Source organism: Marinobacterium sp. xm-d-530 (genome assembly GCF_013283365.1).
Classification (GTDB): Bacteria; Pseudomonadota; Gammaproteobacteria; order Pseudomonadales; family Balneatricaceae; genus Marinobacterium_E.
This window is the reverse complement of the sequence record NZ_WBYM01000001.1, coordinates 226527-454708: the sequence shown is the minus strand read 5'-3', so window position 1 is coordinate 454708 and position 228182 is coordinate 226527. Positions and strand designations below refer to the sequence as shown.

Annotated in this window: 237 protein-coding genes, 2 tRNA genes and 1 pseudogene (2 of these 240 cut by a window edge); 172 read left to right on the top strand and 68 right to left on the bottom strand. The window is 47.9% G+C overall.

Going from position 1 to position 228182, the window contains the following annotated elements; genetic code table 11:
• Together XMD530_RS02400 and XMD530_RS02395 are read right to left on the bottom strand one after the other, a co-directional pair.
• Window positions 1–635, bottom strand: partial view of a proline/glycine betaine ABC transporter permease gene (locus tag XMD530_RS02400; protein ID WP_173482989.1) — the 5' portion only. The gene continues 262 nt to the left of window position 1, outside the view; 635 of the gene's 897 nt are visible here — the first part of the coding sequence; its start codon is at window positions 633–635; its stop codon lies off the left edge, out of view.
• Window positions 636–712: 77 nt separating this feature from the next.
• On the bottom strand, window positions 713–1708 hold the full coding sequence (locus XMD530_RS02395; RefSeq protein ID WP_173482988.1) for an ABC transporter substrate-binding protein: 996 nt from the start codon (window positions 1706–1708) through the stop codon (window positions 713–715).
• A 203-nt stretch (window positions 1709–1911) separates the two neighbouring features.
• Between XMD530_RS02395 and XMD530_RS02390 the strand changes: the two genes are divergently transcribed.
• A complete protein-coding gene (locus XMD530_RS02390; RefSeq protein ID WP_173480206.1) occupies window positions 1912–2394 on the top strand; it encodes a MarR family winged helix-turn-helix transcriptional regulator in 483 nt (160 codons plus the stop codon).
• On the opposite strand, the gene XMD530_RS02385 is transcribed toward XMD530_RS02390, so the two are convergent.
• Together XMD530_RS02385 and XMD530_RS02380 are read right to left on the bottom strand one after the other, a co-directional pair.
• Window positions 2388–2705, bottom strand: coding sequence for a helix-turn-helix domain-containing protein (locus XMD530_RS02385; protein WP_173480207.1), 318 nt, complete (start codon window positions 2703–2705; stop codon window positions 2388–2390). The two genes, XMD530_RS02390 and XMD530_RS02385, sit on opposite strands and share 7 nt — an antisense overlap.
• Window positions 2705–3286: an NUDIX hydrolase gene (locus XMD530_RS02380; protein ID WP_173498465.1), complete on the bottom strand. Its 582-nt coding sequence runs from the start codon at window positions 3284–3286 to the stop codon at window positions 2705–2707. The genes XMD530_RS02385 and XMD530_RS02380 overlap by 1 nt, the downstream gene beginning before the upstream one ends.
• 53 nt (window positions 3287–3339) lie before the next feature.
• Here XMD530_RS02380 and XMD530_RS02375 point away from each other — a divergent pair, with 53 nt between their 5' ends.
• Both XMD530_RS02375 and XMD530_RS02370 read left to right on the top strand, forming a co-directional pair.
• Complete coding sequence (locus tag XMD530_RS02375) at window positions 3340–3936, top strand: CoA pyrophosphatase (protein ID WP_173498466.1); 597 nt, start codon at window positions 3340–3342, stop codon at window positions 3934–3936.
• Window positions 3936–4154 carry a DUF1289 domain-containing protein gene (locus XMD530_RS02370; RefSeq protein ID WP_173480210.1) on the top strand — a complete coding sequence of 73 codons (219 nt, stop codon included), beginning with the start codon at window positions 3936–3938 and terminating at the stop codon, window positions 4152–4154. The genes XMD530_RS02375 and XMD530_RS02370 overlap by 1 nt, the downstream gene beginning before the upstream one ends.
• Here the strand turns inward: XMD530_RS02370 and XMD530_RS02365 are convergent.
• Both XMD530_RS02365 and XMD530_RS02360 read right to left on the bottom strand, forming a co-directional pair.
• Window positions 4102–5379 carry an HlyC/CorC family transporter gene (locus XMD530_RS02365; RefSeq protein WP_173498467.1) on the bottom strand — a complete coding sequence of 426 codons (1278 nt, stop codon included), beginning with the start codon at window positions 5377–5379 and terminating at the stop codon, window positions 4102–4104. The genes XMD530_RS02370 and XMD530_RS02365 overlap by 53 nt on opposite strands.
• A 65-nt stretch (window positions 5380–5444) precedes the next feature.
• Window positions 5445–6239, bottom strand: a complete 795-nt coding sequence (locus tag XMD530_RS02360) for an inner membrane protein YpjD (RefSeq protein WP_173506668.1) — start codon at window positions 6237–6239, stop codon at window positions 5445–5447.
• 161 nt (window positions 6240–6400) lie between these two features.
• Between XMD530_RS02360 and ffh the strand changes: the two genes are divergently transcribed.
• The 22 genes from ffh (at window position 6401) to XMD530_RS02250 (ending at window position 28739) form a co-directional block, all read left to right on the top strand.
• Window positions 6401–7783, top strand: a complete 1383-nt coding sequence (gene ffh, locus XMD530_RS02355; RefSeq protein WP_173482986.1) for a signal recognition particle protein — start codon at window positions 6401–6403, stop codon at window positions 7781–7783.
• Between the two features lie 168 nt (window positions 7784–7951).
• On the top strand, window positions 7952–8200 hold the full coding sequence (gene rpsP, locus XMD530_RS02350) for a 30S ribosomal protein S16 (protein ID WP_173480214.1): 249 nt from the start codon (window positions 7952–7954) through the stop codon (window positions 8198–8200).
• Between the two features lie 20 nt (window positions 8201–8220).
• On the top strand, window positions 8221–8754 hold the full coding sequence (rimM, locus tag XMD530_RS02345) for a ribosome maturation factor RimM (protein ID WP_173480215.1): 534 nt from the start codon (window positions 8221–8223) through the stop codon (window positions 8752–8754).
• 3 nt (window positions 8755–8757) lie between these two features.
• Complete coding sequence (trmD, locus tag XMD530_RS02340) at window positions 8758–9498, top strand: tRNA (guanosine(37)-N1)-methyltransferase TrmD (protein ID WP_173480216.1); 741 nt, start codon at window positions 8758–8760, stop codon at window positions 9496–9498.
• A gap of 28 nt (window positions 9499–9526) precedes the next feature.
• Window positions 9527–9883, top strand: coding sequence for a 50S ribosomal protein L19 (gene rplS / locus XMD530_RS02335; RefSeq protein WP_173480217.1), 357 nt, complete (start codon window positions 9527–9529; stop codon window positions 9881–9883).
• Between the two features lie 126 nt (window positions 9884–10009).
• Window positions 10010–11344: a hypothetical protein gene (locus XMD530_RS02330; RefSeq protein ID WP_173506667.1), complete on the top strand. Its 1335-nt coding sequence runs from the start codon at window positions 10010–10012 to the stop codon at window positions 11342–11344.
• On the top strand, window positions 11344–12270 hold the full coding sequence (gene xerD / locus XMD530_RS02325) for a site-specific tyrosine recombinase XerD (protein ID WP_371731422.1): 927 nt from the start codon (window positions 11344–11346) through the stop codon (window positions 12268–12270). The genes XMD530_RS02330 and xerD overlap by 1 nt, the downstream gene beginning before the upstream one ends.
• A gap of 35 nt (window positions 12271–12305) precedes the next feature.
• A complete protein-coding gene (locus XMD530_RS02320; protein WP_173506666.1) occupies window positions 12306–13022 on the top strand; it encodes a DsbC family protein in 717 nt (238 codons plus the stop codon).
• Between the two features lie 239 nt (window positions 13023–13261).
• Entirely contained in the window at window positions 13262–14563 is a 1302-nt protein-coding gene (locus XMD530_RS02315; RefSeq protein WP_173480220.1) for a homoserine dehydrogenase, read from the top strand.
• A gap of 12 nt (window positions 14564–14575) precedes the next feature.
• Window positions 14576–15970, top strand: a complete 1395-nt coding sequence (thrC, locus tag XMD530_RS02310; RefSeq protein ID WP_173480221.1) for a threonine synthase — start codon at window positions 14576–14578, stop codon at window positions 15968–15970.
• A 35-nt stretch (window positions 15971–16005) separates the two neighbouring features.
• A complete protein-coding gene (locus XMD530_RS02305) occupies window positions 16006–16803 on the top strand; it encodes a YdcF family protein (RefSeq protein WP_173498469.1) in 798 nt (265 codons plus the stop codon).
• Window positions 16800–18530: a single-stranded-DNA-specific exonuclease RecJ gene (gene recJ / locus XMD530_RS02300; protein WP_371731421.1), complete on the top strand. Its 1731-nt coding sequence runs from the start codon at window positions 16800–16802 to the stop codon at window positions 18528–18530. Before XMD530_RS02305 ends, recJ begins: the two co-directional genes overlap by 4 nt.
• Window positions 18531–18551: 21 nt before the next feature.
• On the top strand, window positions 18552–18734 hold the full coding sequence (locus XMD530_RS02295; protein ID WP_173480223.1) for a hypothetical protein: 183 nt from the start codon (window positions 18552–18554) through the stop codon (window positions 18732–18734).
• Window positions 18722–19609, top strand: a complete 888-nt coding sequence (nfo, locus tag XMD530_RS02290; protein ID WP_371731420.1) for a deoxyribonuclease IV — start codon at window positions 18722–18724, stop codon at window positions 19607–19609. Before XMD530_RS02295 ends, nfo begins: the two co-directional genes overlap by 13 nt.
• Complete coding sequence (locus tag XMD530_RS02285; RefSeq protein ID WP_173489035.1) at window positions 19606–20241, top strand: NUDIX domain-containing protein; 636 nt, start codon at window positions 19606–19608, stop codon at window positions 20239–20241. The genes nfo and XMD530_RS02285 overlap by 4 nt, the downstream gene beginning before the upstream one ends.
• On the top strand, window positions 20234–20686 hold the full coding sequence (locus XMD530_RS02280) for a DUF1249 domain-containing protein (RefSeq protein WP_173480225.1): 453 nt from the start codon (window positions 20234–20236) through the stop codon (window positions 20684–20686). Before XMD530_RS02285 ends, XMD530_RS02280 begins: the two co-directional genes overlap by 8 nt.
• Entirely contained in the window at window positions 20686–21273 is a 588-nt protein-coding gene (locus XMD530_RS02275; RefSeq protein WP_173489037.1) for a YqiA/YcfP family alpha/beta fold hydrolase, read from the top strand. The genes XMD530_RS02280 and XMD530_RS02275 overlap by 1 nt, the downstream gene beginning before the upstream one ends.
• Before the next feature lie 12 nt (window positions 21274–21285).
• Window positions 21286–23178, top strand: coding sequence for a DNA topoisomerase IV subunit B (parE, locus tag XMD530_RS02270; RefSeq protein WP_173489038.1), 1893 nt, complete (start codon window positions 21286–21288; stop codon window positions 23176–23178).
• Between the two features lie 206 nt (window positions 23179–23384).
• Window positions 23385–24524: a glutamine-hydrolyzing carbamoyl-phosphate synthase small subunit gene (gene carA, locus XMD530_RS02265; RefSeq protein WP_173480228.1), complete on the top strand. Its 1140-nt coding sequence runs from the start codon at window positions 23385–23387 to the stop codon at window positions 24522–24524.
• A gap of 46 nt (window positions 24525–24570) precedes the next feature.
• Window positions 24571–27792 carry a carbamoyl-phosphate synthase large subunit gene (carB, locus tag XMD530_RS02260; protein ID WP_173480229.1) on the top strand — a complete coding sequence of 1074 codons (3222 nt, stop codon included), beginning with the start codon at window positions 24571–24573 and terminating at the stop codon, window positions 27790–27792.
• Window positions 27789–28271 carry a transcription elongation factor GreA gene (greA, locus tag XMD530_RS02255; protein ID WP_173480230.1) on the top strand — a complete coding sequence of 161 codons (483 nt, stop codon included), beginning with the start codon at window positions 27789–27791 and terminating at the stop codon, window positions 28269–28271. Before carB ends, greA begins: the two co-directional genes overlap by 4 nt.
• 51 nt (window positions 28272–28322) lie before the next feature.
• On the top strand, window positions 28323–28739 hold the full coding sequence (locus tag XMD530_RS02250) for an acyl-CoA thioesterase (RefSeq protein WP_173483789.1): 417 nt from the start codon (window positions 28323–28325) through the stop codon (window positions 28737–28739).
• A 262-nt stretch (window positions 28740–29001) separates the two neighbouring features.
• On the opposite strand, the gene XMD530_RS02245 is transcribed toward XMD530_RS02250, so the two are convergent.
• The 4 genes from XMD530_RS02245 to yhbY all read right to left on the bottom strand — a co-directional run bounded on the left by XMD530_RS02245 (window position 29002) and on the right by yhbY (window position 32430).
• Window positions 29002–30315: a TRAP transporter large permease gene (locus XMD530_RS02245; protein ID WP_173482976.1), complete on the bottom strand. Its 1314-nt coding sequence runs from the start codon at window positions 30313–30315 to the stop codon at window positions 29002–29004.
• Window positions 30312–30824 carry a TRAP transporter small permease gene (locus tag XMD530_RS02240; RefSeq protein ID WP_173482975.1) on the bottom strand — a complete coding sequence of 171 codons (513 nt, stop codon included), beginning with the start codon at window positions 30822–30824 and terminating at the stop codon, window positions 30312–30314. Before XMD530_RS02240 ends, XMD530_RS02245 begins: the two co-directional genes overlap by 4 nt.
• Window positions 30825–30839: 15 nt before the next feature.
• Window positions 30840–31883: a TRAP transporter substrate-binding protein gene (locus XMD530_RS02235; protein WP_217364141.1), complete on the bottom strand. Its 1044-nt coding sequence runs from the start codon at window positions 31881–31883 to the stop codon at window positions 30840–30842.
• Window positions 31884–32127: 244 nt separating this feature from the next.
• A complete protein-coding gene (yhbY, locus tag XMD530_RS02230; RefSeq protein ID WP_173480234.1) occupies window positions 32128–32430 on the bottom strand; it encodes a ribosome assembly RNA-binding protein YhbY in 303 nt (100 codons plus the stop codon).
• Between the two features lie 98 nt (window positions 32431–32528).
• Between yhbY and rlmE the strand changes: the two genes are divergently transcribed.
• The 14 genes from rlmE to pnp all read left to right on the top strand — a co-directional run bounded on the left by rlmE (window position 32529) and on the right by pnp (window position 46885).
• A complete protein-coding gene (gene rlmE / locus XMD530_RS02225) occupies window positions 32529–33152 on the top strand; it encodes a 23S rRNA (uridine(2552)-2'-O)-methyltransferase RlmE (protein WP_173506665.1) in 624 nt (207 codons plus the stop codon).
• Between the two features lie 52 nt (window positions 33153–33204).
• A complete protein-coding gene (gene ftsH, locus XMD530_RS02220; RefSeq protein ID WP_173489040.1) occupies window positions 33205–35202 on the top strand; it encodes an ATP-dependent zinc metalloprotease FtsH in 1998 nt (665 codons plus the stop codon).
• Between the two features lie 57 nt (window positions 35203–35259).
• Window positions 35260–36129, top strand: coding sequence for a dihydropteroate synthase (gene folP / locus XMD530_RS02215; protein WP_173480237.1), 870 nt, complete (start codon window positions 35260–35262; stop codon window positions 36127–36129).
• Window position 36130: 1 nt separating this feature from the next.
• Window positions 36131–37480 (top strand): phosphoglucosamine mutase, encoded by a 1350-nt coding sequence (gene glmM, locus XMD530_RS02210; RefSeq protein WP_173506664.1) that lies wholly within the window; start codon window positions 36131–36133, stop codon window positions 37478–37480.
• A 77-nt stretch (window positions 37481–37557) separates the two neighbouring features.
• Window positions 37558–37920: a preprotein translocase subunit SecG gene (secG, locus tag XMD530_RS02205; RefSeq protein ID WP_173506663.1), complete on the top strand. Its 363-nt coding sequence runs from the start codon at window positions 37558–37560 to the stop codon at window positions 37918–37920.
• A gap of 7 nt (window positions 37921–37927) precedes the next feature.
• Window positions 37928–38012, top strand: a tRNA-Leu gene (locus tag XMD530_RS02200).
• A 45-nt stretch (window positions 38013–38057) separates the two neighbouring features.
• Window positions 38058–38134: transfer RNA gene (locus XMD530_RS02195), tRNA-Met, on the top strand.
• A gap of 235 nt (window positions 38135–38369) precedes the next feature.
• Window positions 38370–38825 (top strand): ribosome maturation factor RimP, encoded by a 456-nt coding sequence (rimP, locus tag XMD530_RS02190; protein WP_173480240.1) that lies wholly within the window; start codon window positions 38370–38372, stop codon window positions 38823–38825.
• Window positions 38826–38857: 32 nt separating this feature from the next.
• Window positions 38858–40351 (top strand): transcription termination factor NusA, encoded by a 1494-nt coding sequence (gene nusA, locus XMD530_RS02185; RefSeq protein ID WP_173480241.1) that lies wholly within the window; start codon window positions 38858–38860, stop codon window positions 40349–40351.
• Between the two features lie 28 nt (window positions 40352–40379).
• On the top strand, window positions 40380–42887 hold the full coding sequence (gene infB / locus XMD530_RS02180; protein ID WP_173483790.1) for a translation initiation factor IF-2: 2508 nt from the start codon (window positions 40380–40382) through the stop codon (window positions 42885–42887).
• Between the two features lie 8 nt (window positions 42888–42895).
• Window positions 42896–43276, top strand: coding sequence for a 30S ribosome-binding factor RbfA (gene rbfA, locus XMD530_RS02175; RefSeq protein WP_173480243.1), 381 nt, complete (start codon window positions 42896–42898; stop codon window positions 43274–43276).
• Between the two features lies 1 nt (window position 43277).
• Window positions 43278–44222 (top strand): tRNA pseudouridine(55) synthase TruB, encoded by a 945-nt coding sequence (gene truB / locus XMD530_RS02170; RefSeq protein ID WP_173506662.1) that lies wholly within the window; start codon window positions 43278–43280, stop codon window positions 44220–44222.
• Between the two features lie 102 nt (window positions 44223–44324).
• Window positions 44325–44594, top strand: coding sequence for a 30S ribosomal protein S15 (rpsO, locus tag XMD530_RS02165; RefSeq protein WP_173480245.1), 270 nt, complete (start codon window positions 44325–44327; stop codon window positions 44592–44594).
• A gap of 179 nt (window positions 44595–44773) precedes the next feature.
• Window positions 44774–46885, top strand: coding sequence for a polyribonucleotide nucleotidyltransferase (gene pnp / locus XMD530_RS02160; RefSeq protein WP_173482972.1), 2112 nt, complete (start codon window positions 44774–44776; stop codon window positions 46883–46885).
• Between the two features lie 362 nt (window positions 46886–47247).
• Here pnp and XMD530_RS02155 read toward each other — a convergent pair whose 3' ends face one another.
• Genes XMD530_RS02155 through rsuA form a run of 3 tightly spaced genes read right to left on the bottom strand, consistent with a single transcriptional unit; the run spans window position 47248 to window position 49663 of the window.
• Window positions 47248–47931 (bottom strand): YciC family protein, encoded by a 684-nt coding sequence (locus XMD530_RS02155; RefSeq protein WP_173480247.1) that lies wholly within the window; start codon window positions 47929–47931, stop codon window positions 47248–47250.
• Window positions 47932–47937: 6 nt separating this feature from the next.
• Window positions 47938–48972, bottom strand: coding sequence for a methyltransferase (locus tag XMD530_RS02150; protein ID WP_173506661.1), 1035 nt, complete (start codon window positions 48970–48972; stop codon window positions 47938–47940).
• Window positions 48965–49663 (bottom strand): 16S rRNA pseudouridine(516) synthase RsuA, encoded by a 699-nt coding sequence (gene rsuA / locus XMD530_RS02145; RefSeq protein ID WP_173480249.1) that lies wholly within the window; start codon window positions 49661–49663, stop codon window positions 48965–48967. Before rsuA ends, XMD530_RS02150 begins: the two co-directional genes overlap by 8 nt.
• A gap of 122 nt (window positions 49664–49785) precedes the next feature.
• On the opposite strand from rsuA, the gene XMD530_RS02140 reads away from it, so the two are divergent.
• Entirely contained in the window at window positions 49786–50619 is an 834-nt protein-coding gene (locus XMD530_RS02140) for a 6-carboxytetrahydropterin synthase (RefSeq protein ID WP_173506660.1), read from the top strand.
• Here XMD530_RS02140 and panC read toward each other — a convergent pair.
• The 6 genes from panC to dksA all read right to left on the bottom strand — a co-directional run bounded on the left by panC (window position 50616) and on the right by dksA (window position 55952).
• Window positions 50616–51464, bottom strand: a complete 849-nt coding sequence (gene panC, locus XMD530_RS02135; protein WP_173482968.1) for a pantoate--beta-alanine ligase — start codon at window positions 51462–51464, stop codon at window positions 50616–50618. The two genes, XMD530_RS02140 and panC, sit on opposite strands and share 4 nt — an antisense overlap.
• Before the next feature lie 3 nt (window positions 51465–51467).
• Window positions 51468–52262: a 3-methyl-2-oxobutanoate hydroxymethyltransferase gene (gene panB, locus XMD530_RS02130; RefSeq protein ID WP_173482967.1), complete on the bottom strand. Its 795-nt coding sequence runs from the start codon at window positions 52260–52262 to the stop codon at window positions 51468–51470.
• Between the two features lie 35 nt (window positions 52263–52297).
• Window positions 52298–52780, bottom strand: coding sequence for a 2-amino-4-hydroxy-6-hydroxymethyldihydropteridine diphosphokinase (gene folK / locus XMD530_RS02125; protein ID WP_173482966.1), 483 nt, complete (start codon window positions 52778–52780; stop codon window positions 52298–52300).
• 1 nt (window position 52781) lies between these two features.
• On the bottom strand, window positions 52782–54215 hold the full coding sequence (pcnB, locus tag XMD530_RS02120) for a polynucleotide adenylyltransferase PcnB (protein WP_173482965.1): 1434 nt from the start codon (window positions 54213–54215) through the stop codon (window positions 52782–52784).
• A 386-nt stretch (window positions 54216–54601) separates the two neighbouring features.
• The gene (gene gluQRS / locus XMD530_RS02115) at window positions 54602–55471 is read right to left on the bottom strand and encodes a tRNA glutamyl-Q(34) synthetase GluQRS (RefSeq protein ID WP_173480255.1); all 870 of its coding nucleotides are present in this window, start codon (window positions 55469–55471) and stop codon (window positions 54602–54604) included.
• A 49-nt stretch (window positions 55472–55520) separates the two neighbouring features.
• Entirely contained in the window at window positions 55521–55952 is a 432-nt protein-coding gene (gene dksA, locus XMD530_RS02110) for an RNA polymerase-binding protein DksA (RefSeq protein WP_173480256.1), read from the bottom strand.
• Window positions 55953–56123: 171 nt separating this feature from the next.
• On the opposite strand from dksA, the gene XMD530_RS02105 reads away from it, so the two are divergent.
• Complete coding sequence (locus XMD530_RS02105) at window positions 56124–57296, top strand: aminotransferase class I/II-fold pyridoxal phosphate-dependent enzyme (RefSeq protein ID WP_173480257.1); 1173 nt, start codon at window positions 56124–56126, stop codon at window positions 57294–57296.
• Here XMD530_RS02105 and XMD530_RS02100 read toward each other — a convergent pair.
• A complete protein-coding gene (locus XMD530_RS02100) occupies window positions 57293–57607 on the bottom strand; it encodes a Rieske 2Fe-2S domain-containing protein (protein WP_173480258.1) in 315 nt (104 codons plus the stop codon). The genes XMD530_RS02105 and XMD530_RS02100 overlap by 4 nt on opposite strands.
• Window positions 57608–57659: 52 nt before the next feature.
• Between XMD530_RS02100 and XMD530_RS02095 the strand changes: the two genes are divergently transcribed.
• Complete coding sequence (locus tag XMD530_RS02095; RefSeq protein ID WP_173480259.1) at window positions 57660–58286, top strand: hypothetical protein; 627 nt, start codon at window positions 57660–57662, stop codon at window positions 58284–58286.
• Here the strand turns inward: XMD530_RS02095 and XMD530_RS02090 are convergent.
• Window positions 58250–59794, bottom strand: a complete 1545-nt coding sequence (locus tag XMD530_RS02090; protein ID WP_173506659.1) for a bifunctional aminoglycoside phosphotransferase/ATP-binding protein — start codon at window positions 59792–59794, stop codon at window positions 58250–58252. The genes XMD530_RS02095 and XMD530_RS02090 overlap by 37 nt on opposite strands.
• 80 nt (window positions 59795–59874) lie before the next feature.
• On the opposite strand from XMD530_RS02090, the gene mrcB reads away from it, so the two are divergent.
• Both mrcB and XMD530_RS02080 read left to right on the top strand, forming a co-directional pair.
• Window positions 59875–62211 carry a penicillin-binding protein 1B gene (mrcB, locus tag XMD530_RS02085; RefSeq protein WP_173506658.1) on the top strand — a complete coding sequence of 779 codons (2337 nt, stop codon included), beginning with the start codon at window positions 59875–59877 and terminating at the stop codon, window positions 62209–62211.
• Between the two features lie 62 nt (window positions 62212–62273).
• Window positions 62274–62861 (top strand): type IV pilus biogenesis/stability protein PilW, encoded by a 588-nt coding sequence (locus XMD530_RS02080; protein ID WP_173483797.1) that lies wholly within the window; start codon window positions 62274–62276, stop codon window positions 62859–62861.
• Window positions 62862–62903: 42 nt separating this feature from the next.
• Here the strand turns inward: XMD530_RS02080 and XMD530_RS02075 are convergent, their stop codons facing one another.
• From XMD530_RS02075 to XMD530_RS02050, 6 genes are all read right to left on the bottom strand, one after another.
• Entirely contained in the window at window positions 62904–63218 is a 315-nt protein-coding gene (locus XMD530_RS02075) for a type II toxin-antitoxin system RelE/ParE family toxin (RefSeq protein WP_173483798.1), read from the bottom strand.
• Window positions 63206–63463 carry a type II toxin-antitoxin system Phd/YefM family antitoxin gene (locus XMD530_RS02070; protein WP_173506657.1) on the bottom strand — a complete coding sequence of 86 codons (258 nt, stop codon included), beginning with the start codon at window positions 63461–63463 and terminating at the stop codon, window positions 63206–63208. The genes XMD530_RS02075 and XMD530_RS02070 overlap by 13 nt, the downstream gene beginning before the upstream one ends.
• 117 nt (window positions 63464–63580) lie before the next feature.
• Window positions 63581–67327: a calcium-binding protein gene (locus XMD530_RS02065; RefSeq protein WP_173506656.1), complete on the bottom strand. Its 3747-nt coding sequence runs from the start codon at window positions 67325–67327 to the stop codon at window positions 63581–63583.
• A 283-nt stretch (window positions 67328–67610) separates the two neighbouring features.
• On the bottom strand, window positions 67611–67859 hold the full coding sequence (locus XMD530_RS02060; protein WP_173483800.1) for a hypothetical protein: 249 nt from the start codon (window positions 67857–67859) through the stop codon (window positions 67611–67613).
• Complete coding sequence (locus XMD530_RS02055; protein WP_173498478.1) at window positions 67860–69167, bottom strand: HlyD family type I secretion periplasmic adaptor subunit; 1308 nt, start codon at window positions 69165–69167, stop codon at window positions 67860–67862. It abuts the gene before it with no gap.
• Window positions 69164–71317 (bottom strand): type I secretion system permease/ATPase, encoded by a 2154-nt coding sequence (locus XMD530_RS02050; RefSeq protein WP_371731655.1) that lies wholly within the window; start codon window positions 71315–71317, stop codon window positions 69164–69166. The genes XMD530_RS02055 and XMD530_RS02050 overlap by 4 nt, the downstream gene beginning before the upstream one ends.
• A gap of 1080 nt (window positions 71318–72397) precedes the next feature.
• Here XMD530_RS02050 and rfaH point away from each other — a divergent pair.
• From rfaH to XMD530_RS02035, 3 genes are all read left to right on the top strand, one after another.
• Window positions 72398–72877 (top strand): transcription/translation regulatory transformer protein RfaH, encoded by a 480-nt coding sequence (gene rfaH / locus XMD530_RS02045; protein ID WP_173506655.1) that lies wholly within the window; start codon window positions 72398–72400, stop codon window positions 72875–72877.
• Window positions 72878–73026: 149 nt separating this feature from the next.
• Window positions 73027–73299, top strand: a complete 273-nt coding sequence (locus tag XMD530_RS02040; protein WP_173480269.1) for a DUF1778 domain-containing protein — start codon at window positions 73027–73029, stop codon at window positions 73297–73299.
• Complete coding sequence (locus tag XMD530_RS02035) at window positions 73289–73780, top strand: GNAT family N-acetyltransferase (RefSeq protein ID WP_173480270.1); 492 nt, start codon at window positions 73289–73291, stop codon at window positions 73778–73780. Before XMD530_RS02040 ends, XMD530_RS02035 begins: the two co-directional genes overlap by 11 nt.
• On the opposite strand, the gene XMD530_RS02030 is transcribed toward XMD530_RS02035, so the two are convergent.
• The gene (locus XMD530_RS02030; protein ID WP_173480271.1) at window positions 73777–74727 is read right to left on the bottom strand and encodes a tyrosine-type recombinase/integrase; all 951 of its coding nucleotides are present in this window, start codon (window positions 74725–74727) and stop codon (window positions 73777–73779) included. The two genes, XMD530_RS02035 and XMD530_RS02030, sit on opposite strands and share 4 nt — an antisense overlap.
• A gap of 142 nt (window positions 74728–74869) precedes the next feature.
• Here XMD530_RS02030 and XMD530_RS02025 point away from each other — a divergent pair, with 142 nt between their 5' ends.
• From XMD530_RS02025 to XMD530_RS01870, 32 genes are all read left to right on the top strand, one after another.
• The gene (locus XMD530_RS02025; protein WP_173480272.1) at window positions 74870–75298 is read left to right on the top strand and encodes a helix-turn-helix domain-containing protein; all 429 of its coding nucleotides are present in this window, start codon (window positions 74870–74872) and stop codon (window positions 75296–75298) included.
• The gene (locus XMD530_RS02020) at window positions 75295–76026 is read left to right on the top strand and encodes a nucleotidyl transferase AbiEii/AbiGii toxin family protein (RefSeq protein ID WP_173480273.1); all 732 of its coding nucleotides are present in this window, start codon (window positions 75295–75297) and stop codon (window positions 76024–76026) included. Before XMD530_RS02025 ends, XMD530_RS02020 begins: the two co-directional genes overlap by 4 nt.
• Window positions 76027–76198: 172 nt before the next feature.
• Window positions 76199–76531, top strand: coding sequence for a MarR family EPS-associated transcriptional regulator (locus XMD530_RS02015; RefSeq protein WP_173495002.1), 333 nt, complete (start codon window positions 76199–76201; stop codon window positions 76529–76531).
• A 145-nt stretch (window positions 76532–76676) separates the two neighbouring features.
• Window positions 76677–76943 (top strand): type II toxin-antitoxin system Phd/YefM family antitoxin, encoded by a 267-nt coding sequence (locus tag XMD530_RS02010; RefSeq protein WP_173506654.1) that lies wholly within the window; start codon window positions 76677–76679, stop codon window positions 76941–76943.
• Window positions 76940–77257, top strand: a complete 318-nt coding sequence (locus XMD530_RS02005) for a type II toxin-antitoxin system RelE/ParE family toxin (protein WP_173480276.1) — start codon at window positions 76940–76942, stop codon at window positions 77255–77257. Before XMD530_RS02010 ends, XMD530_RS02005 begins: the two co-directional genes overlap by 4 nt.
• A 164-nt stretch (window positions 77258–77421) precedes the next feature.
• Entirely contained in the window at window positions 77422–78696 is a 1275-nt protein-coding gene (gene tviB, locus XMD530_RS02000; RefSeq protein ID WP_217364140.1) for a Vi polysaccharide biosynthesis UDP-N-acetylglucosamine C-6 dehydrogenase TviB, read from the top strand.
• 9 nt (window positions 78697–78705) lie between these two features.
• Entirely contained in the window at window positions 78706–79656 is a 951-nt protein-coding gene (locus XMD530_RS01995) for a Gfo/Idh/MocA family protein (protein ID WP_173506653.1), read from the top strand.
• Window positions 79653–80231, top strand: coding sequence for an acyltransferase (locus XMD530_RS01990; RefSeq protein ID WP_173506652.1), 579 nt, complete (start codon window positions 79653–79655; stop codon window positions 80229–80231). The genes XMD530_RS01995 and XMD530_RS01990 overlap by 4 nt, the downstream gene beginning before the upstream one ends.
• Complete coding sequence (locus XMD530_RS01985) at window positions 80232–81326, top strand: DegT/DnrJ/EryC1/StrS aminotransferase family protein (protein ID WP_173506651.1); 1095 nt, start codon at window positions 80232–80234, stop codon at window positions 81324–81326.
• Window positions 81327–82418, top strand: coding sequence for an NAD(P)/FAD-dependent oxidoreductase (locus XMD530_RS01980; protein WP_173506650.1), 1092 nt, complete (start codon window positions 81327–81329; stop codon window positions 82416–82418).
• A gap of 21 nt (window positions 82419–82439) precedes the next feature.
• Window positions 82440–83549, top strand: coding sequence for a non-hydrolyzing UDP-N-acetylglucosamine 2-epimerase (gene wecB / locus XMD530_RS01975; protein WP_173506649.1), 1110 nt, complete (start codon window positions 82440–82442; stop codon window positions 83547–83549).
• 7 nt (window positions 83550–83556) lie between these two features.
• Window positions 83557–84498, top strand: coding sequence for an NAD-dependent epimerase/dehydratase family protein (locus tag XMD530_RS01970; protein ID WP_173506648.1), 942 nt, complete (start codon window positions 83557–83559; stop codon window positions 84496–84498).
• Window positions 84499–84507: 9 nt separating this feature from the next.
• Window positions 84508–85437, top strand: coding sequence for an NAD-dependent epimerase/dehydratase family protein (locus XMD530_RS01965; RefSeq protein WP_173506647.1), 930 nt, complete (start codon window positions 84508–84510; stop codon window positions 85435–85437).
• A 40-nt stretch (window positions 85438–85477) separates the two neighbouring features.
• Window positions 85478–86527: an NAD-dependent epimerase/dehydratase family protein gene (locus XMD530_RS01960; protein ID WP_173506646.1), complete on the top strand. Its 1050-nt coding sequence runs from the start codon at window positions 85478–85480 to the stop codon at window positions 86525–86527.
• 29 nt (window positions 86528–86556) lie between these two features.
• Window positions 86557–87522, top strand: a complete 966-nt coding sequence (locus XMD530_RS01955; protein ID WP_173506645.1) for an SDR family NAD(P)-dependent oxidoreductase — start codon at window positions 86557–86559, stop codon at window positions 87520–87522.
• 2 nt (window positions 87523–87524) lie between these two features.
• Entirely contained in the window at window positions 87525–88703 is a 1179-nt protein-coding gene (locus XMD530_RS01950; protein ID WP_173506644.1) for a DegT/DnrJ/EryC1/StrS aminotransferase family protein, read from the top strand.
• Entirely contained in the window at window positions 88703–90580 is a 1878-nt protein-coding gene (asnB, locus tag XMD530_RS01945; protein WP_173506643.1) for an asparagine synthase (glutamine-hydrolyzing), read from the top strand. The genes XMD530_RS01950 and asnB (XMD530_RS01945) overlap by 1 nt, the downstream gene beginning before the upstream one ends.
• On the top strand, window positions 90571–91476 hold the full coding sequence (locus XMD530_RS01940) for a methionyl-tRNA formyltransferase (protein ID WP_173506642.1): 906 nt from the start codon (window positions 90571–90573) through the stop codon (window positions 91474–91476). The genes asnB (XMD530_RS01945) and XMD530_RS01940 overlap by 10 nt, the downstream gene beginning before the upstream one ends.
• 970 nt (window positions 91477–92446) lie before the next feature.
• Window positions 92447–92899, top strand: a complete 453-nt coding sequence (locus tag XMD530_RS01935; protein WP_173506641.1) for a hypothetical protein — start codon at window positions 92447–92449, stop codon at window positions 92897–92899.
• A 411-nt stretch (window positions 92900–93310) separates the two neighbouring features.
• A complete protein-coding gene (locus tag XMD530_RS01930) occupies window positions 93311–93583 on the top strand; it encodes a hypothetical protein (protein ID WP_173506640.1) in 273 nt (90 codons plus the stop codon).
• Between the two features lie 71 nt (window positions 93584–93654).
• A complete protein-coding gene (locus XMD530_RS01925; RefSeq protein ID WP_173506639.1) occupies window positions 93655–94323 on the top strand; it encodes a formyltransferase family protein in 669 nt (222 codons plus the stop codon).
• Complete coding sequence (locus XMD530_RS01920) at window positions 94316–95020, top strand: WbqC family protein (RefSeq protein ID WP_173506638.1); 705 nt, start codon at window positions 94316–94318, stop codon at window positions 95018–95020. The genes XMD530_RS01925 and XMD530_RS01920 overlap by 8 nt, the downstream gene beginning before the upstream one ends.
• Window positions 95020–96468 (top strand): oligosaccharide flippase family protein, encoded by a 1449-nt coding sequence (locus tag XMD530_RS11485; protein WP_173506637.1) that lies wholly within the window; start codon window positions 95020–95022, stop codon window positions 96466–96468. The genes XMD530_RS01920 and XMD530_RS11485 overlap by 1 nt, the downstream gene beginning before the upstream one ends.
• Window positions 96440–97621, top strand: a complete 1182-nt coding sequence (locus XMD530_RS01910) for a glycosyltransferase (protein ID WP_173506636.1) — start codon at window positions 96440–96442, stop codon at window positions 97619–97621. Before XMD530_RS11485 ends, XMD530_RS01910 begins: the two co-directional genes overlap by 29 nt.
• A 5-nt stretch (window positions 97622–97626) precedes the next feature.
• Window positions 97627–99540 carry an asparagine synthase (glutamine-hydrolyzing) gene (asnB, locus tag XMD530_RS01905; RefSeq protein WP_173506635.1) on the top strand — a complete coding sequence of 638 codons (1914 nt, stop codon included), beginning with the start codon at window positions 97627–97629 and terminating at the stop codon, window positions 99538–99540.
• Window positions 99541–99654: 114 nt separating this feature from the next.
• Window positions 99655–100842 (top strand): hypothetical protein, encoded by a 1188-nt coding sequence (locus tag XMD530_RS01900; RefSeq protein WP_173506634.1) that lies wholly within the window; start codon window positions 99655–99657, stop codon window positions 100840–100842.
• 25 nt (window positions 100843–100867) lie between these two features.
• Entirely contained in the window at window positions 100868–102001 is a 1134-nt protein-coding gene (locus XMD530_RS01895; protein WP_173506633.1) for a glycosyltransferase, read from the top strand.
• Window positions 102002–102003: 2 nt separating this feature from the next.
• The gene (locus XMD530_RS01890) at window positions 102004–103833 is read left to right on the top strand and encodes a glucosamine 6-phosphate synthetase (protein WP_173506632.1); all 1830 of its coding nucleotides are present in this window, start codon (window positions 102004–102006) and stop codon (window positions 103831–103833) included.
• A gap of 124 nt (window positions 103834–103957) precedes the next feature.
• Window positions 103958–105046, top strand: a complete 1089-nt coding sequence (locus XMD530_RS01885) for a hypothetical protein (RefSeq protein ID WP_173506631.1) — start codon at window positions 103958–103960, stop codon at window positions 105044–105046.
• On the top strand, window positions 105039–106166 hold the full coding sequence (locus tag XMD530_RS01880; protein WP_173506630.1) for a glycosyltransferase family 4 protein: 1128 nt from the start codon (window positions 105039–105041) through the stop codon (window positions 106164–106166). The genes XMD530_RS01885 and XMD530_RS01880 overlap by 8 nt, the downstream gene beginning before the upstream one ends.
• Window positions 106163–108682 carry a glycosyltransferase family 4 protein gene (locus tag XMD530_RS01875; RefSeq protein ID WP_173506629.1) on the top strand — a complete coding sequence of 840 codons (2520 nt, stop codon included), beginning with the start codon at window positions 106163–106165 and terminating at the stop codon, window positions 108680–108682. Before XMD530_RS01880 ends, XMD530_RS01875 begins: the two co-directional genes overlap by 4 nt.
• Window positions 108675–109268 carry a sugar transferase gene (locus XMD530_RS01870; RefSeq protein ID WP_173506628.1) on the top strand — a complete coding sequence of 198 codons (594 nt, stop codon included), beginning with the start codon at window positions 108675–108677 and terminating at the stop codon, window positions 109266–109268. Before XMD530_RS01875 ends, XMD530_RS01870 begins: the two co-directional genes overlap by 8 nt.
• Before the next feature lie 79 nt (window positions 109269–109347).
• On the opposite strand, the gene XMD530_RS01865 is transcribed toward XMD530_RS01870, so the two are convergent.
• Entirely contained in the window at window positions 109348–116370 is a 7023-nt protein-coding gene (locus XMD530_RS01865) for a calcium-binding protein (RefSeq protein WP_173506627.1), read from the bottom strand.
• Between the two features lie 180 nt (window positions 116371–116550).
• Here XMD530_RS01865 and XMD530_RS01860 point away from each other — a divergent pair, with 180 nt between their 5' ends.
• The 15 genes from XMD530_RS01860 (at window position 116551) to XMD530_RS01785 (ending at window position 129271) form a co-directional block, all read left to right on the top strand.
• Window positions 116551–117501, top strand: coding sequence for a hypothetical protein (locus XMD530_RS01860; protein ID WP_173506626.1), 951 nt, complete (start codon window positions 116551–116553; stop codon window positions 117499–117501).
• 52 nt (window positions 117502–117553) lie between these two features.
• A complete protein-coding gene (locus XMD530_RS01855; protein WP_173506625.1) occupies window positions 117554–118723 on the top strand; it encodes a TolC family protein in 1170 nt (389 codons plus the stop codon).
• Window positions 118723–120414, top strand: coding sequence for a peptidase domain-containing ABC transporter (locus XMD530_RS01850; protein ID WP_173506624.1), 1692 nt, complete (start codon window positions 118723–118725; stop codon window positions 120412–120414). The genes XMD530_RS01855 and XMD530_RS01850 overlap by 1 nt, the downstream gene beginning before the upstream one ends.
• Window positions 120389–121636, top strand: coding sequence for an HlyD family efflux transporter periplasmic adaptor subunit (locus XMD530_RS01845; protein ID WP_173506623.1), 1248 nt, complete (start codon window positions 120389–120391; stop codon window positions 121634–121636). The genes XMD530_RS01850 and XMD530_RS01845 overlap by 26 nt, the downstream gene beginning before the upstream one ends.
• A gap of 11 nt (window positions 121637–121647) precedes the next feature.
• A complete protein-coding gene (locus tag XMD530_RS01840; protein ID WP_173506622.1) occupies window positions 121648–121836 on the top strand; it encodes a hypothetical protein in 189 nt (62 codons plus the stop codon).
• A 66-nt stretch (window positions 121837–121902) separates the two neighbouring features.
• Complete coding sequence (locus XMD530_RS01835) at window positions 121903–122523, top strand: acetyltransferase (protein ID WP_173506621.1); 621 nt, start codon at window positions 121903–121905, stop codon at window positions 122521–122523.
• Window positions 122524–122557: 34 nt separating this feature from the next.
• Window positions 122558–123766, top strand: a complete 1209-nt coding sequence (locus XMD530_RS01830) for a DegT/DnrJ/EryC1/StrS aminotransferase family protein (RefSeq protein WP_173506620.1) — start codon at window positions 122558–122560, stop codon at window positions 123764–123766.
• A 133-nt stretch (window positions 123767–123899) separates the two neighbouring features.
• Window positions 123900–125864: a nucleoside-diphosphate sugar epimerase/dehydratase gene (locus XMD530_RS01825; protein WP_217364139.1), complete on the top strand. Its 1965-nt coding sequence runs from the start codon at window positions 123900–123902 to the stop codon at window positions 125862–125864.
• A gap of 65 nt (window positions 125865–125929) precedes the next feature.
• Entirely contained in the window at window positions 125930–126166 is a 237-nt protein-coding gene (locus tag XMD530_RS01820; RefSeq protein WP_173506619.1) for a Wzz/FepE/Etk N-terminal domain-containing protein, read from the top strand.
• Window positions 126133–126291, top strand: coding sequence for a DUF2442 domain-containing protein (locus XMD530_RS11480; RefSeq protein WP_173506722.1), 159 nt, complete (start codon window positions 126133–126135; stop codon window positions 126289–126291). The genes XMD530_RS01820 and XMD530_RS11480 overlap by 34 nt, the downstream gene beginning before the upstream one ends.
• Window positions 126292–126437: 146 nt before the next feature.
• Window positions 126438–127718 carry an O-antigen ligase gene (locus tag XMD530_RS01810; RefSeq protein WP_173506618.1) on the top strand — a complete coding sequence of 427 codons (1281 nt, stop codon included), beginning with the start codon at window positions 126438–126440 and terminating at the stop codon, window positions 127716–127718.
• A 173-nt stretch (window positions 127719–127891) separates the two neighbouring features.
• The gene (locus tag XMD530_RS01805; protein WP_173498274.1) at window positions 127892–128137 is read left to right on the top strand and encodes a type II toxin-antitoxin system CcdA family antitoxin; all 246 of its coding nucleotides are present in this window, start codon (window positions 127892–127894) and stop codon (window positions 128135–128137) included.
• Window positions 128137–128433, top strand: coding sequence for a CcdB family protein (locus XMD530_RS01800; protein WP_173506617.1), 297 nt, complete (start codon window positions 128137–128139; stop codon window positions 128431–128433). Before XMD530_RS01805 ends, XMD530_RS01800 begins: the two co-directional genes overlap by 1 nt.
• A 327-nt stretch (window positions 128434–128760) precedes the next feature.
• Entirely contained in the window at window positions 128761–129015 is a 255-nt protein-coding gene (locus XMD530_RS01790; RefSeq protein ID WP_173498272.1) for a type II toxin-antitoxin system Phd/YefM family antitoxin, read from the top strand.
• A complete protein-coding gene (locus tag XMD530_RS01785; RefSeq protein ID WP_173505748.1) occupies window positions 129008–129271 on the top strand; it encodes a Txe/YoeB family addiction module toxin in 264 nt (87 codons plus the stop codon). The genes XMD530_RS01790 and XMD530_RS01785 overlap by 8 nt, the downstream gene beginning before the upstream one ends.
• Before the next feature lie 269 nt (window positions 129272–129540).
• On the opposite strand, the gene XMD530_RS01780 is transcribed toward XMD530_RS01785, so the two are convergent.
• Together XMD530_RS01780 and XMD530_RS01775 are read right to left on the bottom strand one after the other, a co-directional pair.
• On the bottom strand, window positions 129541–129867 hold the full coding sequence (locus XMD530_RS01780; RefSeq protein WP_173498270.1) for a type II toxin-antitoxin system PemK/MazF family toxin: 327 nt from the start codon (window positions 129865–129867) through the stop codon (window positions 129541–129543).
• Window positions 129867–130121: an AbrB/MazE/SpoVT family DNA-binding domain-containing protein gene (locus XMD530_RS01775; RefSeq protein ID WP_173498269.1), complete on the bottom strand. Its 255-nt coding sequence runs from the start codon at window positions 130119–130121 to the stop codon at window positions 129867–129869. Before XMD530_RS01775 ends, XMD530_RS01780 begins: the two co-directional genes overlap by 1 nt.
• A 211-nt stretch (window positions 130122–130332) precedes the next feature.
• Here XMD530_RS01775 and XMD530_RS01770 point away from each other — a divergent pair, with 211 nt between their 5' ends.
• Together XMD530_RS01770 and XMD530_RS01765 are read left to right on the top strand one after the other, a co-directional pair.
• A complete protein-coding gene (locus XMD530_RS01770) occupies window positions 130333–130590 on the top strand; it encodes an AbrB/MazE/SpoVT family DNA-binding domain-containing protein (RefSeq protein ID WP_173506616.1) in 258 nt (85 codons plus the stop codon).
• Complete coding sequence (locus tag XMD530_RS01765; protein ID WP_173506615.1) at window positions 130590–130955, top strand: type II toxin-antitoxin system PemK/MazF family toxin; 366 nt, start codon at window positions 130590–130592, stop codon at window positions 130953–130955. Before XMD530_RS01770 ends, XMD530_RS01765 begins: the two co-directional genes overlap by 1 nt.
• Before the next feature lie 64 nt (window positions 130956–131019).
• Here XMD530_RS01765 and XMD530_RS01760 read toward each other — a convergent pair whose 3' ends face one another.
• Window positions 131020–131559: a cytochrome b gene (locus tag XMD530_RS01760; RefSeq protein WP_173494775.1), complete on the bottom strand. Its 540-nt coding sequence runs from the start codon at window positions 131557–131559 to the stop codon at window positions 131020–131022.
• Between the two features lie 137 nt (window positions 131560–131696).
• On the opposite strand from XMD530_RS01760, the gene moaA reads away from it, so the two are divergent.
• The 3 genes from moaA to glp all read left to right on the top strand — a co-directional run bounded on the left by moaA (window position 131697) and on the right by glp (window position 134526).
• Window positions 131697–132698: a GTP 3',8-cyclase MoaA gene (gene moaA, locus XMD530_RS01755; RefSeq protein ID WP_173506614.1), complete on the top strand. Its 1002-nt coding sequence runs from the start codon at window positions 131697–131699 to the stop codon at window positions 132696–132698.
• A 77-nt stretch (window positions 132699–132775) separates the two neighbouring features.
• Entirely contained in the window at window positions 132776–133321 is a 546-nt protein-coding gene (gene moaB, locus XMD530_RS01750; protein WP_173506613.1) for a molybdenum cofactor biosynthesis protein B, read from the top strand.
• A complete protein-coding gene (glp, locus tag XMD530_RS01745) occupies window positions 133321–134526 on the top strand; it encodes a gephyrin-like molybdotransferase Glp (protein ID WP_173506612.1) in 1206 nt (401 codons plus the stop codon). Before moaB ends, glp begins: the two co-directional genes overlap by 1 nt.
• A gap of 70 nt (window positions 134527–134596) precedes the next feature.
• Here glp and XMD530_RS01740 read toward each other — a convergent pair whose 3' ends face one another.
• The 3 genes from XMD530_RS01740 to fusA all read right to left on the bottom strand — a co-directional run bounded on the left by XMD530_RS01740 (window position 134597) and on the right by fusA (window position 137396).
• Window positions 134597–134860 carry a type II toxin-antitoxin system RelE/ParE family toxin gene (locus XMD530_RS01740; protein WP_173480303.1) on the bottom strand — a complete coding sequence of 88 codons (264 nt, stop codon included), beginning with the start codon at window positions 134858–134860 and terminating at the stop codon, window positions 134597–134599.
• Window positions 134857–135117, bottom strand: coding sequence for a type II toxin-antitoxin system Phd/YefM family antitoxin (locus tag XMD530_RS01735; RefSeq protein WP_173480304.1), 261 nt, complete (start codon window positions 135115–135117; stop codon window positions 134857–134859). The genes XMD530_RS01740 and XMD530_RS01735 overlap by 4 nt, the downstream gene beginning before the upstream one ends.
• Before the next feature lie 194 nt (window positions 135118–135311).
• Window positions 135312–137396 carry an elongation factor G gene (fusA, locus tag XMD530_RS01730; RefSeq protein WP_173480305.1) on the bottom strand — a complete coding sequence of 695 codons (2085 nt, stop codon included), beginning with the start codon at window positions 137394–137396 and terminating at the stop codon, window positions 135312–135314.
• A gap of 294 nt (window positions 137397–137690) precedes the next feature.
• Between fusA and tuf the strand changes: the two genes are divergently transcribed.
• The 29 genes from tuf (at window position 137691) to rplQ (ending at window position 153044) form a co-directional block, all read left to right on the top strand.
• Window positions 137691–138914 carry an elongation factor Tu gene (tuf, locus tag XMD530_RS01725; protein ID WP_173506611.1) on the top strand — a complete coding sequence of 408 codons (1224 nt, stop codon included), beginning with the start codon at window positions 137691–137693 and terminating at the stop codon, window positions 138912–138914.
• A 359-nt stretch (window positions 138915–139273) separates the two neighbouring features.
• Window positions 139274–139585 (top strand): 30S ribosomal protein S10, encoded by a 312-nt coding sequence (gene rpsJ / locus XMD530_RS01720; RefSeq protein ID WP_173480307.1) that lies wholly within the window; start codon window positions 139274–139276, stop codon window positions 139583–139585.
• 116 nt (window positions 139586–139701) lie between these two features.
• Entirely contained in the window at window positions 139702–140340 is a 639-nt protein-coding gene (gene rplC, locus XMD530_RS01715; RefSeq protein ID WP_173480308.1) for a 50S ribosomal protein L3, read from the top strand.
• A gap of 11 nt (window positions 140341–140351) precedes the next feature.
• On the top strand, window positions 140352–140957 hold the full coding sequence (gene rplD, locus XMD530_RS01710) for a 50S ribosomal protein L4 (RefSeq protein WP_173480309.1): 606 nt from the start codon (window positions 140352–140354) through the stop codon (window positions 140955–140957).
• Window positions 140954–141253 (top strand): 50S ribosomal protein L23, encoded by a 300-nt coding sequence (gene rplW / locus XMD530_RS01705; RefSeq protein WP_173480310.1) that lies wholly within the window; start codon window positions 140954–140956, stop codon window positions 141251–141253. Before rplD ends, rplW begins: the two co-directional genes overlap by 4 nt.
• A gap of 14 nt (window positions 141254–141267) precedes the next feature.
• Window positions 141268–142095: a 50S ribosomal protein L2 gene (gene rplB, locus XMD530_RS01700; RefSeq protein ID WP_173480311.1), complete on the top strand. Its 828-nt coding sequence runs from the start codon at window positions 141268–141270 to the stop codon at window positions 142093–142095.
• A gap of 12 nt (window positions 142096–142107) precedes the next feature.
• Complete coding sequence (rpsS, locus tag XMD530_RS01695) at window positions 142108–142383, top strand: 30S ribosomal protein S19 (RefSeq protein WP_173480312.1); 276 nt, start codon at window positions 142108–142110, stop codon at window positions 142381–142383.
• Between the two features lie 12 nt (window positions 142384–142395).
• Entirely contained in the window at window positions 142396–142725 is a 330-nt protein-coding gene (rplV, locus tag XMD530_RS01690; RefSeq protein WP_173480313.1) for a 50S ribosomal protein L22, read from the top strand.
• Window positions 142726–142750: 25 nt separating this feature from the next.
• Complete coding sequence (gene rpsC / locus XMD530_RS01685) at window positions 142751–143431, top strand: 30S ribosomal protein S3 (RefSeq protein WP_173480314.1); 681 nt, start codon at window positions 142751–142753, stop codon at window positions 143429–143431.
• Window positions 143432–143442: 11 nt separating this feature from the next.
• Window positions 143443–143856, top strand: a complete 414-nt coding sequence (gene rplP, locus XMD530_RS01680; protein ID WP_173480315.1) for a 50S ribosomal protein L16 — start codon at window positions 143443–143445, stop codon at window positions 143854–143856.
• Complete coding sequence (rpmC, locus tag XMD530_RS01675; protein ID WP_173480316.1) at window positions 143856–144047, top strand: 50S ribosomal protein L29; 192 nt, start codon at window positions 143856–143858, stop codon at window positions 144045–144047. Before rplP ends, rpmC begins: the two co-directional genes overlap by 1 nt.
• On the top strand, window positions 144048–144311 hold the full coding sequence (gene rpsQ / locus XMD530_RS01670) for a 30S ribosomal protein S17 (RefSeq protein WP_173480317.1): 264 nt from the start codon (window positions 144048–144050) through the stop codon (window positions 144309–144311).
• Window positions 144312–144395: 84 nt separating this feature from the next.
• Window positions 144396–144764: a 50S ribosomal protein L14 gene (gene rplN / locus XMD530_RS01665; protein ID WP_173480318.1), complete on the top strand. Its 369-nt coding sequence runs from the start codon at window positions 144396–144398 to the stop codon at window positions 144762–144764.
• A 100-nt stretch (window positions 144765–144864) separates the two neighbouring features.
• Complete coding sequence (gene rplX / locus XMD530_RS01660) at window positions 144865–145179, top strand: 50S ribosomal protein L24 (RefSeq protein WP_173480319.1); 315 nt, start codon at window positions 144865–144867, stop codon at window positions 145177–145179.
• 14 nt (window positions 145180–145193) lie between these two features.
• Complete coding sequence (rplE, locus tag XMD530_RS01655; RefSeq protein WP_173488491.1) at window positions 145194–145733, top strand: 50S ribosomal protein L5; 540 nt, start codon at window positions 145194–145196, stop codon at window positions 145731–145733.
• Window positions 145734–145747: 14 nt separating this feature from the next.
• Window positions 145748–146053: a 30S ribosomal protein S14 gene (rpsN, locus tag XMD530_RS01650; RefSeq protein WP_173480321.1), complete on the top strand. Its 306-nt coding sequence runs from the start codon at window positions 145748–145750 to the stop codon at window positions 146051–146053.
• 94 nt (window positions 146054–146147) lie between these two features.
• Entirely contained in the window at window positions 146148–146540 is a 393-nt protein-coding gene (rpsH, locus tag XMD530_RS01645) for a 30S ribosomal protein S8 (protein ID WP_173480322.1), read from the top strand.
• A gap of 11 nt (window positions 146541–146551) precedes the next feature.
• On the top strand, window positions 146552–147085 hold the full coding sequence (rplF, locus tag XMD530_RS01640; protein WP_173480323.1) for a 50S ribosomal protein L6: 534 nt from the start codon (window positions 146552–146554) through the stop codon (window positions 147083–147085).
• 9 nt (window positions 147086–147094) lie between these two features.
• The gene (gene rplR, locus XMD530_RS01635; protein ID WP_173480324.1) at window positions 147095–147445 is read left to right on the top strand and encodes a 50S ribosomal protein L18; all 351 of its coding nucleotides are present in this window, start codon (window positions 147095–147097) and stop codon (window positions 147443–147445) included.
• A gap of 11 nt (window positions 147446–147456) precedes the next feature.
• On the top strand, window positions 147457–147960 hold the full coding sequence (rpsE, locus tag XMD530_RS01630) for a 30S ribosomal protein S5 (RefSeq protein WP_173480325.1): 504 nt from the start codon (window positions 147457–147459) through the stop codon (window positions 147958–147960).
• Between the two features lie 3 nt (window positions 147961–147963).
• Window positions 147964–148143, top strand: coding sequence for a 50S ribosomal protein L30 (rpmD, locus tag XMD530_RS01625; RefSeq protein WP_173480326.1), 180 nt, complete (start codon window positions 147964–147966; stop codon window positions 148141–148143).
• Window positions 148144–148159: 16 nt separating this feature from the next.
• Window positions 148160–148594, top strand: a complete 435-nt coding sequence (gene rplO / locus XMD530_RS01620) for a 50S ribosomal protein L15 (protein ID WP_173480327.1) — start codon at window positions 148160–148162, stop codon at window positions 148592–148594.
• On the top strand, window positions 148594–149919 hold the full coding sequence (secY, locus tag XMD530_RS01615; protein WP_173480328.1) for a preprotein translocase subunit SecY: 1326 nt from the start codon (window positions 148594–148596) through the stop codon (window positions 149917–149919). The genes rplO and secY overlap by 1 nt, the downstream gene beginning before the upstream one ends.
• Window positions 149920–149935: 16 nt before the next feature.
• Window positions 149936–150052, top strand: a complete 117-nt coding sequence (rpmJ, locus tag XMD530_RS01610) for a 50S ribosomal protein L36 (protein ID WP_007021200.1) — start codon at window positions 149936–149938, stop codon at window positions 150050–150052.
• A gap of 144 nt (window positions 150053–150196) precedes the next feature.
• Window positions 150197–150553 (top strand): 30S ribosomal protein S13, encoded by a 357-nt coding sequence (gene rpsM / locus XMD530_RS01605; protein WP_173480329.1) that lies wholly within the window; start codon window positions 150197–150199, stop codon window positions 150551–150553.
• Window positions 150554–150572: 19 nt separating this feature from the next.
• On the top strand, window positions 150573–150962 hold the full coding sequence (gene rpsK, locus XMD530_RS01600) for a 30S ribosomal protein S11 (protein ID WP_173480330.1): 390 nt from the start codon (window positions 150573–150575) through the stop codon (window positions 150960–150962).
• A 20-nt stretch (window positions 150963–150982) separates the two neighbouring features.
• Complete coding sequence (rpsD, locus tag XMD530_RS01595; protein WP_173480331.1) at window positions 150983–151603, top strand: 30S ribosomal protein S4; 621 nt, start codon at window positions 150983–150985, stop codon at window positions 151601–151603.
• Between the two features lie 22 nt (window positions 151604–151625).
• Window positions 151626–152630: a DNA-directed RNA polymerase subunit alpha gene (gene rpoA, locus XMD530_RS01590; protein ID WP_173480332.1), complete on the top strand. Its 1005-nt coding sequence runs from the start codon at window positions 151626–151628 to the stop codon at window positions 152628–152630.
• Window positions 152631–152663: 33 nt separating this feature from the next.
• Entirely contained in the window at window positions 152664–153044 is a 381-nt protein-coding gene (gene rplQ / locus XMD530_RS01585) for a 50S ribosomal protein L17 (protein WP_173480333.1), read from the top strand.
• Here the strand turns inward: rplQ and XMD530_RS01580 are convergent.
• From XMD530_RS01580 to paaG, 15 genes are all read right to left on the bottom strand, one after another.
• Entirely contained in the window at window positions 153041–153436 is a 396-nt protein-coding gene (locus XMD530_RS01580) for an iron-containing alcohol dehydrogenase (protein ID WP_254446165.1), read from the bottom strand. The genes rplQ and XMD530_RS01580 overlap by 4 nt on opposite strands.
• A complete protein-coding gene (locus XMD530_RS11315; protein ID WP_371731680.1) occupies window positions 153387–153614 on the bottom strand; it encodes an iron-containing alcohol dehydrogenase in 228 nt (75 codons plus the stop codon). Before XMD530_RS11315 ends, XMD530_RS01580 begins: the two co-directional genes overlap by 50 nt.
• Window positions 153615–153671: 57 nt before the next feature.
• A complete protein-coding gene (locus XMD530_RS01575; RefSeq protein ID WP_173480334.1) occupies window positions 153672–154679 on the bottom strand; it encodes a TRAP transporter substrate-binding protein in 1008 nt (335 codons plus the stop codon).
• A gap of 94 nt (window positions 154680–154773) precedes the next feature.
• Window positions 154774–156102: a TRAP transporter large permease gene (locus XMD530_RS01570; RefSeq protein ID WP_173480335.1), complete on the bottom strand. Its 1329-nt coding sequence runs from the start codon at window positions 156100–156102 to the stop codon at window positions 154774–154776.
• Window positions 156103–156114: 12 nt separating this feature from the next.
• Window positions 156115–156645, bottom strand: coding sequence for a TRAP transporter small permease (locus XMD530_RS01565; RefSeq protein WP_173480336.1), 531 nt, complete (start codon window positions 156643–156645; stop codon window positions 156115–156117).
• Window positions 156642–157100: a DUF3237 domain-containing protein gene (locus XMD530_RS01560; protein WP_173482914.1), complete on the bottom strand. Its 459-nt coding sequence runs from the start codon at window positions 157098–157100 to the stop codon at window positions 156642–156644. The genes XMD530_RS01565 and XMD530_RS01560 overlap by 4 nt, the downstream gene beginning before the upstream one ends.
• A gap of 118 nt (window positions 157101–157218) precedes the next feature.
• The gene (gene paaZ, locus XMD530_RS01555) at window positions 157219–159276 is read right to left on the bottom strand and encodes a phenylacetic acid degradation bifunctional protein PaaZ (protein ID WP_173483840.1); all 2058 of its coding nucleotides are present in this window, start codon (window positions 159274–159276) and stop codon (window positions 157219–157221) included.
• A gap of 28 nt (window positions 159277–159304) precedes the next feature.
• Complete coding sequence (paaE, locus tag XMD530_RS01550; protein ID WP_173506610.1) at window positions 159305–160381, bottom strand: 1,2-phenylacetyl-CoA epoxidase subunit PaaE; 1077 nt, start codon at window positions 160379–160381, stop codon at window positions 159305–159307.
• 14 nt (window positions 160382–160395) lie between these two features.
• Complete coding sequence (gene paaD / locus XMD530_RS01545) at window positions 160396–160914, bottom strand: 1,2-phenylacetyl-CoA epoxidase subunit PaaD (RefSeq protein WP_173483842.1); 519 nt, start codon at window positions 160912–160914, stop codon at window positions 160396–160398.
• Window positions 160901–161662, bottom strand: a complete 762-nt coding sequence (paaC, locus tag XMD530_RS01540) for a 1,2-phenylacetyl-CoA epoxidase subunit PaaC (RefSeq protein WP_173483843.1) — start codon at window positions 161660–161662, stop codon at window positions 160901–160903. Before paaC ends, paaD begins: the two co-directional genes overlap by 14 nt.
• An 8-nt stretch (window positions 161663–161670) precedes the next feature.
• On the bottom strand, window positions 161671–161952 hold the full coding sequence (gene paaB / locus XMD530_RS01535; RefSeq protein ID WP_173480342.1) for a 1,2-phenylacetyl-CoA epoxidase subunit PaaB: 282 nt from the start codon (window positions 161950–161952) through the stop codon (window positions 161671–161673).
• Between the two features lie 14 nt (window positions 161953–161966).
• Complete coding sequence (paaA, locus tag XMD530_RS01530) at window positions 161967–162956, bottom strand: 1,2-phenylacetyl-CoA epoxidase subunit PaaA (protein WP_173480343.1); 990 nt, start codon at window positions 162954–162956, stop codon at window positions 161967–161969.
• Window positions 162957–163076: 120 nt separating this feature from the next.
• Window positions 163077–164384: a phenylacetate--CoA ligase PaaK gene (paaK, locus tag XMD530_RS01525; RefSeq protein WP_217363864.1), complete on the bottom strand. Its 1308-nt coding sequence runs from the start codon at window positions 164382–164384 to the stop codon at window positions 163077–163079.
• A gap of 27 nt (window positions 164385–164411) precedes the next feature.
• Window positions 164412–164867, bottom strand: a complete 456-nt coding sequence (gene paaI, locus XMD530_RS01520) for a hydroxyphenylacetyl-CoA thioesterase PaaI (protein ID WP_371731653.1) — start codon at window positions 164865–164867, stop codon at window positions 164412–164414.
• Window positions 164868–164869: 2 nt separating this feature from the next.
• On the bottom strand, window positions 164870–165661 hold the full coding sequence (paaG, locus tag XMD530_RS01515) for a 2-(1,2-epoxy-1,2-dihydrophenyl)acetyl-CoA isomerase PaaG (protein WP_173480346.1): 792 nt from the start codon (window positions 165659–165661) through the stop codon (window positions 164870–164872).
• A gap of 158 nt (window positions 165662–165819) precedes the next feature.
• Between paaG and paaX the strand changes: the two genes are divergently transcribed.
• Window positions 165820–166743 carry a phenylacetic acid degradation operon negative regulatory protein PaaX gene (gene paaX, locus XMD530_RS01510; protein WP_173480347.1) on the top strand — a complete coding sequence of 308 codons (924 nt, stop codon included), beginning with the start codon at window positions 165820–165822 and terminating at the stop codon, window positions 166741–166743.
• 26 nt (window positions 166744–166769) lie between these two features.
• Here paaX and XMD530_RS01505 read toward each other — a convergent pair whose 3' ends face one another.
• Both XMD530_RS01505 and XMD530_RS01500 read right to left on the bottom strand, forming a co-directional pair.
• Window positions 166770–166967: a hypothetical protein gene (locus tag XMD530_RS01505; RefSeq protein WP_173480348.1), complete on the bottom strand. Its 198-nt coding sequence runs from the start codon at window positions 166965–166967 to the stop codon at window positions 166770–166772.
• A 39-nt stretch (window positions 166968–167006) separates the two neighbouring features.
• The gene (locus XMD530_RS01500; RefSeq protein ID WP_173506502.1) at window positions 167007–167276 is read right to left on the bottom strand and encodes a hypothetical protein; all 270 of its coding nucleotides are present in this window, start codon (window positions 167274–167276) and stop codon (window positions 167007–167009) included.
• Between the two features lie 167 nt (window positions 167277–167443).
• On the opposite strand from XMD530_RS01500, the gene XMD530_RS01490 reads away from it, so the two are divergent.
• On the top strand, window positions 167444–167722 hold the full coding sequence (locus XMD530_RS01490) for a LuxR C-terminal-related transcriptional regulator (RefSeq protein WP_173480020.1): 279 nt from the start codon (window positions 167444–167446) through the stop codon (window positions 167720–167722).
• Between the two features lie 122 nt (window positions 167723–167844).
• Here the strand turns inward: XMD530_RS01490 and XMD530_RS01485 are convergent, their stop codons facing one another.
• A complete protein-coding gene (locus XMD530_RS01485) occupies window positions 167845–168447 on the bottom strand; it encodes a transferase hexapeptide repeat family protein (RefSeq protein WP_173480350.1) in 603 nt (200 codons plus the stop codon).
• Between the two features lie 82 nt (window positions 168448–168529).
• Here XMD530_RS01485 and XMD530_RS01480 point away from each other — a divergent pair, with 82 nt between their 5' ends.
• The 8 genes from XMD530_RS01480 (at window position 168530) to XMD530_RS01445 (ending at window position 175803) form a co-directional block, all read left to right on the top strand.
• The gene (locus XMD530_RS01480) at window positions 168530–169330 is read left to right on the top strand and encodes an enoyl-CoA hydratase-related protein (protein WP_173480351.1); all 801 of its coding nucleotides are present in this window, start codon (window positions 168530–168532) and stop codon (window positions 169328–169330) included.
• A gap of 398 nt (window positions 169331–169728) precedes the next feature.
• Window positions 169729–170133, top strand: coding sequence for an alpha/beta fold hydrolase (locus XMD530_RS01475; RefSeq protein ID WP_173480352.1), 405 nt, complete (start codon window positions 169729–169731; stop codon window positions 170131–170133).
• Window positions 170134–170154: 21 nt separating this feature from the next.
• A complete protein-coding gene (locus XMD530_RS01470; RefSeq protein ID WP_173480353.1) occupies window positions 170155–171696 on the top strand; it encodes a 3,4-dehydroadipyl-CoA semialdehyde dehydrogenase in 1542 nt (513 codons plus the stop codon).
• Window positions 171696–172478, top strand: a complete 783-nt coding sequence (locus XMD530_RS01465; protein ID WP_173506609.1) for an enoyl-CoA hydratase-related protein — start codon at window positions 171696–171698, stop codon at window positions 172476–172478. Before XMD530_RS01470 ends, XMD530_RS01465 begins: the two co-directional genes overlap by 1 nt.
• A gap of 4 nt (window positions 172479–172482) precedes the next feature.
• Window positions 172483–174033 carry a 3-hydroxyacyl-CoA dehydrogenase gene (locus tag XMD530_RS01460; protein WP_173480355.1) on the top strand — a complete coding sequence of 517 codons (1551 nt, stop codon included), beginning with the start codon at window positions 172483–172485 and terminating at the stop codon, window positions 174031–174033.
• A 14-nt stretch (window positions 174034–174047) separates the two neighbouring features.
• Window positions 174048–175250, top strand: a complete 1203-nt coding sequence (gene pcaF, locus XMD530_RS01455) for a 3-oxoadipyl-CoA thiolase (RefSeq protein WP_173480356.1) — start codon at window positions 174048–174050, stop codon at window positions 175248–175250.
• Window positions 175251–175365: 115 nt separating this feature from the next.
• Window positions 175366–175620, top strand: a complete 255-nt coding sequence (locus tag XMD530_RS01450; RefSeq protein WP_173480357.1) for a hypothetical protein — start codon at window positions 175366–175368, stop codon at window positions 175618–175620.
• Window positions 175621–175803 carry a hypothetical protein gene (locus XMD530_RS01445; RefSeq protein ID WP_173488503.1) on the top strand — a complete coding sequence of 61 codons (183 nt, stop codon included), beginning with the start codon at window positions 175621–175623 and terminating at the stop codon, window positions 175801–175803.
• Window positions 175804–175942: 139 nt separating this feature from the next.
• On the opposite strand, the pseudogene XMD530_RS11310 reads toward XMD530_RS01445, so the two are convergent.
• The 3 genes and pseudogenes from XMD530_RS11310 to fabA form a co-directional block, all read right to left on the bottom strand.
• Window positions 175943–176233 (bottom strand): annotated as a pseudogene (locus tag XMD530_RS11310) (helix-turn-helix domain-containing protein); the annotation flags it as partial.
• 105 nt (window positions 176234–176338) lie between these two features.
• Window positions 176339–177559 carry a beta-ketoacyl-ACP synthase I gene (fabB, locus tag XMD530_RS01435; RefSeq protein ID WP_173488504.1) on the bottom strand — a complete coding sequence of 407 codons (1221 nt, stop codon included), beginning with the start codon at window positions 177557–177559 and terminating at the stop codon, window positions 176339–176341.
• Between the two features lie 41 nt (window positions 177560–177600).
• Window positions 177601–178116 carry a 3-hydroxyacyl-[acyl-carrier-protein] dehydratase FabA gene (gene fabA, locus XMD530_RS01430; protein WP_173480360.1) on the bottom strand — a complete coding sequence of 172 codons (516 nt, stop codon included), beginning with the start codon at window positions 178114–178116 and terminating at the stop codon, window positions 177601–177603.
• A 121-nt stretch (window positions 178117–178237) separates the two neighbouring features.
• On the opposite strand from fabA, the gene tmpT reads away from it, so the two are divergent.
• A complete protein-coding gene (tmpT, locus tag XMD530_RS01425) occupies window positions 178238–178870 on the top strand; it encodes a thiopurine S-methyltransferase (RefSeq protein WP_173480361.1) in 633 nt (210 codons plus the stop codon).
• A gap of 119 nt (window positions 178871–178989) precedes the next feature.
• Here tmpT and ispB read toward each other — a convergent pair whose 3' ends face one another.
• Window positions 178990–179958, bottom strand: coding sequence for an octaprenyl diphosphate synthase (gene ispB / locus XMD530_RS01420; protein WP_173480362.1), 969 nt, complete (start codon window positions 179956–179958; stop codon window positions 178990–178992).
• A gap of 254 nt (window positions 179959–180212) precedes the next feature.
• Between ispB and rplU the strand changes: the two genes are divergently transcribed.
• From rplU to proB, 4 genes are all read left to right on the top strand, one after another.
• On the top strand, window positions 180213–180524 hold the full coding sequence (gene rplU, locus XMD530_RS01415) for a 50S ribosomal protein L21 (RefSeq protein WP_173480363.1): 312 nt from the start codon (window positions 180213–180215) through the stop codon (window positions 180522–180524).
• 24 nt (window positions 180525–180548) lie between these two features.
• Window positions 180549–180806: a 50S ribosomal protein L27 gene (rpmA, locus tag XMD530_RS01410; RefSeq protein ID WP_173482883.1), complete on the top strand. Its 258-nt coding sequence runs from the start codon at window positions 180549–180551 to the stop codon at window positions 180804–180806.
• A gap of 227 nt (window positions 180807–181033) precedes the next feature.
• The gene (gene cgtA, locus XMD530_RS01405) at window positions 181034–182233 is read left to right on the top strand and encodes an Obg family GTPase CgtA (RefSeq protein ID WP_173480365.1); all 1200 of its coding nucleotides are present in this window, start codon (window positions 181034–181036) and stop codon (window positions 182231–182233) included.
• 1 nt (window position 182234) lies between these two features.
• On the top strand, window positions 182235–183359 hold the full coding sequence (gene proB / locus XMD530_RS01400; protein ID WP_173506608.1) for a glutamate 5-kinase: 1125 nt from the start codon (window positions 182235–182237) through the stop codon (window positions 183357–183359).
• A 242-nt stretch (window positions 183360–183601) separates the two neighbouring features.
• Here proB and rpsT read toward each other — a convergent pair whose 3' ends face one another.
• Window positions 183602–183868, bottom strand: a complete 267-nt coding sequence (gene rpsT / locus XMD530_RS01395) for a 30S ribosomal protein S20 (protein ID WP_173480367.1) — start codon at window positions 183866–183868, stop codon at window positions 183602–183604.
• Between the two features lie 243 nt (window positions 183869–184111).
• On the opposite strand from rpsT, the gene murJ reads away from it, so the two are divergent.
• The 12 genes from murJ to XMD530_RS01335 all read left to right on the top strand — a co-directional run bounded on the left by murJ (window position 184112) and on the right by XMD530_RS01335 (window position 197335).
• Window positions 184112–185605 carry a murein biosynthesis integral membrane protein MurJ gene (murJ, locus tag XMD530_RS01390; RefSeq protein WP_217364150.1) on the top strand — a complete coding sequence of 498 codons (1494 nt, stop codon included), beginning with the start codon at window positions 184112–184114 and terminating at the stop codon, window positions 185603–185605.
• 101 nt (window positions 185606–185706) lie between these two features.
• Window positions 185707–186639 (top strand): bifunctional riboflavin kinase/FAD synthetase, encoded by a 933-nt coding sequence (gene ribF / locus XMD530_RS01385; RefSeq protein WP_173483849.1) that lies wholly within the window; start codon window positions 185707–185709, stop codon window positions 186637–186639.
• Window positions 186640–186654: 15 nt separating this feature from the next.
• Complete coding sequence (gene ileS / locus XMD530_RS01380) at window positions 186655–189465, top strand: isoleucine--tRNA ligase (protein WP_173506607.1); 2811 nt, start codon at window positions 186655–186657, stop codon at window positions 189463–189465.
• Window positions 189443–189943 (top strand): signal peptidase II, encoded by a 501-nt coding sequence (gene lspA, locus XMD530_RS01375; protein ID WP_371731652.1) that lies wholly within the window; start codon window positions 189443–189445, stop codon window positions 189941–189943. Before ileS ends, lspA begins: the two co-directional genes overlap by 23 nt.
• Window positions 189944–190372, top strand: a complete 429-nt coding sequence (locus XMD530_RS01370; RefSeq protein ID WP_173506605.1) for a peptidylprolyl isomerase — start codon at window positions 189944–189946, stop codon at window positions 190370–190372.
• A gap of 76 nt (window positions 190373–190448) precedes the next feature.
• Window positions 190449–190850 carry a type IV pilin protein gene (locus XMD530_RS01365; protein ID WP_173506604.1) on the top strand — a complete coding sequence of 134 codons (402 nt, stop codon included), beginning with the start codon at window positions 190449–190451 and terminating at the stop codon, window positions 190848–190850.
• Window positions 190850–191305, top strand: coding sequence for a Tfp pilus assembly protein FimT/FimU (locus XMD530_RS11470; protein ID WP_305847196.1), 456 nt, complete (start codon window positions 190850–190852; stop codon window positions 191303–191305). Before XMD530_RS01365 ends, XMD530_RS11470 begins: the two co-directional genes overlap by 1 nt.
• A complete protein-coding gene (locus XMD530_RS01355; RefSeq protein WP_173506603.1) occupies window positions 191306–191902 on the top strand; it encodes a prepilin-type N-terminal cleavage/methylation domain-containing protein in 597 nt (198 codons plus the stop codon).
• Between the two features lie 2 nt (window positions 191903–191904).
• Window positions 191905–192960 carry a hypothetical protein gene (locus XMD530_RS01350; protein ID WP_173506602.1) on the top strand — a complete coding sequence of 352 codons (1056 nt, stop codon included), beginning with the start codon at window positions 191905–191907 and terminating at the stop codon, window positions 192958–192960.
• Window positions 192960–194933, top strand: coding sequence for a prepilin-type N-terminal cleavage/methylation domain-containing protein (locus XMD530_RS01345; protein ID WP_173506601.1), 1974 nt, complete (start codon window positions 192960–192962; stop codon window positions 194931–194933). The genes XMD530_RS01350 and XMD530_RS01345 overlap by 1 nt, the downstream gene beginning before the upstream one ends.
• A 27-nt stretch (window positions 194934–194960) precedes the next feature.
• On the top strand, window positions 194961–195443 hold the full coding sequence (locus XMD530_RS01340; RefSeq protein WP_217364148.1) for a prepilin-type N-terminal cleavage/methylation domain-containing protein: 483 nt from the start codon (window positions 194961–194963) through the stop codon (window positions 195441–195443).
• Window positions 195444–195706: 263 nt separating this feature from the next.
• Window positions 195707–197335, top strand: a complete 1629-nt coding sequence (locus XMD530_RS01335) for an NAD+ synthase (RefSeq protein WP_173480377.1) — start codon at window positions 195707–195709, stop codon at window positions 197333–197335.
• A 135-nt stretch (window positions 197336–197470) separates the two neighbouring features.
• On the opposite strand, the gene XMD530_RS01330 is transcribed toward XMD530_RS01335, so the two are convergent.
• On the bottom strand, window positions 197471–201391 hold the full coding sequence (locus tag XMD530_RS01330) for a NahK/ErcS family hybrid sensor histidine kinase/response regulator (RefSeq protein WP_173506600.1): 3921 nt from the start codon (window positions 201389–201391) through the stop codon (window positions 197471–197473).
• Window positions 201392–201669: 278 nt separating this feature from the next.
• On the opposite strand from XMD530_RS01330, the gene XMD530_RS01325 reads away from it, so the two are divergent.
• The 16 genes from XMD530_RS01325 (at window position 201670) to XMD530_RS01250 (ending at window position 217714) form a co-directional block, all read left to right on the top strand.
• Window positions 201670–201924, top strand: coding sequence for a DUF4212 domain-containing protein (locus tag XMD530_RS01325; protein ID WP_173482871.1), 255 nt, complete (start codon window positions 201670–201672; stop codon window positions 201922–201924).
• 10 nt (window positions 201925–201934) lie between these two features.
• Entirely contained in the window at window positions 201935–203650 is a 1716-nt protein-coding gene (locus XMD530_RS01320; RefSeq protein WP_173482870.1) for a sodium:solute symporter family protein, read from the top strand.
• Between the two features lie 310 nt (window positions 203651–203960).
• Window positions 203961–205721: a DUF294 nucleotidyltransferase-like domain-containing protein gene (locus XMD530_RS01315; RefSeq protein WP_254446164.1), complete on the top strand. Its 1761-nt coding sequence runs from the start codon at window positions 203961–203963 to the stop codon at window positions 205719–205721.
• 40 nt (window positions 205722–205761) lie between these two features.
• Window positions 205762–206382, top strand: a complete 621-nt coding sequence (locus tag XMD530_RS01310; protein WP_173480382.1) for a 3'-5' exonuclease — start codon at window positions 205762–205764, stop codon at window positions 206380–206382.
• Window positions 206383–206461: 79 nt separating this feature from the next.
• Window positions 206462–207112 carry a cytochrome c biogenesis heme-transporting ATPase CcmA gene (ccmA, locus tag XMD530_RS01305; protein ID WP_173506599.1) on the top strand — a complete coding sequence of 217 codons (651 nt, stop codon included), beginning with the start codon at window positions 206462–206464 and terminating at the stop codon, window positions 207110–207112.
• Complete coding sequence (gene ccmB, locus XMD530_RS01300) at window positions 207112–207792, top strand: heme exporter protein CcmB (protein ID WP_173505729.1); 681 nt, start codon at window positions 207112–207114, stop codon at window positions 207790–207792. Before ccmA ends, ccmB begins: the two co-directional genes overlap by 1 nt.
• 5 nt (window positions 207793–207797) lie before the next feature.
• Entirely contained in the window at window positions 207798–208547 is a 750-nt protein-coding gene (gene ccmC / locus XMD530_RS01295; RefSeq protein ID WP_173480385.1) for a heme ABC transporter permease CcmC, read from the top strand.
• A gap of 55 nt (window positions 208548–208602) precedes the next feature.
• Entirely contained in the window at window positions 208603–208782 is a 180-nt protein-coding gene (ccmD, locus tag XMD530_RS01290; protein WP_173480386.1) for a heme exporter protein CcmD, read from the top strand.
• A complete protein-coding gene (ccmE, locus tag XMD530_RS01285) occupies window positions 208779–209240 on the top strand; it encodes a cytochrome c maturation protein CcmE (protein WP_173480387.1) in 462 nt (153 codons plus the stop codon). Before ccmD ends, ccmE begins: the two co-directional genes overlap by 4 nt.
• Window positions 209237–211198, top strand: a complete 1962-nt coding sequence (locus tag XMD530_RS01280; RefSeq protein WP_173483861.1) for a heme lyase CcmF/NrfE family subunit — start codon at window positions 209237–209239, stop codon at window positions 211196–211198. Before ccmE ends, XMD530_RS01280 begins: the two co-directional genes overlap by 4 nt.
• Window positions 211199–211207: 9 nt before the next feature.
• Entirely contained in the window at window positions 211208–211741 is a 534-nt protein-coding gene (locus tag XMD530_RS01275) for a DsbE family thiol:disulfide interchange protein (RefSeq protein WP_173480389.1), read from the top strand.
• On the top strand, window positions 211738–212199 hold the full coding sequence (locus tag XMD530_RS01270) for a cytochrome c-type biogenesis protein (protein WP_173480390.1): 462 nt from the start codon (window positions 211738–211740) through the stop codon (window positions 212197–212199). Before XMD530_RS01275 ends, XMD530_RS01270 begins: the two co-directional genes overlap by 4 nt.
• Complete coding sequence (gene ccmI / locus XMD530_RS01265) at window positions 212199–213446, top strand: c-type cytochrome biogenesis protein CcmI (protein ID WP_173482865.1); 1248 nt, start codon at window positions 212199–212201, stop codon at window positions 213444–213446. The genes XMD530_RS01270 and ccmI overlap by 1 nt, the downstream gene beginning before the upstream one ends.
• Window positions 213447–213492: 46 nt before the next feature.
• On the top strand, window positions 213493–215124 hold the full coding sequence (zipA, locus tag XMD530_RS01260; RefSeq protein WP_173506598.1) for a cell division protein ZipA: 1632 nt from the start codon (window positions 213493–213495) through the stop codon (window positions 215122–215124).
• An 11-nt stretch (window positions 215125–215135) separates the two neighbouring features.
• Window positions 215136–217463, top strand: coding sequence for an NAD-dependent DNA ligase LigA (gene ligA, locus XMD530_RS01255; protein ID WP_173480393.1), 2328 nt, complete (start codon window positions 215136–215138; stop codon window positions 217461–217463).
• Complete coding sequence (locus XMD530_RS01250; protein WP_371731417.1) at window positions 217463–217714, top strand: YheU family protein; 252 nt, start codon at window positions 217463–217465, stop codon at window positions 217712–217714. The genes ligA and XMD530_RS01250 overlap by 1 nt, the downstream gene beginning before the upstream one ends.
• 45 nt (window positions 217715–217759) lie before the next feature.
• On the opposite strand, the gene mnmC is transcribed toward XMD530_RS01250, so the two are convergent.
• From mnmC to galU, 4 genes are read right to left on the bottom strand one after another with little or no spacing between them, the layout of a single operon-like run.
• Window positions 217760–219727 carry a bifunctional tRNA (5-methylaminomethyl-2-thiouridine)(34)-methyltransferase MnmD/FAD-dependent 5-carboxymethylaminomethyl-2-thiouridine(34) oxidoreductase MnmC gene (mnmC, locus tag XMD530_RS01245; protein ID WP_173505725.1) on the bottom strand — a complete coding sequence of 656 codons (1968 nt, stop codon included), beginning with the start codon at window positions 219725–219727 and terminating at the stop codon, window positions 217760–217762.
• Between the two features lie 15 nt (window positions 219728–219742).
• Window positions 219743–221008, bottom strand: a complete 1266-nt coding sequence (locus XMD530_RS01240; RefSeq protein WP_173505724.1) for a UDP-glucose/GDP-mannose dehydrogenase family protein — start codon at window positions 221006–221008, stop codon at window positions 219743–219745.
• Window positions 221005–222624 (bottom strand): glucose-6-phosphate isomerase, encoded by a 1620-nt coding sequence (gene pgi, locus XMD530_RS01235; protein WP_173506597.1) that lies wholly within the window; start codon window positions 222622–222624, stop codon window positions 221005–221007. The genes XMD530_RS01240 and pgi overlap by 4 nt, the downstream gene beginning before the upstream one ends.
• A 9-nt stretch (window positions 222625–222633) precedes the next feature.
• Entirely contained in the window at window positions 222634–223512 is an 879-nt protein-coding gene (gene galU / locus XMD530_RS01230) for a UTP--glucose-1-phosphate uridylyltransferase GalU (RefSeq protein WP_173506596.1), read from the bottom strand.
• A 130-nt stretch (window positions 223513–223642) separates the two neighbouring features.
• Between galU and XMD530_RS01225 the strand changes: the two genes are divergently transcribed.
• Complete coding sequence (locus XMD530_RS01225; protein WP_173506595.1) at window positions 223643–225421, top strand: O-antigen ligase; 1779 nt, start codon at window positions 223643–223645, stop codon at window positions 225419–225421.
• On the opposite strand, the gene XMD530_RS01220 is transcribed toward XMD530_RS01225, so the two are convergent.
• The 5 genes in view from XMD530_RS01220 to XMD530_RS01200 are tightly spaced (at most 19 nt apart) and all read right to left on the bottom strand, a layout consistent with a single transcriptional unit that may run on beyond the window.
• Window positions 225406–225777 (bottom strand): Na+/H+ antiporter subunit G, encoded by a 372-nt coding sequence (locus XMD530_RS01220; RefSeq protein ID WP_173480399.1) that lies wholly within the window; start codon window positions 225775–225777, stop codon window positions 225406–225408. The two genes, XMD530_RS01225 and XMD530_RS01220, sit on opposite strands and share 16 nt — an antisense overlap.
• A gap of 19 nt (window positions 225778–225796) precedes the next feature.
• Complete coding sequence (locus tag XMD530_RS01215; protein ID WP_173480400.1) at window positions 225797–226066, bottom strand: K+/H+ antiporter subunit F; 270 nt, start codon at window positions 226064–226066, stop codon at window positions 225797–225799.
• Window positions 226060–226557, bottom strand: coding sequence for a Na+/H+ antiporter subunit E (locus XMD530_RS01210; protein WP_173482858.1), 498 nt, complete (start codon window positions 226555–226557; stop codon window positions 226060–226062). The genes XMD530_RS01215 and XMD530_RS01210 overlap by 7 nt, the downstream gene beginning before the upstream one ends.
• Window positions 226554–228065: a monovalent cation/H+ antiporter subunit D gene (locus tag XMD530_RS01205; RefSeq protein WP_173506594.1), complete on the bottom strand. Its 1512-nt coding sequence runs from the start codon at window positions 228063–228065 to the stop codon at window positions 226554–226556. Before XMD530_RS01205 ends, XMD530_RS01210 begins: the two co-directional genes overlap by 4 nt.
• Window positions 228062–228182, bottom strand: partial view of a Na+/H+ antiporter subunit C gene (locus tag XMD530_RS01200; RefSeq protein WP_173482856.1) — the end only. The gene runs 224 nt beyond the window's last position; only the last 121 of its 345 coding nucleotides appear in the window; its start codon lies beyond the right edge, outside the window; its stop codon occupies window positions 228062–228064. The genes XMD530_RS01205 and XMD530_RS01200 overlap by 4 nt, the downstream gene beginning before the upstream one ends.

Sequence of the window (228182 nt, the reverse complement as noted above, 5' to 3'; positions counted from 1 at the left end):
CCTAAAAGACGCTGACGTGGGTTAGCACCATAGGCCGTCGCTGCTTCAAGTACCTCTTTATCAACCAGGCGAATACCCAAATTGGTTAAGCGAATTACAGGCGGGATAGCATAGATCACTACCGCGATCACGCCAGGGATACGGCCAATACCCAGAAGCATAACGACCGGGATCAGGTAGACGAAGGCTGGCATGGTCTGCATGATATCGAGCATCGGAGTGACAGTGGATTGCACGCGGTTAGATCGCGCCATGGCAATGCCGATTGGGATACCCAATACAATAGAGATCAGTGTGCAGACGGTGATGATACTCATGGTCCGCATGGTGTCGTCCCACATGCCAAAGTAGCCAACCACAACCAGGGATACAGCAACGCCGATCGTCAGTTTAGCTGAGCGACTTGCAGCATAGGCAAGACCAGCAATGACACCCAGAACCAACCACCAAGGGCTGTTGAGTAGGAGTTTTTCAAACCAGATTAAGAAGGTAAGAAGCGGATCAAAAAATGCTTCGATAGAGTCGCCATATTCACGTGAAAAGTCACGATATGCACCGTCCATCGTTTTGCGAAGCTGCAGTAGTGAGCTTCGGTCCATCTCAGGAATATCCGTTAACCAGGATTTCTCTGCCATAGATACCTCTTGTTATTACACAGAAACGCCTCGCTTTTATTCAAAGCGAGGCGTGAGTATAACGCAGTTGTTAAGGATTAAAGAGCGCCTTCAACCTTAGCCGCTTGATCAGCTGTTAGCCACGTTTTCCAAATGTCTGCGTGCTCGGTTAGGAAGTACTCAGCTGCGTACTCACCATCTGCTTGGTTCTCATCCATCCACGCTAGAAGGCTGTTAAGCTGTGGGTTTGTGAAAGAACGGTTAGCTAGGTACTCAGCTGCTGCTGGAGCGCGATTAGAGAACTCAGCAGTTGTGTATGTGTAGACAGGTGATTCAGGGTACATAGACGGTTTTGGATCCTGACAGTCTGCTTTGTAGATACAGTCGATGAAATGCTGCTCATCAACACCTGAACCGAAGTCCACTTTAACCATCTCGTACTTACCAAGAATCGCTGTTGGTGCCCAGTAGTAACCGAACCAACCTTGGCCGCGCTCGTATGCACGTGCAATCGAACCGTCTAGGCCTGCTGCAGAACCTGGATCAACCAGTTCAAAGTTAGCATCGGCTAGGTTAAGTGCTTTGTGAAGGTTGCCTGCAGTGATCTGACAGCCCCAACCAGAAGGACAGCCTACGAAACCTGCTTTTGAATCATCTTCTGGGTGTGGGAACAGTGCTGCGTTTGCTTTGATACCCTCGATTGTTGCAAGGCTTGGATCCTTCTCAACCATGTATTTAGGTACCCAGAAGCCCTCTTCACCGCCATCGCTGAAGACTTTGCCAGCAACCGATAGTTTGCCTTCTGCTACCGCTTTCTCTAGACCCTCTTTGAAAGAGTTAGTCCAAAGCTCAGGTGCGATGTCTGGCTGCTGTTTCTCAATCATTGACGTTGAAGTCGGAACGGTGTCGCCAGGAACAACTTCAGCGTTACAGCCAAATGCGTGCTCTAGGATGAAGCGGTCAACGTTGGCGATAAATGTTGCTGATGCCCAGTTCATGTCGGCAATCTGAACGTCACCACAAGACGCGTGTGAACCTGCAAATGCAGTTGAGCTAGCGGCTAGCAGTGATGCAGCAAGAATCTGTTTTTTCATGTGTCTGTTCCCATTCGTTTTCAGTTTCTTATTAGGTTATTAACCTGTCGTGATGAACATCCTAACAGGTCTAATTATTAGAGTTCAAATAATTATAGTTGTAATTATTTAAATAGTGATTGATGATGAAAAGGGGATGGGCTATAAATGCGCCCGCTCAGCAGGTTGTTAATCGTGCTACTTATCTCAATGACAGGCTTTACATGACAGACATTCAGCAATCACAAGATGTACTCATTGCTCTGCGTAAGATTATTCGTGCGACGGATATTCAATCAAAGCGTATTGCGAAGAGCTGTGGCCTCACCATTCCGCAGGTAATGGTGTTGCGTGCAATTGGGGATCTGGGTGATGTGACTGTTAAGACGCTGTCGGAAAGCGTTTCACTGAGTCAGGCGACGGTAACGACTATTTTAAACCGCTTAGAGCAGCGCGGTTTAGCGGTGCGTGTTCGTTCAGTGACCGATAAGCGTAAAGTAAATGCGCGTCTGACCGAAGAGGGTGCTTCTACCCTTGGTTCCGTTCCACCACTTCTGCATGAGCGTTTTGAAGAGCGCTTTTCTAAGTTATCTGAAGCGAAGCGATTCCAGGTCGTTAATACCCTGCAGGATCTTGCTCAGATGATGGATGCTGAGGCGATCGACGCTTCGCCGCTTCTCGATTTGGCGGCGACGGCGAATCAGTAGTCGAGCTGAAGCTTTATCTCTAAGGATTCCGCGATTGATTCAATATTCTGGTTAACCCAGTCTGGATCAATACAGCCCCACTGATCAATGCGGTAGACGCCCTGGTTATTCAAAGCCCCTTCAGTTTGTTGAAATGAACACTCGATCGACAGATCATCCAGATCTTTAATGGCATCCTGCAGTGTCCGTCTTGGCATGCCCGTGAGTTTCTGTAGGTGGGTGAGGTTGCCTGGGTGCTGATCAATACACCAAGCGATCAGCAGTTTGCGTTGGAAGGCTTTGGCCGCTTTGCTCTCTTTTAACACTGGCATTAAATGTGAATCTCATGTTGGGTGGTCGATGCATTGTTCTGCTCGTTGTGGCGATCGATACTGATTCTGTGGAAGTTAAACGGCCCGCCGGAGTTTCTCTCTTTAAAGAACAGACGAAGTGCGTTGCTGACCGTTGGGAAGGCGATCTCATCCCAGGGGATCTCATCTTCGCTAAACAGTGCGACCTCATTGGATTCTGACGTCGTTGAAAAGCTTGGGGTGCGCATCTTGGCTAGGAAGAATAGCTGCAGCTGATTCACATGCACAATGGAGGTATGAGTGTAGAGCGAGATAATATCGACTTCCGCTTCAGCCTCCTCCCAAGTCTCACGCATGGCACCCTGTTCAGTCGTCTCACCATTCTCCATAAAGCCTGCCGGTAGGGTCCAATAGTTTTTGCGTGGTTCGATGTTGCGACGACACATCAACACTTTGTCTTCCCAGATGGGTAGGCAGCCGGCGATGATTCTGGGGTTGGAGTAGAAGATCGTCTCGCAGTTGGGGCAGACGTGTCTGGGAAGGTGGTCACCCTCTGGAATGGTCCATTCAACTGGTGTGGCACACTCGCTGCAGAACTTCATCGAATCTCCTATCTTTTGCGTAGCTTTCTTCTATTCGGTGTATGATTAAACTAATGATTTCGAAAATAGAGCAAACCCTGACTCACTACAAGCCTTGGCAGCTATCTGACCACTATTCGTCTGATCAGCAGGCGGGTGTGATGATGCTAATCACCGATCTAGCGGTACCAGAGGTGATACTGACCTTGCGGCACAGCAGGCTGTCGAGTCATGCTGGTGAGGTGGCTTTTCCAGGCGGTCGCAGAGATCCTGAGGATCAGGATATTCTTGCTACGGCTTTGCGTGAGACCCATGAAGAGCTGGGTATTGAACCCTCACAGGTTAGGCCCTTGGGCGCTTTAAGTGATGTGCTCTCTAAGCATCGCCTCAAAGTGGTTCCCTGGGTCGGTGTTGTGCCGCATACGGTGGTCGAGCAACCTAATCCCGATGAGATCGAAGCCGTTTTTCGAGTACCGTTGAGCTTCTTTATGGAGCCGGGCCGCGCGCGATTTGATCAGTTCATGGATCTATCCGGTAGGACTCGATATGCACCAGCATGGGATTATCAAGGCTATGAGATCTGGGGGCTAACCGCCTGGGTCATTGCCGAGCTATTAAACAGTGCCTTTGATGCACAGATTCAAACCAGACCGAGGCCAGAGCGAACTTAATGGATTCAGAAAAACCGATTCCCAATCCTTGCATGGGCGTGTGCGCTCTCGATGAGGACGATCTCTGTATTGCCTGTCGTCGTTCAGGTCTAGAGATCGCCTATTGGAGTACTTACTCCAACGAGAAGAAGCGTGAAGTCTGGGCGTTGATTCGAGAGCGGGAGGCTACTCCTCCGCGTCACTCTCGATCTCGAGACGCTGGACACGAACCGTCTTAATCAGGTTGTCACTGATTTGTAGCGTCTCTAAACGGTACTCATTCAGTTCGATACAGACGTTAGCATCGGGAATAGATTCAAGCTGTTCTGTGATTAGACCGTTTAGCGTTTTTGGTCCTTCGGTCGATAGCTCCCAATTCAGTGCTTTATTGATCTCACGAATATAAGCCGAGCCATCGATAAAGTAGCTGCCATCTTCCTGTTGGTGGATGTCTTCATGGATATCGGATTGATCGTTAGAGAGTTCGCCGACGATCTCTTCTAAGATATCTTCCAGGGTGACAATGCCTTGTACATCACCGTACTCATCAACGACGACGCCGATGCGGCGGCTCTCTTTCTGAAAGTTAAGGAGCTGTGTCTGCAGCGGTGTGCTCTCTGGAATAAAGTAGGCCTCATGAACCACCGCCATAATGGCCGGTTTGGTGACCTTGCCCTGTTGAATCAACTGGGCCAGATTGCGCATGTGCAGTACGCCGACGATCTGGTTGATGTCGCCACGGTAGACCGGAAGGCGGGTATGTTTGGTCTTAGAGAGCTGCTCAAGAATCTGGTCCATCTCATGGTCCAGATCGATGCCCTCTACCTCGTTGCGTGGAATGATGATGTCATTAACGGTCACTTCACCAAGCTCTAGAACTCCCAAAAGCATCGATTGATTCGATTGAGGGATCAGAGCGCCTGACTCGTTCACGATGGTGCGTAACTCTTCGGTGCTGAGGTTATGGGCATCTTCCCCGGTCGTCTTGATACCGAGTAGGCGGAAAATCCCATTGGTAATGAGGTTGACGGCAAACACTAAGGGGTAAAACACTTTAAGTAGCAGTACTAAAACATAGGAGGCCGGAAAAGCCACCTTCTCTGGATACATGGCTGCCAGTGTCTTAGGCGTCACTTCCGCAAAAATCAGCACGACCAGCGTCAAGGCACCGGTCGCAATGGCGATACCTGCATCGCCCCAAATTCGAACAGCAATGACGGTCGCGATGGCTGATGCGAGAATGTTGACGAAGTTATTGCCTATCAAAATCAGGCCGATCAGACGATCTGGGCGATCTAGTAGTTTGGCGGCTTTGCGTGCACCTAGGTGGTTATTCTTCGCTAAATGCTTCAAACGGTAGCGATTGAGCGACATCATGCCAGTTTCTGAACTAGAGAAAAATGCAGAACAGAGGATCAGAATAAACAGAAGAATTGAGAGCGAGCTTATCGACGCGTCTTCCAAGGGGAAATGCCTATATTGTTAACGGAAGCTCATTTTGTGTAGATGGGGCGTGGGTGTCAACCCAATTAAGCCCCAAGTATTAGCTCTAGAACGGCCTTTGAACCAAAGAAGCCGAGCATCAGCAAGACAAAACCGCTGAGTGTCCAGCGCAGAGCCGTGCGGCTACGCCAGCCAAACATCGCACGTCCTGTTAGCAGAATAGTGAAGACAACCCAGGCGCTAAGGGATAGTAGCGTTTTGTGAGCGAGGTGTTGTGCAAACAGATCATCGGTGTAGACGTAACCCGTTATCAACGCCAGCGTCAGTACCACCTGACCCGCAGTAATCAAATCAAACAGTAGGTTCTCCATCACCTGCAGTGGTGGCAGGGTATTCAGTAAGCCTCTGGTCTTATGGCTTTTCAGAGCATGCTCCTGCTTAGAGAGCAACAGAGCTTGCAGTGCGGCAAGCGTGAACAGGCTGTAGGAGATAATAGACAACAGAATGTGGCTTAGCAGTCCAGCGCTGTAGCTTGATTTGGTCCCTTCGCCAGGGAAAGCATAGGCCAGAGCCAGAGTGATGGCGGCCATTGGAAAGACCCACATAAACAGATTGTCGAGCTTATGACGTAGGCTACCCAATAGCAGAAGAACGACCACGGCGATCGAGATCATCGAGCCGGCAACAAAGAAGCTGAGGTTTAAGCCAAATCCGCCCGAAATGATCTGTAAAGTCGCGATCAGTTGAAAAATGACGGCGATGAAACCAAAAGCCTGTATGCGGTTGCGCGGTCCGCCTTGTTGAGTCGCGAACTGCTTCATTTGCCACTGGCTGGCAATCAGATAGAGGCCAATGGCGGCAAGGGTAAATAGCGATAGCATCCAAAACTCCGGACTGTGTAAACCTAATTCCACAAGTGTGGCACAAATTGCTGGGATGCGAAATATACAGTCAGCCTGTCCCTGCGCTATACTACGGCGCAAATTTGGCGGGATATCTCGATATCGAAACGACCCATTAGACCCGCACAATGAGGAATAGAATGTTTGCAAATCTTCAAGAACGCTTAACTGGCACGCTTCGCTCCGTTACAGGACGCGCGAAACTGACCGAAGACAATATTAAGGATACGCTGCGTGAAGTACGTATGGCGCTTCTTGAGGCTGATGTTGCCCTGCCGGTGGTTAAAGAGTTTGTAAACGCGGTCAAAGAGCGTGCGGTTGGACAAGAAGTTTCTAAGAGCCTAAGTCCTGGTCAGGTTTTCGTTAAGATCGTTAACGAAGAGTTGGTTCGCGTGATGGGTGAAGCGAACGAGCAGCTTAACCTTGCGGCAACGCCACCTGCTGTGGTGATGATGGCCGGTCTGCAGGGTGCGGGTAAAACCACCTCGGTTGCAAAGCTGGCGCGTTTCCTCCGTGAGCGTGAAAAGAAGAAGGTGTTGGTCGTATCAGCTGACGTCTACCGTCCAGCAGCTATTCGTCAGCTAGAGACTCTGGCCGGCGAGGTGGATGTCGAGTTCTTCCCGTCGACTATTGAACAGAAGCCGATCGATATCGTTAATGGCGCGACGGCGCATGCAAAAATTCAGCACCATGATGTTGTCATTGTCGATACCGCGGGTCGTCTAGCGGTTGATGATGCCATGATGGCTGAGATTAAAGAGCTGCATGCAGCGGTTAATCCGGTCGAGACGCTGTTCGTCGTTGACTCTATGACGGGTCAAGATGCAGCGAATACTGCAAAAGCCTTTAATGAAGTCTTGCCTCTTACCGGTGTGATTCTGACTAAGACCGATGGTGATGCCCGAGGCGGTGCGGCTCTGTCGGTACGCCACATTACTGGCAAGCCTATTAAGTTCCTAGGTGTTGGTGAGAAGGTCGATGCCCTTGAGCCTTTCCACCCTGATCGTGTTGCTTCGCGTATTTTGGGTATGGGTGATGTGCTCTCCTTAATTGAGGAAGCTGAGCGCAAGATTGATAAGGATAAAGCGGAAAAGCTGGCGAAGAAGGTCAGCAAAGGTAAAGGCTTTGATCTAGAAGACTTCCGTGATCAGATCAATCAGATGAACAACATGGGCGGTATGATGTCGATGATGGAGAAGATGCCGGGTATGGGGCAGATGATCCAAGCGGCACAAACGGCTCAGGCTGAGCAGGGCATGAAGAAGTTTGCCGTGATCATCGACTCGATGACGGCTAAAGAGCGTCGCAACCCAGATATTATCAGCGGCTCGCGTAAACGTCGTATTGCAGCTGGTTCGGGTACCAACATCCAAGAGATCAATCGCCTGCTTAAACAGCACAAGCAGATGGCTAAGATGATGAAGAAGTTTGGTTCTAAATCGGGTATGGCGAAACTGGCGCGTGGCATGAAAGGGATGATGCCACCGGGTATGGGCGGTCCTGGTGGTTTCCCACGTATGTAATTGATCAAACTCTGATCAAAAAATAGCTTTTAATGGGCGCAGTATTCACGTAGAATCTGCGCCCTATTTAATTTGGCCTTCATCTGTCTGGGCGATTTGCTGGGATTGGTGAAGAAACAACAATGATGGGCGATCTCAAAACCCATCCGCGAAATAAAGGGGTCCTTAATGGTCACTATTCGTTTGTCCCGTGGTGGCGCTAAAAAGCGTCCGTTCTATCACATTCATGTCGCAGACTCTCGTTTTGCGCGTGACAGCCGCTTTATTGAGCGTGTTGGTTTCTTCAATCCGGTTGCTCGCGGCCAGGAAGAGCGTCTACGTCTTGATCTAGAGCGCGTAGAGTACTGGGTTAGCAAGGGCGCTCAAATGAGCGAACGTGTTAGCACACTGGTTAAAGAAGCACGTAAAGCTAAGTAATTGATTAAGGCCTGATAGCAGTGGCAGAGATTGCAGCAGAGGACTACGTAGTTCTTGGACGCTTCAACTCACCTTTCGGTGTACAGGGTTGGATTAAAGTCTACTCATACACTGATTCGATGGAGAATATCCTCAGCTATCGCCCCTGGTTGGTAAAACAACAAGGTGAATGGGTACCGGTTAAGGTAACCAGCGCTAAAAAACAGGGTAAGGGTTTAATCGCAAAATTGGACTCTATAGATTCACCCGAAGCAGCCCGCCAATATTGTGAAGCGGAGATTGCAGTACCACGCTCGGTTCTACCAGTGTTGGATGACGGTGAGTACTACTGGAGTCAATTAGAGACATTATTGGTTTATACCGAATCCGGCGAATTGTTGGGTCGGGTAGATCACCTAATAGAGACCGGCGCAAATGATGTGTTGGTTGTTAAAGGTACAGACGAGAGCGTTGATCGTGAGACACGATTGATCCCATATGTACCGGATCAGGTGATCAAACAAATTGATTTAAACGCTGGAACAATGCGGGTCGATTGGGACCCAGAGTTCTAAGTTGTGTGGTTTGGGATCGTATCGCTGTTCCCTGAAATGCTTGAGGCGGTTAGCCGTTTTGGTGTTACAGGCAGAGCAGTTAAAAACGGACTGATCCAAGTCGAGAGTTGGAATCCAAGAGATTTTACTCACGACAAACATCGCACCGTCGATGATCGCCCCTTTGGTGGTGGTCCTGGGATGTTGATGAAGGTTCAGCCATTGAGAGATGCGATAGCGGCGGCGAAAGCGGCAGCACCCAGTCAGGCTAAAGTGATCTATCTGTCGCCACAAGGCAGACGCTTAGATCAACAAGGTGTGACAGAACTGGCCACGGCAGAGAGTTTGATCTTTGTCTGCGGTCGCTACGAAGGGGTTGATGAACGCCTGATCGAAGCGGAAGTGGATGAAGAGTGGTCACTCGGTGATTTTGTCCTGAGTGGTGGTGAGCTCCCAGCCATGGTGATGGTCGATGCGATATCAAGAATGGTGCCTGGTGTATTGGGTGACCAAGCCTCTGCTGAAGAGGACTCCTTCTCGGAAGGATTGCTTGATTGTCCACACTACACACGACCAGAACAGTTAGATGGCGTTGGCGTACCGTCGGTATTGATGAGTGGAAATCACGCAGAGATACGCAAATGGCGCCTAAAACAGCAATTAGGAAGGACCTATGAGCGTCGCCCTGATCTGCTAGAGAAGATCGATTTGGACCCAGAACAGCAAACGTTGTTAAACGAATACATCGGCGAGACTAAAAAGTAGTCCGCAGTTGAAAAGTTAGGAGCGAGCGATGAGCAGCAAAAACTTAATCATTCAGCAGATCGAAGCTGAACAAACTGGTAAAGAAGTACCAAACTTCGGCCCAGGTGACACTGTAGTAGTTCAAGTACGTGTAGTAGAGGGCAACCGTAGCCGTCTACAGGCGTTCGAAGGTGTAGTTCTAGGTAAGCGTAACCGCGGCCTAAACTCTGCTTTCACTGTACGTAAAATCTCTCACGGTGTGGGTGTGGAGCGTACTTTCCAGACTTACAGCCCAGCGGTTGAAGCGATCGAAGTTAAGCGTCGTGGTGACGTTCGTCAGGCGAAACTTTACTACCTACGTGAGCGTAGCGGTAAGTCTGCACGTATCAAAGAGAAGCTTAACTAAGTTAATTTTATTAACTGAGTTGATCTCGATTAAGAAAGGCGGCCATGTGTCGCCTTTTTTATTGCTCAAATTTCTCCTATTTCAAATAGTGGTCTAGTATGAAGTGATGACTGTTGGGGGAATCCTTTGCGTTGGTTTAAAACCGTTCTACTGTTATTGATAGCGACGCTGCTGGTCGGTGGGGGCGGTTATGCCTATGTCTGGTACAAAGCTAAAGCCTATATCGATGATACCTTGACGGTTCTGCTGCCTGGCTATCGTGTGCGCTATGAGCAATTGGTTCTGGATCCACGCGGTGAAGTCCGTATTGAGTCGCTGCAGGCGGCTCCCTTCGGTTATGAGTCTGCCATTAAAGTGGCCAATATCAGTATTCGAGCGGACGCGCCGCTCTTCTTCCTGCAGCCCTCTCCTGTCAGCAGTGCTTCTGACTGGCCCAGTTTCTTGGCCATCAAAATCGATAAGTTAAGAATGGATCTGGCATCCGATTTTATGGAGACGGCTCTTGCGAACCAGAGTGCTGCTGCGAGCAAAGGGTTGGTCAACATCGCGGCACTGGGTTGTGGCGATGTACGTGAATTCTCTCTGCCTGTGTTGCGAGATATGGGATACCCCGAAATTCAGGCGGATCTTAACATTCGCTTAGACCCAGATAACGATAATGGACGTCTAGTCTTGGGTAGTCAGATTCAGCTGTTGGGGATCGCCTCGCAACGATTGGTGTTGGAGGTTAGTTTTACACCTGGATACCTTGCACCACAGACCTTGTTGGCGGCCAGTCCGCGAGTCCAGCGTTTTCAGTTTGCCTACCAAGACCTTGGATTTAATGCTCGCCGCGATACCTACTGTGCTGAACAGACTGATGTAACCGAGGCGGAGTACCGCTTGGTGCATGCCGATCTGTTAAAAGCTCAGGCTACACAGTTGGGTATGCAGGTACCAGAGCGGCTTTGGAATGCCTATGAGCAGGCTATTGCTCCGGGCTCAAGTGTTGATTTGGGCATCTCACCCGCAGGCGGTATGGGCAGTGAGCTGTTCGTATTGATGAACGCCCCCCACGTCTTAGCTGAACGCTTGAATCCCTCTTTGCGCATCAACTCGGTGGGGCTTGATTTAGCGGGATTGGATTGGGAGTCCCTGTTGCCAGATGCGGAGCAGGCTGAACAGTTAACCCCTCAGGAGGAGGGATTGGTCAATGTTGAGCAGCTCAAGGAGAAGATTCTCTCCAGTCGCGAAGTGCAAAAGCTTGAGGATTCTAAGCAGTTCTATCCTGCTAGCTTTGATGAGCTGGATGACTATCTACAGTATCAGATTCGTCTCTACACCCACTTCGGGCGCTTTATTGAGGGGCGTTTGATCGAGGTGGCAGACAATAAGTTAGTTCTACTCAGAAGGGTCGATCAAGGGTATGCTTCCTACTCTGTTGATCGTAACTTTTTAGAAACTATTGAGGTCTACCGTTAGTGCCGGATGCACGTTTTACTGCGCAAAGCCCTGACTCCAAAGATGCCGCGTTAATCAAAGAGTTCATTCAAGGCTTGTGGATGGAGCGTGGCTTAAGTGACAACACGCAGAGCTCCTATCGACGCGATCTGAATCAGTTTGCCTGTTGGTTGAATCAGCAGGGTAAATCACTGATGGCTGTTACGCAGTCCGATTTACAGCACTATCTTGCCTGGCGCCTGTCTGAAGCGTTTAAAGCCAGCTCGACTGCTCGACAACTCTCCTGTATCCGTGGATTTTATCGCTACCTATTGCGCGAAAGTGTTATCGACGTTGACCCTACGTTGAATATCTCCAATCCAAAGCGCGGGCGCGCGTTGCCAAAGTCCATTTCCGAAGCAGAAGTGGATGCGCTGCTTGAGGCGCCGGATGTTGAAGATTCACTGGGGTTGCGAGATCGAGCTATGTTGGAGCTGTTGTACGGATCCGGGTTGCGTATCTCTGAGTTGATTGGGCTTGAGGTGGGTCAAATTGACCTGAGGGCTGGGCTATTACAGGTTGTCGGTAAGGGTGATAAAGAGCGACTGGTCCCTGTTGGCGAGGCGGCCATTGATTGGTTGAAACGCTATCAATCAGCTGCACGGCCACTGTTGATGGGTGCTACCAACCCTGAAGCGCTCTTCTTGAGTCGTCGAGGACAGCAGATGACCCGACAGACCTTTTGGCATCGTATTAAATTTTGGGCCCAGCAGGCGGGCGTTAAATCAGAACTATCGCCCCATACGCTTAGACATGCGTTTGCAACACACTTGTTGAATCATGGGGCGGATCTTCGTGCCGTGCAGATGCTATTGGGGCATGCCAATTTATCGACCACCCAGATCTATACGCAAATTGCCACGCATCGCTTAGAGCAGTTGCACAAGCAGTTTCATCCGCGGGGTTAAACTGGCACACTGGGCGCAATTTTTAAGGAGTTAAGATGAAAACCTTGTTCGTACTGTTGTTGTCCCTTGTGACTTTGCCGGCTCTGGCAAATACAGAGACCCTGATTGAAGAGAAGCTGAAAGCGGTTGATCCTTCGATTCCTATTACGCTGATTGAGCCGTCCGATATGACCAGTTTTTATGAGGTGCTACTCGGTTCTGGTGAGGTGCTCTACGTCAGTGAAGATGCGCAGTTTATTCTGTCGGGCAAGGCGTATCAGATCACACAAGAGAACCGTCTGATCAATCTTACCGAGAAGCGCTTAAGTGGGATGCGTTTAGATGCCATGCAGCAGGTGGCTGATAGCGATATGGTTATTTTCCCAGCTAAAGGTGAGAAGAGAACTCGACTTTATGTCTTCACCGATATCGATTGCCCCTACTGTCAGAAGCTGCACGAAGAGGTGGATGCTCTGAACGAAGCGGGTGTCGAAGTCGCTTACTTAGCCTTTCCTCGCTCTGGTCCTGGCGGTGCTACTGCGTCACGTATGGATCAGATCTGGTGTGCCGATGACCGCTTAGCAGCAATGGAGTCAGCGCTAGATGGTGGCTCTGTTAAAGCGGATGGCTGCCAAACACCCGTGCTTGAACAGCTGGCGCTGGGTCAAAAGCTAGGGGTTACCGGCACCCCTGCGATGATTACCGAGACGGGTGATCTATTACCGGGTTACATGCCAGCCGAGCGTCTGCTGCCGGTGTTGGGGATTAAGTAATCTCTGGAAAATGCTGGTAGGGTCGTGACAGGCTGAAAGCCAGTCACGTTTCTCTGTAGTTAGGTTGAAGCACTGGTGTCAGGCTTCAGCCTGACATCCGCCCTCTAATTACGCTTTTTATCAGTAAAACCTCCCTAATACCCATAGTTCAAACACCCTTTTTTAGCTATAATATGTCCCATTTTTTAACGCTCTGGGTCGGGTGAACCGCTCGAGCTCACTTCGAATGAGGTAAGGTTGTGAAGCCGGTAAAAGTTGGCATCTGTGGAATGGGTACTGTCGGTGGCGGTACGTTCGATGTTCTTAATCGCAATGCGTCTGAGATTGCACGTCGTGCGGGTCGTCGAATTCAGATTGAACAGGTCGCTATGCGTCGCCCTAACCCTGCGTTTGATACGACAGGAATCCACGTTACATCGGACATTTTCGAGATCGCAACCAACCCTGAGATCGATATCGTCATTGAGCTGATCGGCGGTTACGAGACAGCCTTTGATCTCGTGATGACGGCCATTCAAAACGGTAAACACGTCGTCACTGCGAACAAGGCGTTGATCGCGGTGCATGGCAACGAGATTTTTGCGGCTGCGCAAGAGAAGAATGTGATGGTCGCGTTTGAGGCCTCAGTTGCTGGTGGTATCCCAATCATCAAAGCGATTCGCGAAGGTCTATCAGCGAACAAGATCGACTGGTTGGCTGGCATCATTAACGGTACCGGTAACTTCATTTTGACCGAAATGCGTGACAAAGGTCGTGCCTTTGAAGATGTATTGGCGGAAGCTCAGGCGTTGGGCTACGCAGAAGCGGATCCGACCTTTGATGTTGAAGGCATAGACGCAGCGCACAAGCTGACCATACTTGCCTCAATCGCGTTTGGTATCCCACTGCAGTTCGAAAAAGCCTACACCGAGGGTATCAGTAAGATCACTTCACAGGATGTGAACTACGCTGAAGAGCTAGGCTACCGCATCAAGCACCTAGGTATTAGCCGCCGCACAGCGAAGGGTATTGAGCTACGTGTTCACCCAACGATGATTCCAGAGAAAGCGTTACTGGCCAATGTCGATGGTGTCATGAATGCCGTCCTTGTTGATGGTGATGCGGTGGGTCAAACCCTCTACTATGGTGCGGGTGCCGGTGCTGAGCCAACGGCTTCTGCAGTAGTTGCTGATGTGGTGGATGTGGTTCGTACACTCACTGCTGACCGTGACAACCGAGTTCCACACTTGGCTTTCCAGCCTAGCGAGCTTTCAGATGCTGAAGTGCTTCCTGTTGAACAGGTTGAGAGTGCTTACTACCTTCGCTTGCAAGCCGTTGAACGCCCAGGCGTGATGGCTCACATTACCCGCATCCTCGGTGAAAAAGGGATCAATATTGAAGCCGTGATTCAGAAACCGATCCGTGAATCACAGGTGCCTGTCATTCTGCTGACTCAACGAGTGGTTGAATCGACAATGAACGAAGCGCTTCGCGAGATCGAAGCACTGCCAGACGTTGTGGGTGAAGTGACCCGCATCCGTGTTGAACAACTGGCTGATTAAGAGGAATTTTCGATGCGTTATATTTCGACTCGTGGTGATGCGCCCGCACTCAATTTTGCGGATGTGCTATTAGCTGGTTTGGCGTCTGATGGGGGTCTCTATGTACCTGAGACTCTACCGACTTTCTCGAAAGAGGAGATCGCAAGCTGGGCAGGCCTTAGCTATGCGGATCTTGCCTTCAAAGTGATCAAGCCGTTCGTTGAAGAGTGCATTAGCGACGGGGATCTTAAATCGATGATCGATGAGACCTACGCTGTCTTTAAACACGATGCCGTAGCACCTTTGGTTCAGATCGATAGCAACGAGTTCGTTCTTGAGCTGTTCCATGGTCCTACCTTGGCATTCAAAGACTTCGCACTGCAGTTGCTCGGTCGTTTGATGGATCATGTGCTGAAACAGCGCAATGAACGCCTGGTGATTATGGGTGCTACCTCAGGTGACACGGGTTCTGCAGCGATCGAAGGCTGTCGTCACTCTGATCACTTGGATATCTTCATTCTTCACCCTTACAACCGTGTCTCTGAAGTACAGCGTCGTCAGATGACGACCGTATTGGAAGACAATGTCTTCAATATCGCCTTGGAAGGTAACTTTGATGACTGTCAGGAGATGGTGAAAGACAGTTTTGCTGATCAGAGCTTCCTAAACGGTATGAAGCTGGGTGCAGTGAACTCAATCAACTGGGCTCGTATCATGGCTCAGATCGTCTACTACTTCTCAGCCTCGCTGACCTTGGGTGGCCCTCATCGTCCAGTCTCTTTCTCGGTTCCAACGGGTAACTTCGGTGATATTTTTGCCGGCTACCTCGCTAAACAGATGGGTCTGCCGATCGATCAGTTGGTGGTAGCGACTAACCGTAATGACATTCTTCACCGCGTCATCAGCGGTAACGATATGTCTAAAGGTCAGCTTGAGCATACTCTGTCGCCATCGATGGATATTATGGTCTCGTCGAACTTTGAGCGTCTTCTATTTGATGTTTATGGTCGTGACGGTAAAGCCGTTGCTGATCTGATGGCGCGCTTTAAGAGAGAGTCTGTTCATCTTGGTGATGGTGAGTGGGATAAGGTTCGCGAGCTGTTTAACAGCTACGCCGTTGATGATGAGACAACCTGTCAGGTTATTGCTGATGTCTACGAGTCGACTGAGTACCTACTGGATCCGCACACAGCGATTGGTGTTAAAGCAGCACGCGAATGTCGTCGTGATATGAGTGTACCGATGGTCACTCTGGCCACCGCGCACCCGGTTAAGTTCCCAGATCCTGTTGTGAAAGCAGGTCTTGAATCGCCTAGCTTGCCGGCTCATATGAGCGATCTGTTTGAACGAGAAGAGCGTCTGTCGGTGCTGGATAACGATCTGGCCACAGTACAACAGTTTGTGGCGACTCACTCGCACAAGAGCTAAATGAATCGCCCCTCCTTTGAGGGGCGTTTTTTTGTATGGACAGTTTCTTCTCGCTCTCAAAGCTTTTCTGGTTCCTCGCTGCACCTGACCATCTTTTGGTCTGGTTGATGCTGCTTGGCCTTTTTTTACTTTGGTTAGGTAAGCGCCGCTTAGCTAGCTGGCTGCTATCTATTGATCTACTGCTGTTGATGGCGATTTTATTGATGCCCTTGGGAGATGCGGTTTTGTACCCTTTGGAGTCACGTTTTAAGCAACCGGATCTGAATCAGATTGAGCCCGCCGGGATCGTGATTTTGGGCGGCGGTGAAAACCCTGAGCTCTCTTCGGTTTGGCAACAGTCCCAGTTCAATGCCGCTGCTGAGCGGGTGATGGTGATTCCAGCCTTGGCTAAGCGTTTTCCTGAAGCGAAAATCATCTTTACCGGTGGCAGTGGGTCCGTTCTCCGTCAATCGTTCAAAGGGGCGGATGGTGTGGCCGATTATCTGGGGCAAATAGGTCTTGCGGATAGGGTCCTTTTGGAGAACCAGTCCCGAAACACCTATGAAAATGCGCTATTGTCGGCAAAATTGTTGGGTGCTGTGCCTGATAAGCCGTGGTTGTTGGTGACCTCGGCTTTTCATATGCCGCGCTCTGTAGGTATCTTTGAGAAACAGGGTTGGCAGGTCATTCCCTACCCAGTGGATTACTACACGACGACTACAACAGGCTTTAAGTTGGATCCAAGGCTGTGGCGTAACATGCGAGACCTTCACACCGGTTTGCGCGAATGGATAGGCCTGGTTGTCTACTACCTAACCGATAAAACTGATCAGCTTTTGCCAGGTGAGTCTTGAGCGAAGCGATGATTATTGAGCGCCCAATAGGCGCTGTATCTTCCTCACTTGCCTCTTTGCATCCGGTGATTGCGCGTATCTACGCCGGGCGCGGCGTGTCTGAGCTCAGTGAGCTTGAAAAGGGGTTGGAGACCCTGCTCCCCGATGGTGCCATGTTAGGCATTGATGCCGGGGTGGCAAGGCTTGTCACTGCGCTTCGGCAACAGGAGTCGATCCTGATTGTTGGCGACTTCGATTGTGATGGTGCGACCAGTACGACGACAGCGTTACTGGCTCTGCGTGCGTTTGGTTTTAATCAGGTCGACTATCTCGTTCCGAATCGATTCGAATACGGCTATGGCCTGTCTCCGGAAATTGTTGAGGTTGCTCAGCAGAAGCAGCCCGATCTGATCATTACCGTTGATAATGGTATCTCCAGTATCGAAGGTGTTGATCGAGCCAATATGCTAGGGATCGATGTGATCGTGACAGATCACCACCTGCCGGGCTCGGTATTGCCCAAGGCTGTGGCAATTATTAATCCCAATCAGGCCGGCTGTCAGTTCATGGCGAAATCGACCTGTGGTGCCGGAGTCATCTTCTATCTTTTAATCGCACTTCGTCGTCAGCTGCAGCAGCTTGGTTGGTTTGAGAAGAGCGGAGTTAAGGCTCCGAATTTGGCTAACTATCTTGATCTTATTGCTTTGGGTACGGTGGCCGATGTAGTGCCTCTGGAGCGGAATAACCGCACCTTAGTGCATCAAGGGTTGGCCCGTATCCGTGCCGGCAGAGCGCGTCCGGGCCTCCTTGCGCTTTTAGAGGTTGCTGGGCGTGATAATCAACGCATTAGTAGCTCTGATTTGGGGTTTGCCGTTGCACCACGTCTTAATGCGGCAGGTCGTTTGGATGACATCAGCTTGGGTATTGAGTGTCTACTAGAGGAGGATCCACAACGTGCCCGTGAATACGCTGAACAGCTGGATGCCTTAAACCGCGAGCGACGCTCTATTGAGTCTGAAATGCAGGCTCAAGCGATGGCCCATTTAGAGTCGTTGGATCTTTTGGAGGCGGAACGCCCAGCCGGCATAGCGCTCTTTAACGAGCAGTGGCACCAAGGCGTTATTGGTATTCTTGCCTCTCGCGTTAAAGAGAAACTGCATCGACCGGTGATCGTGTTTGCGCCGGGTGATGAGGGTGAGATTAAAGGATCGGCTCGTTCCATTGAGGGGTTCCATATACGCGATGGATTGGATCGTATAGCGACCGAACATCCTGGCTTAATTTCAAAGTTTGGTGGTCATGCGATGGCAGCCGGATTGACCATTTCTAAAGCGGATCTAGCCCGTTTCGAGACTGCTTTTGCGGCTGAAGTGACTCGTCAGACACGCAAAGAGGATCTGGATCGAGTGATCGAGACAGATGGTGAGTTGGCACCTAATCAATTCACCATGGAGTTGGCTCAGATGATTCAAGAAGCGGGCCCCTGGGGGCACCAATTCCCAGAGCCGAGCTTCCATGGTGAGTTTCGACTGTTGCAGCAGCGTATCGTCGGTCAAAAACATCTGAAAATGGTACTGCAAGAGCCGACAACAGGCTTGGCACTGGATGCAATCGCCTTTAATGTAGAGTCTGATATTTGGCCGAATGCGTCGATCAATCGTGTGCGTGCCGTCTACCGATTGGATATCAATGAATTTCGTGGGCAGCGCAGCTTACAGCTAATGGTGGAGTGGCTTAAGCCACTCTAGCCCGATAATAAGGAGAAGAGAATGAACGATTTTACGACAGACGAACTGGGTATTTTGGTCTCTGTATTTGAGCGTGCTGGAGTCGCTGAAGATGGATCCGCTGAGGGTAGTCTATTGAAGGTGATTAAAAGCGCACACTCTGAGCGAATGGAGCTTGAGTCGATGGACTTTGACGACTGTGCAGGTGGTGCGTGCAAGCTGTAAGTAACTCACTGAAGCCCTACTACGTTGGTGCCCATGTTAGCGCAGCGGGTGGGGTGCAGAATGCGCCATTGAATGCGGCGGCGATCGGTGCCAATGCGTTTGCGCTGTTTACTAAGAATCAGAGACAGTGGGTAGCTAAGCCGCTTGCCGATGAGACAATCGAGCAGTTTAAAGCGAACTGTGCCGAGCATAGCTTTCTGCCAGAGCAAATTCTTCCGCACGACAGTTACCTGATTAATTTGGGGCACCCAGAGGCAGAGCCACTTGAGAAGTCACGCGACGCCTTTGTTGATGAGATGCAGCGTTGCGAGCAGTTAGGGCTCTGTTATCTGAATTTTCATCCGGGCAGTCATCTTAAAAAGATCGATGTGACAAGCTGTTTAGCGACCATCTCTGAATCGATCGATATCGCGACTCAGGAGACCGAACAGGTCATCGCCGTGATTGAGACGACGGCGGGGCAGGGATCCAATTTAGGTTACAGATTTGAAGAGATTGCGGCCATCATCGACAAAAGCCGATACCCTGAACGCATTGGTGTCTGCATCGATACCTGCCATATTTTTGCTGCAGGTTATGATCTACGCACTTTTGAAGCCTGTGAGCAGAGTTTTGCCGAGTTTGAACGACTGATCGGCTTTGATAGGTTGTGCGGTATGCACATTAACGACTCTAAAATAGCGCTGGGTGGTCGCGTCGATCGTCACCACTCATTGGGTCAGGGTGAAATTGGCTGGGAGGCGTTTCGTTACATCATGCAGGACGATCGTTTTCGTGGTGTCCCGCTCTGTTTAGAGACTATTGATGAGACGATTTGGCCAGAAGAGATTCAGCAGTTGCGTCAATTTGCTGGCGAGAAACAGGCTGCGCAATGAGTTCTGAGCACTCCAAACCGGCTTGGGCTCCCAGCTTTGGGCAACAAGATTATCGCTTGATCAACGATGAGACGGCCTTTCAGGGCTACTTTCGGGTTAAGCGGCTAACGCTTGAGCATAAGACTTTTTCAGGTCAATCGATTGAGATCACACGCGAGCTGTTTCAGCGCGGAGATGCGGTCTGTGTGCTGCTTTATGATCCCGCGAAGGACTCTGTTGTGTTGGTTGAGCAGTTTCGGGTTGGGTCTCTGCAGGGCCCCTCTCCTTGGATGCTTGAGGTGGTTGCTGGCGTGGTGGAAGAGGGTGAAACCTCTGAGCAAGTCGCTAAGCGTGAGTCGATTGAGGAGGCTGGCTTGGTGATCGGCGAGCCGCGTAGAATTATTCGTTATCTGCCCAGTGGCGGTGGCTGTGATGAGTGGATCGATCTGCTTTATGCTGAGGTGGATTCGGAACAGGCTAGAGGCATTCATGGTTTGCCGGAGGAGGGTGAAGATATTCGTGTTCACGTCCTTTCGAGTGATGATGCCATAGAGTTAGTCAATCAGGGTGTTATTAATAGTTCGCCTGCCATCATAGCTTTGCAGTGGCTGGCGCTGAATAAATTGAGTTTACAAGGTGCTGTTGATGCATGATGTGAAGCGTAAGTATGTGCCGGATTTGGTAAAACAGAGTGTTGTCTCTGAGACCAACTATGCCCGTCTGATGCGTCTGCTTCCTGCTCAGCAGGAGTCTATTGAGTTTCGTATCGAGTGGCATCAACACGCCTATGTTGTCGCCATTAAACGCGATGAGGAGTTTGCCTACACCTCGACGTGGACACTCTCTTACTGGCCTGAGCAAGCTTCCCCATGGTTTAACCCACAGTCTTTTGTGATACGTCTCTATCATGATGCACGGATGGCGGAAGTGGTCTGTTTAAAACGTCGCTCACAACTGCCTGGACGTTACGATTACCCTAATGATGCGATGCATCAGCCAGATGAAAAATACCAGCTTAATCAACATCTTGCGGAGTGGTTAGGACACTGTGCGACTCAGGGTGTGCGTCATGATGTGAAGGTGGTGAGCGGACAGTAATGCATTTTCTCTATATTCACGGTTTTAACAGTTCACCCGAGTCGCTTAAAGGTCAGCAGTTGATACGCCACTTTGAGTCGATCGGTAGGGCATCGCAGCTATCAGTACCCGCATTGTCGCACTGGCCAGAAGAGGCGATGCAGCAGCTAGAGACGATTGTTCAGCAGCATGACGAGCTACTATTGATTGGCAGCTCTTTGGGTGGTTTTTATGCGACTTGCCTCAGTGAGCGCTACGCACATGTAAAAGCCATTTTAGTTAACCCGGCGGTTGCGCCACACACACTGTTGGGTGCGTTACTAGGTCCGCAAAAGAATTTCTACTCTGGCGAAGAGTATGAATTGACGCTTGAACATATGGCTCAGTTAGAGCGGTTGTATTATCCTCAACTGACATACCCGGAACGTCTACTGCTGATGCAGCAAGAGGGAGATGAGACCCTCGACTATCGTGAGGCTGTTAGCTACTACAGTGAGTCCTCGCAGATTGTTCAACCGGGCGGCCATCACGGCTTTGAAAATTTTGAATCCATGTTGCCGACGATTTTTGCCTTCGCTGAGAATCGCTGGCAGCCTGAGAACGGCTAGGAAAAGAGAGATATGTCAAAGGACTATAATGCTGGTTCGATCGAGGTACTAAGCGGGCTTGACCCAGTAAAGCGTCGCCCGGGAATGTACACAGAAACGGATCGTCCCAATCACCTAGCACAAGAGGTGATCGACAACTCAGTCGATGAGGCGTTGGCAGGCCATGCAAAGCAGATCGATATCATTCTGCACCCCGACAACTCACTCTCTGTGTCCGATGATGGTCGCGGTATGCCGGTGGACATTCACCCAGAGGAGGGTGTCCCAGGGGTTGAGCTGATTCTGACCAAGCTTCATGCCGGCGGTAAGTTTAACAATGACAACTACAACTACTCGGGCGGTCTCCACGGGGTGGGTGTCTCCGTTGTTAACGCACTCTCTAAGCTGTTGGAGGTGCAAATTCGTCGTGGTGGTCAGGTGCATCGCATCGGCTTTGCAGACGGCGAGAAAGTATCGGATCTTGAAGTGGTCGATACCTGTGGTCAGCGCAATACCGGTACCACCGTTCGATTTTTGCCCGACCCTAGTTACTTCGATTCGCCTAAGTTTAGTGTCAGTCGTCTGAAGCATAATCTGCGTGCCAAGGCGGTTCTCTGTCCCGGTTTAAAAGTGACCTTTACCGATCTCTCTACGGGTAAGAAAGAGAAAGAGGAGTGGTACTACGAAGATGGCTTAGTGGCGTATCTGAAAGGTAATACACAAGTTTATGAGACCCTTCCTGAAGAGCCATTTTGTGGCTCTTTGCAGGGTGAAGAGGATGCCGTTGAGTGGGCTGTCCAGTGGCTAAAAGAGGGTGGCGAGATGACCTGCGAAAGCTACGTCAACTTGATCCCGACCGCGCAAGGCGGAACCCATGTGAATGGCCTGCGTACCGGTCTTTTGGAGGCGTTGCGTGAGTTTTGTGACTTCCGCAGTCTGCTGCCACGCGGTGTGAAACTGTCGCCAGAGGATGTCTGGGATCGTTGCTGCTTTATTCTTTCAGCCAAGATGCGTGACCCGCAGTTCTCTGGTCAAACCAAAGAGCGTCTCTCTTCGCGTCAAATTGCGGCGTTTATCTCGGGTGCGGTAAAAGATGCCTTCCTATTATGGCTCAATAAGCACGTTGAAGAGGGTGAGGCGATTGCTGAATTGGTGATCGCCAATGCACAAAAACGTCTGCGTTCTGCTAAGAAAGTGGTACGTAAAAAGGTAACGCAGGGGCCCGCTCTACCAGGTAAATTAGCCGACTGTTCGGGCACCGATCCTATGCGCAGTGAGCTCTTCTTAGTCGAGGGTGACTCGGCAGGCGGTTCAGCAAAGCAGGCACGTAGCCGAGACTTTCAGGCGATCATGCCGCTGCGTGGTAAGATTTTGAATACCTGGGAGGTCGACTCTTCAGAGATCCTCGGTTCGCAAGAGATTCACGATATTTCGGTGGCTATTGGCGTGGATCCGGGTGCCGAGGATCTGAGTAATTTGCGTTACGGTAAGGTCTGTATTCTTGCCGATGCCGATTCTGATGGTGCGCACATCGCCACGCTGATCTGTGCACTCTTCCTAAGACACTTCAAACCTTTGGTGGCTGCAGGGCATGTCTATGTCGCTATGCCGCCGCTGTTCCGAATTGATGTGGCGAAAGAGGTCTTCTACGCTCTGGATGAGTCTGAGAAGAATGGCATCGTTGAACGCATCAAAGCGGAGCGCAATAACGCGCGCATCGGAGTACAACGATTCAAGGGATTGGGTGAGATGAACCCGATGCAGTTGCGTGAAACAACGATGGATCCCGATACCCGTCGTTTGGTTCAGTTAACGCTGGAGTCTGGAGATGATACTCACCAGGTGCTTGATATGTTGTTGGCGAAGAAGCGGGCTTCCGATCGCAAGTGCTGGCTTGAGGAGAAGGGCAACTTAGCTACAGTTTAAGTTGACTTTTACTCACCATATTCGACCGATTCGGCATGGACTTGCGCAGCTAATTCCCTTAGAATACCGCAGGTTTTGCCCGCGATAGCGGCGCATCCCACCGAAGAGATGTTTTTGAAAGCGAGGCGGACCCCAAGTTGGCCTCGCTTTTTTGCAGCCAAGCCACAGTAATTTTTCATATCTAGCCAGCGCGCGGGGAGGTTCTTTTGACGCAGCCAGCCATCTTAGCCCTTGAAGACGGTTCTATTTTTAGGGGTATTTCGATCGGCGCCGAAGGCGAATCATCAGGTGAGGTTGTATTCAACACCTCAATGACCGGTTATCAAGAGATCCTTACCGATCCATCCTACTGCCGCCAGATCGTGACACTCACCTACCCACACATTGGTAACGTGGGTTGTAACGCTGAAGATGCAGAATCTGATCGCACTTGGGTTGCAGGTCTTGTGATTCGTGATCTGCCACTGCTTGCGAGCAACTTCCGTTCTGAGCAGGCGCTAGATGAGTACCTAAAAGAGCGCAACATCATGGGTATTGCCGGCATCGATACACGCCGCTTAACGCGTATTCTTCGTGAGAAAGGTGCCCAGAATGGTTGCATCGTTGCGGGTGATAACATTGATGAAGCGAAAGCACTCGATGCTGCTCGTGGCTTCCCTGGCCTGAAAGGCATGGACTTAGCAAAAGTCGTTACACGTGACAGTTCTGATGCTTGGCGCACGTCCACTTGGGAGCTTGGTACTGGCTACACAGAGAAAGCCGATGCTGATCAACCGTTCAACGTAGTGGCTTACGATTTCGGTGTTAAACAAAATATTCTACGCATGCTGGTTGAGCGAGGCTGCCGTTTGACGGTTGTGCCTGCACAGACACCAGCATCTGAAGTGCTTGCAATGAATCCAGATGGCGTTTTCTTGTCGAATGGTCCTGGTGACCCAGAGCCATGTGATTACGCGATCGATGCGATCTCTGACATTCTAAAAACAGAACTGCCAGTTTTCGGCATCTGTCTTGGTCACCAGCTACTTGCGCTTGCGTCAGGTGCTAAGACTGAGAAGATGAAGTTTGGTCACCACGGTGCCAACCACCCCGTTCAGGATCTAGATAGCAAGCAGGTGATGATCACCAGCCAGAACCACGGTTTCGCGGTGGCTGAAGATTCACTACCTAGCACACTACGTGCAACACACAAATCACTGTTCGATGGCTCACTACAGGGTATTGAGCGTACTGATCGTCCAGCGTTCAGTTTCCAAGGGCACCCAGAAGCGAGCCCTGGTCCACACGATGTGGCACCACTCTTCGATCGCTTCGTTGAGATGATGCGCTCACGCCAACAGGGCTGAGTTGTAACGGGTAACTTAGAGAAACAGATTTAGACCAGGTTTTACGATGCCAAAACGTTCCGACATACAAAGTATTCTTATCCTAGGTGCAGGCCCGATCGTTATCGGTCAGGCGTGTGAGTTTGACTATTCTGGCGCACAAGCGTGTAAAGCGCTTCGCGAAGAGGGTTACCGAGTTATTCTTGTTAACTCAAACCCAGCAACGATCATGACCGATCCAGCGATGGCTGATGCGACATACATCGAGCCAATCAACTGGAAAACGGTTGCTAAGATCATTGAGAAAGAGCGTCCAGATGCGCTGCTACCGACTATGGGTGGTCAGACTGCACTGAACTGTGCGCTTGATCTCGACCGCGAAGGCGTATTGGCTGAGTTTGGTGTAGAGATGATCGGCGCTACTCAAGATGCGATCGATAAAGCGGAAGACCGTGAACGTTTTGACAAGGCGATGAAGAACATCGGCCTTGAGTGTCCACGCGCCTCTATCGCTCACTCGATGGAAGAGGCTCTTCAGGTACTGGATCAGGTTGGCTTCCCAGCGATCATCCGTCCATCATTCACTATGGGTGGTTCTGGTGGTGGTATCGCCTACAACCGTGAAGAGTTCATCGAAATCTGTGAGCGTGGTCTGGATCTATCACCAACCAACGAGCTTCTTATCGATGAGTCGTTGATCGGTTGGAAAGAGTACGAGATGGAGGTTGTCCGCGACAAGAACGATAACTGTATCATCATCTGTTCGATCGAAAACTTTGATGCCATGGGCGTACACACTGGTGACTCGATCACAGTCGCACCAGCGCAGACCTTGACCGATAAAGAGTACCAGTTGATGCGTAATGCTTCGATTGCAGTTCTGCGTGAGATCGGTGTTGAAACAGGCGGTTCGAACGTACAGTTCGGTGTTTGTCCAAAGACTGGACGCGTTGTGGTGATCGAAATGAACCCACGCGTATCGCGCTCTTCAGCACTGGCTTCAAAAGCAACAGGTTTCCCAATTGCGAAAGTGGCGGCAAAACTGGCGGTCGGTTACACCCTTGATGAGCTTCAGAACGATATCACTGGCGGTCAAACACCAGCTTCCTTCGAGCCTGCCATCGACTACGTAGTAACTAAGATCCCTCGTTTCACCTTTGAAAAATTCCCACAAGCAAACGATCGCCTAACGACTCAGATGAAGTCGGTGGGTGAGGTGATGGCGATTGGTCGTACTCAGCAAGAGTCTTTGCAGAAAGCGCTACGTGGTCTAGAGGTTGGTTCTGAAGGCTTCGATCCGATTGTTGATATTACCGCTGAAGATGCACGCGATAAGATCGTTTACGAGCTAACAACTCCAGGTTCTGAGCGCATCTGGTACATCGGCGACGCCTTCCGTATGGGTATGAGCGTTGATGAGATCTACAAGCTGAGTGGCGTTGATCCTTGGTTCTTGGTTCAGATCGAAGACATCATCAAAGATGAGCAGCGTGTATCGGAAACCGCACTGAGTGAACTCTCTACAACCGATCTGTTCATGCTGAAGCGCAAAGGTTTCTCAGATGCTCGTCTAGCCAAGCTATTGGGTGTTTCAGAGAAGCAGTTCCGCAAGCATCGTCAGGCAGCTGGTATTAAGCCAGTATACAAACGTGTCGATACCTGTGCCGCAGAATTTGCGACTGATACCGCTTACATGTACTCAACGTACGAAGAGGAGTGTGAAGCGAACCCATCGGATCGTGACAAGATCATGGTCATCGGTGGTGGCCCTAACCGTATCGGTCAGGGTATCGAATTTGACTACTGCTGTGTTCATGCAGCGCTTGCAGCGCGTGAAGATGGCTACGAGACCATCATGGTTAACTGTAACCCTGAAACCGTCTCTACCGACTATGACACATCAGACCGCCTCTACTTCGAGCCGATCACTCTAGAAGATGTGTTGGCAATCGTTGAAGTTGAACAGCCTAAAGGCGTGATTGTTCAGTACGGTGGTCAGACTCCTCTGAAATTAGCCGTAGCTCTAGAACAGGCTGGCGTTCCAATCATTGGTACCTCGTCTGAAGCGATCGACCGTGCTGAAGACCGTGAACTGTTCCAGCAGATGCTTAAGCGTCTTGGTCTGAAACAGCCAGAGAACTCAACAGTACGTAGCCTTGAAGAGGCGATCATTGAAGCCGAGAAGATCGGTTACCCACTGGTTGTTCGTCCATCTTACGTATTGGGTGGTCGTGCTATGGAGATCGTCTACAAAGAGGACGAGCTGCGTAAGTACATGAATACAGCCGTTCAGGTCTCTAACGAATCACCTGTCCTGCTTGATCACTTCCTAAACGCAGCGATCGAAGTGGATATCGATGCGGTCTGTGACGGTAAGCAGGTCGTGATTGGAGCGATCATGCAGCACATTGAGCAGGCGGGTGTTCACTCAGGTGACTCAGCATGTTCATTCCCTCCGTACAACCTTGCAGCAGACGTCCAGGACGAGATGCGCGAGATGGTGCGCAAGATGGCACTTGAATTGGGTGTTGTTGGCTTGATGAACGTCCAGTTAGCCTACCAAGATGGCGAGATCTACGTGATCGAGGTTAACCCTCGTGCATCACGTACAGTTCCTTTCGTATCTAAGTGTATCGGTGTTTCTCTAGCGAAAGTCGCTGCACTGGTTATGACCGGTAAGTCATTGGAAGAGCTAGGCTTTACGAAAGAGATCGTACCAAGCTACTTCAACGTGAAAGAGGCGGTATTCCCGTTCAATAAATTCCAAGGTGTTGACCCAATCCTTGGCCCAGAGATGAAGTCTACGGGTGAAGTCATGGGTACCGGTGAAACCTTCGGTGAAGCATTCATGAAGGCTCACTTGGGAGCTGGCGACAAGCTACCTAAGCCAGGTACTGCGTTTGTTTCAGTGCGTGACGTCGATAAAGAGGCCGCTTGTGAACTGACTAAACAGTTGGTTGAACTTGGCTTCGATATCGTTGCAACCAGCGGTACAGCAGCACTACTAGAGACTCACGGCATTACAGCTAAGGTTGTGAACAAGGTCACTGAAGGTCGTCCAAACATCGTTGATATGTTGAAGAACGGCGAAGTTAACTACGTTGTAAACACAACGGAGGGCCGTAAAGCGATTGCTGATTCAGCCGATATCCGTCGTGCAGCACTGCAGCATAAAGTGCCTTACTCAACGACGATGGCCGGTGCCGTCGCGATTACCGAAGCACTTCGTTACGGTGAAGAGCGTACCGTGCGTCGTCTTCAAGAGATCCACGCGGAGGCGTCTGCATGAGTGTCAATCGTGTTCCCATGACCGTTGAGGGCGAAGTGGCACTTCGCGCTGAACTGGAGCGTCTTAAAACCCAAGATCGCCCAACCGTGATTGCAGCGATTGCTGAAGCACGTGAGCACGGTGACCTTAAAGAGAATGCTGAGTACCACGCAGCGCGTGAACAGCAGGGCTTTATCGAAGGTCGTATCGCGGACATTGAGAGCAAGCTTTCAGTGGTTCAAGTGATCGATGTCACCAGCCTGCCTCACACGGGTAAAGTGATCTTTGGTACGACGGTTGATCTAATTAACGTCGATACCGACGCGGAAGTGACCTACAAGATCGTCGGGGACGATGAAGCAGACATCAAACTGAATAAGATCTCTATCAACTCCCCGATTGCACGAGCACTGATCGGTAAAGAGGAGGGTGACATCGCCGCGGTTGAGACCCCGGCCGGTGTGACTGAATATGAGATTGCAGAAGTTAAGCATATCTAAGCTGATTCAAAAAACCGCCTTCGGGCGGTTTTTTATTATTTGGAGTTCCTCATGTCCCAAGAAACCCCTACAGGCCGTCTTACTACCCGTACCATCGCAATGCCGGCTGATACCAACCCCTCAGGCGATATCTTCGGTGGTTGGGTATTGTCACAAATGGATATGGCTGCCGGTATATGTGCGGGCCAGCGTGCACAGAGTCGAGTGGTGACGGTTGCACTGGATGGTATGAGCTTTATCCGCCCGGTTCGTGTCGGAGATGTACTGGGTGTCTACACCGAAGTGGTTAGAGTCGGTAGTAGCTCAATGGATATCAAAGTGGAGTGCTGGGTGCGCCGCAGTCGCATAGGTCATCGTGAAAAAGTGACCGAAGCAATCTTCAAGTTTGTCGCACTGGATGATGAGGGTAACTCCAAGCCAGTACCGCCAGCACAAGAGCTGCCGGAGTATGTTGAGACACTGCTCTAGCGTAATTTCAAATCAGGTGACAAGCTTCGGAATATTTTCGCGGTTTGCCCTACGGGCAATTCGCTCCTACAGTAGGACTCCGTTACGGGCTTGTCGCGAAGTCCTATTGTAGGAGGGAATTCAGCTCTGCTGAAACCCCGATCGATTTCAACAGCGGATGACAGGCTGAAGGCCAGTCACCGAAAAGATCGCCACATCTTCGATATGGCTCCAACAAAAAAAACCGCCATAAAGGCGGTTTTTGCAGTACGATTTAACGCGCTTAATCCGGAATAATACCCCAGGTCAGAACAGGGAATAGCAGTAGCAAGGCTACGCGAACGAAGTCTGACGCCAAGAAGGGTAGAACACCGACAAAGGTATCCCGCATTGGAACGCCCTCTGCGATTTTGTTGATGATGAAGACGTTCATCCCTACCGGTGGGGTGATCATGCCGACCTCAACCACGATCAAACAGATGATACCGAACCAGAGCGCGGTCTGCTCTTCAGTCATGCCGAAGTCTAAACCCATGATGGCTGGGAAGAAGATCGGTACTGTCAGAAGGATCATCGAGAGTGAATCCATCAAACAGCCCAGCACTAGGTAGACAGCTAACATCAACATCAGTACCAGCATAGGCGACAATTCGCGATCCAGAATCCACTCCGCCAGTGTCTCTGGCATGCCGCTTAGACTCAGGAAGGCATTGAAGATATCGGCACCTAGAAGGATGACAAAGATCATCGCGCTGTTGATAGCGGTCTGCTTGATACAGTCGATGAATCCATCCCAGGTAAGTTGGCGGTTGATTAGCGCAATGACGATGGTACCGACCACACCGTAAGCGGCTGCTTCAGAAGGTGTGAAGATACCGCCGTAGATACCACCCAATACACCAATGAATAGGAAGCTTGCAGGTAGCAGTTCAAGCAGTGCCTTACCGCGTTCAGACCAGCTCGCTTTCGCGCTCTTGTCCGCGTAGTGAGGCTTCAGCTTCACCAGAATCGCGATAACCAGCATGTAGCCCATGATCGCCATGATGCCGGGTACCATCGCTGCCATGAAGAGCTTGACGATGTTCTGCTCGGTCATGATCGCGTAGATGATCAGCACGATGGATGGTGGGATTAGAATGCCTAGAGTACCACCAGCGGCTAGTGCGCCTGTTGCCATAGCACCGTGGTAGCCGTGCCGTTTCATCTCTGGAAGTGCCACCTGACCCATAGTCGCTGCTGTTGCCAGTGATGAACCACAGATCGCACCAAATACACCACAGCCGCCAACGGCAGCTAAAGCCAGGCCACCGCGGTAGTGGCCAATAAAGGCGTTAACACCGGTGAATAGTGAACGGCTAATACCTGAACGAGTTGCGAGGTTACCCATCAGTAGGAACAGAGGAATGATCGATAGCGAATGGCTTGCCATCTGTCCGAAGGATGAGCCCTTCATGTAGAACATTAGGGTGCTGAAGTCGTCGATGATTGAGTAACCGACCGCACCGGCAAGCATCATTGCGATGCCGATCGGCACACGCAAAAACATGATGACTAGCATGAACAGGATAATGACGCCTGCCGTTAATTCGTCACTCATTTCACACCCTTATATTCTGCAATCATTGCCAGTGGTTTAAGCACACCAGCGATAGAGGTAAGGCTAAAGCCAAAGGCGATGGTCATATAGAACCACCACTCTTTCATCCGCAGCATCATCGTCTCATTGCCGTATTTCTGAGCGGCTAAACCGCCTTCATAGGCTTGTGTCGCAAGGAAGTAGAAGAGTACGGCCAAAATTAGGCTGCCGATAACATCCATAGTGAGACGGAAAGGCGCGGGAGCTGAAGCTGTTAAGACGTCGACAATGACGTTGCCAAAGCGCATTTGGCAGTAGGGCATTGCTAACGCAACAACCACAGCGGTAAACATTTGGACAATCTCGGTATCACCATTGATGGGCGAGGAGAAAAAGTATCGTCCCGCCACACTGGTCACCGTAGTGAATGCCATGATCGTCAGGATGAATCCTGATAAAAGAGCGAGCCACAAAGTGGCTCGCTCGTAGAGGTCTGCTAGAGACCGGGTTTTCAGTAACAGTGTTGTCACTTGAACACCTTTTAATTATTTGCTGTATTTCTCAAGCATAGCGTTAGCTGAGTCAAGAAGCTTCTGGCCTGGTAGACCTAGACCGTCCATCTCTTTAACCCACTCAACGGGTACGTTAGCGGTTACTTCCTGCATTTTCTTCACTTCTGCAGCTGGCATCTGTGAGCGAGTTGCGTTCTCGTCAATCAGCTTACGACCGTAGTTTTCAGCGTTTTTGAAGAACTCACCGCCTAGCTTGGCGAAGTAAATGCCAGCGTGGTCATCCATGATCTGTTGAAGATCAGCAGGCATTGATTCGTACTTAGCTTTGTTCATGCCCAAAAGGAATACTGCGGTGTATAGACCACGGCCATCTTCTGTTTGAACTTCAACCGCGTTGTCGACAAGCTCATGAAGTTTGAGAGCAGGTACGATTTCAAATGGAATCACTGTGCCGTCGATCACGTTTTTGGCCAGTGCCTGTGGCATCTCTGGTACAGGCATACCGACTGGAGTAGCGCCTAGAGCATCTAGAGCAGCAGCAACTGGACGGCTTGGGTTACGAATCTTTTTGCCAGCGAAGTCAGCAACAGAGTCGATTGCGTCACCTTTAGAGTAAACAACGCCACGGTCATGCGTCCAGAATGCTAGAGGGTGCATATCAGCAAACTCTTTCTGAACTTCTGGGTTAGCTTCGTAGTAAGCCTGAAGTGCCTGCGACGTTTCGTATGCATCCGTTACCATGAATGGGTTTTCAAATGCAGAGATCGCTGGGAAACGGCCTGGAGTGTAACCAGGAAGCGTCCAGATGATGTCAACGAAACCGTCTTGAACTTGGTCAACTAGCTGAGGTGGTTTACCACCCAGAGACATTGAACCGTAAATCTTGATCTTGATACGGCCTTCAGACGCTTCTTCAATAGAATCAGCCCATGGCTGGAAGAACTTAGCGTGTGCAGGTGCCTTCGCAGGAAGGAAGTGGTGCATCTTTAGGTTAAATTCAGCGGCCTGTGCAGAAGCTGCAATAGCAGCGCCAAGAACTGCAACACCGGCAGTCTGAGCGATAATACGTTTGATCATTATTTTTCTCCTTGGGGTTTTAAACAAGACATCGACTAACTTGTTAATACTAGCTCAAGAATCATTAAACTCGTTGAGTTGGATCTAGATATTAGAAGTTGTTTTTCTTCTATTAAAGCGTCTCGTTGCGTAACACTATTTTTTATACGGTTGTTCAACAATCCCTTGTTCACATTTTTGAATAGGGGGTTGGTTACATTTAATTAAGCTGTAAGGCCTGTAATATCAATAAATGAACCAATGATTAACGCATTAGATTGGAGAGTTTTGGATTTGGTTCATCCGACGCTCTGAATAGCACCGCTACGTTACCGATCTCTTGCACCAGTTCTGCTTCAACAACAGCGACTAGCTCTTTAATCAGTTCGCGCTTTAGGTCACGATCGCCAACGGCGAACTTTACTTTGATCAGTTCGTGATCTTCCAGCGCTCGGTCTACTTCTAACTGAACGTTTTCAGTCAGTCCGTTGCCGCCAACCATAACGATTGGGTTTAAAGTGTGTGCACGCGTGCGAAGACGCTTTTTTTGATCAGTTGTTAAGCTCATATTAGAATTAGTGCCTTAAATTTGGTGGGCGTTACAATTTCTTCATTTTAACCCCTTTGTTGCATGCATCATAGAGTGATGCTTTCTAGGAACATCCCTTGGCAAGATCTAAAAGCAGTGGTCGTTGGTTAAAAGAGCATTTTGACGATCAATACGTAAAGCGTTCTAAAGATGATGGGTACCGTTCACGCGCCTGCTATAAGTTGATGGAAGTGAATGATAAAGACCATCTGTTTAAGCCCGGAATGACGGTTGTCGATCTGGGCGCTGCGCCAGGTGGTTGGTCTCAAGTGGCGGCCGAAATTGTTGGTGACTCCGGCCGTGTAGTGGCTTCGGACATTCTTGAGATGGCTCCGCTGGGCGGTGTTACATTCGTTCAGGGCGACTTTACGGAAGATTCCGTCTTCGAGGAGATCCTCTCTGCGATAGGAGATGAGCCAGTAGACCTTGTAATTTCAGATATGGCCCCCAATATGAGTGGTAATGCATCTTCCGATCAGCCAGCTGCGATGTATTTGGTGGAGTTGGCGTTGGATATGGCGCGTCAGATACTGAAACCGAACGGCAACTTTTTGGTGAAAGTATTTCAGGGTGAAGGGTTTGATCCCTACCTGGCAGAACTGCGCAGTAACTTTAAATCGGTGGTCACCCGAAAGCCAGATTCGTCTCGCGCGCGTTCGCGTGAGGTCTATCTGCTCGGAAAAGGTTTTAAAGACGTATAGCTTTTATATAGAGCTTTCGTTTTAGTTTATAGAGGGTAAGAAGTTGAACGATATGGCAAGAAATTTGGTGCTATGGTTAGTGATTGCAGCCGTACTGCTAACCATCTTTAATAATTTTAGCGCCGAAACCGAGAGCGGCCGCTTGAGCTACTCTGACTTTGTGGCAGAGGTTCAATCAGGCCGAATTGAGCGTGTGACGGTTGATGGTTTTACCATCGAAGGTGTGCGTCAGAATGGCGATCGCTTTGAAACCGTTCGCCCAGCGATCTCGGATCCCAAGCTGATTGATGACCTTCTAGAGCACAATGTCGTCGTTGAAGGCAAAATGCCTGAGCAGCAGAGTCTATGGCAGCAGCTGCTCGTCGCGACCTTCCCGATTCTTATCATCATTGCCATCTTCATGTTCTTTATGCGCCAAATGCAGGGCGGTGCCGGCGGTAAAGGCGGCCCTATGTCTTTCGGTAAATCGAAAGCGCGCATGATGAGTGAAGATCAGATCAAAACAACTTTCGAAGATGTCGCAGGTGTAGAAGAGGCCAAAGAGGAAGTTGCTGAGTTGGTCGACTACCTTCGCGATCCAGGTAAATTCCAGCGTTTAGGTGGCCATATCCCTCGTGGTGTCCTAATGGCAGGTAACCCTGGTACCGGTAAGACGCTGCTTGCTAAGGCGATTGCTGGCGAAGCTAAGGTGCCTTTCTTCAGTATTTCCGGTTCTGACTTCGTTGAGATGTTTGTCGGTGTCGGTGCGTCACGTGTGCGTGACATGTTTGATCAAGCTAAGAAACATGCGCCTTGTATTATCTTCATAGATGAGATTGATGCGGTTGGTCGTTCACGTGGTGTCGGCCTTGGCGGTGGTAATGACGAGCGTGAGCAGACGTTGAACCAGCTTCTTGTCGAGATGGATGGTTTCGAAGGCACTGAGGGTATCATCGTGATCGCGGCAACCAACCGTCCCGATGTGCTTGACCCTGCTCTGCTACGTCCAGGTCGTTTTGACCGTCAGGTGCACGTTGGTCTGCCTGATATTCAAGGTCGTGAAAAAATTCTTAAAGTCCACATGCGCAAAGTTCCGCTGGGTGATGATGTTAAGCCTGAGTTGATTGCGCGTGGTACGCCGGGCTTCTCGGGTGCTGATTTGGCTAACCTGGTTAACGAAGCAGCCCTGTTTGCCGCACGCGATAGCCGTCGCACTGTCGGTATGGAGCAGTTCGAGAAAGCGAAAGATAAGATCATGATGGGTGCTGAGCGCCGCTCTATGGTCATGTCTTACAAAGAGCGTCTGAATACGGCATTCCACGAGGCAGGTCACGCGATTGTCGGTCGTCTGATGCCTGAGCATGATCCTGTCTACAAAGTGTCTATCATCCCGCGTGGTCGTGCGTTGGGTGTGACGATGTTCCTTCCTGAAGAGGATCGCTACTCGTTCAGTCGTCAGGGCATTATCTCGCAAATCTGTTCGCTTTACGGTGGCCGAATTGCGGAAGAGATGACACTGGGTAAAGAGGGGGTAACAACCGGTGCCTCAAACGATATTCAGCGTGCGACTCAGCTTGCGCGCAACATGGTGACGCGTTGGGGTCTGACCGATGAGTTGGGTCCACTGCTCTACGGTGATGAAGATGATGATCCATTTGGTCGCGGCATGGGGCAGCCATCTAAACCGATGTCGGGTGAAACTCAGAACAAGATCGATGCCGAAGTTCGCAAAATCATCGATGAGTGCTACCAGAAGGCTTACCAAATTCTGACGGATAACCGTGATATCCTTGACTCAATGTGTGAAGCGTTGATGACCTACGAGACGATCAGCAGCGATCAAATTGATCAGTTGATGGCGCGTCAAGAGGTGACTCCGCCAGAGGGTTGGAACGATTCTCAAGAGCGTGTTGATGCCGTCAAAGAGGAAGAGGCGGCTAACAGTTCTGAGTCTGTCGCTGAGTCTGATGTGCCAGAAGTAGATCAGGATGATCAAGCTTCTCAATCTAACGAGGGTCAGTCGGGTTGGGGCGATCCTCAAGATGATCAAAAAGACGAGCCCAAACAGTAATATCGTGATTCACAAAAGCCCTCACTCGTGAGGGCTTTTTCGTTGTTTGCAGAGTGTATGAATAAAGGTAGAAATGTGACGCAGCTACAGTGTGCCGGTCGAGTACTCGATCTCTCTAAAACGCAGGTAATGGGTATTCTTAACGTGACGCCTGACTCCTTTTCGGATGGCGGTCACCTCTATCAACACTCTGCGCTCTCGATTGATAAAGCGCTCCAGCATGCCCAGCAGATGGTTAACGACGGCGCGACGATTGTTGATATCGGCGGTGAATCGACTCGTCCTGGTGCCGCTGAAGTCAGTGAGCAGGAGGAGATGGATCGCGTTTTGCCTGTTCTGGAACGAATCAATGCCGAGATCGATGTGGTCGTCTCCATCGATACCAGCTCGGCTCAATTGATTTCAGAATCGGCCAAGCTAGGGGCTGGTCTCATTAATGATGTTAGAGCGCTTGGGCGTGAAGGCGCGCTAGAGGCTGCTGCAAAAACGGATCTGCCAATCTGTCTGATGCATATGCAGGGTAGCCCGGCGACAATGCAGCGACAGCCAGAGTATGCCGATGTGGTCTCTGAGGTGATGGATTTTCTCGATCAGCAGTTAGATCGGTGTATGGCTGCAGGGATTGCGAAAGAACGATTAATCGTAGATCCCGGTTTTGGGTTTGGCAAAACCTTGCAACATAATTTACAGTTACTCAATCGCTTGGATAAATTATTGGACTTAGGCGTGCCTGTGTTATCGGGCACCTCTAGAAAAACCATGGTGGGCCAGGTGCTTAATCGTGAGGCTGACCAGCGACTCTTTGGTAGTCTTGCAACCGTTGCGCTCGCGGTTGAGCGCGGTGCAAAAATTATTCGTGTGCATGATGTTTTAGCAACCGTCGATATGGTTCGTATGACGGAAGCCGTTTTAAAGGAAGGGATCTAAATTGGGTCGTCGTTATTTTGGTACAGATGGTATTCGTGGACAGGTAGGAACCTTTCCTATCACCCCAGATTTTGTGTTGAAGCTCGGTTGGGCTGTGGGTCGTGTGTTTGCCCGTGAAGGACGTAGTAAAGTCCTGATTGGCAAAGATACTCGAATCTCCGGTTATATGTTTGAGTCGGCGCTTGAGGCAGGCCTGTCTGCCGCCGGTGTTGATGTGTTATTGCTAGGCCCTATGCCAACGCCAGCGATCGCTTACCTAACTCGTACCTTCCGCGCTGATGCCGGTATTGTGATCAGTGCATCGCACAACCCCTATGACGACAATGGTATTAAGTTCTTCAGCTCGGCGGGCACTAAGCTGCCAGATGATGTCGAAGAGCGCATTGAAGCCCAGCTTGATCTGGCTATGACTACGGTTAGCTCAGCCGAATTAGGCAAGGTTCGTCGAGTCAATGATGCCGCTGGGCGATACATAGAGTTCTGTAAATCGACTGCCGCGGGTTGTTTGAATTTAGCGGGCCTTAAGGTTGTCGTTGATTGTGCCAACGGCGCTGGTTATCACATTGCGCCTAAGGTCTTTGCTGAGCTAGGCGCTTCAGTCATCGAGATTGGTACCGATCCAGACGGCCTAAATATTAACGAGCAGTGTGGTGCGACGGCGCCTGCAGCACTTCAAGCTAAAGTGCTCGAAGCAGAGGCAGATCTGGGTATTGCATTAGATGGTGATGCCGATCGATTGATTCTTGTTGACCATAAGGGAGAGATCGTCGATGGCGATGAGATCCTCTTCATCATTGCCCAGGCGTTACAGCAGAGCGGTGAGTTGCAGGGCGGTGTCGTTGGTACGCTGATGACCAATCTTGGTTTAGAGCAAGCGCTGGCAAAAATGGATATTCCGTTCGTGCGAGCTAAAGTGGGCGATCGCTATGTATTAGAGCAGCTCGCAGAGCACGACTGGAATTTGGGTGGCGAAGGGTCAGGTCACATTGTCTGTCGTAATATTCTACCGACGGGTGATGCGACCATTGCCGCTGTTCAGGTGCTTAAAGCGGTCGCGCAGTCAGGCAAAACGATTAATCAGCTGAAGCACGGTATGCAAAAACTACCGCAGAAGATGATCAACGTGCGCTTGGGTAAGAAGGTAGATATCGCATCTTCGCCAGCCGTGGCAGAGCATGTTGCAGCAGCCGAGGCGCGTTTGGCTGATCGTGGTCGCGTATTGCTACGTCCCTCCGGGACTGAGCCTGTGGTCCGTGTTATGGTTGAAGGCTCCGATCTTGATGAGGTGGATCAGGTCTGTGAGACACTGGCGGGGCAGGTTGAAAAAGAGCTGCAGGCGCTTGTATCTTGACGGGTGCTCGGGTAAGATTTGCGCCTCTTTTAAATGGCACCCCTGTTTTCGGTGCGTAATTAAGGTTTAAAGCTAGAATGGAAACCATCGTTCTTATCATTCACGTATTGCTTGCAGCAGCGGTTATCGGCCTGATTCTTATTCAGCAGGGTAAGGGTGCAGAAGCGGGTGCGTCATTTGGTGGTGGTGCCTCTCAAACTGTTTTCGGTAGCCAGGGTAGCGGTAGCTTCCTAGGTCGCGTTACAGCCATTCTTGCTGCGGGTATCTTTGTAACCAGCTTCGTTTTGGCTGTGTTCGCGAGAGAGAAAGCCGCGTCTGTTGGTGATGCAGGTATCCCTGATGCTGCAACGATTGAAGCGGCTGCCCAGGTTGAGCAAGCGTCAACAACGGAACTGCCTGTTGTGTCGGAATCAGAGATTCCAACAGCAGGAGACAACTAAAAGTTTAGCCCAGGTGGTGGAATTGGTAGACACGCTATCTTGAGGGGGTAGTGTCTTAGGACGTGCCGGTTCGAGTCCGGCTCTGGGCACCAAGTTGTAAACGCAGTGGGTGAAGCGTAAAATTTACCTGTTTTTGATGCGGGGTGGAGCAGCCTGGTAGCTCGTCGGGCTCATAACCCGAAGGTCGTCAGTTCAAATCTGGCCCCCGCTACCAACTTTACGTTGGGTATTTGTGAAAATCCTGAAGACTAGTTTTGACGGGTTTTTACTACCACTTTTAGGATGTTACATCCTTGTTTGGTAAGCCCCTTTATGGGGCTTTTTCGTAGCTATTTGATGGCCGCGTCCAAACAGAAGACAGTGATATCTGCCTTCCGTACATGGTGGTAGATAAGTCAAAAATGGGTCTATATGACCCATTTTTTGTTTTTGAAATTTATAGGTGAACAGTGTCAGCAAAATTAAAGCTGTTACAAGAGTTGATTGATCCAGTTGTGCAGGGCTTAGATTTGGAGCTTTGGGGGCTGGAGTACAACGCGTCAGGTAAAAATAGCCTGTTGCGTATCTATATAGATGGCCCTAACGGAGTGTCGGTCGATGACTGTGCGCGCGTTAGCCAGCAGGTGAGTGCTGTGATGGATGTAGAAGACCCCATCTCAGAGAACTACACCCTTGAAGTCTCATCCCCAGGGATGGATCGTCCCCTTTACACTCTAGAGCAATTCGCTGCGTATGCTGGCCATACGATTCAACTGCGTCTGCGCTCGCCGTTTGAGGGGCGTCGCAAGTTTAAAGGGATTCTTAACGGCATCGAAGGCGAAGATGTGCTTTTGGTCGTTGATGATCACGAATATTTGTTACCGCATGACCTGATCGATCGGGCCAATGTGGTGCCGCAATTTTAATCCGCTTTGACTATTAGGAGCGAAGAACTGATATGAATAAAGAGATTCTACTGGTTGCTGAAGCCGTCTCTAACGAAAAAGATGTCCCGAAAGCGGTCATCTTTGAGGCGATTGAAGTCGCGCTGGCAACAGCCACTAAGAAGCGCTACGACGAAGAAGCTGATATCCGAGTGGTTATCGACCGTGCAACGGGCGATTATGACACCTTCCGCCGTTGGTTGGTTGTGGATAACGAAGCGGTTCCTGCACTGGGTACCGAGTTGACCATGCAAGAGGCAGAAGAGATCGACACTAATCTGCAGCCTGGTGATTACCACGAAGAGCAGGTTGAGTCGGTTGCATTCGGTCGTATCGCAGCTCAAACAGCGAAGCAAGTTATCGTACAAAAAGTCCGTGAGGCTGAGCGCGCTAAAGTAGTTGATCTTTACCGTGATCGCCAGGGCGAATTGATCGCGGGTACTGTTAAGAAAGTGACTCGCGACAATGTGATTGTTGATCTGGGTAACAACGCAGAAGCACTTCTGCCACGTGAAAACCTACTACCTCGTGAAATCTTCCGTATGGGTGAGCGTGTTCGCGCGGTGCTTCAAGAAGTTCGTTCTGAAGGTCGCGGCCCACAGCTTATCCTTAGCCGTACTTCAAACGAGATGTTGATCGAACTCTTCTCTATCGAAGTGCCAGAGATCGCCGAGCAGATGATTGAGATCCGTGCAGCGGCTCGTGATCCAGGTGCTCGCTCTAAGATCGCTGTTAAGACTCAGGATCGTCGTCTAGATCCTGTAGGTGCCTGTGTTGGTATGCGCGGTGCGCGTGTTCAAGCCGTCTCTGATGAGTTGGGTGGTGAGCGTGTCGATATCATCCTTTGGGACGACAACCCTGCGCAGCTTGTGATCAATGCAATGGCGCCTGCTGAAGTCGCTTCGATCGTTATGGACGAAGAGACTCACTCAATGGACGTCGCGGTTGATGAAGATGCTTTGGCGATGGCGATCGGTCGTGCCGGTCAGAACGTTCGTCTAGCAGCAGAGTTGACTGGTTGGGAACTGAACGTGATGAGCGAAGCGGAAGCGGCGTCTAAACACGAGTCTGAAGTGGGTAAAACAGTGGATCTGTTCATCAAGCACCTTGATGTCGACAGCGACCTTGCTGAGATCCTAGTTGCTGAGGGCTTCACCACGCTTGAGGAAGTTGCCTACGTACCGGCTAACGAAATGCTTGAGATCGAAGAGTTTGACGAGGAGATCGTTGACGCCCTTCGTGAACGCGCAAAAGATGCACTGCTTAACCTTGCAATTGCAGGTGAAGAGCAACTTGGCGATGTAGAGCCAGCAGAAGACCTCCTAACTATGGAAGGTATGGAACGTACCCTAGCGTACACATTAGCAAGCCGTGGTGTGGTTACCATGGAAGATCTTGCAGAACAGTCTATTGAAGAGCTGCTAGACATTGAAGGCATGACCGAAGAGCGCGCAGGTGAGTTGATTATGACAGCGCGTGCACCTTGGTTTGCAGAAGATCAGCAGTAATTAGACAACGGAAAAGGAGAACCCATTTATGGCAGAAGTAACGATTAAACAGCTTGCCGATGTGGTTGGTGTATCCGTTGAGCGTTTGTTAACACAGATGCAGGAAGCGGGAGTCGAAGGTAAATCCAACGATTCAACTGTCACAGAGATAGAGCGTCAGCAGCTATTAGCCCATTTGAAACGCAGTCACGGCGAAGATGCCGATGACGTTGGCGCACCGAAGAAGATCACGCTTAAGCGTAAGACAACCTCTACGCTGAAAGTGGGCGGTGCCGGCAGTCGTAAAACCGTTAACGTTGAAGTGCGTAAAAAGCGTACCTACGTGAAACGTACAGAGATTGAACAGGCTCCAGAAGCTCCAGCAGTGGAAGAGACTCCAGTGGCAGCGCCTGAACCACAGGTTGAAGCACCGGTCGTTGAAGCGGCACCAGAGGTGGCGGTTGAAACGGCTGCAGAGCCTAAAGTGGAAGCGCCAAAAGCAGAAGTTAAAGAGGCCGCTGAACCGGTTAAAGCTGAAGAGCCTAAGCCTGAGCCAGTGGTTGAAACGCCGGTTGAGAAGAAACCAGCTGCGGAACCTAAAACTGAAAATCCTCGCAACAAGAACAAGCAGCGCGATGAGCGCCGTAACAACCAGCGTGATAACGACGATCGTCGTAAGTCGAAAGGTCGTGGTAATGGCACGCTGAACGCTCGTCCGGGTAAAGGCGGTAAGCCAGGTCGTGGTAAGCCAATGCGTCAAGGCGATAACCAGCACGGCTTTAAAGAGCCTACGACTGCGATTGTTCATGAAGTCTCTATTCCAGAGAGCATCACGGTTGCTGATCTGGCTAAGAAGATGTCGATCAAAGCGGCTGAAGTGATCAAGGTGATGTTCAAGATGGGTGCGATGGCAACCATCAACCAGCCAATCGACCAAGATACTGCGATCCTTGTGGTAGAAGAGATGGGCCACAAAGCGGTGCCTATGGTAGAGAACGCGATCGAAGATGAGTTGATGGAGTCGGTAGCCGCTCACAGCGGTGAGTCTGTGACACGTGCTCCGGTCGTTACCGTTATGGGTCACGTTGACCACGGTAAAACATCCCTGCTCGATTACATCCGTTCAACACGTGTAGCTTCTGGCGAGTCTGGCGGTATTACCCAGCACATCGGTGCTTACCACGTTGAGACTGACAACGGCATGGTGACCTTCCTAGATACTCCTGGACACGCCGCGTTCACCGCTATGCGTGCCCGTGGTGCCTCTTTGACGGATATCGTTGTCCTGGTAGTTGCCGCAGATGATGGTGTGATGCCACAGACTGAAGAGGCGGTTCAGCACGCTAAAGCGGCTGGTGTACCTCTTGTAGTTGCGGTCAACAAGGTCGATAAAGAGGAAGCGGATCCAGATCGAGTTAAGAACGAGCTGGCTCAACGTGATGTTATTCCTGAAGATTGGGGCGGCGATGTTCAGTTCTGTCCAGTCTCTGCTAAAACAGGTCAGGGCATTGATGAGCTGCTTGAAGCGATCCTTCTTCAATCAGAAATTCTTGAGCTTGAAGCGGTTCCAGATGCGCCAGGTACAGGTGTTGTCGTTGAGTCACGTCTCGATAAAGGTCGTGGTCCGGTTGCTACGCTACTGGTTCAAAACGGTACCCTTAAGCGCGGTGATATCGTACTAGCTGGTCTTCACTACGGCCGTGTACGTGCCATGCTTGATGAAAACGGCAAGCCGCTAGAAGCGGGTGGCCCTGCGATTCCAGTTGAGATTCAAGGTCTAGACGGAACGCCAGATGCAGGTGAAGACTTCACCGTAGTATCCACTGAGAAGAAAGCGCGTGAAATCGCTCTATTCCGTCAGGGTAAATACCGTGAAGTTAAACTGCAGCGTCAGCAACAGGCGAAACTTGAGAACCTATTCTCGAACATGGAAGCGGGTGAAGTTAAGTCGCTTAACATCGTCCTTAAGACCGACGTTCGAGGCTCTCTAGAGGCGCTGACTAGCTCACTAGAAGATCTCTCTACCGATGAAGTAAAAGTGAACATCGTCTCTGGCGGTGTTGGTGGTATCGGTGAAACCGATGCTAACCTTGCGTTGGCCTCCTCAGCGATCCTAATCGGCTTTAACGTTCGTGCAGACGCTCAGGCGCGTGCGATTGTTGAGCGTGAAGAGATGGAGCTTCGCTACTACAGTGTTATCTACGACATCATCGATGACGTGAAACAGGCGATGAGTGGTCTACTCTCTCCTGAGTTCAAAGAGGAGATTGTTGGTATTGCTGAAGTTCGTGATGTCTTCCGTGCGCCTAAGATCGGTGCGGTTGCCGGTTGTATGGTTATCGAAGGTACAATCTTCCGTAATAAACGCATCCGTGTCCTACGTGATAACGTCGTTATCTACGAAGGTGAGCTTGAGTCACTGCGTCGCTTTAAAGACAACGTCAACGAAGTTCGTCAGAACATGGAGTGTGGTATCGGCGTGAAGAACTACAACGATGTTAAAGTCGGCGACCAGATTGAGGTTTACGACACAGTTGAAGTTCAACGTACCATCTAAGAGGTTGTATGGCTCGCGATTTTAAACGCACAGACCGAGTAGGGGACCAGATCCAGCGTGATTTGGCGACCCTTATTCAGCGTGAGATTAAAGATCCACGCATTGGAATGGTGACGATTAACCACGTCAAAGTAGCGAAAGACTTAGGCTATGCGGATGTCTACATTACCGTTCTCCCACTGGGTGAACAGGATGAGGCGGAAGCGACCAAGCAGAGTCTAGAGGTGCTTAAGCAGGCTGCAGGTTTCCTTCGTGCTGAACTGGCAAAAGGCATCTCACTGCGAGTCATGCCGGCGTTACGTTTCCATTATGACGAGAGCATTCATCGCGGTCGTCACCTAACGAGCTTGATCGAGAAGGCTCGCCGTCTCGAAGATAACGAGGGCTAACATGGCTCGACGTAAAAAAGGACGCCGCATTGACGGCGTCTTTTTGCTTGATAAGCCTCAGGGCATCAGCTCGAATGCTGCCCTGCAGAAGGTAAAACGTCTGTATGACGCAGCGAAAGCGGGTCACACAGGCGCACTAGACCCTCTAGCTACCGGTATGTTGCCCATCTGTTTGGGTGAAGCGACTAAGTTTTCACAGTTTCTTCTCGATTCTGATAAGCGCTATATCACAACGGCAAAGCTAGGGGTTCGCACTGACAGCAGTGATGCTGATGGCGAAGTGATCGAAACTAAGCCTGTTCCTGAGTTAGATCGAGACGCGTTAAACGATCTGATTCAAGCCAAATTCTCTGGCGAAATCGAACAGGTTCCATCGATGTTCTCGGCCTTAAAGCACAATGGCCAGCCGCTTTACAAGCTGGCGCGCAAAGGTGAAAAGGTCGAAGTTAAGCCGCGTCAGGTATGCATTTACGAGATCAAACTGCTGGATCTGCGTGCTGATGAGATTGATCTTGAGGTGCACTGTTCAAAAGGCACCTATATTCGCTCCATCGTCGAAGACCTAGGTCTGGCACTTGGCTGTGGTGCGCATGTCAGTATGTTGCGACGGCTTGCCGTGGCTACCTACGATCGAAGCGCAATGCTGACACTCGAACAGTTGAATGAGATTGCACAACATCGTGAGTCAGATCAGTCGTTAGAGTGCATACAAATGCGTTTAGATGCGCTATTATTGCCCCCCTGGAGTGCAGTGGAGTCATTGCCTTCAATCGAATTACCCGCAGATTTAGCAAATCGTCTTCTGCAGGGGCAACGTTTAGGGGATTTATTCTCAGAGCGCGGCCTCGTCAGACTCTTTGCTGAAGAGCGATTCTTAGGTATGGCTGAAGTGGATGATGAGGGGCGATTACGCGCTCGTCGACTACTCGATACCTCTGAAAACTGATTTACCCTCAAGGGTATGACGCTTCACTGAAAATATGCTCGGTGTTGCGCGACTTAACCCGCAGCCTAGGCTGTGTGCATATTGCTAATAGGAGATAAAACAATGGCATTGTCTGTTGAAAAGAAAGCTGAAATCGTTGCAGCGTACGGTCGTGGTCAGAACGATACTGGTTCACCAGAAGTTCAAGTTGCCCTTCTAACTGCAAACATTGAAGGCCTTCAGGGTCACTTCAAAGCGAACAAGCAGGATCACCACTCACGTCGTGGTCTAATTCGTATGGTTAACCAGCGTCGTAAGCTGCTGGACTACCTTAAGAAGAAAGATGCTACTCGCTACGTTGAGTTGATCGGTCGTCTAGGTCTTCGTCGCTAAGAGCTAGATACCCAGTTAGGGCCATACTTAGTATGGCCCTTTCTACTTTAAACCCTCCGCAAAACCAAATGATCTGACAGCCTGTACTCACTTGAGTTTACTGAATTCAACTGAGTACTGGCTTTAAAAGAGTGAAGATCAGGGGACGCGGAACATAGTTAATTACTAGGAGTTAATCGATGTTTAACACGGTTACTAAAACGTTCCAGTTCGGTAATGACACCGTAACGATCGAAACTGGTAAGGTCGCTCGTCAGGCGACTGGTGCAGTTATGGTTACTGTTAACGAAAAGACACAGGTTCTGTGTACTGTCGTTGGCGCAAAAACAGCGAAAGAGGGACAAGACTTCTTCCCACTTTCAGTGCACTACCAAGAGAAATACTACGCAGTTGGCCGTATCCCTGGTGGCTTCTTCAAACGTGAAGGCCGTCCAACTGAGAAAGAGACACTAACGTCTCGTCTAATCGACCGCCCAATTCGTCCACTGTTCCCTAAAGGGTTCATGAACGAAGTTCAGGTGGTGTGTACTGTGGTCTCTTCTGATAAGAATGTTGATCCAGATATCGCTGCAATGATCGGTACCTCTGCAGCACTCACCATCTCTGGTATCCCATTTGTTGGCCCAATCGGTGCAGCACGTGTGGGCTTCACGGAAGATGAAGGTTACATCCTTAACCCAACCTACGAAGCGCTAGCAAACTCTGAACTAGACATGGTCGTAGCGGGTACCAACGAAGCGGTACTGATGGTTGAGTCAGAAGCGAAAGAGCTTAGCGAAGATGAGATGCTAGGTGCGGTTCTATTTGCTCACCAAGAGATGCAAGTGGTTATCAACGCCGTTAACGAATTTGCCGCTGAAGCCGCTAAACCTAAGTGGGATTGGCAGCCAGCTGCTAAAAACGAAGCGCTGACTGATGCGATTACTGCTGCATTCGGTGCACAGGTTGAAGCAGCCTTCCAAGTAGCAGACAAGATGGAGCGTCAAGACACGCTTAAAGCACTTCGCGATGCCGCTGTAGAGCAGTTTGCAACAGGTGAAGAGGGCGCACCAGGCGCTGGTGAAGTCTCTAAAGTATTCGCGTCTATCGAGAAAGCAACTGTACGTGAACGTATCCTTAGCGGTCAGCCACGTATTGACGGTCGTGACGGTAAAACCGTTCGTCCAATCGAAGTGGAAGTGGGTGTTCTTAAAAACGTACACGGTTCAGCTCTGTTCACTCGTGGTGAAACTCAGGCAATCGTTACTTGTACACTGGGTACAAGCCGTGACGTACAGATCATCGATGCGCTTGAAGGCGAGCGTCGTGATCCATTCATGCTTCAGTACAACTTCCCTCCATACTCTGTTGGTGAAGCTGGCCGTATGGGTGGTGCAGGTCGTCGTGAAATCGGTCACGGTCGTCTGGCTCGTCGTGGTGTCTCTGCGGTACTTCCAACTCAGGAAGCCTTCCCATACACCATGCGTCTTGTTTCTGAGATCACTGAATCAAACGGTTCATCATCAATGGCCTCTGTCTGTGGCTCTTCACTTGCCATGATGGATGCGGGTGTACCAGTCAGTTCAGCAGTTGCCGGTATCGCAATGGGTCTGGTTAAAGAGGGCGATCGTTTCGCTGTCCTAACCGATATTCTGGGTGACGAAGACCACCTAGGTGATATGGACTTTAAAGTAGCAGGTACCGAAGCCGGTGTTACAGCACTGCAGATGGATATCAAGATCACGGGTATCACTGAAGAGATCATGGAGATCGCTCTAGAACAGGCACTGGACGCTCGTGTTCACATCCTACGTGAGATGGCGAAAGTGATCGGTTACGCTCGTCCAGAACTGGCTGACCACGCTCCTGCCATGACTCAGCTTAAAGTGAACCCAGAGAAGATCCGCGACGTTATCGGTAAAGGTGGTGCAACTATCCGCTCTATTACTGAAGAGACAGGCGCTTCAATCGATCTAGATGACGACGGTACTGTTCGTATCTACGCAGACAACAAAGCAGCTTCACAAGCAGCTGTTGACCGTGTTGTTGCGATCACTGCAGAAGCAGAGATCGGCAAGATCTACGAAGGTAAGGTTGTTCGCATCGAAGAGTTCGGCGCATTCGTTAACATTCTTCCTGGTAAAGATGGTCTAGTACACATTTCACAGATCGCTAAAGAGCGCGTGAACGCAGTAACTGACTACATCAACATGGATGACGTCATTAAAGTTAAGGTACTGGACGTCGATAACCGCGGCCGTATCAAGCTTTCAATGAAAGATCTTGAAGAGGACGAAACTGCAGAGAACTAATCACTGCTGATTCGCACTAAAAAAACCGCCTTTATGGCGGTTTTTTGTTGGTTCCATATCGAAGATGTGGCGATCTTTGCGGTGACTGGCCTTCAGCCTGTCATCCGCAGGTAGGCTTTACTCCTTTTCTGGAAAACGCTAAGAAAGCAGATGACAGGCTAAAGCCAGTCACTGGAGCGCTGATCTTCCTACGAAGTATGGTGACTGGCCTTCAGCCTGTTACCCGCTGTTGAAATCGATCGGGGTTTCAGCAGAGCTGAATTCCCTCCTACAATAGGACTTCGCGATAAGCCCGCAACGGAGTCCTACTGTAGGAGCGAATTGCCCCGAAGGGCAAACCGCGAAAAGATGCTCCAACACCATTAAAGAACCGAAGGTTCATCCTCAACCGGTTCTTTGTCACGCCATGCGCGGTAGACGCGATAGGCGTAGATGGTGCCTAGGACATTTAGGAAGTCTAGGGTGACTGAGATCAGCATCGAGATCATGCTGCTTGGATCGACCATCGGCGATAGGATCACCTCTAGAATGAACAGGCCACCAAAGATCAGAGCCAGACCTTTGAACATGGTCCAGAACAGGCCGTCAGTGCCTTCCCAGCTCTCTTTCATCGAGTCGATTGGCCCTTTACCTTCAATGACACAGATGGCGTTAGCCAGGGCTAAGCGAACGGCTATATAGATACCGGGGGCGATCAGCAACATGAGTCCCAGTGCTGTTACCAATGCCGAAAGCACGAAGGTTAAAAATAGTCTGCCCCAGCAGCGGAATGCCATAAACCAGCTTTGCGTGGTTGTGATCGAACCTCCATCGATGACGGCTTGCATATAGAAGATGGTCGCCGCTAGGTAGATAGGAACAAACAGCATGTCCATACCGGTTAGCAGAATCAGCTGTGCCTGCATGTTGCTCGACTCATCCACTCCGGAAATAGTGCTCATCTGGATGATCATCAGAATGATCAGAAACGGCAGTTGAATGCTCAATAGAGCACTGAAGTTGGAACGGAAGAAGAAAAACGATTGTTGTAGATAATCTTTAGTCATAAAACTCTAGCGCTTAGGCTTAGTCAGTAAATAGGTGCAAAAATGTCCTGTATCTTGGTCAAGCTCGACAGACTCGAAGTAGCTTGATGCGATACGTTTCAGTGGTACATGCTGGTTCACGACGAAACAGGCTTTCCCCTCTGCTGCTAACAGTCTAGCGGCATTTCTCGAAAAGCGGTCAGTTAAATCGTAATCGATCCCAAAACCACTATGAAAGGGCGGGTTACATAGTATCAGATCGTACTCAGAGGCCAACTCTTCACCGGCATTGGTTAAGCAAACTTCAGCCTGAAAGTTCGCTGCTGCCAAGGTTGCTTGCGTCGCTTTGATTGCTGCTGCGTTATTGTCAGTCGCTGTGATGAAAGATGCTTGGCTACAGGAAGCGAGAGTAAGATAACCTGATCCACAGCCCAGGTCTAACACACGATCGGCTCCAATCGGTAGCTGACGATTGAGGATATAAGGTAGGCGCTCAATCAGCTGCTGGCTACCTTGGTCGATTTTTTTCCAACCATATACACCGGGCTTTGATAGTAGTGAGTATTCACTTACTTTGGAAACCTCTCGGACTTGATGATAGTCTTGATCATCTAACGGTGTGCCTGTTGCCTGGCCTACTGTGAGTTCGACCCTCCAGCTATCGCCGCCCAATTTAACCTCAGAGCGATCACCGTTTAGGCATTTTTGGCCATTTTTGGCGTAGCTTTTTATCCCTTCTGATTTATCACCCAACAAGATTAGGCGAGCACCGGACTTTAACTGCTCTGCTGCCAAATTGATGAGATGATTAACAACCGCCTTCTCTTTGCTGATGCGATACAGAATAAGATCAGTGGTTAAGTCTGTAGGCCACTCAAAATCAGAGAGTGAGCATTGCCAGCCTTGAGCGCAAAGTGCTTGTTGCTGATCAAAGCGGTTGGTCAGAGCCTGCCAACCGGAGGCGGCTTGAACTGTTTTTGGGTTGAGGTTTTCATCAACAATCAGAAGGCCGTTTGGATTGGCTTGAATCTCCTGATTGATGAGCGATTCGAAGTTAGCCATTAAAGATGCTGGCTACCTCGTCGTCAGTGAGCTCTCGCCACTCACCCTCATAGAGATCATCATCCAGTGCGATCGGTCCAATCGATTCGCGATGCAGCTCTTCTACTTTGTTACCCAGTGCTGCGAACATGCGCTTTACTTGGTGGTAGCGTCCTTCGAACAGCTCCACTCTGGCTACCTGCTCAGAGAGAATCTCTAATTTTGCCGGTTTAGTGAGCTCTTTCTCACCATTAAGCTGAATACCGCGCTCGAATTTCTCGATGTAGCTCTCATCAATCGGGTCTGCCAAGGTCGCTTCATAGATCTTACCCAGCTTATGACGTGGCGAGGTGATACGGTGACACCACTGCCCGTTATCACTGAGCAGTACTAACCCTGTTGTATCAACATCTAACCGACCGGCAATGGTTAGGTTATCAACACGGGGCAGCTCGATTAGACCCAACACCGATGCATGATCCCCTTCGTCGTGTGAGCAGACGTAACCCAGGGGTTTATTAAGCATGATGTAGCGATCACGCGGGGCTTCAATTTCGTAGCCGTCCAGAATGACTTCATCCTCTTCAGCCACTTTGCGTGCGGGGTTCTTTTCGAGTTCGCCATTCACTCGTACCTCTTCAGCGTGCAGCATGCGCTTCACCTCTTTACGAGAGAAACCGGTGGATTGAGCAAGGTACTTATCGAGTCGCATAGGAAGGGTTCACCTGAATTAAGATTTTTGCATTATACCGGAGCAGCCAGTGGCTGCGAACAATCAGGTGATTTCTTATCCCGATTCGCTAAAATAGCAGCACAAACTGTTAGGAGTCGTGTGTGAAGCTATTTGTTGATGATCTTACCCATGTTGATTTTACCTATCTGGACGCACAACGCGGTCTTGTGGGTGAGTCCTGGGCTGTCCGTTTAGAGCTGGACGGCCAATTAAATGATGAGGGGATGATTGTCGATTTTGGCATCGTTAAAAAGCGCGTGAAACAGTGGTTTGATGCAGGCTTAGATCACTCGTTAGTGATTGCTGATAAGACACCTAACCTAAAGGTGACTTCAGCCGAACAGAACACGACTGTGGAGTGGCACTACCCATCGGGTGAGACACTTAGATGCAGCGCGCCACATCAAGCGTTTGAGATCCTTCCTGTGGATGCGGTAGAGCCTGAACCCGTCGCTCGTTGGTGTGAACAGGAGTTGGCTGCGATCTTTCCAACGGTCAGTGGTATCAAAGTGACCCTATACCCGGAAGTGATTGACGGTGCCTACTACCATTACACACACGGTCTACAGAAGCATGAGGGTAACTGCCAACGTATCGCTCATGGACACCGCTCAAGAATCCACATTCTAGTTGATGGTGAGCGTGATCTAGCACTTGAAGCGCAGTGGGCAAAGCGCTTTGAAGATATCTACATAGGGGCAGAAGATCACGTTGTCAGTCGCACTGAACAGTCTGTCGATTTTGCCTACCAAGCACCCCAGGGGACATTCAGCCTAACGCTTCCTACCTCAGTGGTCTACATGATCGACACGGAATCTACCGTGGAGTTGATCGCCAATCACCTGGCGCAAACCATTGCTGCAACCCTACCTGGCAAACAGATTGAAGTGCGTGCGTTTGAGGGGATTGGTAAGGGTTCGATCGCAACGGCTTAGCGATCGAACTCCAGATTATCAATTAGACGAGCGTGACCCAAATAGGCGGCCGCTAAAATCACCAATTGAGTGTCATCCGGTGTCGCCGGCTGAAGCGTATTGCGATTAACGATATGCACGTAATCACGACGGAACCCTGCCTCTTCTAGTGCTTCACTCGCTTTGACCTGTAGCACTGCAAACTCATTGCTACCCGCTTGAACCTGATCACGGATTTGGCTCAGTTGCTGGTAGAGCGCTGGCGCTGCAGCCAGTTCGCTGTCGGTTAGATAACCGTTACGAGAGCTCAGGGCTAAACCTGATTCAGCACGGGCTGTCTCTTCCCCAACAATCTCAATGGGCATCGATAGATCATCGACCATACGGCGGATCACGTGCAGCTGTTGAAAGTCTTTCCGACCAAATACCGCTAGGTCAGGTTGGACCAAATTAAACAGTTTGTTGACGATGGTCGTGACACCGCGGAAGTGTCCGGGGCGGCTAGCACCGCAGTAAAGATTAGAGACTTCTGGTACTTCAACAAAGGTCTGTGAATCACGACCCTTTGGGTAGACCTCAGCCTCAGCTGGCGCAAACAGCAGATCACAGCCAAACTCTTTCAGACTTGCCTGATCCTCTTCAAGGGTGCGCGGGTATCGTTCCAAGTCGTCAGCGTTATTAAACTGTAACGGGTTAACGAAGATCGATGAGACAACAAAGTCTGAAAGCTCGCGAGCCCGAATCAAAAGATTTAAGTGACCTTGATGAAGGTTGCCCATGGTCGGCACGAAGCCGATTTTTTTACCTGCAGCACGTGCTGCAGTGACCGCAGCTCGAAGCTCGGCAATGGTCGTAACGGTTTTCATAGATTATTCGAAACTGTGCTCTGGGCCAGGGAATGTGCCGCTTTTAACGTCGGCAACGTACTGTTCAATCGCCTCTTGGATCGAGCCAGCACCTTCCATAAAGTTTTTAACGAATTTGGGACGCCGTCCAGGTGTAATACCTAGCAGATCATGCATTACAAGCACTTGAGCATCGGTAAGATTACCTGCACCGATGCCAATCACTGGGATGTCGAGGTTTTTAGTGATTTCACAGGCCAGTAGGGTTGGCACACACTCTAACACCAGCATATCTGCGCCTGCGTCCTGTAAGCGCTGAGCGTCCTCAAGCATCAACGTCGCAGCATGATTGTCGCGTCCCTGTACCTTGTATCCACCCAATTTATTGACCGATTGTGGTGTTAAACCTAGGTGTGCGCAGACAGGTACGCCTTGGCGGCTGAGTGCTGAAATGGTGTCAGTTAACCAAGCACCGCCTTCCAATTTGACTATGTGAGCACCTGCACGCATCAGTTTTGCGGCACTCTCTTCCGCTTGCTGAGTGTTTGAGTAGCTCATAAAGGGCAGGTCAGACACGATCAGCGACCCTTGGTTGCCCATAGCCACCGCGCGAGTGTGGTAGGCCATATCGTCAACCGTTACCGGCAGTGTGCTGGATTCACCTTGCAGAACCATGCCCAATGAATCACCGACCAGTATCAGGTCTACGCCAGCACTGCTGGCGACATGGGCGAAGGTTGCATCGTAAGCAGTTAGAACCGCAAACTTCTCTCCCGCCTGTTTTTTCTCAATTAAACGGTGCAGGCTTGGTGTGCTCATTTAATCAGTCTCTCTATTCGATAAGATGCGCACTATTATAGTGCGATTGGTTCCAGTGTGCCCATAGGACATTCCAGCAAAATTTCGCTTAGGTGATCACCATTTGGTAGCACTAAATTGGGTTCAATCTCAGCGAGAGGGTAGAGGACAAAGCTTCTCTCACGCATAAAAGCGTGGGGTACAGTAAGTCGCTCAGTGTTAATGACTTGATCACCAAAGAGTAAAATATCCAGATCTAAGGTTCTCGGCCCCCAGTGTTGCACTCGAACACGATCATGGGACTGCTCTATCGCTTGCAGTTCATCCAACAGTTGTTCAGCTTCTAAGCTTGTCTCGAGGCAAGCAGCCGCATTGATGTAGTCGGGTTGTCCAGGAGGACCCACTGGGTCGGAGCGATAGAGTCTGGAGTGCTCTACTAGCTTAGAGTTGGGAATCGCCTGAAGTTCTCGCAGAGCGTCAGCCACCTGCTGTAGAGGATTCTCTAAATTGCTGCCCAATCCAATATAGGCGCGAATCATCTTATGACTGCTCTTTTGGCTTACGATTAGGACGGCGACGGCGAGAGCGTTTGCGGCGCTCTTCAGCGGGTATCTGAGGACGAGCATTGGGTTGGCTGTTCTGGTATTCGGTCCACCAACCACTGATTCCGTTAAGATCTTCACCACTCTCTTCACGCAACACTAATAGATCGTAGCCAGCACGGAAGCGAGGGTGCTCCATTAGTTGATCGGCACGATCGCGGCGCATTAGACGGTGCTGCATCTCCCAGATTTCACGAATCGTCGTGGAGAAACGTCTTGGAATGGCAGTCGCTCGGACCTGTTCACCTAGGATCTGATTAGCGGCCTCGTGAAGTCGCTGTAGAGGCGGTAGGTCTTTATGTCCTTCAAGATCACGCATGCGATCCACCAGCGGGTACCAAAGCATCGCTGCAAATAGAAAAGCGGGGTTGACGCTCTTATCCTGAGCAAGACGGCGATCAGTATTGCGTAACGCATTGTTAACGAGCTGCTCGACTGGGTACTCATCGCTACCTAACATGCGATCAGTGGCCGGTAGAAGGTACTTAAATAGATCAAAACGGAGCAGTTGGCGAAGGCAGGCTTCGCCGTAGCCGGTTTGTAATAGCTTAAGTACTTCATCAAACATGCGAGCAGGAGCGACTTTGCTGATCAAGCCACCCAGTTTATGAATCGGTTGGGCGGTGTCGGGGTCGATATCAAAGCTCAGTTTTGCAGCAAAGCGAGCGGCGCGCAGCATGCGAACAGGGTCTTCACGGTAGCGCTCTTCAGCATCGCCGATGATGCGAATGCGTTTTTCCAGAAGATCTGGGTAGCCATTAGCGAAGTCGTAAACGGAGTTGTCTTCAACGTTGTAGTAGAGCGCGTTAATCGAGAAGTCGCGGCGCTTTGCATCCTCTTCGATCGTGCCGTAGACATTATCACGCAGCAGCATGCCAGAGGCGGCCTGTCGTGATTGATCCTTAGAGGTTGAAACGCTGTCGTGTCCGGCACGGAAAGTGGTGACTTCGATGATCTCTCGACCAAAACGGACGTGGACGATCTTGAAGCGGCGACCAATAAGTCGAGCACGGTTAAATAGGGGTTCTGCTTGCTCAGGGGTTGCGGAGGTAGCAACGTCAAAATCTTTAGGGTTTTTGCCGACCAGAAGATCGCGTACACAGCCACCGACTAGATAGCCATCGTAGCCGTTATCAAGCAAACGGTAGACGACACGCATGGCATTGTCATCCAGAGCGTGGCGAGGAATGTTATGGATCGACTCGGGAACAACGCGACGTTCACCTTCCGGCAAAATGGCTGTGACTAGATCATCCGCTTGGGTGTTTTCAATATTGGCTTCAGTGATCGGTGCCGCTTTAGTACGAAGCGCAAAATAGAGGCCAGCAATCGCGGCAATGCCCAAAAGGAACAGAACAATTTGAGAAGTCATTTAAAAACAGTTCGAGTCAAAATACAAAGGCGCTAGTCTACCAGTAGTTAGTAAGAATTAATAACCGGTCTGAAAATGTCTTATATAAAATGAATTTTAGAGGGGTAGGATTTGCGTTTGGGGGTTCGAGCGTGAGGCTGCCACCAATAATTTGGTGTTATTTTTATTGTCCCTTGCGGTGACAGTCCTCACGATCGAGTAATGCTCCATTTTTATTTTTATTCGGAGCAGGTATTTCGTCGGCACCTTTTGCTCTTGTTATTTTTATTTGAGCTAAGTATTGCGCCGTCCTTTCTTGTTGTTGTGGAGCAACTATAGGTAATCCATTAGCTCTATTCAACTCTAAAGTGAAAAAAATTTAACACTTCATACCAAAGTCTAAATAACTAGCTGTTTTTAATAACTTTTGGAACTTTTTGTATATCCCAAACGTCTAGTGCGAACTGAATAAAAGTCTCTACATCGCTCGGTATATCGCACTTTTCATCAATCTGCCCAAGCCTAACCATCGCCTTTTTAAGTTGTTTAATGATTTCCAATGGTTCTGTTGGCAAGGCGCACGCAAAGGTCTGTTTCGATAGTTTTTGTCCATCAGCGGCTAACACCAACGGCAAATGAGCATATTTCAGCAGAGGGTAGTCCTGTGTGAGCTGCAGTGCTCGCTGTTTATGCGTTTCATCAAGCAGATCTGACCCTCTAACAATGTCAGTCACTCCCTGTTCATAGTCATCCAGTACGACGGCAAGCTGATAAGCAACAATGCCATCACGACGGTAGAGAATGAAATCACCAACCCCTTCTGAAGGAGTCGGCTGAGAGCCTTGAAGGAGGTCATCAAACCCTGAACATTGCTCCACTTTAAATCGGACTGCGGTTGGCTCTTTATTGGCAGGGTGCAGCAAACAGTACCGATCGTAATGCGGTAAGGCGTGCCGACTCTTTAAGTCCGTTCGGCTACAACCACAGCGATATGCCTGCCCTTGAGCGATGAGCGACTGAAAGAGATCAGTGTAGCGATCGATTCGGTCAGTTTGACGCATGACCGTTTTATCCCAATGGAGACCGTAGGCTTCTAGCGCTTCAAGAATCGCCTTTTCATGCGCCTGCTGACAGCGTGGTTGATCAAGATCCTCTATTCGGACTAGCCAAAGTCCATGATGCTTTTTAGCTTCTAGGTAACTGGCCAGCGCGGTTAGCAGTGAGCCTTCGTGAAGAGGGCCTGTTGGAGAGGGGGCGAATCGACCAATGTAGTTCATTGTATGAATATAAAGGACATAAAAAAGCGCGGTACAAACCGCGCTTCTATTATTTGCCTGTCTGCTTTTCTTTTATCTCTGCAAGCGTCTTGCAGTCGATACAGAGAGTTGCCGTTGGTCGAGCTTCGAGTCGGCGAATACCGATCTCTACACCGCAGGCTTCACAATAGCCGAAATCGTCTTCATCGATTGACTCGAGTGCTTTATCGATCTTGCGAATCAGCTTGCGCTCACGATCTCGTGTGCGAAGTTCAAGGCTGAACTCCTCTTCCTGGCTGGCACGATCGGCAGGGTCAGCAAAGTTGCTAGCCTCTTCCTTAAGGTGGTTGATGGTCATATCGACCTCTTCCATCAGTTCGCGCTTCCACTCTTTAAGAATAAGTCGGAAGTGATCCTTCTGCGCATCGTTCATGTACTCTTCTGAGTCTTTGATGTCGTATGGCGCAATGTGAGTAAAAGATTCAGTATTACTGCTTGGCATAGTGTCTGCCTCGTACCCTGTGATTGTATTATTGCTCTCGATTATTGGGTAATACGTTGGATCGAGAGAGTCCGTTTTTTAGTAAGTCAGCGAAGTTACCAGAACAGTATAAAGATGGCTAGTCTCTGTTGGTGTAACAAGTATACTGTGTCGATTCGATCGGGAGGTGATATGTCTAAGAGTTGGAGTCAGCGTTCGCAGTTAATTGAATCCTTTAAAGTGATGGATCTGCTTAAACACGCTCATGCGTTAGCCGATCAGGGGCGCTCTATCATCCATTTAGGGGCGGGCGAACCCGATTTTGGTGCGGCACCCCAGGTGATCGAGGAGGCAAAACGTCTGCTGGACACTACCCCTATGACCTACACACCGGCAGCAGGTATTTCGGCTCTTCGTGAAAAAATTGCAGCCTTTCACCAACAGCGTTACGGGCAGAAGATCGCCGCAGACAATGTGTTAGTCACAGCAGGTGCTTCAGCTGCACTGCAATTGACCTTTGCCCTGTTAGCCAATCGTGATCAAAAGATATTGATGGCCGATCCAGGCTACCCCTGTAATCGTCAATTTTTGCGCATAGTGGAGGCCCAAGCGGTCTCTATTCCCGTGGATCATGAACAGAACTACCAATTAACCGCTGAATTGGTTGAGCAGCATTGGGATGAACAGACTGCAGGCGTTCTTATTGCCTCGCCAGCTAACCCAACCGGAGCGGTCATCGATCCACAAGAGCTTGCCAATATTGCAGCAACGGTCTCTCGTTTAGGTGGCACCTTGGTTGTTGATGAGATCTACCACGGCCTAACCTACGGTGCAGAGACTCCCAGTGCCTTTAGCATCGATACAAACTGCATCGTGATCAACTCGTTTTCAAAATATTTCGGCATGACGGGCTGGCGCTTGGGTTGGTTGGTAGCGGATGCATCAGCGGTGGCTGAAATGGAGAAGATGGCACAAAATCTCTACATTTCTCCCACGACCTTGTCTCAGTATGCTGCGCTCAGAGCATTCGAACCTGATGCGATTGAACTGTTCGAGTTGCGAAGAGAGGAGTTGCAGCAGCGACGTGATCGCCTGTTAGAAGGGCTCAAGCGAATTGGTTTTAAAGTCCCTAGAACGCCAGCGGGTGCTTTTTATATCTATGCCGATGCTTCAGACTTGTGTGATGACAGCTTTAGTTGGTGCTGGGAGTTACTAGAGAGGGCGGGCGTGGTCGCGACGCCTGGTGCCGATTTTGGTGAGTATCAGGCGCACAAATTTGTTCGCTTCGCTTACACCACCTCTTTGGCCAATATCGATGAGGCGCTTAACCGAATTGAACAGTTTGTCAGCGACACTAGAGGTTAAATCGTTAACCTAATATTCCCGTCGATGATTTCAAAGGGGATCGCCTCTAACCGTTCACCTGGGCAGGGGCCCGCAATGCATTCACCCTCGTTTATCGTGAAAAGTGCGCCATGCGTGGCGCATTGGATGAACTGCTTTTCGACATCCAAGAAAGTGTCTGGTTGCCACTCTAGGCGAATTCCGCGATGGGGGCAGCTGTTTTTAAAAATTGAGAGTTGGTCGCCCTGTTTTACAACAAAAAGGGATAGGCCCTCCCGTTCAAAACCACGGCTTTCACCGTCGACTAAATCCGATACACTGCACAGAATCATGGGTTTCACCTAAAATTTTTTCAAATTTTAATGCTTTATAGAGAGAAACGGTATGCCTGATCATCCCTTTGAACGTCACAGAGTCAGTGTCATCTTGCAGGCCTACGACGTGGATCTGTTTAGCCATTTTCCTGAGTTAAGTCAGGCTCTCTCAAAGTTTAATCTTGATCCTGATATGAATGTTTCGTCTCTGCTTCTGCAGGCCGGTCACTCTTCGGGTGCTGGTGAAGCCTTATTCGAATCGCGCAGTGAAAGGGTAAAAACTCAGTTGTTACTCGAATCAATATTGCAGCGCCCCTTTAAAACGCTCTCGAGAGGCGAGAGACAGCGTGTGCAGCTGGCCTGTGATTTGGTGAGTCGCCCCAATGAGCCCAGCCTAATGTTAATTGAAGAGCCTTGCACTGCAATGGATGCCGAGTTTAAACGTCGGGCAGGGGAGCTACTTAGATCGTTTAAAGAGGAGGGCTATGCGGTTGTAGTGACCCTGCAAGAGGCGAGTTTAGCTTCACGAATGGGGGATTACTTTTACTTACTTGGCACCCAAGACTCTGTTGTCGAGGGTGACCACTCTGTTCTAACGGTCGCTCACTTAAGGCAACTGTTCGAGGTGGAAGTCGAGAGTGCAGAGCCCACTGAGGAGGGTTATCCGCAGTTTACCGTCTCTGGTAGCAGCTTCTGATCAATCAAGTATTGAATGATCTTAAGGTGCGCATTCTCTTCGCTGGTATCGATGTGAAGGGCGATCTTCTCTTCCTCTTCACTTAATGGCTCAGCGACGCGTTTTTGCGCTTGCATCACTTCAATAGTTGCATCTGTTGGGTCTTCACGCTCTTCAGATCGTTTAGCCAGGCGCGCCTCGATGACCTTTTCTGGGGGTTCACAAGCGATGATTCGTGCTGGGCAGCCCAGCTCTTCGGCCAGTTGCAGAAACTGTCGACGTGAACGTTGGCGAATGTATGCGGCATCCAGAATCAGAGTCTGGCCCGCTTCTAACAGAATGCCAGAGACGCGCTTCATCTCTAGGAAAGTGCGCATATTCATGTCTGCACCGTACATCTCAAGGCTTTCACCTTCGCGAGACGCTTTGCGATAGATCTTTTTACGCTCAGCACTTGATCGTACACGAACACCGGAGATCAGCTCGGCTAATTTGCTAGAGATATGTGATTTACCGGAGCCGCTAATCCCCTGCATCATCACCAACATCGGTAGTGGCGCAGCCGCGTATTCGGCGGTCAGTTTAAGGTAGTGTTGGAACTCAGCAAGATTGGGTTTCTCGCCCAACATGGCGACTTTCGCTCGTACCATCGCGCGGTGCGCTTTGTAGTAGGGCAGTAGAATTAACCCTTCGTAATCGCCGGTGATCTCCATATAGCGGTTAAGACAACGGTTCGCCCAACGAGGGTGGCCGTTAGCCTCTAGGTCCATCAACAGGAAGCCAAGGTCCGACATCTTATCGATCCAACGGAACTCTAGGTTGAACTCAATGCAGTCAAACACGAGGAGTGAATCACCATCTAAGGTGATGTTGCCCAGGTGAAGATCACCGTGACACTCACGAATCGAGCCATCGAGCTTGCGACGACGCATTAAGGGTTCAAGCAGTTGGTAACGATCTTTAATGTGCTGCCAAAGACGGTCGAGCTCTTTGGCATCCTCTTCGGGAATAAGCGAACGATCGATGTCCCTGTAGTTATCTTCGGAAATGGCGGCAATGCTATCGGGTTCACCCCATGGACTTCCGGGGGCAACAATGGGTGCGCGCTGATGGAAGTCAGCAATTTTATCAGCCAGTTTATCGATCCAGTTGGGGTCGAATTTGTAGACGTTTAGTAGCTCGGAGAGCAGTAGCCCTGAAGCAAACTCACGCATTTTGACGGCGTATTCGATCGGCTCACCTGTCGCTCCAATCACTGGATCGGTCTCAGTACCGCCGATAGCCACAACTTCTAGATAGGTATTTTCAGAAAGACGTTGATTGAGGCGAAGTTCCTCCTCACAAAAGTACTTTCGCTTCTCAAGTGTAGTAAAATCTAAAAATCCAAAGTTGACCGGCTTTTTGATTTTGTAGACGAACTCGCCGGTTCTGATAAGCCACGCGATGTGCGTCTCAATCACTTCAAACTCGCTCACCTCATGCGGGTAGCAAGCTGGATTGAGTAGATTGTTTACCAGCGTGGATTCCATAGTTCGACTAAACTGCCCTTACTAAACATAAGCTGGCCTAACGAGATACGCGCCAGCGGGTCGAAGATTATACTGAGAAGATGACAAAAAAGAGACATCAATCTAAGCAAACCAAAGCAAAATCGAGCCGCAGTTGGGTTAAATCGCTGTTTTGGTTTCTTTTTAAACTGGGGTTAGTCGCTACCGTTGTTGCCGCGGTGGGTCTGGTCTACCTCGATGCGCAGGTGCGTGAAAAGTTTGAAGGCAAACGCTGGTCGCTGCCGGCTAAGGTCTATGCACGCCCATTAGAACTCTACCCAGGCCAACGCTTGGACTCTGCGGCTTTGCAACTTGAATTAAAAGCGCTGGGTTACAGCATTGGTAATCAGGTCAATCGACCTGGCACGGCGCGAGTCAGTGCCAATCGAGCCGACATCTATACCCGTGGCTTTGATTTTCCTGAGGGCGCTGAACGATCTAAGCGCGTCACTCTTAGCTTCCAGCAAGGGCAGATAGCTCGTTTGATGGATGCCAACAATCGCTCCATGACGCTGGCGCGTTTAGAGCCAGTGCTGATAGGGGGGATCTACCCCGGTGATAATGAAGATCGTGAACTGGTGCGTATTCAAGATGTTCCCAGTCTACTGCCCCAGGCCTTAGTTGCTGTTGAAGATCGGGCCTTTTACGATCATTTCGGTATCTCTTTGAAGGGCATTGCTCGAGCGATGTGGGTCAATCTTCGTGCGGGTCGATTTGTGCAGGGGGGGAGTACCCTCACTCAGCAGCTGATCAAGAACTTCTATTTAACCTCCGAGAGAACCCTCTCGCGTAAACTGCTTGAACTGCCGATGGCCGTTTTACTGGATCTACACTACGAGAAAGATGAAATTCTTGAGGCCTATCTTAATGAGGTTTATCTGGGACAGGACGGCGCGCGTGCGATCCACGGTTTTGGTCAAGGTAGCCTCTTCTACTTCGGCCGTCCCGCCGCTGAACTCGAGCTGCATCACATTGCGCTGCTAGCGGGTTTGGTTAAAGGGCCCTCGTACTATGATCCTCGGCGTCACCCAGAGAGAGCCCTAAAACGCCGTGATCTGGTACTGAAACTGCTGTTGGATCAAGCGATGATCAGCTCAAATCAGTACCAGCGTGCGATACAACAGCCGCTCGATGTCATTAAACGAGGCACCCGTTTAAAAGGGGCTTACCCAGCCTACCTGGATGTGGTGAAACGACAGCTTCGACAGGAGTATCGCGAAGAGGATTTGAATTCTGAGGGGATTCGTATTTTCACGGCACTGGATCCTTCAGTGCAGCAGCATGCGGCTTCGGCGTTAAGTGAACGCATCGCGTTGTTAGAAAAACAGTATGGCAAAAAAGCACAGCCTCTGCAGGGCGCAACGGTAGTCACCGATCCGCAAACCGGTGAGCTGTTGGCGGTCATTGGTGGACGTAATGCCCGATTTGCTGGGTTTAACCGGGCCTTAGATGCTCGCCGTCCGATTGGCTCCCTAGTTAAACCGGCGACCTTCTTGGCCGCGTTAGAGAAGGGGTACACACTCACGACTCTTATCGAAGACAGCGCCTTTCAGATGCAGCAGCCGGATGGGTCTGTCTGGTCACCTGAGAACTTTGACGGCAAAGAGAAGGGTATGGTGCCTCTATACGAAGCGATTTCACGCTCTTACAATCTCTCTTCTGCACGCCTAGGCTTGGATATAGGAGTCGATTCGGTCATCGATATGCTGAAGCGTCTAGGTGTTGATTCAGAGATCAAACCCTACCCATCACTGCTATTGGGAGCGCTTAACTTGGCCCCTATTGAAGTGGCACAGGTCTATCAAACGCTGGCCGCGAATGGGTTTAGAATGCCGCTTCGCGCCATTCGTCGAGTCACCGACGCTTATGGGCAAGAGCTCTCTCGCTACCCCTTTAAGCTCAATCAAGTCGTGGATCCTAAACAGGTTCACCTGATTCACTATGCTATGCAATCGGTGGCTCGTGAGGGTACGGCTAGATCCCTCTACAGAACGCTGCCCAGCAACTTAAATGTGGCGGGTAAAACAGGGACATCCGATCAGCAGAGAGATAGTTGGTTTGCTGGATTTACCGGCAGCCGTTTAGCCGTTGTTTGGGTGGGTAGGGATGACAATGCGACCTTACCCTTTACTGGGTCAGGTGGCGCATTAAAGGTGTGGACGGATCTGATGAAGAGAGAGCAGCCCGAACCCTATTTGGCCTTAAAACCGAGAGAGGTGGAGTATGTTTGGGTCGATGCAGCGCAAAATGTTCAAACTGATCAGCAGTGTGAGGGGGCTCGTTCAGTTCCCTATATTCAAGGAACAGAACCGGTTCAGCGAGTCAACTGTGGTGGCAAACGCAAACCTGGGGAGGCGATTAAATCGCCATTAGAGTGGTTCAAAGGTTGGTTTAATTAGATTTTCTGCAATCAACTGATTATTCTTAGTGCGTCTTAATCTTGAGAACGTCGAGCCGGTTCATGAATCTGTACCAATCTTTATCCATTACAGCTGTGCTGACCTTACTGGTCGGCTGTGCGGGCCCAAGCCCTTACCTCACTCCGGTAGAGGAACGTGATGTGTCGCCACGCAATGCAAAGGTTGCCCCGGGTGCGGTTGTTCCGGTGGAACCCCGCGGTGATGTAAGTGTTGCACCCATCTACGATGTACCGAACTTTGCACCGACTCAACCTTCACAACAGCAGCCCGCTCAAATTGCACCCTCTGAGCCGCTCGCGATTGATGAAAACTCTAACTCTGCAACGGTGTCACTCCTCGCCGAAGCAAAACAGGCCGCAGACAGAGGTGATCTGGCAGGTGCTGAATCCCAAGTTGAACGCGCACTGCGTATCTCACCGCGCGATCCACAGGTCTATTTACATTTAGCATCTATTAAACGTCGCCAATTGAATCTGATTCAGGCAGAGCAGGTTGCGCTAAGAGGTGTTGCCGTTGCAACGGGACTTCCCGATTATCAGCGCAAACTTTGGCGTGAACTGGCACTGATTCGCGAACAGGCCGGCGATGCGGCTGGCGCTGCCGCTGCAAGGGCAGAGGCTACTCGGTAAGTTGGTGCGGTCTTTCTGAGGCCGCGATTTTATTTGAAAGACTTATCGGTTATGAGTGTTAAGCCCTAGCATTAACCGTCTTAAATCGCGTTCTTGTCGTATCACCCTTATCACAAATACTTTTTCCTTCTCTATTCTGTAGACGATGCGTGAGGGTGGAGTGATCACTTCCCTGTAGTTTTGTAATGGAAGTTCAGGTAAGCGGCGACCTGATTCAGGATGTTGTTCCAGTCGCCTGACGCTAGACAGTACTCTCTGCACTAACTGCTTTGCTGCGGCTCTGTCACTAATAGCCACATACTCTGCTAATTCTGAAAGGTCATCGATCGCTTTTTCTGTCCAGATTAGCTTAGCCATTTATCCAACTTAGCTTCTACTTCAGCTTGAGTATGAACTTTGCCTTCTGCAAGGTCTTTTTCACCAAGCGCAATCGCTTCAAGCAAAGCCAATCGGTTTTGCATGTACTCGTAATCTTCTACGTCTACTAGGTAGGCCGAAGGCTGTCCATGTTCTGTAATCAAGATAGGCTCCTTGTTGACATGCAACTCACTAAGAATTTTAGTCGCGTGCCTTTTAAGGTTGGTTACTAACTCTGTTTTCATAGATAACCCCTAAGATTTAAGTGATACAATTGTATCACTTTATCTAAATAGAATTCACCTCAGAGGTAACTTGAGGGAGCAGACCTTTCGGTCTGACCCTCTTGTCTACGATCAATATCACTCACTATGCCAAGCGGTTGCTAAGGTGTTGTTGAGAGAGTTTCTATCTTCTAACGTCACCTCCTCTTCATCGAGCGCGTCAAACTGAGCAATCGCATGAATGATGGTGTTGATATCAGCCATGTTAGCCCAGCCATCCTCTGTTTCTATTCTCTCAATGGCTCCTTTATTTCCCGATTGTATAGTCACCTCGGTGCTGGAATTACGGTCTTTTATCAGTAGCGAATCATTAAGCATCTCCAACTGAAGACGCTCCCAATTGATGCCTTCCAATACAAGCGTATCACTCCCACTGCTATCCACTATTTGGTCAGATCCATCATCCGCTCGAATAATGTAAGTATCATCGCCTTTTCCGCCTTCCAGCAGGTCATCCCCTTTACCGCCGGTTAACTGGTCATCGCCATTGCCGCCCATAAGCCTGTCTTGGCCACTGCCCCCAAAGAGATGATCCGTGCCGTTGTCGCCTGATAGCTTATCGTTTCCGGATCCACCATAAAGTTGATCCGACTCGTTGCCGCCAAACAGGTGGTCCGAACCGCTACCGCCATGCAGACGATCTTCTCCCTGATCACCAAATAGTTCGTCATCGCCGGAATCGCCATAGATGAGATCGTTGTTCTGATCTCCGTGGATAAGATCATCGCCGCCACCGCCGGAGATAGTATCGTCGCCACCATGACCACTGATGACATCAGCAGAGGCTAAGCCTTGGATATGATCATCGCCGTTGCTGGTCGCAAGCGTCTGCTGGGCAATGTCCGATAGATTCATCTGTTCACCGTTACTGAACTCAATCAATTTGATGGTGTCGAGTGAGATAAGATCGCCATTAAAGAAGGATTTGACGGTAATTAGATCCCCCAGCTGCCCTGTTTCGATTAAGAGATCATCGTTGATCCGGCTGATATCAACTTGCTTTTTGCTAATAGTGGAATCAAACAACACCCTATCGATGGAGTCACGGTCGCGGTTGTTGATCACATCTTGACCGTGACCTCGGCTAAAGAGGTAGGTGTCTTTGCCTTTACCTCCTTGCAAAACGTCAGCCCCTTCACCACCTACTAACAGGTCACCTCCTTCACCTCCAGATAAGTGATCATCTCCACGGTTACCTATTAAATGGTCGTCACCACCGGCGCCCTCTAGGTATTCATTGGCATCGGCTCCCTGCAACCTATCATCCCCCTCAAGTCCATAGAGCCTATTGGAGTCGAGTGATTGGTAGAGGCTGTTAAGCTCAAAAATAGATAGTTGTGTTGAAACCCCCTCCGCATTCACTAGTTCAATTGTTTCAATCAGATTGGGTGTGATAATACCTTTGTCATAGACCTGTTTGATGGTGATCTGATCTCCCGTCAATTGACCGTTTTGGTCTGAGAATTGGATCAGTAGATCCTCTCCAGAAGTTCCAATGCGTCGAAGAGTTAGCTGATCAGATTGCTCTATTCCAACGATGCGAATTGTGTCTCTGCCGGAATGTTCAATGTAGGTGTCTTGCCCATCCCCTTGAGTAAATAGGTAAAGATCATCCCCGGAACCACCGTAAACTGTGTCATTACCTTGATTGCCTTGAAGTGTATCCGCCAGATCGGAACCGAATAAATAATCGTCGCTGTTGCCGCCTTTCGTCGAAAAGTGAGTGATCACTTCTGATAGATTAAGAGCTTTGCCATCATAAAAACGTAGGGTTTCAATGGTGCCCTCCTGAAGGCTGCCATCAAAGTCAAATACGTTTTCTAACCGAATAGCAGCGCCACTTTTTGCGCCATCTTCATTCAGCAGATGAATGTCGATGTGACTGATGCCTCGCTCAAATAGAAGGTTATCGGCCGAAATACCCTCGCCAAACAGAAGCACATCGTCCCCTTGGCTGTCATAGATTTGATCAGAGCCGTCTCCAATGCTGTAGTGGTAAATATCATTACCCACGCCGCCAAAAAGTCGGTCATCGCCTAAACCACCCGTAATGAGATCATCAGCATTTGAGCCCGTCAGGGTCTCAGAAGCATCTGTACCTGTAATCTGTGAATCAATAAGCCATGGGGCAAGAGTGGGGTGCTCTTTCAGATCATCTATTACAACGTCATAAGCCGGTGACAGGCTCGATAGCTGCTGCACTGTTTTGAAGAGTAAGTTGGCTTGTGACAGATCGTTTTGATCGATAAGGCTTTGCAGATGGGCTTCGAAATTCTCCGTATCTGGAGCAAATTGACCAGTGCTTGAATCAAATTTAACCCCAATCAAATCAAAAGCCTCAGCATAGTGGGTTTGGGCGTTGAGCTGCCCTTCGACATAGTCGCTAAATGCTTTGAATTGTGCGATCAGAACCGGTGCCGCGCGGCCATGTGGGTTTGGGTCATGTTCACCCCAGCACCAGGTGCCAACATAGTCTTTAGCCGTTAACTCTTCTAACGCCTCAAGCTGTCGAGCATCCATGACGTGCCCATAAATGCGGCTTGGGTCGCGACTGTAGGGGTCGACGTCGGCTACCCCCGTCCACTGGTAGATGATCTCATTAACCAACGCAGATCGTGCAGCAGGGTCGGACTCTTGAATGAACTGGTCAACCATCGATTTGAGCTCTGTATTGTGTGCCATTACCTGTTGTAGGTTGGCCACATAACCCCAGCCCTTAATATCAGGGTAGTTGATTAGGTCATCAGCTGTTTGAGTGGAATCCTGATAGATGGATTGCGTTTCATCAGTTTGAAACCAGACATCGACCAGCTCATTGGAAGGGCTATTTGTATTTGCAAACGAGCTCGTTTGAATGAAGTGGTTGCCTTGTTGTTGCTGTGAATCTTCAGAGTAGTCCAGGTTGATCGATGTGATTCCGAGCTCTTCTAGAGTTTTCAGTTCAAACTCTTGAGTTTGTCCATCTAAATTGAGGTCTTGCCAGACTTTAAGCGCTTGGAAATCTCGATCAAACTCATCGATCACCCCATCGGAATTAGAGTCGTACTCTTTTAGAGCCTCAAACCCATTGGCGGCCGTTTCTCCGATAGATAGCTCGGTGTTATTACCAAACAGCTCCGTTCCGTCATCGATTTTGCCATTATTATTCAGGTCGATGGCCAACACGCCATCATCAGGTGATACCCATCCAGTTTTTTCAGCAAAACCATCGCCAGCGTGGTCGAAATAGACACCTTGATCAATACCAATAGTTTCGACGCCGTCGCCGTCCAGATCTAAAACGAGCGGTGAGGTAATCGATTCTGCATTGGCGAAACTGGGTGCTTCAACATATTGATCATTCGCTGCAAACTCCCAATCATTCCAAGTGAGTTCAACATCAGGCTGATGCAAAATCATGTCAAAGATAGGATCAAGAGCCCCTTGTTCAGCTAAGTGCTCTCCTAAATCAGTAGCTAATGGGTAACTGGTTAAAATAGAACCCAAAAGACGCGTCTGTGGAGTAGGGATTGCATACAGTATTGAGCCAAGTGTAGATATATAGTCTGATAAATTTGCTGTTCCTTCTTTGTGTTTATCTAATGTATCCGCTATGGAAGATGCAAAAGTTAAGCTGGCGAAATGGTGTTGTATAACCTTAAGAAGGGTGGATTTGTTGTTGTCTGGAATTGTATCTATCGTTGCGCCGATAAGGGCTATACCAGCCGCAGCAGCTTGTAGCGGTGTACTGTCCTTGCTCTCAAAAATACCTATAGCATCATCAAAACTTTTAATTGATTTAGCTAGCTCAAAAACATCCAGTAGTTCCTCGCGAAGATTGCTCATAGTAAAAGTCCTTTTTTACTTTGTTTAGTTTTTTATAAATTGTGTACTACTAGAAATACCCAGGTAGCCACTAAGATTTGTAGTAAGAAGAAAAGAATTTTCCCTAAAGTATTGATTCCAATTACCTTCCACTTAGTTAAGTAGATAGATATCAGCATCACAAAAAGGGTCATAAAAAACACCTTTGTATTGTGCTCTGGAGGTACAAAAAACATAGATATAAGGGTTATGACAAACGTTAGCTTCCATATCACAACATCTTTAACCGTTATGTTTTCTGTATTCATACCATCACCTTCAAAACACGCACCATCAATACAGGTATCAACAGGCCAATGAAAAATGGATTGGCGAAATCCACCCATCGTCCTACTTTGATTTTTTTATATTTGATGTAGCTACACAATCCGACAGCAGATGCTGTTGCGGCAGCGTAGAGGTTGAAGTTATCGGGTCTTATGAATACTAATAAGATCAGAAAACCCATAATGATTGAGGTGGTCCATTTCAGAATGGATAACAATTTTTTCATCTATCGCTCCTCTATTGAGTCTGTTTTCATTCTTAGTAACGGTGAAAGTAGATATTCGATGATCCTCCTTTTGCCTGTTTTTAATTCCGCGCTGACGCTCATCCCGGGTTGCAGGGGGTGGGAATTGCCGTCGATTTCTAAGGTTTCTGAGAAGAGTTTAAGTTCTGCAGGAAAGAGTAAAACGCCTTGTTCATTTTGTTGTGCATCGGCGCCAAGGTGAACGATCTCAGCATCGATTACGCCGTATTTTGTGAACGAGAATGCATCCACTTTAATTTCGGCGCGTTGGCCTGTTTGTACAAAACCTACATCGCTGTTTTGCAACCAGGCTTCGACTCTTAATGATTGATTCAGTGGCACAAGATTCATTAGGGTCTCAGCGCTGGTAGCGATAGCGCCAACTGTAAATGCGTTGAGATCACTGACTATCCCGTCAATCGGTGCGCGAATGTTATGCTGCTCAATAAACCACTCTAATTGGGTGATATCGCCGTTAAGAACTCTGGCTGCCTCTTGCAGTCGAAGCAGCTCGTTCAACGTCTGCGCTTTGCTCTCTGCTTTAAATGCTTGGATCTGCTTTTGAATTGAAACGGCCTGGCTCAAGGTTGAAGCTACGTCCAGTTGTAAAGCCCTTAGGCTACCCTCCACTTCAATAAGCCGTTGGCGTTGGGTAAGAAGAGCACTCTTTGATGCAGCACCGTTGTTAACCAATGACTCAATCGCTTCTGTCTCTGCCTCTACAATTGAGTAGAGCTGTGACATTGAATCAAGTTGCGTTTTAGCCTGTGAATGACTCAATTCTGAGCTGCGCAGTTGCGCGTTTAACTGTTCAAGTTTCTTGTTATAGCTCTCTATCTGTTCTGAAAAGAGCGCCTGTTGAGGGTTAGAGGATGACAGCAGCTTGACGTTGCCTTTCTCTAAATACTCAGCAAAGAGCCGGGTTCGCTCTATCTCATGTTGCTTAAACTTCTGTTGCTCCAGTTTCTGCTGGAGTTGATTAAAAGGTTCTGTGGCATCCAGTTCAATTAGGGTTTCACCGGCATGAACCGCATCACCATTGGTGATGTTGATCGAATCGATTTTCCCTGTGATAGACGATTGAACTCGTTTTGTTTGTCCGGTTGGTATGACTTTTCCAGATGCCCTTGCCACAATGTCTACCTCACCAATAGACGCCCAGGTGAGGCCTGACATCATCAGCAGGGCGATTAAGTAGGCAGTTACCCTCGGCCATTTCTTGGGTGGTCGCTCTTGAATCAGTAGCGCACCAGGTAAAAAATCGTGCAGCTCTTTTGATGTCAGCCTCATGCGATGGCCTCCTTAAATTCTGATGGTTGATCGGCCGATTGAAGACGAATCATTTCGGCGTAGCGGCCGTTTAATGTCATCAGCTCTTGATGGGTGCCAGACTCAGCTAACTCGCCTTGATCAAGTACAAGAATTCGATCGCAGTGTCTTACTGTGTTGAGGCGGTGAGCGACGGTGATGACGGTGCGCCCTTTGCAGATCAAGTGCATCTGCTGACGGATTTTCTCTTCTGAAATGTAATCGAGCGCGCTCGTTGCTTCGTCAAAAATCAGAATTTTTGGATTGCTGATCAGGGCTCTCGCTATCGCGATTCGCTGGCGCTGCCCCCCTGAGAGGTTGCTGCCACGCTCACCCGCCAAGGTGTCATAAGCAGCTGGAAGCTCAGTGATAAACTCGTGCGCACCGGCCAGTTTGGCGGCTTTGACAATGGTTTCTAGCGATTCACCGGGTGTGCGTATCGCAATGTTGTCGCGCACACTTTTATTGAATAAAAAGCTCTCTTGTGGAACGACGCTGATATTGGATCTAAGCCAATCAGTGTTGACCTGTGCTAAATCAACACCATCAATGAGCACCTTTCCTAAGTTGGGTAGGTAAGTCCGTTGAATCAGCTTGGTCAGTGTGCTTTTGCCAGAGCCTGAAGCGCCGACAATACCGATCGATTCTCCGGCGTTGATCTCAAGGTTGATCCTATTCAGAACCGTGGGGCTATTCAGACTGTAGCGAAAACTGACGTGTTGAAAGGCAATGGAGCCTTGCAAGCTAGGGAGAGACGCTTGGCTTGTCTGAGCGTCAGACTCAGAGGGCGTATTGAGTATATCGCCGAGACGTTTCAAGGATATACCCGCTTGTTGGACGTCTTGCCAGAGTTGAACCAGTTTCAAAATGGGTGCACTGACTCGACCCGCGATCATATTAAATGCGATCAATTCACCGATGGTTAACTGATTGTCCATGACCAGAAGGGCACCAAACCAGATAATTAACACCGTGGTGAACTTGCTAATAAACTGAGCAATTTGAGTCGCGATATTACCGAGGTTTTTAGCTTTGAAGCCGATGCTGGTCGCTTGGGCAATCTGCTTTTCCCAGCGTTGCTGCATCTTTGGCTCAAGCGCCATTGATTTAACGGTATCGATGCCCGTGATCGATTCAACCAGAAACGCTTGGTTTTCGGCACTGCGTTTGAAACTCTCATTTAAGCGATGGCGCAAAGTGGGTGTGATGAGTATAGATAACAGCAAGTAGCACGGAAGTGACCCAAGAACGATCCACGTGAGCGTAGGGCTAAACATCCAAAGCACAGCGATGAAGAGCAGAAGAAAGCTAAGATCAATCATCAGGGTCAATGCACCCCCAGTGATGAACTCCCTTAGTGTGTCTAGCTCTTTGATTCTCGCCACGGTATGCCCTACTTGGCGTGAATCGAAATAGGCTGCAGGTAAGCGCATGACATGGTTAAAAAGCTTAGCGCCAAGCTCCACGTCAATTCTGCTGGTGGTATGAACCATCAGGTAGTTGCGAACGATGCCCATCACCAATTCAAACATCAGCAGTGCAGCAAATCCGATGGCCAGAATATCCAGCGTAGTGAAGCCTCTATGCACCAGCACTTTGTCCATAACGATTTGAAAGAAAAAGGGCGTGGCTAGGGCAAATAGCTGAAGGAATACAGAAATTATGATGACTTCGGTAAAAATCCCTTTGTGTTTAATCAGGGAAGGGATAAACCATTTCAGATCAAATCGGCGATCAGAACCTAGGGTTTCTCGCTCTTTAATGAAAATAATTCTGTTATCCCAGAGCTGATCAAACTCTGCCAAATTGAGTTTTCTGGGTGTGGTCTCGCCGGGCTTGATGACTAAGCAGAACCAATCCTGTCCATTTTGATTAACGCGAAGAAGGGTGAGGTATTGCCCATCGGACATAGGTGCTGCAACGGGCATAAATTCATTGTGTAAGTCACTGATTTTACAGTTTCTTATCCCTGCTTTTAGGTTAAGTGAGTTTAGCGCTCTTATGAAATCCGTTTCTGTCAGTGTGGATTTGGATGTTTGCCATTGATGGCGCAACTGCTCTGTATCACAAGCTTTATGTCTAAGCTTGGCTAATGTCGTAATGCTGTATATGGCTGATTCAAATGGATTCACAATAACTATCCCTCCGTGGACACCTCATTAAGGTTTAGCAGAGGAATTGAAAATGTGCGTAATAATTTTTTCTTTTTATTCCACTAATTAGTCTTAGCTTTGCGACTACCATCATTTTTTAGAAAAAAACGACAAATTTTTTTAGTTTTTTAAAATCTACCTGAAAGTCACTATCCATAGGGGTTTGAGAGAGATGTTGCTCTGGGTTTTTGTTAAAAAATCGAACTTTTTTAAACTTTTTTTCATTTTTTATTACGCAAAAATTTAAATCTTGTTCTATACCTATATACATCCCCGACGGAATGGGGATAACGAGAGAGATCTCGAATCGGTTTTCCACCTAACCAATCCATCCAGCATAGTGGATTAGTTAGTGAGCTCCCCCTTCGCTCCTGAGAGCTGATTGAAATCGACATGTTGATCGATCAAGGATGATCCGATGCATGCAAATACCCAAAGGGATTTGGGTTTGGAGAGGGATCTTCGGCAATTGCCAAAATCTGATGCGCCGCGAAAAGAGGGAGTTTTTCAATGCGCATCAACCATATATTTAACCGTGTTATGAGGGCGGTTAAGGGTGCCGCAGGATGGGCACAGCAGGGAGGGATCCCTGAACGATAGACTCTGACTCTGTAGTGTTCCCTAGCAGGCACTACAGTTTTACAGGAATGAGTCCCTTCGATTGAGTCTGTCGTTTAATGTCCAGTGATGTGATCGGCAAAGGATGGCAATGATGCATTACACTCAAACCTCAACGGAGTGAGGTTTGGAGAGGGATCTCAAGTTTCGACTAATATCTGTTGCGTGGCGAGAAGAGGGAATTTTTCAAAGCGCACCCTATTTTTGATTTAGTTACCTATGTAGCTAAAGGAGCCAACGGAGTGGCTCACATGGGAGTGATCCCAGTAAAGTGAACTGCAATGGAGTGTTGTGAGCTTTACAAACACTTCAAAGGATTGAAGTGATGAGAGGGATCTCAGGCAAATGCCAAAAATCTTACGCGCCGCGAGAAGATGGAATTTCTCAAGGCGCGTTCTTTTTTGTTTATAATGCTTTAAGAATAGTTCTTGAGACAAAGTCATGTACAGCTGGTTCGTCATTCAATCAAAGCCTGGTCAATTGTTTAAAGCCCAATTTGAGCTTGAACAGCAAGGTTTTGAAACCTACCTGCCGCTGCTTAAAACTGAGCAAATCAAACAAGGAAAGCGAACTGAAATAGAGACACCGCTTTTTCCAGGTTATCTATTCATTTACCTCTCCAAAGAAGAGAGTAATTGGCGCCCTATTCGATCAACACGCGGAGTGGCTAAGCTGATTAGCTTTGGAAATGAACCGGCTATCGTGCCAACAGCTGCCGTCAATGCCATTCGAGCTCAGTTAAGGCACATCGATTCTGAAAAGCAGTTCACCAAAGACGATAAGGTTTCTATCAATGATGGGCCATTCAAAGACCTGCAAGCAGTGTTTTTAGAATACGACGGTGAACAAAGAGCGTTTGTCTTGCTCGAGTTATTGGGGCGTTGGCAGAAGATGTCCGTAGAGCTGTCAGTACTTAAATAAAATTCATCATTTCTAATTTCGCTTTTTGGAGGTTTGGATTTTCAAAAAGTAGTTAATTTGGATAATTCTGCCAAATCATTCGTGTTGACAATCGATATACAAGGTATTTATTCTTTGTGTATCGTTTGTACATACAAAGAGGTCTTGTTATGCGTGCTGCCGCTATAAATCTTCGTGCACTGCCTGAGCAGCGCGACTTGATTGATCATGCTGCCAATATGTTGGGTAAAAACCGGTCTGACTTTATGCTTGAAGCTGCTTGTGAGCGTGCACAGTCCGTTCTTCTGGACCAGGTTCATTTCTCCTTGGATGCGGAAAAATTTAAACAGTTTACAGATCTTCTGGATACACCTCCTAAACCCAATGCGGGCCTGAAGCGTTTGTTGGCTTTAGATCCCGTGTGGAACACAAGTGAAGCTTGATCTGCTTGCTCCCCAGCCGTTGGCATCCCATCACACCTATGCAGATTTTTGCTGTGTTGAGCGTATCCTTGATGACTGGTTAAAACGAAAAGCGTTGGTTAATCAGGCAAGTGGGGCCAGCCGTACATTTGTTGCTACTGACAGTGATCAGCGTGTATGGGGTTATTATGCGATGGCCGCTGGCGCCGTATCACATCAACTAGCAACTGGTAACATAAGAAGAAATATGCCAGATCCAGTGCCAGTGTTGGTGCTAGGAAGGCTTGCCGTTGATCGTCGCGCTCAAGGTATCAAACTTGGCGGTTCGCTTCTTCAAGATGCATTTAATAGAGCTATTAATGTTGCTGAGAATACAGGTGTCCGTGCTTTGCTTGTGCATGCGTTGAGCGAATCTGCTAAACGCTTTTACGAGTATTATGGTTTTAAAGAGTCACCAGCCGATCCATTGGTGCTGATGCTGAGGCTAAATCAGGCTTCTTAATTTTTCGAGCGGGTCACTTCCCAAACCGGCGTACACTCCTCAATTTGAAGTTCGGCTGGGTTTACGTTATCGACCCAACTCTGCAGATACCTTAATGTCGTTGTCTCTTTTCGCCATCCGCCACGCAGCATAATCTTCTCTAACGGCACGCCTGCATTCAACATATCCAGAGCAGCGCCTACTCGAAACGAGTGGCCGCTTAAGTGTGGCAGATCTCTACGCCTAGCCCTATATTGCAGATCGACCAGAATAATATTAATGGATGCCGGGTTGAGTTTGTCACCCAAGGTTTTGTTGTCTTTGCGGATGGATCGCAGAATACGCCCCTCTGTAGCACCGATTCGACGCTTCCATTTATTTATCTTGGTTGCTAGTAGATCGCTTATAGGGATGAGTTTGCCATCGCCCAACTGATCGGTTTTAGAGCGTTTAAGGTTTAACGCAAAGTGACCGTTTGGAAGTGTTTTTAAGTCCTCGAAACAGAATGAACAGATCTCTGAGGAGCGGCGCATGGTCTCATAACCGATTCTAAGCAGAAGTTCATTGCGCCGACCGGCTAGAGAGGAGTCACATTTTTTTAAAAGTTGCTCTAAAAGATCGAGTGTCAGCGGGTGCGCCTGTTTCTGCTGCCTACCGATTTTTCGATGCATCTTTTTCAGAGCAATTTTAACTTCTGGTGTTTTGGTAGGACTACCAAAGCCAGAGAAAAAGCAGATGGATCCCAACGTGTCTATACGGCGTCGAATCGTTGCACTCTTCTGACGTTCGGACATATCGGCGATGTAGGCTGCTAGATCTGAAGCTTTAGGGGGTAGAGGATCTAAACCATTGGATATTGCCCAGTTAGCAAAGTGCTTAAAGTCACTGCGATACGCTTTGAGGGTGTTTTCAGCAAAGGCACCATCGAGTTGTGCCATCAAATCATCTAAAAATTGTTTTACGTCCATCACTTACCTCCCTGTATCGTGATGTTTTAAGTGTAGACGCAAAGTGTGGATACTGTTTTAAAAAGTTCATAGATAAAAATGTATCAAAAATTTATCAAAAACACTATATTGTAAAAAATATGAAACAAAAATGGTGTTTTAAGTGGACGCTGAAAATATTGGGATAGCAATAAAGCAAGAACGAAAACGCTTGAACGTAACCGCTGAAGCATTGTCAGGTGCTTCGGGTATTTCAAGAGTTACATTGCATCGAATTGAGAAAGGTGAGGGAGCATCAAGCTTGAATAGCTATCTCGCTGTAGTCGATGCGTTAAATCTTGAGCTAACGTTAGCCGAGAAAGTAAAAGAGGGGTCTCGCCAGCTCAATCCAGATGACTTTATCCCTGTCATCATTCGACTTAAAGACTATCCAGAACTTAAAAAGCTCTCTTGGCATATAACGGGTAGAGACTACCTAAAACCTTTCGAAGCACATGCCATTTACGAAAGGAACTCCCGTCACTTTGATGAAAATGAAATGGCAGAATCAGAAAAGTTATTGATGGCAAATTTAAATAGAGCGTTTTCATGAAGACTTGCGATTACAATTTTAAAAGACCCCACCATCAACTTATTGCTAAGGTGCTTGAGGCGATTAATACAGATCTCTTTGATATGAGTGAGTGCTTTTTTGGTGGAGGAACGGCAATCGCCCTTGCTTATGGGGAATACCGAGAATCTATTGATATAGATTTTGTGGTCTCTAGCAAGGAAGGTTATCGCGCATTGCGAGAGGTAGCGAAAGGACACCAAGTGGGATTGGGTCTGTTTAAAGAGCACCAAGAAGGGTTAGCTATAGATCGAATGCGTATGGATCAGTATGGAATACGTATGGTGGTGAGTATTAACGAAAGTGCATTGATAAAATTTGAAATAGTGAATGAGGGTAGAGTAGAGATTCAAAAGCCTGGTGTAGTCTCGAGGATATGTGGAGTATCCATATTGAGTAGGCTTGATATGGCGACTACAAAATTACTTGCTAATTCAGATCGTTGGGCGGATCGCGCGGTTTATTCTAGGGATATTATTGATTTATCGATGTTGGGACTATCAAAGAAAGAGCTTGGTCAGGCCATCTCCAAAGCTGAAACAGCCTATGGATCCTCAATTATGCAAGATTTGAAAAAGTCACTTACCTACCTAACTGAAACACCGAAACGACTCGATCAATGTATGGAGGCAATGAGTATCGATCTCCCTAGAGCTGTGCTATGGCAAAAATTGAAAAAGTTAGAGCGAGATTCCGCTAATTGTTTGTAACATCTTATAGGTAATTCGGTTCCTGAGTGCCTTATTAAAGTCTGCATACTAGATCGATATAACTAACAATGCTTTGTAAAGGTATTGCAACATTGTTAGTCTATGTTCATAGATTGAACGAACGTTTTAAATGTAACCGCACTGTGGCAAGCAGGGGCGGTAGCGTGCCTAAATGACCCAAAACAGCGATACCCTTGAATACGATTACCGGGTTCTTCAGTTAATAGAAGAGCGCCCAGATATTTCACAGCGCGAACTGGCTTCGCAGCTGGGGGTGAGTGTGGGTAAAACCAACTACGTATTGTCTGCACTCATAGTGCGTGGCCTGGTTAAAGCGGAAAACTTCAAGCGTTCAAATAACAAATCCGGTTACTTGTACCTTCTGACTCCCAAAGGCATTTCAGATAAAGGGGTTATTACTGCGCGATTCTTAAAACGGAAGGTGGAAGAGTACGAGCGTTTAAAGGCTGAAATAGCGGACATTCAATCAAGAATCGAAGAGTGAGTGTTGAGAACTAAAAATCAAAATTGGGTACGAGGTGTTGCTTTAGAGTGGTTTTTCCCTGGGCAAAACCATGAGATGCACATTCGACAAAACATCGCTTTCGCATCTATAATGACGCATATTAAGTGATTATATGGTGTCTATTATGGATATAACTAAAGATATTCGACCGCTAACTGAATTTAAGCGAGATACGGCTAACTTTGTAAGTCATTTAAAAGATAGCGGTCGACCTTCCATCTTAACCGTGAATGGAAAGCCTGCCCTTGTGGTTATGGATGCAGATGCTTGGCAAGAAGCACAGGATCAACTTGAATACGCGCAAAGTGTGGCAGGAATTCGTAAAGGCCTATCTGAAGCCCTAGATGGTGACGGACTTGAGGCGAGTGACTTTTTTGCGACGTTAAAATGAAGCATTACGCTGTCGTTATTACGCCATTTGCTGGGGAAAACATTCTTGAGGCTTTCAGGTGGTATCAGCTTGAAAATCCTGTTTATGCCGCGAAATGGAAAAGTGGCCTTGAGGAAAAAATTCTAAGCCTGGAGATATTTCCTGAATCGCATCCTTTGGCGCCTGAAAACTCCGAGTTCGAAGAAGAAATCCGACAATTACTGTATGGAAAAGCAAGCCGTTGGAGAGTTCTTTTTACTGTTATAAATTCCAAGGTTTACGTTCTCCATGTGCGACATGGTCAAAGAGATTATTGGCGACCTAGTGTTAGATAGTTTTAACCGATTGGTTGAAAAGTTTTGTCGCTAAGCCCCTAATGAGTGCGCGATACGAGGCCCTTATTGTTACTAATTGTTGTCTAGATATCAGCAGCTTAACTCGCTGAGTTTTTCGGATTGATGTTGTATAATTGCAAAGTAATGAAAGTATTGGATGAATAATGAATATTAGTGAAGCAAAGATTGCTGTTATCGGCCTTGGCTATGTAGGGCTTCCATTAGCGGCCGAATTTGGCAAAGCGCGCGAGGTGATTGGTTTTGATATCAACCAGCAGCGCATCGCAGAGCTAGAGAAAGGTCACGACTCTACGCTAGAGGTATCGGACGAGGAGCTAGCAAAAGCGTCAGGATTGAAGTTTAGCAGTGAGCTACATGATCTTGAGGGTTGCGATACCTATATCGTCACCGTGCCGACCCCAATTGATGAGAACAACGCTCCTGATCTAACGCCGCTACGTAAGTCTTCGGCCATGCTAGCCAGCGTTATCAAATCAGGTGATGTAGTTATCTACGAGTCAACAGTCTACCCCGGTGCAACAGAAGAGGTCTGTATTCCCATTATCGAGAAGGGATCGGGGCTGAAGTTTAATGTCGACTTTTTCGCGGGATACAGTCCTGAACGCATAAACCCGGGTGACAAAGTTAATACTCTCACCAAGATCAAGAAGATAACCTCAGGCTCTACACCTGAAATTGCTGAATATGTCGATCAGCTGTACCGCAGCATTATTACCGCCGGGACTCATTTGGCTAGCTCAATCAAGGTTGCCGAGGCCGCTAAGGTGATAGAGAACACCCAGCGTGACCTGAATATCGCCATAATCAACGAGTTCGCGAAGATCTTTAATATCCTCGATATCGATACCCAAGAAGTACTAGACGCCGCAGGGACTAAATGGAACTTCTTGCCATTTAAGCCCGGTCTTGTTGGGGGGCATTGTATCAGCGTGGACCCCTACTACCTTACCTACAAAGCGAAAGAGGTTGGTTACCAGCCTGAGGTAATCCTGGCCGGCCGTCGCATTAACGATGGAATGGGGCAGTATACGGCTACTCAGTTAGTGAAAGCCGTCAGCCGTAGAAAGATACACATCGATGAAGCAAGGGTTTTGGTACTTGGCTTTACTTTCAAGGGTGATTGCCCGGATGTACGCAACACCAAAATCATCGACATGGTCAAAGAGCTAGAGAGCTTCAACATGAATGTCGATGTCTATGACGACTGGGCCGATCCTGAAGAGGTTAAGCATGAGTATAACTTGCGGCTGATTCCCGAGTTAGTTGAGGGTGTGTATGATGCAATCGTCCTTGCGGTGGATCACAAGGAGTTTAAAGAGTGGGGCGCACAGAAAATACGTGCATTAGGCAAGCCTGAGCATGTTCTTTACGACGTTAAACACGTGCTGCCCAAAGATGATTCAGACTTGCGACTTTAAGAGAACAGAATGAAAAGATTCGCCCTTATTGGTGCTGGCGGTTACATCGCCCCAAGACATCTGCGTGCCATTAAAGATACAGGAAATGACCTTGTAGTAGCCATGGATGTTAATGACTCTGTGGGTATTATGGATAGCCACTTTCCTGATGCGGAGTTCTTTACCGAGTTTGAACAGTTTGAAGCTTTTGTTGAAGACGAGAAGCTACAGGGCCGTAAACTCGATTATGTGGCTATCTGCTCACCTAACTATCTCCACGCCCCACACATGAAGTTCGCGTTGAAGAACGGCATTGACGTGATTTGTGAGAAACCCTTGGTGTTGTATACCGATGAGTTAGATCTCCTCTCTAAATACGAAGCTCAGTATGGGGCCAAGGTTAACTCGATCCTGCAGTTACGGCTGCACCCCTCTATCATCGCCTTGCGCGATAAAGTCCAAGCGTCGGCCCCAGATAAAATATTCGATGTGCATCTGACGTACCTCACATCCCGCGGAAAGTGGTATCTGAAGTCTTGGAAAGGGTTTGATGAGAAGTCGGGCGGGGTAGCGACCAATATCGGTGTGCATTTCTACGATATGCTGCATTTTATTTTTGGCGATATTCGCAAAAACGAAGTGCACTACCGTGATGATAAAACTGCAAGCGGTTACCTAGAGTACGACAAAGCACGAGTCCGCTGGTTCCTCTCAATAGATGCGAATCATCTGCCTGAGAATGCCGTGAAAGGCGAAAAACTGACTTACCGTAGCATTACAATCGAGGATGAAGAGCTAGAGTTCTCGGGCGGTTTTACAGATCTGCATACCCAAAGCTATGAAAACATCCTGGCCGGTAACGGCTATGGCGTTGAGGAGAACCGCGCCGCAATAGAGACTGTTGAGGGCATCCGGTCTGCGAATTTGACGCTGAACCCTGATAATCCACATCCGCTGCTCCATAAGGTGATAGCAGAATGAGTTATACGGTCCATCCCTCAGCCATCGTAGACGACGGTGCGCAAATTGGTGAGGGTAGCCGCGTATGGCATTTCGTGCACGTGTGCGGTGGTGCAATGATAGGCAAGGGTGTATCCCTTGGTCAGAATGTCTTTGTTGGCAATAAAGTGACGATTGGTGACAACTGCAAAATACAGAATAATGTTTCTGTTTACGACAATGTGCACCTTGAAGAGGGCGTGTTCTGTGGCCCAAGTATGGTATTCACCAATGTATATAACCCACGTTCACTAATTGAACGCAAATCTGAATACCGCGATACGCTTGTGAAGCGTGGAGCAACTTTAGGTGCGAACTGTACGATCGTCTGTGGTGTCACTGTAGGGCAGTTTTCGTTCATCGGTGCTGGCGCAGTCATCAATAAAGATGTTCCAGACTACGCTCTAATGGTCGGTGTACCCGCCAAACAGATAGGGTGGATGAGTGAGTATGGCGAACAGCTCGATTTGCCGTTGGACGGTGAGTCAGAAGTGCGGTGCCAGCATACAGGCGCAGTTTACCGTCTACTTAACGGCGCTGTAGTAAAGGTAGAGTAAATGCAGTTTATCGATTTGGCCGCTCAGCAGGCGCTGATAAAAGATAAAATTGATGCAGGCATTCAACGTGTCTTGCAGCATGGGCAATACATATTAGGGCCTGAAGTACATGAGCTTGAAGAGAAGCTAGTAGAGTACACGGGTGCAAAATACTGTATCACCTGTGCCAACGGTACAGATGCGCTGCAAATTGCACAAATGGCATTGGGTGTCGGGTCGGGTGATGAGGTTATTACACCGGGATTTACCTATATAGCGACGGCTGAGACCGTTGCGGTATTGGGTGCAAAGCCAGTGTACGTAGACGTTGATCCCAAAACGTACAATCTAGATCCCACCAAACTCGAGGAAGCAATTACCCCCAGAACCAAGGCTATCATTCCTGTTTCACTCTATGGACAATGCGCAGACTTTGACGCCATTAACGCAATTGCAAGTAAGTATGGCATCCCCGTTATTGAAGATGCTGCGCAGAGTTTTGGTGCAACGTACAAAGGCAGAAAGTCTTGCAACCTCAGCACTATTGCAACGACAAGCTTTTTCCCTAGCAAGCCCTTAGGCTGTTACGGTGACGGTGGTGCGATATTTACCAGTGATGAGGAGCTTGCCAAAGTAATCAGACAGATCGCACGCCATGGACAAGATCGCAGGTATCACCACATTCGAGTGGGTGTGAACAGCCGGTTAGATACACTACAGGCGTCTATTCTTCTGCCTAAACTTGCTATCTTCGCTGATGAGATTAATCAGCGCCAGAAGGTAGCTCAAGCCTACGAAACGTCGCTGCAGTCAGCGAATGCTTTTGGATTGCCGTTTGTAGAGGCGCATAACCAAAGTGCGTGGGCTCAGTTTACATTGACTAGCACAAATCGAAAGCAAGTACTGGAGTTGCTGAAAGATCGGGGTATACCAACAGCGGTGCACTATCCTATACCGCTAAATAAACAGCCAGCGGTTGAAGATTTGAACGTAGATCTTCCGGTTGGTGATCAGCTTGCCGAGTCTGTTTTTAGTTTGCCTATGAGTCCATATCTGTCACAGAGTGATCAGAGCCTTGTTGTTGAAACTCTTAAAACAGCGGCCGAACTTTCTTAGATGTTAAAAACTGACGTTATAGTTATTGGTGCAGGTGTTGTTGGCTTGGCTGTAGCGCGTAAATTCGCATTAGAGGGCAGAGAAACAATTGTCCTTGAGGCTGAAAGTTCGTTCGGCCAGGGCGTTAGCTCGCGCAACAGTGAAGTAATTCATGCCGGTCTTTATTACCCCCCGGGGTCGCTTAAAGCGCGGGTTTGCCGCCTAGGTAGAGACTTGTTGTACGACTACTGCCAGTCCAGAGATATTGCTCATAAGAAAATTGGGAAATGGTTAGTAGCAAATGGCGAAACCCAAGAGGCTAAGTTAGAGCATATTAGGCAGACTGCAATAGCTAACGGATGCCTTGATCTTAGCTGGATTGATGCGGCGGAAGTCGCAGAACGCGAACCAGAGTTGCGGGCAACACGAGTCTTAAATTCACCTTCCACCGGTATCGTTGACAGTCATGGGCTGATGCTTGCGCTGCTTGCCGATTTAGAGAATGCCGGTGGAACCGTCGTTTATGCAAGCCCAGTATTAAAAGGTGAGCTTAGTGGCGGCAAGTTGGTCCTTGGAGTCGGTGGCGTTTCTGACTGTAAAATTAGTGCGCCGACAATCGTTAATGCAGCAGGACTAGAATCGACTGCACTAGCAACGTTACTTGGGTCTGGAAAGGTGCCAGATATACCCAAAAAAGGATTTGCGAAAGGGAACTATTTCTCGCTGAGCGGAAAGTCCCCGTTCGCTCGTTTGATCTATCCAGTACCCGAGCCGGGTGGCCTTGGCGTTCACCTCACTCTTGATCTGCAAGGGCGAGCGCGATTCGGGCCAGACGTTCAGTGGGTTGATAAACCTAGTTACGAGGTTGATGAGTCGCGCAAGGAACAATTTGCACGGGCAATACGCGAATATTGGCCAAATTGCGATGCAAAAAGGCTGAGCCCGGACTATGCGGGAATACGGCCCAAAATAGGCAGAGCGGACGAGCCTGATTTCTGCGTCCAAGATGCCCGGGAGCACGGACTACCCGGATTGGTTAACTTGTTTGGAATAGAGTCACCGGGCTTAACGAGTAGTCTTGCATTGGCAGAGCACATTTTCTTGAAAAATTAACCGTATTGGGTAAAATACACTTTGTATAAAATTCTTACAATAGTCGGAGCCAGACCTCAGTTTATTAAAGCTGCTGCTGTTTCACGCGCAATACTTGATGAGTTTTCAACGGTATTGAACGAAGTGATTGTGCATACAGGACAACACTACGATGAAAATATGTCCCAGGTGTTTTTCGACGAACTCGAAATTCCGCGCCCCGCGGTTAACTTAGCTGTTAAAGCTAGCTCACATGGTGCAATGACCGGTCGCATGCTTGAGCAGATAGAAGAACTGATCCTGTCTGAGCAACCAGATGCGATACTTATTTACGGTGATACAAACTCTACCTTAGCCGGTGCACTTGCTGCTTCGAAGCTCCACGTTCCTGTCTTCCATGTTGAAGCCGGCTTAAGGTCGTTTAACATGAAAATGCCCGAAGAAGTTAACAGAATTCTATCGGACCGAGTTTCTTCATTGTTGTTCTGCCCTACAGACTCGGCAGCCGAAAATTTATCTGCAGAAGGTATTAACCAAGGCGTGAGTGTTGTCGGTGACGTGATGTTCGATGTGGCGCTCTTTTATCAAGATCTTGCAAAGGAAAAGAGTAGATTAATCGGTGAACTAGATCTGTCAGGCACGAAGTACGTTTTAGCAACTTGTCATAGAGCTGAAAACACTGATTCATTTGAGCGTCTATCTGAAATACTCCGCGGACTGGCAGCGATAGCAGAGCAGTATCCGGTCGTTTTACCGTTACATCCCAGAACGAAAAAGCTAATAGAGAACTATGAGCTTTCAAACTTACTGGCCAAAATCGTGCTATTAGATCCGCTTCCTTATCTAGACATGATTGCACTAGAGCAAGGGGCGACAGCTATAGTTACCGATTCTGGGGGAGTTCAGAAAGAAGCTTTTTTCTGCGGCGTGCCGTGTATAACTATGCGTGACGAAACAGAATGGATAGAGACGGTGGCGCTAGGTGCTAACACCTTAACCGGAGCAGATGCTGGAAAAATTTTATCGGCATTCGAAAGCTCTCAATCAAGCGAAAGCTCTCGTTGGGCAGCGAAACCATACGGCGATGGTCAGGCATCAAAAGCAATAGCTCAACACATGATCAACTTTTTAAATTCCAAAGAGGGTAGTTAGAGGCGTTATGAAAGTATTAGTTACAGGTGGTCTCGGACAAATTGGCTCGCACGTCGCTGAAATGCTGCTTGAACGCGGCGATGAGGTGTTGGTTATTGATAACCTGGCGACCGGCCGTAGAGAACATCTCGCCGAACATGAACGCCTACAGATCGTAATTGACACAATCGCTGATAAAGGTGTAGTTGACGATCTATTCGACTCATTCCAGCCACATGCCGTGGTACACACTGCCGCTTCATATAAAGATCCTGATGATTGGTATAACGATACGCTTACGAACTGCGTGGGTGGGTCAAATATAATTGATGCAGCTAAACGAACAGGTGTTAAACGCTTTGTCTATTTCCAAACAGCGCTGTGTTATGGACTAAAGCCAAGTCAGCAGCCGGTAAGGTTAGATCACCCGCGTTTACCCGGCAGCAGTAGCTACGCGATTTCAAAAACTACCAACGAATTTTATCTCGAACTGTCAGGCTTAGACTACGTTACATTCCGGCTTGCCAACGTTGTTGGGCCGCGTAATGTGGCGGGCCCTCTTCCGATTTTCTATCAACGACTGAAGGATGGAAAGCTGTGCTTCGTAACGGAAGCACGTCGCGACTTTGTTTTCGTAAAAGATTTGGCTCGTGTGGTGCTGAGCGCGTGTGACGGAGTAGGGCATGGTGCGTACCACTTTTCGTCTGGTAAAGACGTGGCCATTCAAGAGCTATATGACGCAGTGGTTAACGCTATGGATTTACCCGAAAGCCCAGTTGCCGAAGTAAAGGCGCTCGGACCCGATGACGTTTTTTCCATCTTACTTGATCCCACCAGAACCTTTGAAGATTTTGGTCAGTTAGAGTTTACACCCCTAGAGACAACGGTAAGAGAAGCAATTAACTATTACAAAGAGTACGGTACGTTGGGTGAGTACACACACTTAAGACTAGAAGATAAAAAGAAGTAGAGGCTAAGCGTGCGTATATTAATTACAGGTGGTGCGGGGTGCTTGGGCTCGAACTTGATAGAGTACTGGCTACCGCGTGGCCACGAAATATTAGCTATTGATAATTTTGTTACAGGTAAGCGAGAGGTCGTACCGACTGTAGATGGCTTGCAGGTGTGTGAGGGGACTATCGAAGACGAGTCGTTCGTCGAGGCTTGCTTTTCAACTTTCAAGCCGGAAGTGGTTATTCACGCTGCAGCGTCTTACAAGGACCCGAATGACTGGAAGACTGACGCAGCGGTAAACGTTGTCGGCTCCGGCGTGATTGTTAGGGCCAGCGAAAGGCACCAAGTCAAGCGGTTGATCAACTTCCAAACTGCTCTGTGCTACGGACGGCCATCCAAACTTCCGATACCCATTAACCATCCAGTTGCACCATTCACTAGTTATGGCATATCCAAAACAGCAGGGGAACAGTATGTGTTGCTTGCCGATGTTCCAGTTGTCTCTCTGCGATTGGCAAATATAACCGGCCCTCGATTAGCGATAGGTCCAATTCCGACTTTTTACAAGCGCTTGAAAGCAGGGCAGGGTTGCTTCTGCTCAGATAGTCAACGTGATTTCTTGGATATGCAAGATTTCCTCGAGTTTATGGACCTGGTGATAGTCGATGGAGCGCCCACTGGGATATTCAACGTATCTACAGGCGAAAGTAACTCGATTAAAGAGATTTTTGATCTAGTAGCAAAGCATCATGGTATCCCAGCTCCTGAGGTACCGATCGTACCTGTTGGAGATGATGACGTTCCTGCGGTAGTTCTGGATTCTAGCCATACCGAGGCAGTATTTGGCTGGAAGCCAAAACATGGATTTGAGTCGATTATCACTCGGCAATTGCGTTGGTATGATGAGTACGGCGTTAACGATGTTTACTCCCATTTGAAACCAGCAGCAGAATGAAAGCCTGACTGCAGTGGTAGGGAAAGAAGAGAGGTATAAATTGGATTTGTCATTTAACAACGCAAAAATTCTAGTCGTGGGCGGTGCCGGATTTGTCGGTAGTAACTTGGTCCATAAACTACTAGAGGAGAATCCAGAGCAGATTATCATCGTCGATAATCTTATCTCTTCGGACGCTGCAAATATCCCGAGTGACAAACGAGTGAAGTTTATTTTTGGTTCGATAACCAACGATAAGATTCTAGCTGAATTGCCGGAAGATCTAGACTTTGCATTTCACCTCGCCTGTTACCACGGTAATCAGTCCTCTATTGCTGATCCAATGGCCGATCACGAAAACAATACGTTAACGTCACTTAAGTTGTTCGAACGCCTTAAAGAAATTAAGAGCTTAAAAAAAGTTGTCTACGCCGCGGCGGCCTGTGCGGTTGCCGAGAAAACTTACGACGAACCCACCGCAACGACGGAAGAGCAACCAGTAACTCTTTACCACGATAGCCCATACTCAATTTCTAAAATTATTGGTGAGCTTTACGGCAACTATTACCACCAACAGCATGGGCTGCCTTTCGTTAAAGCACGTTTTTCGAACGTGTATGGTCCGCGTGAAATTCTTGGAGCGGGCCAGTGGCGGGGTACTCAGCATACGGTTTGGCGTAATGTGACACCGACATTTATTTGGCGAGCTTTGAATGGCGAGTCTTTACCGTTAGATAACGGAGGAAATGCTAGCCGCGATTTTATTTTCGTGGAGGACATGGCTCGAGGTTTGATGGCTTGCGCATTGAAGGGGGCTGTATCGGGCGTATACAACCTAGCTACCGGAAACGAAACTTCGATTTTAGAGCTTGCTGAGCTAATAAACGAGTTCACTAATAATACAGCCCCGCTGGATTTGAAGCCCGCGCGCGACTGGGACCGCTCAGGAAAGCGTTTTGCATCTACTCGCAAGGCAAAGGAAGAACTCGGATTCGAGTCGCAGGTGTCTATCCGAGAAGGTGTAGAGAAGACGGTTGCATGGACGATTGAAAACCGGGAGTTAATCGCTTCTAGAATAGAAAAACATCAAAAGATGATGTCACAACTCTGAGTATTAACTACCAATTAAGGGTTAGAAATATGAATATCGCTGGGAAAAAAGTTTTGGTTACAGGGGGTGCGGGATTTATTGGCAGCTTTGTTGTTTCGGAACTACTAAAATCTGAGGTTGGAGAAGTAGTAGTCTACGATAATTTTGCACGTGGTGACGCTGCGTATCTAAACGAACAGCTAAAGGACCCGCGTTGCTCGCTCTTTCAAGCTGATTTGCGAGAAACGGATCTACTAAATGCAGCGATGCAAGGTTGTGATGCTGTAGTGCATTTGGCTGCAATGTGGCTACTGCATTGTAAGGATTACCCACGTACCGCCTTCGATGTAAACATTCAGGGGACGTTCAACGTTCTGGAAGCGTGCGTAAATAACAATGTAAAGCGCCTAGTTTACTCTTCATCAGCATCAGTATACGGCGACGCTGTAGAAGTCCCGATGACGGAAGAACACCCATTTAATAATCGTAATTTTTATGGTGCTTCTAAGATCGCTTGTGAAGCGATGTGCCGCGCTTTTTACGACCGCTACGGACTTGACTACGTCGGTCTGCGTTACATGAACGTTTACGGACCACACCAGGATCAGACAGCTGCCTACACAGGTGTAGTGCCAATTATGCTCAATAAAATTGATGCTAGCGAGGCGCCGGTCATAAATGGCGACGGCACGCAGGCGTACGATTTTATCTATGTTGAAGATGTGGCGCGGTGTAACGTTTTGGCACTACAGGCTGAAACCACTGATGAGTTCTACAACGTAGGATCAGGTATTCAGACAAGTATCAAAGAGCTGTGCGAACTGATTCTTGAGCTCAAGCAATCTGACCTAGAGGTTACCTACAAACCTTACAGCGCCGACGATGCGCGTAGGATGGTGCAGAACCGCATCGGATGTCCGAAAAAGGCATCGCGGGATCTCAAGTTTGACTACAAATACTCTCTGCGCGATGGGCTATTGAAGCTTATAGACTGGCGCGAGACGTTCGGTGCCTAATAATGACTCATACTCGCAACATCCCTATTGCTAGAACTAATCTAACGGAAGAAGAAATTCAAAGTGTTTTGGAGCCTCTAAAGAGTGGTTGGTTGGTTCAGGGCCCCAAAACGAAAGAATTTGAGGATAAGTGGTCGAGCTTTACTGGCGCTAAACATTCTATAGCCGTTACATCCTGTACAACAGGGTTGCACCTCTCACTCGCCGCTTCTGGTTTCGGGCCTGGTGACGAGGCAATCGTTCCAGCTTTTACCTGGATAGCAACAGCGAACGTAGTAGAACACCTGGGTGGGAAGGTTGTCTTCTGTGATATCGATCTTGAAACGTTCAATATTGACGCCTCTAAGATTGAAGAGCTAATCACAGAAAACACTAAGGCGATTCTTCCTGTCCATCTTTTCGGGTTGGCTGCCGACATGGATGCAATAAATGCTGTTGCCAAAAAGCATAACCTTTTTGTGGTAGAAGATGCAGCCTGTGGTTTTGGTAGTTACTACAAAGGGCAGCATGTAGGGACCTTGGGTAATGCCGGGGCGTTCAGTTTTCATCCGCGGAAAGCTATTACCACGGGTGAAGGTGGGATGATAACCACGGATGATGACGAACTTGCGTTAAAGATCCGTCGTCTCAGAGATCATGGTGCCGAAATGACCGATTTGCAACGTCATTTAGGCGCAAAGCCTTATCTCTTGGCCGATCATCCTGATGCAGGTTACAACCAGAGGATGACCGACATCCAAGGCGCACTAGGTTCTGCCCAAATGGAGCGTGCGGATCAAATCACATCAGAGCGTCGTAGGCTTGCCAAGCGATATGATAACGCGTTTGCTGACCTTGCTTGGCTGCAAATTCCAAAAGTAGAAGATGGCTACATCCATGGTTATCAGAGCTATCCATGTTTATTTGCTCCTAAAGACATAAGCCTCAGTAATAGAAGGGAGATAAATGAACTGCGTAACGATTGGATGGATCGTTTACAGCAGAAGGGTATCTCTACGCGACCGGCTACCCACGCCGTTCATATGCTCAAGTTTTACAAAGAAAAATACTGTCTAGATACGGAGAGTTTTCCGAATGCAGCGCTCGCAAATGACTGCAGCATATCTCTACCCCTGTTTCATGGTATGACAGACGAAGAGCAGGACTACGTTATCGCTCAGGTTAGGGAAAGCTTCAATTAATGTGTGGTATAGCTGGGATAGTCGATCTGAAGCAACGTTCAGTATCTCCTGTAATACTGAAGCGCATGACCGATGCGATTAAACACCGCGGACCGGATGGCGAAGGGCAATGGATAGAAAGGAATGTTGGACTAGGTCATCGACGGTTAGCGATTCTAGATTTAAGCCCAGCTGGTCATCAACCAATGGCGTCGAAAAATCAGCGCTATGTTTTGAGTTACAACGGCGAGGTTTACAACTTCCGTGAACTGAGAGTTGAGCTAGAAGCACTCGGGTTTCAGTTTCATTCGCAAACAGATACAGAAGTCGTCCTAAACAGTTTAATTGCCTGGGGGGTAAAGGCGCTACTTCGCTTCAATGGGATGTTTGCCCTTGCGCTTTGGGATAGACAAGAGCAGAAAATGCTCTTGGCGCGGGATCGATACGGGATTAAGCCGCTCTACTATTCGATGCAGGGTAACAGGTTAGTTTTTGGTTCGGAGCAAAAAGCAATCCTAGCGATGCCTGACTTCACAAGGGAACTTGATAAAGCCGCGTTGCTCGAATATTTCACTTTTCAAAATATCTTTACCGACAAAACACTGGTTGAAGACATAAAGCTACTTCAAGCAGGCCACTATGCAACCTTAGATCTAAAAAAAGTCAAACCTACTCTGCAACTTGCAGAGTATTGGGACTTTAATTTTCAGGAGCCAACAGAGAAAGCTTCGGATGAAGAGTATCGGGAAGAGCTGGATCGTCTATTCAAACAAGCCGTTAACCGACAATTAGTGACCGATGTTGAGCTTGGTGCATACCTCAGTGGCGGCATGGATTCGGGATCCATAACAGCAATAGCGTCTCAATCCTATCCCTACATGAAGACCTTTACTTGTGGCTTTGACCTAAACTCGGCATCCGGACTAGAGCTCGCCTTCGACGAGAGAACAAAGGCTGAATACATGTCTTATTTTTTCAAGACCGAACACTATGAAATGGTATTGAAAAGTGGAGATATGGAACGTGCGCTACCAGCGCTAGCGTATTATCTAGAGGAGCCTCGTGTTGGGCAAAGTTACCCCAATTATTACGCTGCCAAACTAGCTTCAAAATTCGTTAAAGTGGTTTTGTCCGGTGCAGGGGGGGATGAATTGTTCGGTGGCTATCCATGGCGATACTACCGTGCAGTTGTTAATGAAGACTTTGAACATTATGTAGATAAATACTATCAGTTTTGGCAGCGTTTGATACCCAATAGCGAAATCAAGAAGGCTTTTTCTCCTATATGGGGTGATGTTAAGGGGGTATGGACCCGAGATATTTTCCGCGATGTTTTCAAACATCACGCTAACAGCCTCAGTAAACCAGAAGATTACGTCAATCATTCACTTTACTTTGAGGCAAAGACGTTTCTACATGGCTTGCTGGTTGTTGAAGATAAGTTGAGTATGGCTCATAGCTTAGAAAGCAGGGTGCCGTTTCTTGATAATGATTTGGTAGATTTCTCAATGAAGTGTCCGGTTGGCTTAAAATTGAATAACCTTGCTAGTGTTATACGGCTGAATGAGAACGAGCCTGGTAATAAAACCGGAGAATATTTTCAGAAAACTAAAGACGGAAAGCAGATTCTTAGAAATGTCATGCGAAAATATATTCCAGAAAATGTTCACTCAGCTCAAAAGCAGGGTTTTTCGGCGCCTGATGCTAGTTGGTTTAAAGGAGAGAGTATAGATTTCGTGGTAGAGAAGCTCTTTTCAAGTAAAGCAAAGATTTATGATTATTTAGATGCGGGTGCTGTTTTTGAGATAGTAGAAAGGCATCTATCAGGCCGCGAAAATAAAAGGTTGCTTGTCTGGTCATTATTGAATATCGAAGAGTATCTAAATAAATGGCGCTGAAGGTGTTTTTTATAGGTGCTAGCAAATTTGGTGCTAAGTGTTTAGAAACGTGTCTCTCATTAAACGACGTAGAGGTGGTTGGTTTATTAACTGCGAAAGAGAATTTCAATATATCTTACAGTGCTAATGGCGTTCGAAATTATAATCATTTTGATTTTAAACACTACAGCTACAAGATAAATGGACCAGTTCTAACGTTAAAGGATAAGATGAACGACAGCGATCTATTGGAAATCGTGAGAGAGATAAATCCAGATTGCTTCTTGGTGAGTGGTTGGTACCATATGATACCGCGTTCATGGAGGTTGATTGCTCCGGCGTATGGGTTGCACGCGTCGTTGCTTCCCAAATATAGCGGAGGCGCTCCCTTAGTCTGGGCGATGATAAACGGGGAGAAAAAGACCGGAATATCACTTTTTCAGATGGATGATGGTGTCGATTCCGGTGCTATATATGGGAAGGAAGAGGTTGAGATCCGAGATGACGATACTATAGCAACTCTATACAAACGGGTTGAAATGCTAGGAGTAGAGCTGTTACGGCGAGTTTTACCCACACTTGCCGACGGTAGCGCTAGTTATTATATCCAAGACGAAAGCGAGAGAAGTACTTTTCCCCAACGCAGCCCAAGAGATGGTTTAATAGAATGGGATAAAAGCGCAGAAGAAATTGATAGATTCATACGGGCGCAAACTCAACCCTATCCAGGAGCTTTTTTCTATTTCGGGGAAAAGAAGGTGACCGTTTGGAAAGCTAGTATTGGAAAGCTTTCATTAAAGCCAGGAGCGATCGGTTATTGCTGCGGTTTCTCTTATGTTGGCTGTGCAGATGGTTCATTAAAATTAGAGATAATTGAAGTCGATGGTGAAAAACATACTTCTTTAGTAGTTTTTTAGTTTCTTAATGCCCGTCGAAACTTAACTTCGGAATTAATACTAATCCTAGCGAGGTGGTATCAATAAATCCTCTTTTAAAAAATTATAGTTTTTTACGTTGCTTTATCGGATTATTACAGAGTTTACAGAATGTATCGTGAACAGTTTTCAGATTTTACGGTTGAGTCCTACAGCAGGATTCTAGATCGGGCTCGTACGATGTACTCCTTTGAAAGTTTCTCCAATGAGGAATGCCGTAAAAGCGGACCTCACGTCATTTGGAGGCACGATGTCGATTTTTCGATGCATAGAGCTCTCCGGCTAGCTCAATTAGAGGCAGAGCGGGGTTGTTCGTCCACATTTTTTCTTATGTTAACCTCAGAATTTTACAATCTACACGAGGCGGATATCCGAAAGATTGCCAAACAAATTGCGAGTAACGGGCACAAGATCGGTTTGCATTTCGACCCCACAGTCTACGACATTAAAGACTATAATCAGATGGTGGAAATGCTGCGGTGGGAAGGAGGGATTGTCGCTGACATCGTGGGCGAGTCAGTTGAGGCGGTATCGTTCCATAATCCTACTCAGGATTTATTACAGTTGACGAGCCATACCCTTGGAGGAATGGTGAATGCCTACTCTGAGTTTTACAGGAACAGATACAAGTACTGTAGTGATAGCAACGGTTACTGGCGTTTTGATCGCCTAGAGGATGTTTTGAACTCAGAGGAAAATCCTTATCTGCATGTCCTAACGCATCCAGTTTGGTGGCAAGAAGTACCTCTCTCCCCTAGGGCTCGCGTATCAAGGTGTGCTGAGGGGAGAGCTAATTCTAATTTGGTAAAGTATGACGGGATGCTGATTAGATTCGGTCGTAAAAATATCAAGTGATAACTTCTGATCCTGTATGAATGAAAACTTGGTCTATCTTGATTAAATATTGTGCTTTGAATTTTAGCCTTAATCAAAAACTTGTGTCTGCCGAAACATGAGAGCTACACTTCGCTCTATAAAAAAACCAGATTTTTGGAGTTTTCTAGTCGGCGCTGCTTTGGTTGGTCTGCTTGCTTTAGGTATCTTTGTTTTTGTTGAAAAAGATCTAAAGATTGATCTTTACAAACAATATGACGACTTAATGGAATTTGAATTTAATGTCGATATAGAAGAATATTGTATAAAGCGCTTTGGTCATGTCCCGTTAAAGATAAGTTTAATTGAGTTGCGAGAAGGTGCCGAGTGTTTTGATTTGAATCATCATAAGCTCTTGATTCATCTGAACCACGAAGTAGAAAATCAAGAATACTCAATTTTTGTATTGTTCTCTCACGGTTATTTTGAAGTAGTTCGGCAGTCAGAGACTTGGTTGTTAAAAAAGTTTAACTTTAAGCGTAGTGGTGGATACTCGATCTTGGGGCGACACACATTGGGCCTTGCCGGCTAAGTTAAGAAAGGGGAAGATCTCTTTTTGGTCGAAAGTGATGGCGCTATGCCTTTCTCACAATATAATATTTCTGACTATCCCGATTTAAACATTTCGGCAGGAGTCATCGGAAAATTATGGGGGCTTCCCGTGTTGCAGGGGCCTTCGAATCTCAGCTATCGAGAGTTTTTAGCACAGGATATCCAACGGAAGCTTGAGACAATTCGGAAAGGACGGTTCTCGCTGCAGTGTGCTGGGTTTCGAGACTTATTTGTTCATGCTGTAGCACAATCTACGGAGGTACGGGTTCGTTTAGTCGAGGCTACGAATTATTCTCCAAGGCTGCCAGATCTTATCTCGTACGGCCATTCTACGGCTGAAGTCTGGATAGATGACATAGAGTCTTGGGCGCTTATCGATCCGTGGTATGGTATGTGGCCGACATATGCTGGTGTGCCGATTAGCGCTGAACAGTTATCCCATATGACCGCAGCACAACTGAATGAAATTGAAATTCACCCGATTTTGGAGAGGCTGCCAAGGCGTTACAAAGGCCAAGATGGCTTGTTTGTAAAGAGTGACTTTTCGCCTTCAACTCTATCCGTCGACAGTATGCTTTGTACTGAGTTGGGTTGTACTCCGCCGTATGCCGACTATTTTCGGAATTTGGAGTACCGAAATTACGATCTCATCGACGATCTTTAAGCATCAATTGGGTTTTAAATATATGTTTCTCCATATTGTGGATTCCGGGGGATGATTGAGAGGGATGTCGTTTGATTCAGATTAAATCAGTGCTACTGATGACGGAACAGGATGGCTCTCGTGCGAAGACTATAGCCCAATCAAAGGGTGTCCAGCTAAACGGGCCTGTTGTTCAAAGCCTGGAAGAACTCAATGAGGTTTACGGGGACGGCACAGTTCTTCTTTTGTCATTCGGAACGAGCGTCATAGTTCCAGGTTCTATTTTGCAGCGGGACGGTCTTTCAGCAATCAATATTCATGCTGCTTCGCCGGAGTTTCCGGGGAGAGATCCTCATCATTTTGCTGTACTGAAGCGAGTTAAGCGCTATGGCGCAACGATGCACTTCATGACTAGTTCGGTTGATGAGGGTCCTATTATTGATACGGAAATTTTCGATGTACCGCCGTTATGCAGGTCTACTGAGTTGCTAGCGCTTTCTAATGATGCTTCATGGATTTTAATGGCCAGATTATTTGAACGTCTCAAATTGGGCCTTCAAAATATCGAACCTAATGGTGAAGTTTGGTCCGGCGTAAAAACTACTAGAAAGATGTTCAATGAAATTTGTCGAATAGAGGCGGGGATATCAAAGAGTGACCTTGAGTTACTTGTTAGGGCGACATCAGTACCGGGGTACAGAAATCTGTACATAGAGCTTCATGGTTACCGTTTTTTCTTGGGGAGTCAGATTAGTGATTAAGGTTTCTATTCATCAACCTAATTTTTTTCCATGGCTTGGCTACTTCAGTAAAATTATCAATTCCGACATCTTCATATTTTTAGATGATGCACAATATCCTAAAAAGGGTGGCTCTTGGTCGAATCGTGTCAAACTACCGATTGCTGGCCAACCGCAGTGGGTGACCATGCCTATCTCAAGGAGTTACAGCGGTACCAAAACGGTAGCCGAAGTGAATATAGCAAATGACAAGCCTTGGCGAGAAAAATTGAGTAAGACTGTTGCCGGTTTATATGGGCGTGCACCGTATTACACGGATGTTGCACCGTTTTTTGAAAATGTATTGTGTTCCGCTGGCGAAAACGTCGCAGACTTCAATATATCGGTGATCGAGGAAATTATTAAATTTATTGAGGTACCGGCCCCGCAACTCCTTCGTTCATCTGCTTATCGTGTCGAATCGACAGCGACGCAGAGATTAGTAGACCTTATCTCAAAAGTTGGAGGCGATGCTTATCTTTGCGGCGCCGGGTCAGATGGTTATTTAGAACCCGAGATTTTCAGAGAGAGTAATATCCAATTGATCTATCACAATTATAGTCATCCCGTCTACCAACAGTGCCACTCGGAAGAGTTCATAGGTGGCTTATCGATACTAGATTCGCTAATGAACTTAGGGCCTGACGCCGTGCGAAAGATCCTTATAGAGAATCCCTAGTGTCAGAGTCGATCTTTCGGCAACTAGCCGGTAATTCGGTGGTGTACGGGCTTACTGGGGCCGTAAGGAAGTTTATTGGTATTTTTCTGCTTCCGATTTTTACAGAGATACTCTCACCAGAAGACTATGGCGTCTTGGCTTCTGTTTCTGTACTAACGATTGCGCTAGGGAGTGTGCTGACGCTAGGGATCGGAAATTCCATGGGGCTACTCTACGCCGAGTCCAGTCAGGCCGGCAGGGGCCGGGTAGTCTGGAGTGCAATCTTTACAATGGCTATCAGCGCTAGTTTCTGGATGCTACTAGTTGCTGGGTTGAGTTCATTCCTAAGTCAAATTCTAACGGGCTCTGGAGATTTTGCAGATTTAGTTATTATTTCGTTTGCTGGTTCTGTGCTAAATGTGTGTGGTAACGCCGTACTCCTCTGGTTTCAAATCGAGAGGATGGTTTGGAGGTACACCTTCGTTACGCTCTCAACCTCGCTGCTCTCCATCGCTGTTAGTTACTATCTTGTGGTTGTCTCTGGTGTCGGTATGTCCGGAGTGGTAATTGGTACTGCGGTGGCTTCGGGGGTTGGGCTGTGTATTCTGTTGTTCTTCGCAGTTCGAGAATTAGGTCTTGGGTTTTCGGGAAAAGCTTCCCGGGAAATGATAAAGATTGGTTGGCCATCAATTTTTGGCGCTTACGCTTTTGTCTGTATAGACTATTCTGATAGGTTACTTATCCGGGTTTACACAGGGCTTGAGCAGCTGGGTATTTTTTCTATTGGTTATAGTTTGGGAATGGTGGTCGTGGTTGCGGTAAGTGCTTTTTCTACCGCTTGGCCACCCTTTTACCTGAAGTACATCAACAGACATGAAGAAGGCGCACAAGTTTTCTCGAATGTTTTGCGCTACTATTCAATTTTATTCTTGGGTATTGTTCTACTATTCTTCATTGGTGCACCAATCGTGGCAGAGGTGTTGTTGAATGATCGGTTTTATGAGGCTTGGCTTATCATAGGGTTGGTTGCCTTCTCCTATATGTTTAAAGGTATGTATTTAATTGTTATTCCAGGGCTCTTTTACAGTAGAAATTTGGGGCTCGTTACTCGCGTCGAATGGTTGGCTGCTGCAATTAATGTGGGTTTAAATTTTATCCTCATTCCATTTTATGGGATTTATGGGGCCGCGCTTGCCACGTTCTTTGCTTACTTGTCATTGCCTATTACCGGTTGGCTGAGTTCTAGAAAATATCTTAAGGTGCCGCTGTCGGGTGATTTATTTATAATTTTTCTATTTTTTATAATGCTCGTTTTGGGGATTGTTGCACTACAAGCTTCGGTAAGTGATTTCATGACAAAAATCGCAAGCGGTATTTTTGTAGTTTTGTTATATGGCAGTGTTGTTTGGAAGGTTTTTCTTTATAAGGGTGAACGTGACAGTGTTGCATCGTTTTTCAAAAAAACATAAAAGGCAAAGCCTTCTTTTTGTACGCCCGGATTATCATTGCAGTTTTATTTATAGGGATGAACTACGTAAGCGTGGCTGGAAGGCAGATGTTTTTGTAGATCCATTATATCCGCGTAAATTACTTTACCGAGATGATGTAATCACTGCACCACATAGTTATTCTATACAAAAGTATCGTTACCTTAGGTACATGAACAATATTGTAGCCATCCTTTGGTGGTTGCTTAAGGCTACAAGATATAAGTACCACGTGTATTACGGCCGTCCACCAGTAAATTCCTATTTTGAAACTAAGTTCGGTCTGACTAGAATATTTGGTCGCGATTTTTCAGTCGAGTTAGCAATAGCAAGATTCTTCGGTATCCGATTAATCTACGTTCCGCCCGGGTGTCATGACGAGGCGTTAAAAGAAGAGGTTATGAAATTCGATAACGGCCAAGTGTGTGGGAATTGTGGTGCATACGACCGCTGTGATGATAACAAGAATAAGCTTAATTTTTCGAGATTGCGGCGCTATTTTGATGCCAGAGTGGGGTTTGGTACTTTAGATCCGACGGTTTATGTCGCATCCCATATGAAGTATAAGGTCATAGATCTCGACCTTTGGTGCCCTGATATGGAAGTACCTCCAGAGCATGTGCTGCCTGAGACAAATGCCCTCAGAATTATGCACTCCTCAAATTTGGCCGCATCTGGACGAACATGGAAACAGCGGGATATTAAAGGATCTCCATTTGTTTTTGAGGCAGTCGATCGCCTCAAAGCGGAGGGCTACAATGTCGATTATTATTTCGTGGATAATGTACGTTCTCGGGACATGAGATATTACCAAGCTCAAGCTGATATCGTGGTAGACCAGCTTCGTTATGGCTGGTGGGGGTCTACTCTGATAGAGTGTGCAGCGTTAGGGAAACCGGTTATTTGCTATCTTAGAGAGTCATGGAAGTCTCGATTCTTATCGATTTTTAAAGAGTATTCGTCTCTACCCGTAATCGAGGCTGATGTGGACACGATCTACGATGAGTTGAAGAAATTGGTGGATAATGAATCCTACCGATTAAAAAATGGTCATGAGATGCGTAAGTTTGCTGAGCAACATTTTAATCCTGAGTCGAATGTGAAGGCATTTATCAAACTATTGGAAAGTATATAAGTCGTATGTGTGGTATTGCTGGGCAGTATAGTATCAATCGGTCGCGTATCGAAAATCTTGAGCATAACTTAAAAGTGATGAGTGACCTGATTGCTCACAGGGGGCCTGATGATGGTGGTATTTGGCTAGAACCTAGTAAGTCGCGCGGCTTAGCGCATCGCCGATTAAGTGTGATTGATTTGAGTGAGCATGGCCATCAACCGATGGTTAGCAAACAGGGTACGGTGATAGCGTACAACGGTGAAATATACAACCATAACTCCATACGCGCCGAATTATCAGATATATACACTTTCACGAGTCAGTCTGATACTGAGGTGATTTTGGCTGCTTACGACCAAGTTGGAATGAAGTGTCTTGATGATCTCAGAGGCATGTTTAGCTTCGCGATAGTCGATCCTAGCAACGATTTATTATTCTGTGCGCGTGATCGATTTGGAATAAAACCTTTCTATTATACTGTCCAGAAAGGAGTGTTTTACTTCGCATCAGAGGCAAAAGCGCTGCTACCATTTCTGCCTAAAATAGCCACGAATAAAAAGGCGTTCGCGGAATACCTCACTTTTCAATACACGATTGGCGAAGAGACTCTTTTTGAGGGTGTTTATCAGCTTTTGCCTGGGCACGCACTGAAAATATGTCGTGGAGAGATAGAAAAGTGGCGGTACTGGGATGTAGATTACAGTATTGATTTCGACCATTCTGCGGAGTACTTTGAAAGGCACGTTAGGGAACTTTTGATTGACTCTGTTCAGCAACATGGTGTTAGTGATGTGCCTGTGGGGAGCTATGTTTCGGGGGGGGTTGACTCCAGTCTCATATATAAGCTCTCCCAAGGAAATGACTCTTCCTCACCGTTTGGCTTTCATGGACGTTTCTTGGAACCTGAAGGCTTTGATGAAAGTTATTATGCTGAGGTCGCAGCTCGCGATGCTGGCGGTGAACTTAAGGTTGTCGACATAGGCGCAGGAGACTTTACTGACCACATAGCTGACGTTATATACCATTTGGATTTTCCTGTTGCGGGTCCGGGCTCATTTGCACAGTACATGGTCTCTAAACTGGCCTCTGAACATGTGAAGGTTGTTTTGGGTGGACAGGGGGGGGATGAGATTTTCGGTGGTTATGCACGCTATCTAGTGGCGTATTTAGAACAATGCTTAAAAGCCGCTATTGATGGTACCTACAAAGACGGTAACTACGTTGTAACTTTGGAATCGATTATTCCAAATCTCGGATTGCTCAGAGAGTACAAGCCGATGATACGTCAATTTTGGAGTTCGGGGCTCTTCGATGACATGGATAAGCGTTACTTCAACCTAATTGATCGTTCGTCCGATATGGAAGATCTGATAGATTGGGACGCGTTGGATAAAAGCAGAGTTTTTAAAGATTTTACCGACGTTTTTCATGGCGCTAGGAATGCTGGGGACGACGCGTACTTTGATAAAATGACTCATTTCGACTTCAAGTGTTTATTGCCGGCGCTGTTGCAGGTGGAAGATAGAATGAGCATGGCGCATGGCATAGAAACCCGAGTTCCGTTTCTCGACCACAAGCTTGTTGAATTTGCTGCGACCATCCCTGCTGATATCAAATTTAAGGCTGGAAAACAGAAAGAGGTTTTGAAAACCACGTTTTCTAATGAGATACCGCGAGAAATTATAGAGCGCAGAGATAAAATGGGATTCCCAGTGCCTTTGAATGATTGGATGAAAGGGGAGTTGAGCGGCTTTATAACCGAAAAGATTCGAGCGCTAGCAGATAAAAAGCGACCATACTTCAATCAGCAAAATCTTATAAACTCAATTGAAAGTGATAACCGTTTCTCCCGCAAAGTTTGGGCTCTACTCTCACTTGAGCTTTGGTATGAAGCTTTCCATGATCGAGAGGCCTATTGGCTCGGCCTAGCCCACTGAATCTGTAGCAAATTGTTGCTTTACACACGGAATTGAATTGAATTGAATATCCTAAGCCTACATAGAATGGGTGATCCATTGAATTACAGGGAGGCCGTAAGATCTCTCGAGTTCATGTTTAAAGAGTGCTTGCCTGAACATAATTGTATTGTTCACGATGCAGATATCCCATTCCCCGAGTACGCTAAGGATATCGACTACCATTTGATCATTTTAGGCCCGACATTTTTGTGTGATCGCCATTTACCTCAGCGTTTGGAACATACGAAATCAGTTTATGATTTTATAAGGGCTTCAGACGCGTGCAAGGTTGCTTTACCACAAGATGATTATGATTCTTCGGCGATCCTTGATAGTTGGCTGTTCGACTGGCAAGTGGATTACATATACCCAGTGTGTCCGGAAAACTGGGATTTACTGTATCCGAAATCTAGCCAAAAAGCCTCTCTCAGGTTAGGTTACACAGGTTATATCGACGAAACTTGGGTAGAACAGTGGAAGTCTGTCAGACCCTCGACTGAACGGTCTATTGACATTTCATATCGCACGCACAGTAGCAGTGCCAATCGCTGCCATTTACGGAACCTTAAATATGCAATAGCTGATAGATTTAAGGCTGAATCGGACAAGCTAGATCACCAATTGGTAATAGATATTTCAAATCGTACCTCCGACACTATACCGGGAGCGCGCTGGCACGAGTTTCTCATGAACTCGAAATTTTGTATTGTCACTCCATCGGGGAGTAGCCTTTTAGACCCCTACGGCGATTACAGGCGTTGCGTCGAAAAGTACCCACTAGCCAGTTATTCAGAGGCGTCCGAGAATTGTTATGCCGGTGTAGATAAACAGGTCGTCTTTACGGCGATTTCTCCGCGGAACATTGAGTCAGGTTTGGCGGAAACGATTCAGTTAGCTACGCCAGGTAGTTATTCTGGTTTGATGGAACCGTATGTTGACTTTATCCCGCTTGAGGAGGATTGCGGTAACCTGCGAGAAGTCTTTCAGTATATGTCAGATGATAAATTGGTAGCTAAGATTGGTAGCTCTTTTAAAGAAAAAATACTTTCTGAAAATAGGTTGCTAAGATCAACCATTGTGGCTGAGATTGCTGAGCTAGCTTGGGACAAAGCTAATTTGGCTTCCAGATCACTTTCTGTTAGCAGAAACGACTTAGTTCTATCAAAACGCCATGCAGCAGAGAGTGGGTTAGCTTCTTATTTTTTTTGGAATAAGGTTAGAATCAAGAAAATGCTTAATTCTTACCCGGTTATATCAAAAGTAAAGCGGTTTCTGAGATAGTTTTTGGTTTTTAAAAAAGGTTTATATGAACGCTAATCGTCTATTGCACTTGAGTCATTCTGATATCAGAGTCGATTCGAGAATATTAAAGGAAATGGGAGCCGCCGCGCGTAACGGGTTTGTTGTTTCAGGAGTCGGGCTAGAGGATGAATCACCAAAAAGTCATAAATCATCTGCACTTGATATTACGAGCATTCGTGTTAAGTCAAGGAGGTACAGGTATATACCTAAAGGTATTCGAGCCTTAGTTATTTACTTAGAAATAGTGCTGAGGGTTTTTCCACTGGTAAGGAAAGTGCGTCCTGATGTGGTTCACTGTAATGATTTTATTATGCTTCCATTAGCATACTTATTTAAATTCGCCTTTCGATACAAGCTAGTTTATGACGCTCACGAATTGGAATCGAATCGGAATGGTCTGTCTGAATTCAAAGGGCGTCTAATTTATCGCCTTGAACGTTGGTTTTGGTCGGCTGTTGACGGATTGGTTGTCGTAAGTCCCTCAATTGATACATGGTATCAGACCAACATCGGCTCTAAGCTAAGCACTGTAGTGATGAATTCCCCTGTTTACAGCGACAACGCAACTTCCGATAAACAATACTTGAGGGACAAGTTTTCGATACCACGCGATGCAACTTTGTTCATTTACGTCGGGCTTTTAATGAGAGGTAGGGGTTTAGACTTGGTTCTTGAGGCATTCGAGGATCATCCAAGCTCTCATTTGGTTTTCCTCGGAGGTGGTGAGTACTCTGAGCGTATCAAGTTGATCGCTTCGAAGAGTGCGAATATACATGTGCATGATCCAGTTGAGCACAGTCGCGTCGTTGAAGTTGCTCGATCTGCTGATGTTGGGTTGTGTCTGATTCAGAATGTTTCTCTAAGCGATTACTATTGCTTACCTAACAAATTATTTGAATACGCTTTTTCTGGAATTCCCGTGCTGGCGAGTAATTTTCCGGATATAGCTGAGTTGGTGGGGGATTACAGCCTGGGTGTTTGTGTTGATTTATCGGTGTCATCCATATCCGACGGAATAGGAAAATTTGAAAGCGGTCTTATCGAATTCTCTCCTCAACCTATTAACCTAGACGAACTGTCCTGGGGTGCACAAGAGCGCAAGTTGATATCACTATACAATCAGGTTATTGAAGGTTAGTTATGTGCGGAATATTTGGTGTTTTCTCAAAAGCAAGAGCCTCGCAAAGCGATGTTAGGGTTCTTGCGAATCATGCCAGGCAACGGGGAAGAGATTCGAGTGGATTAGTAGGCATAGGAACAGACTGTAAGGTATTTAAGGCTGATTTTGATATCAGGAAGCTGTTCAGGGAAGTTTCATTGTCGCAAAAGGACCAGGTTATTGTTGGTCACAGTCGGCTTATGACAAATGGGTCAGCTGATAATCAACCGGTCGTACGACACGATATCATAGTGGTTCACAACGGCATTATTGTGAACGATGCTGATTTGTGGGCGAGCACAGGATTAGAACGAAATCTAGAAATTGATTCGGAAGTAATCGCGGCCATTGTGGAGGATCTCCTTGCTAAGGGAGGGACTGTCGAAAATATTCCAAAGACGGTTTTGGAAGCTTGCGATGGTGTTGTATCTGCCGCAGTCCTTCTGCCGAAATTGGGGCTTGGAGTTGTATTTTCTAATAATGGCAGCCTTTATGTAGGCACCAAATCAGAAGACTCTTATTTTTCATCTGAGCGGTTCCCATTGACCGAAATTGGCTGTGAGAATATCTCCCAGATTAGGGAAGATGGTCGAGTATTCGATTTTCACCCTGTCAAAGGGGAGGTTAGGGTAAATGAGTTTGATCGAGTGCAGCGTAACCTTATTCCTAAGTTCCAGGCTTTCTCGTCTCAAGAGAAAATGCTGAGTTATGAGCCGGCAGAAGTTAAAAGATGTAGCCGCTGTATTCTCCCTGAAACTATGCCGTTCATCAGTTTTGACGCGAATGGAGTGTGTAATTATTGCAACAGCTACAAGCTGCGAAATGTTCCTAAGCCTAAGAGCGAACTTTTTGACTTAGTTAAGCCCTATCGAAAGGAATCCGGTATCGACTGTATAGTGCCTTTCTCTGGAGGGCGAGATAGTTGTTACGGATTGCATCTTATCGTAGAAGAGCTAAAGATGGCGCCTGTTACGTATACCTATGATTGGGGTATGGTGACTGATTTGGGGCGTCGTAATATCAGTCGTATGTGTTCCAAACTAGGTGTCGAAAATATCATCATCGCTGCCGATATAGGCAAGAAACGTCGAAATATTCGATTGAATCTTGAAGCGTGGCTAAAGTCCCCTCACCTAGGGATGATGGCTATGCTGACCGCCGGTGATAAGCACTTTTTCCGTCATGTTGAAACTGTAAAAAAGCAGACCGGTGTTCAGCTTAATCTTTGGGGAGTTAATCCTCTTGAGGTTACGCACTTCAAAACGGGTTTCCTTGGGATACCACCAGATTTTGAGGAGAAGAATGTCTATTCGCATGGTATAGCAAAGCAACTTCGTTACCATTATCAGCGTACGAAGGCCATGCTGGAGAGCCCTGGATACTTCAATCGTTCTTTGTTCGATACGCTTTCGGGAGAATATTTCCGCAGCTTTACAGAGAAGAAGGACTACTACCACATTTTTGACTATTGGCGTTGGGATGAGTCGATTATTGACGACACTCTATTGAATCAATACGACTGGGAAAAGGCGCCTGATACAACGACTACCTGGCGTATAGGGGATGGCACAGCCGCACTGTACAACTATATTTACTACACAGTTGCTGGTTTTACTGAGCATGACACTTTTCGTAGCAACCAAATCCGTGAAGGCCAATTGAGTAGAGATGAGGCGCTCAGGTTAGTAGAGATAGAGAATCGTCCGCGTTATCAGAATATACGGTGGTATCTTGATACCTTGGATATGGATTTTGAACACGTCATTAAAGTGATCAACTCCATACCGAAATTATATACTCAGCATGTTTAGATCAAATGCGGTCGGCTGGCCATCTGGCCCGTCAGAGTTTATCCGAGGAACGGATTGTATACGGTTAGTCGCTGTGCTCTATCCCTTACTAGTGGTGTCTGGTACTTCGCCGTATAGGGGGATAATGTATGCAGATTTTCTGCTTCCCTTTATACTTTATTACGTCGCAAAGCGAAAAAGCTTTCGCACACTGTTGCCCTCCGTCTTACTTTGCGGTTATGGCATGGTAGTCGGTGTTGTCAGTGTAATTTCTCAGATTAATGATTACTTCTTTGTTGCCGTTTTAGGCGCCAGAGCGGTAGCTTTCGTTGTGGTTTTTGAATTTTATCGGCGTTTTATTAACCTAAGTTTATCTAGGTGGGTGCGTTTCGGGATTACGATAGGTGTACTCGCTGCGCTTGCGACCTCAGTCTACCGGGTAGTATTCGAGGTTACAGTAGTTAATGCATATAGCCCCGTAAGTCTGTTGGGAACCCATGCGCCTGCCATCACTGGATTTATGCTCGCCTCAGTGAGTATATATTTTCTTTTCTTCTCGGTTCTCCGCTCTGATTGGAAAGTGGGTTTTATCGGTATTATAGCGGCGTTACTCGCGTTGTGGACATTAACCATCTCCGCGACAGTGGCGTTTTTAGGGGCGTTCCTAGCGGGTATAGTAGCTTGGGCGCTATTCAGATTACCGTTTCCAAAGATTAAATTTTCAAGATATATCTTCGCAGTGATCGTTTTTTTCGGAGTGGTTTTTTGGGAACGTCTGGCCGGCTTTTTCTGGCGCATTGGTCATCTTCCACGGAAGCTGGCTTATCGATTGGATAAAATGGATGCTTCGTTCACAGGCTCTTGTGATTCAGTGTTCTGCACCCTTTTCGGCAATGGACCTGGCGCAGATTCCTACCTTAAGGCGCTGGAGTATGGCAAGACGTCACTTTTGGGCTTTGATCAACTGTACGGCCGTCTAATTTTCGAGTGGGGCATCGTCGGCTTTTTCCTATGGTTGATTTGGTTTACTGTAAGTACTAAACCAATTTTCAAGCGTGATAATCAGTATTTTGTTCGGCCTCTCATGATCGTAGTCTTGGCTTTTGGTTTTGTGTTTGGCTTCGGTTCCGAGTTTATATTTGTTTCTTATTCAGGCGCTATCTTTGCAGTGCTGTTGGGGCTTGCTTATCACGATGTTCGGCCAATAGGTACAGGGCAGAAGGCAGATGTATAGTATTGCCCATCTGACTAGCGTACATCCGCGGAGGGATACGCGTATTTTCGTCAAGGAGTGCTGCACTCTGGCCGAGGCGGGATACGCAGTAAGTCTAGTTGTTGCCGATGGACTGGGTGATGAGAACGTTGCGTCGGTCCAGGTTATCGATGTTGGCAGGCTGCACGGGCGGCTGTCTCGGCTTTTGCGAACAGTTCCACGTGTGTATCGTAAAGCGCGTAAACTGAACGCTGATCTGTATCATATTCATGACCCGGAACTCTTGCTGGTCGGATTTTTACTCCGGGCTCTGGGGCATCAAGTTATTTTCGATTCGCATGAAGATGTGCCCAAACAGATTCTTTCAAAGCACTACATAGCGCCGTCTCTTCGGGTTGTTCTCTCAAAGGTCTATGCATTTGTAGAATCAGTATTGGTGAAACGTTTTACAGCCGTTGTGTCAGCCACGGAGCTTATAGAACGGAAGTTTTCAGGATTCCATCCCAAGGTTGTAACCGTCAATAACTATCCCGCGCTTCAGGAATTTAACTCTCAGTTAGATTCAGATGTGGCCGCAGAGGGGAATGGTTGTTGTGGCTCAAATGTGTGTTATGTCGGCGCGATGACGGCAACTAGGGGTATTGCTGAGCTTGTGCAGGCACTCTCTATCTCGAAGTCTGGTGCACGTTTATTGCTGGGTGGCCGGTTTGCAGAAAATGACTGTGAACAGCAGTGTAGGGCGGATCCGGGCTGGCAGCAGGTTGATGAACTTGGTTTCCTCAATAGAGATGAGGTTGCCGAAGTTATGGAACGCTCTTCTGCAGGTTTGGTAACGCTGCGGCCGACTCCGAGCTATGTGGAGTCGGTGCCGGTCAAAATGTTCGAGTATATGGCTGCTGGATTGCCTGTGATTGCCTCTGATTTTAAGTATTGGCGGACCTTGCTTGAGGGAGTGGAGTGCGCCTACTTTGTTGACCCTTTAAAGCCTCATGAAATTGCTGACGCTATAGATAGAGCCATCGCTAACCCGGAGATGAGTCGTGCAATGGGGCTTGCGGGTCGGCGAGCAGTTGAGACCCGATTTAACTGGGGTGTAGAACAAGAGAAACTCCTTGCACTTTATCAAGACCTGCTAAATTGAAAATTGTTTATCTACACCAGTACTTCAATACTCCTAGCATGGGAGGAAGTACCCGTTCTTATGAGTTTGCCAAACGCTTAGTGGCAAAAGGTCATGAAGTCCATATCCTCACGACTGACAGGGATGCGAAAGCAACGGTAGCACAAGGTTGGCGCCGCACCGATGAGTCCGGAATAAACGTTCATTGGTACCCCTTGGCCTATTCCAACCACCTCAGTTATTTAGCCCGTATGCTGGTTTTTGTAAGATTTGCGCTGGCATCATCATTTAGATCGCTAAGAATTGGGGCTGATCTTGTCTTCGCAACCAGTACACCGCTTTCAATCGCTGTACCCGGTCTCCTGGCATCTGGGTTTGGGAAATATCGGCCGTTTGTATTTGAGGTTAGGGACCTCTGGCCCGAAATGCCAATAGCCATAGGCGCGTTGCGAAACCCTGTTATGCAGCTTCTTGCAAAAGGCCTAGAAAAGCTAGCTTATCGCTGTAGCGAATCAATCATAGCTCTATCCCCGGGTATGAGAGATGGCGTTATACGTGCAGGCACTAATCCAAACAAAGTGGCAGTGATACCAAATAGTTGTGACATCGAACTATTTGCTGAGGCCGAATCCGAAAGTAATTGCGTACCCAAGGATTGGCAGTCTGTACCTCTGCTCCTCTATACGGGCACCTTGGGAAAGGTTAATGGTCTTGAGTACCTGGTGGATGTTGCTTTTCAACTGAAAAAGATGGAGTCCAATGTACGTATATTGGTTGTAGGGGATGGTCGCGAGAAACTCCAGTGTATTGATCTAGCACGGAAATCTGGTGTACTAAATGAATATATTCGATTTATTGCCCCTGTTGATAAATATCAAATAGCATCTTTGTATCGCGTCTGCACGATGGCATCTAATATTGTTATCGATTTGCCTGAGGCTAGGGCCAATTCGGCAAATAAGTTCTTTGATTCATTGGCTGCGAAGAAACCGGTTCTTGTAAATCACGGGGGGTGGATGCACGAGCTCGTCGCCCGGAGTACCTGTGGTCTCTCGACTTGGCGCATGCCGATTGATGAAGCCGCAGAGCTAATTCACGAGCGAATGAATGACAATGAGTGGTTGATGAAGGCTTCGGAGCAGGCAGAATTTCTTGCTGAGAAATACTTCGGTCGAGATATTCTGTTTGAAAAACTCCACCAAATCCTGACCCTTTCTTATGAGGGGCGGGGTTACCGATCCGCGCAAATAGCGCCTTATACGTTGGACTCTGAAGAGGCGTTTCAACCTTCAACGGATCGGGCCCGAAGCAGAACCCTATGGATTATTAATCAGTATGCATCCACTCCACTCATTGGGATGGGTGGCAGGCACTACTACCTTGGGCAGCAGATGGCGTCGCAGGGAGTGAATGTGCGAGTCATAGCGTCGGCTGCAAATCATCTTTTAAGGTCACCCGTTCCGGTGGTCGGCGACTACAAAGTTACTGATGAGGGGGCCGCAAAATACACTTGGCTCAAATGCCTTAAAAATGCTGAAGCGCGCAGTGTCAAAAGGATACTCAATTGGTTTGTTTTTTCTTGGCAGGTCTTGAAAGTGCCAGCAGTGGCTGGAGAGAGGCCTGATGTTGTTTTGTATTCCTCTCCTTCACCAATCGGCTTCTTAGCGGCGCGGCGCTTGGCGCGAAGATATGGTGCTAAATTAGTCTTTGAAATTCGTGATATCTGGCCTCTAACCCTCATAGAGTTGGGGGGGCTTTCGGTCTACAACCCGCTCGTAGTATTGATGGGATACATCGAACGGAAGGCCTATCGTAGTAGTGACTCCTTAGTTTCGAACCTCCCAAATGCAGAGGCTCATATTGTCAGCGAATGCGAAAAGAAAGTTGAGTTTCGCTGGATTCCTAATGGCATTTCCGTAGCCGAATTTGACACTTCTAATGCTTCGCAAAGATTGCGAGCGGCAATACCCAAAGATAAGTTTGTTATTGGTTATGTAGGAACTCTTGGCGCTGCTAATGCTATGGATGTACTGTTAGATGCGGCGCTTAAATTGCGAGCCAATAAGCATTTAGCATTCGTACTGGTCGGTAGGGGAAACGAACGTGGCGCGTTAGAACGGTTTGTTGCAGATAATGGGCTAGAGTCAGTAGTCATTTTAGACCCTGTGCCTAAGGCCGAGGTCCCCTCGATTCTGAAGCTGTTCGACCTCTGTTACATAGGTTGGCGAGATGAGCCCATCTATCGATTCGGTGTTGCAGCAAACAAGATACCCGAATATCTAATGTCTGGTACACCCGTAATACACGCTTACTCGGGTGCGTGTGACTTTATTGGCCAATCGGGTGCTGGGTTTACCGTTCCCGCCGGAAGTGCTGACCGCTTGGCTGAGGCCATAGCGGCGGCCTCTCAAATGGCTAGGCAGGAGTTACAGGAAATGGGCGAGCGAGGGAAGGCTTTTGCTCTGAAGCAATTCAATTACATTGATCTTGGCGAGCAAATGGAAGAATTTCTGTTTAAAGGTATACCTGATGCTTAAGAGATCTTTCGACTTGCTTACCGCCTTGTTTGTTGCGTTGCTGCTACTCCCAATATTTGTAGTGATCTACATTTTAGTAGCCCTTGTGCTTGGTCGACCCGTTTTCTTCAAACAGCAAAGGCCGGGTCTTCATGGTCGAATCTTCACAATGTATAAGTTCAGGTCTATGCGAGATGCGTTTGACTCTGAAGGTAACCCGTTGCCAGATGCGCAGCGTTTGGGGAAGTTTGGGCGTCTGCTTAGATCCACCAGCTTGGATGAGTTACCAGAGGTGTGGAACGTAATCCGAGGGGATATGAGTCTTGTCGGCCCTCGCCCACTGCTGGTGGAGTACTTGCCGCTTTATGATTCCCGTCAGGCGCGGCGTCACGACGTCCGCCCCGGTGTTACTGGGTGGGCTCAGGTCAACGGTCGCAATGCTATCTCGTGGGAACAGAAGTTCGAACTTGATGTCTGGTACGTTGAGAATCAGAGCTTTCTATTAGACTTAAAAATACTCTGGCTCACTGCTATAAAGGTTTTGAAACGTGAAGATGTAACAGCCCAAGGGGAGGTCACTACCCATAAATTCACTGGTAATAAATAGAATCTCGTTCGTTCATCGCAACCTATGCGTCAATCTTGTCGGGTAGGACGATGTGGGTCGCCCTACCCGATATCATTAATCAGCTCCATTCGTCGTCTTCAAACAGCTTATTCAACAGATCCTCGTCGGCAATCGTATTAATCAACGTGATATCGACATCGTTGAAAACACCATCCCCGCTAACATCTATAGCATCAGTTGCAGCTATGTCGACTGCTGATGAAGTCTCGATCTGATCGACGCCCGCTCCTCCAATCATAATGTTTTCGCTGATAAGTCCCGTGAGGTCACCATCATAAGCTTTCAATACATCGTTACCCGATCCGCCTAGGATGACGTTGGTGCCTGTACCACCGACTAAGTAATCATTTCCACTTCCACCAAGAATAAGATCATCGCCCTCACCAGCATCGATAATATCATCGCCGTCAGTGCCAAATATTATATTATGGCCTGACAAGTCGATCTCGATACCGGATGTGAATATCGAGCCTGAGTCTTGCGTATAAAAATCATTTGAATTGATATCTTTTCGGTCAAGGTTAATAACACTTACCGATTCGTCGCTGAAAAGAAACTCTGAGACATAGGCGCGGTCACCCTGCCAAAGTACACTTTCGGTTGTGATATCTTCATATTCGATGTCGTACACTAATTCGTAGTTGTACTTATATACTTGGCCCCACTTATAAGCGTAATTGAAGTTGGGGTCATAATGTCTGTAGCCATCGTAGACTCCGCCCTTTATCTCTGCGTAAAGGAATGTTCTGGATAGCTCTATCTGCTCAGTAACGCTAGCATTGACTTCGATCATATCGCCGTCTACCTTGAACGCGATATTCCTCTCAGCATATGAAATTTCAGCCCCGTTAACATTCGATAGATCAACAACCTCCGGCCCCCGCAGATTAATCGTCGTATCGGCGAAAATCAGTTTCTCAACGTTATTGATCTCGACAACGATGTCGTCCTTTGTGTTATCTCGCTGCCAGTCGTAGTCATCCACATTAAACTCTTGAGGATCTTCAGCCATGGTTGGTGTGGTGTCCCCGTTGCGATCGTACACCATGACGTAGCGACCGTTGTCTACCTCGAACAGCTCAACATCTGAACGGTTGAAGTCGATCAGTATTTGGTCGTTGCTGCCAGACTCGTTTACACCCGCGGTGTCCCACTCGCCATCTTGGTTGACGTTGTGATAGAAGTGGTCACCGAATATTCGTGTATTCTGGCTTTCGTTGTAGATTACGAAAGTATCGTCGCCTGCACCACCCATAACAAAGTTATAGCCAGCACCGGCCTCGATGCGGTCGTCGCCATCGTTACCGATCAGGAAGTCATCAAGCGAGTCTTGGCCATTTTTGCTGACTCCGTCGGTTCCGTAAAGGATATCATCACCCTTGGCGCCGATGGTGAGTGTGTGGTTGTCGGATATTGAGTAACCAATCGAGTCAAGAATTTCATCGTATTCGTATGCGGCGATAATTTGGCCCATATCAAGAATTTGATTCTGCGATATGTCGCTGATGATCCCGCTAAGCTGGCCATTCTCATCGGTAGGCATTCCCAACTCGGTTAGTGCTGATTTCAGAACGAACAAGCTCTGCCGATCGGTAAATTCGTCTCCTGTATTAGCTGTCGTGGTGCTAAATGGCGTCATGGAGAGGTTGTAAGTACTCGTTATAGAGCCTGGAGGTGTATAGCCAGGCTCAACAAATACTTCCACTAGATCAACTGTGTCGACAAGGCCGATCTCCATGTGCGCGCTACCATCCGATGCGCGGCTTATGAATGCGTAGGAGAGTGAACCGTCCTCGTTGGCAACACCGTGTTCGGACTCGCGGTCTTTATTCGCTACTAGGAAGTAACCGTCTGTAGACGACTGGTCTGCAATACCGGACGCTGAGAGGGTGTACTGCGAGAGCATGCCGTTATCAACAGCAAAGGCGAGAAGTTCTTCGCCAAGCAGTGCATTCTCGTTGAGTCGGCCCTCTTCATCATATTTGGCAATCAACTCTGATTCGTACTGCTTCAGCGCCATCACAACATTTGGATCTGTGATTAGATCGTAGTTTGGCAGAAGGATGCTCTCGACCGAATCAGCGCCTTCGTAAAAGCCCTCGATAGCAAAGCCAGAAGTTGCTCCATCGAAATCAGCCGAATTGACAAGGTTTTTGCCTAGACCGGTCGATAAATTTAGGAACTCAAGTTTACTTGCGTAATCGGCGTACAGATTATAGGTCGCTGCGTCAGATGCCAGCGTGATATCACCCTTTGCAACGTCTTTCAGGTTCTGTAGGAACCCGTCTGGATCTGCCTGGAATGCAGCCTTAAGAGTGTCTTGATCGCTCGAGCCGATGTCATCGAACCCGGGATAGGTCTCAATGTCATACAGGTCAAAGTAGGACTCATCATCCCAGGTGAAACCATTGGTATCCCAGTCTACAGCCGCGGAATCAATGCCATAGTAGCTAACAGGGGTCGTTCTGAAATTAAAGTCTTCGGTACCAGGTGACAGGATGAACTGTTGGCCAAGTGCGCTATCAACGGTGTTTTTAAGCGTGAGTACGCCGTCCTCTAGCGTCACCTCGTTACGATAACCATCAAAGGTGAACGCTTTTCCGAACGAATCTAGGAAAATGCGATCGTTATCACCCGACGCATCTTGGATGACATCAACGGTCGATTTCACCAACGTCGCTGTTGGGAAGGACCCATTGAAACCATCTGAAAAGTCGAGGAAAGTGCTTTGGCCTGTAGATACGATGTAGGTATCAGAGCCCGAACCACCTACTAATGTATCGCTGCCTTTGCCGCCTTGGAGAAGGTCGTTACCCTCGCCACCGTAAATAAGATCAGAGCCGTAATCACCGCTGAGGTAGTCATGGCCGGTACCACCATATAGATGATCTCCTTTAGCAGATCCATAAATTAGATCTTCACCGGTATCACCGAATAAGATCAGACCGTCGTTATCGTACTCGCGATCAAGCTCCCAACCGTCGAGAACGTTGGTGCCGTCTAGATCGGCAATGGTTAGTTTTGCATCAGTGTTGGCGAAATGATCGCCGATGATGAAATCCTCATACGGGCGATCGCCGTAGTCATGCTCAGTCGAAAACGCTTTCGACCAGATTCTGAATCCATCTACCGTATTGTAGTTTTCCCAGTAAGATTCGCCTGTGCCTGAGTCGATCGTCTCTTTCAGCGCCTTCTCGATGGTGATGGTCGATCCACCATCAAGTACCGTTACTGTGTCGAAGTAACGCTGGCCATCTTCTTCTCTGAGTACAAACTGGACATCGATAATTTCGCGCCCATCTAGGTCGATGCGATCGAAGTTTTGGGTCGCATCCAGAGTGTTATCGTTGACCGAGCTGAGAACGATCTGGCCACTAAACTCCCGATCGATGACAACGCGGTCAGCTCCCGATCCCAAGCTTACTGTCAGCACTTCATCGGTGTTCGATCCGTTCGTACCAGTCACATAGAGGACATCGTTGCCGGCGCCCAGCGTCACCAGACGGGCATCACCATCGGCTTTGATTTCGTCTGCACCGGAGCCACCGAGCAGAATTGCACCACCGCCGGTAATGGTTTGCTGTGCGAATTCAGCAGTGCGAGTCTCAATAAGGGTGCCATTTTCATCGCGAAGCTCGATCGCATTGATTCCAACTAGGAGGTCTGAGTCTGACGAGCCACCTGCGCTATTCAGGCGCGTTACCTGAACTACGTTGGTATCGAGTTTCTCGATATTAAAGTACTGCTCGAAGGCACTCTGACCGGCGTCGGTTATTGCTGTTGCATTAGCGAGTTCGCTGGCAGCGATAGTAAAGACGGCCACATCGTAACCGGCGCCGCCGTATGCCGCGTCATCATCATTCAGCGCTGAGGTCGCTGAACCGCCAACGATCTCTGACTCGCCCGACATGTAGAGTGTATCGGAGCCGTCACGGCCAAAGAGGGCATCGCGGCCTTCGTCACCGTACAGGGTGTCGTCGCCTTGGTCACCTGAGAGACGGTCGTCTCCCTCGCCACCGCGTAACAGGTCATCACCCTCGCGGCCTCGCAGGTAGTTGCGCTCTTCGTCACCGAAGATTTGGTCTTCGTAGTCCGTGCCCTCAAATGAGAAGAGGTTGAAGACTAAGTCGGTGTCTCCGAAGGGGTCCGTAATTTCGTAGGCTACAGCCGTAATAGGTGCCATGGCGGTGTTCCAAGAACTCCATGAGTTCCAGGTGTAGGCGTCAAAGTACTGTTGGGCAGCAAAGAAGGTGCCATCGCCTGCACCAGCGGCCCACTCTGCTGCGCCCGTAATGCCGGAATTAGCTAGCGCATCAGTGAAAGTTGTATTCGTTCCATCCCATGAGAGTGTGAACTTCGAGTTGGCCAGATCAATAGAGATACCGGTAGGTTCAGGTATTGGCTGTTTGCCTTCTTCGCTTAATTGTTCGTTAATCCACTCGGACTGCCAGCGCCAAAAATCATCCGCCGCACTGTAATTCACACGGTTCATCGCGATTTCATCGTTGCTGTAGCCGGTATTTACGTCCACACCACCGATGATAAGGTCTCGTCCGGCACCCGGATCTACGCTAGACCATGCGATCTCATAGCGCGGGTCAACCACGCCAAGATTTTCGACGAACAGCACATCGTCAAATCCGGTTGCGCCGAGGTAGTTGATGTTGCGAACCGCATCGGTGTAGCCGTAGTTGTCGATGATGCTATTGGTATCCAGCATGTAGCCCGGAGTTGTACTACCTTGGAATACGGTATTGAAGTCGCCGATGAAGCCGGTCTGAGTCCCGCCATCATCAACTGAAATGTACATATCGGTAAGGTTTGCGATGATACCCGAGGAGGGGAGATCGTCTTGTGCGCTTGACCACATGTAGCTGGTTTCACCGCCACCAATGCCGCCGTCGATGATGTCGTATCCACCTTCACCGCGGATGGAGTTGTAGTCTTCGCCACCAATTAAAATGTCATCCTCGTAGCGCGAACCGCGGATGTTTTTGAAGTACTCTCCAAACTCACCAGCAATGAATGTATCAAGGTCGCCAAAGGTATCCAGGGCTGTATGCGAATCTAGGAAACTTGCTGTTACATCCCCATTCTCATCTATACCATAAATATATTGAGTAGACGGGCCGAAGTTGACAATAACGCCTTGTGGATTAGGGTTATCCCAATGCTCCTGGTCATAACGAACGTTCGTCCAGCCAGTTGAGCCAACAAAGGTATCATTGCCGGCCATACCTGTTGCATCAGTATCATGAGCAGCATAGATGATGTCATCACCGGCGGTCATTCGGAACTGATCGATATTTTCTACAGAATCGGTGTTGCCGAATTCATCTGTGACTTCACCAGTTATGGCATTAACGATTACAGCGGTGTTGCTGTAGGCATCAAAGACAAGTTGGTCATACCAGTCTTGGGAGCCAATAATTGTGTCATTGTCAGATGAGCTTAAGATTTCTACGCCATTTTGGCTTGCAGACACATCAACTAAATCATCACCTGCACCTGGGTCTACGCGGCCCCATGTAAGGTCTGGATTTTCACCATTCGGCCCGGTAGCTGCATATTCATCGTAGATAATCGTGTCACTGGAATCAGTACCTGTTAGACGCCAGTCATCCCAGCGAGTCCAATAGAAAACAGGACTATCTAAAAAGCCACTATTCAGTACTGTCAGGGTTTGTGCTGAGTTGTTCACGTCAAATACAAGTCTATCAACTGTATTGCCGTTGGAATCTCGTAAGTTGAATGCTATTTCCGATGCGTTAAAGACGGTATCGCTCACTGAGCTAGTGTTATCTGTTTGGGAAGATGTGTCCCAATGATAATAGTTTAAGTCGCCAGTAGTTTTTAAAGCGGTGTTAATTGCTGTGGTGCCATAGCTGTTCGACTGCGACATGATTGTGTCGACAAGATTAGAGCCGACGTAACTACCATAATCTTGTGCGTCTTGGATCTCTGTATTGTTATGTAACGCAGAAATGATGCTATTTATGTCGTATTGATTGGCTGTAGAAAACTCGATCGAACCAAGGAGAGTGTTATCAAGGTATATTGCGAAGCCAGAGTTGTCCGGCTTCATGCTTATGCTTAGCCTGTCAATTGAAGCGTTGCTAGATAGTTCTATATCGTACTGCAGTCTACCGCCTTCGCCCGTGCCAAAGTCGATGTAATCACTTCCTAAACCACCAACAATGTCATCCCATTCTTGTCCCCCGAATAGGTAGTCGTTTCCATCGTTACCTTGTAGGCGAGAGCCGTAGTTTGACGAGCCAGACGCAGAGGTAGCGTAGCTAGCTATCATAAGGTCTGAATATTGCGTGCCGGAAAAATCTTCTATATTACTGAAAAGGGTGTTGCCCACTTCACTGAACGCCATACCCATGTCGGCATCAACGATTATTCCAGAGCCATCGGTCATTGACTTAAAATTGAGTTTTTCCCAAGTGCTAGAATTACTTCCTAGCACCATGTCATTGCCGCCTTCAGGATTGAAACCTACAAATTCAGAGTCTGGTGCGCCAAAGAAAACATCGTCACTCGCAGTGCCCCAAAATTGGTTTATATTTGTAAAAAAGTCGACTGAGCCGGATGTGTCTCTTGCAAAGCCATCCACACTGTCGAGATCGCTCATCGTGAAGTAGCTAAGGGAACCCATCGAACCCATATCAAGAAGATTGTTAAAGTACGCGTAGCTTGGAAAAAGATCACCATCCCAAACTTCGGAGTAAAAAGAGTATAGGTCTCCTGCTGGCGATGTCAGATTGGTGGGCCCCTCGGTGACGATGTTACCGGCCCAGTCAATCGTTTCGCCTCCGGAGAATATGACTACGCCATTATTTGAATAGTTTTCATATTCATTTCTGTAGAGAATTTCGTTTGACCACTCAGACTCTCCAGTGCCACCTACAAAAATATCTGTACCTGAACCGCCAACGAACGAATCGTAACCACCATAGCCATATAGAACGGCTAAGTCATAATTGTCATAGTAATTATCAGATAGATAGTCTCCGTAAGCAGTGCCATTTGCAGCAACGCGTGCGGAATTAATTAGGTTTTGAATGTAAGTAGCCATGTTGGAATTCTCTTTTACTGTTACTTAATACGTAACAAATCCTTCTTGGATCAATTTCTACATTATGGCACTAATTTCCATTCTATCAAGTCCATTAGTGTGATCTTGTTTTGGTGTCCTTCTTCAATTGTTTCGGTTACTCATGTAACCTTAATCAGACTTCAATTTATTAGGCAAACAATGATTTACACTTCCCTCGGAGATGATTTGGTCTTTCCTGACTTTTCTAGTGTGACTAGTAAAAGTGATGCCTTACTGTTTCTGCAGCTTTTGGGTGATAAATCTCAGTTAGATCATCAACTGGCAGGCAATCCAAATTACGATTGGCTGGATAGTGAAGGAGGGCTGTCGCTATTAAATGGATTTGGCAATTATGCTGTTCTTGATGGCCCAACTAGCAATGTAATAGCGACTAGTCGTTCTCTTCTATTTCAGAATGCAGATGTTTTGAATATAAAGGTTGATGAGACGACTGTTGATTTGATCTTTGACCCAACGGTTGCTCAGTCTATAGAAATTGATCTAGCCTCAGGGGCAGTGGCGAATTTGCATGCGGCCACGCAGGTCGTATTCGATGTCGAAAACTTATCCGATGATGTGACTACAATATTTCGTGTGGGCGAGGCGCAAATTCAAATTACCGGAGATGGGTTAGCCTCTCTCACTGACTTGGCGGCTGATACATTAATTGACACTATTTTCGCGCCTGCCGAACAAGTAGTTGAGAATGCTGCAGATACTTTATTAGCTGACGCATCTGATGTGGCGGCTGATTCCGAAGTAACTTCACAAGCGAGTGATGCTGATTTAGGTGCATCATCGATGTCTATGTTGAGTGATCCTATCTATCCGCAGAGTGAAGATCTTTTAATTGATTATGAAAGCATTTTGACACAAGCGAAGGTGTCAGCTGATTTGGGGAGCTATTTATCATCGAGTTTAGATGATGGATCGAATATCCTTTCCCTTCCTTTTGAAAATTATGCCGTTACAGAGACTGCACAAATATTTGATGCACAATCTAATGATGTTGAGTTGTTAAGCACTGATTTGGTGGATAATCTAACGACTTTCTCTGACACTACAGATCTCATTTTTGACGATGGGCTTGATATCTATTTTGGGATCTAAGATGTGTTCTAGCCTTTTCAAAGTTCTTACTCGTGCCATAGCTCTAGTGAGCATGAATGCTAATGCGTGTTTATTGGTTGATGCGGTGTTTCTTGATCAGCTCAGGTCAAATGAGTTTGCTAGTTTAGCTAAGCCTAAGTCCTATGAAATCTCCGTAGAAGATTTGCAGCGCCAATATGCCATTAATCAATCTCAAATGGATGAGCTGCCTATCAATATCTCAAGTTATACTGAGACTTCAAGAAGCTTGGACGACAAAGGTAAGCCAGCAAATAACGTTGGTGCCGCTATTAACTTAGATTTATCTCTTTGGACGCTGGCCACCAAACAAAAACTGCTGTCGCGACAACAGGAGCGCTTGGACCTTTCACTTAAAGCGATCGAGGTTTCTAATAAACAGCAAGTTTACAGTGATCTATTAACTTTTGGTGCATCTCAGCAACTAATACATATATTCAATCAACGTGCGCAATGGCTTGAGATGCAGCGTAACTTTCTAGAGATTGAAGAGAAAAATGGAGTAAATCGCCTTCAAGAAATTATTGAGTCTGAAATTAAATCTAATGAACTAATCAATAAACGTCTGGGTGCTGAAGCAAGCATTGAGAGATCTTTATTGAGCTTGGAGTTAGGTGAGGATCAGGTTCCCGAGTTGGATTTAGATCTTACTGAATCATCTAATATAGACCATCGCGCCTGTGAGCAAAGAGAGTTACAGCTACAGGTCGCCGATATTGATGTCGACATAGCTAATTTACAATCGAAATTGAGTCAGCAGAAGGATGGCATAACGCTTACCTCAAGCCTCTCTGTGCTCTCTGATACTGAAACTAAACCGCAAAGTATGGCAGGCCTAAAATTGTCTGTACCTATTTACTCTGGCGGTTCGAATAGTTCCCGCGATTTGGAGCTTGAGCGCGGTATTATCAAGGCTCAAGATGCAAGAGATCAGATATCTCTAGATTTAGCAAAGGCTCGGCGTGAGCGAGAAACCCTAAACAAATTAACTTCGCGCAGTATTGAGTTAATCGAGAGGCGGATCTCTGAGGGGGAAAGGCTTCTGGCTGAGTTAGATGAGCGTCGCAAATTGGGGCAGTCTACGTTCAATGAAATTATCACACGACAAATCGAATTAAGTGTTCAATATGAGGCTCTAATAAGGCTGCGTAAGGATTATTATCAGTCTATTATCGATTATTCAGCTCTGATGGGGCATTTGTAATGGGTATGCTCGAACACTCGCAGTGGTTAACGCGGGAAATTAATAAAAAACGCAGTCATATTGTTGCTGCGATTGTCGCTACAGCCTTTAGTAACTTTTTCGCTATTTTTACCTCACTCTTCGTGATGGTTGTTTACAATAAAATTATTCCAAATAGTGCACTCTCTACACTGGTCACAGTTATGACGGGTGTCCTCGTGTTGATCGCTTCCGACACGCTTCTCAAGTTTTTGAAAGGTCGCATTATTAATAGTGCATCAGCTGAAGTAGAGAAGACTTTGCAAGAAGCTCTTTATGAAAAGGTGATTAGCTGGGATTTGCAGAAGGTGCCAAAATTATCGGGTTCATCTGCCACCTTAGTTAAGGACCTAGAAAACATTATTGAGCTGTTCACAAGCACTACAATCAACGTTTTGGTTGGTTTGCCATTTATCATTATTTATCTGTTAGTCATTTTTTTAATTGGTTATCAGATAGCCTACGTTTCCCTTGCCCTCATTCTGATAGTTTTGGGTGTAAATCTTGTTTTTTACTTCTTGGTGCAGGGGCAGGCTTCCTCATCCAAGAATAGTTTTATTGAAAAGTCGTCCCAATTCATAGAGACCCTGTCTAATCTAGAAACGATTAAATCTATTGGTGATTACTCCTTCTTTGGTAATAAGTGGGGGAGGGTGGTATCTCAAAACAATGAGGCAGGATTTAAGTTAAAAGATAGCTTGGCTGATGTATCTACCCTAAATGGTGCGATTACTTCGTTGGGTCAAATTCTGATTGTCTCTGTTGGGGCATATTTAGTCATTAATGAAGAGATCACCACCGGAGCACTGATCGCCAGTATTCTTCTTAATGGTCGTGCTCAGCAGCCCGTTATGCAGCTCTCTGGTTTGATACAGAAAATCGCTACTGCGGCAGTCTCCAAACGTAAGCTTGATCATGTGTTTAACTCTGTTTCGAGTGAAGAGGTTCGAAGAGAGAACCTTAAGCTCAAACGGGTTGAGGGCGATATCTTAATCAAGGATCTCAACTACTCTATTGAAGATACTAATGTGTCGATTTTGGACGTGCCTGGTTTGCGTATTCGAGAGAATGAGAAGATTGGTATTGTCGGTAGCGTTGGCTCTGGTAAATCAACATTGCTAAAGTTGATTGCTGGGGTTTACACGCCCACAAGTGGTGCGATTTCAATCGGTAATTATAATATCTCAGCCATTAACCAAACCGTGCTCCGAGACTACGTGGGTTATCTTGGTCAAACGCCAGGTATTTTCTCTGGCACCATCAGAGAGAACATCTGTTTAACCAAGAAAGATGCTACTGATGAGGAGATTGATCAGGCTCTCAAGCTTTCAGGCTTTGATCGTATCCTTGCTCAATTTCCCAATGGTTTGGCATTCAAGCTCTCTGAAAATGGGCGTGAACTCTCCGGTGGACAAAAGCAGATTCTTGCCCTGGCAAGAAGCTTTCTTACCAATCCTAAGTATGTACTACTCGATGAGCCGACCAGTGCTATGGATCCAAGGCATGAAATGCTCTTTATCAAAAACATTCATGCAATGCTAAAAGAGCGAACTTTCATAGTGGTAACCCACCGTAAACCCATTCTTAATTTGGTCGATCGAATTATTGTTATAGAGAATGGTCGAGTGGTTCTAGATGGAGGGCGAGATGAAGTTCTTAAAAAGTTTGCTTAGCCCTCTAGGTGTTTTTTGGGTGTTGGTTGGATTGCTTGTCACCCTTACGTGGTGGGCATTTGTTTTTGAAATTGATAAGTCGATAACTCTTCCAGGGAACGTCCGTCCACTTAAAGCGTCCAGTGGCATTCAAACAATTAACGGCGGACGAATAAAGTCATTTGATCTTGTGACCGGTCAGATGATTAAAGCGGGAGATGTAATCGCTACATTTGATTTCTCTGAGCAGAACCAAAAAGCACAAGAGTTGCTTAAACAAAAAGCCTCCCTCTCTATCGCGAAAGATCGTCTTGTTGCGGGTCTTGATAAAGCTACTCATTTTGTCTTTAAAGATGGATACGATGCTTACCATTTTGATATTCAAAGAAAGATTTTTGATGCCCAGTTAGAAGCAAATATGCGTGAGAAATCTTCAGTTTCTATTCAAATTGAGAATCTCAAAGAACAACAGAAAGTCCTTGAAGAACAATTGAGGGCGAATAAAGCGGCGGCGGATTTGGCAGCCAAAAAAGTGCGATTGGTTAAAGAGTTGTTCGAAAGAGGGTTTGAGGGTGAGATCGCTTACTTAACTGCATTACAGGAACTAGATGCAACCAGAGTATCTGGCCAAGAGCTTAATAGTAAGACTTTGCAAATAGAACGAGAGCAAGAGTTGTTAAATCAGAAGATAGTTCAGATTGATACTCAATTCTCAAATCAGCTTGCGAATGAGTTATTTCAAGTCAGCATGCAGGTCGAGCAGATATCAAGTGAACTAAATGTGCTTAATGCGCAGGTAACGAAACAAAATCTTGTGTCTCCAGCATCCGGACGGGTAACTAAAATCAATGTCGACAGTTTAGGGCAGGTTGTAGAGCCTGGTTTTGTGCTTGCTGAATATGTCCCATTGGATACTGAGATGGCATTTGAAATGAGAATTAATCCTCAAAATATCAACGATATACAGCCTGCTCAAAGCGGAAAAATTGTCCTCAGTAATATGGATGTAAGAGGCGGAGATAAATTAGAAGGTGTTGTCTTTGAAATCGATGGTGACGTTACCGTGACCAAGGATGGTATGCGTTATTACTCTGCGATTGCTAAAATTGTAGACCAAAAGAATTCCCATCTAATCCCCGGAGTGGATGGAACTATAGCAATTAATGTAGGTGTAAGGACTATTGCAAACTACTTCCTAGAACCTATAATCGAGACTATGTCTAACGCAATGCGTGAAAAATAAAGGGAAATCAAATGGCTAAGTTTGAACTTGACGGCAAAGAATATAACACTGATGATTTTGATGATCGTCAGAAGCGCATAGTAGCTCTATACCAAAAAAGTCTCCGTGATGAGAATGTGGCATTGATGGAACTTGAACTTAAACGTGCTGCACGAATTGAAGTTGCTCGTAAATTGATTGAAGAGATCGCAGAAAAGTAAATCTTTGCAATTTAATGATACTCACTCTTCCCCGAAATACATAAATTAATTGGTGCTTCTACCTTTATGAAAAAACTGGCAATTCTGGGTGCGGGTGGCCATGGTAGAGTAATAGCAGATGTCGCTGAGCTTCTGGGGTGGGATAGTATCGTTTTTTTTGATGATGATCCGAGAGTCAGTGTTATCGATGATTGGATATGCTCTGGCTCCTTTCAAGAGCTTATAAAGTCAATCTCCAGCTTTGACGGTGTTGCTGTCGGTGTTGGTTCTAATTCTACTCGAGCTAGTTTATTTGCAAAACTTGCCGATGTTTCCGCCCCTCTAGTTTCCCTAGTTCACCCTAAGGCAAGTGTGAGTTCCCGGGCAAAAATAGGCAGAGGGACAGTAGTCTTGGCCGGAGCTGTAGTTAACACCGGTGCTACGCTTGGGGAAGGATGTATTGTAAATACGTCGAGTTCAATTGATCATGACTGCCGAGTCGGTTCATTTGTGCATATATCACCGGGTGCAGCATTAGCAGGGGATGTTGTGCTTGGTTCTCAAGTATGGATTGGTCTCGGAGCCTCTGTCGTACAGGGTATAAGCGTCGATTCCGGTACTTGTGTCGGGGCGGGAGCTGTAGTTATTTCCAATCTTCCAGCTCATGTAACTGCCGTCGGGGTTCCAGCCCGTATTCTTCAGGGTTAAAATACCGTTTCAAAGTCCATAATCGGTAGCTCAAATGCTCAATACTCCTTTTTCATCTTGGCCTAGTTTCACTCAGGAAGAGGCTGATGCAGTTAGTCGCGTTGTTCTCTCTAACAAAGTTAACTACTGGACTGGGGTTGAGTGTCGTGAATTTGAAAAGGAGTTCGCGGCATTTTCTGAAACCAAACATGCCATTTCTTTGGCAAATGGAACCGTCGCGCTTGATCTGGCATTTCAAGGGTTAGGTATTGGGCCGGGTGATGAGGTAATTGTCACTAGCCGAACATTCGTTGCATCTGTGTCTAGTATTGTTAATTCAGGTGCTAAACCCATCTTTGCTGATGTGGATCCTGATTCTCAGAATATCACAGCTGAAACTATCGGGGCTGTATTAACGCCGCAAACGAAAGCTATTTTGTGTGTTCATCTTGCCGGATGGCCGTGTGAGATGGACGATATTCATGAACTGGCTGTACAACATGAACTTTTTGTCATCGAAGACTGTGCTCAGGCGCATGGTGCACGCTATAAGGGGCGTTCCGTTGGCTCGATCGGGCATGTTGCCGCCTGGTCATTTTGTCAGGATAAGATTATGTCTACCGGTGGTGAGGGTGGTATGGTCACTACCAATGATACTGAGCTCTGGTCGCGGATGTGGTCAATTAAGGATCATGGCAAGAGTTGGGACGCGATATACAATCGAGTACATCCTCCAGGTTTTCGATGGTTACATGAGAGATTTGGCACTAATTGGCGAATGACAGAGATGCAGGCCGCTGTTGGGCGTATTCAACTCAAGCGAATGACTGCTTGGCATAAGACTCGGGTTGAGTATGCCAATCAGATTTGGAAAACGGCTGCAGCGCTTCCGGGCCTGAGAGTTCCGTCGTTCCATTGTGAGCGTTGTGAAGGGGCGTGTGACCAAGGAAAGAGATGCGAGCACGCTGCCTACAAATGTTATGTATTCGTTGACGGTACTGAACAAGATCGTGACTCGATTATGGCTAAAATCAATGAATCTGGTGTGCCATGTTTTTCAGGCTCTTGTTCTGAGGTGTATCTAGAGAAGGCATTTGACCGAACGGGTTGGCGACCTGCTGAGCGCCTTCCAGTAGCGAAGCGTCTTGGCGAATCAAGCTTGATGTTTTTGTGCCATCCAACATTGACTCAAGCTGAGATCAATAAAACATGCTCGGTTTTATCGCAAGTAGTTTCTGACTATAACGCGGCTAAAGAAATGTGATCCGTTAGATGAGGTGCAGTTAAGAATTGTAGAAAACTATTAAACTAAAAGGCGTTGTTTCTCTAGTTTGTAAGCTAACAAACTAAAATTGTAATTGCTTTTGGTTTTTCATCTATAATTGGACACTAGTATTTTGACTGGTCGTTTTATGCACCTTAAAAGCTCGGGTTTACATCAAAAAATTCTAAATATACCTCGTTCTGTTAAACGGGTTATTCTGGTTGTTGCTGATGCATTTGCGTTGGTTTTTGCCCTTTGGTCTGCCTTTGCTTTAAGACTATCCGATTGGTGGCCTGCGTCTTATTTAGAAGATGCCTGGGCGCTGTTCTTAATGCTACCTGTGCTTGGTGTGCTGATATTCATCAAGTTTGGTATGTATCGTGCGGTAATGCGATACATGAACGTTAAGCTGCTTCAGTCTGTGGCCTTTGGAGTTTTTCTTCTTGTTTTAGTTCTCTATTTATCGGCAGTTATTTTCGATATTTGGCGAGTACCACGCTCAGTGCCCATTATTTTTGGTTTGTCAGCTTGGCTTTATTTGGGCGGTAGTCGTCTTATTCTTCGTAGTTACTATCACTGGTTGTCGGGTAAGGTCTCTAGTCGGCATGTTGCACTTATTTATGGTGCGGGTAGTGCTGGTGCTCAGCTTGTGCTCTCATTGCAAGCCGGAGGAGATGTTAAACCCATCGCTTTCATTGATGATGATCGTAACTTACAGAAAAGCATTGTCTGTGGCTTGCGAGTTTATTCCCCAAGCGAACTAGAAAAGTTGGTTGGGCGACATAGTGTCGATAGCATTATGCTCGCGATGCTCAACGTGACAGCAGCACAGCGTCGTTTGATTCTTAAGCGTCTGTCTAATCTATCTGTGAACATTCTTACCATGCCAACCATGGGTGAATTGATTTCTGGTAAAGCCGTCGACGATCTGCGTAAAGTTGAGATCGAAGATCTTTTAGGTCGCGATCAAATTCCGCCCGATCAGGCCCTAATCGCTAGAAGTATTGAGGGTAAGTCTGTTTGTATTACTGGGGCTGGTGGTTCTATAGGATCTGAACTAGCACGCCAAGCGGTGACCTACGGCGCGGCTAAAGTGGTTCTATATGAACAGTCAGAATATGCGCTCTATACTGTTGAAGCTGAACTTTCATTACTGATTCGTAATGTGAATCCTGAGTGTCAGTTACTTCCAATTCTTGGCACAGTTCTGGATGAAAATCGTGTTACTAAAGTGCTGCAGCATTACAGCGTTCAAACGGTTTATCATGCTGCAGCCTACAAACATGTCCCCTTGGTTGAACATAATGTTCTTCAGGGCGTGCAGAATAATTCTTTGGGTACGGCTGTTGTTGCATCGGTTGCTAAAAAGTTAAACATTGAGCGTTTTATTCTTATATCTACTGATAAAGCGGTAAGGCCGACAAATATTATGGGCGCAACGAAACGTCTTGCAGAAATTGTGGTACAACTTTTAGCGGCCGAAAATCATAGTAATACCATTTTCTCGATGGTTCGTTTTGGCAACGTGCTGGGCTCTTCTGGCTCGGTGGTTCCTCTGTTTAAGAAGCAAATTGAACGGGGCGGCCCTATTACCGTGACCCACCCAGAGATAAATCGCTTCTTCATGACCATACCCGAAGCGGCATCCCTGGTCATTCAAGCGGGAAGTATGGCAAAAGGCGGTGATGTCTTTGTGCTTGATATGGGCCAGCCGGTGAAGATTGCCGATTTAGCCAAACAGATGATTCGCCTGAGCGGACGCACAGTTAAAGATACCTCAAACCCAACCGGTGATATTGAGGTGGTATTCTCTGGATTGCGTCCAGGTGAGAAGCTTTATGAAGAGCTGCTGATTGGAAATAACGCGGCAGGTACCGAGCATCCTAAAATTCTAACCGCCGATGAAGAGTTTGCTTCGCGCGAGGAGCTAGATCGAGTGCTAAGTGGTATTCGCAAAGCGATTGAAACCAACAACAGTCAAACTGCTCGCCAGCTATTGATTGATATAGTGAAGGACTTTGCTCCTTCCAGCTCAAACGTGGACCTACTTCAAAATAGCCAATCGAAGCAGACAAATAATGTCATGAAACTCGGTTAGAGTTGTTACATTACGCACCATATCTAAACCCTTAAATTTAAGAACCTCCTATAAGGAACGTCAGGATGTCAGAAGGGTTAAAGCCTACTTACCAAGATGATGAGATTGATCTCTTTGAGTTGATTGAAACTCTATGGAAAGAGAAGGTTTTGATTGCCTTCTTGATTGCGGTTTTTGCTTTAGATGGAGCAGGCTATTCGTTTAAAGTCTGCGAAATACATAAAAAAATCATCGTCTTTGGGTTTCTTTTGACGACGGCACAGAAGGCCTGGTTGATCTATCTGGTGCCTTACAAGGCATGATGTTTGAACCACTTCGTGATGAAAATTACTTTTCACGCGTTTCAGTGGATCCTGAACTAGAGACAGTCGTCTGGCCGAATGGTGCTGACTTCGCTCCTGAGTTTCTGAAGGAGCGCCTTTTTTAGGCAGTATATAAAATGACTAAGCACCTAAAATTAGGTGCTTTTTTGCGTCCGATAATCGCTGCTTATCTACCACTTTAAAGTGACTGTATTGATTCTTTTTTATCTGTAAAATTGTCGCTATAAATTTATATGTGAGTAGTTCCTTTATGCGCTTTCTGATTCGAAACGATTTAACAATCCTGCTCGGGCTTTATTTTTTCTCGCTACCACTTGGAAAGACTCTTTGGTACCCGCTTTTTGTGATGGCTATGGTGGGCGCATATCTCCTTGTGAAAGAGATTCGTGATGGTGGTTTTTCATTAGGTACTAAGTGGTTGTTGTTCGGAGGTTTTTTTATTTGGGTTCCAGCCATCTTTTCGATGATTAATACTGTTGATTTCGGAAGAACGCTTCAGTTTATTGGGACCTATCCACTTTCCTTTTTAGCGGGTTACTTTATTTACAATCGCTTGTCAGATGGCGTGAATGTTATGTCGTCTGTATATGTTATTTCTGTAATTGTGGCTTTCTGGGGTGTGTTAGCCATTTGGCAGTACGTTGACCCGAGCAATCCATTTGGCCCAGGCGGTAGCCATAACCAAGGCATTCATACGCGTGATAACCCTTTTGTTGATGGCGGATTGATGATGGGTGTGATTCTAGGTTCGCTATTCTCTTTCCTTGTTTTCGCTTTGTGGGCTAGAGGCTTAAATTTACTAGCCATCTTTTTTGGCTTGTTCATTATTTGTTTGGTGTATATCAGTGGAACCCGCTCTGCTTGGTTGTCGGTTTTAGTTACACTGTGTGCTGTTCCTGTCGTTGCCTTATTGCGAGGTTTCAAACCGTCACTTAAAACCTATGTTGTTTCATTGTGTCTGTTTTCAGCTGTCGCGATTGCTGGTGTTTTTGCGTACCAGCAGCCAGGCCTTCAAATCAAGCTAAATCAAACATTAACGGTGTTTAGTAATCCAACACGTGAAGGATTGGATAATACACTGTCTGGCCGTGTTGATATCTGGGATGATGCTATTCAATTAGGTTTGAGTAGTCCAATAGTAGGGACGGGTGTTAATAATTTTCGCTATGCACAGCCATTATTGCCTGATCCTGCAGGTACACGCTGGATAACTGAATGGAACAAAGATGGGCATGAATTAAAAGGTCCCTCGCATACTCACCAAATATTGCTAGAGGCGTGGTCGGGGGCTGGTGTTCTTGGTTTGGTAGGACTGCTTGCTTTCTTTGTTTGGTTGGCACGAACGACTATTCAAGTTGGTAAAACAGGTTCTTTACTAGCTGTTGGTGCTTTAGTAGCTTTGTGGGCTGGATTCTTTCCGTTTAATACTCATAACAACTTCTATGGAGGTTGGATGAGTGCTTGGTTCTGGGTTTGGATGGGTATTAGTGCGGGTTTGATTTTTAGGAAGGGTGAAGCTAGAGCTGTATAAGATTAAGGTCGGGGTTTGTCCTTCGGGCAATTCCCTCCTACAAAAAATTACAAGCGGCTGTTCATGGCCGCTTTTTTGTGTTTCATAACGACGGCTTATTAAGGCCTAAACTGCTATTTGCATAGCAATCTATATGCGCATAAAATTTACACATCAATATGTGAGGTTTTCATATGCGCACGGCGAGTTCACGATCCACCACTAGGCGTCCTACTAATTTATCAATTGATGCAGAGCTATTAACTATAGCCAAAGAGGTTGGAGTTAATATTTCTAGATCGGCAGAAGTAGGTATTCAGCAGGCCGTTAAGCAAAAGCAAAGAGATCTTTGGCTTCAAGAGAATAAGGAGGCTCTAATGTCTTCTAATGCATTCGTTGAAGAGAATGGATTGCCTCTTGAAAAGTTTAGGTCATTTTAATGGCTAGGTACGATGTTTACCGTTTAAAAGATGGCGGGCTTGTTGTGGATTTGCAAGCTGATCTATTGGATAGCCTCAGTACTCGTGTTGTAGCTCCGCTTCTAGATGTTGGTGGCGCGTTTAAGCCAGCAGTTAGTCTCAATCCGGTATTTGCGGTTGATGGAGAACAGCGAATTTTAGCAATCCAATTTTTGGCAGCCATTCCGAATCGAGAGTTGCAAGATTATGTCTGTTCTCTTTCGAGTGATGAGCAAATAATACTTAAATCAATTGATATGTTGTTTTCGGGCTTTTAATTCCATGCTCTCCTCCGTCATGCGTTTGGCTGTGAGAATATAAAATTGTTTTTGTTCGTTTCGTAGGAACACACAAACAGTATGATCTTATTGATGTGGAGGTTATCTGATGGACGAATTGTGATTGAACCCTAAAGGAAGGGTAAAAGCTTAAAGTTGCCTTCAATCAGCAAACAGGCTTGCTTATTTGCTGTCCGGTAAGCGCTATTTACTGAAGTGCTCCTGAGCAAACCCGGTGGCTTCGAAAAGACATCATGTTCAGCTTGCTGTACATGTAGATCAATAGCCTATATATTTTTGCTATTGGATGTATATGAAGAGGTTCTTATGAGAATTGTATCTTTTACTGAAGCAAGAAATGGCTTAAAAACCGTTTTGGATAACGTAGTCAACGATGCTGATGCAATCGTTATTACACGCCGAGATTCTGAAGACGCAGTCGTTATGTCTTTGGAGTATTACAATAGCCTTATGGAAACCGTCCATTTACTTCGCTCACCAAGTAATGCAGCGCACCTAAACCGTTCAATTACACAGTACCGTGCTGGTAAAACGGCAGCACGAGATGTGATTGATGAGTAGTTGCTTGCTGGCATGGACTGATGAGGCTTGGGGTGACTATCTGCATTGGCAAACTCAAGACAAAAAAACACTCAAGCGTATTAATAAACTCATTGCTGATGTAAAGCGTTCTCCCTTTGAAGGGATCGGCAAACCAGAACCCTTAAAGGAAAATTTATCGGGCTTTTGGTCCCGTCGAATTGATGATACGAATAGGCTTGTTTACGTAATTGATGACGATGCAATAACAATCATCTCGTGTCGTTACCATTACTGAGCTAATTTCTAGAAAAGCTATAGGCTATGTAAAAGCCCGGCTCAAAAATGTTGTAGCAAGCCGTTTCTATATTAAACGGCTGTTTATGGCCTCTTTTTGCAGCTGATAGTTTTGTTGTCTTTAGTATATGGTTTCGAGCAGTTCGGAGAAGCGCAGGCTGATTGCTACTTTTGGGGATTCTTTGAGTGCTTTGAAAAGATAGCTGAAGTTGTATTTTATCTGAGGTTAATTGGACTCGTTCCAATCACCGCATAAATTGTTCACAATTTTTAGCTAATGATTGTGAAAGCAATTTTTGTGACTTTTGCGGTTACAGAGGTTGAGGCTTTTTCTATAAACTTGATATCGCGACTTTTGCCATCGAGTGAGCGTAACTGATGTACAAGAATGACTCCTTTGGTCGATGTATCTTCCAATTCAACTTCTAAGGCATTGCCCCGTACAGTACTGGTAATGGGTGCGACAATTACGAATCCAGTATGCTTATTGAAGGCGTTTCGGGAAATCACTAAGGCAGGCCTTCTTTTGATGATTTCTTTTCCTGAGCTGGGATCAAAGCTAAGTAGTACAATGTCTCCTTTCTCTGGAACGTACATCAGAGTTCCTTACCAATGGGTTTCATGTCCAGCCACTCTCTGTCTTCGTCTAGCGGAGCAAAGGACTCCTTTGGACTATTGGCAAGTAATCCTTCTAAGGTCAACTTTTCTTCAATCGGTGTGAGCACAATGTTTTGCTCGACAATTGAAAGCTCAAGTTTTGATCCAACGTGGAGGCCTAGTGTTTTTACAATAGCTTTTGGAATGCTAATTATATTAGCCCCACCTGACTGGCGAACTGCTACGGAAGCCATGATGCTCTTCTCCTTTTTAGTTATACTATGATATAACTCTTTGTCGTGTTTTACAATTGTAAAACTTAAGGGTTTCGCTTTTAGTGGATGTCTACGAAAGAACTTTATGCATGCTAATTCATTTTTAACCAATTATTGGATGTATATACAAAGTTGACACTGGGTGTTTGTGTGTTAGTGTATATACATTGAATAAACTATAGGGCTTGTTATGGAATCTCAAATCAATAAATGGGGTAATAGTGCAGCTATAAGAATCCCATCCACTTTTATGTCCGACTTAGGGCTTTCGATAAACTCAGCCATCAACATTGAGCTGTCTGAAGGGCGAATTGTAATTGAGCCTAAAAGGAAGGGTAAAAACTTAAAGTTGCCTTTTACTGAAGAGTCCTTGCTTGAAGGGTTAGATTCATACTCTGCTCATGCGGATGAGCTGGCTTCGCCAATGAGTTCGGAATTGGGCGAGTAATGTCTAATTCTTACGTTCCTTCTCGTGGTGACATAATTTGGTTAGATTTTGAGCCTGTTAAGGGTAAAGAGATCGGTAAGTATCGTCCCGCTCTAGTCCTATCATCCAAAGCATACCATCAACAAACAGGCTTGCTTATTTGTTGTCCTGTAAGTACAAGTATTCGTGGTGCTTCTACCGAAGTGCCAGTCAACAATTTAGACAAGCCATCTGTAGTTGCTTCGAGCTTAGTCCAAACTCTCTCCTGGAAGCAGCGCAAAGCTAAGTTTATTATTCAGTCAGAGATTCAGGTTGTTGAGCAGGTTTTGCTGCGACTTCTTCCTTTAATGGGTGCTGATAAAGTGTTGGAGCAATACCTGGATTAGTTTTGCTCCAGCCTTTATTTACTTACCAAGATCTTTGGAGTTTATGCAGCCCTTTGGCGTTAGGCTAAACCCTTCTCCCAAAAATGCGGGCCATGGTGCCGTCTTTTGCAAACAGCATATGTTTGAAGCTGGCAGCGACGTGCAGGAAGAAGGCGAGCATCAGTAGTTTGCTGCCGAGGCCATGGCCGATGTGGCCGAGCTTTTCTAACCATTCGATCTCTGTGTTGCTGCGTGCGATCACTTCCATTCCAAAGATAATTACGGCGTGACCTTCGCCAACCTGCATCAGTACACCAGAGATAGGCATGAACAGTGTCGCTGCAATCAGGAAGCTCATGACGATGATGGAGATCTTCTTCTGCCTCGGTGGGACATCACTCAGTGACTCTGGGAATCCGTTTTTCACACGAACCATTAAGCGCCATACGGCAAAGCCAAATACAACGGCGCCGGCCGTCATGTGGAGTTTCAGTAGGTCGAACTTCTCTGGGCTGCGCTCCATCTCTTCTAGTGTCAGGCCAATGATCATTGAGCCGATCATCAGTAGGGCGACTATCCAGTGCAGCGCAACGCTGGTGTGGCTCAGTTTTGCTTTGGTATCCATGGGAGGTCCTTTTTAAGGGAGTTAAATTAGAATGATCTAATAATAGGCTGTTAACTGATCAAAAGCATTGATCTAGAGCGTAAAGTTTCGCAAAGAATTGCTAAAAAACTGTTACACGAGTCGTTATACTTGAGCCCATGAATACACCTTTGAAACTGATCGATAAGTTTGGTCGCCACATCGACTATGTGCGCATCTCGGTGACGGATCGTTGTGACTTCCGTTGCGTCTACTGCATGGCCGAGGAGATGACCTTTCTTCCGCGCGAGCAGGTGCTGACTCTGGAGGAGATCTATGAGGTGGGCGCGGCGTTTGTGCGTCTGGGTGTCAATAAGCTGCGTTTGACTGGCGGTGAGCCGTTGGTACGTCGTGATATTTTGACGCTGATCCGAAAGTTGGGTGAGTTGGACATTGAGTTGGTCTTAACGACCAATGGCTCGCAACTGCCGACTATGGCGAATGATCTGGTGGAAGCCGGTGTAAAGCGTATCAACGTCTCTTTGGATACGCTCAAAGCGGATCGTTTTAAAGAGCTGACGCGCAAAGATAAGTTTGATCAGGTCATTGCCGGTATCGATGCCGCCTGTGCTGCGGGCTTTAAACGCGTTAAGTTAAATGCGGTGATTTTAAAGGGCCGTAACGATGATGAGGTGGTCGATCTGGTCAACTTCGCGCGTGATCGTGACATGGACATCAGCTTCATTGAAGAGATGCCGCTGGGTGCCATTACTGAGCATGATCGCGAAGAGGCCTACTGCTCTAGCGATGATGTGCGTCAGTTAATTGAGCAGGTCTACCCACTGGAGAAGACGCACGAGCAGACAGCGGGTCCTTCTACCTACTACCGCATGGCGGATTCTAATACGCGCATCGGTTTTATCTCGCCGCACTCGCACAATTTCTGTTCCGAGTGTAATCGTGTGCGTGTGACGGTTGAGGGACGTTTGTTGCTCTGTTTAGGTAACGAGCACTCTATGGATCTGCGTGATCTGTTGCGCTCTGAGGCAGACCCTGAAGTACGTGCCGCTAAACTAGAGCAGGCGATCATCGACTCTATGGATCTTAAGCCTGAAAAACATCACTTTGATCTAGCGAACGAGCCGCAAATACTCCGTTTTATGAATGCCACCGGCGGTTGATGCGCATCAGTGCGTCTGCCGGTAAAGTTCGTAATAATATCCCTTAAATTAACCCTCTGTATGAGCTTGGAGAGACAATGAGCAGTAACGGTAAAGAGTTTGTCAGTCTGAATGTTGCAGTATTGACTGTATCGGACACTCGTAACGAATCGAATGACACCTCGGGTGACTTTCTAGCGAATGCAGCCGTTGAAGCAGGGCATACCCTGATCGATCGCGCACTGTTGCCGGATGATGTCTATCTGTTGCGCGCACAGGTCTCGCACTGGATTGCAGATCCTGAAGTGCAGGTTGTGTTGAGTACCGGTGGTACTGGCTTTGCATTGCGCGATTCAACGCCGGAAGCGCTCAAGGTGCTGTTCGATAAAGAGGTCGAAGGCTTTGGTGAAATGTTCCGTAAGGTCTCTTGGGATGAGATCGGTACCTCGACGATACAGTCACGCGTGTTTGCCGGTCTGGCTAACGGAACCTTGATCGTCTGTATGCCAGGTTCAACTGGTGCTTGCCGTACAGGCTGGAGCATCATTGAGTCACAGCTCGATAACCGCCACCGCCCATGTAACTTTGTGGCGTTGCTTGAGCAGGTAAAAGCGCAGCGTCTTGCCATCGAGGCGGCAGAGTAATGTCGGCGATGAAGCCGCTGATTCCACTGGATGATGCGCGCCAAGCGCTGTTTGATCAGCTCTCTGTTATTGCAGAGGTAGAGACTCTCGCTCTGAATGATGCAGCTGGCCGAATTTTAGCGGAATCGGTGGTCGCTTCGATCAATGTGCCGCCTAACGCGAACTCTGCGATGGATGGCTATGCGCTGGCTGCCAAAGATGCGATCGCGGGTGCCGAGCTGGCTATTTCACAACGCATTCCTGCTGGCGCAGTCACTACGCCATTAGTCAGCGGGACCGCGGCCAGAATCTTTACCGGTGCCGAGCTTCCCGATGGTGCGGATTGTGTGGTGATGCAGGAGAACACCGAGCTCTGTGACAAGGGCGTGCGTATTCTGCAAACGGCCAAAGCGGCCGAGAATGTTCGAGAGGCCGGTTTGGATATTACAGCCGGAGAAGTGATTTTAGAGGCGGGGGCGCGACTCACGGCGCCGGCTCTAGGTATCTGTGCCTCAACCGGTATTACACATGTAAAGGTCTTTAAGCCCCTAACAGTCGCACTGTTGTCGACGGGTGATGAGCTTGTAGAGCCCGGTGTTGCTCTGCAACCTGGGCAGATCTACAACTCTAATCGACCTATGTTGGTTGAGCTGCTTCGCCAAGCGGGCTTTGACGTGGTGGATATGGGTCAGGTGGCTGATAATCATCAAGCGACACGCGATGCATTGATTACAGCTTCAGAACAGGCGGATGCGATTCTGACTATGGGCGGTGTCTCAGTAGGTGAAGAGGACCATGTTAAGAGTGCGATCGATGAGTTGGGTTCCCTTAACTTGTGGCGTATTCGTATTCGTCCGGGTAAGCCTTTTGCCGCGGGTCGGGTAGGGCAGACCCCTATTTTTGGTCTGCCGGGTAACCCAATGTCAGCCTTAGTGACCTTCTCGTTGCTGGCGCGTCCTTGTTTGATGCATCTTCAGGGAGCGGAGTACAAGCAGGCGTTGCGCATTCCGGTTGAAACGTCTGTGGTTCGAGCTGCACAGTCTCGCGATGAGTATATGCGTGTTGAGCTGCATGCCGGTGTCGCACAACGTGTGGTGAATCAGAGTTCAGGCGTTCTATCCTCAGCGTTGAATGCGGATGGTTTGCTGCATTTACCAGCGGATGTTGAGATTAAAGCGGGTGAGCGTTACGACTTTATTCCGTTTTGCTCGCTGTTGACGAGTTAATCGATCGCTTCATCTTCGATAAAGCTCCAACACTCAGCGCCAGTTGGAGCGGTCTTAAAAAGGCCGCGATCTAATCACCATAGTGTGTCTTAGCCCGAATAATAATCACCACACAGCGCCCATCTTCGATTCGATAGACAATTCTGTCCTGAAAGGTGAGTCTTACCGAGTAATAACCGGCTAAGTCGCCTAGCAGTGCTTTTCCTGATAACGGATCCACTGCAATCTTGTTCCTTAGTATATCTTTGAGTTTCTCTTTCAGCTTCGGTGATAGTTTCTTAATGTCTTTTTGGGCTTGTTTGGTTAGTTCTATGTCGTAACGTCTGTCGGTCACAATGACTCACCGAAAACATTATCAAAGCTGTCCGTCTTGCCGCTGTTGGCCTCTTCAACAGCCTCTTTAAACGCCTTGGCAAAACCCTCTTGTGATAGGAGGTGGAGGGTTTCTTGTAGGCTTTCATACTCTTCAGACGACATGATTACGGACTTGCCGTTTTTATGTTGAACCTCAACGATTTCATGCTGTTGATTGGTTCGTTTAATGATGTCGAAGAAAGATTTGCGTGCTTCGGTTGCGTTTAGAGTAATCATAACACCCTCCATTCGTGTACCATATAGTGTACCACTTGGTGATGGTGATGCAATTAGCTTATCGCTTCATCTGCGATAAAGCTCCAACACTCAGCGCTTGTTGGAGTGGTCTTAAAAAGGCCGCGATTAATTGAAAAGTGGGCATTAAAAAACCCCGGCATCTTGCGATGGCGGGGTTTTTTGCGTTGGGCGAATTACTTGTTCGCTTTACGCTCTTTCGCTTCAGCGATAACAGTCTCTGCTACGTTAGCTGGACACTGTGAGTAGTGGCTGAACTCCATAGAGAACTGACCACGACCCGATGTCATAGTACGTAGGTGACCGATGTAGCCGAACATCTCAGATAGAGGTACGTCTGCTTTGATGCGAACGCCAGTTACGCCAGCTTCCTGGTCTTTGATCATGCCGCGACGACGGTTAAGGTCACCGATAACATCACCAACGTGATCTTCAGGAGTGAAGACGTCAACTTTCATCACAGGCTCAAGAAGCTGTGGGCCCGCTTTTGGCATAGATTGACGGAAGCCGCCTTTCGCTGCGATTTCGAATGCGATAGCAGAAGAGTCGACTGCGTGGAAGCCACCGTCGAACAGTTCGATTTCAACGTCCACAACTGGGAAGCCTGCAACCGTACCTTCTTGCATCATAGACGCGAAGCCTTTCTCAACAGCTGGCCAGAATTCCTTAGGAACGTTACCACCAACAACTGAAGAGCTGAATGTGAAACCAGAACCTGGCTCACCTGGCTTCATGCGGTAGTCGATCTTACCGAACTGACCTGAACCACCCGACTGTTTCTTGTGCGTGTAGCTATCTTCAACTGGGATAGTGATCGACTCACGGTAAGCAACCTGTGGTTTACCTACGTTTAGCTCAACGCCGTATGTACGCTTAAGGATGTCGACTTTAACGTCTAGGTGAAGCTCACCCATGCCTTTAAGGATGGTTTCGCCTGAATCTTCGTCAGTTTCAACGCGGAATGATGGATCTTCTGCAACCATCTTACCGATTGCGATACCCATTTTCTCAGAGCCGCCTTTATCTTTAGGTGCAACAGCGATCGAGATTACTGGCTCTGGGAAGACCATGGCTTCAAGAGTACATGGGTGCTTCTGATCACATAGAGTGTGACCAGTCTGTACGTTCTTCATACCAACGATCGCGATGATGTCACCCGCCGTTGCAGAAGATAGTTCGTTACGCTCGTCTGCGTGCATCTCAACCATACGGCCGATACGCTCAGTCTTACCTGTTGCAGAGTTAAGGATTGTGTCACCTTTGTTCAGTACGCCAGAGTAGATACGTACGAAGGTTAGAGCACCGAAGCGGTCATCCATGATCTTGAATGCTAGCGCACGTAGAGGCTCGTCTGGTGATACGATCGCTTTCTCGCCAGTTGCGTTACCTTCTTCGTCTGTTAGATCCTGTGGATCAACTTCAGTTGGGCTTGGTAGGTAGTCAACCACTGCGTCTAGTACTAGCTGAACACCCTTGTTCTTGAATGCAGAACCACAGAATGTTGGGAAGAAGTCTAGAGCGATAGTACCTTTACGGATACAGCGCTTGATGTCTTCGATAGATGGCATTTCGCCTTCCATGTAAGCCATCATTAGATCGTCGTCTTGTTCAACCGCTGTTTCGATTAGTTGCTCGTGGTACATCTCCACGTCGTCAACCATGTCAGCAGGAACGTCTTGGATTTCGTAGTTTTCTGGCTGGCCAGAATCATCCCATACGTAAGCTTTCTTAGTCAGAACGTCTACAACACCCACGAACTGATCTTCAGTACCGATAGGAAGAGTACATACAAGTGGGTTTGCACCTAGTACGTTTTTGATCTGGTCTACAACGCGGTAGAAGTCAGCACCCATACGGTCAAGTTTGTTGACGAAGATAACACGTGCAACTTCTGACTCGTTCGCGTAGCGCCAGTTAGTTTCAGACTGAGGTTCTACACCGCCTGAACCACAGAATACACCAACACCACCATCAAGTACTTTAAGAGAACGGTAAACTTCTACAGTGAAGTCAACGTGCCCAGGAGTATCGATGATGTTGAAACGGTGGTCCTTCCAGAAACAGGTCGTTGCTGCAGACTGGATAGTAATACCACGCTCCTGCTCCTGTTCCATGAAGTCGGTAGTAGCAGCACCTTCGTGTACTTCACCAGTTTTGTGGATCTTACCTGTTAGTTTCAGGATACGCTCAGTAGTTGTGGTTTTACCCGCATCAACGTGGGCGAAGATGCCTATATTTCGGTATTTGTTTAGATCAGTCATGTTCTCACTCGAATTCATGGACGTTTTAAAAAGTCGCGAGATTATACGCTTGTATAAGCCTCGATGGAATAGCTGATCGAAATGTAACCAAAAAGATGTGACATATATATGTATAAGTAAAAACGAACAGGCTTATTATTTGCCTTAAACCGGTTGGAGAGATCTTTTTTAAAGAAAATTGATCACATTGCTTGACTATATAGGCAATGACGTTAAAATTTCGCGCCCAGTAGGATTGCTAACTCGAATTGGCAGTCTTCTTATTTTTTTAAACCTAACACAGGAATTAAGCTCGTGGCTAAGCAAGCATTTGAACGTTCCAAGCCCCACGTTAACGTTGGTACTATCGGCCACGTTGACCACGGTAAAACAACTCTAACTGCAGCACTTACTCGTGTATGTGCAGAAGTTTTCGGTGGTGAAGCTGTCGCATTCGACGGTATCGATAAAGCTCCTGAAGAGCGTGAGCGTGGTATCACGATCAACACTTCTCACGTTGAGTACGATTCAAACATCCGTCACTACGCGCACGTTGACTGCCCAGGGCACGCCGACTACGTTAAGAACATGATCACTGGTGCTGCACAGATGGACGGCGCTATCCTAGTTTGTGGTGCGACTGATGGTCCAATGCCACAGACTCGTGAGCACATCCTTCTATCTCGCCAGGTTGGCGTACCATACATCGTAGTATTCCTTAACAAAGCTGACCTTCTTGCTGAAGACTGTGGCGGCGTTGGTACTGAAGAATACGAAGAGATGCTAGAGCTAGTTCAGATGGAAATCGTTGAACTTCTAGACACTTACGACTTCCCAGGCGAAGATACTCCAATCATCGCTGGTTCTGCTCTAATGGCTCTTAACGGTCAGGACGACAACGAACTAGGTACTACTGCTGTTAAGAAACTAGTTGAAGCGCTAGACTCTTACATCCCAGAACCACAGCGTCTAGTAGACATGCCATTCCTAATGCCAATCGAGGACGTATTCTCGATCTCTGGTCGTGGTACTGTAGTAACTGGTCGTATCGAGCGTGGTGTCATTAAAGTTGGTGAAGAGATCGATATCGTTGGTATCCGTGAGTCTTCTAAGACTACTTGTACTGGTGTTGAGATGTTCCGTAAGCTTCTTGACGAAGGTCGTGCAGGCGAGAACTGTGGTATCCTTCTTCGTGGTACTAAGCGTGACGAAGTTGAACGTGGTCAGGTTCTATGTGCTCCTGGTACTACAACTCCTCACACTCAGTTCGAAGGTGAAGTATACGTACTAAACAAAGATGAAGGTGGTCGTCATACTCCATTCTTCAAAGGCTACCGTCCACAGTTCTACTTCCGTACAACTGACATCACTGGTGCTGTAGAGCTTCCAGAAGGTGTTGAAATGGTAATGCCTGGTGATAACGTTAAGATGAACGTTACACTAATCAACCCAATCGCTATGGACGAAGGTCTACGTTTCGCAGTTCGCGAAGGTGGCCGTACTGTAGGTGCAGGTGTTGTATCTAAGATCATCGATTAATTGTCGATAATCTTCTAAAAGAAACCCGCTCTCGAGCGGGTTTTTTTGTGTCCACGGTTTGGGGTTGGGTGGTTGCTGGTAAAGCGGGTGACAGGCTGAAGCCAGTCACCGTAACTGAGAAAGGTGCGCGCTGGTAAGGCGGGTGACAGGCAGAAGGCCGGTCACCGATACTGCGTAGGTGGTTAGGTGCTCCGGTGACTGGCTTTCAGCCTGTCATCCGCTGTCTAATTACGCACCAATCATTTGGTAAATCTTTAGTTGACCTGTGGCCCAAAACTCAAGTAGAATTTGCGTCCCTTCATTTGAGGGGAGGTCGGCTATTGCCGTTTATTTAATATTTTAGGAAATGCGTGATCAAAATGCAGAACCAAAAAATCAGAATCCGCTTGAAGGCTTTTGACCATCGTCTGATCGATACTTCGGCTCAGGAGATCGTTGAAACTGCAAAGCGTACTGGTGCTCAGGTCCGTGGTCCGATCCCACTTCCTACTCGCAAAGAGCGTTACACCGTATTGGTCTCTCCGCACGTCAACAAAGACGCGCGTGATCAGTACGAAATTCGTACGCACAAGCGTGTTCTAGATATCGTTGAGCCAACTGAAAAAACAGTTGATGCTCTAATGAAGCTAGACCTCGCAGCGGGTGTAGAAGTGCAGATCAGCCTAGGCTAATAGCACGCGCAGATTTATTAATTTTTTATTAATGAAGCGCTATTTGTGGAATACCCCTGAAAAGGGTAGCCGTAGTGGGTAACAGCCCCGTACACAACTGGCAAGAGGTATATAAAATGTCATTAGGACTTATCGGACGTAAAGCGGGCATGACCCGTGTCTTCACTGAAGACGGCGTGTCCGTGCCAGTCACCGTCATCGAGGTGGAACCGAACCGAGTGACTTGCGTTAAAACTGTCGAAACTGACGGTTACGCTGCTGTACAAGTGACTACTGGTACTAAGAAGGCTAACCGCCTTTCTAAACCAGAAGCTGGTCATTTTGCTAAGGCAGGCGTTGAAGCAGGTGCAGGTTTGTGGGAGTTTCGCGCGAAGGGTGATGAGGAAATCAACGTAGGTGATGCACTTACTGTTGAGCGCTTCCAAGCAGGCGAAAAAGTAGATGTAACTGGTCAATCTAAGGGTAAGGGCTTCCAGGGTGGCGTTAAGCGTCACAACTTCCGTACTCAGGATATGACTCACGGTAACTCACTTTCTCACCGTGCTCCGGGTTCAATTGGTCAGTGCCAAACTCCGGGTCGCGTTTTTAAAGGTAAAAAGATGGCTGGGCACATGGGTGCAGAGCGTTCTACCGTACAGAGCCTTGAGGTTGTACGCGTAGATGCTGAGCGCGGCCTGCTGCTAATCAAGGGTGCCGTACCTGGTGCTCCTGGTGGTGACGTCATCGTTAAACCAGCTGTTAAAGCGCGCGGCTAAGGGAGATTGTCATGAATTTGAATCTAACTGGTGCCAAGGGTTCGGTTGAAGTAGCCGATACTGCGTTTGGCAAAGAGTTTAATGAAGCTCTAGTACACCAGGTTGTCACTGCTTACATGGCAGGTGCGCGTCAGGGTACTAAAGCTCAGAAAAACCGTTCAGCTGTAGCTGGTGGTGGTGCTAAGCCATTCCGTCAAAAAGGTACAGGTCGTGCTCGTCAGGGTACTACTCGTTCTCCTATCTGGCGTACTGGTGGCGTAACATTCGCTGCTACTCCACGTGACCACTCTCAGAAAGTTAACAAGAAGATGTACCGCGCTGCGATGCGTTCTATCTTGTCTGAGTTGGTTCGCCAAGAGCGTCTAGTTGTTGTTGAAGACTTCGCTGTCGAAGCTCCAAAAACTAAGCAGTTCTTAGCAAAAATGAAAGAGTTTGACCTAAGCAACGCTTTGGTTATCACTGAAGAGGTTGATCTAAACCTATTCCTTGCTGCTCGTAACGTACCACACGTTGACGTACGTGATGCAGCAGGTATCGATCCAGTGAGCCTAATCGGTTTCGATAAAGTGGTTGTGACTGTCCCAGCTCTTAAGAAGATCGAGGAGGTGTTTGCATGAACCCGGAACGCATCTACAAAGTGCTACTCGGACCACACATCTCTGAGAAAGCAACGATCGTAGCGGAAGATACTCAACAAGTAGTATTCCGTGTCGCTAACGATGCAACTAAGCCTGAAATCAAGGCTGCTGTTGAACAGCTGTTCAACGTGACTGTTGCAAACGTGAACGTGCTTAATGCGAAAGGTAAAACGAAGCGTACTATGCGTGGCATGGGTAAGCGCAACGATGTTCGCAAAGCATACGTTCGTCTAGCTGACGGTTCAGAAATCGATTTTCTGGCTGCTGGCGAATAAGGAGGGGTTAAGAAATGGCAACTGTTAAAGCTAAGCCAACCTCTGCAGGACGTCGTCACGTCGTTTCTGTTAAAGGCCAAAACCTTCACAAAGGTAAGCCTTTTGCAGCGTTGGTTGAAAAGAAATCTAAGTCTGGTGGTCGTAACCACAATGGTCGCATCACTACGCGTCACATTGGTGGTGGTCACAAGCAGGCTTACCGTGTAATCGACTTCCGTCGCAACAAAGATGGCATTCCTGCTGTCGTTGAGCGTCTGGAATATGATCCAAACCGTTCTGCGAACATCGCTCTCTTGAAGTACGCAGATGGTGAGCGTCGCTACATCATCGCTCCTAAGGGCGTTGAAGCAGGTGCTGCTCTGATGTCTGGCGAACAGGCTGACTTTAAACCAGGTAACTGTATGCCTTTACGCAACGTACCTGTAGGTTCGACTGTTCACTGTGTTGAATTGAAGCCTGGTAAGGGTGCACAGATGGCTCGCTCTGCGGGTACATCAGCTCAGCTAGTTGCTCGTGAAGGTCAGTACGCGACTCTACGTCTACGTTCTGGCGAAATGCGCAAAGTGTTGTCTGAGTGTCGTGCGACTCTTGGTGAAGTAGGTAATGGTGAACATAGCCTACGTCGCTTGGGTAAAGCTGGTGCTACGCGCTGGCGTGGTGTTCGTCCTACCGTCCGCGGTGTGGCGATGAACCCAGTCGATCACCCACACGGTGGTGGTGAAGGTCGTACATCAGGTGGTCGTCACCCAGTGACTCCATGGGGTGTTCCGACTAAGGGCCACAAGACCCGTAAGAACAAGCGTACTGATAAGCTTATCGTACGTCGTCGTCAGGCTAAGTAAGAGGAATCAGCTGTGCCACGTTCACTTAAGAAAGGTCCATTTATCGACCTTCACTTGTTGAAAAAGGTAGAAGCTGCAATCGAGAACAGCGATCGTAAGCCAATTAAAACTTGGTCTCGCCGTTCTACAATCTTTCCGAACTTTGTCGGTTTGACGATTGCGGTACATAACGGCCGTCAGCATGTCCCAGTATTCATTACTGAAGATATGGTCGGTCATAAGCTGGGTGAGTTTGCAGTGACTCGTGCCTTTAAAGGCCACGTTGCAGACAAGAAGGCTAAGAAGTAATAGGAGTTGATGATGGAAGCTATTGCAAAGCATAACGGCGCCCGCATCTCCGCTCAGAAAGCTCGTCTGGTTGCTGACCAGATCCGCGGCAAATCTGTTGGCGAAGCTCTGAATATTTTGGCGTTCAGCACCAAGAAAGGTGCACACCTGGTTAAGAAAGTGCTTGAGTCTGCTATTGCTAACGCAGAGCACAATGAAGGTGCTGACATTGACGAACTTCGCGTTGCGACTATCTTCGTTGATGAAGGCATGACCATGAAACGTATCCGTCCGCGTGCTAAGGGACGAGCTGATCGTATTTTGAAACGCTCGTGTCATATCACTGTTAAGGTCGCAGACTAAGAGCTGAGTACTAGGAGATTTAATCATGGGTCAAAAAGTTAACCCAACCGGTATTCGACTTGGTGTCGTAAAAGACCATACTTCTGTGTGGTATGCGGACAAAGCCGATTACGCGAAGAAGCTGTTGAATGACCTTGAAGTACGTAAGTACCTTGAGAAGCAGCTAGAAAAAGCATCTGTAAGCCGTATCGAAATCGAGCGTCCTGCACAGAATGCGAAAATCACCATCCACACGGCGCGTCCAGGCATCGTGATTGGTAAAAAAGGTGAAGACGTAGAAGTTCTACGTTCAACTGTTTCTAAGATGATGGGTGTGCCAGTTCACATCAACATCGAAGAGATTCGCAAGCCAGATATGGATGCGAAGCTAGTTGCGCAGAACATTGCAGGTCAGCTAGAGCGTCGTGTTATGTTCCGTCGTGCTATGAAGCGCGCCGTACAGAACACCATGCGTGCTGGTGCAAAAGGTATCAAGATCTCTCTTGCAGGCCGTCTAGGTGGTGCTGAGATCGCACGTACTGAGTGGTACCGTGAAGGTCGTGTACCTCTACACACTCTACGTGCAGATATCGACTACGCTACATACGAAGCCCACACTACTTATGGTGTGATCGGCATCAAAACTTGGATCTTCAAAGGTGAAGTTCTTGGTGGTATCGAACAGGTACGCGCTGAGAAAAATGCACCTGCGAAGAAAGCGAAGTGAGGTAGCGGAACATGTTGCAACCTAAGCGTTTAAAATTCCGTAAGGTAATGAAAGGCCGCAACCGCGGTTTGGCTCAACGCGGCAGCAGCGTTAGCTTTGGTGAATTCGCACTGAAATCGACCGAACGTGGTCGCATCACAGCGCGTCAGATCGAAGCGGCTCGTCGTACCATGACTCGTCACGTGAAACGTGGTGGTAAAATCTGGATCCGTGTCTTCCCAGACAAGCCGATCACAGGTAAGCCACTAGAAGTACGTATGGGTAAAGGTAAGGGTAACGTTGAGTACTGGGTCGCTCAGATCCAACCAGGTAAAGTGCTGTTTGAAATGGCAGGCGTACCTGAACAACTCGCGAAAGAAGCCTTTGAACTAGCGGCAGCTAAGCTTCCGCTTTCAACAACTGTAGTTAAACGGACGGTGATGTAATGAAAGCTACTGAACTACGTGATCAATCCGTAGAAGAGCTTCAGCAAACATTGCTGACTCTCCTAAAGGATCAGTTTAACTTGCGTATGCAAAAGGCTACTGGCCAGTTGGCACAGACTCACATGTTGGGTCAGGTTCGTCGCGACATCGCTCGCGTTAAGACAGTACTTAACCAAAAAGCAGGTGACTAAATGAGCGCTGAAAAACGTACTCGTACCGTTACTGGTAAAGTTATCAGTGACAAGATGGATAAGACCATCACTGTGTTGGTTGAGCGCAAGGAAAAGCACCCGATCTACGGTAAATTCATGAAGCGTTCAACTAAGTTGCACGCACACGATGAGAAGAATGAATGCCAAGCGGGTGACCTAGTGACAATCGCGGAAAGTCGCCCTCTGTCTAAGACTAAGTCTTGGTCATTGGTACGCATTGAAGAACGTGGAGCAAAGGTGTAAACTATTGCACCTTTGCTTCACTAGCCGCCTTATTCGACGGTCGATTGAGGGTCGAATGAGGCACTAGAGATTGTGGAGTAAACCATGATTCAAACTGAAACGATGCTTGATGTCGCTGATAACAGCGGCGCTAAGCGAGTGCAGTGTATTAAAGTACTAGGCGGTTCACACCGTCGTTACGCTAACGTTGGCGATGTTATCAAGGTATCGGTTAAAGAAGCGATTCCTCGTGGCAAAGTTAAAAAAGGCCAAGTACTTAAAGCTGTCGTAGTACGTACCCGTAAAGGTGTTCGTCGTCCCGATGGTTCATTGATCCGTTTTGATGTTAACTCAGCGGTTCTTTTGAACGCGAACGACGCTCCAATCGGAACTCGTATCTTCGGCCCAGTAACGCGTGAGCTTCGCTCTGAGAAGTTCATGAAGATCATTTCCCTGGCGCCTGAAGTGCTATAAAACCTCGAAAAATTCGAAGTTTTTAAGGAAAACGTCAAGCTCTAACGAGTTTGGCGTTTTTCAGCATGAGGAAGGTAGTAGGAAACGAAGGTAAATTAAAATGCGCAAGATTAAACGTGACGACGAAGTCATCGTTATCGCAGGTAAAGACAAAGGTAAGCGTGGCAAAGTTTCTCGCGTACTTGAAAACGATCGTTTGATCGTGTCTGGCATCAACATGGTGAAAAAACACCAGAAGCCAAACCCTATGCTTCAGCAACCAGGTGGCATCATTGAGAAGGAAGCGGCTATCGCGACTTCTAACGTTGCTATCTTTAACGCTGCGACTGGTAAAGGCGATCGTGTAGGCTTCAAGACTCTTGAAGACGGCACTAAAGTTCGCTTCTACAAATCAACTGGCGAAATCGTTGAGTAAGAGGAGTAGAACAGATGTCTAGATTGAAAGCGCTTTACGAGACTCAGATCAAACAGAGTCTTAAAGAAGAATTGAATTCGCCAAACGTAATGGCTGTTCCACGTGTTACTAAAATCACACTTAACATGGGTGTTGGTGAAGCACTGGCAGACAAGAAGCTTCTAGAGAATGCAGTAAATGATATGACTGCAATCGCTGGTCAGAAGCCTGTTGTTACGTTGGCTCGTAAATCTGTAGCGGGCTTTAAAGTTCGTGAAGGTTGGCCAATCGGTTGTAAGGTTACTCTACGCGGCGAGCGTATGTGGGAATTCCTAGACCGTCTAGTTGACGTTGCGGTTCCACGTATCCGTGACTTCCGTGGTCTTAACCCTAAGTCATTTGACGGCCGTGGTAACTACAGCATGGGTGTTAAAGAGCAGATCATCTTCCCAGAGATCGACTACGACAAAGTAGACGCGATCCGTGGTCTTGATATCACTATCACGACGACTGCGAAGACAAACGACGAAGGTCGTGCTCTTTTGACTGCACTGCAGTTCCCGTTCAAGAAATAAGGAAGGGATAAGATATGGCTAAGGTATCTATGTGGGAGCGTGAAGTTAAGCGCGAAAAACTAGCGGCTAAGTTCGCTGAGAAACGCGCTTCTCTGAAAGCTATCATCGCTTCACCAGCTTCTTCTGAAGATGAAGTGTGGGAAGCACAAGTTGCGTTGCAGAAACTGCCACGTGACGCTAGCCCAGTACGTAAACAGCGTCGCTGTCAGGTAACAGGTCGTCCACATGCGGTTTACCGCAAGTTCGGTCTTTGCCGTAACCAGCTACGCGAAGCTGCAATGCGCGGCGACGTACCAGGCCTTAAGAAAGCTAGCTGGTAATCCACCAGTTAGTTAACGGTAAGCGTAGTGGTCCGGGCCACGTCAGTGATGACGGGGCTACCGCACTACGCTGCACAAGAGAGGAAGTAAAAGCATGAGCATGCAAGACACGCTCGCGGATATGTTCACACGCATCCGCAACGGTCACATGGCTGAGAAAGTTGCTGTTGCTATGCCATCTTCAAAGCAGAAAGTTGCTATTGCAGCGGTTCTACAAGAAGAAGGTTACATCAACGGTTACTCAGTTGAAGGTGACGTTAAGCCTGTGCTGTCTATCGAACTGAAATACTTCGAAGGCAAGCCAGTTATCGAAGAGATCAAGCGAGTATCTAAGCCATCTCTACGTATCTACAAATCTGCATCTGATCTTCCAAAAGTATCAGATGGCCTAGGTTGCGCAATCGTTTCTACTAGCAAAGGTGTAATGACCGATCGCGCTGCGCGCGCTGCTGGTATCGGCGGTGAAGTGATCTGCACAGTATTCTAAGGGGATTTACGATGTCACGTATCGCTAAAGCGCCTGTTGCTGTGCCTGCTGGTGTAGAGATCTCAATCTCTGGCCAGACGATCAGCGCTAAAGGCAAAAATGGTCAGCTATCACACGAAGTACACCCATCAGTTACTGTTGAACAGGCTGAAGGTGCATTGAACTTCGGTACTCGTGACGGTGCTAAACAATCTGTTGCACTGGCTGGCACAACTCGTTCTATCGTTAACAACATGGTTACTGGTGTTAGCGAAGGCTTCAAAAAAGAGCTAACACTGATCGGTGTTGGTTACCGTGCTGCGGTTTCTGGAAGCACTCTAAACCTGACTCTGGGTTTCTCACACCCAGTAGAGTACGCACTGCCTGAAGGTATCAAGGCAGAAGTACCTAACCAAACGACTGTTGTCATCTCTGGTGCCGACAAACAAGTTGTAGGCCAGGTTGCTGCTGAAGTTCGTGGTTTCCGCCCACCTGAGCCATACAAAGGTAAAGGTGTTCGTTACAGCGACGAATTTGTTCGCCGTAAAGAAGCTAAGAAGAAGTAAGGCAGGGTTATGAACGTTAAAAAAGAATCTCGTTTACGTCGTGCTCGTCGTTCACGCGCTAAAATGCGTGAGATCGGTACTGCACGTCTGTGTGTTAACCGCACACCGCGCCATATCTACGCGCAAATCGTAACTGCAGATGGCGCTACAGTTCTTGCTGCAGCTTCTACAGTTGAAAAAGATATGCGTGAAAGCGCAACTGGTAACATCGAAGCGGCTAAAAAGGTCGGTACTCTGATCGCTAGCCGTGCAAAAGAAGCAGGTGTTAGCCAGGTAGCGTTTGACCGCTCTGGTTTTAAATACCACGGTCGTGTAGCTGCTCTAGCAGACGCTGCACGTGAAGGCGGTTTGGAATTCTAAAGGTTTCTATTATGGCAAATCACGAACAGAAAGACGGTGAACTGCAAGAGAAGCTTGTTCAGGTAAACCGTGTAGCCAAAGTAGTTAAGGGTGGTCGTATCTTCGGCTTTACAGCTCTTACTGTAGTTGGTGACGGCAATGGCCGTGTTGGTTTTGGTCGCGGTAAAGCGCGCGAAGTACCAGTTGCAATTCAAAAGGCAATGGAACAAGCACGTCGTAACATGGTGAGCGTTTCTCTAAACGGTCACACGTTGCAGTACCCAATCAAAGCACGTCACGGTGCTTCAATGGTCTACATGCAGCCTGCATCTGAAGGTACTGGTGTTATCGCCGGTGGCGCGATGCGTGCAGTTCTTGAACTGGCTGGTGTAGAAAACGTATTGGCTAAGTGCTACGGCTCAACAAACCCAGTGAACGTTGTTCGCGCGACTGTTAAAGGTCTTGCGTCTATGGCGTCTCCTGAAGATGTTGCAGCTAAGCGCGGTAAGTCAGTCGAAGAGATCCTGGGGAACTAATCGATGGCTAATACAGTTAAAATCACTTTGGTACGCAGCCCAATCGGTATCATTCCGAAGCATAAAGCTACCCTAACAGGTCTTGGTCTACGTCGCATGAACCACACTGTTGAGTTGGAAGACACTCCTGCAGTTCGTGGCATGATTAACAAAGTCAACTACATGCTTCGTGTAGAAGACTAATAGAGGAGTCACCCAAATGCGTTTGAATACTCTTCGCCCGGGTGCCGGTTCTAAGCACGCTCCTAAGCGTGTTGGACGTGGTATCGGCTCCGGCCTAGGTAAGACTGGTGGTCGTGGTCACAAGGGTCTTAAATCTCGCTCAGGCGGTAGTGTTAAGCCAGGTTTTGAAGGCGGTCAAATGCCTTTGCAGCGTCGTCTGCCAAAATTTGGTTTCACATCTCGCCAAGCGCGTTACGTAGCTGAAATTCGTCTAAACGAATTGGCTGCTTGCGGTGTTGACGTAGTTGACCTCGCAGCGCTTAAACAGGCTGACATTATCCGTGAAGAGATCACCTCTGCACGTGTAATTCTGTCTGGTGAAATTACTAAAGCAGTTACCGTTAAAGGTCTTAAAGTGACTAAAGGCGCTCTAGCTGCAATCGAAGCTGCCGGTGGTAAGGTAGAAGCGTAATGGCAACTAAAGGACAAGTACCAGCAGGAAATGCAAGCGGACTAGGTGAGCTTTGGGCTCGTCTACGTTACGTCGCGATTGCGATCATTGTGTATCGTATTGGCGCGCATATTCCGGTTCCGGGTATTAACCCAGATCGTCTTGCTGCTCTGTTTGATCAGAACCAGGGTACGATCCTAAGCCTATTCAATATGTTCTCGGGTGGTGCACTCGAGCGCATGTCGATCTTGGCTCTAGGTATCATGCCGTACATCTCTGCATCGATTATCATGCAGTTGATGACAGCGGTTAGCCCTCAGCTTGAACAGTTGAAGAAAGAGGGTGAAGCTGGTCGCCGTAAGATCAACCAATACACACGTTACGGTACGGTTGCACTAGCAACTGTTCAGGGCTTGGGTATGACCGTTGGTCTAGCTAATCAGGGCGTGGCATTCAGCACAGCGTTTAACTTCTACTTTGTAGCTGTTATTACACTGGTCGCTGGTGCAGTATTCCTAATGTGGCTTGGTGAGCAGATCACTGAACGTGGTATCGGTAACGGTATCTCGATTCTGATCTTTGCTGGTATCGTAGCGGGTCTTCCTGGTGCGATCGGTCAGTCCTTTGAATCGGCTCGTCAGGGTGATCTTAACATCCTGGCGCTGCTAGCAATTGCAGTGTTAGCGGTAGCGACGGTTGGTTTTGTCGTGTTCATGGAACGCGCACAACGTCGTATCACCATTAACTACGCAAAACGCCAGCAGGGTAACCGCGTTTATGCGGGCCAAACCAGTCACTTGCCTTTGAAGGTCAACATGGCGGGTGTTATCCCACCGATCTTCGCAAGCTCTATTCTGCTATTCCCTGCATCTCTAGGCCAATGGTTTGGTCAGAGTGAGGGTATGGATTGGCTTCAGGATGTTGCATTGGCTCTAGGCCCAGGCCAGCCGTTGTATATTCTGTTGTTCTCGGCAGCAATTATATTTTTCTGTTACTTCTACACGGCGATTATGTTTAATCCTCGTGAAGTGGCAGATAACCTGAAGAAATCGGGTGCTTTCATCCCAGGTATTCGTCCAGGTGAACAGTCTGCTCGTTACATCGACTCAGTATTGAGCCGCCTTACTCTGTTTGGTGCTCTTTACATCACTGCGGTATCTCTGATGCCACAGGCGATGGTAGTTGCATGGAACGTACCTTTCTACTTCGGTGGTACTTCGTTACTGATCGTCGTAGTCGTGGTAATGGACTTCATGGCACAAGTGCAATCGCACCTTATGTCACACCAGTATGAATCATTGATGAAGAAGTCGAATCTAAAGGGTGGCGCAGGTTTACTGCGTTAAACCATTGAGGTGAATTATGAAAGTACGCGCATCTGTTAAGAAAATTTGCCGTAACTGTAAGATCGTACGTCGTAACGGTTCCGTTCGCGTGATCTGTAAGGTTGAACCTCGTCACAAGCAGCGCCAGGGTTAATCCTAAGCTGTAAACGAGGCGGAAGGGCGCATGGGTTGATTTAATAATAATCAACCCGTATAATTGCGCGCCTTCCACGAACTGAATGTAATTTCGTACCCAGTTCTTGCTGGAAGCGAATAATTAACTAATGGAGTACATTGAATGGCCCGTATAGCTGGCGTCAATATTCCTGACAACAAGCACGCGGTAATTTCACTGACTTACATTTATGGAGTCGGCCGCACAACTGCACAGCAGATTTGTGACACAGTAGGTATCGATCCAACGACTAAAGTTGGCGATCTTTCTGAAGAGCTACTCGACAATGTTCGTGGTGAAGTTACTAAGTTGACTGTTGAAGGCGACCTTCGTCGTGAAGTCAACATGAATATTAAGCGTCTTATGGACCTTGGTTGTTTCCGTGGTATCCGTCACCGTCGTAATCTACCGGTGCGCGGACAGCGTTCTAAAACTAACGCACGTACCCGTAAGGGCCCACGTAAACCGATCCGTAAGTAAGCGATAGGAATTACTAACTATGGCTAAGCCGAGTAATCGCACACGTAAAAAAGTTAAAAAGCAAGTTGCGGATGGCCTTGCGCACATCCACGCTTCTTTTAACAACACCATTATTACTATTACCGATCGTCAAGGTAATGCTCTTTCTTGGGCAACTTCTGGAGGCTCTGGCTTCCGTGGTTCTCGTAAGAGCACGCCGTTCGCTGCACAGGTTGCTGCTGAACGTGCTGGTCAAGCTGCACTAGAGTACGGCTTGAAAAACCTAGACGTGTTTGTGAAGGGTCCTGGACCAGGTCGTGAGTCTGCAGTGCGCGCACTGAACGCTTGTGGCTACAAAATCGCAAACATCACGGATGTGACACCTATTCCACACAATGGTTGTCGCCCTCCGAAGAAACGTCGCGTTTAATCTGGAGACGGTAAGTAATTATGGCTCGTTATATTGGACCTAAGTGCAAGTTGTCTCGCCGCGAAGGCACTGATCTCTTTCTTAAGAGCGGTGTTCGCGCACTAGACAGCAAGTGCAAGGCTGAAACTGTACCTGGCGTACACGGCGCTCGTCGCGGTCGTTTGTCAGACTACGGTCTACAGCTTCGTGAAAAACAGAAAGTTCGTCGTATTTACGGCGTACTAGAAAAGCAATTCCGCGGCTACTACAAAGAAGCAGCACGTCGTAAAGGCGCAACAGGTGAAAACCTTCTGCAACTTCTTGAAAGCCGTTTGGATAACGTTGTATTCCGCATGGGTTACGGCTCTACACGTGCTGAAGCACGTCAGATCGTTTCTCACCGCTCAATCACTGTTAACGGTGAAGTAGTAAACGTTGCTTCTTACCAAGTAGCAGCGGGCGATGTGGTTGCAGTACGTGAAAAAGCTAAAAACCAACTACGTATTAAAGCGGCGTTGGAACTGGCTGCACAGCGTGCACCGGTAGAGTGGGTTGAAGTTGACTCTGCAAAAATGGAAGGCACTTTTAAAGCCATGCCAGAACGCGCAGAACTACCAGCTGAGATCAACGAACAGTTGATCGTCGAACTTTACTCTAAGTAATTTTTAATTAAACGGTGGAACTATGCAGAGTTCAGTAAATGAGTTTCTAAGCCCACGTCACATCGACGTACAGGAGATTAGCAAGACTCGCGCTAAGGTTACATTGGAACCTCTAGAGCGTGGCTTCGGTCACACCTTGGGTAATGCGCTGCGCCGTATCCTTCTATCTTCTATGCCTGGTTGTGCAATTACAGAAGTAGAAATCGACGGTGTTCTGCATGAGTACAGCAGCATCGAAGGTGTTCAGGAAGATGTCATTGAGATCCTCCTGAACCTTAAAGGTGTTGCGATCATCATGCACAACGGCGACGAAGCGGTGCTGACAATCAACAAGTCGGGTCCTGGTGCAGTTACAGCTGCAGATATCCAGCTAAACCAAGACGTTGAAATCGCTAATCCGGAACACGTGATTGCTACGCTTACTAGCGCTGGCAGTCTGAACATGCGCCTAACTGTTTCCCGCGGTCGCGGCTACGTACCTGCTGATGCTCGTACTAGCGAAGACGATGAGACACGTGCTATTGGCCGTCTGCAGCTAGACGCTAGCTACAGCCCAGTACTACGTGTTTCTTACGCAGTTGAAGCTGCGCGTGTTGAACAGCGTACAGACCTAGACAAACTGGTTATCGATATTGAGTCTAACGGCACAATCGATCCAGAAGAGTGCATCCGTCGTGCGGCAACAATTCTGCAGCAACAGCTAGCAGTATTTGTTGACCTTGAAGATGCAAGCGAACAAGCGAAGTCTGAGCCAGCAGAGCCAGAGATCGATCCAGTACTTCTACGTCCTGTTGATGATCTTGAGCTAACTGTGCGTTCCGCGAACTGTTTGAAGGCTGAGCAGATCTACTACATCGGTGACCTAATTCAGCGCACCGAAGTTGAACTGCTAAAAACTCCGAACTTGGGTAAAAAGTCACTTACAGAGATCAAAGACGTTCTTGCGTCTAAAGGTCTGTCACTAGGTATGCGTCTTGAGAACTGGCCACCAGCTTCTCTTAAAGGCGACGACAAAGTGGCTTCTTAAGTCGACTTAGCTAAGTTTTAAAGGATAGATAAGATGCGTCATCGTAAATCTGGTCGTCATTTGAATCGTACCAGCTCACACCGCAAAGCGATGTTCAAGAACATGGCAGTTTCTTTGATCGAGCACGAATTGATCAAAACAACTCTGCCAAAAGCTAAAGAACTTCGTTCTGTTGTTGAGCCACTAATCACATTGGCGAAAAACGACTCTGTTGCTAACCGTCGTCTGGCTTTTGCCCGTACACGTAGCGATGCAGCAGTAGGTAAACTATTCAACGAACTGGGTCAGCGTTACGCTACTCGCCCAGGCGGCTATGTTCGTATCCTTAAGTGCGGTTTCCGTGCTGGTGATTCGGCTCCAATGGCTTACGTAGAACTAGTTGATCGTCCAGTTGCTGAGTCTTCTGAAGACTAAGCACTGTGTTGATCCATAAAAAACCCGGCTTGTGCCGGGTTTTTTGTTTCTAGCGCGCCGCTTCTAGTATCTCTCGGCTTGCTTGTAGATCGATCTTTTGATGTTCTCCCAGTGCTGTCATACCATACTCTTTCTGCGTATTGCAGTAGCTTCTCTCGTTTTGACTCTTTTTGGTGGGTCATTAGGCTTGGTAGAACGATGGCAAGTGTTTGGGCATGATCTAAACCATGTTCTGCTGTGATTTCATGGCTAATCATGTGTGTCACCCATTCCTGAGGTACACCGGCGCCAATCAAGGCGTTCAGAGCCATTGTCGCCGACCAAATAATATTTGCTCTTACCTCATAGTTTTCTGGCTCCTGTAGCGCGACGGCTAATGACCGCGTTACCATTTGACTCCGATCCTGTTGCCGGCAGAGTCAACACTGCTCCAATAGGGAGTGCTGTTTGTGCTGCTCTTCCACCGCTTCTTACAATTTCCCATGGATCAACAGTTGGATTCGCGATACCAGCAGCGATTAATTTAGAACTGTCCAGTACGCTGCCACCACCGACTTTATACCTATTTATAATACGTCGAGCACAAAAAAGGGAAGCATATGCTTCCCTTTGATTATTTAGAACAGATTACTTTTGGTAGTTACGGAACGCTTCAAGAGCGGCTTTTGCATCGACACCGCGATCGGCTACCGATTCCATCCACATTGCGTCAAGACCCTTCATAGTGTTACGCATGTCTGCAGCGAGTTTTTCGTAGCTATCAACCATATGGATGTTAGTACCTACCTCTTTTGCATGCGTCATGCCGATCGCATCCATATCCTGCCATGTCTTACCTTGCATTCGAGATAGATTTTCACCTAGAGCTGCACGGATTGCTTCAGCATCTTTTGGATCTAGATCTTCCATGAATTCCTGGTTTGCTACGAAGCTGAACACAATGGTGTAAAGCGCTGTTGGGAAGACGGTTAGGTGGTCAGTGACTTCATCCAGTTTAAAGAACTTGTGTTCACCAGCTGGAAGGAAGGTACCATCAACAACACCTTGCTGCAGCTTCTCGTAAGAGCTAGGCGCTGAACCGCCGACAGGGGTCACTTCCAAGCGTGCAGCTAGTTCATTGACCATACCGCCGCCAAGACGGATCTTTTTACCCTTGAGGTCGTCTAAGCTGTTGATACGGAATTTAGAGTGGATAATGCCAGGTGCGTGTACCCACATGCCTAGTAGTTCTAGGCCTTCGTATTCGTTGGCATCAGCAAAATACTCTTGCTGCACCTTCCATAATGCTACAGATGCATCTTCTGCATCCGACATTTCACCTGGGATTTCAGCAACACCGGTTAAAGCAAAGCGACCTGGCGTGTAAGCGTTTACACCCCAAGAGGCATCAATGATGCCATCTTCTACTGACGAGTAGATTGTCTTTGGGTGACCTTGGAAGTTTTCGATAACAACCTTAACGCGGCCTTCAGTTGCCTCTTCAACCATCTTTTTGAACTCTGGCATCGCAACAGAGTTTTGTGGGTGAGTAGGTGGTAGCCAAGTCGCAACACGCATGGTTGTTTCAGCCATTGCGTTCATTGAGATTGCAGCGCCTACCGCTAGGCCGATTGCTTTAAGTTTTAGGTTGGTCATGTTTATTGCTCTCATTTTAAATGGTTATTTTTATAGTAAAAAAACAGTAAAAGTTATTTTAGGGATGACTTCCACTGCACCTTAGTCGAAACTGTTAACGATATAGCAGATCCGGCAAGAATAGGGTGATCGGTACAAAAGCGACGATCAGTGCTAAGCGTACAATGTCGGCACACCAGAATGGTGTTACGCCTTTAAAGATCGTGCCGGTTTTAATGTCTTTGAGAACAGCGCTGAGGACAAATACGTTCATACCCACCGGCGGTGTAATCAGACTGATCTCTGTCACTACAACCACCACGATGCCATACCAGACAAGATCGAATCCTAGGCTATCAATCAACGGGTAGAACACAGGGACCGTTAGCAGCAGCATTGATAGGCTTTCAAATACCATTCCCAAAAGAATGTAGATGCAAAGAATAACGATAATGACGGCCATGGGAGAGACATCAAGCGACTGCACAAACTCAAGAAGCCAAACGGGTAGACCGGCACGGTTGATGAAGTCAGAGAAGATCAATGCGCCGATGATCACGGCAAATAGCATGGTCGATGTTCGAACGGTATCCGACAGTACTTCGTAGGTTTTCACCAGATTGAGTTGTCCACGAAGTAGGGCGATCAAGAATGCGCCTGCCGCACCAATACCGGCTGCTTCGGTAGGCGTAAAGACGCCTAAGTAGATACCGCCCATTACGATCGTGAACAGCAGAAGTACACCCCAGATGCCTTTCAGTGCCTGCATGCGTTCTGCCCAGGTGAATTTCTCACCGGCTGGGCCCGATTTAGGATTGCGCATAACGACCCAGCGCACAGCTAACATGTAAAGAATGACGCCTAAAAGACCTGGTATAAAACCTGCCGCAAACAGTTCGCGGATACTGGTCTCTGTCAGTAGGCCGTAAATAACAAGGATGACTGACGGTGGTATCAGAATGCCAAGTGTACCGCCCGCTGCAATGGATGCGGTTGCAAGTGAATCGGCATAACCAAACTTACGCATTGGTGGCAGTGCAACCTTGGCCATGGTCGCCGACGTTGCTAGGCTGGAGCCACAAATAGCAGAGAAGCCACCACACGCAACAACCGTAGACATGGCGAGACCGCCGCGACGATGACCCAAAAAAGTATAAGCGGCGTTGTATAGCTCTTGAGACAGGCCTGAGCGAGTGACAAAGTTACCCATTAATATGAACAGAGGGACTACTGAGAGAGAGTACTCCTGTGCCGTCTCAATGACACGGTTAGAAGCCAAAGTCAGTGATGCTTTCCAACGGAAGTCGAAAAGGTTATCAAGAGTTAGGCCCTGTAAAATAGCGAAACCAAAGAACCCGACGATCGCCATCGCAAAGGCGATGGGCATTCGGATGACTAGAATTAAAAAGATAAGGAGCGCGAAGCCTATAATTACTGCGGTCATCGTGATAAATCCTTAATGCTTCTCTTTGTATATACGATAGATGCCATAGGTGATCATACCCAGTGCAGTGAACCAACTCATGACGGCGATGTACTCAATTAGATAGCCTACTGGTAGTTCCAAGTATTCTGTTACCTCGCCTCGGCGCAGTTTTCGTGCACCCAGTTGCCAAATACGTACACCGACAACGTAGAAGGAGGTTGAGATCGCCAGTGCCGAAAACATAGCCAGAATACGCACGATTTTGTGGCCAAGTGTTGAGTCTAAAAGGTCCACTAAAATGTGTCCTCCACGCCATGTCACAACAGGCATTTCGGCGAAGATAATGATGGCAAGACCTAGTTGGGTGATCTCAAAAGCACCATCAACCCCATTGTTGAAGAGGTAACGGCCGAAGACATCGGCAACGGTCAACATCATTAAAAAGAAGAGGCCACAAGCCGCTATGACTTCTAAGCCAAAAGCGATCCATCTGAAGGGGCCGGGCTCTGGGTAGTGTTGATCTAGCCACTCCGCGCGGCTAAGGGTAGTCTCGTTACTCATATGACCTCAAAAAAATCGATCTCTACACAGTCAGGTTTACGAACACCCGTGCCGATAAACAGACGTTCCGTAATCCACTGAAAGCGTTCGGCACTGGTTTCAAAAATAGGGGTGCACTTGAAGTAGACTTCGCTTGGATCGACGGGGATTCCATCGATGATCTTTTGTGTTACTTCTGGATCAGCAGCGCGCAGTGCTCGATTCTGTACAAATATGGTCTCGCCATCATCCGACTCAAGCACATAACGTGCATCCAGTTCGGCTAATCTTGGTGAAACGATACGTTGAAAGTCAGCACCACCAGGTAAAACACGGCCATTCCAGCCCTTACCTTGAACGGTGCCACCTGTAATCGGAATCACTCTGCGCGTGCCAAATTGTGCTGCACCTATCTCCTGGGGTGTAGCAATTTCAACACGCAGTGATGCGAAGTGCTTTAACTGTGGAATATCCATTAACGCTATACTCTATTTATTATCTGTAGTTTTTGGATACGAAGCTTATTGTTTAGGTGTACAACATATCACGTGTCGTCTCTAAATCTATGCACTTTTCCAACTAATTCACAAAAAATTATGGCTTTTGCGATTTTTGAACAAGGGTCAGGATATCGTAGCTTGCGACAAGCTCACCGTTTTGATTAACGACTTCGACATCCCAAGAGACAACACCGATAGCATCGCCTTTGTTGTTGACTTTACCTTGGTCAATTTTCGTCTTGCATGTGATTCTAGCTTGTATGGTATCGCCGATACCAACAGGGTTTACGAATCTGAGTGTGTCTAAACCATAGTTGGCCAGGACAGGCCCTACACCCGGATCAACGAATAGGCCAGCGGCCGCTGAAAGCACAAAATAGCCATGAGCGATGCGTTTCTCGAACATGGAGTCACAGGCCGCTTGCTCATCGAAGTGCATGTAAAAATGATCGCCTGAGAGGCATCCAAAATTAACAATATCAGCTTCTGTAACCGTTCTTCTGTGAGTTAATAGAGTCTGACCGATCTCGAGCTCATCGAAATGGTAACGGAATGGATGAAGCGGTTTTTCGATTTTGTCTGCGCCACGGACATATTGGCCTGTCACCGCCATCAGCATCGTTGGTGATCCTTGAACAGAAGCACGTTGCATGTAGTGTTTAACCGCTCGAATTCCGCCTAATTCTTCACCGCCGCCAGCTCGACCTGGTCCGCCATGTTTAAGCATGGGTAACGGTGACCCGTGACCAGTAGATTCTTTTGATGAACGTTCGTCCAAAATGTGAACGCGTCCATGCCATACAGCCAGTTTAGGTGCTACCACGCCTGCGATGGCAGGGTCTTTAGTGGTTAATGTTGTCACCAAAGAGCCTTTGCCGCGTGCAGCGAGTGTGCAAGCGTGATCAACGTCTCTGTACGGCATCAGTGTGCTAACAGGTCCAAAAGGTTCAATATCGTGAGCCCCTCCCTCTGCGTCTGGAGAGGTGTTTAGTAGCAATGTAGGTTCAAAGAACGCGCCCTTTTCAGTGCCTTCACCAAAGGGTTTGCACTCTGCACCTCTACCAAGAAGCACGTCGCTGCTGGACATCAACATCTCTAGTTTTTCTTGTACATCACGCTGCTGATCTATTGAAGCAAGGGCTCCCATTCGAACACCTTCAATCGTTGGATCACCTAAAGTCGTTTTACCCAGTCTCTGTGTTAATGCACCTGAAACCGGTTCGATAAGATGCTCTGGGACTAGGATACGACGGATTGCAGTACATTTTTGTCCTGCTTTGACCGTCATCTCACGCGCCACCTCTTTAACAAAAAGATCGAATTCTGCATCCTCTGGTGTCACATCAGGTGCTAGGATCGCACAGTTTAATGAGTCCGCCTCTGCATTGAATGGAATAGAGTGATTTAGAATGTTCGCATTGCTTTTTAACATCCGAGCGGTGTCTGCAGAGCCGGTAAAGGTTACGATGTCTTGAGAATCAAGTCGATCCAACAGGTCACCTGTAGACCCTATGATCAGTTGTATAGCTCCTAATGGAAGCAGATTAGATTGATGCATCAGCTTCACGCACGCCTCGGTTAAGTAAGAGGTTTGCGAGGCAGGTTTAACGATAGCGGGCACGCCAGCAATAAAATTGGGGGCGAATTTTTCTAACATTCCCCATATAGGAAAGTTAAATGCATTGATATGAACTGCAGCACCTTGCTTCGGAACTAGGATGTGACTGCCAAAAAATTGTCCGACCTTACCCAGCTGGACAGGATCTCCCTCGTGAATTGTATTGCCAGAGGGGAGTTCATTACGCCCCATGCTTGCATAAGCAAACAGCGTTGCAATACCACCTTCTATATCGATCCAGCTGTCATTTCTTGTAGCACCAGTATGAGCAGAAATCTGATAGAGAGACTCTTTATGCTCCATCAGATATTTGCCTAGGTTTCTCAACAGCGTGGCTCGCTGTTGAAAATCGAGAGCCAACAGACTTTTGTGACCAATCGTCTTTGCGTAGTCCAGACTTGAACTAAAATCTATTGCTTCAGAGTGAGTAGAAAAGACGGCATCACCATTAATAGCACTATTGAGTGTTTGATGAGCATTCTGACCAATCCATTGGCCTGCGATGAAACTTTGAACGATTGGTGTTGATGTCATGATAAATCCGTTTATTGATTATAGTTTTTTATATTTGATCGAAATCTAGAACGACTTTGTCGCTTACTGGGTACGATTGACAGGAGAGTACGAACCCCTCTTTGACCTCATAGTCTTCAAGCCCGATGCTAACATCCATCTCAACCTGCCCCTCAACCACCTTGCATTTGCAGGTTGAACAGACGCCTGCTTTACAAGAATAGGGAAGTTCTGCCCCTTGTTCGTTAGCTGCATCTAGGATGTTTTGCGTGTTCTGCGCAAGATCAAACTGCTTAACATGCCCATCGCGCATGATTTCAATGCTAGATAGGTGTGTTGCACGCTCAGCAGCTTCTGTTCTCTGTGCTCTTTTTTCACTGCCCTGAGTCGTTCCGAAGAGCTCAAAATGAACGTTTTGCTTCGCGACTCCCGCTTTAATAAGTGATTCACTCACGGTTTCTGTCATTGATTGAGGACCACAAATAAAGACATCCGTTAATCGCTTAACATCGATCCATCTAGAGAAGAGGGCTTCACATTTCTCTGCGTCGATATGACCGCTATAAAGGTCTATGTCCTGTTGTTCGCGACTGAAGATGAAGATGAGATTTAAACGTCCCATGTAACTGTTTTTAAGATCTTCCAATTGATCTTTGAACATGGTGGAACCCGTCGCTCTGTTGCCATATATCAGTGTGACGTGGCTTTTTGGCTCCGATCTCAAAATGGTTTTTACCTGCGATAGAATAGGTGTGATACCGCTGCCTGCTGCCACTAAAAGATAGTTACCTGAGTGCTCTTCATTAAGATCGGTATAGAAGTGCCCCATGGGTTCCATGACATCAATTTCATCCCCAATTGCCAACTGATCATTGGCAAAGTTGGAGAACAAACCGTCAGGCACTCGCTTTATAGCAACTCTAAGCTCGTTGTCATGGACACCACTGCAGATTGAATAAGAGCGGCGTACCTCTTCGTTATTGATGTTAGCTTTTAATGTTAGGTATTGACCTTGATTAAATCGAAAACGTTCCTGAATCTCGCACGGTACTTCGAAAGCTAACGAGACTGAGTCGCGTGTCTCTTCTGTGCGATCAGCAATTTTTAAACGGTGGAAGTTGCTCATTTTATCTCCCTGGCCTAGATGCATTTGAAGTAATCAAATGGTTCTAGACAGTCGTTACATTGGTACAGCGCTTTACACGCTGTGGAACCAAATTCTGTAATCTCTTTGGTATTGGTACTATCACAAACTGGACAAGGAATCGCTTGATCGAGTTGTGGCTTGTCAGCACTGCCGATGGGCGGTGCTATGCCATACTCTTTTAAACGGAGTCGACCGCGTTTTGTAATCCAGTCTGTCGTCCAAGCGGGTGCAAGTCTTTGCTCAATGGTGACGGCGTTGAACCCCGAATCTTCAAGGGCTCGTTTAGCGCTCTGTTCAATGTGCTCAGTGGCTGGACAACCGGAATAGGTTGGCGTTAAAACGACTTGTAATACTCCACCAACGGGTGTAATTTCGCGAACAATACCCAAGTCAGTAAGACTCACAACCGGTACTTCCGGATCCATGACTTCATCCAGAACTGACCAAGCTAACTTAACTGACTCTTCTGTCAGCTCAGATCGGTCAGTTGCAATCAACTCACCAGCATGCATTCGGGTATGCTCGTTGTAAAAATTGCATCTCAGCTAAGATAAAACCAAGGCTTTCTGTATGCAGACCCTTAGCTCCACTGAGGTAGTTGTTATCGGCAGCCTCAGGTTGCATCAGCGTTGCTTCAGTTAATGTCTTTGATATGATCGCGTGCCAATCACTGCAAAGATCATTTACACCTGGTGCAATACCAGATGAATCCAATGTCTTGAACAGTTCGCACGGCTTGGCTAGCTCGAATGTGAAATGCCAGATTTTGTCTAACGCGGATTGCATGCGTTCGTGGCTTTCAGAAGTGCCGTCGCCCAGTCGTTTTATCCATTCACTCGAACGACGGATATGATAACTAGACTCTTTAAGGGACTTAGCCGCGATGCCCGCTATTTTCTCATCAGATGAACTACACAGTTTTTCAAGAAGAGGATAGTGCCAAGCATCAAATAGAAACTGCTTAGCCATCGTCATCGCGAAGTCACCGTTTGGCTGTTCAACAATTAGAAGATTTCTGTACTCGCCTTGGTCTCTTAGGAAGACCAGATCGTCGGCTGTACGACCATCACCAATACGTTCAGCGGCATACTCTAACCAGTTACGCGCTTGTCCGACTAGATCAAGGCCGACATTCATCAATGCGACTTCTTCTTCAAGAGCGGGTGCTCCTCCAACAAGTTCACACAGACGCTGGGCCTGTATCATGGCGCTATCGCCAAGTTGAAGCAGAAGTTCCGTTGTATCATCAAAACGTTTCATAGGGGCCTCTACATGTGTCCAACTTCATCAGGCAGTTTGTAAAAGCCAGCATGTCGGTAAATTTTGTCATCGGATGGATCGAATAACGCCTCTTTTTCATCCGTTGCTGTGGCCGTTATCGATGCAGATGGTACGACCCAAATACTCACTCCCTCGTTGCGTCGTGTATATAGATCGCGCGCGTTCTCGATAGCCATCTCAGAATCCGCGGCATGCACACTCCCGACATGCTTATGGTTTAGGCCGTGTTTACTGCGGATAAACACTTCAAATAGGGTCCAATCAGCCATAGTAGTTCTCCAAATTAAGCAGCATTACGCTGTTGTTTTTTGTTGGCGTAAGCAACAGCAGCTTCACGAACCCATGCGCCTTCATCAATCGCCTTTTTACGCTGGGCAACACGCTCTTTATTACAAGGGCCGTTACCTTTGAGTACTTCGAAGAACTCAGTCCAATCGATTTCGCCATATTCCCAATGTCCGGTCTCTTCATTAAATTTCAGATCAGGGTCAGGCGCAGTACAGCCTAGAATTTGCAGTTGTGGAATGGTTTGATCGATAAAACGCTGGCGCAGCTCATCATTTGAGTGACGTTTGATTTTCCAAGCCATTGATTGGGCGCTATTGGGTGAGTGAGCATCGGATGGCCCAAACATCATCAGTACAGGCCACCAGAAACGGTTAATGGAGTCTTGAACCATCTCCTTTTGAGCGTCGTTTCCTTCGCGCATAAGGTGCAGAAGAATTTCATAGCCCTGGCGTTGGTGGAAACTCTCCTCTTTGCAGACTCGGATCATTGCTCGAGAGTAGGGTCCATAAGAGGTTCTTTGCAAAGGTACTTGGTTCACTATGGCCGCACCATCGACAAGCCAACCAATGGTTCCCATATCAGCCCAGTTCAAAGTAGGGTAGTTGAAAATACTGGAGTATTTCGCCTTGCCCTCGTGCATTTTTTGGACCTCTTCATCACGATCAGCGCCCAGTGTTTCCATAGCACTGTACAGGTACAGACCATGCCCGGCTTCATCTTGAATTTTGGCCATCAATTGCAACTTTCGCTTCAGTGTGGGTGCGCGAGTAACCCAGTTACCCTCAGGCAGCATGCCCACGATTTCTGAATGCGCATGTTGTGAAATTTGACGTATCAGTGTTTTCCGGTATGCCTCTGGCATCCAGTTCTTAGGTTCAATCTTTATTTCCGCGTCAATACGAGCCTGAAATGCCTGTTCTTCTGATGACATCTCTGTAGTTGATTTGACACTTTTAACACCGGTTTCAACCATCTGTGCGTACATAACAGACCTCTCTTTAAATGATTCAAGTCATCATATCAAAAGCGACACTAAAAAATAACAAGTATTTAAATTTCTGTATCGCATTTGGGCTCAAGTTCACTCGATATTGCGTGTGTTCATTTATCTCTCATCAAATACGCGCTGTGCTTTACCTTCTGAACGAGCTATGGACCCTATGTCTCGAAGTTGAACACCGATACTGATGCCGACTGACGATTTTACATGATGCTTCAATGCCGCGATTTGTTGAGCCGTTGTCTCCTCAGGTTGTTGAGCAAACTCTGAACGTAACTCTATATGAACCATCATGCTGTCCATGTTTCCTTCGCGGTGCAGGTGGATTTCGTAATTTTCCGAGAATTGCGGAACTTTACAAACCTCTTCCTCAATTTGAGTAGGAAATACGTTTACACCGCGAATGATCATCATGTCATCACTACGGCCGGTGATTTTATCGATTCGACGCATAGGGCGAGCGGTACCCGGAAGAAGCCTTGTCAGGTCTCGCGTTCGATAGCGCAGCATAGGCAAAGCTTCTTTGCTCAGGGTTGTGAAGACTAATTCGCCAAGCTCACCATCGGGCAGTACTTCACCGGTTTCAGGGTTAATAATCTCGGGGTAGAAGTGATCTTCCCATACTGTGGGTCCATCCTGTGTTTCGCCACACTCTTGTGCTACACCTGGTCCCATGATCTCTGAGAGACCGTAGATATCGGTAGCCGTGATGCCAAGACGTCGCTGCATGGAAAGACGAAGATCATTTGTCCAAGGCTCAGCACCAAATATCCCGAGTTTTAGACTCAATTGATGTGGGTCGATACCCTGTCTCTCCATCTCATCGGCAATATTGAGCATGTAAGAGGGTGTGACCATAATGATGTCAGGATTGAAATCCCTAATTAAGCGAACCTGCTTTTCTGTCTGTCCACCGGACATAGGGATGACAGTACAGCCAAGCCGCTCTGCACCATAGTGGGCGCCTAGACCACCCGTAAATAGACCGTATCCATACGATACATGAACCTTATCGCCCGGTTTTCCCCCCGCAGCGCGAATTGATCGTGCTACGAGATTGGCCCAGTGATCGATATCATTTTTAGTATAACCCACCACTGTTGGATTACCTGTTGTGCCACTTGAAGCATGAAGTCGCACGATCTGATCCATGGGCGTTGCAAACAACCCAAATGGGTAGTGGTCTCTCAAGTCACTCTTGGTGGTAAATGGGATAATAGATAAATCATCCAGTGTTTTGATGTCTGAAGGGTGTATACCTTTATCATCAAAGCGCTTTTTGTATAGAGCGACATTATTATAAGCGTGAGATACGCTTTTCTTTAAACGATCAAGTTGTGTGGCCCGAAGCTCATCAATACTGGCCCGTTCCATCGGGTCCAGTTGATCTGGTGTGAAAGAGGTATCAACCATCATTGCTTAATTCCTTTTAAAATCTTGTTATGAGTGCTCACTTTCCGGAAGAACAGTTCCTTTTAAGGCATAGGATTTGCCTCTAAAAATCGCAATTAATTTATTATCTTGATTACGTATCTCAACATCATAGTTACCCGTACGCCCTGATCGACTTCTCTCTTGTGCCGTTGCAGTTAAATGATCACCCATTAAACCAGGTGCAACGTAGTCGATGCTGCAGCCTATCGCAACGCAGGGCTGATTGTAGGTATTACAGGCGAGTGCAAAGGCTGAGTCGGCCAGTGTGAACAGATAACCACCATGACATGTATTGTGGCCCTGTACCATAAAGTCTTTTACGAACATCGACATAGTGGCTTGACCAGGTGACACGCTGCTCATCTTCATTTCTAGATGATTGGTTGCAGTATCACGGGAATAGAGTTCCTTTGCGCAGGCTTCAGCAAGCTCTTGTGCTGTTTGAGATGTTGAATCCTTCACAATTAGCACCCTTTATAGTCAGGCTGGCGCTTTTCAATGAAGGCGTTAACACCCTCTTTATAATCATCTGAATTGCCAAGACGGGTCTGTATGTCTCGTTCAACGTCCAATTGATCCTCAAGAGAATTGTTAAAGCTTAGGTCCAGTGCCTGCTTTGTTTTAGTCAGCGCAAGTGTGGGTTGTGTCGCCAGTTGCTTTGCGAATGCGATCGACTCTTCATGAAGGAGGTCATCATCAACGGCTTTAAATATAAGGCCCCAATTAACGGCTTGTTCGGCACTCAAAGGGTTCCCAAGCATAGCGAGTTGCTTCGCACGTGCCAGGCCAACCAGGCGAGGTAATAGCCATGTGCCGGCTGAATCGGGTATCAGACCTATCTTACAAAAAGCTTGAACAAACTTAGCGGATTTAGCCGCGATAACGAAATCACACGCCAGTGGAATATTGGCACCTGCGCCTGCTGCGATGCCATTGACTGCACAAACGACGGGTTTTTCCATGTGGTAGAGACGTTTTACAGTGTTGTTGTAGTAGGACTCAATCACATTTCCGAGATTTGGCATTGGCTCAGCAGGCTTTACCATCGGATCAGAGAGATCCTGACCAGCACAGAAAGCACGTCCAGCACCGGTTAAATAAACAGCTCTTACTTGAGAGTCCTTGGCGGCTGAATCCAATGCTAAATGCAGCGAATGGTGCATTGCTTCATTAAAACTGTTTAAAGTGTCTGGTCTATTGAGTGTAATCATAGCTACACCCTCAGACACCTCATATATGATATCGGTTAAATTCATTACTTAGACTCGTGCTATTGTCGTTATTAATTAATGCACAGAAATTAAGTACCCGTGTACTGGATACTTTGTTAACGTATCTAAATATGCCGTAAAAAAAGATACAATTCAAATTATGTTTTCTGTATTTTCGTATCGCTTTATTTGGAAATAGATTAATGCAACAAACCTTATGCGCCGATTTGTGCATCCAGCGCTTTCAATCTCAAACACCTCTCAGGGTTCCTTCTCTTATTATTAGTGTTTGGGGAGATTCGATTGTTGCCCATGGCGGGGAAGTATGGCTCGGAAGTCTTATTCGACTTTTGGAACCCTTTGGTATCAATGAACGTTTGATGCGAACATCCGTTTTTCGCCTTACCCAAGAGGGCTGGCTCCTATCCCATAAAGTGGGCCGCAAAAGTTTTTATCGACTAAGCCCTGATGGTGAGTACCGTTTTAGAGCAGCGTTTAATCGCGTCTATCGGCTGAATGTCCCTCAGTGGCAAGGAATTTGGACGTTATTGCTAATCTCCGCTCTAACTGCAGATGAGAAAAAGTCGCTTTCAGATGAGTTATCACTCTGTGGTTTTGGTTCGCTCAGCCACTCTGTACTCGCGTCATCTCACGCTGATCTCAATGAGGTTAAATCAATACTCAGAGAGAAGGGATTTGCTGACAGAGTGGTTCTTTGCGAATCTCAAGTAACTAATGAGAGTAAACAAGCACTCCGCAATTTAATTTGGCAGGGCTGGGGACTTCAGTCTTTAAATGATACCTATATTAACTTTGTCGATTTTTATCAGTCCCTGACGGCCTCTGCAATCGCGGCTCAACTCAAAGACCCCAAAACGGCTTTTATCACTCGAACGCTAATGATTCATGAATATCGAAAACTAGCATTAAGAGACCCTAACCTGCCGGATTTGATACTCGGGAGTCGCTGGCTTGGTAATGAAGCGCGCGCTTTGTGTGCCTCGTTGTATAAACAGCTCACACCAGCAGCTCACCAATGGCTTATCAGTGAGTTAGAGGGTAGGCAGGGTAACTTACCGCTGGCATCCGAAGAGTTCTTAAGCAGATTCGGCGGTTTAGAAATCTAAAAATTGAAAAATCTACAATCAAGTCATTAGATTCTAATGACAGCATCTTCATCTAAAGAGTAGAGCTTTTTTACCTCTTCTGAACGCTCAGTTAGGCATACTCTCTGGTTTATGTAGCCTTTATCAGTTATTTCACCTGTTTTTAGGTTGGGCGGCGTATCTAAGATAAGCAGTGAACAGATGTGTTGGGAAGAGCCTGAGTGCTCATTTTTAAACTCTTTCATCCGTCCGATTATCATCTCTTTTACGGCAGGAATGTTAGCTCACTCATGAGGTGCGAGGTTTTCAGCTTCTGTACCAGCGAGTTCTCTGAGGGCTGGTGTAATAAAACCTAATGCACCGACAGAGTCCTCATTGTGACCACATATGACAAAATCCTGGAAATAAGGACTGAGTTTGCTTGCCAATGCTGGTCGAAGAGTTCCCACGGACACCCAAGTTCCTGTGGTTAGTTTAAAGTCTTCGGTGACGCGACCGTCGCTCAGGATCGATAAACTTGCCTGCGTCTTCAATTTTGTAAAAGCAACCTTCATCAAAAGCATCTTTTGTCTTTTCAGAGTTGTTTCGATATCCAGGAAAAATAGATGGCCCTTTAACTCTCATTTCCAATTTGTCGCCGGAGGGAACGAATTTAAGAACTATCCCAGGTAATGGAAGTCCGAGATTACTTGTTTTGTCCATTTCAAAGTGGATGCTAGTGATGGCCGGAGCCGTTTCAGTGGCACCCCATGACGACGTGAAAAAGGATAAGTCGCCTCGAACACAAAATGCCATTTCTCACATTCTGTTCCACGCATCTATTAAAAGACAGCTCACAAAACGAGAATTAGATTTTCTCTATTGGGCAGCTAGAGGTTGTAAAGCAGAAGAGTCGTCTAAAAACCTTGGTCTTAAACCAGAAACGGTCAGCAGTCTCAGCAACATGGGGAACAGGTTATTTTTCAGCACAGTCCATGAAGTTGATGCCTTGATCCATTGAGTATTGGATCTGCTCGTGGGCATCTGCTTCACTGTTCTGCTCACCTCAAGTCATAGTGCCTAGGCAGAGCTTGGAGATCTTTTTTCAATCAATGCGGGTTAGTGACATGTTTAGTTACTTAACTACTTAACGGTGTCCTGTTTTGGTAAGACCTTCTCACCAATGCTGATCGTTTTTCTATTTGGCTCTGCTTCTGTGAGTGGCTTTACTTCCACGCATGATTTGAGAGACTCTTTCGCCAGTGCAATATAAGCCTCAGTGCCTTTGTGTTTCCAAGCCAACTCTTGCTCTGATAGTTCGCGCACTACTTTAGCGGGTGTTCCCAGAATCATCGAACTCTCAGGAAAAGAGTCTCCTGTTTTTACAAAGCTGTGAGCACCGACAAAGCTTCGAGCACCGATTTCGACTTTATCCATAACGGTAGCGCTCATACCTACCAGTACACCCTCGCGGATGGTGCATCCATGCAATATTGCACCGTGCCCTATGTGGCCATAATCCTCGACAATGACCGTGATATCTTGGAAGCTGTGGACCACTACGCAGTCTTGGATATTGACACCCTTACCTAGTTTGATGGCTCCAAAATCACCTCGCAGGCTTGCCAGAGGTCCTACATAGCAATCTTCACCAATGTGTACATCACCCAAAACGACAGCTGTTGGATGAACATAGGCGCTAGGGTGAATGACGGGTGTGACACCTGCTAATTGATAGATGGGCATGTTACTTTACCAATATTATTTTGATTGAATTTGTAATATATTGCATGTCTGGTTTTATTGATAGTCAGCTTAAAGCTTTGGTATGGATACTCTAGAAAATTTTAATAGCGATCGTTTTCCGTCGCTTAATCTTTCACTTCATGGATCCGTGTTATTGATTCAATTCAATAGACCTCGTGAGCTCAATGCGTTATCGACTGATATGTTGGGTCAAATAGCGACGTGTTTGGTCGAGGCGGATGCTGATACTAACATTTCAGTGATGGTTCTAACCGGTAATGAACGAGCTTTTGCTGCGGGTGCTGATATTGATGAGCTGCAACGTAAAACAGGCGCGGACGTAGCTACCGATCCGCGAAATCAACACTGGGCAGCCATACGACAGTTGCAAAAGCCTTTACTCGGGGCCGTGAACGGCTTTTGTTTGGGTGGCGGTAATGAGTTGGCTATGCTGTGTGATTTCTTGGTAGCAGGCAATAATGCTAAGTTCGGGCAGCCTGAGGTTAATCTTGCTATCTTGCCGGGTGCAGGGGGGACCCAAAGGCTTGCTACCCTTGTTGGAAAGGGGAAAGCGATGCGTTGGTGTTTAACGGGCGAGTTTATTGAGGCCAATGAGGCTCTCTCTTGTGGTTTGGTAACTGAAGTTTGTTTACCCGAGCTAACGGTCGAAAAGACTTTGGATATTGCTACCTTGATCTCAACCAAAGCGCCACTTGCAGTTATCGAAAATAAGAGAGCTATTAAAGCAGCCGTTGATCTGCCACTTGATGCAGGTTTGGATGCTGAGCGCTCATCATTTTCTCGTCTTTTAGATACTGAAGATAAGCTAGAGGGTATTTCTGCTTTTAAGGAAAAACGACGCCCTAACTATCAGGGGAAATAATAATATGAAATATATTGCATCGACTTATCTCAAGGATAATGCAATATATAGCCTATAACAATATACAAAATAGGCTTCCTGCTCTAACCGACCCCCTCAACTCAGAGTTTTCCTGTGACAGTGAATGGTTTTCTGAACTCAAAATAGACCCTAACTTTGTCCCAACGTTTAAAGAGTTTCTTGGTAAAGTACCGACGTTATAAACTCTGATTGTAACAGGATCAGAGTCCTTGGATGGATGTGCTTCGGTGGCTGATATAGAAGCAAAAAGCTCCGACTCATTTGTAGGGCCTATGTCGACCTGTGATGATCCCTGTTTTTCGTTGTACTCATCAGGTTCGACTGGTGCAACCAAGGGTACGGTTCATATTCACTCCTCCATCATTTAAACGGCGGAATTGTTTGGCAAGGGCGTTCTTGATCTTCAGCAGGACGAACCTGTTTATGTAGCAAGTATCGAGAAGGCCCGTGACGCTTATGAGTCAGGCGGTCTTCGTAAAAGGTTGGCTCGTTACCAAGATGACAATGTTGACTGCGCCTTTTGGGGATGGAATAAGGCTTGGCTTGAGCCAGACTTTCTCGATTTTAATATCGAGTCCTACTTGGCGTCGATCCGAGTGCCTTTGCTCGTTGTTCAAGGTGATCTAGATGAGTATGGGACTCTTGAGCAAGTTGATGCTATTGTCTCACAGGCCGTTTCTAGATCTGGGTCATTAGTCATCCCAAATTGTTGTCACTCTACCCATAGAGATGCACCGGAGCAATTAATTGCTGCGATAAAAGAATTTAAGCACAGTTTATAAGACGTTAAGGAGTAAATAACCATGCGAATGATGAGTTACCTATTAGGTGAGTGGCAAGATAACGGTAGCACCGCAGCAGAAGTTCATTGTGCGTTGGATGGCTCAGTAATGGGTAGCATCGCAGGTTACGAGGTCAGTGGGGGTGACATTCTCGACTTTGCTCGAACAGAGGGTGGTACAGCACTGCGTGGCATGACCTATTTAGAGCGTGCCGGCCTATTGAAACAGATAGGCGCTGTTCTGGGTGAGAACAAAGAGGAGTACGCTGAACTCAGCGCGAAAAATAACGGTGCCACCGCAATGGATACATTTCTAGATGTGGAAGGCGGTATCGGTACATTAAAATACTACGCTTCACTGGGTAAGAAGCTTGGTGATCGTAAATGGATTGCAGATGGTGAATTGGTACAGCTCACAAAAGATGAGAACTTCAGGGCGATTCATGTAAAGACGCCACTGCGAGGTGCTGCTGTTCACATAAATGCATTCAATTTCCCAGCATGGGGCATGCTAGAAAAGCTCGGTGTTGCGCTTCTGTCTGGTGTGCCCGCGGTGGTTAAACCAGCGGCTGTCTCTTTGCCGGTTGCATGGGCCATGGCGCGCGATATTGTTAATGCAGACATTCTTCCTAAAGGTGCATTTAGCTTTTTGGCGGGAGGTGGTCGAGATTTAATGGATCACATTACATCGGCAGACGCGGTAGCGTTTACAGGTTCAGCGGATACCGCGGCCATGCTTGCATCGAACCCAAGGGTTATCAGTGAATCAGTTCGATTCAATGCCGAAGCCGATAGTATTAATTCATCCATCCTTGGACCCGATCTTACTGAAGGTTCAGACGGATTTAAGTCATTTATTCACGAGGTCTCTAAAGAGATGACGATTAAGTCGGGGCAAAAATGTACCGCTGTTCGTCGTATCTTTGTGCCTGCTTTGGAGTTAGAGGCTGCGAAGGAAGCGTTGGTTGCCAAGCTTTCTAAAGGAAAACCAGGTAACCCAATTAATGAAGGTGTTACTTATGGTCCATTAGTCAGTGCGGCGCAACAGATAGCGGCAGAAGAGAGTGTCAAAACACTGCTAAGTGAGACAGAGATCGCTTTTGAGGGTGATATTGGAACATTAGATGGCGAATCATCTGGTTTTTACGTCACGCAGAAACTATTGGTATGTCAGGATCCTAAATCAGCTACTCAAGTACACGAGACAGAAGTGTTTGGCCCTGTTGCAACACTGATGCCTTACAGTAGCGAAAAGGAACTTTTCGAGTTGGTGCGCCGAGGTGGAGGTTCATTGGTGAGTTCAATCTTCACTAACGATGATCAATTTGCAATGAACGCAGTGGTCGAGCTCGGCTCGACTCATGGGCGTCTTTTGATTGTTGACGACAGTATTAGTCGCGGCCACTCAGGTCATGGCAGTGTTATGCCGATGTGTGTTCACGGTGGCCCGGGTCGTGCCGGCGGTGGTCAAGAATTAGGTGGTTTACGAGGATTAGACTTCTATCATGTGACAACAGCTGTGCAGACTAATTTAGCGCGTGCAGCTGCGTTAAGAGGTGAGTGATGTCTTTGTCAAATAACTATGAATGTCTTCAAGTTACTGAGACGGATGGTGTTGTTGAATTAAAATTGAGCCGACCTGACAGACTCAATGCGTTCAGCAAAACTATGCACGCAGAGTTAAAAGTAGCTCTTAAAGAGATTGAGCGTTTTGAGTCGTTACGCTGTCTCATTTTGACAGGGCAGGGTCGTGGCTTCTGTGCTGGGCAGGACCTTGAGGAGCGTCGTATTCCTCAGGGAGAACCGAAGCCTGATTTAGGGGACTCTCTAAAAAATACCTACAGTCCTCTGGTTACTAGATTGAGAAATCTGCCTGTTCCAGTTATCGCTGCAGTTAATGGTGTCGCTGCTGGAGCTGGTGCATCGCTCGCGCTAGCTTGTGACATTGTTATTGCAAAGAAACAGGCAAAGTTCACGTTTCCTTTCAGTCATCTAGGTTTGGTGCCTGATGCTGGTGCAACAGCTACGCTTGTGAGGAATGCCGGTCAGGCTAAAGCAATGGCTATTACCATGCTCGGTGAGGTTGTTACGGGTGAAGAGGCGGCTGAATATGGACTCATCTGGAAAGCGGTAGAAGAGGATCAGTTCTCATCAGAGGTGAATAATATTGTTTCCAACTTAAAGGGTAAGCCTCGGTTGGGCTTGGAACTCATTAAACTTAGCCTCTACCGCGCTTTTGATAATGACTTTGCCGCTCAACTGGAACTGGAAAGTCAATGTCAGAAGCTAGCCGGTCGCAATCCGGAATTTTGGCAGAAAGTTCATCAATTTTTAGATAAGAAGTAATGATATGACCACACAATACAAAACGGTTGACCAAATTAAACAGGTGGGCGTAGTTGGTGCAGGCACTATGGGTGCAGGAATCGCTCAGGTCGCTTCTCAAGCTGGTTTAGATGTAGTGCTCTTTGACTTGAGTGAATCGGTACTCGAGGCTGCAAAAGCGAATTTAAAAAAATCGATGGATAAGCTGGTGTCACGCGGTAAATTCAGTGAGGAAGATGCTCAGGGCATTTGCGATCGAATTTCCTACGTCAATGATATCAACTCTATGGAACGGGCCGATCTGGTTGTAGAAGCCATTGTTGAGCGTTTGGACATTAAGCAACAGCTGTTTCAACAACTGGAGTCGATCTGTTCAGACCAAACTATTTTAGCAACTAATACCTCCTCAATCTCAGTGACTGCTATTGGATCGGCGTTGAAAGATCCTGCTCGCTTAGCAGGTCTGCACTTTTTTAATCCTGCACCTATTATGAAGTTGGTTGAGGTGATTCATGGCTTGGCGACCGACGCTAATGTTGTTGAAACATTACTTGCACTGTCTAAGCAGTGGGGCAAAGTAGGTGTGGCTGCTAAATCCTCGCCAGGTTTTATTGTTAACCGAGTAGCACGTCCTTTTTACGCTGAAGGTCTTCGAATGGCTGAAGAGGGTGTTACTGAACCTGAGCGAATCGATCTTTTATTAAAAGAAGCCGGCGGTTTTCGTATGGGGCCTTTCGAGTTGACTGATCTTATTGGGCAGGACGTTAACTACGCAGTGACGAGCTCAGTATTTGAATCTTACTATTTTGATCCTCGATTTAAACCATCGCTCATGCAAAAAGAGTTAGTTGATGCCGGTTGGCTTGGACGTAAGAGTGGTCGTGGCTTTTATCAGTACCCTGAGGGTAAACAGTTAGTCCCAAACCTTGAGTGGGATGATATCCGTTTTGGTGGGTTCTTTAATATCAGCAGTGCTGTGGTATCACCCGCGATTAAGTCGCTTATTGATAGAATTAAGGCGCGTGGAATAGAGATTCCTACCGAGACTGAAGGTGATGAGGGCGAAATCGTGTTTGCTAACGGCGCAACACTGGTTTTGACGGATGGTCGCACAACCCTAGAGCGTTCTCTGGCTGAAGATAATCGCAACATTATTCAAATGGATCTCGCTATCGACTATTCGACATGTGAATCTCTAGCGCTATCAACACATCCTGAAATGCCTGAAGAGGTTTGGGCCGAAGTCTATGCAATGTTTGATTTCTTGGGTGTCAAAACTCGGGTTATAAAGGACTTGCCGGGTCTGATAGTGATGCGAACAGTCGCTATGCTTATTAATGAAGCGTCTGATGCGCTTCATTTAGGAATTGCTGATGCCACTGGAATAGATGCTGCTATGCAGGCAGGTGTTAACTATCCGACCGGTCTATTAGCATGGGCCGATAAGCTTGGCACCAGTTTCGTAGCCGATGTGTTGAATAACATCAGCCTATTTTATGGCGATGATCGTTACCGAGTATCGCCTGCGCTGCTCCAGCGTGCATTCGTAAATGCCCCTTTTCATCAGATTGATTAAATAAGGATATAAAAATGACTGAAGCTTTTATTTGTGCAGCAAAACGCTCTGCTATTGGTCGTTACGCTGGTTCACTGGCCACCGTTCGTCCTGATGACTTGTTAGCTCAGGTTATTAAAGCAACTCTGGCTGAGGTTCCCTCTTTAGATACTGCGTCGATTGATGATGTGCTGATGGGCTGTGCCAATCAGGCGGGTGAAGATAATCGAAATGTTGCTCGCATGTCAGTATTGCTCTCTGGTTTGCCCACATCGGTTCCTGCGTCAACCATCAACCGCCTATGTGGTTCTGGTTTGGATGCCATTGGTACGATGGCTCGAGGCATTAAAGCCGGTGAGCTCAATATTGCTCTTGCCGGTGGCGTCGAATCGATGACGCGAGCTCCCTTTGTTATGGGTAAGTCTGAAACTTCTTATGGGCGCTCTCAAATTTTAGAAGACACCACGATGGGGTGGCGATTTACTAACCTTTCGCTTAAAGCGATGTATGGCGTTGATACCATGCCACAAACGGCTGATAACGTAGCTGCTGAATATGGTATCAGCCGCGAAGAGCAAGATTTGTTTGCATTTAACAGTCAGGCTAAAACGGCGGCTGCTCAAAAAGCGGGCCTTTTTGCTGATGAGATTGTACCAATCGAAATCAAAGACCGTCGCGGCAACATTAGTTATTTTGATGTCGATGAGCACCCACGTGAATCAACACTCGAGAAGTTAGCTCAATTAAGAACAGTCAATGGTGGTGATGGTTCGGTAACTGCGGGCAACGCTTCTGGCATAAATGATGGCGCTTGTGCCGTGCTGCTGGCCAGTGAATCAGGTGCCGTTGCTAACGGGTTAACACCTCGAGCGCGTGTTGTTGCTATGGCAACCGCTGGTATAGATCCTCGAATCATGGGTGTTGGCCCAATCGAAGCAGTCAATAAAGTACTAAAACTATCGGGTCTATCATTGGATCAAATGGATCTTATTGAGTTAAACGAGGCCTTCGCTTCTCAGGCATTGGGCGTATTGAGAGGACTCAATATTGATCCCAATGATACTCGACTTAATCCTCAGGGTGGTGCTATCGCGTTGGGTCATCCACTTGGCATGAGCGGTGCACGTCTTGTCACAACTGCTATGACTCAGCTTGAGCGTAGCGGAGGTAGATATGCACTGTGTACCATGTGTATCGGTGTGGGGCAGGGTATTGCTGCCATTATCGAGCGAGTTTAGCGTATTAGATGACCTAGAGTTCCGGTTTCATTTCCATTATCAGAAATTCGTTCGTCACTTAAATCGGAAGGTAGGTATCATATAGATACCTATTTATTCGTTAAGAGTCTTACCAATGAATGCCCCTCTGATTTATGAGCGTCGCCCCCAATGGGGCGACACAGACGCTGCTCAAATAGTCTATACAGGCCGGATTGATGATTACATTTTAGAAGCGATCGATCACTTTATGAGTGAGGTGTTAGAGATGCCCTGGTTTGAACTCAATATAGATGAGCATATTGGTACGCCTTTTGTGTCCGTGAAATACGATATCTTTGCACCGTTGACTCCTCGATCTGAACTCCACTGTAAAGTTCTTGTAAGTTAGGTGGGACAAACCTCTGTTGGGTTTCATGTCACCATTTTGAGTGATCAAGGTTTGAAGTGTGTAGTTGCTGAAACGGTTAACCTGTTCGTCAACAATCAGTCGATGACCAAGATCGATTTTCTTGAAAAGTATCGTGATCGACTCGAGTCTTATGTACAGGCCTGTGGAGGTATTGATGAGTAACTCAGTTATTGATACCAAATTCGATGAACTTGCGTTGCAATAATACATAGAAGAGATTGGTAATAGAGTCAGATCTCTTAGAGCTAAGCGTGGTATGACTCGAAAGAGCCTATCCAAGTACTCAGATGTTTCATAGCGTTATCTTGGTATCAGCTAACTCTTTTTCAAGCATTTTTGTACGTTGCTCAGGAGTAAGTTCTTTCTTAGGTAAATTCATATCATGACCTTTGGCAAGCATTGGTGGGGTCCCAAGTGACCAATTGAATCGTCCATACCTGCGAAGCCAAACTAGAACAGTAGAGCGCCCCTGTATACCGTAGCGATCTTGAGCTTGTTTATAGGTACATTCGCCTTTTTCGACCTCATCAACGACTGATAATTTAAAGGCCAGGGAATAAGCACACTGAGTACGTTTAGTGTTTGAATTCATTACACTCTCTAAATTTAAGTTTGAAAAGTGTCAACGTTATTTAGGACGGGACAACAGGCAAAAAAAAGCGACCCGTAGGTCGCTTTCTTTTTGGCAGTAAGTTGGTTAACCGTTGTACTTCTCGAAGACAAGTGTCGAGTTGGTACCACCAAAGCCGAAGCTGTTAGACATGACTCGCTGTAGGTCGACGCCATCTTTGCGTGTAGTCACGACAGGTAGGCCTTCAGCCTCTGGGTCGATCTCTTCAATGTTCGCTGAGGCGCAGATGAAGTTGTTCTCTTGCATCAGTAGACAGTAGATCGCTTCCTGTACGCCTGTAGCGCCCAGTGAGTGACCCGCCAGTGACTTAGTCGAGCTGACCGGTGGCATCTCTGTACCGAAGGTCTCTTTCATCGCTTTCAGCTCTTGAATATCGCCTGCGGGTGTCGAAGTGCCGTGTGAGTTGATGTAATCGATCTTGCCATCAACCGTGCTCATAGCCTGTTGCATACAACGAACAGCGCCTTCGCCGGATGGAGCAACCATGTCGTAACCATCGGAGGTCGCGCCATAGCCTACGAGTTCAGCATAGATTTTCGCACCGCGTGCTTTAGCGTGCTCCAGCTCTTCTAGAACCAGCATGCCGCCGCCACCTGCGATCACGAAACCGTCACGGTTTGCATCGTAAGCGCGAGACGCTTTTTCTGGCGTTTCGTTGTATTTGCTTGATAGGGCGCCCATGGCATCAAACATGACACTCAAAGACCAGTGTAGCTCTTCACCGCCACCGGCAAAGACGATGTCTTGTTTGCCAAGTTGGATCTGCTCCATCGCATTACCAATACAGTGTGCGCTGGTCGCACAAGCAGAGGTGATTGAGTAGTTCACACCTTTGATCTTGAATGGGGTAGCAAGACAGGCTGATACGGTAGAGCCCATGGTGCGAGTCACGCGGTATGGACCGACACGACGAACGCCTTTATCACGAAGGATGTCGGCGGTTTCAACAATGTCAGCCGACGAAGCACCACCAGAACCTGCGATCAGGCCAGTACGTACATTCGAAACCTGATCTTCTGATAGACCCGCATCTTTAATAGCTTGTTCCATTGAGATGTATGAGTAAGCTGCTGCATTACCCATGAAGCGGCGCAGTTTACGATCGATCAGTTCATCAAGATCCAGATCATCAATACTGCCAGCGACCTGGCTACGGAAGCCAAGATCAGCGTATTCCTGCTGGAATTTAATGCCTGACTTGCCCTCTTTTAGTGATTCCAGAACGCTCTCTTTGTCAGAACCTAGACAAGAAACGATACCCATTCCGGTAACAACTACTCGACGCATGTTTACTCTCTCTCTAATTGTGTTTCTAAGCGTTAACGCTCTTAGAAGTTTTCGGTGCTGGTGAATAGACCGACTTTAAGATCTGTTGCTGTGTAGATCTCGCGACCATCCACTGATACCGAACCGTCTGCAATACCCATAACCAATTTACGCTCAATCACGCGTTTCATCTGGATGTTGTAAGTGACCTTCTTAGCAGTCGGTAGTATCTGTCCTGTGAATTTAACCTCACCTGAACCCAGTGCGCGACCGCGACCTGGGTTGCCTTTCCAGCCTAGGTAGAAGCCAACGATCTGCCACATTGCGTCTAGACCAAGACAGCCAGGCATAACAGGATCGCTAGGGAAGTGACAGTCGAAGAACCAAAGATCTGGACGAATATCTAGTTCAGCGATGATTTCGCCTTTACCGTGCTCGCCACCTTCAGCAGAGATCTTGGTAATACGGTCCATCATAAGCATGTTGCCAACAGGTAGGCGGGCATTGCCTTCGCCAAACATTTCGCCGTGGCCACAGCTTAGAAGTTCGTCACGGTTAAAAGATGATTGTCTAGTCATGGTGTTCTAATTCACAGTCTTAATTACAAAAATTTGCCGGATTATACCTTTTTAGGGCTCGCTAAGCACGACATCGATCAGTTAAATTACCCGAATCACCCCATTTTAAGGAAAAACCCCTATGAAACACGCCTTCTGGCATGAGCGCTGGACTGAAAATCGCATCGGTTTTCACCAGTCAGATTTTAACCATTGGTTGACGAAATATTGGTCCACACTTGAGCTCTCTGGAGAGGAGTCTGTCTTTGTCCCGCTCTGTGGTAAAAGCCGTGACATGCTCTGGTTGCGTGAACAGGGTCATAAGGTGACCGGTGTTGAGTTGAGTGATCTGGCGTGCCGTGACTTTTTTGCAGAGCAGGGTGTCGATATCGATGCCATTGGCGATGGTGCTTTTCACCGTCGTGAGCGTGATGGAATCTCTCTGTTGGCTGGTGATGTGTTTAAAACCACCCGTGCAGCGCTCAATAACCCGCGAGCCATCTACGATCGAGCGGCATTGATAGCACTACCGCCTGAGATGCGAATCGACTACGCCGCCCATATTGCTAAGGTGACGGTTGCAGGCGATCAGATTTTGTTGATTGCGCTTGAGTATGACAATCCTAGAGACGAACCGCCGTTCTCAGTAAAAGGTGATGAAGTGCAACGTCTATTCTCTGCTGAGTTTGAGATTGAAGAGCTTGATAGCGCTGATCTAAGTGAAGGGCGTTTTGAAAATCAGCGTGAAGTGGTTTATCGGTTGGTGCGTCGGTAGGTCGAAACCAGCCAAGAACCGTGACTGACTTCAGTCTGTCATCGGCTATTTCGGCGTATTCCAGATATTTCATGTTATTGGAAAGCGGATGACAGGCTGAAGGCCTGTCACCTAAGTGTTCACTGTGTTCTTGCGATAGCCAAATCAGCAATCTGATTCAGCGTCTCTTTAAACGAAGTGTCTGGTAAAGAGGCGATCGCGTTTTTCGCTTTATCGATCTCTTCGGCTGCTTTTTGGCGCGAGTAGTCTATCGATCCATTGCGTTGCACGATCTCGAGTACCGGTGATAAATCATCCAGTCCGCCTTTGCGGATCGCTTGGCGAATCAACTCTCTATCCTCATCACTGCCGACGCGCATTGCATGAATTAGTGGCAGTGTGGCTTTGCCTTCAGCGAGGTCATCACCAACGTTCTTACCCATGGTTTCGCTATCAGATAGATAGTCGAGTAGGTCATCGACGATTTGGAAGGCGATGCCAAGGTGGCGACCATAAAGTCTTAGGGCTTCACGATTCTCTGCAGAGCTGTCCGCTAGAATTGCTCCGACCTCTGTTGCTGCTTCAAACAGCATGGCCGTTTTGCCAAGAATGACCTGAAGGTAAGACTCTTCACTGGTATCTGGGTTGCGCTGGTTTAACAGCTGCAGAACTTCGCCTTCGGCAATGATCGTAGTGGCGTGTGAAATGACCTGCATGATCTCCATGCGGCCAATCTCAACCATGATCTGGAATGAGCGAGAGTAGAGGAAGTCACCGACTAATACGCTCGGCGCATTACCCCACTGAGCGTTTGCGGTGGCGTTACCGCGACGTAGCTCAGAGTTGTCGACCACATCGTCATGCAGCAGTGTTGCCGTATGAATGAATTCGATGACCGCTGCCAGTGGAATGTGTTGTTCCCCTTTATAGCCAGCGGCATTGGCAGCCAGTAGAACCAACAACGGACGCAAGCGCTTACCGCCACCTTCAACAATGTGATGTGCAATCTTCTCTACTAGAGGGACATTGGAGCCAAGATTGTTAAGGATGTAATCCGTAACGGCATCGAATTGAGGCTCGATCAGTGGGTTGAGTTGGTGTGGTTGCATTTTGGTTACTACTTATAAATGACAGTCGGATGCTAGGGGGTGAGAGCGGGGGTGTCAATATGACTCTGGTGTATAGGCCTTCCAATGCCTCAATTTAGTGTAAATAAGGGTTGAGTTTGAGTGGAGGGTTCTGTATCATTTTGCGCCCTAGCTTGTCCAAATAACGCTCCCTGTGCGAGGGTGTCGTAAGACATCAGCCCTTCAGAGCAGGTTTCGTATTAGTAGCCGGGTAAGCAAAATATTGGAGAACACAGATGTTTGCAGTAATCGTAAGCGGTGGTAAACAGTACCGCGTACAAGAGGGTCAGACCCTTAAAGTAGAAAAGCTAGCGGTTGAAGCTGGTTCAAACGTTGATTTCGATCGCGTACTACTTGTTAGCAACGGCGACGACGTTAAAGTTGGCGCGCCAGTTGTTGAAGGTGCTAAAGTTTCTGCTGAAGTGGTATCACACGGTCGCGGTGACAAGGTGAAAATCATCAAGTTCCGTCGTCGTAAGCACCACATGAAGCGTCAGGGCCACCGTCAGTGGTACACTGAAGTTAAAATCACTGGCATTAACGGCTGATCAACGAATCTAGGAGATTAGAGAATGGCTCATAAGAAGGCAGCCGGCTCAACGCGTAACGGACGCGATTCGGAGTCGAAACGCTTAGGCGTTAAACGTTTTGGTGGTCAGGAAGTACTTGCGGGTAACATCCTGGTTCGTCAGCGCGGTACTAAATTCCACGCTGGTACAAACGTAGGCATCGGCAAAGACCACACTCTATTTGCGAAAGCAAACGGTGTTGTTAAGTTTGAAGTTAAAGGCCCTTACAACCGTAAATTCGTTAGCATCGAAACTGCCTAAGTTTCGTTGTTACGTAAAAAACCCGCTTAGGCGGGTTTTTTTGTTTTTTAGGCCGTGTCAGCGTGTCAGGCTGAAGCCAGACAGGGCTTGAAAAGCTATTAAGTTCAAAAAAGCATGTAAGGTTGATTCTTACCAGAGTAAAATCAGCCCACTGAGGGAAAATAGGATCATGTCGTTAGGTTTGACAGACGATCTGGCCCTATTTTTCCTCCATTTAGGAGAAAGAGATGAAGTTTGTTGATGAAGCACTGATTACCGTACAAGCCGGTAAAGGCGGAAACGGCTGTATGAGTTTCCGTCGCGAGAAGTACATTCCAAAAGGTGGCCCAGATGGTGGCGACGGTGGTGATGGTGGTTCTATTTTTGTCGAAGCCGATTCAGGTCTTAATACGCTAATCGATTACCGCTTTACGCGTCACTACAAAGCACAAAACGGTGAGGGCGGTCAGGGTCGTCAGTGTACCGGTTCCAAAGGTGAAGATCTGGTGCTTAAAGTGCCAGTCGGTACCACCATTGTGGATGTGGATACCGATGAGGTGTTGGCGGATCTGACGGCTGTCGGTCAGGTCGAAAAGATCGCTCAGGGCGGTTGGCACGGCTTGGGTAATACGCGTTTTAAAAGCAGTGTAAACCGTGCGCCTCGTCAAACGACTAAAGGTTCCGAGGGTGAGTTGCGTAACGTTCGTCTGGAGTTGCGTGTCCTGGCTGATGTCGGCCTTCTTGGTCTGCCAAATGCCGGCAAATCGACGCTGATTCGTTCTATCTCAGCCGCTAAGCCTAAAGTGGCTAACTACCCATTCACTACCTTGGTACCTAACCTGGGTGTCGTTCGCACCGAAGCGCACCGCAGTTTCGTCGTTGCCGATATCCCTGGAATCATTGAAGGTGCCGCAGAGGGTGCCGGTCTTGGTATTCGCTTCCTAAAACACTTGGCGCGTAACCGTGTACTGTTGCACCTGGTTGATATGGCGCCTTGGGACGAGGTGACACCTGCTGAAGCAGCGGTCACTGCAGTTAATGAGCTGAATAAGTTCTCGCCTACCTTGGCTGATCAGCCTCGCTGGTTGTTGCTGAATAAGATCGACATGGTGCCAGAAGAGGAGCTTGAAGAGCGTTGTCAGTCAGTGATCGATGCGTTGGAATGGGATGGTCCGGTATTCCGTATCTCTGCTATCAACAAGCAAGGCACTGATCTTTTGGTCCATCAGTTGCAAGACTATCTTGATGAGAAGAAAGAGGCGCTTGCAGAGAATCCAGAATTGGTGGATGCAGAGCGTGAGCTGCGTATGCAGATTGACCGTGAAGCGCGTGAAAATCTTGAGCGTATGCGTGCCGAAATGCGTGCGCGTCGTGAAGCGGGCGAAGCTGATGATTGGGATGACTTCGATGATGACGATTACGATGTTGAAGTGGAGTACGTAAAGTAACATGTCTGCATCACGTCAACGGTTAACAGAAAAGGGTCGTTGGGTCGTCAAAATCGGCAGTGCGCTGCTGACGGATGATGGTAAAGGTCTAGATCAGCAAGCGATTGTTGGCTGGGTTGAGCAGATCGCTAAACTGGTGCAGCAGGGTGTTGAGGTGGTTCTTGTCTCTTCAGGTGCTGTAGCCGAGGGGATGAATCGTTTAGGCTGGTCAGAACGCCCAAGCGAGATGTATAAGCTGCAAGCCGCCGCCGCTGTCGGTCAGATGGGTTTGGTTCAAGCGTATGAATCTATTTTTCAGCAACACAACCTTCATACCGCTCAGGTTCTTCTGACGCATGATGACCTCTCTAACCGTAAGCGTTATCTAAACGCACGTTCAACGTTGCGCTCTCTAATCGATCTGGGCGTCGTAGCCATCGTTAATGAGAATGACACGGTTGTGACCAGTGAGATTCAGTTTGGTGATAACGATACGCTCGGTGCGTTGGTGGCTAATGCCATTGAAGCCGATGCGCTGATTCTGCTGACGGATCAGAAAGGTCTGTTCACCGCAGATCCTCGCTCTAACCCTAATGCTGAATTAATCGCCGAAGGTCGAGCTGAAGATGATCACTTCCTTCAGATTGCAGGCGGAGGCGGTAAGTTGGGTCGCGGTGGTATGGCAACTAAAGTACGTGCCGCTCGACTTGCGGCTCGTTCAGGTGCTGTAACGGTTATTGCTAGCGGTCGTGAAGAGAGTGCGTTGTTAAGAATCTTCTCGGGTGAAGAGATTGGTACGTTGTTAGTACCTGATCACGGTCGCCAAGCTGCGCGTAAACACTGGATCGCAGGGCATCTTCAGGCGCGTGGTCGTCTAGTATTGGATGCTGGCGCGGTTAAAGCGCTTAAAACGGGTGGCAAATCACTGCTGCCTGCGGGCGTTGTCAAAGTAGAGGGTGATTTCTCACGCGGTGAGATGGTCGAGCTGGTCGATACTGGCGGTGAGGTTATCGCACGCGGCCTGGTTAACTATGCCTTCGATGAGGCGGACCGTATCAAAGGTCACGCCAGCCAAGAGATCGAATCCCTTATCGGTCACATCACTGATCCAGAGCTAGTCCATCGCGATAATATGGCGTTGGCTTAAATCGTTGGAGCGGTCTTGAAAAGCCCGCGATTGTTATTCATTAGAGTTTATCTAAAAGCACCAGTGACTGGCTTTAGCCTGTCATCTGCTTTATCGGTGTTTTCCAGATTGGCAGTAAAATCTACCAGCGGATGACAGGCTAAAGCCAGTCACCGGTATGGACTCTGTCAGCATCTTCCAGATTTTAGGCAACAAAAAACCCGCTAAGTAGCGGGTTTTTAGAAAAGCTTTTAAGCAGTCGCTTATGCAGCCATCGCTTTGATGCGTGCGTTTAGGCGACTCTTAGTGCGTGCAACAGCGCTCTTCTTGAAGATTCCTTTGTTTACTGAGCTATCTAGGATAGGCTGAGCAACTTTGAATGCTTCGTTAGCAGCAGCTTGGTCACCACCAGCAACTTCTTTTAGTACTTTCTTGATGTAAGTACGTACCATGGAGCGCAGGCTAGCGTTATGTTGACGACGCTTTTCCGCCTGGCGAGCACGTTTACGAGATCCTGCGGAATTTGCCACAGCTGAGCTCCTTAAATTTGAGTTAAAAAAACGAGACAAGTGTCTCTCAAAATTGGATGCGAAATTATTCCGATATCGTTGCCGTCTGTCAAGCATTAAACACAGAAGAAATGCACTTTTAGTTGACCTTCTTCTTAGGTAGGCGATAATCGACGGATTAATTCGGCACTTTGAGGTTAAAAGTTGAGTCAAAAAGCGACATCTGGCGGCGGTCTGCTGCGCTCAAGTGCTGTGGTTGGCATCATGACCATGATCTCGCGAGTGCTGGGTTTGATTCGTGATGTGGTGGTTGCAGGTTACTTTGGCGCCAGTGGTGCATCCGACGCTTTTTTTGTCGCATTCAAAATCCCCAACTTTTTACGACGTCTTTTTGCTGAAGGGGCTTTTGCTCAAGCCTTTGTGCCGGTGCTCTCTGAGTATCGATCGCAACGTGATCTAACTGCGGTTCAATTTCTCGTAAATCGCACCGCCGGCAGCTTGGGTTCGGTGTTGTTGCTGGTCACGCTGGTGGGCAGTCTGGGTTCGCCACTATTGGCGATGCTGTTTGCGCCTGGGTTTTATATGTCAGGCTCCGAGAGCTTTGGTCTTGCGGCTGACATGCTGCGCATTACCTTTCCCTATCTGATGCTGATATCCCTAACCGCATTTTGTGGTGCCATTCTGAACTCCTATGAGCGATTTGCGGTGCCTGCCTTCACCCCGGTATTGCTGAATCTCTGTCTGATCGGTTCAGCGGTCTACTTAAGCCCCATGTTTGATCCGCCCATTATGGCGCTGGCTTGGGGTGTGTTGATGGCCGGTACCGTCCAACTGCTGTTCCAGTTGCCGTTTTTAGCGCGCCTGCGTCTATTGCCCGTGCCGCAAGCCGGTTGGAAGGATGAAGGGGTGCGGCGCATCCTGAAACTGATGCTGCCGGCTCTATTTGGTGTATCGGTTGCACAGATTAACCTGCTATTGGATACCGTGCTTGCCTCGTTCTTGCAGACGGGCAGTGTCTCTTGGCTCTACTACTCAGATCGTCTGGCAGAGCTGCCCTTGGGGGTATTTGGTATCGCGATTGCGACGGTGATTCTGCCAAGCCTTTCTCGTAAACACGCTGAAAAGTCAGGGGAAGAGTTCGCCAAAATGTTGGATTGGGCGGTGCGAATGGTGCTTTTGATTGGCATTCCTTCGGCTGTCGCGCTGATTCTGTTGGCGGAGCCTCTGTTAACGACGCTGTTCCACTACGGTGAGATGACCGATCGCGATGTCAGCATGGCGGCTATGAGTCTTCGTGCCTATGGCTTAGGTCTGCTCGCATTTATGCTCATTAAGGTGCTGGCGCCTGGCTACTTCTCTCGCCAAGATACCAAAACCCCAGTCAAAATCGCTGTTAAAGCGATGGTGGCGAATATGGTATTTAACCTGATTCTTATCTTCCCTCTGGCGCATGCGGGTCTTGCGCTAGCAACCGCGCTGTCCGCCTTTATGAATGCGGGTTGGCTTTTGCATGGCTTAATTAAACAGGGTGTCTTCAAGTGGCAAACTGGCTGGTTAAGGTGGTCTATGCAGTTGTTATTTGCCAACGCATTGATGGCGCTGGTTATTCTGCTGTTCGCACCAGTTGCTTCCGACTGGTTATCGGCCGGTTTGTGGCAGAGAGTCGAGTGGATGTTCCTGCTCGTGGCCGGCGCAGTTCTGGTTTACTGTGCCTCTTTGATCCTTTCCGGTGTGCGAATTCGTCATTTGCGTGGCTAAAGTCATAAACATAGTGTTTTAGGTCTTAATTAGAGGGGCCTGCATGCGCTATAATCGCGCGTTTATTATTTGTCTGATGCTTGGGTGAAACTGATAACGCAATGGAACTGATTCGAGGGCTTCACAATTTACGCGATCATCATCGCGGCTGCGTTGCGACGATCGGTAACTTTGACGGCGTTCACTTAGGCCATCAGATGATACTGTCAGGTGTGCGAGAAAAAGCGCAACAACTGGGGTTGCCCTCTGTTGTGATTGTGTTTGAACCGCAACCACGTGAGTTTTTTTCGCCAGAGTCTGCGCCACCTCGTCTAACGCGTTTCGGCGAGAAGCTTCGCCTGTTAGAAGCTGAAGGGGTTGATCGCGTGCTTTGTCTTAGCTTCAACGAGCGTTTACGTTCACTGTCAGCTGAGGCGTTTATTGATGAGCTGCTGCTGAAGGGCTTGGATGTAAAGCATTTTGTGGTGGGTGACGATTTTCGTTTTGGTTGTGATCGCCGTGGCGATTACGCACTGCTTAAGGCTGCAGGTGAATCACACGGTTTTACCGTCGCTGACACACCGACACTGATTTTAGAGGATGAGCGCGTCAGCAGTTCACGCGTTCGTGAAACGCTTGCCGCTAACAACTTATCCTTGGCTGCTCGATTGTTAGGGCGTCGCTATCGTGTCACCGGCCGTGTGCAACATGGGCAAAAAGTGGGTCGTGAGCTCGGCTTTCCGACAGCCAATGTACGCATGCACAAGTATGCCTGCCCTATGCGGGGTGTCTACACGGTAAGGGCGCACTTGGCGGGTAAGGCCTACAACGCGATTTGCAATGTTGGCAGTCGGCCGACACTTAATGGTGTTCGTCCTGTATTGGAAGTGCACCTGCTAGATTTTACGGGGCAGCTCTATGGTGAGCTGCTCAGTGTTGAATTTTTACATCCAATGCGTGCGGAGCAACGCTTTGATGGATTGGATGCTTTGCGAGAACAGATCGCAAAAGATATCGCTGCAGCGCGCGCTTGGTTCGCTGCCGCAAATACCTAAACTGGGACTGGATTGATGACCGATTACAAACCGACTCTAAACCTGCCGGAAACTGCGTTCCCAATGCGCGGTAACCTGCCATCTGCTGAACCTAAGCGTCTTGCTAAATGGAAAGAGATGGATCTTTACGCACGCATTCGTGAAGTGAGCGCAGGTCGACCAAAATTTATTCTGCACGATGGCCCTCCTTACGCTAACGGCAGCATTCACATTGGTCACGCGGTGAATAAGATCATCAAAGATATGATCATCAAATCCAAAACCCTAAGCGGTTTTGACTCGCCTTATACGCCAGGTTGGGACTGTCATGGTCTACCGATTGAGCACAAAGTTGAGACATTGATCGGCAAAGCGGGGGAGAAGGTCTCTTACGCAGATTTTCGTGCTAAGTGTCGTTCCTATGCAACGGAGCAGATTGCGGGTCAGAAAGAGGACTTTATTCGTTTGGGTATACAGGGTGATTGGGACGACCCTTACTTAACGATGAATTTCAAAACGGAAGCCAACACCGTTCGTGCCCTAGGTAAAATCGCTGAGCGTGGACACCTAGTGAAAGGTTACAAACCGGTCTACTGGAGTGTCGTTGGTAAATCCGCTCTGGCTGAGACTGAGGTTGAGTATCAAGACAAAACCTCTACTGCGATTGATGTGCGCTTTACCTTTGTTGATCAAGCAAAAGTAAATGCACTGTTCGGTACAGACAAACAGAACGTTTCGCTTGTTATCTGGACAACCACACCTTGGACAATTCCTGCTAACCAAGCGGTATCGGTTAACGGTGAGCTAGAGTATGCCCTCGTTGAAGTGCACCTAGAGAGCGGCGTAGATTACCAGGTTCTAGCTGAATCAATGGTTGACTCAATCATGGAACGTTGGGGTGTTGATCAGTATGAAGTGTTGGGTCGTGTGAACGGTGCAGCGCTTGAACTACTGAAACTTGAACACCCTGTGTTTGACCGTGAAGTGCCTGTGATTTTGGGTGACCATGTCACCACTGATGCCGGTACTGGTGCGGTTCATACTGCGCCTGATCACGGTATGGATGACTTCATCGTCGGCAACCGCTACGACCTTAAAACACTTAATCTTGTTCAAGCGGATGGTGTCTACACAGATGCAGCCGGCGAGTTTGCTGGAATTCATGTCTACAAAGCGGATGCGCCGGTAACGGAAGCTCTGGAGCGTGAAGGTAAATTGGTTCACCTGAAGCGTTTCCAGCACAGCTACCCACACTGCTGGCGTACCAAAACACCATTGATCTACCGTGCTACGCCACAGTGGTTCATCTCAATGGAGAAAGAGAACCTTAAAGCGGATGCAATGGACGCAATTAAAGGCGTTCAATGGTTCCCTGATTGGGGTCAGACGCGCATCGAAGCGATGGTCGGCCAGAGTCCAGATTGGTGTGTCTCTCGTCAACGTACTTGGGGAACGCCCATCACACTGTTCACCCATAAACAGACAGGTGAATTGCACCCACGCACAACAGAATTGATCGAGCAGGTTGCACTGCGTATTGAAGAGACTGGCATCGATGCTTGGTTTGATCTAGATCCAGCCGAGTTGTTGGGTGATGAGGCAGCCGATTACGATAAAGTCACTGACACCATGGACGTTTGGTTCGATTCAGGTGTCACGCACCACTCTGTTCTGCGTACTAAAGAGAGCTTACATTTCCCGGCTGATATGTACCTTGAAGGTTCGGATCAGCACCGCGGTTGGTTCCAGTCGTCACTGAAAACATCGATCGCAATCAATGGTTGTGCGCCTTACAAACAGGTTCTTACTCACGGCTTTACCGTCGATGAGAAGGGTTACAAGATGTCTAAGTCGCTGGGTAACGTCATTGCGCCACAGCAGGTTAATGACAAGCTAGGTGCTGATATTCTTCGTCTTTGGGTTGCTTCTACCGACTACTCTGGTGATATGGCCGTATCGGATCAGATTCTTCAGCGTACGGCCGATAGCTACCGCCGAATCCGTAATACGTCACGCTTCTTGCTGGCCAACCTTAACGGTTTTGACCCAGAGGCGCACTGTGTAAAACCTGAAGATATGCTGGCGCTAGACCGTTGGGCAGTGGATTCGGCTTACCGTCTGCAGCAGCGTGTGATTGATGCATACAACAGCTACCGTTTCCTCGACGTATATCAGCAAGTTCACAACTTCTGTGCACAAGAGCTTGGCGGTTTCTACCTAGACATCATTAAAGATCGTCAGTACACCACTAAGCCAGACAGCCTGGCTCGTCGTTCTTGTCAGACGGCGTTGTACCACATCGCGCAAGCATTGGTTCGTTGGATTGCACCGATCCTAAGCTTCACTGCGGATGAGATCATCGAAGTGCTTCCAGGTAACAATCCTGAGAGTGCCATGCTAACCACTTGGTACGAAGGGCTGTTTGAAATGACCGCTGACGATGCCTTTGGTCGTGAGTACTGGGAGCGTGTGCTGCAGGTTAAGCAGGCGGTCAACAAGTGTCTAGAAGAGGCGCGTAACGAGAAGCTTGTTAAGGCCTCTCTCGCTGCTGAAGTGACCCTCTTTGCTGATGAGCAGATCACCTCTGATCTCAATCGTCTTGGTGACGAACTTCGCTTTGTCTTGATCACATCGACCGCCAGCATTGAGCCTTTAGCGAATGGCGCTGATGCTCGCGAAACTGCGGTTGAAGGCCTTAAAGTGGCCGTTAAAGCATCCGAAGAGGCTAAGTGTGCTCGTTGTTGGCACCACCGTGAAGATGTCGGCCAAAACGCCGATCACCCAGAGCTATGTACACGTTGTGTCGATAACGTAGAGGGTGAAGGTGAACAGCGCCACTACGCGTAACCCTTCTGCACTGCAGTGGCTATGGCTCAGCCTAGCCATTGTGGTGTTGGATCTTGGTAGTAAGGCTTTGGCATCGAGTATGCTTAGTTACAACCTGCCAGTCTCTATTCTTCCCGTTTTCGATTTAAGGCTGCTGCATAACACAGGAGCGGCGTTTAGCTTTCTTGCAAGCGAACAGGGGTGGCAGCGTTGGCTATTTGTGACCATCGCTGTTGTTGTGAGTGGGTTAATTGTTCATTGGCTACGCCAAACAGAGCCTCATCAGAAAATACAGGCAGTCGGCTATGCCGCTATTTTAGGCGGTGCTCTGGGTAATCTGTTTGACCGTATTGTTCACGGTTATGTCGTGGATTTCCTATCCTTCCACTATGCAGGTTGGTACTTCCCGGCCTTTAATATCGCCGACGTGGGTATTACCCTTGGCGCCATTGCATTGATCGTTGATGCACTATTTTTATCAAAAGACCGGAGCAAATAGATGAGCGAACTCACCATTGAACAGGGCCGTAAAGTGACGATGCACTTCGCGATCAAACTCACCGATGGACAGATCGTTGACTCTAACTTCGAAGGCGCTCCCGTGGAATTTGAAGTGGGTGATGGCAATATTCCAGAGGGCTTTGAAGCGGCATTGACGGGGCTAAAAGTGGGCGATCATCTCGATCTAACCATCGATCCAGAACGTGGTTTTGGTCAGCACAACCCAAGTAACATCCAAACCATGAAGCGCTCAGACTTTAAGGATATGGAACTAGAGCCAGGGTTGGTGATCTCATTCCAAGAACCCGGTGGTGAACTGCCAGGTGTGATTGTTGAGTTCGACGATGAGCGTGTAGAAGTTGATTTCAATCATCCGCTTGCCGGAAAAACCATTCTTTTCGAAGTTCAGATCCTGAATATTCAGTAAAACCCCTCAGTTTTTCTTATCCTCTGCTATATTTGTAATGAGCCTGTTCGCAAGCTCTGAAGGTAGTGGAGGATCAATGCGTTACCAAAAAGGCTTTACTCTGATTGAACTGATGATCGTTGTAACAATCATCGGGATTCTTGCGGCTATCGCGTATCCGGCTTATCAGGATTATGTGCTTCGGGCCAAGCGTAGCGATGCAATGAACGCTTTGGCGGCCATTCGCATTGCTCAAGAACAACACAGAGCCAACAATACCCTGTTCTCATCCTCTGCAACCATTAACGGAACTGATTATTCAACATCCCCCGAGGGCTATTGGACGATTGCCGTCTCAAGCGCCGATGGTTCATCTTTTGTAGTAACGGCTGAACCCCTAGCCCCACATATAGACGATACCTGCACTAAGTTTGTAGCCGATCGCAATGGTGCCGTAGATGCAGGCACTGCCTCACTTGATGATTGTTGGGAAAGATAATGTTTATGCAATCTCGATATCAGCAAGGGGTTACTATTACTGAAGTGTTAGTGACGGTGGCTATTATCGGAATCATTGCTGCTATCGCTATACCCTCCTATCAAGATTATATTGCTCGTGAACGATTGAGTGGTGCCGTTGAAGCTATTTATGGTCAAACTCAGTTAGCTAAACGTCAGGCGATTTCAAATAACGATTCTCGTTATCTTATTACTACGACAGGATCCAATTGGTGTGCAGGTGTAAGTGCATCATCTACAGCCAGTTGTTTATCTTTAGATGTTTACGCAAATTCTACCGACTACCCGGGAACTGAAATCACTTTGACTGCTTCGCCCGTTGAGTTTGAAATGCCAGAGTTGTTAGCCACACCAACGGTAATTACGATAACCATTGATGGCGCTGATTCTAGAACAGTAACGATTTCATCTAATCAGTTAGTACAGGTCAACTAGATGAAAAATCAAAGTATCTTAAAACAAGAGGGATACACATTAATCGAGCTGATGATCGGTATGGTTATCGGTCTGATTGTATCGAGTGGAGTGTTGTTTGGATATTTGCAGATTGTTAATGCTACTCAAAGCACAATTGCGTCAACTCGATTGAATACTGAGCTTTCAAATGTTTCTGGAATAATTTCCGGTGAGTTGCGGCGATCTGGTTATTCAGCAGCGACAGATGGCGGCGTTTACCAGCAGGGTGTTTCATCCATTGATTTACCCTCCGCATCTTGCGCTCTCTATTCTTATGACGTGAGCGAGAATGGCGTTTTAGATTCCGTTGAACAACGCGGTTTTATGCTTTCTAACAATGAAATACTTAGAGGTATTTCTGTAACTGCTTGTGATGGTGCTTCCGGTTGGTCAAGTCTGACAGATAGTTCAGTGATCTCGGTAACAAATCTGAACTTTGCTTGTCAGGGTTGTACGGCCAGTTCTGCTGTTAGGCAAATAACGGTCAATATTACAGCCTCAGATGGACCGGTTAATGATTTTCAAGCAAGTAGAGAATACACAATACTCCTACCCAATAACGTAGGTACGGATTAGTCATGTCTTATTCTTCAATTCATTATCAGAAAGGAATAGCCACACTGTTGATTACAGTGGTTTTGCTTATTGTAAGCACAATATCCCTATCGATTATGTATGAAGCTGTTATCAAGGAGAGCCAAGTAGCAGCCAATGAATATCGATCGATAATGGCTTTTGAAGCAGCTCAATCCGGTCTCGGTGAAGGGATCTTAGAGTATCGGGAAAATCAAGCGTTAAGAAACGCCTCCAACCCTGGTTCTGGATCTCTAGCAAGTGGTGAAATTTATAGTTTTTGGGGAGTGAGTACTTCAGCGCGATCAATACTCATCGCTGAGGGTGTCAGTGATGATGGTTCGGTCACTAGACGAGTTCAAATGGATATTACCTATGCGAAGTTAGATTTGCCCAAGGTTCCTGTGGTTGCTGGAGGAGGAAGTGAATTCTCGGGTAACTTTGAAGTAAGAAATAAAAGTGGAAATCTCACTATTTGGAGTGGAGGTTCAATAGAATTAGACGGCTCTTTTTCAACTATTGTTCCTCATCCAACAGTCTCCACTGCTTCCATACAATCGTCATCAAAAACCTACAGAGGAAGCGATCTAGTAGAGAATGATCCAAGTTTAAGTTCACTATCAGATGATCAGTTTCAAAGGGCATTTCTTGGTGCAACTGTTGCTGATTTTTGCAGTGGGCATACTTTTATTGATCAAAGCACCAGTAGTGATTTCAAGGCTGATCTGCAAGCCGCAGGGTCTATTGTTTGTGTGGAAAACAGCAGTGGAGATGTCACCTTTCCAACAGACACCTTTGTAACGGGAGATGAACCAAGAACGATTATCGTAAACGGAGACTTAGACCAGTCCAATAAGAATGAATTTAATGGCTTGTTATTCGTTTCAGGTGATGTAAAGAAATTGAATGGTACCAATGATTTCTATGGGTCACTGATTGTAGGTGGTTATGTTGATATGGGTAACGGCGGTCCGACTATTACATTTGAGGATGGCTACACTCAAGACCTCGGGGATAAAACTACTGCAGGATCACGGTTCGGTAGCTGGAGGGATTGGTAATGATTCGCCGCACGAAAGGTTTCACGTTAATCGAAGCACTGATTTCACTAGTCATTTTTGCTGTTGGTATAACCGGGGCGACACTTTTTTCGGCCAAGCTCATTGGAGAAACCGGTGACAACAAAGCAAAGCTTGAGGCAATCGCGCTTGCTCAGAAAACAATCGAAGAGTTTAGATCAAGGGCCAGTTCAGAATCCCTTTCGTCAATAGCGGCTACTGGCTCAAGTTCTGTGAATGGGACCAATGCTATATTCTCAATTACCCCCACATTTACTTCTGTATCTGATGCACTAACGACTCAGGTGGTGGTCAGCTGGTCTGATCAATCAGTCGCGATTAACTCTCTAATCGTGTCAGATCTTTTTGATGCCGATGAAAATGCAAATGGTGAAGATGGTTCTGGAGGAGGGAGTAACCCTTACAAAATCAATTTACCTGTGGGTGAGGCTGAGTATGGCGAAGACGCACCAGGTGGGGCCCTATCAACAAATGTAAATCTTGAAAATGTCACGGTTTCGTCAGCGAATGGTTCGTTACTCTTAATCAATACAACAGATTCAGGAGATGATGAAACACTTCTGACCTACTCAGGGGGGGAAGCTTTCTCTGAGGTTAGAGGGATTGTATACGTCCCATCTGATGTTCTTAGTTACTCTTTAGAGAATTATAACAACTTGGTGATTAAGCCTTCCGATACAGGTGTTTGTCCAAAAGGTCCAAAAATAGATTCAGACAACAGCAGTAGTGACTGGTTTTTTGAATATACCTGCTTTTTTGGAGCGGGTTGGTATGGAAATATCGATGTTCAATATCTTAACAACGACGCAATTGATACGAGCAAAGCTCAGTGTGTTGGTGATCCAGATTACGTTGATGATGGAACAGACTTATCTAACCATGCTCAAGTGATACTTCCGCTTGAAATTAAGCGTCAATACAGAGGGTACGGATTTGCATTTCTTGATGGAGGTGTTATTGGCGTTGATGGTAGTGAAGTCAAACTTGTCGCACAAGGTATGGGTTACGGGGATGTTTATGGGTCAGGAGATCCCGGTACTGATCAGCAAGTAAGAGGGTTTGGGTATCACGATTTTCTGTTAGGCACCTCTTCAGATTCGGATTCTGACTGCTCAGCAGAGATGAGTTCGGCTTCCGCATCATCAGCGTATCCATCGGTCAGTAACAACTTTATGGACAACAAAGGTGACTTTGTATGTTTGGAGGTTAATGGGGAGGAGAGTTGTCCTGCAACAGTCCCTGAGGATTCATCAATTACAGTCTCTGCGTTTCAATACAGTATTACTGGAACAGTATCTAGCGCTTATACGCCAGCTTCTGAGGCAGTTTCTTCTGTTACAAGCCAGTTTCCATCTGGAAGTTACACGATATGTGTCGATGACGGTGATGGGGCTGATTGCGAAGACCCTAATAGTCAAACAGTTCCTGTTTGCTCTGTGAATGACACCAGTTACTCTTGCAACTTTTTTGTCGCAAGTGGTGCCTCTTGGAGTGGCGAGTTAATTCACACAATCACCCCTGTAGCTTCAACTGCAGGGTACTCTATTTGTTCACCAAGTGATGGTGTTGATCAAAGTTTTGGATCAGTCACAGAGTCTGCTACAGGGGCTAATTTGATCATTTCTAGTTCATGCCCTCAATCCACCCCAGGCTCGTTATCCGCTCCAGTATTAAGTTGGGAGGATAGTAGTGGTGTTGTTATTTGGACAGCCGTTTCAGCTGCTAACTCTTATGATGTATATGAATGTAAAAATAATGGTGACAACAATCTAACTGCGTGTGACCCTACAAATGACAGTAAGCCAACAAATATTAGCAGCCTTAGTTACACTCTGAACCCGGGACCTAAAGAAACACTATGTGTTCAAATCAAATCTGTGGGTACTGATGGAAGTAGCGAGTTTTCCGATCAGTTCTGTCGACATTTAAATGGTTCATACAGCAGGTCTCCCTGAGATGGTTTAAATACATAGGAGATAACCATGGACGGTTACAAACACCCAAGGATGGGTGGCTACACCCTCATAGAACTGATGATCGCGGTGGCGATCATCGCGCTACTCTCTTCAATTGCGCTGCCTGCGTATACTCAATTCACGGTGCGTGCCAAGTTGATCGATGCTCTGGCAGCAACGGAGCCGATTAAGCTGGCGCTGGTTGATTATGCGATTGCGAATGGCGGTACTTCAGGTTTAAAAGATTTGAAATGGAATACAGCCCTTAGTGAACTAGGCGTCAGTAATGAATACTTTGGGGATAACTCCGCTTATGTAAAGAATGCATGGTGGAGTCATTCCTCCGGCGAAATTCGGGTATCAATTGCCAATATTGATGAGTTGGAAGGGCGGCGGTTTGTGTTGCGGGCGGAGAATCCGGATTTTCCGACGACTTGGCGATGTATTAGCGATGATTCGGATGAGTCGTTGATTCCTAGTGAGTATTTGCCGGGGTTTTGTCGGGAGTGAAAGTATGGATGATTGTGCGGATGACAGGTTAAAACCAGTCACCATATCTAAAAGCGGTCGGCGTCCCTTTGGGAGGCCTCCTACAGGGTGCTTTTTTATTGGGGTGGTGACAGGCTGAAGCCTGTTACCTGATCGCGTCCTCTTCGAGAATGCTCCAACAGTTTCGGGGTTTCAAGCTTTGCTTGAATTCCCTCCTACAAGCAGAGCATCACATTGGGTTATACTCTGCAAATCTATTTAATTTGCAGATTTCAACTCCCATTATGTCTGAAAAACTTGTTGTTGCGCTGGCGCAGATTAACTTCTTAGTCGGTGATATTCCGGGTAATACACAAAAGATGATCGATGCTGCTATGGATGCAGCGTCTCAAGGTGATACGGATATTATCGTCTTTTCTGAGCTGTCGATTACCGGTTATCCGCCCGAAGATTTGTTGCTGCGTCCCAGTCTTAAACGTCGGGTTGATGAGGCCCTTGAACGGCTGAAAACTGAGGTCCGTGGCATTGCTTTGTTGGTGGGCTATCCAGCTGAGAAAGAGGGCGAGTTACGCAACATGGCGGCCATCATTGAGGATGGTGAGGTGTTGATCGAGTATGCCAAACAGCATCTGCCTAACTATCTTGTCTTTGATGAAGATCGCTACTTTGAACCGCACACTAATGACGGTGTATTTGAGTACAAGGGTCACACTTTAGGGCTGCAAATCTGTGCCGATATTTGGGAGAGAGAGCCGACTCAACGCCAGGCCGAGGCCGGTGTTAAAGCGATTCTTGTGCCTAATGCATCTCCCTATCACATGGGTAAAACCAATGAGCGTACCGAGGCGTTACAAGATCGTGCAACCACTGCAAATGCCCCGATTGTCTATGTAAACCAAGTGGGTGCGCAGGATGAGTTGGTCTTTGATGGTGGTTCGCAGGTCGTGGATGCCAAGGGGCAGCTAGCCTACATGGCGCCTCATCATGAAGAGGGTATCTACAAGGTATCTATCGATCTTGAATCGGGTGCTGTTGAGCCGCTACAGCCTTCAACGCCCGAAGCTGATCACTATAGTATGGTCTACCAAACGCTTGTGATGGGCGTACGCGATTACGTTAACAAGAACGGCTTTAAGGGGGTAGTGTTTGGCCTATCTGGCGGTATCGATTCGGCGTTAACGGCAGCGGTTGCTGTAGATGCCTTGGGTCCTGATCGTGTTGAGTGTGTCATGATGCCGTTTAAGTACACCTCTTCGATCAGTGTTGAAGATGCTGCACTTGAAGCCGAGGCGTTAGGCATTCGTCACTCGGTGATCTCGATTGAACCGATGTATGAAGCGTTTATGCAAGAGTTGGCGGGTGAGTTTGCTGGCACTGAGGTTGATGCGACAGAGGAGAATCTTCAAGCACGCTGTCGTGGCGTGTTGTTGATGGCGATCTCAAACAAGAAGGGTTATCTCGTTCTTACGACCAGTAATAAATCAGAGACAGCGGTCGGTTATTCAACTCTGTACGGTGATATGGCCGGTGGTTTCTGTGTACTGAAAGACATTCCTAAAACGCTGGTATATGAGCTATCGCGTTACCGCAATACCATCAGTCCTGTTATTCCAGAGCGTGTGATCACTCGCCCACCGTCGGCTGAACTTCGTCCCGATCAAACAGATCAGGACAGTCTGCCAGACTACGATCAGTTGGATGCGATTATCGAGATGTATGTCGAGCATGATTACAGTGCAGAGATGATTATTGCTGAGGGGTACAACGAAGCCGATGTACTGCGAGTGATTCGTCTAATCGATATTAATGAGTATAAACGTCGCCAAGCGCCGATCGGAACGCGTATTACCAATCGTGGCTTTGGCCGTGATCGACGTTATCCGATAACGTCTGGTTGGAAGGCTGGGGTGTGACGCTGAAGTGTCACCGGGTCAGACCGGAGGTCAGACCCAGGTTTACTGTGTCAGGCTGAAGGGCAGACACCGCCACCAAAAAATCGCGGCCTTTTTAAGACCGCTCCAACAACAAGTTTAAGACCGCTCCAACAGCTACTTCGAGACGTTTTTGCTGATCAGCTGGCGAAGGGCGGCCGGTTTTACCGGTTTATTCAACAGTATTGCCCCATGCTCTGTAATCTCAGATTTTACCTCGTCTGTGCGGTCTGCGGTGATGATGATCGCCGGCACCTCGCCTAGACCCAGTTTGGCTAGCTCATTCAGTGCCATGATGCCGGTATCGGTCTCGCCAAGGTGGTAATCGACCAGCATGATGTCCGGTGTGAATGAACCATCACTGCAGGTTTCTACAGCCGCTTGAATGGAGAGGGCGGTTCGTACTTCACAGCTCCATCCGGTCAGAAGCGCGGTCATCCCCTCTAGGATCTTCGGTTCGTTATCGATCACCAATACGTTGACGCCGTTTAGGCCTTTCGAGCGGATCCAGCCACGCTGTTGTGGTTTCTGCTTCACGGCAAGTGCTGGGTCGCCAAGCGGAACATCAACACTGAATACGGTTCCCTTGGTCGGCCAGGATCGAACATTCAGCTTATGCTTCAGCATCTTGGCGATACGTTCTGTAATCGCCAAGCCTAATCCGAGCCCTTGTACCTCTGAGTGGCGTGGGTTGTCGATGCGGCGAAACTCTTCAAAGACTTCAGAGATCTTATCTTCAGCAATGCCGACACCGGTATCCCATACTTCAATGCGGATGAACTTGCTGTGGTGGCGAACACCCAACAGTACTCGACCCGAGTTGGTGTAGCGGATCGCGTTAGAGATGAAGTTCTGCAGTATGCGACGCAGTAGCGTTTGGTCTGAATGCACCACCGATTTGCAGTCGATACTCTTGAATTTCAGCCCTTTCTTCTCCGCCATAGCGGTGAATTCAGTATCCAGGTTCGAGAAGACGTTTTGGACAGAGAAGTGAGTCATGTTGGGCTCTAGCGCACCGGCATCCAGCTTGGAGATGTCCAGTATGGCAGTAATGAGCTCTTCCGCTGATCGCAGAGCACCATCCAAGTTATCAACCAACTGTGCGGTCTCGTTCTGGTGACTCTGTTGAGCCAGCGCCGATGTGAAGAGACGAGCCGCATTCAGTGGTTGCAGCAGGTCGTGGCTGGCCGCAGCCAAGAATCGTGTTTTACCTAAGTTGGCCGCTTCAGCATCCGATTTGGCCTGGCGTAGTTCATCTTCCATTAGCGCACGGACGGTGTTCTCTTTGCGCAGCTCTTTGTTAATTAGGGATACCGCTTGGGTGCGCTCTTCAACACGTTTCTCAAGGTTTTCATTAGTCTCTTGCAGAGCGATCTCGGCATTACGGCGCTCTGTGATATCTTGGTAAAGTGTGAAGTAACCCAAGATGTCCCCGTACTCGCCAATGTGCGGAATCATCGTTAACTCAGCAAAGCGCAGTGAATCGTCTTGGGTCGGTAAGCGAGCTTCAAATTTGACACGTTCACCCTGCAATACACGTCTCACGAACGGTTGGCGCAACTCATACTGATCTTTAGGCATGATGGTATGACTAGGTGTGCCGGCAATGGTATGTCGGTTAATGCCAACGCCATCAGCAAACGCTTTGTTGACGAATAGGTAGTTCTGCTCCGGATCGAGATAGCTGATCATGACCGGCACGTTGTCGGTATAGACGCGGATGTTCTGCTCACTCTCACGCAGTGCGTCTTCGACACGCTTGTGCTCGGTAATATCCATGTAGGTGTTGACGTAACCGCCATCGGGCATCGGGTTACCGCGTACCTCTAACACTTGGCCGTTCGGGCGATAACGTTCAAACCCGTGCGGTTTGCCAGAACGCAGCAGCTGCATGCGCTGTTCAACCTGTTCATCGATGGAGTTTCCAGAGAATCCATACTCACCATGAACCGCGTTGAAACGGATAATCTCCTCGATGGGGCGGCCGACGCTAATTAGCTCTTCTGGGTAGTCGAACATGTCGATGAACTTTTGGTTCCATGCAACCAGACGATACTTCTGATCGACTACGCTGATGCCCAGAGAGACGTTCTCAATGGTCGACTGTAGCAGCGATTTGTTGAAACGCAGTGCCTGTGATGCCTCATCAACAATCGCAACGACATCGCCAATCTGCATATCTTTACCGCGCAGTGTCGAGTCCATGACGATTCGAGCTGAAGACGCACCGATCACACCGGCCAGTAAGCGTTCGATGTATTGAATCAGTTCGTTATCCGCTTTGACACCCGCTGGCAATGGCTCTTCATCGCGACTGCTCCAATACTCGTTCATCGCCTCTTGTGTGCGGCGAATGCCCAAGAAACGCTCGGCAAGCATCTGCAGGTCGCTGATGGTGACGGGTGTCGTCTGACGGCCTGGCTCTGTTGTTTCATCGCGTCGGCTATCGACATATGCACTGGCCTGAATACGATCCACCAAGCGGGCGCGCGTTAGGTTGGATACTAGGTAGTAGGCCAGAATGTTAATGCCCAGAGACCAGATGACACCATGAGTCAGTGGGTTAATTCCTTGAATTCCAAATAGGGAGGTTGGTTGTAACCAAGTTGGAATGACACCGTCACGTATCAGTGTATCAGGGACTAAATTGGCGACTTCGAATACAGGGTAGACTAGCGTATAGCACCAGAGTGCAAAGCCGCTTACTAAGCCAGCAATGGCACCGCTTCGGTTGCCCTCTTTCCAGTACAACGCACCGATGATACTGGGTAAGAATTGAATCGCTGCGACAAAGGCGAGTAGACCAAAGGAGGCGAGGGAACCCTGGTCCCCCAAAATTCGGTAGTAGAAGTAGCCCATCAACAGAAGCATGAAGATGGTGATACGGCGCACACTTAACAGTAGTCGGCCAAGATCTTTGCTCTCTGCAATGCGAAGACTCGGAATGCGCAGCAGAATAGGAATGACTATGTCGTTACAGACCATGGTAGCCAGAGTAATAGAGGCCACGATAACCATACTGGTCGCCGCTGATAGGCCACCGATAAAGGCAAAGGTTGCCAGTCCAGGATAGCCCTGGCTTAACGGTAAGGTCAGTACCCAAGAGTCCGGGTTAAGCGCGAAGGTTGGCAGTGAGATAGCACCGGCCGACGCGATGGGCAGAACAAATAGCGCTAGCAGGAATAGGTAAGTGGGGAAGAGCCAGCGGGCGATTCTAAGGTTGTTGTGTTTGATGTTCTCGACAATGGTCACGTGGAACTGGCGTGGTAGACAGATGATCGCCCCACAGGCCAACAGAATTTCAGTTAAGAAACTCCCCGCAAACAGTGAACCTGAAAAGTTTATCGAGTGCAGTTGCGATTGAACGCTGGCAACGGTCTGCACTACACCACCATAGAATTCAAAGGTGACAAAGAAACCGACCGCAAGGAAGGCGGTCAATTTGATGACCGACTCAAACGCAACGGCTAATACCAAACCCTGATGGTGCTCAGTGGCATCGATATGGCGAGTACCAAACAGAATCGCGAATAGGGCCATTGTTAGTGCTACTACAAGGGCGGTATCACTACCTTTGCTCAGTGCCTCGGTCGCAGCAGGCGCAATCGCGTTGTAACTCACTGCAACCGCTTTTAGCTGAAGTGCGATGTAGGGAATGGTTCCCAACACCGCTATGACTGTAACCAGAACGGCGATGGTTTGACTTTTGCCGTAACGTGACGAGATAAAGTCGGAGATAGTAGTAATGTTCTGCTGTTTACTGACACGACTGATCTTTTCGATGACCTGCCAGCCCAAAATGAAGACAATGACCGGCCCTATATAGGTCGCCAAAAACTCCCAACCAGTGGTATGAGCTCGTCCGACGGCACCATAGAAGGTCCAAGATGAACAGTAAACCGCTAAGGAGAGAGAATAGATGATCGGGTTGCCCGCCCAGCTCTTCCCGGCACGACTTCGATCGCCCAAGTAAGCGATCGCAAAGAGTAGGCCAAGGTAGCCTAAAGCGATGAGGGTGACGGATAGACCTGATAGCATGGTGTGATTCCTAACAACAGTTGCCTGCATTCTAACGATTTGTGCCGTTTCGACCAAAAGTTTCAGTTTAATGCTTAAAAACAGTGTTTTTGATGTAATTTTGGTTATAAAGGTATATCTAAAAGTTTGAAAAATCATTAAAATCAGCCACTTACTTAAGTCTGTGCGACTAAAGTTGCTCTCCTTTTAGGGAGATGGCTTAGGTATGATGTCTACAACTGTGGTAATCACAGCCTTTTTGTTTATAACAACAACTTGTAAAGGGATAGGTTATGTCAATGACCAAAGAAAATGCGCAGGCATACTGGGGTGAGAACCTTCGCATTATTATCACCTACATGGCGATCTGGTTCGTCGTATCGTTTGGATGCGGTGTGCTATTCGTCGATGCTCTTGATCAAATCCAATTCTTCGGTTTCCCGCTAGGATTCTGGTTTGCTCAACAGGGTTCAATCTTTGTATTCGTCGCGTTGATCTGGGCTTACGTGTCTAGCATGAACAAACTTGACGAAAAATATGACGTTCACGAGTAAGGAGTAAATCATGAGTCTTGATGCGTTAACGTTTCTATTTGTAGGTGGCTCTTTCGCCCTTTACATTGGTATTGCGATCTGGGCACGTGCCGGATCAACTAAAGAGTTCTACGTTGCAGGCGGTGGTGTACCACCAGTTGCAAACGGTATGGCGACTGCTGCGGACTGGATGTCAGCTGCATCGTTCATCTCACTAGCGGGTATCGTATCGTTCATCGGTCGTGATGCTTCTGCCTACCTAATGGGTTGGACAGGTGGTTACGTACTACTAGCGATGCTACTTGCACCTTACCTACGTAAGTTTGGTAAGTTCACAGTGCCTGACTTCATCGGTGATCGTTACTACAGCAACACTGCTCGTACGATTGCGGTTATCTGTACCATCATCATCTCGTTCACATACGTAGCTGGCCAGATGCGCGGCGTTGGTATCGTATTCTCACGTTACCTACACGTAGACATCAATACTGGTGTAATCATCGGTATGGCGATCGTATTCTTCTACGCTGTACTAGGCGGTATGAAGGGTATTACTTACACTCAGGTTGCTCAGTACTGTGTATTGATTCTTGCATTCATGGTTCCTGCGATCTTCCTATCAGTTCAGGTAACTGGTCACTTCCTTCCACAGACTGCACTAGGTGCAACTCTGGAGAGCGGTCAGTCAGTACTTGCGACTCTGGATGCATTGTCTGTTGAGCTAGGTTTTGCTCAGTACACTGCAGGTTCTAAAACTACGGTTGACCTATTCTTCATGACGGCTGCACTAATGTGTGGTACTGCAGGTCTTCCTCACGTAATCGTTCGCTTCTTCACTGTACCTCGCGTAAAAGATGCGCGTATCTCAGCTGGTTGGGCGCTTATCTTCATCGCTATCCTTTACACATCTGTACCAGGTGTTGCGGGCTTCGGTCGCGTAAACCTAATCCAGACTGTAAACGGTACTGCTGAAACTGCGGCTTCTGGCGTTGCTAACACGGGTGTTAAATACGAAGACATCCCTGAGTGGTTCGCTCGTTGGGAAAACACTGGTCTTATCAAGTGGGAAGACAAAAACAACGATGGCGTTGTTTTCTACAGCAAAACAGATGCAAACGAGCTAACAGTTAACCGTGACATCATGGTACTTGCTAACCCAGAGATCGCTCAGCTTCCAGCTTGGGTAATCGCTCTAGTGGCAGCAGGTGCGGTGGCAGCGGCACTATCAACAGCAGCGGGTCTTCTGTTGGTAATCTCGACATCGATCTCGCACGACTTGATGAAGAAAACCATCAATCCGAACATCACCGACAAGCAGGAGCTTCTATACGCACGTGGTGCAGCAGTCGTTGCGATTCTTGTGGCTGGTTACTTCGGTGTTAACCCTCCAGGCTTCGTAGCACAGGTTGTTGCATTGGCATTCGGTCTAGCAGCATGTTCTGTATTCCCTGCGATCCTAATGGGTATCTTCAGCAAGCGCATGAACACTCAAGGTGCAGTCGCTGGTATGGTCGTTGGTATCGTATCGACTATGGCTTACATCGTGTACTTCAAGTTCATGGGCGGCACTAAAGACGAAATGTGGTTCGGTATCTCTCCAGAGGGCTTCGGTACTGTGGGTATGATCCTGAACTTCGTTGTGGCTAAAGTTGTCTCTTCTATGACAGCTGAGCCACCTGCTGAAATCCAGCAGATCGTTGAAGACATCCGTATCCCACGTGGTGCGGGCGCAGCTCAGTCTCACTAAGAGCTAGCTGACAATGAGAAAGGCGTCCTTCGGGGCGCCTTTTTTAATTGCCGATGGTGGCTTTGTTTAGATGTCGGGGTTTGTCGCAGCGCTCCAATTCACTCCTACAACGTAACTTTGTAGGAACGAATTTAGTGAAACTGAAACCGTGATGCTTTTCAGAAAAAGTTGATTTGAGTTCCTGCAATTTTTTCTAAAACGCGCAATACTCAATTGATTATTCGACGACCGAAGTGAGGGTCCAATGCCTGATTCTTTTAAGATGGGGAATCTCCCTTTTAGCCTGCTGACTGAGTCCTAACAGGAGTTCTTGCGCTCCAATCTTGATATCGGCTACTACCAATCTGGTGAGGTGATCATTAAAGCGGGTGATCAGTCAGAAGGTGTCTATGTGGTCTTTCGAGGTCGCGTAGCAGAGAGTGAGCCTCAGGATGAAGATGATGAGATGCTACACGTCTTCATGCACTATGAGAATGAGGACTACTTTGGTGGTTGGTCCGCGATGCATGGCTCTGCCATTCATAACTTTACCGCTGAAGAGGAGACGATCTGTCATATCTTCTCGACCGATATCCTGCTTGAGCTGATCGACTCGAATCCCGGTTTTGCCGACTATTTCCAACAAAATCTAGCCGCGAAATCAGAAATCGTTGCGCAGCAGGGCGAAGGCCAGGATATGGCTGAGTTTATGCTGGCGACGATAGAAGAGGCGGTGGTTCGTGACCCTCTGATCGTTAATGAAGGGACTAGCATTAAAGAGTCGACTCAACTGATGCGCGAGACTAAGTCGGATTCGGTCTTAGTTCGTCGTGGTAGTCGTATTGGTATGGTGACTGGTACCGATATTCTCAATGCTATTGTTCTCAATGATGGTTCAGTCGATGAGGATGTTGCGACCATCGCGACCTATCGATTGATCACCTGTAAGCCGGACGACTTCCTTTTTAACGCTTTGGTCATTATGACGCAGCAACAGATCGAGCGTGTGGTTGTCATGGAGGGCGATACCCTGGTTGGCGTGGTGCAACTGACGGACGTGCTCTCCTACTTCTCTAGTCACTCGCACGTGATTGGTCTGCGCCTTGAGCGAGCCAGTACGATAGAGGATCTCAGAGAGGCAGCAACAGGGTTGAACAACCTCATCAAAGCGCTGATCTCTACCGGTGTTCGTATTCGTTTTACTATGGATCTTCTTGCGGCGATGAATAAACGGATCATCGCTAAGCTGTTTGATCTGGTGGTGCCGGCCGATATGCAGCCTCACGTCTGCTTGATTGTGATGGGGTCTGAAGGTCGCGGTGAGCAGATCATGAAGACGGATCAAGACAACGCGTTGATCTTTCGTAATGGCCTTAACTGGGCTGAAAAGCGACAGACCATGCAGCGCTTTAGTGAGACGTTAATTTCGTTTGGCTTCCCGCCTTGTCCCGGCAATATCATGGTCTCTAACCCTGAGTGGATCAATTCAGTCGATGACTGGACCCAGAAACTGCAGGACTGGTCGATGAGCAGCGATCCGGAGGACCAGATGCGACTGGCGATAGCGGTGGATGCCAAGCCGGTCGCGGGTAACGTAGCACTGTTTAAAGTGGCTCGAAACTGGTTCCTGCGTACTATGCGTAACAATGATCTGTTCTTCTCGCATTTTGCTAAAGCGGCGGTTGAGTTTGATACACCGTTAACCTTCTTTGGCAATTTAAAAGAGCGTGGAGAGTTGGATATCAAGAAGGGCGGAATTTTTCCTATTGTTCATGGCGTAAGAACCTTCGCGCTTGAGCAGAGAATCCTTGCTACCAATACCTTTGAGCGTTTAGAGGCCCTGGTCGATGCAGGGGTAATGCAAGAGAGTGTCTCTAAAGATATCTCAGAAGCACTAGGTCTGTTTGTGAACATTCGTCTGCGTCAGCAGATCCGTCGTGCAGAGCAGGCAGAGGATGGTATTGACCCAACGCCTAATATCATTGAGTTGCAACAATTGAATAAAATGGATAGAGAGTTGTTAAGGGATGCTCTGTTAGTCGTGAAAAGCTTTAAGAAATCACTAACGTCCCGATTCCATCTGTCGAGCTAAGCTGAATAGTGCTTCTGAACCAAAAGGATATTGGTTAAACATGATATTGCCTCGTGCTATACGCAAATTTAAAGACAAACGTGCGGTTAAAGATCCGCGTTGGGTCTCTCTTTTTGATCAGTATGAGGGTGATGAGGTTGTCTCGTTAGATTGTGAGACAACCAGTCTTGATGTCAGCGAGGCATCAATCCTGTCGATTGGCGCCGTCAAAATCAAAGGTAAGCGCGTAAAGACCAGTGATCGTCTTGATATTAAATTGAAACCACCGGCTGATTTGACGGCTGAATCGATCAAAATCCATAAAATCCGCGCAGCCGATCTGGCCGACGGTGTCTCCATTGAGGAGGCGCTGGAGCAGGTGTTGGAGTTTGTCGGTAATCGCCCCATCCTCGGCTACTACGTCAACTACGATATTCGCATGCTCGATAAGTTCTTGCGTCCTGCGTTTGGCTTTGGTCTTCCTAATAAGGCGATCGAGCTGTCGCACGTCTATCACGACATCATTAAGTGGCGTCACGTTGGGGGTGATGTCGACCTGCGGTTCGACACTATTGCTGACAAACTGAATATGCCTATGATTCAACGTCATACGGCGTTAGGTGACGCAATCTCCGTAGCGTTGATGTATGTCCGTCTCAAGCACGGCGATACTCCGCTTTAACTGCTATCTCTACCTGACTACAGATGGTAATAAGGTTATAATTTCGCGAATTGTAATTTGCTAACCTTTTGGAGTCTTTGTGGCGCAGGCGCTTTTAACAGCCCAATCCCTATTTTGTGAGCGTGATGATCGTATTCTGTTCGATCAGCTACAGCTGACTGTCTCCGAAGGTGAAATCTGGCAGGTCGAAGGACGCAATGGCTCCGGTAAAACGACGCTTCTGAGTATTTTGTGTGGTCTCAGCTCACACTATGAAGGTGAGCTCTATTGGCGTGGTGAGCCAATGGATGAGGTGCGTGAACAATTCCTATCAGAACTTCTATACATAGGTCACCAAACCGGTGTCAGTGCCATGCTGACGGCAGAGGAGAATCTGCATTGGCAGTGTGCATTACACCCCTCTCTGGACGCTAGTCGAGCGCAACAAGCACTGGAAAGTGTTGGTTTGAAAGGGTTTGAAGATGTGCCTGCGCATCAGCTGTCCGCCGGTCAGAAACGTCGTATCGCACTGGCGAAGCTCTATATGAGTAGAGCGAAACTCTGGATACTCGATGAGCCGTTTACAGCAATCGATAAAATTGGTGTGGCAGCGAAAGAGGCATTAATGGTTGAGCACATTCGAGCGGGTGGCAGTGTCATTATGACCACGCACCAAGATCTTAGTGCAGAGATTCCTCTGCATACCATCAATGTTGAACACTTCGCCTCGTCTCAACGGGAGTGGTCATAATGAGCTCCACTCTACAGCTGTTTAAGCAGACCTTTAGACGTGATCTTACGCTCGCGTTTCGTCGCAAAAGCGAACTGGTGAATCCGCTGATCTTCTTTTTAATTGTCGCGTCACTCTTTCCCATCGGAGTTAGCCCAGAGCCGAATTTTCTCTCTCAGTTAGCTCCCGGTCTGGTCTGGGTAGCGGCTCTGTTGGCAACACTGTTGTCGATGGAGACCCTATTTAAATCGGACTACGAAGATGGCTCGTTAGAGCAGTTGCTGCTATCACCTCAGCCAGTCTTTTTAGTGGTGCTATCCAAAGTGTTAGCTCACTGGTTGCTATCAGGTTTGGCGTTGACTTTAGTGGCACCCCTTTTGGGTGTGATGTTGTTCTTGCCTTCGGAGGGTATGCCCGGGTTGATGCTCAGTCTGTTGTTGGGCACTCCAACGCTGTCACTGATCGGTGCGATCGGTGCAGCACTGACGGTGGGTCTGCGTCGTGGTGGCGTGTTGATCTCTCTGTTGGTTTTGCCCTTGTATATTCCGGTGCTCATTTTTGGCTCTAGCGCCGTACAAGCAGCAGTAACAGGTTTGCCCCTAGATGGTTATCTGGCGCTGTTGGGGGCTATGTTGGCATTAGCATTGGCATTGGCGCCTATTGCAGCCGGTGCGGCATTACGAATTTCAGTGAGTGGATAAAAGTTATGGCTAGTAGTTGGTTACCTCGTTGGTTCTATCAGTTGGCATCACCTCGTTGGTGTTACTCGATCACCGGTAAATTGATTCCCTGGTTTGCGGCCATTGGTGGTCTTTTGTTTGTTATTGGTCTGGTGTGGGGGCTAGCGTTTGCGCCATCGGATTATCAGCAGGGCAATAGCTTCCGCATCATCTATCTGCATGTACCGACGGCGATTCTGGCGCAGAGCTTCTATATGTTGATGGCGATTGCCGGTGCAATTGGCCTGATCTGGAAGATGAAAGTGGCCGATATGGTGGCCAAATCTGTGGCGCCACTGGGAGCTGCGCTCGCTGTGTTAGCTCTGGCAACCGGTGCTATTTGGGGTAAGCCTACCTGGGGCTCTTGGTGGGTTTGGGATGCGCGTTTAACCTCAATGTTAGTGCTTCTATTCCTCTACTTGGGGGTGATGGCGCTCAACTCGGCTATTGAGAGTGAAACCACAGCCGCTAAGTCGACGGCGGTATTGGCGTTAGTGGGTCTGGTTAACATTCCGATCATTAAATACTCGGTGGAGTGGTGGAACACACTGCATCAGCCAGCCACTTTTAAAATCACAGAGAAACCGGCCATGCCCGCTGAGATGTGGATGCCACTTCTGGTGATGGTGATCGCTCTCTACTTAGTGTTTGGGCTAGCGATGATGTTGCGTCTTCGTAATGAGATTTTAACTCGCGAACGCCGTGCAGGCTGGGTAAAAGAGCTTCTTGGTAGTTAAGGTTTGCGTCAGAAAATGACACTACCTTACAGCCAACTCAAATTTTAGGTGAACTATGGCGTTTGAAACCTTTGCAGATTTTTTAAATATGGGCGGTCATGGCCTGTATGTCTGGTTAAGTTATGGGCTGGGTCTGCTGACCATCGCACTCTGCCTTTATCTGCCCATTATTCAAGGCCGCGAGACTCGTCGTTCGCTTCGCCGCCGCATTCAACGTGAAAGTGTTAAGTCATGAATCCAAAACGTAAAAAGCGATTAATCATTGTTCTTATGATTGTATTTGGCGCCAGTGCCGCGATCGGTCTGACGATGTATGCACTGAGTCAAAACATTAACCTATTCTACTCTCCGACTCAGATTGCCAAGGGTGAAGCCCCTGCAGACACCCGTATTCGTGCCGGCGGCATGGTCGTTGAAGGCAGTGTGAAACGCGATCCAAACTCGTTGCGTGTTACCTTTGAGGTGACCGACTACGAGAACAAGGTTGCCATTGAGTACAGCGGTATTCTTCCTGATCTGTTCCGTGAAGGGCAGGGCATTGTTGCGCAGGGTAAACTTGACGCCTCTGGCACACTGCAAGCCGTTGAAGTTCTTGCGAAGCATGACGAAAACTACATGCCGCCTGAAGTGGCAGAAGCGTTAGAGAAGAGCGGTAAGATGCCGATGCCTTCAAAAGAGGAGTTCAACAAGTGATTGCCGAACTGGGAACCTACTCTCTAATCTTAGCTATGTTTTTAAGCATTCTGCTGTCGGTTGTTCCGATGGTAGGTGCTCAGCGTTCGAGCCTGTTGTTAGTCAGCTACGCTCGCCCGCTGACGATCGGTGTAACTTTTTTTGTTGGTCTGGCCTTTGCTTTTCTGGTCTACGCCTTCTTAACCAACGACTTCAGTGTTGAGTACGTTGCCAATAACTCTAATACGGCCCTACCTTGGTACTACCGTGTCAGTGCTGTCTGGGGTGGTCATGAGGGGTCTCTTCTACTTTGGGTACTGACCCTTGCTGGCTGGACTTTGGCTGTTGCTCTGAAGAGTAAAGCCTTGCCCTTGGACATCATAGGTCGAGTTTTGGGTGTGTTAGGCATCATCACGACCGGATTTCTGTCGTTCGTCATCTTTACCTCAAGCCCGTTCGAGCGTCTTTTACCTCGTTCTCCGGCACAGGGTGCAGACCTTAACCCACTGCTTCAAGATTTTGGTTTGATTGTTCACCCTCCAATGCTCTACATGGGCTATGTTGGCTTCTCAGTTGCGTTTGCCTTTGCTATTGCGGCCCTGTTGAGCGGACGTATGGATGCCGCTTGGGCACGCTGGTCACGTCCATGGACGAACGTTGCTTGGGCATTCCTGACGCTGGGTATTGCACTAGGCAGTTGGTGGGCCTACTACGAACTTGGTTGGGGCGGCTGGTGGTTCTGGGATCCAGTCGAAAACGCGTCATTGATGCCGTGGCTAGTTGGCACTGCATTGATTCACAGCCTGGCAGTCACTGAAAAACGTGGTGTCTTCAAAAGCTGGACGCTACTGCTTGCGATCTTTGCCTTCTCGCTCAGCCTGTTAGGAACCTTCTTAGTTCGTTCCGGCGTTCTGACCTCGGTGCATGCCTTTGCATCGGATCCAGCACGAGGTTTCTACATTCTGGTCATGCTTGCAGTGGCCATTGGGGGTTCCCTTCTGCTCTACGGCATTCGTGCCGCTCAGGTGAAGAGTGACTCTAGCTTTACCTTGGTCTCGCGTGAAACTCTGCTGTTGGTCAACAACGTTCTACTGACAGTCATCGCATTCACTGTGCTACTAGGCACCCTCTATCCTCTGCTAATTGATGCTCTGGGCATGGGTAAAATGTCGGTTGGACCTCCCTACTTCAATGCTTTGACGGTTCCTCTAGGCGCTCTGCTGATGGTGGCTCTGGGTGTCGGCGCGCTGGTGCGCTGGCGTCAAACTGATGCATCTCAACTGCTCAAACGTCTGATCGGTCCTTTAGTGCTTGCCGTCGTCTTTGGCGTCGCAACCATGATGATTCGTGGTGGCGAGGGTTGGGATCACTGGACTTATGTGGGCATTATCTTGGCCTACTGGATCGTCTTCTGTGCACTGGTCGATCTATACGATCGTGCCGGTAAGCGTTCAGGTTCACTCTTTGCCTCTCTGAAGAAACTACCTCGTGCTTACTGGGGTATGCATTTGGCACACTTGGGTATGGCAGTGCTTGCGGTGGGTATCGCGATGGTCTCAGCGTTTACTGAACATCGTGATCTGCGTATGGCGCCCGGTGATCGCCAAGAGGTTGGACAATATGTCTTTGAATTTAAAGGTATCGAGCACGTTGAAGGACCTAACTACACCTCTGACAAGGGTGTCATCAATGTCTACCAGGATGGTCAACTCTACGAAGTCATGACACCCGAGAAGCGTCTCTATACTGCCCGTGGCAACGTGATGACCGAAGCGTCGATTGATGCGGGTCTATTCAGAGATCTCTATGTGGCACTGGGTGAGCCTCTAGAGGATGGTGCTTGGGCGATTCGTCTGCAGTTTAAGCCCTATGTTCGCTGGCTCTGGTTGGGCGGTCTGTTGATGACTTTTGGCGGTTTCCTTGCGGCGATGGACAAACGTTACCGTAAGATGTCGCAGCGCGATGCGAAATTGGCCTAAGGAGTCGTCATGAAGAAACTGTTTCTATTTGCACCGCTGGCGCTCTTTATCGGTTTAGGCTTCTTTCTTTGGAAGGGTCTATACCTAGACCCGCGTGAACTGCCATCGGCACTGTTGAACAAGCCGATGCCTGAGTTTGAGTTGACCTCTGTTACTGATCCAAGTCGCAAGCTGACGGTGGACGATTTTAAAGGCGATATCGCACTGGTTAATGTCTGGGCTACTTGGTGTCCCACCTGTAAAGAGGAGCACGCCTTCCTTAATCAGTTGGCCAGCCAGGGTGTCACCATTTATGGCATCAACTATAAAGACGATTTAACCAAAGCGAATGATTGGTTACGTCGCTACCTAGACCCTTACAAAGAGGTTGTTTTCGATCCTCAGGGCCGTCTAGGATTGGATCTAGGAGTCTACGGTGCTCCAGAGACCTACGTGATCGATCAGCAGGGCGTTATTCGTTACCGTCATGTTGGTGCGGTGGATGCAACAGTTTGGCAGGATCTCTCGTCCGTCATCGAGACGATCAAGGGTGAAGCTTCATGATTCGCGCACTGTTTCTGTTGGTTCTATTGTCGAGCTCCAGCTTCGCAGCCATTGATACCCACAACTTCAAATCAGTGGAAGATGAGAAGCGTTTTCATGCTTTAGCGGCTGAACTGCGTTGCCCTAAGTGTCAAAACCAGAATATTGCCGATTCGGACTCCCCCATCGCAAAAGACCTACGCACCGAGGTGTTTCGCATGATCGATGAGGGGGCTGAAGATGAGTCGATTATCGATTTTATGGTGACTCGCTACGGGGAATTTGTTCTCTACCGCCCCAAAATGAACAGTCAGACTTGGTTGCTATGGAATGGGCCGTTTTTAGTATTGGGCTTTGGTGTGTTAGTGATTTTAGCGGTTGTATGGCAGCGCCGTTCGCGTCGAAAAGTGAGCGAGGCAGCGCTAAGCTCTGATGATCAGGCACGTCTCGATGCGCTTTTAAAACAGGATAAAGAGTAATGTTGTATTTGTGGTTGGGTATTGCGCTGTTATCGGTCGTAGCAATTCTGTTTGTTATCTACCCGGTTTGGAAACAGTTCAAAGATAAAGTCGATACGGTCGTTACCTCTGACCCGCAACGCGATAACGTCGAAGTCTTTAAAGATCGTCTTCAGGAGTTGGAGCAAGAGGTCGCATCGGGATCATTGTCACAAGAGGACTTTGCCGTTCTTAAAACAGAGCTTGAAAAGAACTTGCTGATTGATGCCAGCACGGAGAGTCGTTCGCTCAGTTCCGAATCGATCTCAACTAAACAGTTTATGGCTGCCTCTTTTATCGCGTTAGTGGTGGTGGTTGCTTCATTAGGGCTTTACGCCAAAGTCGGTAGTGCACCAGCGCTAGAAGTGGCACTGAACATGTCTGAAGATCCATTTGATGGTCGTCAGCCCACGCTGCAAGAAGCGATTGATCAGCTGCGTAAAGAGCTGGAGCTACAACCCGCAAACCCAGAAGGTTGGTATCTGTTAGCCAGCACGCTGATGGGCCAACAAGATTATCAGGGTGCGTTAGAGGCTTATCAAAATACCTTAGCCTACCTCACGCCTCAGGATGTTCAGTACGCGACAGTGATGGGGCAGTTGGCTCAGTCTATGTTCTTCGTTGCCGGTGGCATGACGCCTGAAGTTCGTGACCAAGTTGATAAAACGCTAGCGGCGGAACCGTTCGAAATCACAGCACTAGGCATTTTGGGAATCGATGCCTTTGAGCGTAAGGCCTATCGCGATGCGATTGGCTTCTGGTCAACAGCGCTAATCAATGCCGATGGTGCTTCTGCTCAGTCGTTACAGAATGGCGTTGAGCGTGCTCGAAATGAGTTAATCGCCTTGGGTGAAGATGTCAGCGATATCGAAATGCCTGCGATGGCGGCTATACCCGTAAAAGTTTCAGTGGCTGCTGAACTGCTCGCTAATGTACCAGCAGAGACGCCAGTCTTCATTGTTGCGCGTCCTTTAGAGGGTGGTATGCCACTGGCAGGTGTGCGTTTAACGGCGGCCGATTTGCCGGTTGAGTTGGTGTTAAGTGATGCCAATGCGATGACACCTCAAGCCCGTCTATCGGGTTATGAGACCGTTTCAGTCAGCGCCCGAATCAGCCTCAGTGGTGATGTGACTCCACAGCCAGGCGATATGATTGCGGAAATCACTGATATACCTACAAAAGGTTTGTCTCAACCACTAGAAATAGTGGTCTCTGAAGTTGTAAAGTAGGGGTTTACAAAAAGCATAAATTTCAGTGGTTCAAGGATAGCGTTTAATGGAGTTAAGAGATTGGTTGATGGCGGCAGGTGCCGTGCTGATTCTGCTTATCCTTGTCGATGGATGGCGACGTATCAGCGGTGGCTCCAATCGAATCCGCATGAAGATCGATCCCTCCTCTGAATCGACTGACACTGATGAAATTGCCGATAAACATAATCCTGAACTGCCTAACGGGGGTGCTCGAGTAAAGCGCAAAGTTGAGCGCCCCGATATCGATGCCTTAATGGCAGCCGAAGCTCAGCAAGCCAGTCAAACTGAAGACCCACTTGATAGTCTAACGGCGCAGCCTGAACAATCCTCTGTTGAAGCTGAGCCAGTGATTGATGACCCTCTCGCTGATCTTCGAGTCGATGATCTTGAGCCCGATCCATTTGATAGCCTATCGGATGAAGGTATCGTATCGGCTCCTCGCAAAACCAATCTTAAGCCCAGTGAGCCGACGCTCTCTATTGACAGCCCTGAGTCTGAGAACAGCCCTGAGCTTGAGAGCAGTCCTGAGCTTGAGAGCAGTCCTGAGCCTGTAAGTAGCCTTGAGCTTGAGAACAGTCCTGAGCCTGAAGATAGCACTGAGCCTGAAGAAACGCTTGAGCAACCCATCGAAGAAGCCGTTCTAGAAGAGTCTGTCCAAGAAGAGGCAATCCAAGAGGAAGCCGTTCAGGAAGAGCCCGCAGCACCTGAAGTTGAAATTGCTGACGAGTCACCTGAAGAGGCGCTTGAACAAGAGATTACAGTCGAACAGACTGCAGAGCCAGAGCCAGAGCCAGAGCCAGAGCCAGAGCCAGAGCCAGAGCCAGAGCCAGAGCCAGAGCCTGAACCCGTTGCAGAACAACCTGTCGGTCACGTCGATGACCTATTTGGTCTAGATCTAGATCGCCCAATTCATGAGTTGGTCGATGCGGGCGCCAAAAAAGAGAAGCCAGTTCGTAAACGCAAATCACCTGTCAAAAAGCCCGAACCAGAGACCAGTGAGTTCGATCAGCTTCTTGAGCCTAATGTAGATGCCGTTGATGAACCGCTTGAGGATATTGAATCACTGGTGAGCTCGCTGCCAGAGATCGAAGAGCCTGAGCTGAACGACCAGAGTGATGCTATGCAGGACTCCGAGACTCAAGAGGCTGCAGTCGCCGCTGCATCTCCATCGACCGGACGACAGTTCCGTGAACTTGATCTCAGTGATCCAGAAACCCGCTTAGTTGTCTTTGTCGTTGCACCTAAGGGTGGCTCGCTATCGGGTGCTCATATTCAAACCGTGGTTGAGCGCTGTGGTATGGAGTTTGGTCAGATGGATCTTTTCCATCGTTACGAAGACAACAGTGATCACTCACCGATTCAATTTACCATGAGTGATGTGGGTGAACCTGGCTCATTCAACATAGAGACCTTGGCTGAACATGAGACGCCTGCGGTCACCTTCTTTATGTCGATGACCGAACCACGTGATCCTTCCTACGCGGTTGATTGCATGTTGGCCACGGCGGAGACGTTGGCTAAGGCACTGGGCGGTGAGATGCTCGACAGTGATCGTTCAGTGATGCGCCCACAAACTCAAGAGCACTATCGTGAGTTGGTGAAGGCCTACAAGCTTCGTTCACGCGCTAAGAGCCGTCGTACTCGCAAATCCAAATAAGTCCAAACCTTATGTCGATTGAACAACAGATTCTGGAGCTCAGAGAGCAGCTCCAACAGCACGCCTATCGCTATTATGTACTCGATGATCCCTCGGTCACGGATGCTGAGTATGACCATCTCTATCGCCAGCTTGAATCACTCGAAGCAGACCACCCTGAGTTAGTCACCGCGGATTCGCCAACACAACGTGTCGGCGCTAAACCCGAGGGTGGCTTCGCCGAGGTGGTGCACGAGATCCCTATGCTGAGTCTGAGCAACCAGTTCAATCGTGATGAGGTTCATGCATTCTACCGTCGTGCTCAAGAGGGGTTGGAGAGTGATGCCTCTCTGGCGATTACGCTTGAACCAAAACTGGATGGTCTGGCCGTCAGCGTCCTCTATGAGAACGGCATGTTGGTTCGAGCAGCGACCCGTGGAGATGGCTCTACCGGTGAGGATATCACCAGCAACGTACGCACCATTCAAAGTGTCCCTCTGAAATTGATGGGAGCGGGTTGGCCAGAGCGTATTGAAGTGCGTGGCGAGGTCTATATGCCGCGGGCTGGGTTTGAAGCGCTCAATCAACAGGCTCGTGAGACGGGTCAAAAGAGCTTTGTGAATCCGCGTAATGCTGCAGCAGGCAGCCTGCGTCAGCTCGACCCATCGATTACCGCCAGTCGTCCTTTGACCTTCTGCTGTTATGGAACGGGCGTTGGTTCCGATGAGCTGCCTGATAGTTACTATGAGACCTTGCAGTTAATTAATAGCTGGGGCCTCAAGATCAGTGATCAAATCGCTCGTGTTGAGGGCGCGGATGCCTGTTTCGACTACATCGAGGCTCTGGGTGCTAAACGTGACGCTCTCCCTTATGACATAGATGGCGTGGTATTGAAGTGCGATTCGCGAGAGGTGCAAGAGACCCTAGGTTTCCGCTCACGTGATCCTCGCTGGGCTACGGCGTTTAAGTACCCTGCCCAAGAGGAGGTGACACAGCTTCTCGATGTTGATTTCCAAGTTGGCCGTACAGGTGCTGTGACCCCTGTTGCTCGTTTAGAACCCGTATTCGTCGGTGGAGTCACGGTCAGTAATGCCACCCTACACAACATGGACGAGATCGCGCGACTGGATGCGAAAGTAGGGGATTGGGTTGTTATTCGCCGCGCAGGTGATGTTATTCCGCAAATCGTCAAAGTGGCAACCGATCGTCGCACCGGTGATGAACAACCGATTGCTATCCCTTCTGCTTGTCCTGTGTGTGGCTCTGAGGTGGAGCGTGTGCAGCTCGTTAAGCGCAGCAAAGGACAGGAGCAGAAGGTCGAAGGTTCGGTCTACCGTTGTGTTGGGCGCCTCAGTTGCAGTGCCCAGTTGAAGCAGGCGTTGATCCACTTCGTCTCTCGTAAAGCGCTCGATATTGATGGTCTGGGCGACAAGGCGATTGAACAACTGGTGGATCGTGAGCTGGTTAAATCACCTGCGGATCTGTTTAGACTGACCAAAGATCAGGTGTTAACCCTAGAGGGATATGCTGAGCTGTCAGCGCAAAACCTGATCGATGCGGTCGGTCAGTCTAAAACCATCTCTCTAGCTCGCTTTATCTATGCCCTCGGTATTCCTGAAGTAGGGGAAGAGACGGCTCGAACTTTAGCGCTAAGTTTGGGGACGCTTGAACGAATTCGTCAGGCGCAGTCTCGTACGTTGACCCTTCTTCCAGATATTGGTCTGGAAGTAGCCCATGAGATTACCCACTTTATGGCGGAGGAACATAACCAGAAGGTTCTGGATGATCTCCTGTCGTTAGGCATTCAACTGGAAGAGCAGGAGCAGATTGCCGCCAAGCTGCAGGCCAGTGTCAGCTTTGCTGAGCTGATTGAGGGGTCTAACATTAAAGGTGTAGCAGCGACCGGTGCTAAGGCTTTGGCAGCCCATTTTGAAACAGTCGAAGCGCTTTTGGCTGCAGATGAAGATGCGCTTAAAGCTGTGCCTAAATTGAGTAGTCGTGCGGCAGCTGGCGTCCTAGAAGCGATCCAAGATGAGACTTGGTGCCAACAGTTGCAGCGTTTTGAAACGCAGCTGATTGAGTTCGGTATGCATTGGTACTCTGAGAGAAGGGTCAGCGACGCCAGTGCGCCATTAGAAGGGCAGACTTGGGTGCTTACTGGTACGCTTGAAACTATGGGACGCAGTGAAGCGAAAGCGCTTCTTCAAGAGATGGGTGCGAAGGTCTCTGGCAGTGTCTCGTCCAAAACGGATGCGGTGGTCGCAGGACCCGGTGCTGGGTCCAAATTGGCCAAAGCAGAGCAGTTGGGCATCCGCGTGCTAGATGAAAATGAATTTAACCAGTTGTTAGGAAGAGTGTAGTGATTGTTCCAGCGAATATGCTTTCGGATGATGCCCTACGTGGCATGATCGAAGAGTTTGTTACCCGTGATGGGACAGACTACGGTGAACAGGAAGTGAGTCTTGAAGAGCGTGTCGAAGAGGTGAGAGAGCAGATCCTTACCGGTAAAGCGCTGATCATGTTCGACAGTAAAACCGAGACCACAACCATTATCCCTGCTGAAGATCTTGCCAAGATTCAGCAGCAGAACGCAGAGCAAGCCTCAGAATAAGCGATTAGCTGATTAAACCTGGCTCAAGCTTACTAGCGGTTCGCATTAGCCTTTTGAATGAGCCGCTCTAATCAGATCGCGGATCGCAAATCGCTGTGGCGATAAGATATCCACCAACTCCTGCTCTAAGGGGTAGGGCTGGTGGGTGATTTGCGCGGCAATGATCTCCGCTGCGATAGGGCAGGTGATCAACCCTTTAGAGCCATGCCCCACACTGACATAGAGCCCCTCAAGCCAAGGCGCTGTGTCATTGAACTCTGTACTGGCATCGACACTTAAGCGCTGGTACTGCTCAACCAATTTCTCTGTATCACACAAAGCCCCGACCATCGGCAGGTAGTCGCGAGTCCCTGCTCGCTGCGATGCTCGTCCAGAGAGTTCTCTGTTTTGCACCGATTCAGACAGCTCAGGCAGCGCCCGTTCAAGAAGATCTAAGTTGTGTTGGTGCTCTGCCTGTTTCAGATCCTGACTAGTGTCATTCACCTTAAATGAGGCGCCAAAACAGTACTGTCCATTCAGAGCCGGTGAAATGTACCCCTCACCGCACACCACGGTTTTTAAGTTCGGTGTCTCTTCGGATGAGCACCAGCTGGTCTGGCCACGAATAGGCTTCAGATCAAGCTTCGCTAACCCTGTTAGTAGCTCTGTCTCATACGCACTGCAGATAACCACCTGTGAATAGGCTTCACCGTTGATTAGCCATTGGCTGCCGTCACGCTCAAGGGTTTCAATGGGGCAGTTAAAGTGGCTGCGAATATTGTCATGTTTGAGTAGATAGTCGACCAGTTTAGGAGGCGATGCCCAACCCGCGTCTGGAAAATAGAGTGCTGAATGTTCTGTGACGGTACCTGCCAGTTCAGACGCCTCTTCTGCAGATACCCGTTTAACCAGCGATTCAGGGTAGTTGTTTGCTTCGATCAACTTCTGCTGCAGTTTTTGATCTTTTTCACTGACAGCGAGCTGTAACACCCCACACAGATCGGCGTGCTGTTGGTCATCAAGGTTTAATGCCTTGAGTTGATTGACGGTGAACTGCAGGCCGTTGGCGTGGACGCGGGATGCCGCAGTCGGCACCGCCGGTAACTTGGCATAGAGCGCCCCTTGTGGGTTACCGGAGCCGCCCGTTGCGGGTTTCGGTGCTCGCTCATAGAGATCAACCTCTATGCCCCGCTCAGCTAATGCGTGAGCAACGCTAGCACCGGCAAGCCCAGCCCCGATGACAGCGCAGTTTTTGCCTCTCTCTTGAGCAGTCGGGCGAGCTAACCATGGCTTAGTCTGCGACTGTGAATCTCTGGCCTGAATAAATTGGCCGTGAATCATCTCTCGCTTTCGGCCGAATCCAGGAATCTTTTTGATCTCAAAACCCACCGATTGCAGGCCTCGTTTAACGATGCCGGCAGAAGTAAAAGTCGCAAAACTGGTGTTCTCACTGCTCAATCTGGCCAGCTGTTTAAACAGACCTTCGTGCCACATCTCAGGGTTTTTTGACGGAGCGAACCCATCTAAGAACCATGCATCCACTCTGGCGTCGATCTGCGACAGTTGTTGGGCTGCATCGCCGAATAGGAGCCATAACTGAATTCTCCCGTTGTCGAAGCTTAATTGGTGAAACCCAGGTAGAGCAGCAGGCCATAGCCTCACCAGTTGATCAACGCCCTCTGCGAACGGCTCTTTTGCACCAATGGGTGTCAATGCGCGCTTAAGATCAGCGAGGCGCATTGGGTACTTTTCACAACTGATGAAGTGCAGTGTTTGCTGCGGTTTAGCCGTCGTTAAAAAATGGTGACGAGCTACTAGGAAATTAAGTCCGGTACCAAATCCGGTTTCACCAATGGTGAACATTGGCTTGTCGAGTGATGCTAGTCTCTCTGGAAGCTGATTGGATTGAATGAACACATGCTCAGTCTCAGCGATACCATCTTCAACACTGAAGTAGATATCACCAAACTGAGTCGACTCGGGTTGTTCGTCACGCCAGTTTAGCTGGGCGTGTTCAATCTTTTTATGGGTCACAGCAACCTTTTGAAATTAGGCGTTGGTTAAACAGCTGCGTCCCATACAGTAGTAGGTAATTCCCGCTGATTGGACGCGGTTTGGATCATACAGATTGCGCCCATCAATGATAAGAGGATTCTCCAACTGAGAGGCGATGCGATTGAAGTCGGGTGATGCGTACTCTGGCCAAGCCGTCAGTACCAATAGCGCATCGGCGCCCTCACAGGCGTCATAGTTATGTGTCATCAGTTGTATCTGCTGGTTGCCTGGATAGCGCGCGGCCAGTGTCTGTAGCGCTTCAGGATCATGGATCTGTAGTTTAGCCCCTTGCGCCAACAGTGCATCGATGACGCGCAATGCGGGTGAGGTCTCAACGTCGGCCACACCTGGCTTGAACGCAACGCCCCAGATAGCAAAGGTCTTGTTACTCAGGTCACACTGATAGTGTTGCCACAGCGTTCTAAATGGCCACTCTTTATTGACCTCATTCTGCTGCAGTAGGGTATCGACAAAGACAGAGCCCTTCTGTTCACTGAGTAGTGTTGATAGTCCTTCTAGATATTGGGTGAACTGCTGACCACCAAATCCAGAGCCTGGTTGCAGGTAGTGACTACCGATACGCACATCGGTAGTCATGCCACGGCGAATCGCATCGATATCGATGCCTAGCTGATCGCACAGTCCCGCCATCTCGTTAATGTAGCCTAGACGGAGCGCCAAGATACCGGTGATCGCATACTTAACGAACTCGGCCTCACGGCGTGTCATACGCTGAATGGCTCTCTGCCCTAAGTGGAAGGGGCGTAACAGGCTGAGTAGTAGCTCTGTTGCTACCTCGTGCTCACTGCCGATTAGCAGAGCTTGAGGGTTGGCAAACTGCTGCATCGCTTGGCCCGCTTGCAGCACATCCGGGAAGTAGACAACGTACTGCCCTTTGCTCTCATCCAGCATCGACTGCAGTTCATCGCTGGCGCCGACGCCAAAGTTACTCTGGTTAATTAGAAGCAGAGGTTTGTCCGATTCAGCTAAACGCTCGACCAATATTTTCGCTTCAGCAAAATCGCTCGACTCCATGGCTATCCAGTGAACTTCGGACTCCAGAGCCTTGTGAGGGTCGATAATCAGACGCTGATTAAACTCGGCCGCTTGGATGCTGGTCAGAAGTCCTGGCTCAGATCGTAAGTGGCTCTCAATGGGTTCGTTATCAGCGACTGCGTGGTAGATGTCATTACCATAGGCAGCCAATTGCGCACGGGCAATCCATGCGCTGAGTTCGTGTCCCCAAACGCTGATCTTCATTGTCCGTTACCTCGCAAATTTTGAATCTCATTCAGTAGTCCCTCCGTAGCAGGGTCGTACTGATGGTCGGCACTTTGGTTGAGTGCAGTAATTAGATCGTTCGCCACTTTTTTACCCAGCTCAACACCCCACTGGTCAAATGGGTTGATGCCCCAGATGACCGCTTGAACGTAGACCTTATGTTCATAGAGTGCGATCAGGCTCCCTAAATTATAGGGCGTTAGCTCATCCAGCATCAGAACCGTGCTAGGCTGGTTGCCGAAGTAGCGCTGCCAGGCTGGACGCTCAATGCCATCGGTCAGCGCAGCATCGCCTAGCGCCAGCACGCGAGCTTGAGCTAAACAGTTGGCCAGCGCCAACTGGTGCTGCTCTTGCAGTGAGCTCTCTCGATCGACGTAGCGACGTGCAGGGACAATAAAGTCACACATCACACGCTCGGTACCCTGGTGAAGAAGCTGGTAAAACGCATGCTGTGCGTTCGGGCCAATCTCGCCCCAAAGAATCGGACAGGTGCGCTGTGCAATTGAGCTTCCGTCAATGCCAACACTCTTACCGTTACTCTCCATCTCCAACTGCTCTAGATAAGCGGGAAGATGGGCTAATCGACCGTCATACGGCAAGATCGCATGGGCATGAATGTCCTGGAAGTTGATGTTCCAGATACCGATCAGAGCCAGAAGCACTGGAAGGTTGTTGGCAAACTCAGCCTCTTCGAAATGTTTATCCATGCTGTGTGCACCAGCCAGCAGATCACGGAAGCCCTGCATCCCTATGCTGATAGCAATCGGTAGGCCGATCGCGGACCAGAGCGAGTAGCGTCCACCGGTCCACTCCCAAAACTCTAGCAGTGTCTCTTCAGAAAGGCCCCAAGCGATGGCTTTTTCAGGAGCGGCAGTGACGCCAATGAAGTGCTGTTTGATCAGAAGCTCACGATTTAAACCGCTACGCTCTTGAAGCCAGTCCACTGCTGTTGCCGCGTTAGCCAGCGTATCAATGGTGCCAAAGGATTTGGACGATAGAACGAACAGGGTGGTCTCTGAATCCAACTCAAGCAGAAGATTTGAAAGCTGACTACCATCCATTGAGGAGACAAAGTGCAAACCGATGTTCAATGACGCTTCTGGTCGGAACTGGTGGGTCGCTTCACAGATCATCAACGGACCAAGATCAGACCCGCCGACACCGATGTTGACCACGTCGGTGATCGGTTTACCGGTGTAGCCACGCCACTGACCCTGATGGATCTGGTTAACAAACTGCTCCATGCGATCCAAGGTTTTGTGAACATCACTGACAACATCTTGGTCATCGACTTGGAGCTGTGCACTTTTAGGTAGGCGCAGTGCAGAGTGAAGCGCCGCTCTGTCTTCCGTGTTGTTGACGTGTTCACCTTGTAACAGCGCTTTGATGGCTGACGGAAGCTGCTTCTCGTTAGCCAATTCGAGTAGCTCACTCATCACCTGAGCATCGATTCGCTGGCGGCTGAGGTCCATCAACATACCTTCATGTCGGAACGACAGTAATTCAAAGCGTTGATCGGTATCGATCAATTCACGAAGATGCTGTGCACTCAAACGTGCCGCTGATTGTTCCAGTTTCGACCAAGCTTGAGTCATATCGACCTCTTAGAGTTGCTTCTTAGCTAGGAAGTCACGCATCGCATCAGCGGTTTCAGGGTGCTTCAAACCGAATGCAAGGTTAGCTTGTAGAAGACCCGCTTTGTTACCACAGTCATAGACGGTACCACGCATGCTGTAGGCCTCCATTGTTGACTCTGATAGTAGCTCTAGCATCGCATCGGTTAGTTGGATTTCGCCGCCGGCACCGGGTTGTGTCGTCTTCAACAGCTCCATCACACGGTTAGGCAGAATGTAACGACCGACAATCGCTTGGTTTGATGGCGCTTGATCGACGGGTGGTTTCTCAACCATGCCATGAATTGGGGTGCCTGTGCCGGCGGTCAACTGTTGGCCGCCGCAATCAACGATACCGTAACGATCAACATGTTCCTGTGGCACGCCCTCTACCATGATCTGGCCTGAACCGTTCTTCTGATAGCGTTTCACCATCTCAGAGAAGTCACTGGCAAGACCTTCATCGTCAATCACCATATCGGGCAGCATGACGGCAAAGTCCTCTGAACCAATCACGTGGGCAGCACACAACACGGCATGCCCCAAGCCTTTTGCACTAGGTTGGCGCACAGAGATGACCTCGATGCCCTTTGGTAGTGAGTTCTCTACCGCATTCAAAAGAGCAGTCTTATTCTTAAGCGCAAGCATCTGCTCTAGCTCGTAGTTGGCATCGAAATGGTTCTCGATCGACTCTTTGCCCGAGCGTGTCACCAAAACAATCTGGCGAAATCCTGCGCGTGCGGCCTCTTCCACGACGTGTTGGATAACTGGTTTATCGACGACGGGCAGCATCTCTTTCGGAATGGCTTTAGAGGCTGGAAGAACTCGAGTACCGAGGCCGGCAACGGGGATGATCACTTTAGAGAGCATTGAATTTCCTTAATCAATAAATCTACTTTATAGGTATAACTGTCATTATAAGCATAAAAGCACGACAATTTTCTTACATGTGCTATTACTTAATAGTCATCAGCTATTTACCCAAACTTACGGAGATCACATGCAACTATTGGGCCAAGATTCAGATGAGAGTCGTGCATCTAAAGTTTTAACGATTCTTTTGAGCCTGCTGTTTCTGGTTGCGCCCTTCTATTACCAGGACAATTTAGGGGGTGAAGGGTTGAATCTACCGTTTAATGCGGTGGTCTGGTTGCCGGTGCTCTTTATCATTGCGGGCGCCATTTTTAAGATTATAGAGTCTGGTGAATGGGTGCGTCCAAACTACCTTTGGTTAATTTTAGCAATGCCGATAGGGCTCTACCTGACGGGGTTTGTCTCAGGTATGGATCGCCCCGGCGAGTGGCTGATTCGACTCGGTGTGGTGTTTGGTGGTATCGCGCTCTGGTTATCCGTGTTGCAGTATCGACTCAGTGAGCAACAGATGAATCAGTTGCTCTATCTGTTATTGGCGTCGATGTTGATTCATGCTCTGGTCGGCCTGGTACAGATGATTTCACACCCACTGTTTAGAGGTTGGGTGCCTATCTCATCGGGCAATCGGCTGCTGGGGATGTTCCAGCAACCCAATTTACAAGCCTCATTGATGGCAACAGCGGTGGCGTTGGCACTCTGGTTAGCGACTACGAAAACCTTCAATGAACAGCGCTGGCCGCAAAAATCAGCGCTCTTTCTAACGCTGTTTCTAGCATCACTAGAGGTCACTGCATCCGGTTCTAGGGTCGGTTTGATCGGTGCTGTGCTAGCGCTGTTGTTGATCTGCGCAGGGCGTATTAAAGCGTTGATCAGTCAGCCGCTATTGGCGATTGCGTTGGCATTCACACTGGGAACCGGAGCTATTGCCGGTTATCAAGCCAATGATGGGGCGCTGCAGGCCTACAACAAGATCGAAAAACTGGCTGAAGAGGGTAAGGACGCTCGTCCTCATATCTATCGTATTGCTTTGGATGTGTTTGAACGCTCTCCGCTGTTTGGTCACGGCATCGGTAGCTTCCAGTCTGAATTCCAAAAAGAGCGTGTCACCTACTATCAGACAACGGACGCTTCAGCAGTCGATGGAAGTCCTCGATTCTCCCATCCTCACAATGAACTGCTGTTTTGGATGGACGAGGGCGGCTTGGTCGCACTGCTGGCCATTGGTATCGCGGTCTTAGGGGTTGTGTTGCAGTTGATCCGTTTAGGGTGGGGAGAGGGGTTGGCGCTTGCCGCACTGCTATTACCCATCGCTCTGCATACCCAGACAGAGTTACCTTTTTATATTTCAACATACCACTGGATTCTACTGACACTGCTGTTAGCCGTGCTCTTCTCGCACCGCACTCTTATCAAACCGGTCAAACTCTCGCTGGGTGCGACCGCTCTTTTGAAAGGTAGTCCACTATTCATTGTGCCGATTATGGTGCTCTTTTTGGTTCACTCGCTGTTGTCGCAGACCGGAATCATGCAGTACTACAAACATCGCGGCACTGAGCCCACCCATTTGAGGTTCGCGCTCAACAATGTCTACTTTAAAGAGTTGGGTGAGTACTTTGTAATGCGCTCTTCACTCTATGGTGCGATAGAGCATCAAGATCAGAATGCTGTATTGGGCTTTATTGAGTGGGGCGAAGCCTATCTTGAACAGATACAGGATATTCAACTCTATAGAGATGTGGCGATTGCTCGTCAAAATATCGGGGATGAGGAGGGTGCTCTAGCGCTGATTGCTCAAGCGAAAGCGATCTACCCTAAGGATCGATCCATCGAAGATACTCACCGTCGATTAGAGGCCGGTGAGCCGTTGGTGACGTCGAGCCTAGCCTTGCCTCAATCCGAAGAGTGATTGGGAGCTTCTCGATCCCGAGCTACTTCAATCAGTTCCGCGTTTTTGGTCTTGTCGATCTGTTTTAAGCGCTGATGCATGGCTGTTTTGGCTAACAGGTGCCCAGTTAAAGGGGCGCTGATGAACAGGAACAGCGTGATCAAAAGTTGCTGCACACTTAATGAACCCTGATCAAACAGAGTGAATAGCATTGATGCAATCAAGATCGCACCCATACCGAGGGTGGTCGCTTTTGTAGGTGCGTGCAAACGGGTGTAAACGTCAGGAAGACGAATCAGACCCAGTGAACCAATCAGAATTAATGATCCGCCTAGCAGCAGTAGCAGAGATAGGATCAATTCAATCGCAAAATTCATAGTTGTTCTGTCCTATCCCTTACTCAATGATATCGCCGCGCAGAAGGTATTTGCAGAGCGCGGCCGTGCTGACAAAGCCGAGCATGGCGATTAACAGTGCGGCTTCAAAGTTGATTGAGCTGGCTTGCACAATGCCATAGATCAGAATCAAACCAATACTGTTAATGTAGAGCGTATCCAAGCTCAGAATGCGCTCGGGCAACGAGGGGCCTCTGACTAAACTGTAAGTGTTCATGATAAGAGCGATGCTGATCATGACGAGAACGATTTTAAGGCTGATCTCTAACATTGGAATATCTCCTTCAGCGGGGTCTCGTAACGCTGTTTAATCTCATCAATCAACGCTTGCTCGTCGGGAAGATCAAGGGCGTGTATGTAAAGCCACTCTCGATCCTTGCTCACTTCGGCACTCAAGGTTCCAGGAGTCAGTGATATGGTTGAGGCAAGCAGGGTAATCGGTAGATCCCCCGTCAGGTTAAGCGGGTAGGCGATAAAGCCAGGTTGCAGCGCTTTGGTTGGTCCTAGAATCAGTTTGGCTACCGCAAGATTGGCGACCACGATATCCCACAGTAATACCAGAATGTATCTGATCAGTTTTAGCGGTCTCTTAACCGCCATCTGTTGAGTCTGTAGAGGTTCTGTCAGTAGCGGGATTCCCAAGGCTAGGATCAACCCCAGCACTATTTGCCCGAGCGAGAAACTGTTGTTCATCAGCAACCAGACAATTAACAGAACCAGTGATAAGAATGGGCGTGGTAGCCAAGATCGTACGAAACTCATTGTTGTACTCCTTTAGCCATTATCTGTGTCGGGTCATGCTCAAACGCCTGTAACTGCTCAACAGTCGCGTCTGTGTACTGGGTGATTGGACCAGCAAAAAGGCTCATTAACGGTGCAGCGCTCAGCAATATGCCGACCGCAATAAATTTACGTGTTGCTGAGGCCTTGCTGCTATCCGGTTTACCGTTGGAGCGCCAAAACAGTGTCGATCCGGCGCGTGAAAAGGCGACCAGTGCTGCTAAACTACCGATCAATAACAGCGGCCAAGCCCAGACCAGTGCCGAGCTGCTGTCGATCGACTTCATAATCAAAAACTTACCAATAAAGCCCGACAGTGGTGGCATACCGATCAGTGTTAGAGCCGCAATAAAAAAGAGTATCCCAATGCTCATTGGCTGCGCTAAAGAGCGACCGGCCACGATTCGGTCAAACGAGCGTTCACGTTGCTCAGCAATAATGTCCCCGATTAAGAAGAAAGCAGCGCCTGCTAACGTAGAGTGAACGGCGTAGTAAAGTGCTGCTGATAGAGAGTTTGCACTGCCAAAACCGACGGCCACCAGCAGCGTGCCGACAGACAAAATGACTAGGTGAGCGGCCAGACGTTTCACGCTCGGTGCCGAAATAACCCCTAGAGTGGCCATCACCAGTGTGCCGAGCGCCAATACCCAGATCCAATCCTGTCCTAGGTCGGTTAGAGCACCAGCGCTGTCACCAAAGATCAGATTTTGAACGCGAATAATCGAGTAGATGCCCACTTTGGTCATGATGGCAAAGAGGGCCACGACGGGACCTGGGGCCGATGCGTAGGTTCTTGGTAGCCAAAATTGTAGAGGTAGTAGCGCCGCTTTCAGAGCGAACACCGAGAGCAGCATCATGCCGCCAATCTTAGTCAGTTGAATCTCAGACTCATTAAGCTCACGTACTCGCAGCGCCATATCGGCCATGTTAAGGGTGCCTAGCGTGCCGTAAATAATACCTAACGCAAATAGGAAAATTGCAGAGCCGACAAGGTTCAGGAATACATAGTGCACAGCTGCGCTGGTTTTGTGTTTTCCGCCGCCGTGAATCAGTAGAGAGTAAGAGGCGATCAGCAGGATCTCAAAAAAGACGAATAGGTTGAATATATCCCCTGTTAGGAAAGCACCGTTGATCCCCATCGCTTGGAACATCATCAACGGGTAGAAGTAGCGCCCTTGGTTATCGTCCCCTGCGCTGGCATAGAGATTGGCCGATAGCAGTAGGAGTGAGGTCAGCAGAACCATCAGGCTCGATAGGCGATCGCCAACTAGCTGGATGCCGAACGGCGCATCCCAGTTACCCAGTGCATAAAGCGTTACATTACCTGCTGATGCTGACATGAGCAGAGCGACTGAGACGATCACCAGAGTAAGCGACCCTACCAGGCTGATGACACGCTGGCGCTCGATACTTTTTTCAAAAACAGGCAGTAACTGCAGCGTGGCTAACAGAAGCGGCAGGATGATGGGCAGAGTGATTAGGTGGTTCATTTCTGCTCTCCGCTCTGTTCTGGTAGTCGGCCATCGACATGGTCGTTACCGAGATCGGCACGGGCACGAATAGCCAGGATGACCGCGAAGGCGGTCATTGCAAAACCGATAACAATG

Coding starts and splice junctions, on each gene's coding strand:
- XMD530_RS02395 (WP_173482988.1), bottom strand. CDS start 1,708: ATGAAAAAACAGATTCTTGCTGCATCACTGCTAGCCGCTAGCTCAACT.
- XMD530_RS02390 (WP_173480206.1), top strand. CDS start 1,912: ATGACAGACATTCAGCAATCACAAGATGTACTCATTGCTCTGCGTAAG.
- XMD530_RS02385 (WP_173480207.1), bottom strand. CDS start 2,705: ATGCCAGTGTTAAAAGAGAGCAAAGCGGCCAAAGCCTTCCAACGCAAA.
- XMD530_RS02380 (WP_173498465.1), bottom strand. CDS start 3,286: ATGAAGTTCTGCAGCGAGTGTGCCACACCAGTTGAATGGACCATTCCA.
- XMD530_RS02375 (WP_173498466.1), top strand. CDS start 3,340: ATGATTTCGAAAATAGAGCAAACCCTGACTCACTACAAGCCTTGGCAG.
- XMD530_RS02370 (WP_173480210.1), top strand. CDS start 3,936: ATGGATTCAGAAAAACCGATTCCCAATCCTTGCATGGGCGTGTGCGCT.
- XMD530_RS02360 (WP_173506668.1), bottom strand. CDS start 6,239: ATGCTATCGCTATTTACCCTTGCCGCCATTGGCCTCTATCTGATTGCC.
- ffh (WP_173482986.1), top strand. CDS start 6,401: ATGTTTGCAAATCTTCAAGAACGCTTAACTGGCACGCTTCGCTCCGTT.
- rpsP (WP_173480214.1), top strand. CDS start 7,952: ATGGTCACTATTCGTTTGTCCCGTGGTGGCGCTAAAAAGCGTCCGTTC.
- rplS (WP_173480217.1), top strand. CDS start 9,527: ATGAGCAGCAAAAACTTAATCATTCAGCAGATCGAAGCTGAACAAACT.
- XMD530_RS02320 (WP_173506666.1), top strand. CDS start 12,306: ATGAAAACCTTGTTCGTACTGTTGTTGTCCCTTGTGACTTTGCCGGCT.
- thrC (WP_173480221.1), top strand. CDS start 14,576: ATGCGTTATATTTCGACTCGTGGTGATGCGCCCGCACTCAATTTTGCG.
- XMD530_RS02305 (WP_173498469.1), top strand. CDS start 16,006: ATGGACAGTTTCTTCTCGCTCTCAAAGCTTTTCTGGTTCCTCGCTGCA.
- XMD530_RS02295 (WP_173480223.1), top strand. CDS start 18,552: ATGAACGATTTTACGACAGACGAACTGGGTATTTTGGTCTCTGTATTT.
- XMD530_RS02285 (WP_173489035.1), top strand. CDS start 19,606: ATGAGTTCTGAGCACTCCAAACCGGCTTGGGCTCCCAGCTTTGGGCAA.
- XMD530_RS02280 (WP_173480225.1), top strand. CDS start 20,234: ATGCATGATGTGAAGCGTAAGTATGTGCCGGATTTGGTAAAACAGAGT.
- XMD530_RS02275 (WP_173489037.1), top strand. CDS start 20,686: ATGCATTTTCTCTATATTCACGGTTTTAACAGTTCACCCGAGTCGCTT.
- parE (WP_173489038.1), top strand. CDS start 21,286: ATGTCAAAGGACTATAATGCTGGTTCGATCGAGGTACTAAGCGGGCTT.
- carB (WP_173480229.1), top strand. CDS start 24,571: ATGCCAAAACGTTCCGACATACAAAGTATTCTTATCCTAGGTGCAGGC.
- greA (WP_173480230.1), top strand. CDS start 27,789: ATGAGTGTCAATCGTGTTCCCATGACCGTTGAGGGCGAAGTGGCACTT.
- XMD530_RS02250 (WP_173483789.1), top strand. CDS start 28,323: ATGTCCCAAGAAACCCCTACAGGCCGTCTTACTACCCGTACCATCGCA.
- XMD530_RS02245 (WP_173482976.1), bottom strand. CDS start 30,315: ATGAGTGACGAATTAACGGCAGGCGTCATTATCCTGTTCATGCTAGTC.
- XMD530_RS02235 (WP_217364141.1), bottom strand. CDS start 31,883: ATGATCAAACGTATTATCGCTCAGACTGCCGGTGTTGCAGTTCTTGGC.
- yhbY (WP_173480234.1), bottom strand. CDS start 32,430: ATGAGCTTAACAACTGATCAAAAAAAGCGTCTTCGCACGCGTGCACAC.
- ftsH (WP_173489040.1), top strand. CDS start 33,205: ATGGCAAGAAATTTGGTGCTATGGTTAGTGATTGCAGCCGTACTGCTA.
- folP (WP_173480237.1), top strand. CDS start 35,260: ATGAATAAAGGTAGAAATGTGACGCAGCTACAGTGTGCCGGTCGAGTA.
- secG (WP_173506663.1), top strand. CDS start 37,558: ATGGAAACCATCGTTCTTATCATTCACGTATTGCTTGCAGCAGCGGTT.
- nusA (WP_173480241.1), top strand. CDS start 38,858: ATGAATAAAGAGATTCTACTGGTTGCTGAAGCCGTCTCTAACGAAAAA.
- infB (WP_173483790.1), top strand. CDS start 40,380: ATGGCAGAAGTAACGATTAAACAGCTTGCCGATGTGGTTGGTGTATCC.
- rbfA (WP_173480243.1), top strand. CDS start 42,896: ATGGCTCGCGATTTTAAACGCACAGACCGAGTAGGGGACCAGATCCAG.
- truB (WP_173506662.1), top strand. CDS start 43,278: ATGGCTCGACGTAAAAAAGGACGCCGCATTGACGGCGTCTTTTTGCTT.
- rpsO (WP_173480245.1), top strand. CDS start 44,325: ATGGCATTGTCTGTTGAAAAGAAAGCTGAAATCGTTGCAGCGTACGGT.
- pnp (WP_173482972.1), top strand. CDS start 44,774: ATGTTTAACACGGTTACTAAAACGTTCCAGTTCGGTAATGACACCGTA.
- XMD530_RS02155 (WP_173480247.1), bottom strand. CDS start 47,931: ATGACTAAAGATTATCTACAACAATCGTTTTTCTTCTTCCGTTCCAAC.
- XMD530_RS02150 (WP_173506661.1), bottom strand. CDS start 48,972: ATGGCTAACTTCGAATCGCTCATCAATCAGGAGATTCAAGCCAATCCA.
- rsuA (WP_173480249.1), bottom strand. CDS start 49,663: ATGCGACTCGATAAGTACCTTGCTCAATCCACCGGTTTCTCTCGTAAA.
- panC (WP_173482968.1), bottom strand. CDS start 51,464: ATGAAAACCGTTACGACCATTGCCGAGCTTCGAGCTGCGGTCACTGCA.
- panB (WP_173482967.1), bottom strand. CDS start 52,262: ATGAGCACACCAAGCCTGCACCGTTTAATTGAGAAAAAACAGGCGGGA.
- folK (WP_173482966.1), bottom strand. CDS start 52,780: ATGATTCGCGCCTATATTGGATTGGGCAGCAATTTAGAGAATCCTCTA.
- pcnB (WP_173482965.1), bottom strand. CDS start 54,215: ATGACTTCTCAAATTGTTCTGTTCCTTTTGGGCATTGCCGCGATTGCT.
- gluQRS (WP_173480255.1), bottom strand. CDS start 55,471: ATGAACTACATTGGTCGATTCGCCCCCTCTCCAACAGGCCCTCTTCAC.
- dksA (WP_173480256.1), bottom strand. CDS start 55,952: ATGCCAAGCAGTAATACTGAATCTTTTACTCACATTGCGCCATACGAC.
- XMD530_RS02105 (WP_173480257.1), top strand. CDS start 56,124: ATGTCTAAGAGTTGGAGTCAGCGTTCGCAGTTAATTGAATCCTTTAAA.
- XMD530_RS02100 (WP_173480258.1), bottom strand. CDS start 57,607: ATGATTCTGTGCAGTGTATCGGATTTAGTCGACGGTGAAAGCCGTGGT.
- XMD530_RS02095 (WP_173480259.1), top strand. CDS start 57,660: ATGCCTGATCATCCCTTTGAACGTCACAGAGTCAGTGTCATCTTGCAG.
- XMD530_RS02090 (WP_173506659.1), bottom strand. CDS start 59,794: ATGGAATCCACGCTGGTAAACAATCTACTCAATCCAGCTTGCTACCCG.
- mrcB (WP_173506658.1), top strand. CDS start 59,875: ATGACAAAAAAGAGACATCAATCTAAGCAAACCAAAGCAAAATCGAGC.
- XMD530_RS02080 (WP_173483797.1), top strand. CDS start 62,274: ATGAATCTGTACCAATCTTTATCCATTACAGCTGTGCTGACCTTACTG.
- XMD530_RS02075 (WP_173483798.1), bottom strand. CDS start 63,218: ATGGCTAAGCTAATCTGGACAGAAAAAGCGATCGATGACCTTTCAGAA.
- XMD530_RS02070 (WP_173506657.1), bottom strand. CDS start 63,463: ATGAAAACAGAGTTAGTAACCAACCTTAAAAGGCACGCGACTAAAATT.
- XMD530_RS02065 (WP_173506656.1), bottom strand. CDS start 67,327: ATGAGCAATCTTCGCGAGGAACTACTGGATGTTTTTGAGCTAGCTAAA.
- XMD530_RS02060 (WP_173483800.1), bottom strand. CDS start 67,859: ATGAAAAAATTGTTATCCATTCTGAAATGGACCACCTCAATCATTATG.
- XMD530_RS02055 (WP_173498478.1), bottom strand. CDS start 69,167: ATGAGGCTGACATCAAAAGAGCTGCACGATTTTTTACCTGGTGCGCTA.
- rfaH (WP_173506655.1), top strand. CDS start 72,398: ATGTACAGCTGGTTCGTCATTCAATCAAAGCCTGGTCAATTGTTTAAA.
- XMD530_RS02040 (WP_173480269.1), top strand. CDS start 73,027: ATGCGTGCTGCCGCTATAAATCTTCGTGCACTGCCTGAGCAGCGCGAC.
- XMD530_RS02030 (WP_173480271.1), bottom strand. CDS start 74,727: ATGGACGTAAAACAATTTTTAGATGATTTGATGGCACAACTCGATGGT.
- XMD530_RS02020 (WP_173480273.1), top strand. CDS start 75,295: ATGAAGACTTGCGATTACAATTTTAAAAGACCCCACCATCAACTTATT.
- XMD530_RS02015 (WP_173495002.1), top strand. CDS start 76,199: ATGACCCAAAACAGCGATACCCTTGAATACGATTACCGGGTTCTTCAG.
- XMD530_RS02010 (WP_173506654.1), top strand. CDS start 76,677: ATGGATATAACTAAAGATATTCGACCGCTAACTGAATTTAAGCGAGAT.
- XMD530_RS02005 (WP_173480276.1), top strand. CDS start 76,940: ATGAAGCATTACGCTGTCGTTATTACGCCATTTGCTGGGGAAAACATT.
- tviB (WP_217364140.1), top strand. CDS start 77,422: ATGAATATTAGTGAAGCAAAGATTGCTGTTATCGGCCTTGGCTATGTA.
- XMD530_RS01995 (WP_173506653.1), top strand. CDS start 78,706: ATGAAAAGATTCGCCCTTATTGGTGCTGGCGGTTACATCGCCCCAAGA.
- XMD530_RS01990 (WP_173506652.1), top strand. CDS start 79,653: ATGAGTTATACGGTCCATCCCTCAGCCATCGTAGACGACGGTGCGCAA.
- XMD530_RS01985 (WP_173506651.1), top strand. CDS start 80,232: ATGCAGTTTATCGATTTGGCCGCTCAGCAGGCGCTGATAAAAGATAAA.
- XMD530_RS01980 (WP_173506650.1), top strand. CDS start 81,327: ATGTTAAAAACTGACGTTATAGTTATTGGTGCAGGTGTTGTTGGCTTG.
- XMD530_RS01970 (WP_173506648.1), top strand. CDS start 83,557: ATGAAAGTATTAGTTACAGGTGGTCTCGGACAAATTGGCTCGCACGTC.
- XMD530_RS01955 (WP_173506645.1), top strand. CDS start 86,557: ATGAATATCGCTGGGAAAAAAGTTTTGGTTACAGGGGGTGCGGGATTT.
- XMD530_RS01950 (WP_173506644.1), top strand. CDS start 87,525: ATGACTCATACTCGCAACATCCCTATTGCTAGAACTAATCTAACGGAA.
- asnB (WP_173506643.1), top strand. CDS start 88,703: ATGTGTGGTATAGCTGGGATAGTCGATCTGAAGCAACGTTCAGTATCT.
- XMD530_RS01940 (WP_173506642.1), top strand. CDS start 90,571: ATGGCGCTGAAGGTGTTTTTTATAGGTGCTAGCAAATTTGGTGCTAAG.
- XMD530_RS01935 (WP_173506641.1), top strand. CDS start 92,447: ATGAGAGCTACACTTCGCTCTATAAAAAAACCAGATTTTTGGAGTTTT.
- XMD530_RS01930 (WP_173506640.1), top strand. CDS start 93,311: ATGTGGCCGACATATGCTGGTGTGCCGATTAGCGCTGAACAGTTATCC.
- asnB (WP_173506635.1), top strand. CDS start 97,627: ATGTGTGGTATTGCTGGGCAGTATAGTATCAATCGGTCGCGTATCGAA.
- XMD530_RS01900 (WP_173506634.1), top strand. CDS start 99,655: ATGTTTAAAGAGTGCTTGCCTGAACATAATTGTATTGTTCACGATGCA.
- XMD530_RS01895 (WP_173506633.1), top strand. CDS start 100,868: ATGAACGCTAATCGTCTATTGCACTTGAGTCATTCTGATATCAGAGTC.
- XMD530_RS01890 (WP_173506632.1), top strand. CDS start 102,004: ATGTGCGGAATATTTGGTGTTTTCTCAAAAGCAAGAGCCTCGCAAAGC.
- XMD530_RS01885 (WP_173506631.1), top strand. CDS start 103,958: ATGTATGCAGATTTTCTGCTTCCCTTTATACTTTATTACGTCGCAAAG.
- XMD530_RS01880 (WP_173506630.1), top strand. CDS start 105,039: ATGTATAGTATTGCCCATCTGACTAGCGTACATCCGCGGAGGGATACG.
- XMD530_RS01870 (WP_173506628.1), top strand. CDS start 108,675: ATGCTTAAGAGATCTTTCGACTTGCTTACCGCCTTGTTTGTTGCGTTG.
- XMD530_RS01865 (WP_173506627.1), bottom strand. CDS start 116,370: ATGGCTACTTACATTCAAAACCTAATTAATTCCGCACGCGTTGCTGCA.
- XMD530_RS01860 (WP_173506626.1), top strand. CDS start 116,551: ATGATTTACACTTCCCTCGGAGATGATTTGGTCTTTCCTGACTTTTCT.
- XMD530_RS01855 (WP_173506625.1), top strand. CDS start 117,554: ATGAATGCTAATGCGTGTTTATTGGTTGATGCGGTGTTTCTTGATCAG.
- XMD530_RS01850 (WP_173506624.1), top strand. CDS start 118,723: ATGGGTATGCTCGAACACTCGCAGTGGTTAACGCGGGAAATTAATAAA.
- XMD530_RS01845 (WP_173506623.1), top strand. CDS start 120,389: ATGAAGTTCTTAAAAAGTTTGCTTAGCCCTCTAGGTGTTTTTTGGGTG.
- XMD530_RS01840 (WP_173506622.1), top strand. CDS start 121,648: ATGGCTAAGTTTGAACTTGACGGCAAAGAATATAACACTGATGATTTT.
- XMD530_RS01835 (WP_173506621.1), top strand. CDS start 121,903: ATGAAAAAACTGGCAATTCTGGGTGCGGGTGGCCATGGTAGAGTAATA.
- XMD530_RS01830 (WP_173506620.1), top strand. CDS start 122,558: ATGCTCAATACTCCTTTTTCATCTTGGCCTAGTTTCACTCAGGAAGAG.
- XMD530_RS01820 (WP_173506619.1), top strand. CDS start 125,930: ATGTCAGAAGGGTTAAAGCCTACTTACCAAGATGATGAGATTGATCTC.
- XMD530_RS01810 (WP_173506618.1), top strand. CDS start 126,438: ATGCGCTTTCTGATTCGAAACGATTTAACAATCCTGCTCGGGCTTTAT.
- XMD530_RS01805 (WP_173498274.1), top strand. CDS start 127,892: ATGCGCACGGCGAGTTCACGATCCACCACTAGGCGTCCTACTAATTTA.
- XMD530_RS01800 (WP_173506617.1), top strand. CDS start 128,137: ATGGCTAGGTACGATGTTTACCGTTTAAAAGATGGCGGGCTTGTTGTG.
- XMD530_RS01790 (WP_173498272.1), top strand. CDS start 128,761: ATGAGAATTGTATCTTTTACTGAAGCAAGAAATGGCTTAAAAACCGTT.
- XMD530_RS01785 (WP_173505748.1), top strand. CDS start 129,008: ATGAGTAGTTGCTTGCTGGCATGGACTGATGAGGCTTGGGGTGACTAT.
- XMD530_RS01780 (WP_173498270.1), bottom strand. CDS start 129,867: ATGTACGTTCCAGAGAAAGGAGACATTGTACTACTTAGCTTTGATCCC.
- XMD530_RS01775 (WP_173498269.1), bottom strand. CDS start 130,121: ATGGCTTCCGTAGCAGTTCGCCAGTCAGGTGGGGCTAATATAATTAGC.
- XMD530_RS01770 (WP_173506616.1), top strand. CDS start 130,333: ATGGAATCTCAAATCAATAAATGGGGTAATAGTGCAGCTATAAGAATC.
- XMD530_RS01765 (WP_173506615.1), top strand. CDS start 130,590: ATGTCTAATTCTTACGTTCCTTCTCGTGGTGACATAATTTGGTTAGAT.
- XMD530_RS01760 (WP_173494775.1), bottom strand. CDS start 131,559: ATGGATACCAAAGCAAAACTGAGCCACACCAGCGTTGCGCTGCACTGG.
- moaA (WP_173506614.1), top strand. CDS start 131,697: ATGAATACACCTTTGAAACTGATCGATAAGTTTGGTCGCCACATCGAC.
- moaB (WP_173506613.1), top strand. CDS start 132,776: ATGAGCAGTAACGGTAAAGAGTTTGTCAGTCTGAATGTTGCAGTATTG.
- glp (WP_173506612.1), top strand. CDS start 133,321: ATGTCGGCGATGAAGCCGCTGATTCCACTGGATGATGCGCGCCAAGCG.
- XMD530_RS01735 (WP_173480304.1), bottom strand. CDS start 135,117: ATGATTACTCTAAACGCAACCGAAGCACGCAAATCTTTCTTCGACATC.
- fusA (WP_173480305.1), bottom strand. CDS start 137,396: ATGACTGATCTAAACAAATACCGAAATATAGGCATCTTCGCCCACGTT.
- rpsJ (WP_173480307.1), top strand. CDS start 139,274: ATGCAGAACCAAAAAATCAGAATCCGCTTGAAGGCTTTTGACCATCGT.
- rplC (WP_173480308.1), top strand. CDS start 139,702: ATGTCATTAGGACTTATCGGACGTAAAGCGGGCATGACCCGTGTCTTC.
- rplD (WP_173480309.1), top strand. CDS start 140,352: ATGAATTTGAATCTAACTGGTGCCAAGGGTTCGGTTGAAGTAGCCGAT.
- rplW (WP_173480310.1), top strand. CDS start 140,954: ATGAACCCGGAACGCATCTACAAAGTGCTACTCGGACCACACATCTCT.
- rplB (WP_173480311.1), top strand. CDS start 141,268: ATGGCAACTGTTAAAGCTAAGCCAACCTCTGCAGGACGTCGTCACGTC.
- rplV (WP_173480313.1), top strand. CDS start 142,396: ATGGAAGCTATTGCAAAGCATAACGGCGCCCGCATCTCCGCTCAGAAA.
- rpsC (WP_173480314.1), top strand. CDS start 142,751: ATGGGTCAAAAAGTTAACCCAACCGGTATTCGACTTGGTGTCGTAAAA.
- rplP (WP_173480315.1), top strand. CDS start 143,443: ATGTTGCAACCTAAGCGTTTAAAATTCCGTAAGGTAATGAAAGGCCGC.
- rpmC (WP_173480316.1), top strand. CDS start 143,856: ATGAAAGCTACTGAACTACGTGATCAATCCGTAGAAGAGCTTCAGCAA.
- rpsQ (WP_173480317.1), top strand. CDS start 144,048: ATGAGCGCTGAAAAACGTACTCGTACCGTTACTGGTAAAGTTATCAGT.
- rplN (WP_173480318.1), top strand. CDS start 144,396: ATGATTCAAACTGAAACGATGCTTGATGTCGCTGATAACAGCGGCGCT.
- rplX (WP_173480319.1), top strand. CDS start 144,865: ATGCGCAAGATTAAACGTGACGACGAAGTCATCGTTATCGCAGGTAAA.
- rplE (WP_173488491.1), top strand. CDS start 145,194: ATGTCTAGATTGAAAGCGCTTTACGAGACTCAGATCAAACAGAGTCTT.
- rpsN (WP_173480321.1), top strand. CDS start 145,748: ATGGCTAAGGTATCTATGTGGGAGCGTGAAGTTAAGCGCGAAAAACTA.
- rpsH (WP_173480322.1), top strand. CDS start 146,148: ATGAGCATGCAAGACACGCTCGCGGATATGTTCACACGCATCCGCAAC.
- rplF (WP_173480323.1), top strand. CDS start 146,552: ATGTCACGTATCGCTAAAGCGCCTGTTGCTGTGCCTGCTGGTGTAGAG.
- rplR (WP_173480324.1), top strand. CDS start 147,095: ATGAACGTTAAAAAAGAATCTCGTTTACGTCGTGCTCGTCGTTCACGC.
- rpsE (WP_173480325.1), top strand. CDS start 147,457: ATGGCAAATCACGAACAGAAAGACGGTGAACTGCAAGAGAAGCTTGTT.
- rpmD (WP_173480326.1), top strand. CDS start 147,964: ATGGCTAATACAGTTAAAATCACTTTGGTACGCAGCCCAATCGGTATC.
- rplO (WP_173480327.1), top strand. CDS start 148,160: ATGCGTTTGAATACTCTTCGCCCGGGTGCCGGTTCTAAGCACGCTCCT.
- secY (WP_173480328.1), top strand. CDS start 148,594: ATGGCAACTAAAGGACAAGTACCAGCAGGAAATGCAAGCGGACTAGGT.
- rpmJ (WP_007021200.1), top strand. CDS start 149,936: ATGAAAGTACGCGCATCTGTTAAGAAAATTTGCCGTAACTGTAAGATC.
- rpsM (WP_173480329.1), top strand. CDS start 150,197: ATGGCCCGTATAGCTGGCGTCAATATTCCTGACAACAAGCACGCGGTA.
- rpsK (WP_173480330.1), top strand. CDS start 150,573: ATGGCTAAGCCGAGTAATCGCACACGTAAAAAAGTTAAAAAGCAAGTT.
- rpsD (WP_173480331.1), top strand. CDS start 150,983: ATGGCTCGTTATATTGGACCTAAGTGCAAGTTGTCTCGCCGCGAAGGC.
- rpoA (WP_173480332.1), top strand. CDS start 151,626: ATGCAGAGTTCAGTAAATGAGTTTCTAAGCCCACGTCACATCGACGTA.
- rplQ (WP_173480333.1), top strand. CDS start 152,664: ATGCGTCATCGTAAATCTGGTCGTCATTTGAATCGTACCAGCTCACAC.
- XMD530_RS01580 (WP_254446165.1), bottom strand. CDS start 153,436: ATGGTAACGCGGTCATTAGCCGTCGCGCTACAGGAGCCAGAAAACTAT.
- XMD530_RS01575 (WP_173480334.1), bottom strand. CDS start 154,679: ATGACCAACCTAAAACTTAAAGCAATCGGCCTAGCGGTAGGCGCTGCA.
- XMD530_RS01570 (WP_173480335.1), bottom strand. CDS start 156,102: ATGACCGCAGTAATTATAGGCTTCGCGCTCCTTATCTTTTTAATTCTA.
- XMD530_RS01565 (WP_173480336.1), bottom strand. CDS start 156,645: ATGAGTAACGAGACTACCCTTAGCCGCGCGGAGTGGCTAGATCAACAC.
- XMD530_RS01560 (WP_173482914.1), bottom strand. CDS start 157,100: ATGGATATTCCACAGTTAAAGCACTTCGCATCACTGCGTGTTGAAATT.
- paaZ (WP_173483840.1), bottom strand. CDS start 159,276: ATGACATCAACACCAATCGTTCAAAGTTTCATCGCAGGCCAATGGATT.
- paaE (WP_173506610.1), bottom strand. CDS start 160,381: ATGAGCAACTTCCACCGTTTAAAAATTGCTGATCGCACAGAAGAGACA.
- paaD (WP_173483842.1), bottom strand. CDS start 160,914: ATGCATGCTGGTGAGTTGATTGCAACTGACCGATCTGAGCTGACAGAA.
- paaC (WP_173483843.1), bottom strand. CDS start 161,662: ATGAAACGTTTTGATGATACAACGGAACTTCTGCTTCAACTTGGCGAT.
- paaB (WP_173480342.1), bottom strand. CDS start 161,952: ATGGCTGATTGGACCCTATTTGAAGTGTTTATCCGCAGTAAACACGGC.
- paaA (WP_173480343.1), bottom strand. CDS start 162,956: ATGTACGCACAGATGGTTGAAACCGGTGTTAAAAGTGTCAAATCAACT.
- paaK (WP_217363864.1), bottom strand. CDS start 164,384: ATGGTTGATACCTCTTTCACACCAGATCAACTGGACCCGATGGAACGG.
- paaG (WP_173480346.1), bottom strand. CDS start 165,661: ATGAATTTAACCGATATCATATATGAGGTGTCTGAGGGTGTAGCTATG.
- paaX (WP_173480347.1), top strand. CDS start 165,820: ATGCAACAAACCTTATGCGCCGATTTGTGCATCCAGCGCTTTCAATCT.
- XMD530_RS01505 (WP_173480348.1), bottom strand. CDS start 166,967: ATGAAAGAGTTTAAAAATGAGCACTCAGGCTCTTCCCAACACATCTGT.
- XMD530_RS01500 (WP_173506502.1), bottom strand. CDS start 167,276: ATGAAGGTTGCTTTTACAAAATTGAAGACGCAGGCAAGTTTATCGATC.
- XMD530_RS01490 (WP_173480020.1), top strand. CDS start 167,444: ATGGCCGGAGCCGTTTCAGTGGCACCCCATGACGACGTGAAAAAGGAT.
- XMD530_RS01485 (WP_173480350.1), bottom strand. CDS start 168,447: ATGCCCATCTATCAATTAGCAGGTGTCACACCCGTCATTCACCCTAGC.
- XMD530_RS01480 (WP_173480351.1), top strand. CDS start 168,530: ATGGATACTCTAGAAAATTTTAATAGCGATCGTTTTCCGTCGCTTAAT.
- XMD530_RS01470 (WP_173480353.1), top strand. CDS start 170,155: ATGCGAATGATGAGTTACCTATTAGGTGAGTGGCAAGATAACGGTAGC.
- XMD530_RS01465 (WP_173506609.1), top strand. CDS start 171,696: ATGTCTTTGTCAAATAACTATGAATGTCTTCAAGTTACTGAGACGGAT.
- XMD530_RS01460 (WP_173480355.1), top strand. CDS start 172,483: ATGACCACACAATACAAAACGGTTGACCAAATTAAACAGGTGGGCGTA.
- pcaF (WP_173480356.1), top strand. CDS start 174,048: ATGACTGAAGCTTTTATTTGTGCAGCAAAACGCTCTGCTATTGGTCGT.
- XMD530_RS01450 (WP_173480357.1), top strand. CDS start 175,366: ATGAATGCCCCTCTGATTTATGAGCGTCGCCCCCAATGGGGCGACACA.
- fabB (WP_173488504.1), bottom strand. CDS start 177,559: ATGCGTCGAGTAGTTGTTACCGGAATGGGTATCGTTTCTTGTCTAGGT.
- fabA (WP_173480360.1), bottom strand. CDS start 178,116: ATGACTAGACAATCATCTTTTAACCGTGACGAACTTCTAAGCTGTGGC.
- tmpT (WP_173480361.1), top strand. CDS start 178,238: ATGAAACACGCCTTCTGGCATGAGCGCTGGACTGAAAATCGCATCGGT.
- ispB (WP_173480362.1), bottom strand. CDS start 179,958: ATGCAACCACACCAACTCAACCCACTGATCGAGCCTCAATTCGATGCC.
- rplU (WP_173480363.1), top strand. CDS start 180,213: ATGTTTGCAGTAATCGTAAGCGGTGGTAAACAGTACCGCGTACAAGAG.
- rpmA (WP_173482883.1), top strand. CDS start 180,549: ATGGCTCATAAGAAGGCAGCCGGCTCAACGCGTAACGGACGCGATTCG.
- cgtA (WP_173480365.1), top strand. CDS start 181,034: ATGAAGTTTGTTGATGAAGCACTGATTACCGTACAAGCCGGTAAAGGC.
- proB (WP_173506608.1), top strand. CDS start 182,235: ATGTCTGCATCACGTCAACGGTTAACAGAAAAGGGTCGTTGGGTCGTC.
- murJ (WP_217364150.1), top strand. CDS start 184,112: ATGACCATGATCTCGCGAGTGCTGGGTTTGATTCGTGATGTGGTGGTT.
- ribF (WP_173483849.1), top strand. CDS start 185,707: ATGGAACTGATTCGAGGGCTTCACAATTTACGCGATCATCATCGCGGC.
- ileS (WP_173506607.1), top strand. CDS start 186,655: ATGACCGATTACAAACCGACTCTAAACCTGCCGGAAACTGCGTTCCCA.
- XMD530_RS01370 (WP_173506605.1), top strand. CDS start 189,944: ATGAGCGAACTCACCATTGAACAGGGCCGTAAAGTGACGATGCACTTC.
- XMD530_RS01365 (WP_173506604.1), top strand. CDS start 190,449: ATGCGTTACCAAAAAGGCTTTACTCTGATTGAACTGATGATCGTTGTA.
- XMD530_RS11470 (WP_305847196.1), top strand. CDS start 190,850: ATGTTTATGCAATCTCGATATCAGCAAGGGGTTACTATTACTGAAGTG.
- XMD530_RS01355 (WP_173506603.1), top strand. CDS start 191,306: ATGAAAAATCAAAGTATCTTAAAACAAGAGGGATACACATTAATCGAG.
- XMD530_RS01350 (WP_173506602.1), top strand. CDS start 191,905: ATGTCTTATTCTTCAATTCATTATCAGAAAGGAATAGCCACACTGTTG.
- XMD530_RS01345 (WP_173506601.1), top strand. CDS start 192,960: ATGATTCGCCGCACGAAAGGTTTCACGTTAATCGAAGCACTGATTTCA.
- XMD530_RS01340 (WP_217364148.1), top strand. CDS start 194,961: ATGGACGGTTACAAACACCCAAGGATGGGTGGCTACACCCTCATAGAA.
- XMD530_RS01335 (WP_173480377.1), top strand. CDS start 195,707: ATGTCTGAAAAACTTGTTGTTGCGCTGGCGCAGATTAACTTCTTAGTC.
- XMD530_RS01330 (WP_173506600.1), bottom strand. CDS start 201,391: ATGCTATCAGGTCTATCCGTCACCCTCATCGCTTTAGGCTACCTTGGC.
- XMD530_RS01325 (WP_173482871.1), top strand. CDS start 201,670: ATGACCAAAGAAAATGCGCAGGCATACTGGGGTGAGAACCTTCGCATT.
- XMD530_RS01320 (WP_173482870.1), top strand. CDS start 201,935: ATGAGTCTTGATGCGTTAACGTTTCTATTTGTAGGTGGCTCTTTCGCC.
- XMD530_RS01310 (WP_173480382.1), top strand. CDS start 205,762: ATGATATTGCCTCGTGCTATACGCAAATTTAAAGACAAACGTGCGGTT.
- ccmB (WP_173505729.1), top strand. CDS start 207,112: ATGAGCTCCACTCTACAGCTGTTTAAGCAGACCTTTAGACGTGATCTT.
- ccmC (WP_173480385.1), top strand. CDS start 207,798: ATGGCTAGTAGTTGGTTACCTCGTTGGTTCTATCAGTTGGCATCACCT.
- ccmD (WP_173480386.1), top strand. CDS start 208,603: ATGGCGTTTGAAACCTTTGCAGATTTTTTAAATATGGGCGGTCATGGC.
- ccmE (WP_173480387.1), top strand. CDS start 208,779: ATGAATCCAAAACGTAAAAAGCGATTAATCATTGTTCTTATGATTGTA.
- XMD530_RS01275 (WP_173480389.1), top strand. CDS start 211,208: ATGAAGAAACTGTTTCTATTTGCACCGCTGGCGCTCTTTATCGGTTTA.
- XMD530_RS01270 (WP_173480390.1), top strand. CDS start 211,738: ATGATTCGCGCACTGTTTCTGTTGGTTCTATTGTCGAGCTCCAGCTTC.
- ccmI (WP_173482865.1), top strand. CDS start 212,199: ATGTTGTATTTGTGGTTGGGTATTGCGCTGTTATCGGTCGTAGCAATT.
- zipA (WP_173506598.1), top strand. CDS start 213,493: ATGGAGTTAAGAGATTGGTTGATGGCGGCAGGTGCCGTGCTGATTCTG.
- ligA (WP_173480393.1), top strand. CDS start 215,136: ATGTCGATTGAACAACAGATTCTGGAGCTCAGAGAGCAGCTCCAACAG.
- XMD530_RS01240 (WP_173505724.1), bottom strand. CDS start 221,008: ATGAAGATCAGCGTTTGGGGACACGAACTCAGCGCATGGATTGCCCGT.
- pgi (WP_173506597.1), bottom strand. CDS start 222,624: ATGACTCAAGCTTGGTCGAAACTGGAACAATCAGCGGCACGTTTGAGT.
- galU (WP_173506596.1), bottom strand. CDS start 223,512: ATGCTCTCTAAAGTGATCATCCCCGTTGCCGGCCTCGGTACTCGAGTT.
- XMD530_RS01225 (WP_173506595.1), top strand. CDS start 223,643: ATGCAACTATTGGGCCAAGATTCAGATGAGAGTCGTGCATCTAAAGTT.
- XMD530_RS01220 (WP_173480399.1), bottom strand. CDS start 225,777: ATGAATTTTGCGATTGAATTGATCCTATCTCTGCTACTGCTGCTAGGC.
- XMD530_RS01215 (WP_173480400.1), bottom strand. CDS start 226,066: ATGTTAGAGATCAGCCTTAAAATCGTTCTCGTCATGATCAGCATCGCT.
- XMD530_RS01210 (WP_173482858.1), bottom strand. CDS start 226,557: ATGAGTTTCGTACGATCTTGGCTACCACGCCCATTCTTATCACTGGTT.
- XMD530_RS01205 (WP_173506594.1), bottom strand. CDS start 228,065: ATGAACCACCTAATCACTCTGCCCATCATCCTGCCGCTTCTGTTAGCC.